We start from the raw sequence: 179,610 nt of genomic DNA, 5'->3' as shown, positions 1-179,610 counted from the left end.
ACGCTCGAAACTCCCCCATCCCAGCTTCCGCTGCCACTTTCGTAATCGCTGCCGTCAAACTCGTCTTCCCATGGTCCACGTGACCAATCGTTCCGACGTTCACGTGTGGCTTGTTTCTCTCAAACTTTCCTTTTGACATATAATTGTCTCTCCTAAATTAAAATCGTTTTGGGGCAATACTTCTTTTTGACAATACTTCTTCAGTCTCAAGCTTGTAACTAGCTGAGCTGAAAGAAGAAATTTATGTATTTATTTTGGCACTCAGTCTAATCCCGAAGGAGCCCACTTAAAGCACAGGAAAACTACACCGACTGAGCAATAACTGCAAGTGGGTGGATTTTTACATTGATTGCCACAAGTACTTGAGACTTATCAGGTGGTTAGTTGATCTGCGAGTGCGGTAAAATCTAATAATTTTTAATTATCAACGATAGCAAAAGTTGATTTTGTAAAAATTGCGTCAACGAATGCTTGAGCCTGCTCGTCATATGTGCGCCCATATGGATCGTATAAAAGACGCCCAAATTTATCTAAGACCACGGGGTTAGTCGTTCCAGTATTATAAGTGCAGTCACCGCCGCTACAATTAACAATATTCCCACGACTGACAGTTGAGTCTTTACATTTTTGAGTAATCCAAGACGAAAGGTTAATTGGATTGCCTAGATTGTCGAGTAAAGGTGGTCGAAGTGGCAGGTAAAGTCCTTTTGTCACAACTGACGCCTCGGAGAGTCGATTTGGGTAGAAATATTTTGTTTGTCCCCAGTTACCACCTCCGTAACTTGGTCCAGTGCGATAGTCAGTTAAAGCACCACGTCCCAGATTTCTTGTCTGAGCTTCATTTAAACAATCCCCATCTCCAGCAGATGCACCATCGTCTCTGACCAGTGTGTGTCCCCCAACATCCTCACCAATGAGCATTGTATGTAATGCCACACGTGATGGCGCTAGTGAGTTAATTGCAAAATTAACGACTTCGGACATTGAAGCTCGATGGTACTGTTCCGTATTTTGACATGCGCGATTAGATCCTTGAGTGATGCAATTCGTCAAACCATCAGTGAATAAAATAATAAAGGAATCGACTTGGCCAGTCCGTTCAGCTGCAAGCGCACTGGAAGCTTGTTGAAGAGCTAATAAAATGTCGGTGTAAGCATTGGTACGCGGAATATAATAACGTTCTTCATTGCGATACTTGAGTCGTTGTTGCCAGGTCACTCCTGTTGTCCAGGTATCAAAAGAAACATCTGTTACTTTTAATAAATTAATAAATTCGGAATTACTATCACTTGGAACTTCCAAGCGGAATTGACGGTTGGGGATAAAATTTGGTTCGTGGTCGAAAAAACTCATGCCAAATAAATCGCCAGTTTGTTTGCGGTCGCGGAAGCGTTGCGCAAAAAGATTAACTGTCTTGAGTACTCGAGTATACGGTTGCGGACCAATATGCACTCCATTCGCACCAGTCTCTCGATAATTCGCCACTAAAGAATAATCACGAGCGATAACATTGCCACTAGTATCTTTGCGCTTAGCCTCAACGCACTGATAATCATCGCGATAATGACGGATCTGATGACCTGCAAAGCAAGCCGGGTCTCCTGTTTGGCTATAGGGTGGAAAACAATTACGGATACCAGGAAGATTTCCAATCGAAGTGCTGTCAGTCCACTGAATCCTTAAATCGTCATTATTATCAAGTGGGCATGTATCAGGATTGCTAATACAACTTGTTACAATCGCTGGATTTGAAGCGCAATCTTGACCCGGCTGTAACCCAAAAGCATATTTTGCTTCAGCACGGTGATAATTTCCATTCGGGTATTCATAGCCGCCAGTTGCACCAATCGCGCGAAAGTTTTCTTGAGTAATCGAAACTGACCCATCGATTTCAGCATAGCCGTGTCGTGGCGTAATTGCTGCAATACTAGTCACGCCAGTGACTAATTCATTTAATCCAACAACACGGGCAAAAATTGTTTGAAAGGGGTTAGCACTCGCTAGGTGATACTCGATTTTAATTGCATCAATGTTAGCATCAGTTGCACCAGCCACTGCTTTTGCGGTACGGTTTTCAAAACATTTTTTATTGACATACGCCCCGCCAACGCATGGGCATTGCGCATCTTCAGAAAGATAGCCGGTGCATCCATTGGGAGGCTCAGCGCTATGCCAGCGACCGAAATAGATTTTTCCATTGCTACCTCCACCGCCACCACCAGCATACTGGATATCCGACTGCAAGGAGCCAGGATTTTTGAATAGCGCTTGAGCAAAAAGCCTGTTGTGCCTCGATTCAAAAATTTCCTTCGCACGATCACGAGCTGACGCAGGACGAAGATTTAATGTATTTTGATCGAGAAATGATTTAAGTCCCCCCATCGTAGCATGATCGATCACTCGTTGAAGCTGATCTTGGGTGACAAACATCAAAGAAACGTCAATTACTAAGGCAAGAAAGATCACTAAAACAACAGCAATAAAAGCTGTAATTAATAGGATTGCGCCTGACTCATTCCTCATAGAAATTATCTTATGCATTCTAACCGCCCCCAGCGCAAGACTTGCAACTGCAATGTGCTGCGTCAAAACAACAATTGAATGGGCCATTAGGGTAAACGCAATAAGGTGGAGCATTGCAAATGCCGCCATTTAAATTACAGACAGTAGTGGAAGTTGAAGAAGTAGTACTAGTCGAAGAAGTAGATGTCGTAGAAGTAGATGTCGTAGTTGTCCGAGTTGTAGATGTTGCAGTCGTTGATGTTGTTGACGTCTTGGTAGTAGATGTAGAGGTAGTAGACGTTGTTGTCGTTACAGTAGTTGAAGTCGTTGTTGTAACAGTAGATGTTGATGTTGATGTTGTAATCGTAAATGGCTCAGGAAAGGAGCCTGTACTAACTTGAAATACATACGCAGGAATTTCTGCGGTAACAGTAAACGAAGGGATAATTGGAGTAATCGTTGAAAGTCTGGCACGCAAATCGTATACTAAAGGATGCTCGCGCAAAATAGTTTCAACATTTTCGCCTGTGCTCAATTTTTCTAGAGTCGGATGCCGGTGTGCCCAAAAGTAACTACCGGCTTGTTCAAACGCGCAAAAATTTTCACCGGGTCTAATCAGCATACCTGCTCGGCGTTTCGCCGAGTCTGTTCTGCAATTATTATTTGAAATTGCCGCATTGCAATCATCTGATTCTTCGCGTGTAATTGAATCTGCGCAAAACCAAGTCAAGGTAGCTAGATTTGATTGATCGGGATCACTAATAAAGGTCGCGCGCGTAATGCCTAAAGCAGTGTCAACAATTCGATCTCTTGCTGCTTTATATTGATTGCGCCGTTTCGTGCATGGATCATTGGGGTTTCCGGGATCGCAGGTTTCGCCTGTCTGTTGACGAATATCGAGTTGGATATCGGGAATTGTTGCTGCAAGATTCACTGCAGCTGAAGCAGCCCTGTTTAAAGTATTCTTAACAGCAAGTGCGCGTGAAAAATCTAAAAAACCAAAGATCAAAATAAAAAAGATGAAAGCAACGAGTAGAAACTCGAGCAATGTTGCCCCTCTGGTAAAGTTGCTTTGGGTAGAATGCATTAATCGCTAATTTAAATATGTCCCACTATGACATCCGTAACCAAAAGTTTTTTCATTTAACGAAACTCTCGCTAACGGATATTTACTCATTGTCGTCCAGTAAAATCATTTTACTGGACGACTAGACAGACTGCCAATCTATATTTCAAAAGTATATAAGTCGGCGATCAATCTACTAACTTCGAGTGAGATTAAAATCAATCGTCATGCTAGACAACAGATATATTTTTCAAACAAAGCTATTAAAATCGGCAACTTGAGGGCGACTAGAGACCAACCCCAACAGCTTCTATACCACCCGTGCTAGTTAGACCAACATCTCCACCTACTTCAACGCCTCCACCCCCACCAATCGGCGGCTCTCCTGGTAAATCAATACCTTCCATACTACCGGGCTTTTTATAAGAAAAGCGCGAGTCGCCATATAGATACGGTCCCATGTGTTCGACTTCAAAAGGAATGCCATTCATAAAGGGGATAGTCCCTGGATAGGTTCCAGTAATCTTCACGCTCACGTTGTCGCCGCGTGTGGTTTTAACGAAACCACTTTCGATAGTCGTAATTTGTCCTGAAGGGATTTTAGCAACTTCGCTCAAGAGTGAACGAATTCGCCTTTGCACTACCCAGTGCTCAAGTTTACAAGTCGGTGAATAACTCACATCTGCGCACTCGGTTAAAATCTGCCCACTCGGTTTACATTCACTCTCATTTTCATAGCACCAAACGTTCTGAAAAGATTCATTGCTAGCAGCTTTGATTCCCGACAATTGCGACCCAGTTTTTACGCCTTCATTAGCTATCTGGACTAGGGAACCAGAACTAAATAACGCTTGACCTAAGTCAAAAACACCAAAAAACAATAGCGCGATAAAAGGCAAAACGACCGCCATTTCAGTTGCCGCTACGCCAGAATTATTGATCCAAGATCGCTTTGACATAAAAACCTCTATTAGAGCCTATATATTTAGATCGGCAATCTATCGATTATGCTTCAGAAAACTTCATTAGTCGCACAAAATTAAGCGTGAAAAAGCAATATTTTTTCGAGAATCGGACAGATCAGAACAGATTCTTTGCTAGAATTGTCATTCTAATGCTCATCCTCAAGTTGCTTAAGTCCATGAAAATTAAAAAAATGCGCTGTTTGGTTTGCACCTGAAATCACGAAAAAAATGTCATTTGTCTCGTTGAGTTTCTTTTCTAAAGACACTTCAAATACCGCAGTAGAATTAGGCATTAAAATTTTCTGCTTGTTTGAGTTTGTCAAATTACCTGGGAAAGGGTTAGCCACAATCGAATAAGGTGTGGAACTTAAATTTGTAACCTGTGCTCTGTAACCTGTTATAGAATTACTGAGGATTTCGAGTTTAAAAGGCGTTTGCAATTCTGGAATTGCAGTTAGGAGTTTTCCGATGAGTCGTGCAGCATATTCCCGTCTTAACACATCAGAGTATTTAACTAATACATAAACCGGGTATGCTCCGGGCTTAATTTCTGCAGGGTGACTCATGATTTGCGAGTTTTTAAACTCGACTGTTTGAGTTGGGTAGATATCCTTTACTGTTGACTCGGCAGTTGAATCTAGCAATGTAAATTCTGGTTTTAAGCCATAGGCAATTTCAGATCCTGTGTTTGTCACGTTTAATACAAACTCAACATTCAGTCCTTGTTTATTGACTACTAGGGAATATGTGAGGTCAATTTGCGCAAACACTGTTTGAGCACTAAGTACTTCAAGTAAAAAACAAATTGGTAATAATGACTTAAAGAGCACTTGCATCAGTTCTTAGCTTTAACGATTTTTAGTATTTTAAAATCATGGTTATCTACTTGATATCGACGATAAATTTGCATTTCAAATATTTGCTCGGCAGCCTCGCAGGGTTTATTCTGATTGTAATCGGGCACATTACACCAATGCCCCCAATGCACATAGACCCCCCCGGGGAAGCGTTCTGGTAAAGTATCTCTGACATAGTCCGGATCACTTTGCACCATATTGAGTTGAGCAGCGTTTTTGCCCCAAACTAGCCACATCGCAGGCACGTGACTGAGTATAAACGATCGCGGTGGTAAAGATTTTGCAAATTCGCGCATTGTATCCACGTCGGACCTTGCCTCTGCAGCTTCATGACCGATTGCACGCATTAGCGGCAAAAACGAGACGAATGAAAGCATGCAAACGCCAATAATAAAATAATGTAAAGTAGAATTAATTTTTCCGATCTGCGCCGCTCCGAAAGCGGCAAGCAAAGCCAGAGCAGGTGTTGTTAAAATTGAAAACCTAACATCCGCGCCATACTCATAACTCCCCGCGTAAAAAAATAAAAAGATTATCCAGGTCGACAAAAACCAAACAAGTCCCAAGCAACGAGCGCGTATCGACTGTCTGGCAAACAAGCCAAAAATCGCTAGGATCGATAAAACTAGAGGATAACTTTGGTTGTTAAAATAAAAGGCGGAGTTAATTGGGAAATTTTGCCGGAAAATTTCTAATGAAAAGCGATCAGCTGGGCTGCCCCAGGGCTCATCGCGCACTGCAAATAAATGCGCTAGTGCCACCATACCAAAAAGCCAAGCTAAATTGATCAACAGGTAAGTCGATTTTATACGTAAGAGAGTTCTAGTTTGGGGGATTAATATTATTCCAAGCACCCCGAGAATCAACGCAGACTCTGGTCGCATAAACAAACTCAATCCGAGTGCCCCAGAAAAAAATAGCGCTTCCGCTATACCTTGCCGGCGTGCAAAATCCACGCCGGCAAGAGCAGTCAAGATCCAAAAAAAAGTCGCAGCTGGTTCCGTCGCTGCAGTGTTACTCCAAATTGCAAACATCGGAGTGATAGCCGCAAATCCAGCTGCATATGCACTAACGATCAAAGATCGCGTGAGTACCCAAGCCAATAGCCCGAGACATAAAACGCTACAGACATAACATAAATTATTTAATCTATGGGAAATCGCTTCGTCTGCGCCAAACAATCGAAATCCAAGTGCTGCAAGGTAAGGAAAACCTGCAGGCTGTTTGTTATACTCTTGCGCAAAAGAACGTAGCGCACCAAATTCAGCTTCACCATGATTGATCATATAGGCTTTACCGGTATGTGCAATCGAAAGCGCGATACCTTCAAAAATCTGTTCATCAAAATAAATTCTATTCGTGCGGGGTACTACCGAACTCACAAATAAGAATAAGCCGAATAAAACAAGTGAAATACCTAGAAGGTTTTTCCGCTTTAGCAGTGGATGTTGATTTTGATAAGCACGACGGATCAGCATGACCCCACCAATCACAAGACTGAGGGTTGCAGCATGCATCGTCCAAACAGTTAACGTTGCAAGCTTCGTACGTAGTTCGAAATTTGATAAGGTAGAAAGAAAATAAATACTCGCAGCCCAGGCTGCTGCGATCAGAAGCGCCGTGACTGTCTGAATTATTCCAAGTGTTAGATTTTGTTTATTCATTTAGATTACAAGATCATTCCTTAACATGTAATTGATTGCCACAAAGCATATAGCGTAGATCCGATTCGTGATACGCCTTGAACGCATCTTCAGTAGAGGCGACAACTGGTTCTCCATGAATATTCAAACTCGTATTCAAAATTACGGCATACCCAGAGAGCCGACGTAATTCTTTCAATAATGGAAAAAAAGGGTGATCTACTCTTTCTTCGGCAATAATCTGTGGACGACACGTTCCGTCAATATGCATCACGCCAGCAAGTTTCAAATCTGCGTTTGATTTAACACGATAGGCCGAGGTCATAAATAGCGACTCTTCGCCATAATAGTTCTCCAGTAATTGATGCGCATCGTTAGCAAGCAGCGTCGGGCAAAAGGGCTGATACCAGACGCGCTTTTTAAGTTTCATATTGAGATCGTCACGAACCTTGGTGCTATCTGGCCGGGCGATGATGCTCCTTGCGCCCAAAGCTCTTGGTCCATATTCCATTGCCCCTGTACACCAAAAAATTATTTCGTCTTGGAGTATTAAATCTGCAATCTTTTTTATTGTTGAGATAGCCGGAGGAGCTCCAATGTTTGTTCCTAAAAAAGGGTTTGTCATTTGCTGCTGATTGCGTGCAGTAGTGCCCTGACCAGCCGCAAGCAATGCGCTACCAGCAGCCAATCCGCCATCGCCCATATGCGGGAAAATCCATAAGCGCTCTACTTCAGGGAGCTCGCGAATTAACAGATTTAGCTTGACGTTAGCAAAAACGCCTCCAGCTAGAGCTAAATTAGCTTGCTTGGTAAATTTTAATAAATTTCTAATTAATTTCAGCACATGATACTCGACTGCATCCTGCACCATCCAGGCAAATTGTTCGATTGGAGTTTTCCAGAATAATTTTTCCAATTGTCGATAGAGCGAAAATCCTGGATACTTTGCCTGAACATTCAAATCCTCAATTACGAAAAATTCTTTGAGTGGATTACTAGCTTGTGGCACGCCGTAACAAGCTAGCGCCATAACCTTACCCTCATCTTCAAGCTCGCGCATGTTGAGCAATGTTGTTGCATATTCATAAAACAGACCTAGCGAATTGCATGCATTAATTTGCGTAATTTTTTTTATTTCCTGGTTTCTCACATCCCAGGCCTTCCCTGAAATTCCGTCACCAACTCCGTCTAGCGACAATACGGCGCATTCTGAATACCCAGATGTATATAGCGCGCTAGCTAAATGCGAATCATGATGATCGTAAAAAATAATTGGCGTGCTTTTTGCAAATCCCAATTTACAAAGATCAGCACGGATTGATTGCCTTGATATTTTTTCACCAAAAGAAAAGGCGGGTAGAGCAGTGAGCAAAGATTTGCAGTTGCGCCTAGCGGTTAAAAAAAATGGTTTGTCGCATTTGCGCCGACGTAGTTGATAATAATTTTCCTTTAAAGCCGGGAAAGATCGACTAAGAGTTTTTGCAGGATCGGTCGTAGAAATTGCCACAGCTGTAATCTCAGCTGGATTTAAGCCGGCCTGTTCGAGCGCTGCCAAAATACTTAATTTAGGGAATCCAATTTCAAGTTTCCTACGGCTCAGGCGTTCTTCATTAATTGCCACCAAAATATTTTGATTCGCTACAAGGCATGCCCCAGCGTCATGACCATCCCAAATTCCTAATACATTATCAGCTGGCTGTTTACTTTGTGTTAATGAATCTAGACGCATGGCAGCCATAATTGATATACTTTACTAAAGTTAAAATTAGCTCATATCAAATAATTATCCACTTGTGCCAGTTAAAGTCTCTAAGTTTACAATTTTAATGTTAATAGTCTTTACCCTCGCATTGGCGTTAAGAGTTTTTTTTGCCACGGGACTTGTTCTTGGTGATGACGGTTATTGGCTCAGGGTAATAGATAATTATGTCCATAGCGGTTTCGCGCAGGTTAAACTCTTAGGCCAAGCTGAGTCGAGAATTGCAATGTATGCACCGATTGGCACCACGATTAAACTTTTTGGATGGAATAATTTCGGCCTCTTAGTCTACCCAATATTAATGGGTTCAATTCTTGCCCCACTGACAATGCTTTACTGCAAGCCTTTACTGCATAATCAAAGTTATGCATTGCTAGCGGGCTTAATGATCTGTTTTCACCCTTCACTCGTAATTGACTCAGGAGTGATTGCTAATGATATCCCGTTGATAACATGGAGCTTATGTTCTGTGCTTTTTTATCGCCACACACTGTGTGCAAAAAGTGCTGTTTCAAAAACATTAGCCTCGCTCTGCTCAGGACTAGCTTTAGCACTTTGCTACACTACAAAAATCAGTGGGTTACCAATCACCGCATTTTGGCTTATTGCTGAAACAGTTTTACTTCGTTTAATTCATCCTGGAATAAAACCTTTCTGGAGCATTTACACAAATAAGCAAATGATTTTAAATATTTTTTGCTTTTTCCTTCCAATCTTTTTTGTTCAATTTTTTTTCAAATTTCACACTGGAAGCTGGATAGGCAATTACTGGGGAGAGTTTAGCGTATTTGATTACCCAATTCCTGCGGATTACTTTCTTGGAAAATACGATACGAGCAATGATTTAAGACGTTACTTCGATCTGCTTTTTTATCCCGCGCCGGAATTTTTTATCTGGTTCATGCAAAGTGCTTTGTATGCATATATTCTTTCCTTAAGTATAATTTTGATCCCATTTCTAGATTATCAGCATCGAAAGCAAATTAAAATAAATTTATCTGCGACAAACTTCATTGCATACTGTGTTGCAATAACTACAACTTTAGCAATCTATGCTTTTATAAATTATTGGCCCGACCGGATTTACCCTTACTACTTGCCCAATCTTTTTACAGGGCGACTGTGGAGATATCTTGACTGCTTGGCACCACTTGGAGTGATTAGCTTAGTAACATTTATTGATTTTTCTGCGCGAATTTCACAACTCACTAGTAATATATTTTATCTTGCAGTCCTAATCAGTATCGGGGTCTCGGGATATAGTGCCGCAAATTTAGGTTTTAATTTCCATGATCGTGCAAGCGATCTTACAAAGGCAGGAGAATATTTAGCTCGTCATCAAAAACAATGTCCTGCTCAGGAGATTTATACTGATGCAGACGCTTTAGCAATGCTGCGCTTTTCGTATGGATGGGAAAGAATTGCGAAGATCAACTTTTTTACACCTGATGCAGATTACTGGGATAAATCACACGGTTGCATTGTCGTTTCAGGATCACGTCGTGATGCAATCCCAGCAAGTAATGTGCCGGCAATTGAAAATGTGAAATTTTATTCTCATAAAAGAGAACGCTGCGAGTTCAGCTTGCTCTACTCTAGGCAAGCACTGTTAACACCGTGGCGAGAGAAACCAATCCAGGTGTGGTCATTTCAGTGCGGGAATCAAGAGTAGGCTCTGTGAATAAAAATATTTTAATAATTCTTTTAGCTTGTCTTGCTTTTTATAGCGGTGTTTTTCTGGCGGGAAGAGAAATAAAAAATAATTTCTCGAAAGTTAAGCCTGCTCCTTCCTCATACTCAACTAATGACTTAGCAAACACGTGGACTTTGGCTGTTGGGGAAAAATTCGATAGCAAGTATGCTCATGGTATTAAAGCAACACTTTACGAAACAGAGTCATTTACCGTGCAATATGACAGCTTTATCCTCGACTCTGCATGTTTGTTTTATGACACTCCTAAACTGCAAGAATTTAATATCCACCGCGCAAACCCGCATAGCAAATATGCTTATATGAGTATGTTGCTGGAGGGTTATATAAAACTAGATCAAGGTCAACAGATTATTGAAATTGATGCTGACGATGCTTATGAATTTACAATTCAAGCAAAGGCAGGCGATTCATTCAGTATTAAAAGAACCCAATATCGTCAGTATCATGATCGCTTCGAGTTCAATGTCATAACAGCTGGTTTGTACAATTTTAAGATCAAATATATCAATATACTCGAGCAACCACATTTGATTTTCGCGTTGAATCATAGCAAATGCCCTTTAGTATTTTACCGCTGATTGATTCGCAAACAATTCGATAAAATCGTGGGAAATGCTTCGCAAGGTGTCCAGCAATTTGCACAATCCTTTTTGAGTAGTTTTTCACGCAAGTCCCGTGCACGTCCTGAACGTAGATGCGGTAGTATATCATAATCCGTATCACGCACATTTCCTAAAGGCTCATCCCACATCAAACAGGGATAAATAACTCCGGTTTCAGACAAAATAACGGAAGACATCAATGCCGCACAATCCTCAGGACATTCTTTGGTTTGTAGATAATTGTTAATTTTCTTGCGATATATTCCTTCAACAATCCGCAGTGGGCTAATTCTAAACTTTCTTACTCTCTCAAGATCGTTAATCGCTCTTGTCATTTGCTCAGTGACTGTTAAAACGCGATCATTGTTACCATAAAAATGTCCCGAGATATGGGGGATGTTCACATGTAAATCTTCAAGTGTAAAACCGGGAACGACTTCACTGATTGCGCTCACTGTAGCAAAAACCAATTCCGTATTTGCAGCATACAACGTCATGCCGGCATAAACATCTAAGCCTTTTAACTGGCGTAACAACCTTAAAGTCTCCGTTGCCCGCTCAAAATCTTTTGGAATGCCACGAAGCTGGTCGTTAACTGCCGGTGGACCATCAATGCTAACACTAACAGTCAATCTGGGAAGTCCACGACCAAGCAGCTCCTTTGTCATCTCAACAATCCGCTTGGGCTTAAGTCCATTGGTCACAAAGTGTATTAATAGCAGTTTGGGTTGATTGCGATTAAAGGTATCGACTAGATCGACAAAGTCCTCCCGATCGGTAGGCTCACCTCCAGTAAAATCAATCCAAGAGAAATAGGGATTTTTGCGAGCCACTTGCTTGGCTTCTTCTAAAGTGAGCTCGTGCTGAGGCTTCACCTTCCAAATATCACAATTAAGGCATTTAGAATGACATTCTTTGGTTACAACGTAAGTTAACTTAAACGGCTTGCTTAGCTGGCGTCGATTTGCAGCAAATATTTTGGAGGCAAAGCTTAAGTAGCGAAAAAGCATAGACTTCTGGTAGCATAGGCAATCAGTTGAGGAAATGTACCAAACGTGTTGCCAATTTCAGTTGTCATTCCTGCTAAAAATGAAGCTCAGAGTATCGGGGAGGTAATCCTTGGCGTTAAGCGTTATGCGTCTGAAATTATTGTAGTTGATGGCCATTCAACTGACCAAACAAGGCGAATTGCTGAAAATCTGGGAGCAAAAATAATCCTCGATAACAAACGTGGCAAAGGTGATGCAATCCGATGTTCGATTCAGCATTTACAACAAGCGATCACAGTTTTCATTGATGCCGACGGATCGCACGACCCAGAAGACATCCCGCGATTAATCCAACCGTTACTTGACGATCAGTGCGATCATGTCGGCGGATCGAGATTACTGGGAGGTTCAAGTGAGCTGCACGGCGGCTTTGACGAATTTTTTCGGCTCACGGGCAGCTCATTTATTACAGCCTGTATCAACTGGAAATTTAAAGTGCGCTTAAGCGACAGTCAGAATGGGTTTCGCGCACTCAAGACAGAGGTATTAAAAAAACTTAATCTTCAAGAAAACAGCACCACAATTGAACAAGAAATGATTGTGCGTTCCCTCCAATATGGATTCCGTGTAAGCGAAGTTCCCACACACGAACACGCAAGAAAATTTGGCAAATCGCATATCGATTTGAAATTTGCCTGCTTTGCCTATGGGTGGTCACTGCTTAAATTAATGCTTCAATCTCAGCGTTAAGAGTCTATCTGCTCTTCAACCTCAGGCTTACGCTCTGTGACAACTACAAGCGGGTTGTTGTTCAGTATTTTTTCCATCCCAGCTGTAACCTGATCATCAACGGAACGCCCGAACGGATCAAACTGTAATCGACAGCCACTCGGAATTTGTCCGCCACCACCAGGAATACATGAAGAATTGTTTAAGAAACGCGTGCGACCTTGGTTAAAGAAATGATCGCAGTCAGAGTTATAGCGATATTCATCAACGAGGTTCACACAACCAGCACCTTCATCCCAACACGGGCGAATTGGCACCCAAATCCCTCCGGTATCCTTCACAAAATAATCATAGAGCGAGTTAGCAAAATATATCGTTTGATTATTCGCCCAAGCATTGAGCAATCCATCAGAAGGGGAATAAGGAAATCCCTTGGCCGAATCTAAGCCAGGACTAGCGTTGACCCAAGACAAGCCAAGCTGCCTTGCCGCATCATCATCTACACAAGCTGCCTGACTGTTGCCCGCAACTGGATCCTTATAGACTATCGTATGCGGCCCTACGCTACTGTTACCAAATAAAAACATATCCAAAGTGATGCGTGACTGCATCAGCGAATTGGTTACGACTTGACCTGACTCCCAGATCGAACGCGCAACAAACTCGGCACTATTGCGGCAACGTCGATCGAATGGTGGAGCACCAACGCTACCAGCTTTGATGCAATTAAATAATCCGTCAGTGAAATAAATAATGCGATCCGAAGACTCCTCCTCAAGCTTTGCTTCAGCAAACTTAGTCGCTACGTACTCCAGTAAACCTGGCCCATCTGTGTATGTCGATGTCGGAATTGGAAAAAATAAGCCGTTCATTTGCTCGGGAATATTTTCTGGGTCTGTAATTTGTCGCAAGCGGCTAAAGTTTGAACCGTCGCTTGTATCAACTGGCGACATCGGGATTTCTCGAATCGAGAAGATCTGGGCATTTAACTCTCGCGGGCTGGCAAAACCAATCGCCCCGACGCGATCTGATGGAACTCCGCGGCTTTCAAACTCATCCAAAGCTTGTTGAATGCCATTTAAAATCGGAGTTAAGGGTGAAGGCCCCAAATGTGTTCCGGCGTGACGATATTCATCAAATAAATAAAGCTTACCATCCACAATTTGGCAGCGATAATCGTCCCTAAAGTGTCGCCAAGTCTCGTTGCAATACGCATCCGCACAACTGGCACGGCGTCGACTCATTCCGTAATAAGTTTTGTTTTGTAAATTATTCGGATTAGCCGACCCATTCGGTCCAAGCATCAAACACTCAGGATCCCCCAAATTGGCATCAATACAGGGATTCGAATTTGCACTCGCACACGCAGCCAACCCACCGCTTGGATCGATCGCAAATGCCGATTCAGATTTTGCGTAATTTGGGTCGGGGGGAGGCGTTGCGGCAGGAGCATGCGTTTCATTATCAACGGATGAAGATAAATCAACCAAAAACATCATGTGCCTGGCAACCATTGTCACAATCGCAGAGCTGGACAATAAGTGCTCGTTTGAACCAATCACACGAGCAAAATATGTGCGGATTGGGTTTTGGTTAGCAGTTTGAAAATTAATTTTTACAGCATTTGCTGATTTAGTTTTTAAATCATTAGCTGGAATTTCCAGAAAACACGGCGTTGCTGCGACCCCGCAAGGGCAGGCCTTTCCTTTCTTTTCGCTACAAGTACTTGGTCGGCTGGGATACCAGCGCCCGAAAACAATTGTGCCATTAGTATTAGCTGGCTCTTTCGCGCAAGTGCCTTCTTCAGAGATTTGTCCACAGAGGTTTGCATTTTCCACTCCCGGAAGTCCAACAATTGAATTTCTACCAGCAATATAATTGGCGCGAGTAATGGCACGGTTCACTTTCGGTAGAAGTGAACCATTCTCATCGGCAGCTGTTCGTGAATATTCATATAATGCAGCAAGGCCGATATACTCCGCTTGTCGCTGCTGCTGAGAACTCGAACTACTTAAGATCCCGATATCAATCACTAGTGCTACAAGCGTTAACATCGCAAACGCAAGGAGCGCCGTTAAAATCAGTATTACCCCAGACTGGTCTACTCTATATCGGCGCACAGCAATTATCCTCCACCACAGGGGCTACCTTGATCACATTGGCAGCGTCCATTGATACACGCTGGCAGACTGTCATCGGCGCAGCAAACACTGTACAAATAGTTACATTGCAATGAATTCGTGCAGCTTCCACCACTACTTGTCGAACTCGATGAACTGGAGGAGGACGATGAACTGCTACTTGCAGAGCTACTGCTTGCGGAACTTGAGCTCGAGGTCGAACTGCTGCTTGAGCTACTTGAACTGCTTGAACTTGATGTAGAACTTGAAGTCGAGGTACTTGAACTTGCACTGGAAGAAGCGCTTGTAGACGAGGCTGACCCATTATTTTTCTCGCATTCTGCAGCACTATCACACAGGCAAACTCCCTTAACGCAAGCTACACCCATACCTCTTGCGCAACATTTCTCGGTCATGTGACTGCAATGTGAGGCGTTCTTGCATTCCAGATCGCCACTTGAAGACGAAGAAGAACTACTACTTGAGGAACTACTACTTGAAGAGCTACTAGTGCTGCTTGAACTCGAGGAAGATGCGCTAGATGAAGCAGAGGTACTTGCGCTCGTCGATGCAGAACTCGAAGCGCTGGTCGAAGATGTGCTGCTTGAACTTGACGCCGAACTAGCAGAGCTGCTCGCGCTGCTACTCGAGCTGGAGCCACCACTCGTTGAAGAAGAGCTGCTTGAAGAGGAACTACTACTCGAAGAACTACTAGAACTCGAAGATGAGGCACTACTCGATGAAGTCCCACCAGAAGAAGAAGCAGTTGATGAACTCGATGAACTTGGAGGGGGGATCTCAAAATGTTCCGGATATGATCCTAGCGGTAAATATTCTTTAAACCCATAAGAAAGGCCTTCTAGGGTAATCGGTCCAACCATTGGCAAAAACGTTTTAATAGTCCCGCGAGTGACAACTGCATAGGGATGATTTAACAGTATTGCGTCATATGAATCGGAATCAGTAATGCGCTTTCCCCCATCACATTTTCCAGTTTTCGGACACAATGTCGGGTGAACAAAATTATATTCTTCTTCCTCTTTCACGGTCCGGGCACTTTCTCCGGGCCTTACCACGGCAGCATTTAAAACGTCATCGCAATCAGTTTTAGCACCGGGAAAGCAAAATCGCTGCAATCTTGCCCAAGCATCGTCATCGGTGGAAAAAATTCCAGTTAACGCTTTATTTACTACCTCACTAACAGCAAAGCGCCGAGCTGATTCAAGCTTTTTTAATTCAACGAGATCCTCCTTCTTATTTGGATCCTTACCTCGAGAATCAATTGCCAAATCTGGGAGTTTAGATCCTAGATTAATCGACTCTTGAGTAGCTTTGGAGAGAATAGTTTGCGCTGTCATCAAGCGTGCAAAATCGACAAGGCCGACAACAATTAAGATAAAGAATCCAAATACAAAGACAAATTCGAGTATCACGATACCACGGGTAGTATGCGCAGATTGAATTTGATTCTCATTACTTGCCATGATCGTTCTTTACTAAAAGAGCTGGAGCAAGCAAAGCAATAAAGTATTCTGATGATTAAAAATCAAGCTGAAATGGCACTCCTGGATCTCCGACAACGTCTCCTTCGTCAGGACGGGCAACCATTTCGCCAAAGTCATCGGCCATTGCACGCCCGGCCATTTCGCCTTGTCGCCAAGCAGTACTACCATTGCCACCACCATAAAGGTACGGTGCTTCAAACGTAACTGTCATCGGCACCCCATCAGCCAATGAAAAGAAATTCAGATAGCGCATGGTTATTGTTGCTGCTACTGTATTATCACCATCTTCACCCGCAAAAGTAGTCGCAATCGATAGATTCTCAGGACTATAATCAATTGGCAATTTAGAGAGTCTTAATAGCTGTACCATTCTACGCTGAATGAACCATTGATTTTTTGGGCATCCGCCGAGCAACTTATTGCACTTTTCTTCTGACTCAATTGTCCACAAATTCTTCCACATTTTTTGATTGCAAAATTGACTTCCGGGCGTGTTGCCTAAATTTCCATGATTACCCTGCTCAACACAGGGCTCCAAACTTGCCATTTTCGTTGAAGTTCTCACGCCTTCATGTACGACTTGCGTTGCGTTAACGTATGAGCTCATCATTCTGCCAAAATCAATTACGCCCATCACTAATAATGTAAGAAAGGGCATAGCTGAGGCGAGTTCAGTAAAAGCAACGCCGCGTTGTCCAAGTTTTCTGTTAGAAATTCTGACCAGCATATTCACTTTCGCTCACCTTATATCTTTATAAGTATCGACAGATGCTGCGAGGAAATTTAGTATTCAAGCTGAAAAACCTATCTACTGAGGCAATTTTTCAGGTCAAGCCTACGAGGATCTCGTATAAAACTCGCTAATTTGGCCTTAAAATTTAGGGGTTTGACCCGGGAAAATGTGTTTGTTAGCTTGGCCCACCTTTGCTGGCGTAGCTCAATTGGCAGAGCAACTGATTTGTAATCAGTAGGTTGCGGGTTCAAGTCCCATCGCCAGCTTAGATATATTTGTTGTCGATGGCACTTAGAGAGCGATGGGACTTGACCCCGGAACGGGTTCGCCCATTTATTTTTTCGGCCATCGCCAGCTTAGATATATTTAAGAAGTGCGGGAGTAGCTCAGTTGGTAGAGCATCAGCCTTCCAAGCTGAGGGCCGCGAGTTCGAGTCTCGTCTCCCGCTCCATTGGTTAGGTGGATATTCTAACTGTGATTCGGGAGATGAGACTCGAACTCCGTCATTGCTTAGGCAATGACAAGTATTACTACGAGTCTGACAAGTGTTTGTACTTGTCTATCGTCTCCCGCTCCAGCCTTCGCGGCTCTGCCGACTCCGGCTGGCAGGCCGGTTAAAAAGCGAAGGCTGTCCGCCGTAGCCTTGCCGAAGGTGGACAGATAGTTGAAGCTAGTTACATATGGAGAGATAGCGAAGTGGCCAAACGCGACGGGCTGTAAACTCGTTGACTCACGTCTTCGAAGGTTCGAATCCTTCTCTCTCCAAATCTCTTCCTTTTTTAGATAGAGCATATAATGCAAAGTCTGGATGAAGGACGAGGAAAGAAAGTGCTGAGCACCGGAGTTTATATAGAAATAAATGAGGAGCGGAGGCGCTTTCTTGACCAAGTAATTCGCCAGAATTTACATTATATGCCCACGTAGCTCAGTGGTAGAGCACTTCCTTGGTAAGGAAGAGGTCTCGAGTTCAATCCTCGACGTGGGCTCCAACAACATCTAAAATCACCACAGGTGCAAGTCAAGGATTGAACCGTCCCGGCTTGGCCGGGACAGGTTAACTCTGCATCCTCGACGTGGGCTCCAGCCTTCGCTCCTTCGGAGACTCCGGCTGGCAAGCTAGTTAGAAAGCGAAGGCTGTCCGCCGTAGCCTTGCCGAAGGTGGACAGCTTCGCGGCTCTGCCGACTCCGGCTGGAAGGTCAGCTGATTTGTAGAGCAGTTTTAAGAGAAATCCCCGCCAAAGCTGCGTCGGACGACACAAGCGAGACGCCTCTTTCTTAACTCCTGATGCGCTGCTATATCTACTGACTAGAACGATCATTCTAGTCAGCAAGAAGGTGGCCTAATGAAAGCCTTGCACTTTAACTCTCACGGCAGTTTTGATGCTTTAAAATTCGGCTCTGTCTCCGATCCTAAAATTACTGATGACCACGCGTTAATCCGGGTTCGCGCCTGTGCGATGAATCATCTTGATGTGTGGGTATTAAAAGGATGGCCAGAGTTGAAGTTGCCAATGCCGCACATTGGTGGATCCGACATCGCTGGTGAGATTGTTGAGCTTCCGAAAAAGGCCTTTGGCTGGCGCACTGGAGACCGTGTCGTAGTTTGCCCGGGATACGTGATTGGCGAAGATGAATGGACAAGATCCGGCGAAGAAAGTGTTAGTCCGAATTATCGTGTGATTGGGGAAAGTTCCTGGGGTGGTTTTGCTGAGTATGCCGCTGTGCCTCTCAAGAACTTGGTTGCTCTTCCAAAAGATTTTTCTTTTTCTGAAGGTGCTGCACCGTTACTGGTCGGCACAACTGCTTGGCGCATGTTTAAGCACCGTGTGCGCCTACAGTCCGGCGAGACGGTATTAATTGTTGGCGCTGGTGGGGGCGTAAATAGTTTTTCTGTGCAACTTGCAAAGTTCTTTGGCGCAAAAGTGGTTGCCTTGACAAGTACTGAGGCAAAAATGGCTAACGCCCGTGCCCTCGGAGCAGACCACGTGCTTAACTACACTACTAATCCAGATTGGAGCCGTGAAGTGCGCAGTTTAACTAATGGGCGTGGAGTAGATGTCGTTGTCGACAACGTAGGGTCAAAAACTATCGTGCAGTCGATTCGCTCTGCCCGTCGTGGTGGCCGGATTGTAACTGTGGGTAATACTTCCGGACCGGTAGTAACATTTGACAACCGTTTAATTTTCACCAAGCAATTAAGCATCCTCGGATCAACAATGGGCAGCGCGCAAGATTTCAAGGAAATGCTTGAGCAGTCGATTTGGACTAAGAAGGTGCGTCCCGTAATTGACTCAGAAATTCCACTAGCTGAAGGTCGATTTGGCTATGAAAAGCTCGAGCGTGGAGAACAGTTTGGCAAGGTGATTTTAATTCCATAGCATTTTTTGCCAAACGCTATGGTGGAATTATTTTAGCGTCTCTCTAACTTGCTGCAAAAATTGATGCAACTGCTGGTGCGAGTCGGGATATTTCTTAAAACGGTCTAGCACCTTGAGAACTGCCCCTTGGGCTTCTCGCAATAGTTGTTGGTCCTGATCGACCTTATTACCAGACGAAACTGTGTTAGAAATCTTTGCAAGGATCTGGTCTTTTGCTTCAACTGCGCCCTCTTCGTTCTGTCGCAAAAACTCCAACTCGTCTCGCAGGTCAACAACATACCAAGGGTCTAAGCTCAGGCCATCCGTGAAATAGACCTGTTTATCGCTCGGTGGGTTTTGGATCAAAAACGAACAAAAGCTGTCGCACACTTCATTTTCATCATGACCAGAATGTCCGTAGACAAATTTAGATTTAATCTCAACTCCACGAGCTAACTCAAGATAGACGCGCCAAAGTCCGAGGTTTTTTACCTTGCGTTTGTCGGCTGTCTTCCAGCCGTTTTTTTGCCAGGTGTGGATGTATTGAGTTGCGCTTTTAAGGACATACTCGCTATCGGATGTCCAAAAAACAGTTGGCGAGGCTGGCTCGAGCAAAGGTCGTAAAGCAAACCCTAAAAGGGCTGCAATAATTTCTGCTTCATTGTTAGTGGCATTTCCCAGGTATGCTCCGATTTTAATCGGCAATGCAGAATCTGACGCATAAAACAAGCATGCAGATGCAGCGCCTTCGGCGCGCGATCCTCCGTCACTAAAAATTTTTATTGCTTGATCTGAAGCTACTTCAGTCATGAAACCAGTTTGTATTAATTATTCCGTGCCGCGAAGCTGCGCTAATAATTCTGGATTGGCAAGGATTTCTTTAATTACATCTTGAGCAAGTTTGGCTGGCTTTCCCCCATCGATAAACTCACGCAATGCGCGATTAATTAAAACCTGATAGCCAAGCCCTTCTTCGTCGGCTTGTTCTTTAAAAAAACGCACGATGTCTCCATCGAGATTCATTGTGACTTTTACACGCAAATGCCGGTCCGGATCCTTAGCAGCGGATTGTCGCTCTTGTGATTTCCCGAAAAGTGCTCGCTTTGCAGCGTTTGAAAAATTAATTTCCTGATTCATATCAATAAGTTACCAGTTATATGCCATATTCTGTCTGGCATATAACCATATATTTTTTATTAAAGCACGCTTTTTATTGACTTTAGCATAACTTTAGTGCAAATTAGTTTGCAATACAGACTAGTCTGAGAGACTAATGGAGATGAGCATATGGAGCGTCAAGAAGTGATTGAGCAGGCGATCAAAGATATTTCTCTGATTCGCCAAGTGTTAGAACGAACTGGAGATGGCAATCAAACCGCCGGGGTCTTCGGAGAAATTTCTGCGGCAACAAATAAGTTACGTTGTCGCATTCTCGGCCTAGCGTCGATACTTGCTTTTGCGTTTTGCATTTTAGAATTAGTCACTAATCACAGTCAAACAGCGCTACTACTTCTGTCTAAGAATAATTTCATTGTCCAAAAAATCGGCGTACTACAAACCGCAGCAGGACTTTTTGTGTTGTGCTGCGCGCTATTTGTGATGGTCGAAATTACTGCAAAGAAAGAAGAAGAAGACTTAGATAGTTATATCTCACGCTATTTTTCTTACTTAAGAAATCTAGGATTATTTTCCGACCTACTAGTTAAATTTATTATTTTTTCGCTTTTTATTTTTGCTGGACAGGCGGAGTGGATTGCTCCCCTACTTTTAGTCTTTACCGGTGACTATTTGTTTCAAGGTCGACTATTTATTTTTCCTGTGCGCATCAGCATTGGCCTGGGCATTGTTTGCATGCTCTTGGCCGCTTTGCAGTTTTATTTAGCAGACCCGCAACTTTGGTTTCCTTGCGCAGTTTTTGCCACGATTGCCACTAGTTCCCTGTATTGGACCCTAAAACACGCAGGTCCCGTAACGACAAACGCTTAAGGATTGTAACGATGTCATTTGAAACAATTATTGCGCAAGACTCACTACTGGCCGATCGAGTGCGCCTAGCAATTGTGACTTATTTGGCCAAAGCCAAATCGGTAGTTGAATTCAATGAATTGTTAAGTGCCCTTGCGTTAACCAAGGGCAATCTCTCTAGTCACATGCGCAAATTAGAAGCAGCAGGAATTGTCGCTGTAAACAAAGAATTTATCAATCGCAAGCCACGCACGACCTATGAAATTTCTAAAAAAGGAGAGAAGGAATTGCTCCAATACATAAACGCATTGGAGAGCGTGGTTCAGTTCTTGAAGAAGGGTAGTAAGTGAGGGTGTATGACGTTTTCCAAAGGTTATCTATTACGTTTTGCAATTGCGGGAACAAGTTTTTTTGCTGCTGCTTACTATGCACTTGATATATACAAGTTTCTTCCTCCGTCAAACGTTGCGGCGACAGATGATTTTAGCCCACTATTCTCTAAGCCTGTTATAGGAATTATCCTCGGCATGGCTTTCTTGTCTGGAGGTTTTCTGGCAGGGTCCATTCTTGCCGCGACCAATTTAAAAAGAAAATTTCCGTGGATAAAAGCTATTGCCCTCGGGTTTCTAGTTACAATTATTAGCGCATTTGGAGGTGGGTTTTCTTTTTATCTTTCCGGCTCGGAAATGCGTTTGGATGAAACTGCTTATCTAATCTCTTTAAAAGAAGCCTTTCTCATAATTTTTTGCAGTATATACTTCGGCGTGTTTGGCGCGCTTTTCGTTACCCCAATTTCTCTGCCGATTGGTGGAGCAACCGGATTAGCATTGTATTCAGCTTCGTGGTGTTATTGGAGATTGCGAGGTAATTCAAATGAATAGCGCAAAATTAACATCGGCGCTGATTTTTAGTGCAGCCGCCCTAGGCGCCACAATTCTTTTTCTGCTCTCGGTGGGAGTTGGAACGAGTTCAACTAATTTTCGTGAATTTTCTGAAATGCGCGGAATTCTGATAATGTTTATTCCGGCAATTATTGCAGCAGGAGTTATCGGCTGGCGTCGCGCAAATAAATTTCTGAAAACAACGATTGGTAAGGCAGCTGGTGAAGGAATCGTAGTTGCCTTATTGAGTACTTTTGCGGGCGGCATCATACTTCCATGCTTCAGAGCGTTGATGTCGATCGGATGGGCAGTCATATGTCTATTCAACTCCAATGTTCATAGTTGTGGTGGAGACATTGCATGGTCAGCTATTCTCAGAGGTTTACAGAGCATTGCAATATTTCCCATTGGCTGCCTGGCTATCACATGGTGGGTAACATTACCTATGGGCGTAGCAGGTGGTGTCCTGGTTAAAATTCTTATCAATAGCAAATCAGATCCCAATTTATCTTCCCAATTGCCTACAGGAGAGCAGTTATGACAGTTGATGCCTTACGACGCATTGCAGCCAGCAATCACTTCCAGACCTATGCCGCCAAACAAACCTTAAAGCATAATCAGAAATCATCTTCGTTTAGTAATTTGGTAAGCTTGCTTTTGCTGTTTGCTCCGGCGGTGGGTTTTGGGGTGCTCTTATTAGGCATACACTTAGAGATTATCTCCGTCCCGTCTAATTTATTAAAAAATTTATCGGTAGAATTTTATATCATCATACTGTTTGGAGTGATTGCCACAATCGGCGGAGTTTGTGATTGGGTGTTTCACAGACTCTATGTAGCTTCAGGACCCAACGAACATAAAAGTCATTTACTGGCTTTGGGCACGGGCGGGGTGCCGCTTTTTGTCCTCATGGCTTGGGCAAGCGTTACCCCTGAACCTGGGAAATTTCTGATCCCGATTATTGTGATTCTGCTCTATACCACGACTCTCATTTGTTACGACGAATTTCAGTTTCATTTGAAACGTTGTCGCCCCTTAGAGACTTTGTTCCATCGCATGCTAGTGTTTGGAAATGGCATTGCGTTTCTAGCGTGGCTGCACTGGATCTACGTCTAATGTTTACAAGCATCAGCGAATTATATGACCATTCAATGCTTGAGCCTGCTCGGGCGGATTTTTCATCTGGAGCACGATGGATGAAAAGTTGGCTTGAACATTTAAGAAATAGGGCTTTACCTGAGCAAAATATTAATTGGGCTTATTACGGAATTATTAAATATACAATTTGCTTAGTAGGAGCTCTACTCTTTGCCTTACTAGCTTCGCCGTTAGGTTACTTAAGTCAATTTATTATATTTGCTCTGGTCTTTTATGCACTAGAAGCGCAAATGGTTTTTCTTTTTCCCTTGTTATTAGAAGGAGGAGAAATTGAAATTTGGAAGCGCAGTCTAAAACTATCCAATCAAGCCGGTGGAACTGTAAAAGTCATGCTCACCGTAATTCCGATTGCTGCAACTATGATTTTTGGAGGTTTCTTTCGTGCTCCACTTCGTCGAGGCAATTTCGTCCGCGCTTGGTGTATTGGTTGCTTAGCGATTATCGTTTGGTACGAACGTTTACGTGTGGAGGAAGAGTTGTGCAAGCAGAACTAAGCCCCAGGCTAGATATTTTCTGCACTAACGATATTACTATTCGTCGGGAGACGGTTTCGCGTCATATTGGCAGATCAATCCTTTTCTTAAGCGATCTGCATTTAGGAGCACCCGGTAGTAAGCGTCTAGTCTCTCAGCTGATCGAAACAATCGCTAGTGTTCGAGCTGATGTGATTCTTTTTGGTGGTGATTTATTAGATTGGATTCCAGCTTGGGAGCTTTTAGAAGAGCTCCTGAGTACCTTGCCCAAAAATATTCCATGGGGAGTCGTGTCTGGAAATCATGATCGTATTGCGGGATTTGATCGTTTAAAAAATATTATTAAGGCTGCAGGTGGGATTTGGCTGGAAGACGGTGTGCTTGAGATCCAAGGCGTAACAACTCGTTTACTAATTACCGGAAATCCCCAAGCTAGTTATAGCAACAAAGACTTTAACATCTTATGCCTGCATGATCCTTCTGAGATTATGCGGGCTCCTAAGGATTATTTTAAACTTGTTCTTGCGGGGCATTTGCATGGGAGTCAATGTGTTCTTCAAGAAAAAAATGAGCTTTTGTATCCAGGAGCTTTCTTTTTTCGCTGGAATGGTCTTCGTTTTCGAGTCGGCGAGACTTTATTAATTGTCAGCAGAGGACTGCACGATAGCATTCCAATTCGCTACAACTGCCCACGCGAGGTAATACTATGCCAAATCTAGATCGAACATTATTAGTTTGGACCTTATTTTTTATAACAACAGTCTATGGCCATATCGGTCTGAAGATTGCAATGCACGGTGCGCACCCTGAGAATTATAGCGCACAGCTAGTTAGTTTTTGGGGCATCAGCTCTTTTCTGTCCTGGGTCATTTCGGGCTTAATCTGGGCGGCGATTCTTAGTGACCAAAGTTTAACCCATGCCAATGCTATTTCAGCATTACGCTACGTATTGATTGCACTTGCTGCCTATCTTTTTCTCTCGGAAAAAGTTGATATCTTTACATTGATTGGTTCGGGCTTAATTGTCTCTGGAATTTATTTAATCGCTTATGCGCAAACTTAAATCAGGGTAATTTATCTTTCAAGACTACGCTTTGCTTGGAGTTAGTGCCCGGATAGTTAACTTCAAAGTCATCGCCCGTAACACCGGGGACATTAACAAAATATAAATAGACTAATAATGGGTCTGCATGAGGAGCAAGACTTTCTGGTTCTAGAACCTTGCCATCACTATCGGAAACTACAACTCGCTCTGCTGACAATTCCTTGTCTCTTAATTTGAGTTGATAATTCCACGGATTAAGCCAGCGGAAATCCTCGGCCCCATCACTTAACTCCAAACCAACAACCAGTTCTCCGTTCTTCTGCAGCACTTCGACCTTCTTGACGCGCGCGTCTATCGGCATTGCCGTACTGAGTTGTAAACGCTGAAATTCAAAAAAACCTGAAACTATGGTCAGTAAAATTAATAGCCCAACAAGCGGGCCACGTCCGTCAAAACGAAATGTTGGAATAAAATCATAAAATTCTCGTTGCAAGGAAAGCTCATGCCGAGCAGGGGCCGGTAAAAGCGAGATAAACGTGGCCGACCAAATTCCAAAGCCAATTGCTGAACTTAGCGAGGAAACGCAAGAACGCAAGATCTGCGCGGTCAAATTATTCGAAGAATGTAACAGCAAATTAACTACCAACAGTGGGATCAAAGCAGAGGCTATTAAAATTAGCGCTACCTGAAAAGCGATTTGCAAGCTACGGGCAGAGAGACGAGAGGACCGACCAAAACCAAGATCAAACAGTGGACGGTTTGAAAATAAATTGCGGTCAAGCTCCTCTTGCTGATCTTCATCACTAGCAGGCTTGCGAAATTTTTCCAGCACAATCTCGGCTGAAGTAAACGCAGGGGACCAGATTAAAAACATCAGGATAATAATACCAGGAAAAATCAATCCATAAATTCCAGCGACAACAAAAAAACCTACAAGTGTGTAACTAAAAAATGACTTTGGTAAATTTGTTAAAGCTTCTTGGGCAATCTGACTAACTGCAGGTTGTTCCCCGCGTGCCAGTCTGACATTTGCCAAGTTAATCGAAACAAGTGCCCAAGCATTTGCCAATGCGGTAGCAAGCATTACCAAAACTCGAGTTTGCAGTTCGATCCGCTTACTGTAAATGAAATAAACAGATACAAGCTCTAGTAACATGGGTACTGTTGCAAGTAATAAATATGTATGCAGATGATGCAATGACCAACTAATGCCACGATCTAGTGGAGAATTATTGTAGTGATTACTATCACTATCTTGTGCTGTCTTATTGGGGATAATTTCTTCGGTTTGCATGCAGTCTGTCTTCTATATAAATTGGACCTTCACTATCTAAATGAGAACCGGCGTCTTTACAACTTTTATACTTAAGTGCAACCAAAATGCTGCGCCTGGCATCCCCTTCCTAATGCGGCATTTTAACCGCCTTGCAGGTGACGCACAAAGCATAGGACTCCCTACTAAGCTTGAAGGAATTGCTGAGCTTACAACCAACTTGCGCAAACTTCTGGCTACAGCACAGCCAGAAGTAAATTGCGACTTAAGAATTAAAGTAATCTTAAGCCCTGCTGGCCTTGAATTTACAATCACACCACTAAATAGACGTTGGCAAAAACCTGGAGGAATTAGCTTAAAGGTTTTTAATGGCACACGCCCTAAGGCCAATATCAAGCATAGCGATCTTAGTGTATCTGAAGCTGCAAGCCAAGCAGCTGCTCATGCACAAGCAGAAGAGGCCCTACTTGTCGACAAGCATGATCTTGTTAGAGAAGGGGCCTGGAGCAATATTTTTTGGTTTGACCGAACAGGCACTCTTTATACTAATCGCAAGCAAGCACTCCCGGGGATTATCCAGTCGGTGATCATCGAGCAAACGGCTGCAATCGATACAGAAATTACACTTGCCGACTTAGTTAACCTAGCCAGCGAAGTTTTTATCACCAATGCTGTCGAATTGGTAGTTCCAGTGCGGCAATTACTTACCGAGAGTGGGTGCTACAATTTTTTGCCTGGTCCATTAACAAGAAAAATTCAAGAATTAGTCCACGCTCAGGCGCTAATCGAGGAGTATCTGCTTGAAACTTGAGTCACTACTTAAATCCTCTGACCCAATTTTAATGGGAATCTTAAATATCACTCCCGACTCTTTTAGTGACGGGGGTTTATATCTTGATTCTAAGCAGGCAGTCCTACATGCGAAAGAACTACTTTCTCACGGCGCACAAATTATCGACATCGGAGGAGAGTCTACCGGGCCGGGCTCGCAAGCTGTTCCTGCTAGTGAAGAACTTGAGCGTGTGCGTAAGCCTGTCGAAACTCTAGTCGAGAGTGCGATTATTTCTGTCGACACTTATAAGGCGGCTGTTGCTAAGATTGCGATCGATAGTGGAGCACAAATTATCAACGATGTGTCAGCCTTACGCGCCGATCCCGCGATGGCTGCTTTAATTGCTTCAACCCAAGCTTATATTGTGTTGATGTACTCCAAAGAACCGGGATGCTCTCCACATGCTAAGCCGACTAATTTTCGTTACCAAGATATAATTGCAACAATTTCTGAATTTTTTGAAAAGCAGCTCGATTTTGCAACGACATCTGGGATTCAACCCAAACAAATTATTCTCGATCCGGGCATGGGGCAATTTATCAGCGCAGATCCAAATTATTCTTGGGAATTACTCTCGAGACTTGATGAATTGGCAAAGAAGTTCGATTTCCCTTTTTTAGTTGGGACTTCTCGCAAGAGTTTTTTGAAAACAAAACTACCTGTAACTCATAGCCTCGAAGAGCTTGATCAGCTTTCTGAGCAGACAGCAAAATTAGCAATTCAAAAGGGTGCAAAGATTATTCGCCTACATAATCTTGGGGGCATACTTGACAAGGCGACATCCTAGTCACCGATCTAGACACTAATCAAGTAATATGCTAAGAATGAGCGTTCTATCTAGTATTTTCGCTGTTTTTCCTTGAAACTTGTCGAACTTGAAGCTAGAAAAATTTTCTTTTTCACGCTGGCAGATCTCACTTAAGTGTAACTGTCGTGCTAAATTTTATTTAACGCAGATGATTACAAGCATCACCTGTAACGTGGTTTTCCAAGGGTTATAAACAAGGTTGCTTGAGTGACTTGTAAGAAAACTCGTTAAGAGGAGATTAGCTTATGATTGGAAGTATTCTCGTAAAATCATTCATGCTGGGGTTGGCAGGACTATTACTGGCTGTCGCCTTGATTACATTAATTAACTTCAAACATCTTCGTGACTGTGAAAAAATTTACGCAAGAATTGTCTACCGCCGCCGTAGAACTCAAAAGCGCCGACGTCGTCTAGCGACACATCCGACCTCACATCGCATCCGTAGAGTTCGCGAACTGAGAGAACTAGCGCAGGGCTAGAAACTAATCTGCCTTATTCACTCACTAACGTCCTTTAAATACGAGGTATTTCCTTTTGGGTGTAGTATACCCACCCGACATGATCTCCAATCCACAAATATATCTTTTAATTTGAGCCTTTAACGCTACTTAACTTACCTATTCAAGTAAATTGCATATCCAGCCGATATATCAGGCAGCTATTGGTAAAATATGGGCTGCGGTGCAGGATTATTATTAGAAATAATTTGAAAACTATCGGAACTCAAGCATTCACTGCTTTTACTGTTTTGTTCTTGATCTTTGCAACAGCCATACCTCTGCGTACTGGAAAATCAACAATTGTTTCAATCATAGCAGATGACGGCAAATCTGCTCATTGCATTCGCAATGACACTAGCTATGCTGCAGTCGTTAGAAAAAAAATCAAAAAAAAGTATGTTTATATAAGCGCCTCAAAAGAAATTAAAAATTTGAGAAAAGCTTATAAGCGAGCTAACAAGAAAAACAAAAAAAGTATCAAGAAACGAATCGATTCCATCAAGCGCTCTCAATCAATTTGCGCGTCAGGATTTGCACCAACTGCCTTATCGCCGGGGAAAGTCACTACGACAATGAATTTCCCTTTAAGCATAACTGTTAGCGGTAATGATGAGTTCGGCCGAAATCTGAGTTACGAATTAACAGAGCCTCCATATCACGGAACCTTATCTGGCGTATTCCCAAATGTTACGTATACTCCAGAGAGAACTTATACTGGGCCAGATGGTTTCAAATTTAGAGTTCAAAATGGCTTACGATCAAGTGCGTTATCAACTGTTGAGATTGAGGTTCTAGCTCACCCAGCAGAATTCCTGCCTCCCACACAAGAAAATGTGCTGCTCGGCCTCAAACCGACACACCCAAGGATTTACGATTACAGCAATACCAATCGAGTCATCGCCCTATCCACTCAAGGTGACCCTTACGCTCAGCGCACAATTGAGTATAGTCGTTCAATCCCGGAAAGAACCGAAAATTATCCCAACGATCCTTACAGAAACATTTGGTTTAGACCTTTACCAGTACACCCCAATCCATCAGCAACCAGTGGTCAATTAAGCGTGCCATATATTCCTTCCGATTTGTGTGAACTTTACCATTCGGACATTTATAAAACACCGCAAGGCGGATTTGAATGGGCGCAGATTGATAGCAATGGCTGGCCAATTAGAGATCAAAATGGAGCGATTCTCAAAAAGTTTTATACGTATCAAGAATTTAGACCATTGCTCAAGTTTTATGCAACGCGATTAATGTTACATCTTTCCAATCCTGCAAATTTCCCAAATTGGGGGCCAGACAGGCGCAGCGAATTCTTAGATGAATCATTATTTTTGCGACCAATGGCACGCGCATATGACTGCTATCATGACGACCTCACGCCAGAAGAACGTAACTATATACGTTCAGCAATTATTCGCAATGCTCTCGAACCTGCAAGAAAGTGTTTTTTCGAAGATAATTGTTGGTGGACAAAGACCGCGATGAATCAAGCGCCAGATGCAATTGGCGCGATCATCCAAGGAGCGCTTGCAGTAGCTGAATCTGAGCCAGAACTGTCTTCAAGCTTGATCGCTAAAGGCATTGAGCGTTTACGCAATTCGCTACAAATGCTCAACCCTGATGGAGCATGGCATGAAGGGCCTTCTTATTTCACAATGACTGTGACCGGCTTCGTAAATGCTAGCCAATCGCTATACAACTCTCTCGGCACTGATTTCGGCATATCAGACTATCCAGGTATGCAAACAAGCATTCTTAGCCGGTATTACCTGAGTGGCCCACGTGGATTGGTATGGAATTTTTCTGAATCAACGTTAAATACTGAAGCGTACAATAGTACACAGGAGGCACGGCGACCAGCTTGGACTGATGGACTTCCATTATGGGCGATGAAACGTTATGGATTGCCAGAATTCGGGTTGATTGAAGCACGCCTGTTTCCGGTCTTCCCAAATTTTCCACAACTACTTTACTATGACAACACTTGGCAAGCAGGTAACATAGAAAACTTACCGCTTGGCAAACATTTTACTAATTTACCCGCATTCTCCTTCCGCTCCGCACATCACGACGATGCGATGTTTATCGCCGGCAAAGGTGGCCTTAATTATTATTGGATGGGCCATATTCAGTTAGATATTGGTTCTTTCGTCATGGAAGCACTTGGAGTGCGTTGGGCAATTGATCTTGGAAAAGAAACCTACGGGCAACGTTATGTTAAAGCAAATCCAGCTTGTGTTGATACAGCAGCAAATCCCTGCCCCGACACTGACCGCGATGCGAATGGCCGCCCTTTGCATTTCGACTACTATCGTCGTGGCACCTTAGGGCATAACACATTAGTTTTCCAGGGCAAAAATCAAGAGTTCAAGGACTCTTGGATTGACGCTTCGTTAATACCCGATTTGCCTAAAAATAGTTTTGAGCACTTCGCAGAAGGTAATACCTCAATAGCGATATTGAATATGCGCGATGCATATGACCCAAATATCAATAACTCAGATTACAAAACTATTCACAACATAAAACCATTGCATCCTCGACCCATTTCAAGTCTTAAACGTGGCTTTGCGCTGATTAAAGATAGCTCTCAACCAGCTGTTGTCATTCGCGATGAATTTGAATTAGCAGAACCACAATCGGTTGATTGGCAAATGCATACAACAGCTAGTTATTCTATCTCTGGTAATAAAGTTTACTTATCAAAGGATGGGAAAAAGCTTACATTGGAAGTCTTAACCCCAGCAAATCCGCAAATTTCCGTCGTCGATTTGAGTAGCTTACCTTACCCAAGTTGGTTTAGAACTAACGCGTTTCCTTTGTCGGCTTGCACTACCCCTAATCCTCCAGGGTACTGTCAATTGCCCACTGAGCCAGGCACGAAAAAAATTGTAGTGCGAGACAGCTCCGGGAGTCTAGTGAAAAATTTCACGATTGCATTGATTCCAGATCCCACAGGATCTAACATTAGCTACCGACATGGAACTGTTCTGCCCCTCAACGAATGGACGACCTCAAGGATAACAACATCTGAATAACTGTTAGTCGATGCTTGGGCGACATTGGATCAAGTATACTAAAATTTGGCGCGATCTCAGAAAGCGGGTTCAGCACAAAATCTCGCCGGCTCAGCTCTGGATGTGGAACTTTGAGTTCTTGACAGTCAATCATTAGTCCGCCCAGTTCGCCGAGAATATCTATGTCCAAGGTCCGTGACAACCAACGCTGCTGCGGGTTTCTAACTCGGCCGTGGTTATTTTCAATTGCTAAAAGTTTTTTCAATAATTCAACTGGTTCGAGCTCAGATTTCAGAACACAAGCTGTATTTAAATAAGAATTCGGAGTAGGGCCGTGATAATCGGAAGAGATAAGTGGCGGGGTTAGATAAATCGATGCAACGGATTGAACGATGCCCAGCGATTTAAGATCAACCAAAGCATCGACCAGATGCCGATAACGATCGCCTAAATTTGAGCCAAGTCCAAGTAGGTATTCCATTTGCCGTTTGCATCCTCACAAGATCTGATAAAAATGTATATACCGTTACGGAGGCTAATGACCGCCTCAAGCTACAGCTTAACAAGCTATAGCAGAGGGGCTGCTGACCGAAAATGGAATCGTAGTACTAGCCTCGCCAAGACGACAGCTCTACTCAAAGGTTTCTCTATTCTGCTGCTGCCTTTTTTGCCGCTGGAGGTCAGTCTTAAGACCAATAAAAAATACTGCTCCCGTAATCGCTAATCTAGGAAGGGAGCGAGAAAAATCCACTATTCACCATATGATCTGAGGCAAATCAAAACATCGCCTCAGATCATGACGATTACACTGCTACTGTCTAACTGGGGTTGAGAAGCGATAATCATTTGCAGGGCGTTTGCGTATAACATGAGCCGAGAGTGTGTTATTCGTAGCGGCATCAACAGTGACTACTCCGTAAACATCACTCATATCATTAGCGCACGCGTTATAAGCAGCCGTGCCATTCGCAGCTAAATTAATCACCTGTCCACTTAAGACTGTTGTTCCATCATAACGCTTCATGCCCACTGTCGCAGTTGTGGCACTCGATGAAGCATTCACTATCTCCAATTCGCACGACTGACCAAGGAATGTATTATACGAACCCTTAAGTCCTAAACCCAGAGCTTGTTTAGCAGGCGTTGCATAGACGTAATTAATGCCAAGCGACGCTGTCCGCCCATATTGCATCGCCGTAGCAACAACCCCCTGACTTGCAGCACCGTCAATCTTGGCACTACCAAGAGAATTTATGATTATTCCATCGGCTACTAAATGCACTGAGCCATAAGCCGGTAGATTTAAGTTCTGGGTTCCAAGTAATGCGCCAGCACCAGAGTAAAACTGCACTACTATTGCTTGACTTGAAGATGTAGCATTTCCGACTTCTAGCACTGCGGTGCTGCTTCTCGTATCCAGTGGCACGACTAATGCTTGTCCTGACCCCTTCATGCCATCTAATGGCACAGCCCCATCGAATCCTTCAGCCAGAGTCGCATTATCATAAAAATACCGCGTTGAACGCATCTGAAACTGTGCATTATTGTTATTCGGCCTCCACTCGATCATCCCTACAAGAGTTGGCCCAAACTGGTGCCCAGAGAAATCTCTTCTAGCTCCTGCAGGTATTGTCTGCGTATCGGTTGCTAAGACAGATCCAGCCTGCGAATAATAGTATAGCGTTCCAGTCTGAGTTGTGCTCTCTAGGTTTGTTACCTGCACCCAGTTAGCTACAAAGTTGCTGGCATCGGCTGAATCTAAGCTCGGCTGATATGTGTTAAACAATACATACTGCTTGCCCTGAACAGGATTATTAAACGGTAACGTGAAGGCATAGTCATAGCCTGTAGCATTTGGTCGGTAGTAAGCCATGCGACCATCTACTTCCCCCGCACTACCGTCATGAGTAGAACAAACTCTTCCGTATGAACTATCAATAAAGCCGGTCATGTCATGAACTAGCACATCAGTTTGCGCCCCAGACAGAACTGCCCCGTTCTGAGAACTCTGGCCCACTCCACCAATGTTATAAATCGTCGTTGTAAATGCTCTGGTCGATAGCGCCAGGTTCACATGTTCCATAATGTTAAACATGTCTAAAAACCCGTTCCAATCTGTGCATACAGTAGTTCCTAACACCTGCAAGAAACTTCCTCCGTCAAGTGGGTCTGTGCCATCTATTCCTTCCTGCGTATCAGTTACCCCGTCATTATCGTCATCCAGGTCTGCTACATCAGGCTCTCCGTCTTCGTCGGTATCGAGTAAACCTTCTCCTTGAATCGCAAAATCATAGGGATTTTCATCCGCGTCATTATTTACAATCGACACCGTCGCCGTCCTTACTCCTACAGCACTAGGGTCAAAGGTAATTTGGAAAGTCGTAGTTTGACCTTCAGGTAGCGGAGTGGCAGGTGTAGAAGTCACCGTAAAATCTGCGGCGTTCGCACCGCTGATTACTACTTTAGGGCTGCCGCTTAAGATAAGATTTTGCTCGCCCAGGTTTTGGATCGTAAAAGTTCTTGTCACCGTTCCCGATGCAGAAGATACAGTTGCAAAATCAGTGTGATCAAAAAGATCTGGAGCGGCATCACCATCAGCAATCGTTGAACTGTTCCCCAACACTGCCATTTCTTGATCAATTGAAATCAACGATGAATAGACATTAAATGGCGCGAAAAAACCAGATGTCCAATTTACCAAAATACGATCGCTGGCAATGTCTGCTTGGACGTTTGGATTTGTGTTTGGGCCAAGGTTTATTATTGGAGTAGCTGTTGAATCCCAATTTGCAGCGGCATATGGACTCACCGCACGCCTAAAGAAAATACTATTGCCATCACGGTAAACAGCATAAATTTTACCTGTATCAGGGCTGTATGAGATTCCCGGTCTAGACGCAGCGTCAGTAGCATTTAAAGGGACAAGATCTACCCACTGACTAAGATCAGAATCATACTGACGATAATAAATGTTACTACTATTATCTACTGCCAATAAGTGTAAATTATTTGAACTATCTCCTATTGCACTAATATCGGATGATGTATCAGCATTTGGGATCACTGCTCGCGTGTATTGGATTAAATTTTTTGAATCATGCGTATTGTCAGCAGTCGCTGTAAATTGCCCACCAAAGACAAACTGAATACCACTAGTCGCGATCGTATTAACTCGATTGTTCAATCCTTTTTCGATTGGATTCCACGCACCCTGGCTAAAAAACGCAATATAATCATTATTAGCACCGCCTCCTGCATTAACAAATGAGCCAGCTACATATGCAGCATCTCCCAACACTTGTATGTCATAAACAGTGCCAGCAATGCCTGTGCCAAGTGCATTCCAGGCGCTTCCATCCCAACGCGCAATACCGTCTGCATTTGGCACGCCACCAGCACTAGAAAAAAATCCCCCGACAAAAACATTGGTTCCAGATGCGGCTATTGAATAAACAACTCCACTAATTCCTGACCCAAGCGCATTCCAGCTTGTTCCATCCCAACGTGCGATTCGTAATGTATTTACAACTCCACTGGCTAAGGAAAAATCTCCTCCAGCATATAAACTTGACCCACTTGGTTCGAGCGCTCTGACCGGTCCATCCATGCCCGTTCCAAAAGCGCCCCAGCTTGCACCGTCGAATCTAGCAATGAAATCCGCGTTAGGATCTCCACCAGCATTTGTGAAAAAACCACCGGCGACAATATCCGTCCCGTATTGCGAAATTGCCATTACTCCTGCATTTAATCCCGATCCGAGTGCACTCCAATTTGTGCCATTCCACCGCGCGATCGTATTCGCGCCCGAAACTCCTCCGGCTGAAATAAAATCTCCCCCGACATATAAGTCATTGCCAATGACTGCTAATGAATGAACATAATTAACTAGAGGAGTCGATCCAAGTGCACTCCAAGATTCGCCATTCCAACGTGCGATATAGTCAGCTTGGGCTACGCCTCCAGCGTTAGTAAATGTCCCACCAAGATAGAGTTCGCCATTATAGAACACCGCTGCATTAACTTGCCCACCGATTGCAGCGAGCTTCATAAAATCAGCAAAGCCTGACCAGGCAGAACCATTCCACAAGCCGATATAATCGATATTACCGGTCAGATCGTCAACAAACGCTCCGCCTACGTAAACGTCAGATCCAGAAGTTGCAATAGATAACAGCGTGTTAGAAGCACCCACGCTAAGTGCGTTCCAAGCTGCGCCATCCCAACAAGCCACATTGTCAGCATCATTATTTCCACCAGCATTTTGAAACTGCCCTGCAATACAAATATTTGATCCGGCAACGCTAATCCCATAAACATTAGCAGCAGTGCCACCTAATCCAGATCCGAGAGTGCCCCAAGTCGTTCCATCCCATGTAGCTATGCCTTTAGTATTACCGACCCCACCAGCTGAATCAAATCTACCTCCAACATATAATATTGATCCGGATTTTGCTAACGAGTAGACATCACCATCTGTGCTAGTGCCCAATGCATTCCAAGCTGCACCATCCCAACGCGCAATATTGTCTGCTGCAGCCACTCCCCCGGCATTAGTAAAACCACCACCAGCATAAACATCAGATCCAATGATCGCGACACTTCGAACGAAAGCATTCACCCCTGAACCGAGGGCGTTCCAAGCACTTCCGTCCCAATAGGCAATATTGTCTGCGTCATTATTACCGCCAGCATTTGTAAAAATGCCTCCGATGTATAGATCAGTTCCATCAAAAGCAATCGAATAGATTGTCCCGCCAACAACGTCTCCTATTGAATGCCAAGATGTTCCGTCCCAGCGTGCAATATTTGCAGTTCCAGCTACTCCACCTGCGCTAGAAAATGAACCCGCCACATAAAGATCACCACCATTTACGACTATCGTATAAACTTTCGCATCTTCGCTTAGTCCTGTACCTAGTGTACTCCAGGTTGTTCCATCCCAGCGGACGATTCCATCTGCCTGGACAATCCCACCAGCATCAGTAAATTCACCGCCAAAGTAAATGTCGCTGCCGTTAATGGCAATTGCTTGCACGCCTAACCCAATCGTACTGCCGTTAAAATTAAACCATGAATAGTCGCCACCTGCATTATTGATAGACCACGTCGTTCCATTGTAACGATAAGCCGTGACATTGGTTCCTTCCCCGTTCATGACCATTGAAATATTGGAGCCAGTTTCGGGAATCATCACCAAATCTTTCAGATTCGGATTTTTACGTCCAATCACCATTATTGATTCATAAGTAGACAAATCGCCGTCAGCTGTATTGATCGAACGAACTGCATGAGCCTGATAGCGATCATGAAGCTCTGGGCCATAATCACGCAAAGCCGCAACCCAAAGTTTATTACTTTGATCCAAGATCAGATTAGGCTTACTAAAACTATTTGTTTGGCTTGTTCCATTCAGGGCAGTTATTTCTGACCCAAATGTAATCGTTGTTGCAGTCAACGCTCCGCGCCGGATTACGATATCATGCGTATTTGCCTCAACTGCAAAAAATGCATAAGCCGTTCCGGCAATATTTTTATAAGTCAAAGAAAAATTCGGAGTGTTATAAGGCAAACTCCCCAAAAGCGTCCACAATTCGCCGTCAGTTGAATAAGCATATTCTATTTGGGAACCAGAATAGTAAAATGCCCAATGTGTGTTATTAACTGCATCGAAAAATGTTTTACGTTGTGAGGTATTACTTGTTGCGTTGTCACTACTAGATGTATCAATTAAATATGGCTGGGCTAGTGCTATCTGCGAAAAAAATAGCAAGATAAACAGGCAAACGCTCAAAAATATTCGTGTTCTCATGATTTTCATCTCCGGTGAAAAGCAAGAATAAAATATGCGCATGTTAGTATGTCAGACCGACATCGTTTGGTCCAAACTTTTTCCTGCGAAAACCTAGAGATTTTATGATGTTAGATTGTCTGATTCTGCTTCAAAGGTAGAATCAGGTGTTTCACCTTCTTCATCGGCAGTCGCTTCAACCAATTCGCCTAAATCACGCACGGAAGGTAAATCAGCTAAATCGCGTAATTGAAATCGCTCTAAGAAATGATCCGTTGTACCATAAAGCACTGGGCTACCAGGAGTGTTTTGTTTGCCGACGATGCGAATAAGTTTGTAATCCAAAAGCGTTTTTAATGTCGGTAGCGCATCAACTCCACGAATTGATTCAATTTGAGCGCGGTCGACTGGCTGCTTATATGCAATCACTGCTAGTGTTTCAGCAGCAGCCCGACTTAAACGTTTAATTTTAGGAGGAACAATTTTCCTCACAGCTTGGGCCGCCTTGAGTGATGAAAAAAATTGATACCCGCCCTTAACTTCTTTTAAAGAAAATCCAAATTTATCTTCATTGACTTCCGCTTGAAGTTCTTTCAATGCTTGCTCAACCTGCTCCTGATCTAATTCAGTTGCAGCAATAATCCGCTCAAAACTAAGCGGGCGCGGGCTTGAAAAAATCACTGCAGCAACAAGCGCTCGGGGCTCTAAGTCGCAGGCAACTGCCTCTAGTACTTCTTGAACTTCCCCTTCAAATTGATCTTGCATGTTTTCCATAACTACTTAAGCTTATTCGTGGTGATTAAAATTTGCCTCTAAGCGCGTCTCTGATTCTGGGTTATCGTTCTTAACATCAAAAACTGAGCTAGCATCTGGGGCAAGCATATTTAGAGCAATCGCAATATTCCCGCCTTCACCATCCTGCTCAAGCTCAACTACTCCTCGCTTAGCAAGCTCTAAAACCGAGATAAAAGTCCCAATTACAGCCGTCTTAGCATCACCAATGCGCTTGGTTGTGCTACGTAGCGTGCGCGCAAGTTCATAGATTGAAAATTTACGTTCGCTTGAATCACGCATAAAGTTAATCGCGCGCATCATTAAGTCGACCACAGGGATCGATTCAAGTTTAATCCGTAATACTTCAAGTGTGCCGCCAACTCGTTTGAGCAGTTGGAAGAAATACGACCCCAAGGAGAACGCGTCGTCTGTGACTTCAAAGTCATCTTCATTCTCAGTAGACTGTGGCAATTCCGCAGGAAAATGTCGAAAAACGTTTAAGCCCGACTGTGAATGAGTGCGTAAAGCGTCAGCTTGTAACTTAATCTTCTCATATTCCTTGAGCCGTGCACGTAGCTCATCATAAAACTGAGAAGAATCTTCCAAACTACCTAAGTCGCGGCGGACTAGGTTACCGGTTAAAATTCGCTCGCTCTTAATCGTTAAAAGCGTTGCTGCAATGACTAAATACTCGGAGGCGAGTTCCAGGTCGAGGCGTTTAGCATTTTCAATGATTTGTAAATATTCTTCGGCGATTCTTGAAAGGTCAACTTCGTCAATTGAAACTTCTTCGCGGTTGACGAGGTGCAGTAGTAGATCAAGCGGCCCCTGGAAAATCTCCAGATTGACGTTAAAAGATCCAAAAAAACTTTGTGCTGTTGTCGCACTTACTTCAGGCGACGTAATTTCTTGCATGCTCTATTACCTAGCAAATTATAGAGGAAAAGTCTCCTCCGCGATAAAGCACTGTAATACTTTATTGATTTTAGTTCAAGGTGCTTAAATTTAAGGCTTATTCAGAATCGGAGTTAGTGGCAATCGATATTTTCAAAGCCTACAAACACGCTTGCCAGAACTCCAGGCGCAAATCTGATGCATCCGGAGTTTGGTTGCAATCTTGAAATATAATTATTCCCAGCATGGGCAGTTGCCAAAATTGACATATCAGCTTCGGCAGTTGCTTCGACTTTTAGATAAATGCCATTCGATATCATATTATGAAAATTAATATGCTGAATTTGATGCCCCGATTCCCCGCCGACTAACGTCGAACCCTGACGATTAAAAACCATGCCGTTGTTGACGTTCTGTGCATAAAGATTAAAATATTGCGAAGCAAAGGACTCAGTCGATGAAAAGGCGCTATAAGCTGGAGCATTTAAAACTGATAAGTTTTGCCAGACGGTATTGCGACTTGCGCGACGTAAATCAGCAAATGCATAACCTGAACCTAAATACGGGTAGCTGAATTTAGGTAGGCGTGCCGGATCAGCTTGAGGAGTTTGGTACGGCGAGTCTCCACGATCCCAAAATGCGACTCGCGATCCATAGTTAATCCCTACAACATTTGGTGGATTAGCGTAATCTAAATATTCCCCCAAATCATTCGTCGGGATTCGCTCTAAGCCTGAACTAGGGTTCAGTGGGTTCTTAAGTCTCCATTTATTAATCGGTTCAATCAAATTCTCAACTGTCGAATTTATGATTGTATTATTTTTTCCACCTTTGACTTGGATTCCAGCAAAAAGTGGGGCATCCGCAATATATAGATCCTCGATGCGTGTGTTTTCTGATAAGTGCACAAGGATCGCTATCATATTAGCAGTCCAGTTATAACGTCCATGAGCATAAATAAAATATCCATCTTGAGACCCACGGATTTGGATTCTGCGCGCCACACAATCACGACAAACTTGCAGTGTTAAACCTGATGAACCTGGTCCTAATCGGGTTATGTCTTCAGCTAGTCCGTGCTTAACCCAGCGAAAATTCGCGATTCCTGATTTATTGCTTGAGAGCTGAGCTGGAGATAAATTAAGATTTGGTAATCCAAATTGCACTTCACGAATCTGACAATTACTAATCGCTCGCTCCCAACGTTGCTCGATTGCTAGAGGCAAGTCGTCCGGAAAGAGCGCTTGCAAATAACCTTCAACGCGATGGTTTAAATCATTGAGGTCTAAGCTAGGATTGCGATCTCCATCGCAAATAAATCGCGTAGTTGAGTTGTCGTTATGAATAAAACTGTTATTCAAATCGATAGTAATATTATTACGCGCAATAATTACGTTTTTCTTTAAGTTGATATAATGACTAGCTACAGGAGAATTTTGAAAGGTACTGAGAGTTCCACCGGATGTTAGCGCATTTACCGCAAATTGCATGGCTTGACTGGAATCCGCATAGTCGCAAACTGCGCCGCTCCCAACCTGGCAATACCCTCCACCAAACCATTCAAAGTAAATCGTTTGATATTTACGCAAAATAAGCGGTGTGTACCACCATCGATCTTCATGAGCAGTTGCGACGAATATTGGATCCGCAGACAAATTTGCTCGAGGTGAAATCACTAGATCACGTTTTAAGTCAAGTTGTGCATCTGGATCGATTTTAATCTTAGCCCCAGCCTCAATTTGCAACGGACAATTACGAACCTGAAGCCCAGTGACTCGATAAGTTATGTTCGGATATAGAATGAGCGGTCTAGACGCCCCGTCGCAACTTGGTAATTGCACCTCCGCGTTAAGACTAACAGGACAAACATCAGCTTTGATCTTAACAAACCTCGATCGATTTGATCGTAGTCTAAGTTTTTTTGATATTTTCTTGTGACAGCCAGAATTTGAGATAACGCTTAATTCATAATCCCCCTGTGGAAATTTTTTGAAAGTCTTACTACTGCGTGTCGAGAAAAACTTAACTACCCGGCATCGAGAATTTTTACGTTTAAGCACTAAGGTGCCGCCGGTCATCGACAGACCCTTTGGGAAACTAAGTTTTAACGTGGATCTTCCAGAAGTCGGACAATCTTGAACAGTAGCACTTGCAGACGATAGCGCCAGTAAAGCCAACACGGTTAGTAATAAAAAAAACCTAAAAACCAATGGATTAAGTCTCCTGACTATAATCCGTCCGGTCCAAGTTACTGCTTCAGAAAGAAAAGCTTAATAAAAACGAAGATGTTTCGGGCACTTACCTTGAGTCAGAGCGTGTTTTGAAATCTTAGCCAGAAAACTAGTTCAAAGAATTTCACCAAGACCTAGTTTTCCGCGCAGTAGTGCCATCGTGTGATGCGCAACCGCACGCGCCTTTTTGGCCCCCGCAGCTAGGATCACCTTTAACTCCTCGGGCTTAGACATCCAGTCATTATATTTTTCACGCATTGGGCCAAAGGTTCGTTCGTAGACCTGAAATAGTTCCTCCTTGGCATGACCATAACCCATCCCACCGGCGCGATACCTTTCAGCTAAAGCATTTACCTCCTGATCGGTGGCAAGGAGCTTATAAAGTTTAAATACGTTACACGTTTCAGGATCTTTTTTATCTTCAACACTTTTTGAATCAGTTACGATTGACATGATCTTCTTGCGCGCCGATTTAGCATCTTCAAACAGACCAATATAGTTATTGTAACGTTTAGACATCTTTCGCCCGTCTAGGCCAACAATTACGCCGGTTGATTCTTCAATCAATGGTTCAGGCAAAGGAAAAATTTCACCGCATTGGTTATTCACACGGATGGCGACATCGCGCATCATTTCCACATGCTGCTTTTGATCGGCTCCTACAGGGACTTTCGTGCCACGATATAAAAGTACGTCGGCGGCCATCAATACAGGATAAAACATTACCCCTGAATTGACATTGGCATTTTGCGCTTTGACATCTTTAAAAGCATGCGCGCGCTCTAAAAGCCCTAAAGGGAAAAAACACGACAAATACCAACAAAGCTCGCAAACTTCGATCACATCTGACTGACGAAAAATTGTAACTTGCTCTGGATTAAGACCAATTGCTAGATAGGCGGCGGCCAAACTTAAAGTATTCTCGCTCAGCTTATCTGGATCCTGCACAGAGGTCAGCGCATGCAGATCGACTAAACAAATAATCGTTTCGTGCTTTGCTGATAAAGTCACAAAGCGCCGCATCGCCCCCAAATAGTTGCCCAGGTGGACTTGCCCGCTGGACGGTTGCACCCCAGAAAAAACTAACTCTTTGTGTTTAGTAATAATCTCTTTTTTCATAATCTAATATTCATAGCTTACTGTCATCGCGAGGGAGCAGCGCGACCGCGGCGATCTCCAGCAATGCTGGCCCTCGTCGTGTGAGATTGCCACGCATGCTGTCGCCTGCTCTGAATGACAGGCAGCAGTCATACTTTCAAAATGCCTTGTCTTACAAATTCAAAAAGCACAATACTTGTCGCTTGACTTACATTGAGCGAGTCAAATTTTCCAGGCATAGGGATTTCAAGGTGAAAATCACATTCCTGACTAATGATCGGCCGAATACCAGCGCCTTCCGATCCAACAACTACCACCGCACGCTGGGGTAGTTCAGTCTGATATAAACTCTGACTTTTAGCCCCAAGTTCTGTGCCGACAATCCATAAATTGTATTTTTTTAATTTTTGTAGAGCATCTCTCAAGTTAGCAACAACAATAACCGGAATGCGCTCGCTAGCTCCAGCACTGGCCTTGCGGGCAACGATCGATAATGGTGCGCTACGACGCTCTGCGATCAAAACAGCCCTTGCTCCAGCGCATGCACTCGCACGAAGAATGGCTCCAAAATTATGCGGGTCTTGCACCTCATCAAGCGCCACAACTAATAAATTCTCGGTCTGGTCTGCAGCACGCTCAAGCTGTTTACAAAAATCGGCAAAAGTCGGTGCTGTAGCAATTCCAAAATCAGGCCCAGCGTCGATTTGCTCAGAGGTTTGTGGTTTAGCCGAGCGCTCTTCGTTAGGGCCATGCCCACGCTTTGCTTGCCGCAACACAGCCAGAATTCCTTGATGTGGAACTTCGTGAACCATGCCATCTAGTTCGCGACGCTCGACTATGCGTACGCGGACAATTTTCCCAAGCCTTTCAGCTTCACGTTCGCGCTTCGATCCTGCGGCAATAAAGACACAATCAATCGATTGTGGCCGACTCTTAATTAGTTCAAGGACAGGATTTGCTCCGCAAACAATCTCTTGCTTAGGCTTTGCCAAAGTATGTCTGTGTCCCATGCGACTCGATCGCCGAACCAAGGCGGGCCAGCGCTAGCGCATAAGCTGCATCACGCACTGAGCATTTACGATCGGTTTTGAATTTATAAATGTCGCGCGCAGCTTGAGAAATTGTAGTGTTTAACTCAGTGTGCACTTTTTCAATCGGCCAATAATGTCCTGCGCGATTTTGCACCCACTCATAATAAGACACTGTGACACCGCCAGCATTTGCCAAAATATCCGGAAGCACCGTTACGCCATTTTTAAAGAGAATTTGGTCAGCGTCAAATGAAGTTGGGCCGTTTGCTAACTCGAGTACAACATGAGCCTTAATCTTATCTGCATTTTTCACTGTAATCTGATCTTCAAGCGCCGCTGGAACGAGCACATCGACGTTTAGTTCTAAGAGCTCTGCGTTAGAGATCGGCTTTTCCAGCCCGTTGGCAACCAATTGGCCTGTTTTCTTCTTTTCCGCGATTGTCGCTTCGATATTCAAGCCGTTTGGATTGTAGATTCCTGATTTAGAATCACTTACAGCTACAACACGATAGCCAGCGGCCGAGGCCAGCTGAGCAAAGTGAGTGCCAGCATTTCCAAAACCTTGAATCGCAATTGTTGGAGCTTCACCGCTAAGCGCAAGCTCTTGACGTAGTGCTTGCATCACGTAGAAGCCGCCACGGCCAGTGGCATCCCCTCGGCCAAGCGAACCACCGAGCGCAACGGGCTTACCAGTAATGACAGCAGGAAGTTGTTGACGCTTAATCACGCAGTACTGGTCATACATCCAGGCCATCACTGTTTCATCTGTGTAAACATCAGGCGCAGGAATATCGCGATCTGGTCCAATATAATCGGCGACACCGTTAATATAGCCCCGACTGAGGCGCTCTAATTCAGCTTTGGAAAGTTCCTTGGGGTTAACACGCACACCCCCCTTGCCACCGCCAAAAGGGATATTCACTACGGCACACTTAATCGCCATCCAGAAAGCAAGTGATTGGACTTCGTCCATGTTAACTTGTGGGTGAAAGCGGATTCCGCCCTTTGCCGGCCCGCGCGCATCGCTATACTGGATGCGGTAGCCTTTGAAGACTTTAAGCGCGCCATTGTCCATGCGCACAGGAATCGAAAACTGGATCACGGTTTTCGGCTGGCGCAGCATTGAAACCGTGTCCTCGTGTAATTTTGTATAAGTTAAAGCTTGATCAAGCTGCTTAAGTGCGTTGCTAAAAAGCGGCATTTCTGTAGACATAAGCATTAATACTCCATTGAAATCTATATCCGCAGCAATAAAACATAGTTCTCTAATCGGTGCCAGTGGGTGCCATGAACACTCAAGCGTTGTGACTTGGCAGCTCGATTTTACACTGATTCTTCTACATTCAAATTAAAGCAGCATTTTTGTACTTGTTTAGCTAGTACCCCCCTATGGTACGAATTAAGTATCTGATTTCACTAAAAGTAGGTGGTTCTAAAAAATTATGATCGTAGAATGCCCAGCCTGTAAAACTAAGTTTGCAATTGATACTAAGCAAGTTGCTCATGTGGAAAGTCCGCGGTTTCATTGCGAGCTTTGCGATGAACGTTTCACTTTAAATTTAGTCCCCCCGAAGCGTTTTCGCTCAGAGAGTTCAACTGCGACAATGACAACTGCAGCTCCAACTTATGATCAGTCTGGCGGCATTGGCATGCTGCAGAGCGCATCTTGCACAAGCGGAACTCAGACAGCACAGCATCTTTTACAACGTGACCTTCTAACTCATGGTGAAATTCCTGAAGTCGCCGTGAGTTGGCCAAGTGCGGCAACAGATCAAGTGCTTGAAGTCGATATGCGTGCGTTTATTTCACACCCCAGTGTGCGTTGGTCTAAAATGGATCAAGACGAAGTGGAACAAACTCATTCAGCTGATCAGGAAAGTTTTGAGCGCACAGACTGCTATGATGAATCTGCATTTACAATCGATCAAGAACTTCACTCAACAACAAATTTCAATACCCTGCGCGCGCCAGTTTTAGATCAAACATTTCGCACACGCACACCAAGCGTACTGCCAGTGCATAGCCAAATTATCGATCGCTTTATTGATGAAGCTGTGATCGAGTCTTCAATTGCAAATGAGGACCGCGACAATTATGGGTTAAAACCTCCAACCAAAACTCAAGGGCTAAGCTTGAATAGTTCACTTTTGATGCTTTTCCCAGCATGCGTAGTGCTGGCTTTTCTGGCTGTGGGAAAAGTCATGGAGTTTTCGCTTGTCAGTCCGAATCCAGCTGAACAGTCTAGCGTCGTTCTACCACCTCAAGGCCTTGCACTTGAGAGCGTTACTGGTAGCATTGCCACGTTGCATAATGGCAAGCAAATCTATGTAGTCGAGGGCATCTTAAATAATGAAACTGCCTACAATTTTCGCAATGTCACGCTAGAGGCTAAATTGTACGACAAGCAGAATGTTGAAATTTCGCGGGTCACAATTTTTGCCGAAAACGCGCTCAGCTCAGTAAACACCTTCCAGACACTCGAACCTGAAAAAATTCTCGAGCTGCAGTCGGAAAAGGCCGCTAAGTCCGACGTGATTCAGAGTTTAGCTAAAAAACAAGTCCGCGCGATTTTTACTGAGAATGCCGCCCAAGCCGCTTGGATTTCAATTCGCCCGTATAGCGTTGAACAAGCAGGGGCAAGCTCTTAAGGCAAAAACTGGATTACGTTCTAAATTATTACGCGCTTGCGGCAAACGTGGCGCTGTTATCCGACCTTACCATCTTCATCTTTCTTGGCGCTGTCAGTGACGTCAATTGCTTTGGCGTCTTTATAGGATTTCTTGAAATTTTTAATGCCTTCACCTAAACCCGTGCCTAATTCGGGGAGCTTTCCTACTCCGAAAACAATCACTACAATAATTAAAATGATTGCTAATTCACCGATACCTAGGCCAAACATAAAACTCTAATCCTCTTTTTAGGTGGTAATGTCACGAAATATTACAGCTTCGATTTTGATTTCGCTCATCGCCCACCTACTATGCCTGCGTTTATTGGTTGTCGACAAGCCCCAGCCTGAAAGCCCCAAACTCTATGAAGTTTCACTGAAATCCATAACTGACAAACCTGAAGCTAAAGCTAAGCCTACAGCTCAAACGCAGTCAATTGTCTCTCCATCTCAAGCTCCAGAAACGAAGCCAGACGAACAAAAAAATGTTCGTCTAAGCGATAAAGATACTCGGGCAGTTAAGGAAACAATTCGCCGCGGAGATGAAGCGGGAGATCAAGTGGCGAATCAAACCACAAGAAGCCAAGCTCAAAAAAATTCTAAGCAAAGTCTTAACGCCCCAAAGCCAAGTGCCCAGTCAGTAGAAAAACTCACCCCTTTAGCACTTGATCATAACTTGGCTGCACTTTCTGGGGAAGTTCCAACTAATACAGCTAAGCAAGAGAGCGCAGAGAAAAATAATAACACGGGCACAACGCTGAAAGATTTTTTACCGGGCAGCAAAGGCAGCTCTATGCTTCGCGCCGGCTCTAGTGATTTTCTCCCTGATGTAGCAGATGGAGATGTAACGTTACTCAATGCTAAAGCCAATAAATATGCCGTTTTTGTACGCCGCGTAGCGCTACAGGTTTTTGGGGCGTTAAAGCAGAGAAATTGGCAACAAATCTCACGCGAAGATATTCGCAACATTAAAACACCAGCAGAATTTCGTGCCGTGCTTTCTCCCGATGGAAAACTACTTTCAATCGAGCAAGTCAATCAATCTGGAAGTTCACGTTTTGATGAAGCCCTGGAGGGGGCAGTTAAGGCAGGGGCCTGGGATAAAAATCCGCCTTCAGGAGCGCGTGCCGAGAATGGGAATATTATCTTTGTTTTTCAGGCTCAGACCTGGTCACAACCTTCGATGCGTGGCATCGGCGAAGCAAGATATCTGCTACTGGGGACCGGGCTATTGTAAAAAGCAGATTTAGAGAGGCTAACAGTTCGTAGAGCGATTGCCACGTAAAATAGCAATATAAAAAAATCGAGAAAGTGGACATCGCATCAACCTTAGGTGTGAAACCTGGGAGGATGAATAAATGTCACCCTCCCGATGTCTGTTCAGGCAGCCTGGCTTCGAGGCTTGCCGTCTTCTTCTGCCAACCGTTGAGCAAGCTCGACAAGCGCTGCCAAGATTTGCTCAAGCGACTCGAAGTCGCCGATTTGCTCTTGAGCGCCGTCGGGACGATGAAGCATCAAGAACCATTCGATCTCGAAGCTTACGCGTCCCGTTTCAGCGTCCAGCTTGGCGATCGGAAGCTCTTGCTCATCGAGCTTGGGCTTGTACCCGATCTCGATTGCGGCCCAGCTTTGTTGAGCTGGGCCCGCAGCCATGATGCTCCAGTGCTCATAGCCGACTAGCTGCGCGCTGAAGTCGGCGTTAAAGCCGGTTGATTCGTCCCCGTTCATGTTGATGCCGGCCCAGGCAAAGCCCGACGGCCGTACTTGCTGCAAAGCAGTTTGGATTCGCGTGACGAGTTTACACATCGTTTTCTCTTGACTACTCTGGTAGTCCATACAACGAATTGTTTTTCGCTCTAAGGACAACCAGAATAGCTGGTTTAGAAAAACCAAAAGCTAATTCCACTTTCTCGAGGGATTGTTATGCCAAAAATAACAATAATGTTACAGAAATTATCAAAACTACTAGTAATTATTAGGAATATTAGAACAGATTAATTTGGCAGTCTCAAATGCCAACGCTTCAAGTGCACCTCCCGTATTTTGCATGCCATCGGCACGGCCCAAGCCAAAGGCGTAGAAGTGGTCCAATTGCGCAAGTTCTTCCACGGGCACATCGACAACACCACAAAGTGACAACACCGGAACTTTCTCCCGATTTGCACGCTGATACAGTTCCAGGAAAAGTTTGCCTTTAACCGACTGTGAATCAATCTTGCCCTCTCCAGTAATTACCAGTGAAGTATCTTTCAGTAAGTCGTTAAAATTGATTAAATCCAAGAAGAACTCCGGACCACGCTTAAGGCTAGCTCCGGCAAAAATTCGAAGACCATAGCTTGACCCGCCAGCTGCACCTGAGCCTGCCTCCTGCTCTAAATTTATTTCCAAGTCGCGATTCACAGTTGCAGCTAAAAACTTAAGCCCTGCATCAACTTCGCGGACGAGTTCAGAAGTTAAGCCCTTTTGTGGTCCATAAATGTATGCCGCACCCGTTTTTCCGCAAAGCGGGTTATCTACGTCAACGATGGCAGTAATCTGCGGCAGTCTTAGCCCTTGAGGCTTTTTAATGCGATGAATTTCTCTCAAATCGCCTTCTGGAAATTTCATCACAGCGCTAAACCGGTCATAAAATTCATAGCCTAAAGCTCGGGCAATCCCCACTCCACCATCTGAAGTTGCTGAGCCGCCGAAGAAGACGAAAATTTCCTTAGCGCCGCGCCGAACGGCGTCTAGAATTAACTCGCCCGTGCCAAAAGTAGTGCGCTTATGTGGATTGTGATTTAAATCATCAACTAGCGTAATTCCACTTGCCGCAGCCATTTCGATAAAGGCTCGACCCTTGGTATCAAGGAAATAAAATCCTTGAACTTCGGTGTTTTCTGGGCCAGTCACTGCTAGAGCAATTTTTTCAGCGCCGACGATTCGCCCAACAATTGAACTCGACCCCTCACCACCGTCTGCCATAGGAAATTCTAAGATTGTAGTTTGCGGGAAAACGCGTTTAAATCCGCGTGAGATTGCAGCACTTGCCTCTTCAGCACTTAAAGTGCCTTTAAAACTGTCAGGGACGACTAAGATTTTTTTCGGGGCGCTAATCAAGTTTTACAATTCCACGCTAGCAAAGGTCATAGGTCCAATCATGTATTTCCTCTAGCCACTCGAGGTGTCAGCATTAGGAATCAGCCTTCTTGTTATATTTATCTTTAGGTATTGGCGCAGGGACTAAACCTTGCCGGTAAAGGTCATATGCCATTTGCAGTGTATCTTCGAGCCATTTAAAACGACTTTCCGGCGTAGTTTTTCGCGCAGTTTCTAAGATCTGTTCCAGACGATGCTGCTCGTATAATTTATCTTTTTCGGCTTTAGAGAGTTGCTGCATAATAACGATGGTATATCATTTCTTGATGATCTGTTCCAGAACGATGATATCTGCGCTTACTTTTTCAGCTTCTAATTCCCTAAATATGTCGATCAAAAAAACCATGTCACATCATATCTCAACTGATAACTAATTTAAAGATTTCTCTTAAGTTGAATTTTATAGTTACTATATGCTAATTATTTTACCTTGTTCTCTATCAATTTCATCTGAGTAATGAATTAGTTTCTGCCATGTTGCGTATTGGACCAGCACACTCCAGCTAGATCATATACGTCACGTGGTAGACGAAAGATAATGGTTTGTTATCGCAAGAAATACAGGCCCATATAGGTTTTTTCGTTACTACAATGTTTCGAGGTGAAAATATGAGTGATCCCGCAATCAAAATCGTCGTGTTGGATGGAAAGCCTTGGTTTAGCGACTCCCTGAAAAAGAGCTTAGAAGCCCATGGAGAGGTAACCATCTATCCCTTTACAAATCGTTCTCAGGTCTTTGAGCGCATTCAAGATGCAACAATCGTTGTCACAAACAAGGCTCCGATTGATGCTGAAATTCTCGGGAAGCTTACCGGTGCAAATAGCCCACTTAAGTTGATTGTTGTTGCCGCGACTGGCTACAACAACATCGACATCGACGGCTGCAAGGCTCTGGGCATCGCGGTTTGCAATTGTCGTGACTACGCAACCGGCGCTGTCGCTGAGTGGGCCGTTGCAATGCTGACGCTCTGCGCTAATCCCGTGCAGCATTACGGCCAGATAGTTGCCCAAGAAGGCTGGGGAGTGTCTAATGATCCAGAACTAGAAGGTCAACAACTGTGGTGTGGACTGAACCCAAGTCGCTATCCGCGTCCAGGTCTTGAGGGCAAAACTCTCGGGATTATCGGTGGTGGGGCAATTGGCAGGCGCATCGACGAAATCACAAGTGTCTTAGGCATGGGGGTTTGGTTCGCTAAACTTCCTGGACGCGAATACGATAAGTCAGATAAGAGCCGTGAGTCACTCGAGAATATCTTCGCCAACAGCGATTATATTATCGTGGCGTGCCCACTTACAGATTCAACTCACAGACTTGTCAGTGCCAAGCTACTGGGACTTTGCACAAAGGTGCCAGTGATCATCAATGTGTCTCGCGGTCAAATTGTCAATGTCGAAGATCTTGCAAATGCATATCTTGTGGGTCAAATCTCAGCCTACATGGCGGATGTCTCCGAGGCCGAACCGCCTAACGTGACAGATCTCCTGATTGAATTCGCTCGAACTCGACGATTTACTGCGCAGGAGCATGCCGGCCAAATTCGCTGGTCAGGATGTCTTGTCACTCCGCACATTGCATTCTGCAGTGAAGCAGCTCTGGTTACGCTCAATGAGCAAGTCGGAGATCGCGTAGATGCTTTTCTGCAGGGGCAACCCTTTGATCTCGTCTCAGCATGATCCAGTTATCGGGGCGAAGTGATCGCAAGGTCCTCTCGCCCCAAAGTTTTTTAGATTAATCTTTCGTCTCACGCTTTTAATAGATCCTTAAAAGGTGGGGGTGGAGACCGTATCTTGAAACCGTTCGCCCTTGAAAATATCTAAACATAGCCTCCCCCCTCAATCACAATTCCGTCACGATGCCCGGTAGCTGCTTACGCGTGCGTGAGTGCTGCTTGCTCTAGGATGCAGTTTACAGCTTCCTGAACTTGAGCAACTCTCGAGTCATACTGATTGGCATAGTAAATCACGCGCTTGACGAATGTTGGGTCAGCGATCGAATCAAAAATCCAGAGACGCATCCTCTCACCAGAATGATTTCTTCTGAAATCTCGCCACGTTTCTCTGTCGGCAGCACCGGTAAGCGTCGCTCCAAAGTCACGAATGCCAGCCACGTAAGCTGCTTCGGCATCGGAAGTCGAATCTCCGACTGCAAATGGATAGCCCCCGAGGCGCTGTTGCGCACAGATCAGCCCGCCAAAATGCTCCACATAGCAATCACTCTTGGCTTTGACAGTGGACGTCAATCCATCGCCAACGAAGTACATGCGGTTCCCATCGAATAAGGCATCATTGCCATCTTTGGTGACCAAGCCGCAGGCGGCAAGTTCATTGGCAATAACCTGATGCGTGTGCCATCGGTTAGAAACGATGATCCCGTGAATATGCGGCATCATCTCTTTCAATGCCCTTGCGCGCTCTGTCGGCACATGATCCAGATTCGGATCGTGCTGTCGTAAGACTCGTATCTTAAGTTCGAAGAACGCACGTAGATCATTGGCGCGCATTACGCCTTCTTCTTGCTGAAGATCAATGAAAAACAGCTGCGCAAAGCCTTCGCGGCTTCGATACATTGTGCGAAATTCATCGAGTGAATATGCTTTAGCACCTTCAACTCGTCTGCAAACTAAGCTAGCAAAAAGCTCGCAATAGACCTGATGATACGTTGCAGTTGCATCCGTGATGTTTCCGTCCAGGTCAAAGATGCTGAGCAGTTTGACCTCGCCTCCGCGAACGGTAGCAAGGTCGGTCATGGCGCTTGTGAGCATTGCTACGGGTGTTCCCGTATACCCAAAAGACGCAAGGATGTCGTACGCTTTGGTTGTCGTCAATTGTTTCCTCAATGTGTAGATTTTTGTGCAAGCGTCCTGCTTGCCCGAAGATTTGCCCTCAACACTGAGAAGCCTACGGGTCCCCATTAACCCGCAACGGATGAAAAATGTGAAAAACCTGTAAAGTCTCCACCACCCATATGAACATGACAAAGAACAAGACCGTTAGTACTAAAAGCTAACGTTGATATAGAAATATCTTAAGCACGGTAACGTGGCTTGCCAAACCTGTCAAACAAGATGGTCTAGCTAGACCCCAGACTTTCAAGCTGCTATGAGCACTTGAAATATGAAACATCTTGTCGTTACGCCAAAAGGTTTATACTGCCCGCTAGGAGATTTTTACGTCGACCCTTGTGTGGGCGTGGATCGTGCAATCATCACTCACGGTCACTCCGACCATGCCCGCCCCGGCTCGAAGCATTATCTCTGCAGTGAAAGTTCAATGCCGATTTTAGCAACACGCCTTGGATCGAATCATACTTTTCAGGGAATTAAGTTCACAGAAAAAATAAAAATTGGCGAAGCCACTGTTTCTCTGCACCCCGCCGGACACATCCTAGGCAGCGCACAGGTGCGCATCGAACATCAAGACTATGTAACCGTGGTAAGTGGCGACTATAAAGTCACCCCTGATCCAGCAGCTGAGCCATTTGAGCTTGTTAAATGTAATTGCTTTATCAGCGAAACAACCTTTGGGGTTCCGGCTTTTGTCTGGCCAAAAGAAGCTGAAGTGATTGAAGAAATTAAAAGCTGGTGGCAGGAAAATGCCGACAAGCAAACAACCAGCGTAATTTTTGCCTATGCGCTGGGCAAGTCGCAAAGAATTTTAAGCTCTTTATGCGCAGCAACAATTGGGCCAATTTTTGTGCACGAATCTATCAAAGAATTTGTTCCAATCTACAAAAAAGCCGGGATTCAAATGCCCGTGGTCGAAATTCCAAACAAAGAAAAAGTCCGGGCGGCAAATGGCAGTGCTTTAATTATTTGTCCGCAATCAAGTCAAAAAGCTGGTTGGCTGGATCAATTTAAACCTTACCAAACGGCACTTGCTTCGGGTTGGATGAAAGTCAAAGGAGCGGCAGCGAAGCGTAAAGTCGACCGCGGCTTTGTGCTTTCTGACCACGCGGATTGGCCGGGACTACTTGATACGATTAAAGGGACAGGGGCCGAAGAAATTTTAGTGACGCATGGCTATACCGACGTGATGTCACAGTATCTTTCTAAACGTGGGTATAATGCGCGGGTATTATAAAGTATGCTTGGAGCTTGAGAATTTTTTTTCTCTTTCCGGAAAGCTGGCTTCACTGCTTTGGTTTAGGCTTGAACTTCCCCTTTGCCTTTGCCTGATAACTCTCTTCGCTTTTTGCTATCTTTGCAATTTGCGTCATTGCGAGCTTACGTTAGCAAGCGTGGCAATCTGTTAACCGTAAAAGTAATATATATTTGCGAACAGATTGCCACGTCGTATTGAGACTAAAGTCTCAATACTCCTCGCAATGACACAAATTGCAAAGATAGCATCTAATCGAGAAAACTTATCTTTCTGGGGCCGATTAGTTTATCTTCCAGAAGTATGCTAGAATAAACCACGAAGTATTGATCTTTCTCAATCTTGCTTTAGTGTATTTAAATCTATCACTTCAACTTCCTTGAGGTGATAGCGTATCCATTCACAACAAGGTTTTTTATTTATGTCACCTTTAAGGCTTTAAGTCCTAAAGGTGACATAAAAACATGGAACACATTCTCACTGCCGTGCGGGAGAACTGGGTTCTCCTCGCTGCAATTCTCGTCGTCGCTACTCCACTTTGCATTCTTCTCGCAATTCGCCGCAAGGTGAAAAAACTAAGAAGCCGGGTGGTTGATACCAAAGCATACTTGAGGGCTTGGCTCACTAAGGACTTCAAAGAATATGGAGCTGACCTTAAGCTCTACTGCTCGTGGATTGAATCATGGACGGACAATCTATTGAAGTTTTTGGTTCGCACATCTAATGAGTCGGCATTTCGGCCACTAGATCTTCGAGCAGCAAAAGCACTCTACGAACAAACAGAGGATTACTATCGCTTCAGCAAGATTGTCGATCAAATGCTCGCTGCGATTGCTATACTCAAGATTGCGCAAGCTCGGATTCAGGAACCTGGGGCTGCACCAATAGAGGCTCAAACTGCGATTCTAAGAATCTGCAGAAATGCACTGGTCGAGTCAATTGTTCCTGATTGTCCAGCCACACTCAGTGAAGCACAGGCAACTTTGCAAAAGCGAATTGACGACTGCCGTTCTGCAATTCAGAGAATTTTTGAAATCGCTAAACGCCATGCAGTCGACTTAGAGCTTAAAGCATTGACTCCAGGCTCAAACCCAAGGGACTAGCGAATGGATGCGCTTTCCCTTTTTATTTAGTAGGCTTATTTTATCTTGCACGACCCAATTTTTCTTTAACAGCCCCAGGCAGCACTAACCATTCACGTCGATGCGCAGGGCGCTCATTCAAGGCATTAAGCATCGGTTCAATTTCATAAACGGAAGTAAGCCCACCACTTTCAAGTAAGACTTTCGGCGGTGAGACTTCGGGTTTGCGATGTTGGTCAAGATTACTCACACTATGCACATAATACTTGGCATCAAGCCCTAAATCTTGAGCTAGCTTAGTTGCCACAGTAATCATTTCGCGCCGTTCCACTTCATTTTCCGGCAAGCGCACCGTTTTAAATAACTTCCTGTCCCGCAACCGCAGAGCCAAATCGCGAAGCACTGGGTCTGTCGCACTGCACCACTGGGCAATATGATAAAGCCACCAACTCTCAGTCATTGAAAAAATCAGGCTCAAACTAAGCTCAGTTGCATAATTTTTACTTGCTAGCGCGGCACGCATAGTTTGATCAGCAAAAAATTCAACTGCTCCGCGATCTGCTGCGCACTGCTCCGCTGTGCACTGCTCTGCCAATAAATCGCGAAGCCGAGTAATTATTGCAACCGTCAACGCATCAGCCGACTGCAAAACGCGATGCTGATAAACCTGGCGATACATTGAATCGCGCGCAACGAAAAAATGCGTCAAAGCATCAAGCCGACTTTCGTGTAAAACCAGCTCGCCATCAGCACTTAACGTGTAAGCATCAATCAAAGCACGGACGTTATAACGACCATAAGTAACACTACACATTGCGCTATCGACGATTGTCCAGTTGCCGCGGTCAGCATTCCAGCCCGAGCCCGAAATCAAAGCCGAGGTCCAGGGCGGTAAACTCGGGTCATGCGCAAGAATTTTGCGGACTAAGCTTGGCAGTTCTGGGTCAACAGCACGAAGAATTGCACTAATCTCTGGGTCCTCTTCACAAATTCTTTCGCTGACAAATTCATGAAAATCACTGCCATCCGTTGCCCACAATCTGGCCCCGAGGTGCGAGCCTGGGGCGACATGGCCCACATCATGAAGAATTGCAGCTGCGGCAACTGCTTTTTCAAACGGTGCTATTTTTTCTGCATGGTTGCGGCTGAGTTTCTCCATTAACTGCAACGCCAGGTAGGCAACGCCTAAGCTATGGCCAAAACGCGAGTGCTCGGAAAACATGTAAACCAGATTGGTGTTTCCAGTTTGACGGATATTTCGCAAGCGTTGAATCCAGGGCGTATCAATTAACTCCAGCACGAGGCGTGCTGCTGGATGACTGCGCTCAAACACTAAAGATTGATGGGCAACGTCAGCAAAAGTAACTGTGTCGGCCTTAAGCATTAGTTCTTTCTCCAACTTGAAAAGAAAAATCGATTCCCCGCGGGGCAAGTTCAAAGGGCACGCGCTTAACTAGTTCGAGGCCAAACAAATCAAGGCCGATGACGGGTGTCGAAGAATTTGTAAGCAGTGCGATTTTCTTTACCCCCAGAGAGCGTAAAATTTGCGCGCCGATGCCGTACTGTCGCAGAGGCTGTTTGGCCGGCATTCCAGTTGCGGGGGCACTGAGGTTTTTGATTTGAGTGGCTAAAAAACCTTTACGTGGATGACGAATATAAACAAATACTCCCTTGCCAGCTTGATTAATCGCCGTTAAGGCGCCGTGTAAATTTTTTCGACTGTTTAACGCATCCGTCCCCAGTAAATCTCCAAGTAAATGCTCGGCTTGAACGCGCACAAGAATTGGCTCGGCTTGCTCTGCAATCTCACCCTTAACTAGGGCGACATGCTCAGCAAGGTTATTTGCATCTGAGCCATCAACTTTTGCTTTAAAAACAATTGCGCGAAACAGTCCAGCAGTTGCGGTGGGAATTTCTGCTTCAGACACTTTTTCAATCAACTGTGACTGACTCATGCAAATGCTGACAATCTCCGAGACAAAAAGGATTTGCAGTTGATGCTGCTGGGCAATGTCTTGAACTTGGTTAGCAGTAATAAATTCGCCGCGCTCATTAAGTAAATGCGAAAGTGCTCCAACAGGAACTTGCCCTGCAAGCCTGAGGGCATCAACGGCAGCTTCGGCTATTCCAACGCGCACAAGCACGCCTTGGTCTTTGGCACGAAGCGGAAAAATATGTCCGGGCATTACGAGGTCGCGCTTAGCATCCGTGGACATTGCCAACATACGCAGTGTCTGAGCACGGTCACTGGAACTGATGCCAGTAGTCGTGTAGTGACGAGCATCGACACTAACTGCAAATTCAATCCCACTCAAAGCATCAAAAGCTGCCCCAGGAAGCATCGAGCGCAGTCCTAGCTCTTCTAAGCGCGACTCGGTGAGTGGAGCCATGATCACAGATCGGGCAAGATTAACGTGAAAAGCAATGTCTGCTGCAGAAACAGCAGAGGCAGCCTGTAAGAGAAAGGCATGGGGGTCAGCCGTCGAGTCATCGACAAGAATGATTGTCTTACCTGATCTTAAGCTTTCTAGCGCTTGGTTCATGCGCTGGGCTTATACATTTTCTGTAAAAATTTTCCTAGAGAGTATCTCAATTAGCTTGGGCTCGGCGCAAACTGCATTAATTGGGCTGGGTAGAATTCTATGGCCGCCGTAAAAAGTGGAAGGCCTGGCTTGCGCCTGGGCTTGGCCTTCCAATAAGCCATTTACCTAATCCAACACCTTCTTGAAGAGGCGAAGAATTCATTCGCGCGCGACAACGTCATCAATGAATTTCTCAAACGTTGCCGGGTCGGGATCCTTCAACGCGCTGGTAATTGTCCCAGCGATACGTAGTCGCTTAACCCTTTCATTATTCAAGTCAAGATTACCAACATGTTGCCGACAGCCGTGATTTTTCCAGAGTAGCTTTTGGATCTCTGGGTCCATCATTGCCTCCAGGAAATCTCGGCCCAAATTCGTATAGGCCACTGCCACGTGATCAGATAGACGCGTCGGGTTGGAGTAAACGATCCGAATGTCAGCAGGCAGCTTTTGAATGGCATCCTGCTCTAGGACCAAATGCTCGTCGACCATAATGATCGGGTGCTCTGCTCGCTTCCGACGGAAGAGTTTAAAAAGCTCCAGAGAACTCCCCAAACGTTTTCCGCCTTTATAGAGCGGCGTTAGACGCTCCACAATCGTACGCTCATTCTCCTGAGTTATCGGTTTACCGCCATTGAGCATTTCACCTTCCCAAAGCAGTGCTGCCTCGGCCGCCGAAGATTGATGTGGATCACCAGCTTCGACCTTAATCAGCCCATAGCCGTTAATTATTCCGACATCACTCCAGGGGCGACCACGTGCTGCAAGCTCAAGGAACTTTGGGCCGTTGGAGAACCATGCGCGGTTATCTCCTTCGACCACATACCCAGACTTGCGGAGTGCTTGATAAATGCGCGTACCGCATCTTCAAGTGCACCACCTGAATCGAAATGGTGAGAATAAAAAAAGCAGGTGGTGAAAATGAAGAGATACAGACACTTAAGCCTCGAGGAGAGGCAAGTTATATATAAGATGCGTAAGAATCGGGCGGAGATTCGTCAAATAGCCGAAGCCTTGTGTCGGCATCGAACGACAATAGTGCGTGAGCTTGAAAGAAACCGTAGTCAGCAAGCTTATTTGTGGTGTGGGTATGATATTTGGCAAAGAGCCAAATATGCCGATGAATCAGCTAAGCAAAGGCAGAAGCGTAGTCACAAGCGGCTGCGGTTAAAGACCCAAGAGATCAGAGAGTTTGTGATTGAGCATTTGTGTAGATACGGGTGGAGTCCCGAAGAGATTGCCGACAACATCAATAAATATTTACCTGGGGCAAAAATATCGGCACGAGCAATTAGGTATTTTATTCAGTATGAAGCTAAGGAATTAAAGCAATATTTATGGCGTGAAGGTAAAGTGCCTCGACAAAGAATTGCACATAGTCGTAGCCGCTTCAAACAAGCAGCTCCCCCAAAGCGCAGCATCCATGAGCGGATTGAAGCTGCTAATGACAGACTAGAAGCTGGACATTTAGAGGCAGACTTAGTGCTGTCTTGTCGTAGCGGAAGAGGTGCGGTGCTTTCGATCATTGACCGCAAGACTAGACATCCAGAGTATCTCTATATCGAGGACTTATCAGCAGAGTCTGTTTTTAAAGCCATGGTGAAGCATTTAAACACTCTACCTGCTTGGATGACTAGAACCCTAACTCTTGATAACGGTAGTGAATTTGCAGTTTCAGTATTTACTAGACTGGAAACTATCTTTCCTGGATTAAAACTCTACTACTGTGACCCATATAAAGCTTGTCAGCGTGGCACAGTCGAATGGTCTAACGGTAGATTACGTAAATATTTCCCAAAAGGCACAGACTTTTCAAAAATATCTCTCCTCGAATTAGAAAAAGTTACTAATCTTTTACGTAATCGACATCTGAAAGTTATTCAGGGGCTTACCCCAGCTCAAGCTCACGCGCTTGCATTGAATCGCGCCGCTTAGATTTTGAGGGCTATTCTTAACTGATACCTTGAGCTTCTTGCTCATTAGAACAGCTTTAATTTAAGAATGAATTTTACCAAAATTCATTCTTAAATTAGCTCTCTTCTATCATCCATTTACTCGACTTTCCCTTCCCCCTAGGGGGAATCTAGACTTAAGCTCCTCTTTTACCTACTCTACTCATCATTAGCTTTGTTCGGCTGGTGCACTTTCAAGATGCAATTCGGGACATCAGCATCACAACCGGCGAATGACAAATTGCTTCCGTATCAATAGGATCTCCCGGATACGCTTGTGCATCCATCCTCGTCATGAACCAAGATGCATCTTTTCCGGTTACTGCATGTTCGTGCAGTTCGTGAGCAGAACGATATTCGACTTTGACGTCAAATTCCAGCACCTTTAATCGTTTCATGACTTCTGAATTCGGAGCAAAGACGTTTCTCTTCTCCGGAGTAGTCACGAGAGTGACAGTTTTCATCCGAAATGCGTTGGCCACGCCTCCGGAAATGTTGTTCCACTGCGAGGCAACCACCATGGCCAGCATCGCAGCCAATAGTAACACTACTGGAATAGTTTTTGATTTCATGATCTATTTCCAACTGACAGACGTGCCTCGAGCACGTCTAGTGGGTTAGAGGCCCCAGACATTGGGGCCGATGGCGATGTCGCTTGCTCTTCTTCTTTTGCAAATTGTTCCAGAGCACGGCTCAGCAACAAGCGCGATCTTTCGATTACGCTCGTTTCGTATGCTAAGCCCAGCTCCTTTTTCCTTAACTCATTAGCGCAATAGTTGGCAGCGTTGAGCGCATCCAGGAAGCGTTCTGCTTCCTGGGCTATTTCCTCAATGCTATCATCCTGCCTGCGCAAAATGAGATGGCTTTGAACCGCGGCTAATTTGGTAAGAATTTTGGCAAGGTCGTGGTCGAGTGCCTCGAATTGTTTGGCTGCTTCTTCCAGCGTTTCTGCTTTAGACCTGATGAATTTAGGTCGAGGCTTTGGAATCCATGATTCAAGCGCAAAGTAGAGCAGCAAAGCTCCAATTGCAGCAAAAATCAATTGGCCCCCTGAATGGTGTCCGAAGACAAACCATCCAAACGCAATTAGCGGCAAACCAAACACGAGAGAGTTGCGTAGCGTGGTTTGAATTCTTCTACCCCTCCTGTGATTTTCGGGCCTCCTTACGGAGAAACCTTTATTCAGTTCTAGCACGCAAAAAAACGTTAGTCGAATCTAGCGACAAAATATTTTTACCTAAGTCTTCGGCGTAAAATTTAAGGGCAGCTCTGAGATTCGGCTAGAAAAACGTAGGGCCTACGATCTAACTGAAATCAGTTTTAGGAAATAATCACTCAAAGCACCAGAAAGTGTGCGCTTACGAGCAGTCTGCTCTCCATGGAGCACCGTCGGCTCGACTACTTCATGACTTCCAGACTTTGTTTCTCGATTTCTTTTAATTGCTTCTTTAAGTAATGAACCCGAGCTAGTTAGATTAAGTTCTGCTTCCGGGGCTTGGTTATTGACCAGGCGCCAAAAGGCATAACGGCCGCAGGCTGATGTAAAATAACAATTCAAGGCAAAATATTTATTTACAGGATTTACTAGAATAGAGAGCTCGTAGTCGCGGCCTTGATCAAGTAAAAAATGTTTTTTTAGGATTTCAATCCACTTACGCTTTGCACGGTATGCAGACAATTCATCTGTGTAGCGACCAATCAGCGTTGTTCCATCAGCATCAAAGCTAAGTACGCCTGGATGCAATTTTGAATCGCTTAATTTTCGTTCTCGCGCTTTATGACCTGCTTCCACAATTACTACCTAACCTCAAAAAACTGCTAAAACCTTTAAACCCTGGGATTAAGCTGAGTTAACCCCGATACTGTATCTATCGGCCCGAATCGGTAAGTTCTTTAGACTTAGTTTGCTAGACCATCTCGGGATCGAGGCCAGATGACATTCTTTTAAATCCAGGCTATAGCACTATTTTCCTTAGGCTTTTTCTGGCACTAGAAGTTGAGGCCTGGGGTATAAGAATGTTTATAGCTTTAAATTTTGGAGCATAATTGTGGAAGATCAGTATACAGAGAATGATAATCAGCAGTCCGACGAAGCCCCAATCCAGACAGCTTGGTTTGAAGCGCCGAGTGGTCAAATCGTAATTATCGATCAATTCATGCTCTCTAACCGTCAATTCCTTGACGCGACCCGTAAATCAGAACTTACAGAAGAAGCACTAAAAACTCTCGTCGCTCGATACGGCGGAGCGGTGATTTCGCTACAACCGGGGCGTTATCATGTTAAACGCAATCCATATGAATCTCTACTTGTTGTCGTGAATGACAACTCTGAAACAGAAGTTGACGATCAGCCCTTAGTAGAAGACATGCAAAACCTTGCAAGCGTGCCAACTCTACTGGGACATGTTTTTATCGATACACGCTGCGTGGTTTTTATGAGTATCGAGTTATTAGCTAACCAAGCTGTAATCGATGAACATTTTGCCCTGAGAACTGCACATCGCGACAAACAAGCACGCGACTTTCTCCGCGCTCAAGGAGCCTGCGTGCGCTATGGATTTAAGGTCAAAGGTGACGAACTAAGCGTATTTAAGCTCGGTGATTTTCCGGGCGTTGCCCTCTGGGAAGACCACCACGATTAAGTTTCCTTACCTTTCTTTTACGGAAAAGAAAGGTAAAACCAAAGAAAACGAATTGCACTTTATATCAGTCGTTCAGGAAATTCCGGTAGATGATAGCAGCAAATGCCGCACCGACCATCGGCCCAGCCCAATACACCCAGAAAGTCTTAGTGTATTCAGCAAAAAGCGCTGGTCCAAAGTGTCGAGCTGGGTTCATCGCTCCGCCAGAGACCGGGCCAATTGCCAAGATCCCCATCACCACTGCTAAACCAATAAAAAGTCCGCCCAGCTTTGGCGCGCGCCCGTCAACTGCTGTGCCTAAAACAGCTAGCATCAGGAAGAATGTAGCAAATAACTCGGCCATGAATGCCTGAGAATAATCGGCATTTGCTCCTGGCAGAGGCGTTCCGTAGGAAACTTGCAGTAATGCGTCAGCGGGAAATAACGAAGAAACCGTAATCGTTGCCGCCACCCCACCCAATACCTGGGCGAGAATATACCAAGCCGTTTCTTTCAAATTCATGATTCCAGAAATAAACAGCCCAAAACTCACTGCAGGATTTAAATGGCCTCCGCTAATTGGTGCGGCAACGGTAACAAGAATCGCAATTGCCAATCCATGAGCCAGGGCAATTCCCACTAAACCCAACGCTCCACCACTTAAGTGATTTGAAACAATTGCGGAAACTCCCATGAAAACTAGAGCAAAAACGCCAATAAATTCAGCAAAAAATCTGGACAGTTTCATGTTGATTAGTCTCCTTGTAAATGCCTAAGCCTAGTTAAAGTTGGCTAAAAGTAACAGATTTAGACTAATTCCGCCTCTAAAAAATCATGTATTCACAGTTAGTTGAAACCAGACATAAAGCTTCTACATCATAAAGACGATACCGTAATTATCGGGGCAGAGTTAACAAAACACTGCCCCGACTAAGCGGTAACAGGTTTTTGGAAATTTAGGGTTTTATTTTGGTTTTGGAGGAAGTTATGGCACGGGCATTTTTCCCACATGAAATTGAAGATCCAGATCTCGAATGGCTCGTGACTACATTTCTATACGACAAACCGAATTATATACCTGTCGAAGTTAGCGATGTTCCACTCGCATTAATTCCAATCAGTGACGAGATGGAAAAAGCTGAAGCTCCGCAGGCAAAACCAGATTCGACATTGCGTAAATAAAATAACCGCAAGTAGGTCGGCGCTAGTAAATTCTGTGAAGGCCGAGACTAGGCAATCTCCCCAATCAGCACTGTCCCTCCAGCTTTACAAACGCGCTTAAAAATCAAGTTCATTGCATTGCAACTAAGCTGGTCAGCATAAAGATAGGGCAATTCGATCAAATACAAATGATTTTCTGGTCGATGTTCGTAAAGTTCTCGAATTAAAATTATCTTACGTTTTTCTCCAGAAGAAAACTCACTGACAGGCCTACCCGTAGCCGGGAGATTTACAAGTTTCAATTGAAGCAGACGTTCTCGCATTTCTCGCAGTGCAGCTATGAACGAGAAATGTTCCAAGAATTCCCCAATGGAACGGTTAAAAAGCTCTCCCATTGTAACTCCACGCCATTCTAGTCCCAAAATCTTGATATCATGCTTTTTAAGACCTTGGAGGATTTGCTTCTCGGTCAGGCCCAAGACGCGTGCTTGCTGAGATTGCGCCAGTGGGCGGGAAAGATAGTCGAAGCAACCTAGGAGCGAAAGTAAATCTCGATTCAATCGGTAAGACTCATGCAGTAGATAGCTTGCGCTTTTAAAGCCGAAAACATTAGAGTTTTGCTGTAGTTCTTGAAAAAATTCACGAATTTCACTTAGACCGTTTTCCGCAGAAAAGTAATTTAGCGCTGCGGGGACGATCTCAGGATTAATTTTAGCGACATCAAAAACTGCTGTTGCTTCTGCCTGAAAATCACTTTCTCGATCAAGCTCAGGATCCAATTTCAACTCATAATCTGCGGCTTGAATTAGCGTAGGATTACAATCTTCAACTAAAATTGTATCTCCGCGCTTGATAAACTTCTTTAAAAACTCGATTAACTTGCCGGTCTGAGCTTTGGATAAATACGCACTGGGATAATCAAGCACCCAGGTCGCACCTTGCGGAGCGTGCAGCGCAGCGCATACAATCTTTAAACGTTGCTTTTGATCCGCACTAAGCTTACCTAGCCTCGAGCCAATTTGTAATTCGACTAAATCGAGTTCTTCGAGCAGAGAGTAAATTTGATGGTCTTGGAAAACAAAAAATAGTTGTGAAAAAGTTAATCCACAAGAATTCAAACTGTGCTCGAGAGCTTCTCCACAAAAATCAGCCTGACAATTCGAGCAGTGGTGTTTACCGACATTCGGAAGTTTGCGATCGGCAATATGAATACTCGTCTCCAGGTCAGCATAGGCAATAACTTGCTCTAAGCGAGCGAAAGTGTCAGTGCTATATTTAAATGCATCTGTAATCAGTCGGCAGTTTTGCAAAGTAAGATCTCCGCCCAGGTCATCAAGCTCTTCAAGTAGCTCAGACAATGCCCGGCGCATTTGCCCACTAGCTGTTTCTAACAACACGCTAGTGAAACCCTGCTCGAGTAAAAGTTTAATTTGAGCATTGTCGAGCGGAGATTTAATCTCACGAGAAACGATAATTAAGTCCCCAATTTGAGCATGGTGATTTAACTCTCCGTCGCGCGAATTAATCTCACCGCAAGACAAACACAAGCGTTTTTTTCGGCTCTGCTGCCAGCTTTCAATCAGTGGTAAAAGTTTTAATACTTCAGCAACTGTTGCAGATTCAGCACTAAAATCGGCAAGCTTCACAGGGAAAGTAACGCCAGCAAGCGAAGTTAGCTTGACTAGCTGATTTGCTTTTATTTCTTCGGGAAATCCTAAAGCGATAGCAAAACGACGATATGCTTCAGAGAAAAAAGCATCAAACAGCAAGGCAGATTTGCCTGAGCCATTTGCTCCAGTAATGAGATGCAACTTAGCGCGTTTAAATTCGCAGTCGAAGTGCTTTAGATTCTTGGCCGATACGCCGCAAAGTTGGATACAATCGTCTGGCTGACTCGACTTAATTGGCAGAAGCAAGCTCCTGAACTAGCTTTTGCACACGTCCCTGGAAGAGCGACTGATACTGGTTGAGCTCGCTTTCACTTCCCGCCTCAAAGCGCATCACTAAGACCGGCTGCGTATTTGATGCCCGCACTAAACCCCAGCCATCGGGGAAACTTACTCGCACACCATCAATTGTGTTGGTTTTATATTCAGGGAAAAGATCTTTAGCTCGCTCTGCAACCTTAAATTTTATTTTTTCGGGGCAATCAACGCGGATTTCTGGGGTCGAAACCATTTTCGGAAGTTCCGCAAGCATCGCACTCAGCGGCTGTGCAGCATGACTGAGCAATTCGACTAGGCGGGCGGAAGAATGCAGTGCATCATCGAAACCATAATAGCGGTGCGCAAAGAAAATATGCCCGCTCATTTCTCCTGCTAAGTGAGCACCTGTTTCCTTAAGTTTAGCCTTAATCAAACTATGTCCGGTCTTCCACATAATTGGTCGCGCGCCGACTTTCTCAAGCTCAGAAAAAAGCAACTCTGAACACTTCACATCACCAATCACAATTGGATTAGGAATCTCCTTTTGCAGTTCCTTGCCAAAGAGAATTAAGAGCATGTCGCCCCAAATAATTTCTCCCTTGTCGCTAACAACTCCGATGCGGTCCGCATCTCCATCCCACGCAATTCCAGCATCTGCACGATGCTGCGCCACAGCTTTTCGCAAATCAACGATATTCTCAGGCACTGTCGGATCTGGATGATGGTTCGGGAAGCGTCCATCTGGCTCCGTGTAGAGCTCGATAACTTCACAGCCCAGGCGGCGTAAAACCTCCGGTCCGACCAACCCCCCAACTCCATTACCGCCATCAACTACGATTTTCAGTTTTTTTGCTTGATTGATATGCGTTGTAGATCGCTTTACCAATTCATCAATATAAGCTTCGCGGGCATTCCACTCAGTTAAAATTCCTGCAGCCGAGGCAATCTGCTCATGGTCAGCATTAGCAATCAGTGTCTTTAAACTCTGAATTTCAGCCCCACTTAAGGTATGGGTCCCAATCATCATTTTAAAGCCGTTCTGGTCACCAGGATTATGACTTCCGGTAACTTGAATTCCTCCGCCGAGATTTTTTGAAAATGTAGCATAATAAAGCTGCGGCGTTGGACCCATGCCGCAACTAAGCACATTTACTCCACCGGCTCTTAGTCCAGCAATCAAGGCAGAACTTAGTTCTGGCCCGGAAAGGCGACAATCCCAGCCGACAGCAACTGTCTGAGGTTCAGCAGTGTTTTTCGCATAGGGACTTTGTAAAACTTGCCGAGCAAAAACAACTCCCAGGGCATGGGCGAACTTTGCGTCAAAATCTTTTCCGACAACGCCGCGAATATCATATTCTCTAAAAATTGCTGGCTGTAAGATCATTAGTACACCTTTTTCATTTCTGTATTAGTTTTAATATCGACAAAATATTTCTTCGGGAGCTCTTGACTGAAATACTGGTCTGCACGGGCAAGAATTTTTTTCTCTAGTCCGCTGGCTTGCAGATTGTGCTGTTCCGTTTTAGCTTCGCGATTTTTGCGCTCTGCAAGGATTTGCTGATAGAAATCAGCATTAAGTCCTGAAGCTTTGATAATAAATGCCCCTCCTGGACCAATTAAGGGATCGCTCACAACCGTGTAATTACCTAGTGGGTGCGCAACGGCGATTGCATTTTGAAATTCCTCTCGCAGATCGGTCAGGGGCAACTTGCCTAAATCGGAATAGCCTTTGCGATGCAACGACATGAAATCAGCTCCAGCAAATGCCTGCTCCAATAATTCTTTGATCTGAGCACGAAACTCCTGCTTCTGTTGATCTGATGGCTGCTTAGGGATTGAAACTAAAATTTGCTCAACGTGAATCGTTCCAGCCGGATTTTCAACGACCTGCTCGACTTGCTCTGCTTGGAAAGTTGCCGCCACTGGCTGCTGTGGATCTTCAGCTTGAGGATTGGCATCCTCTGTTTCATCGATTGAGACTTTAGGGCGAATAACTTTAGTGATTAATTTTAGGCGTAAAATTTCATTCTTAACACGCAAGCGATATCCCCGCTCAGATAATCCCTGCTCTGCAAGTAATTTTTTTAACCCGATCTTGTCGACGCTATTCTTTGCCGCCACTTGCGACATATATGATTCAATCTCATCATCACCGATTGAAATCCCATTTGCCGCAGCATCTTGCGCAATTAATACTGACTGCAAAAATTCCTGGAACAGCTCGGGTTGATCTGTGGGCTGCGCTAAGCTATCTTGTCGATCTAAATTTTTCCCTAGCGACTCGATAAAGATTTGATAGTCGGCATTGGTTACAGGTTCACCATTAACTTCAGCTAAAATTTTGGTGTTTTCAGCCTGGGCATGCGTTACAAAAAAAACAGCCGTAAGCATCAGAATAAGTCTTGGTATATAAACTGGCAAAATTACTGCAAACATAGGCCACAAAATAGCTAAAGCTTTCAGATTGAGCAACTTGCCATTCTTTCGCAAAAAAGCAGCTCCCCACCCAGGGATTCAGTTACAATCTTTCTGCATGATCCCAACTGCAAGAAACTCTTTAAGTGCCTTGCTATAATCCTGAACACTCTGAATTTCCTGGTCGAGCTGAAGCGTAATTGAACCCTGGGGGCTAAGTTTAAGATAACTCGGCGATTGTTGAGCGACTTGTATTAATTTTTCACGGTTTACTGCCGCGCGTTCATGGAAATAAATTGTTAGACTATGCCCGGTGCCACGCGCTGTGGTAATCCCTGCCTGCTGCAAAATTGCACGAAATGCCATCAGTTCGATCAAGCCAACTACTTCGACTGGAACACGACCAAAACGGTCTTCGATTTCAAATAAATACTCAGCTGCCTCTGCTTCAGACTTACATGCAGCAAGGCGTTGATACAAACTCAGACGCTCTCCAACATCAGGAATATAATCAGCTGGAATATGGGCCGGAAAGCCAACCTTGATCTCAGGATCAATTGTTAAAGCCGCCTGCTGATCCTCGTCCGTGGTTTGACCAGTTCGTAAATGATCAATCGCCTCTGCCAAAATTTTCGTATAAAGCTCAAAGCCAACTAATTCGACGCTTCCCGACTGATCCTTACCGAGCAGATTCCCTGCGCCACGAATTTCCATGTCTTGTAAAGCGAGCCGGAATCCGACGCCGAGATCATCTAAACTCTGCAAAACATCTAAACGTTTCTTGGCGTCCTTACTTAAACTCGTAGAGTCAGAAATAAAGAGGTAAGCAAATGCGCGACGTGTGCTGCGGCCGACTCGACCACGTAACTGGTAAAGTTCAGCGAGCCCAAATTTGTCGGACTCCAAAATAATAATCGTATTTGCGTTCGGGATATCTAGTCCAGATTCAACAATGGTAGTCGAAACCAATACGTCGATCTCACCCTGCACGAAGCGGTGCATGATCGCCTCAAGCTCACGCTCAGGCATTTGTCCGTGGGCAAATGCGATTTTTGCTTCGGGCACGAACCCTGAAATTTCCTGGGCGACAGCTTGGATATCAGCAACGCGGTTATGAATAATAAACGCTTGGCCAGAGCGGCCAAGTTCACGCAAGAGCGCCTCTCGTAGTACAGTTGCCGAGTAGGGCATTAAAAAAGTTTGAATCACTTGCCTGTCATGCGGTGCAGTTTCAATTACGCTTAAATCACGTAATCCTAATAGTGACATATGCAGTGTGCGCGGGATCGGAGTGGCAGTTAGCGTCAAAATGTGCACTTCTTGCCGTAGACTTTTTAACTTTTCTTTGTGCTGCACCCCAAAACGATGCTCTTCGTCGATAATCACTAATCCTAAGTCTTTAAACTCTACATCTTTCTGTAAAAGTCGGTGGGTGCCAATCACAATGTCGACCTTGCCCTCAGCAAGCGCTGCTAAGGTTTGTTTATTTTTCTCTGCTCCTTGAAAACGACTTAGCGATTCAACGTTATAAGCAAAGTCCGCAAAGCGCTCGCTAAAGGTCCGCTGATGCTGCTCAGCAAGAATTGTCGTCGGCACTAACACTGCAACTTGCTTGCCAGCTTGAACACTACGAAAGGCAGCACGGAGCGCAACCTCGGTCTTACCAAAACCAACATCGCCGCAGACAAGTCGATCCATCGGCTGAGTGCGACCCAAGTCCTCCAGCACAGCTGTGATCGCGTTTAATTGATCGGGAGTTTCTGCATAGGGAAATGTTTCAGCAAAGGCTTCGTCCTCCGTTGTAGGCGTTCCAAGTGAAATCCCTTGCGCAACGGAGCGGGCGGCATAGAGATTAATAAGTTTACCAGCAAGCACCGTGACTTTCTCTTGAACTTGCTTCTTTTGTTTCTCCCAAACTCTGCCGCCAAGTCGATTAAGTACGGGCTTACTCCCCTCAGCTCCAATATATTTCTCGATGCGGGCAATCTGCTCAACCGGAACAAAAAGTCGTGCCTCTTCGGCATACTCAAGAAAAAGAAAATCTCCGATTTTTCCCTCGACTACGATTTCGCGAAGCCCGCGATAAAGCCCAATCCCGTGGTCTTCGTGGACAACAAAATCATCGACTTGTAGCTGGGCTAGACTTCCTAGTATTTTCTTGACACTACTTGCGCGTTTAGCAGTTAATTTCCCTGCCCGTCGCCCACGTAATTGAGGAAAAATCTCAGCCTCAGAAATAATCTGCAAGCGGTCTGCTGTGCTGGTAAACCCCTCAGAGAGATAGCCTTCGAGAATCGAAAGTGGCGCTGAACTCGCTAACCAGGCAGGAAAACTTCCCGTAAATTCTTCAATCGGCAAATTATATTCTGCAAACAAATGTTTTAAGCGCTGCATGCGAACAGTCGATGGGGAAATAAGTGCAATACGAAATCCAGAATTACCGAGGCGTTTAATTTCCTGGACTAAGCCTTCCAGCGGACGCTCTTGGTGCTTAGCTTTAGTGCTGGCGGCTTGAATCAATGTATTACGCCGGCCAATTCTATCTGCGACTTCACTCGCATCTGTTGTGCTCGTAACGAGGCTTAATGATTCGAGTTCTAGATCTGTCCGTTGCAGCAATTCACTGAGCACTTCTTGCACTGCTAAATAATGCGCCTCTACGCTAGCCACCAGGCGTAATGTTGCCACGGCTTTCTGGTATCTTTCATTGACTATTTCTGAAAAATCCTGGGCTACTTTTTCAACGCTGCGACGGTCATAAATAATCACTTCCGTATCTCGAGGAAAGATCGAAAGCAATGGCACCAAGCTACTCTCTGCAATCAGCCCTTGCAGGTGCTCCAGCCCAGCATATGTCTCCTGATTGGCAATTGCAGTAGTAACTTCTTCGATCTTTGAACGCGGAACTTCAAGTTCCAGTCCGCGCTTGCGAATACGCTCAAGACCCGCGCTGAGTTGCTGCTCAGAATTTAAATTTTCCTCAGATTGAGTCGGCCAAATTAAGAATTCTTTAACTGGTAGAATTTCAACACTGCTTAACTTCTCAACCGTTCGCTGCGACTCGGCATCAAAGCTTGAAATCCGCTCAATTAAATCGGCAAAAAATTGCACACGAATCGGAAGGTTCGTCCCGGTTTTAAGATTAAGTGGGAAGAAATCAACCACCATTCCTCGTGCTGCGTATTGGCCAACCTCCTCCACTAAACTTGCGCGTTGGTAACCAAGTGCATCCAGACCAGCAATCAATTTTTCAAGACTATATTCAGATTCTGCATCGAGTCTTAAACTTTGCGCCTCAATCACAGAGGGTGAAATGACTTTCTGTACAAGAGCAGCAATCGGTGCGATCACGATTGAGCTGCCTTGGGCAATTGCATTTGTGGTTGCTAATCGCGTCGCTGAGACATCAATACTTGGGGAAACTTCATCAAATGGCAACGCATCCCAGGCAGGAAAAAGCAAGGGACGTCTTGCGGCCTCACTCCCGCTGAAAAATTCTAGATCAGAAAATAACTTCTCAGCCTGATCCGTGTCGGGCACGATCACCAGGATTGAGCGCGCTTGATTTTTGCGTTGCCTGGCTGCGCTATAATAGGCTGCCTGCGCCAACGTAACGTTACTATATGCGGAATTCACCTGGAATAGCTTGCAAAAAAGATTTTAAATTAGAGCAACTCGCGCACAACTTTAAGGGCGGCGTTATAGTCAGGTTCCTGAGCAACTTCTGGAACATATTCAAGATGACGAATCGTTCCTGCTTGATCAACAACAAATAATGCCCGAGCAAGCAATCCCAAGTCTGTCAGATATGCACCGAAATCATCTCCAAAATTACGATACTTATAGTCACTCGCAGTCACAACATTGGTCACGCCCTCTGCCCCACACCAACGCTTTTGCGCAAAGGGCAAGTCAAGGCTGACAGTTAAAACTACTGCTTTGTCGCCAAATTCAGCAGCATCCTGACTCAGGTGTTTAGTTTGAATTGAGCAAACTGGTGTATCTAAGCTTGGTACTACCGAGAGTACTAGGACTTTTCCAGCAAATGTTTCGTTGGTGACATCTTTCATGTCTGTACCGACGAGCTTGAACTTTGGTAGTGTCGCTCCAACCGTTAATGCTTTTCCTCGCACAGTTGTTGGATTGCCTTTAAATGTAATATTTGTATTGCTTGTATTCATCTGCTTTGTGCCTGCTTTATAATATAGAAACTGTCGCCTGTGCTATACATGAGCTTAGTTCGGCAGGCAAATTGACTAAAATCTAATTAAGAACGCTTACAATCACCTGTTCGTGATGCTAACGCCAAAGTTGTTCCAGCACGTAATGACGCCCCTAGGACTGTCTCCACAAACAGAATATAGCAGTGTCTGCTACACAGAAAATGACGGGGCAAAAAGGAATAGATGCGGCTGCTACAATCATCACCGCTCATGTAGTCCGGGCAACTGCAAAAAGAATCCGACTGGAATTGGACCCGGGACCGAAGAAACAACAACTGCTGCTCCGGTAGAATAGTTTCTAAGCAAAGCCCGCTTTTACCCGCATTTTCGACAATCTCGGGGAATTTGAGCTCACTTAAAATAGTTAATATTTTAAGTAGCTTACAACTTTCTACAAGAATCTCTTAAATCTTAGTCAAGCAAAAGCCAAAAACGATCGAAATATACTGAGTAGGGTTGTTTCAGCGTCGTTCTGAATTAATGCACGCAGCAAGGAAGATTGATCATGGATATCGCACAATTATTAATGTTTTCTCAACAGCAAAAGGGCTCTGACTTACATATCAGCGCCGGGGAACCACCAATCATCCGTATTCACGGCGAAATGAAGCGTATTAAAATGCCAAATCTCACCGAGGAAGACACACATCGCCTGCTCTACGACATCATGAACGACCATCAACGTAAGGTTTTTGAAGAAACCAGCGATATCGACTTCTCTATTGAAGTCGGCGAAGAGTCTCGTTTTCGTGTTAATATTTTCCGTCAGAAACGCGGCCTGGGAGCAGTCTTCAGAACAATTCCAACAAAAATCTTAACCATGCAAGATCTGAATCTACCTCCTTCGCTTGCAGAATTTACTCGCAAACCTAAAGGCCTGATTCTGGTAACTGGTCCAACAGGCTCTGGTAAATCAACAACGCTTGCGGCAATGATCGACTTCCTCAATAGCGACTTTGAAGGTCACATCTTAACCATCGAAGACCCTATCGAATTCGTGCACCAGTCCAAAAAATGCTTGATCAACCAACGCGAAATCGGACCGCATACAAAATCATTCGCAACCGCCCTTAAAGCCGCACTACGTGAAGACCCAGACGTCATTCTCGTCGGCGAAATGCGTGACTTGGAAACAATCCAACTCGCCTTAACAGCCGCTGAAACTGGTCACTTAGTTTTCGGAACACTCCACACCTCAAGTGCGCCAAAAACAGTTGACCGTATTATCGACGTATTTCCTCCGGCACAACAAGCACAGATTCGCGCCATGCTTTCTGAGTCAATTGAAGCAATCATCACCCAAACATTAGTGCCTAAAATTGGCGGAGGCCGTGCTGCCGCTCTAGAAGTCATGACCGGTTCAACCGCTGTGCGAAACCTTGTCCGCGAAGGAAAAATTCACCAAATTCCTGGTGTGATGCAAACCAGCCAAAATGTCGGCATGCGCACAATGGATATGGCTTTAATCGAACTCTTTCAAAAGGGTGTAATTTCTCGTGAAACTGCGATTGAGGCCTCTGGCAATATTAATCTTTTTGCCGAATCTAATAATCCAACAGGAGGCAAACAGGCAGGAGCTCATCGTTAAGAAATTTTAGAACTAGTCGGTAAGGACATTTATGACAGCACCAACAAACATTCTCGATATTAGACGCTTACTTCAAGTCATGAACGATCACGAGGCCTCTGACCTCTATGTCACAGTCGGCAGCCCTCCAGCCTATCGTATTAATGGCATTGTCAGGCCGGCAGGATCGACTGTCTTGTCACCCGAAGCGACAGAAGCCTTGTCACTCAGCATCATGAACGAAAAACAACAGCAGGAATTTTTACGTTCAAATGAATTAACTTTGAGCTTGTATTACAAAAATTTTGGCCGCTACCGCGCCAGTGTCTTCATTCAAAAAGGCTTTATCGGACTCGTGATCCGCCGCATTAAAGATAAAATCCCAGCATTTGAAGAACTTGGACTCCCCCCAATTCTACAGGACTTATCAATGGCCAAGCGCGGGCTTGTGCTCGTCGTGGGCGCAACCGGATCAGGTAAATCAACTTCACTCGCCTCAATGATTGATTATCGTAACACCAATCAAGCGGGACACATTATCTGCGTTGAAGACCCAATTGAATTTGTCCACGAACATAAAAAATCTCTTGTCACTCAGCGCGAAGTCGGAATCGATACAACTGATTTCCATATCGCACTACGCTCGGCACTACGCCAAGCACCCGATGTAATTATGATCGGCGAAGTGCGCGATGAAGAAACTATGCGTGCTGCAATTACATACGCCGAAACTGGACATCTTTGCTTTGCAACCTTGCACTCAAATAACACTTACCAAGCAATGGAACGAATCATGAACTTCTTTCCACCAGCTCAACACAAACAAATTTACTTACAATTGAGCCTAAATATTCGCGGAATCGTCAGCCAACGCTTGATTCGCACTGTCGATAGCAAACGTATCCCTGCAGTTGAAATTATGCTCGGCAGCCCGCGCGTAAAAGACTTAATCTACAAGGGCGAAATTGGCTCACTCAAAGAAGCAATCGAAAAAAGCACAAACTTAGGCATGCAGTCCTTCGATCAACATCTCTACGAACTTTATCAAGCTGGCCGTATCAGCCTCGAAGAAGCGCTGAAAAATGCTGATAGCGCAAATAACTTGCGACTTCGTATTAAACTCACAACAGATGATAGCTACGATGACGTACCCAACAGTCCCTTTACAGGCACACCAGCTCCAACTGTAGCCCCAGTCGAAGAAGATACAACCGAGGACTCCGTGCTTAAACCAATTACTAAACAAGAACCCCTCAAAATCCAATTCGACTAACTTTTTCTTTCGCGAGAAAGAAAAAGTTAGCAAAAAGAAAGCGGTAAGTTTTCTTTTTGTGACCTCAATCGTCAATCTCTTGATTGACAAATAACTCAGCTCGGAAAAGAAAGGTCAGCCCAAAGAAAACGAAAGTTTTCTCTTGGGGGTGACTTTTGACCGTTGTGCCTAAGCACAACCATTAAATACAGCGCGAGAAAGAAAAAGTTAGCAAAAAGAAAGCGATAAGTTTTCTTTTTGTGACCTCAATCGTCAATCTCTTGATTGACAAATAACTCAGCTCGGAAAAGAAAGGTCAGCCCAAAGAAAACGAAAGTTTTCTCTTGGGGGTGACTTTGTTAAGTAACATTTCGATCCAATTCTTCGGCTTGAACTTATACTTCCCCTTTTCCTTCTCCTTTCTACTTCAATAAATCAGGTGAAGGCTAAGTTCACATTCAAGCCTAAGTTAAAAAATCTCACCGATTGCTATCAGTAATCCATCAGGATAAGCTCCGCCTATGAGTAATCCACAAACCACTTTCGCAAAATTCGTTGAGATCATCGCCAAACTCCGTGACCCAAACGGTGGCTGTCCTTGGGACCTTGAACAAACTCACGAGACCCTAAGGCCCTATCTTGTTGAGGAAACATATGAACTGCTTGATGCAATTGAAGATCAAAACGACCAATCCTTAAAAGAAGAATTAGGCGATGTGTTACTACAAGTTGTTTTACACGCGCAGCTAGCAAAAGACCGCGGGGCATTTGATATCAACGCAGTGACCGAACAAATCTCAGAAAAAATGATCCGTCGTCATCCCCATGTTTTCGGCGATAAACAAGTCACTAGCACTAAAGATGTATTACTCAATTGGGAACGCATTAAAAGCGAAGAAGGCAGCAAAGTTAAAACAGCTGAGGACAAGGGACCACGTTTCATGCTCGAAGGTATTCCAAGAGGCATGCCCGCATTAAGCCGCGCCCAGCGCATTGGTCAACGCGCAGCAAAAGTTCACTTTGATTGGACTTCAGCTCAAGAGGTTTGGGATAAAATTAAAGAAGAAATGCATGAACTTGAAGTTGAGATTAACGCTGTTGATAGTCCCAATCGCAAGCAGCGCCTCCAGCATGAGCTGGGTGACTTACTTTTTGCTCTTGCGCAACTTGCAAGGTTTTTAGGGTTTCAAGCTGAAGATGCCCTACATTCATGCTCGGCACGCTTCACTGATAGGTTTCATCAAATGCAAGCATTATTACCGCGACCTATTGCTGAATGTTCCCTTGAAGAAATGGAAGCTGCCTGGCAACAAATTAAAAAAGTCACTAAATAAGTCTTGATGATTAAGCTCGATCGAAATTCCTGGATTGCACTTGGCACTTTAGCTGCTTTACTAATCTCGACTGGATTAGCTTTTTTCCATGGCACAGAAGCCACGCTTACTCATATCCCCTTAGTTTTTAGTATTGTCCTTGGCGGCTCATCTCTTTGTTACGACCTACTCAAAGCCGCACTCAAAGCTGAATTCGGGTCAGACCTACTTGCCGGCATCTCAATTATCACCTCCCTCATCCTTGGTGAATATCTAGCTGGCTCACTCGTGGTGCTCATGCTTTCCGGTGGGCAGACCCTAGAGGGCTATGCTGTCCGCAAAGCGTCTTCGATTTTAAAAATTCTAGCTGAACGCATGCCACGAATTGCGCACAAACGCACGAGCACTGGTCTAATTGATGTATCTGTAGAGTCCGTTCAAGTTGGTGACCTAGTCGTGGTGCTGCCATTTGAAACTTGCCCAGTCGATGGTTCAGTTGTCGAAGGCCGCGGCCATATGGATGAATCTTATCTGAGTGGTGAGCCTTACAAAATTCCTAAAACACCAGGCACTGAAGTGTATTCGGGAACAATCAATGGCGAGTCAACTCTCGTGATTCGAGCTTCCAAAATTGCGACTGACTCGCGTTATGCAAAAGTAGTTGAAGTGATGCGTGAAAGCTCTCAAAGCAAAATCCGCATGAAACGCCTCGGCGATAGTCTTGGTGCAATTTACACCCCGATTGCGCTAAGCATTGCCATCATTGCTTGGTATTTTTCTGGCGATAGTTCACGCTTTCTTGCTGTGCTGACAATTGCCACACCTTGCCCACTGTTAATTGCAATACCAGTAGCGATTATTGGGTCGATTTCACTGGCAGCAAAGCGTGGCATGATTATTCGCGATCCGAGCGTGCTTGAGCTTACACCCACTGCAAAGACAATTATCCTCGATAAAACTGGCACACTTACGATTGGGATTCCAACGGTTACAAAAGTAACAGGCCTAGACTTCCCAGAAAACCAACTTGTCAAACTCACAGCAAGCCTTGAACAATATTCGAAGCACCCACTTGCGCAGGCAATCCTAGATTACGCGAAAAAAAACGGAATTACTCTAGAAATTTCCGAAGCGCTCTCAGAAAAGCCCGGCGAGGGTTTGCGGGGCGAAATCCTAGGTCAGCAGATTTTTGTTACTGGCCGGGCAAAGCTTAGCGCGGATCAGCAACGGCAATTGCCTGCCCAAAAAACTGGCCTCGAATGTGTGGTTTTAATCGACAACAAGCTTGCCGGGACAATTACCTTCCATGACGAAGCTCGCCCTGAAAGCAAGCATTTCCTTTCACATCTAGAGCCTCGCCATGGGATTACTAAATCAATGATTGTCTCCGGAGATCGACTTTCTGAAGTCACTTATCTGGCCGAGAAAGTAGGGATTCAGGAAATTCACGCCGAGAAGTCACCGGAAGAAAAAGTCCAGATTGTTACTGCTGAAACTAGGAAGGCTCCAACCATTTTCATTGGCGATGGAATTAATGATGCGCCAGCACTCGCCGCAGCAACAGTAGGCATAGCTTTAGGTCATCGTAGCGAGGTTACAACTGAAGCGGCTGGTGTGTTAATCCTCGATGCCTCGCTGACTAAAGTCGATGAATTTCTGCACATCGCTGAGCGGATGCGAGCAATCGCATTACAAAGCGCAATCGGTGGGATGATCTTAAGTATTGGTGGAATGTATTTGGCAGCAACAGGGCTACTTTCGCCGGTAGCAGGTGCAATTGGACAGGAAATAATAGATTTAGCATCGGTCTTAAATGCTCTGAGGGCACTGCAAAAACCTAGCGTTATTCGAGATGTATAATATTTCCAACTGATTGCGCCTCAGGGCCTGATTTGCAATTATTCCTGGGCTTTTATATAAGTCCGATTCATTAATTTTTAAGGAAATTTGATTTAATTATGGCTACACATAAATCTGCAATTAAACGTCACCGTCAAAGCTTAAAGCGTAAGGCGCGTAACAATCTGGCTGAAACCACTATCCGCACGACTGTTAAGAAAGCTTTAGCATTTCTTGAAGCTGGAAAAATGACAGATGCTCGTGACCAAGTTAAGCTAGCAACAACTTTGCTCGACCGCGCAGTTTCACGTGGCATTATGCACCGTAAAACCGCCAGCAGAAAGATTTCTCGCTTAACCACGCGTGTATCAAAAACAGCTGCTAAGTAAAGAAATTAGCGGGAAGAACTTGCTCGCTTCCCGCTAAGAGCTCACTACTCGAGCCGACCTGATCTTACCTGTTTGACCACAAGCGTTACATTTTTCACGTCACCATTTTCATCAAATTCAACAGTGCCAAGCGCTCCTTGAGTCTTATAGCTGCTTAAGTACCCCTGCACTTGATCAGCATTAGTCCCAACTGTTTCAAAAGCGTCAATTAAGGCTTGCACGCCATCATGAGTTGCAGCAGCTAAAAAGGCATAGCGTGGTAACTCATTATATCGAGTGCGATAGTCTTCAAGCAGCTTGGCATAAACTGGATCGGTCGCAGAAATTTCAGGAAAAGACAGTGTCCTGAACCCTTCGTTGTAAGCAGCTGAAATTTCTAAAAACTCCTTTTCACCTGGCAGGTAAGAATAAAAAGGTCCTTTAATCCCAAGCTCCTTAGCTTGTTTTAAATATAAGGCAATAGATTTTGCAGAACCTGCATTCAAGTAATAAGCATCTGGCTGTTTGGCGCGAACTTTGATCAACGACTGGCGGATGTCAGTTGTATCAAGTGGAATATCTTCCGCTGCAGCAATTCTTGAGCCTAACTTTTCAGACAATAAGCCTTTCATGCCAATTGTATAGGGCATTTCTTCGGTTAGTAGTGCAACTTTTTGGGCTTGTTCTTGCTCGAGGAGCTTGACCATCGGGTCCATACTGCGCTCCATATCGATCCAAGTCCTAAAGATAAATTGACCAAGATTGCGCACATCTTTGTGACTAGCATAAACTACTACTGTTGGAATTTTAGCGCGTTCAACGATCGGGCCAGCTTGCAAAATCTCACCGCTACAGCCAACAATTAAGCCTGAGACTCGATCTAGATCAATTAATTTCTTAACTGCGGTAATCGTTGCGCTGCCGCTACCACACTGCCCATCTTCAAAAATAAAGCTGTAGTTGTGCTTCTTTGCTGTAGATTCTAAGCGCGTCTTAGCTAGTTCGATTACCCGTCTGATATCTTCGCCGGCAATCGCATTGCCCCCAGTTAAGGGAGCAATTACACCAATCTTAATATTCGGTTTATCGGCAATGGAAATTAATGGTACTGTTATGCAGAATCCGAAAAATAATACTTTATAGAATTTGTAGTTCATAAGCAGGTTCCCTATTCTTTCCATAAACTTCCGATACTAGCATAGCCGAAAGCTCCAGCACTAATACAGTCTTGAGCATTTATCGGAGTTATTCCTCCTAAAGCAATGACTGGAATGCTTATTTGTCCCGAAATCTCTGTTAGTGCTTCAATCCCTAGAGGAGGACGCGTATGATCTGGCTTGGAAAGCGAAGCAAAAATTGGGCTTAAAAATACATAATCTGCGCCCGACTTTTCTGCGTTTAAAATTTCGCCGATAGAATGCGCAGAATAGCCAACTAATAAACTATCTTTTGCAAGCTTTCGGACTTGCGCAATGCTCAGCGAGGCAGCGTTGAGATGTACTCCGTCAGCATTAATCGCCAAAGCAATGTCCAAGCGTCGATGCATAATCAGTTTAATATCGTGCTTTACACAAAGGTCTTTAATTTTAAGCCCAAGAGTATAGAGTAATTTATCTGAGGCGGGATTGTTGCCAACTTGCTCGCGTAAAACTAGAGCAAAGCTGCGTTTAGACTCACGACTGATAATCTCAACAATCTTGTCCTGAAACTTTCTTTCGTCATCAGCTAGGCTTCCATTAGTGATAATGTAAAGCTGCTTTTCTGACATCGCAAACTCAGTTAATTAGCCCAGTCAGTGGACTTGAAGCGTGAGCATACAATTTCTTCGGCATGCGTCCAGCAAGGTAGGCATTTCTGCCAGCGACACACGCAGCTTTCATCGCGGTTGCCATTAAAACAGGATTTTTTGCGCAAGCAATCGCAGAATTTGTAAGTACGGCAGCAGCGCCAAGTTCCAAACAACGTGAAGCATCGGAGGCAGTTCCAACCCCAGCATCAACAATCACTGGAACTTTTGCCTGCTCAATAATAATCATTAAATTATAAGGATTTTGAATTCCCAAACCACTTCCAATTGGAGCAGCAAGTGGCATGACGGCCGCTGCTCCTACATCTTGACACTTTCGTGCAACAATCGGGTCATCGGTGATATAGGGCAAACAATAGAATCCTTCCTTAGTCAAAACTTCGACCGCCTTAATCGTGAGTTCGTTATCCGGGAAAAGCGTTTTTTCATCGCCGATCACTTCAACTTTAACAAAATCTGAAACTCCAGCCTCACGTGCAAGTCGCGCAGTGCGTAGGCAGTCCTCTAAAGTATAGCAGCCGGCAGTGTTGGGAAGGATGATCAGATTAGGAATATCATTTAAATAGTCGAGTAGGTTATCTTGTTTTGCGTCAGTAATGTTGACACGGCGCACAGCAACAGTAATCATTTCGGCACCTGAGGCTTTAGTAGCTTCAGCAGTTTCTTGAAAACTTTTATATTTTCCCGATCCAACGATCAGTCGCGAAGTAAAAGTTTTATTCCCAATTATGTATTGGTCTAATTGATTCATATACGACAACTCAAAAAAATCCTTTAGCTTAAGTTCAAGCCTAAGCTAAAGTCTAAGATCTTTGTCCAAAATAGATCAATTAGCCGCCGCCGACAAATTGGACAACTTCGACCCGGTCTCCATGAGAAATTTTCGTCGAGCTGTGTTGGTCTTTAGGGACAACGTTATGGTTCAGCTCGATTGCAACTCTTTTATTAACTAAGTTGCACTCGACCAGAAGTTCAGAAATTGACTGCGCCCGGACTTCTCGCTTTTCTCCATTAAGAACAATTTGTGGCATGTAGCTTGATAAAATTATGCGATTTTCCCAATCGCCTTAACAATTTCTTGCTTCGCAACAGCACCAACGATTTGCTCTTGCAACTGTCCACTCTTAAAAAGAATCAGATTAGGAATCCCGCGCACGTGATATTGCGCTGGTGATTCAGGATTGTTATCAACGTTGACTTTGGCAAATTTGATTTTGCCTTGGTATTCTTTGGCAAGTTCTTCGATCACTGGTGCAATTGCACGACAAGGCCCACACCACGGCGCCCAAAAATCGACTAGCACAGGAAGATCTGACTTCAATACTTCTGCATCAAAAGTGCTGTCACTGACATCAACAACAAGACCTGACATAAACAATCTCCAAAACGTAAAATAATCGAATTAAGGGTTAGTGCTTAATACATTATCCCATAAAATGCTTTAATCACAATCAAGCGTAGAAGTAGATTTTACATTAATCAACTTCTACTACTGATTCTGCATCAGCGCTTCCGAGATGCTATAATTCATATTCGCGCGCTTGCATAGTGCCTAAAATAGCTATGATTCTAATTAGTTAGAAGTCGTAGTGTGTTGCGCCATCTACTCGAATTAAAAAATATTTCCAATGCTTAAATAAACTCTAAAGCGCTGTTCACCTGCTTCACGATCAGGGTTAAACCCAAGGTCAATACTCAGTGGCCCAATCGGCGTCTCATAGCGACATCCTATTCCAGGTGAGTACCTTAAATTTGAAAACGAAATACTTAGTGGGTCACCTGTAAAAATTTCTCCGGGGTTTTTTAGAATTGACTTACCAAGATCTAAAAACAAAACAAATAGGGCACGATCGGCGAACTGATATTTTAACTCAGAATTTAGCACGAGTGCCAAATCACCACCCACAACATGATCTGCAAATCCTTTCGGACCAACTTTATTGCGGGCAAAACCCCGCAAGCTTGAACGTCCCCCAAGAAAAAGACGTTGGCTTAGCGGCAAAACATCGGTGCTATCAAATGGCGTGTAACCTTCTAATTTCAACCCTTGCGCGAAAGTAAATAAATCAGAAAGTGGCAGATGGAACCCTTGTGCGACTTGCCCTCCAGCATAGTTAACATCCGAGCCAAAGGTAGAACTAGCAATCTTTCCATCAGCATGAAATCTCCAGCCACTACGCGGGTTAAACCGATCGTCTAAGTACACACCATCTACCTCTAGACGCAGCTGCGCATGTTGCACAGTGTTATCATCATATTCACTGATAATGATATCTTCTTCCTGATCGAAGAGATCTTCAAGAAACGTTGTGCCACCGACTCCTGCAGTCCAACGTTCGCCAATTGGCGCTCTAAAAAGCAGATTTGCTCCATAGCGGCGGAAGTTGAAATTCTGATAAAGATTGATTGAAGTTTGCGCGAATACTTCTGAGTAAAATTCCGTCTCGGAATCAAAAATGTGCGGGTTCGAAAATAATAACTTAGCTCGTCCTGCATCAAATGCACTTCCACCAGTTTTAAAGTAGGCGTCAATTGCCGCAAGCAAGGTATTGCCCTCGCCATTTAGATTCTGCTGTTTTATTTCGCCCAATAGATGCAAACCATCTTCCGTATCAAACCCAATTCCAGTTGAGATTGAACCAGAGTCTCGCTCAGCTACTCTCACCACTAAGTCTTCAGTAGGACTATCGAGCTTCCCATCAGCAGGCTCGAGCGTCACGCCTTCAAATAGTCCTGTGCGATATAGCTTAAGTTCTGTCTCTTGCAACAACATTGCATCCCATAGATCACCAGACTGAAATTGCAGTTCGCGTTGAATCACATGGGGTTTAGTAAATAAATTTTGTTTGAGAGCAATATTACCAATCGTAATTTTCGGCCCAGTGGTCACTATAAACTTAACGATTGGTGGGTTTTGTAAAAAAGTTACCGCTACACTTGGATAGCCAGCTTGTATTAACCTTGTGCGAATTAAATCTTGACTTTCAATAACAAGGTTAATAAATCGCCCAGTTTTTACTTTTAAAATCGCAGCTTCAAGTATTTGTAGTACATCCTGATACTCCGCGGGAACACAGTCCACTAACTTACGGCAAGTATGCTCATTCCATACAAATTCAATTTCGTGATAAGTAATTTGCGGTCCTTCGTTAATCGTAAATTCTAATACTAGGGTATCTCGATCCTTGCGGCTTACTTTTGGGATCACAACCGCTTCTTCGAACCCGAGTTCGGAGTACTTTGCCTTAATCAGATCTACAAACTCGAGTAATTGCTGCTCTGTAAAAATTTGCCCCGGGCGGCGAAATCCGGTGAGTAGACTGCGTTCACGCCAACCAATAATTTTTTTTACTTCTTGCTTTGAAAGCTGATCATTCCCGGAGATTAACAAAAATTTAAATCTAACCGAGCGTGATTCTCTAATGCGAAAGCTAATACTAGCAAAATCATCTTCGATTCTTGGGTCGACACGGACAAAATAATGCCCTAATTCTTGATACTTATTGCGAATAGTTTCTGCAATTGAATCAACAAGACCGCGACTTAAGCGCGAACGCTCTGTTTGTTCTGCGATTAATTTCAGTAATTCACTGCGCGAGAGTAATTTATTCCCTGTAAAGCCAATTTTGGTCTTGTTGCCAATTGAGCCTACAAGATCCAGAATGATATTTTGATCCTGGTCGCGACGTTCACTGACAGTGAAGTGCGCCCGAAGAAAGCCGCTTTTGCGAAACTCCGCTCCAAGGAGACGATTAATACGCCGCCTTTTTTGTTCAGTGAAGGGCCGTTTCAAATAGCGTTTATTCAGCCAATTTTTTACTTTCTGTGGTAACTCTATGGTCGTATTAATTGCACTAACTAGCGTTGGAGATCCTTGCTTAATTTGGATCGTTACATCCACAAGCGGTAATTCCTTGAGTCGATGAATACTAATCTTAACATTCGAATTTTCATAGGCACTTCGTGCTAGACGCTCCTGAATGCGTCGCTCTGCTGGCTCAATTAGATCCGAAGAAAAGTCTTGGTTATGAAATAGACCAGATGATCGAATAATTTCCTCGGGTTTAAGCACTAGTTGATTGGCGATTTTAATCTCGCGGATTCTTTGAATTGGCAAATCCTCTGCAGAACATATGTTCGCATATAAAACGCATAAGAGAATGTAGATTAATAAGTGCTTCATTCTTGATTCGGGAAAATACTTGTACCTTGAAATCTTTTTTGAAAAGTTAAACCAATGCTGGCAGATCCTGAGTTATTTGAAGGGTCAGTCACCGAATGCGTTTTCCAGCCAGCAACAGCACTCAAAGCTGGATTTAAAGGGTATTCAATTGTTCCAATTGTCGCACGTTCAGCATCAAGCTCCGAACGCACAACAATCTCCGTATCTCCAATAAATGGTCGCGCTGCGCGCAGCACTGGCACAAATTCTCCGGTAATTGTCGAAGTGCCAGTTTCAATTTGCACTTCAGAGAATCCAGTAATTGCCGATAAGCGATCACGGAAAGATAGTTCTGTATCTGCGCTGATAATTTCATGATCACTCGACCGTGGACTTTTTGCTGTAGATTTTAATAGGCTCAGCTCTTCGATTCTACCACCAAGTGACATCATTGAAAGCAATTCACGTTCGCTTAAATTACTACTTGAATTAATTTTCACACTAGGCCTTTCCACGGGACCTGAAATAATTAAGCGCACTGGATATTCATCCCCACTAATCGATCGGACAAATGCCTCGCTAACCAAATCAATTGTTGGCCTGATGCCTTGCGCAGCCTCCGGGAAACGTAGCAAGCCGTGTAAAACTGTAAAGTCATTTGTCTGGAAACGCACCGCTCCATCGATCACACGAATATCGCCCTTCAGGCTCGGCGACTTCAATGTGCCTTGGGCAAGCAAGTCTCCAGCAAGTTCCCCTGTAAAAACATTTGTCTCTACATATTGACTATTTGGAGCTTGAATTTGCAAATTCAACGTAGCAGTTGAAGAAATTCCAGCTTGCTGCGACTCAGCTGTTCCAGCCAAAACCTGCTGTGCACGCTTAAGCACAGTAGTAATATCAAAATTATTTACATAACTGCTACGTTGAAGTTGAATCTTTCCACTCAGGTCAAGCGGTGTAATTCCGTCTTTACGTAGCAGAAGATCCCCTGAAACTTCCATTTCTAGACCCACGATTGGCATCAGCGTAATACCGTCACTAACTAATTTCACCTCAACTTTTCGAGCCGTATTGTTAGTAACCGCTTTAACTATTCCGCTACCAGAAATCGCACCGTCCCCAACTAAACCCTTGATGTTCTCAAGTAATAAATTATCATCGCTAAACTTGCCGTTCAGATTGATTTCACTAATTTCAATGCCGCCTGTAGTGCTAGGGAGAACAATTGTTCCATCAGTTAAAGACATGCTGCCGTTCAATTTGAGGGCACGCCAGGTTCCGGCAGTATTGAAATCGAATTTAATATCCCCGCTGGCAGTCCTCAGTTGCGGAATTTGCGCTTTGATTGTCGATAAATCAAGCTCACCTACTACGTTAAACAAAGGTCCAGTGTCGAAGTCAGCGCTGCCGCTTAATTTCACTGGGTGATTATCGACTACAATGTTAGTCGGCGATAAGATCAGTTTCCCAGATTGTATTTTACTAGAAATACTTCGTTCAAAAGCAATCTCTACTCCAGCAATTTTCATTTGATCAGCAGTAAAATTGAACTCGCCATTGCCGAGTAGTTCTGCGCCACGCTTAAAATTATAATTCAATCCCACATCAAATACTCCCGCATATCCAAGTGGGTCATTCACAAGTGAGTTCAGTGGGTAGGAACTTGTTCGTACTAGAACTTCTCCTGGAGTTGCAGCATCAAGTGGAAAAATAAATTTCGCAGCAATCTCTCCGGCTTTAGTGCTTAATTTTAAATCAGGAATCTTAATCGCATTTGCAGCGACTGCCAGCTTAAAATCAACTTTTGCTTCGGCGGGCAGTTTGGTAAATTTATTAATCTGGAATTGCCCCTCGTGTCGACCCGGATCATAAGTACCATTTATTACAGCACCTTCGAAATATTCTGCGACTTCCAAAAATTTGCGATCAAAAAGTACAGTTGCTGTTTTGAAGAGTGTCGTCAGCGGGTAATTAATTGCATCAATTTGCTCGACAGTTAAATGCGCCTGCTGAAAATTAGCTCGCGCTTTAATCACTGACTCCGTGCCTGGGGAGTTCTCACGCTGGGCATGATGTTCAAGATCAAGAAGAATTTTTCCACTCTGCTCGCTGGCAAGTTTCATTGCAAAACCACTTAAACCTTCTGCTTGTGCACGCAGCAATAAAGGGCTCAAAGTTCCGTTAATACTGAGTGCACGAATGTTATTCCAACGAATCTCTTGTCCGACGCCAGCAAGACAGTTCTCTAATTGTCTCTGCCCCAACGGCAACCGCGCCGAAATTCCAAACGGTTCAGCAAAACTTAAATTAAAATTAAAATCGAATTTTTCCCGGTTATATTGCGATTCAGAAAGCTTTAATCCGTCCATGCCGATGCTTAACTTGGCACCAAGCTCCTTGGGAAGACACTGACTGTCCTTTTCCAGAAACGTTAAGACTGTATTGCCTTGCCAGATCGGTGCTTCCAGAGCTCCTGACATTTTTGCTTGATAGCGCAGGCGATCAATCCCAATGTCTGCACCAAATTGGGCAAAAAAGTCGCCAGTAAGATTTGTATCAAAATCTAGATCGTAACTCCCTGGGAGCAGTATTCTACTTGTGCCCTTAACCCGTGAGATATCTGCTTTTTCCCCGTGTTGCACTTCCACTTCATGCACGCGCAAAAGCCCGCCACCGACATCAACAAAACCCTTAAATTTTCCTAGGGCAATTCGTTTAGCTGCTACACGCTCCACGGCAAACATATTTGAGCTTGCGCGTAATTCTGATGGCGGTATGCCCGGAGGGATATGCGCATGAAATTTTACTTGATCCCAAATAAAACGAAAATTTCCAGCACGAACCCATAAGTGCGGGCCTGGCGTTTCGGGTGTATCGATATACACATCGTTGACCTTTAATTTCCAACGGTCAGGTTGCGGGTTAGGTGGATCGTTCAAAATAAATTCAAGTGTTCTAATCAGGGCTGAATCTAAACGATCGCTTTTAATCCGCGCTCCTGCTAACTCTAAATTTGAGAGGCGGATAATTTTTTCACTTAATTCCCAAAGCGAAGCATAAGCTTTGATTTTCTTAACAAAAAACCCTTCTCCTTGAGTCTCACCAGGGCAGACAATTGAAACATCCTGGATTTCCGCAGTAAGTGGGAGCAATGAAATGCTCGGATTTTTTAAATCGACGGCACAGTTTGTCCCCTCTGAAAATTCTTTACGCAAGAACGCTTCAAGCCGAGACTCAAGATACTCCTCCCCCTTCCAGGCAATAATTCCACCGAGAAGAAATACCAAAATTATAATCCAAAGCGCACGCATAGCTGAATAGTGTCAGAAGAATGCGCTCTAGAGCAAACAGCAATTTGTCTAAGACTAGCCCCAAGATTCAACTAATTTGACTGCATTGTCTCTGATTTCCGCTAAGGAATTACTGACGAAGTACAACTGCTGCAAACGAGTGGGATCAAATGGAGTATTAATTACCTCGTTTAAGTTAAATTCTTTCACATTTGGAATGCCAGAGTAGACATGCTCAATTTCTGCTAAGGAAGAAAGAATCCCCGCACCTAAACACTTTATTTGATCGTCTTCTCTGATCAATCCATACTCAACGGTGAACCAATAAAAACGCACAAGCTCTTCCATTTGCCGCGGATTAGCTTGCTTGGCAGCAATGCCAATAAATTCGATCAAGTCCGCGTATGCTTGATTCATTAACGGCGGCACATGGCCGAGAATATCATGTACAATATCTGGCTCTGGAGTATACTCGGGATGGCTGGGGTGACGTAAAAAAAGTGTCACCGGCATTTTCCCCTCAGACCAGCCAATAAAATACGTTTTACCTGCAAGGAGTCCTTCCGCTGGTGTAAGCGAGAATCCAGTTGTGTCTTGCAATAGACGGTCTAAGTCACGAGCTTGCGGGATGGTTTCAGCGGCAAAAGCCAGGGCAGACTTACCTTCCAGAAAGATGCGAGAAGCGTGTTTGCGATGCAGTAAATCAAGCTTTGTCGCAATCGTCGACCAAAGCCGGTGCTCGGCTTGAGTATATTCAACAACAGGCACAGATAAGTTTTGCAACCGTAAGTCGCGGGCTAAGTAAAAAAAAGCTTTACGACGCAATACGTAGCTTGGGTCATTAATACCTGGGTGCTTTGGGTCTAAACTGAGTTCAGTTGGGTCGTCAATGACGTCCATTTCAATAAACGAGTCCATCTAGGTTAAATCCTTCAAAAAATTGCTTAAAAACGAAAACTAATGATTACAGAAAAGAATAATTAAACCCACGAAAGTGGGTATAGATATGCGTAGCGATATGAATTCGTCTGACAATGCATAGAAATAATTGTAACAGCGCGATTGTCCCAAGTCAAATTTTATTTTTTTGATTTCTATTTTTTTGAGCAAGGGTCAGAGACAAATGCCCACTGCTTTGTGGATCTGCCAAGCAACCTCTTCTGGCTAGCTTATTCAAGCAAGATACTCACCTGCTATTCGCTCAAAATATGACCGACTTAGGATGCTTGACCTTAAGCCTGTGCCGCTGATCGTAGCGCTTCCTCTGCGCCATCAGCATGCTTCCAGGCGTGGTAAGAACTACGCACAAATGTGCCTGATTCTACATGTGCAAAACCCCGCAGATAAGCTTCTTCAGCATAATCTTTAAATTCAACAGGCGTGACAAAGCGCTGAACTGGTAGTTGTTTTTGCGAGGGCCGCAGATACTGACCAATCGTTAAAATATCGCATCCCACAGATCTCAGTAGATCCATTACTTCTAAAACTTCTTGTCGCGTCTCACCTAAGCCAAGCATAATTCCAGATTTCGTTTTAACTTCTGGCTGAATTTCCTTAGCCCACTTGAGGATGTTTAATGACCGCTGCACCTGGGCTCCGGGGCGAACTGTGCGGTATAAGCGTGGTACAGTTTCAAAATTATGATTTAACACGCTAAGCAAATTATCTTTCAAAATAATTTCTATTAACTCGCGACGTCCCTGCATATCGGGGATGAGAAACTCGATCCGGCAAGCTGGAACATGTTGATGAAGCAATTTAGCAGTTTGATAGAAGTGACTTGCTCCCATGTCGGCAACATCATCACGATTAACTGATGTAACCACGACATGCTCAAGTCCTAATTCTTGCACTGCCTTAGCCACACGATAGGGCTCAAGTGGATCTAGCGGGTCTAGGTTGGCCTTAACACCGTCCTTCACAGAGCAAAAGCTACAGCGCCGTGTGCACAGCTCGCCCATGATCATAAATGTCGCGGTATGATGCGTCCAACATTCACCAATATTTGGACACTGCGCCTCTTCACAAACAGTTACGAGGCGTAAGTTTTTTACAACTTGATCTGTTTCCCCGTAGCCTTGAGAACCCGGGGCCTTGACTTTAATCCAAGCAGGTCGATTGAGTGGATTAGTGTGATCGTGAGAAAAATCAAACTCTGACTTAAAAGCTTCCGTCATTAAGTTTTTAACTTGATCCATGCTCGGACACGCGCTGCCGAGTAACTCAGCAAGTGAGGTCATTACTCCAGCTGCTAGTCCACACGGCGAAATTGAATGAAAATATGAAAGATCTGGATTAACATTCAAAGCCAGTCCGTGATAAGTAATCCACTTGCGAACGCCAACTCCAATCGAGCAGATTTTTCTAAGGCCCTGAGCAGTTTCAACCCAAACACCTGTTTGCCCAGCAACTTGCTGGGCAGTTAGTCCAAGCTGGCTGAGTAAATTAATCACGACAGTCTCTAGTCGACGCAAATAGACATGCACATCACGTCCGTGTCGATTTAAATCAAAAATTGGATAGGCAACAAGTTGTCCTGGCCCATGATAGGTCGCCTGCCCTCCGCGACTAATTTCAATTGTTGGAACTTGAGTTTGACCTGCCACAACAAGTTCTGTGCCTCTTCCAGTCGTATAAACATGGTCATGCTCGACATAGATTAAATAATCTTCAAGTCCACGATTAGCTGCTTTCTCTTCCAGTAAATCAAGTTGCAATCTTAACGTCCGATCATAGGCTTCGGGGATTGAACTGCTTGGTTGCGAACGGTCAATAACGGTTAACATCGTAGCTATGCTAAAACAAAAATTGGCTGCTCTAAAATTCGCTTTAACTCAGATAGAAATTCACCCGCCATTACGCCGTCAATGATGCGATGGTCAACAGAGGCAGTAACTCGCATTACCGCTGCGGGGCGGATTACAGTGCCCTCAACGATTGGTTCTTTTTGAATTGCACTCACAGCAATAATCGCCCCCTGGCTTGGATTAATAATTGCGGTAAAGTTCTCAACATCAAACATTCCCATATTGGAAATCGAAAACGTTCCATCAACCAAATCATCAGCCTTCGGTTTGCCCGCACGTGCACGCTGCACTAGGCCACGCGACTCAACTACAATATCCGCAAGCGAAAGTTGATCGGCGTGCTTAACAATTGGAATCAATAAGCCCCCGGGTACTGCAGTGATGATACCAATGTTAATTGCACCTGGCTGATAAACGCTGCCCTCGCGATAGCAGGAGTTAATGATCGGATGCCTTTGCAAGGCAAGTGCCGCAGCTTTAATAATAATATGGTTATAACTTAAGCCTTCATATTGCGGGAGCGTCTTTAGGCTTTCACGCATTTCGACCGCTGCATCCATGCAAATCTTAGTTGTGACATAGAAATGCGGAATCGTTGTAACACTTTCAACCATCCGCGTTGCAATCGTTTGACGCATCTTGGAAAGTGGCTCTGTTTTAGTTGCCCCACTAATGAAAATTTGCGCCGGCACTGATTGAGTAGCTGAAAAATTCTGCGGAGTGCGTTGCGCAGGTTGGCTTACTGACGGTGCCTGTAAAGCTTGTTCAATATCGCGGCGCACGATTCGTCCACCTTCGCCAGTGCCTTGCAATGTCGAAACGTCAATTCCATGTGATTTGGCTACATTTTTTGCCAGTGGAGAAATTTTAATTCGCTCGTCAGAAACACTCGGCGACTGAAAATAACTAGACTGTTTTAGACTTGGCTCCTTGAGACTTGACTGTGGCGTAGTAGGCACTTGCACTTGTGGACTCACTTGCCCGCCAGTCAGGGGTTTGTGGGTTTCAGTGTTTGATTTTTCAGTAGTTGATTTTTCTGCAACCTGCTCGCCGGGCTTTCCAAGAATAGCAATCACTGCGCCAACTTTAACAGCAGCACCGATTTGAGCATCAATCCTCAAGATTGTCCCTTCATTAAAAGATTCAATTTCTAGATTGGCTTTATCAGTTGCAACTTCAGCTAACGCGTCGCCACGCTTAACGCTATCACCGACTTGCTTATACCATTTAATAATCGTCCCTTCACTCATCGTATCGCTGAGCTGCGGCATTGTAATTTCTAAGGCCATGTAAAATCCTACTAATTTCCCTAAATATCGATTGGTGGTATTGAATCAGAATCTACATGAAAAAACAATGTGTTACAATTATCGGCGCAGGGTTAGCGGGAAGTGAGGCAGCCTGGCAAATTGCTCAAGCTGGTCACCCAGTCAAGCTGATTGAAATGCGTCCGCTGCAGACAACAAAGGCTCATAAAACTGGCAAATGTGCTGAACTAGTTTGTTCAAATTCCTTTCGCGGGCGGGCGTTGACAAATGCAGTTGGGCTCTTAAAAGCCGAATTACGAGTCGCTGGCTCTTTGGTCATTGAAGCAGCGCTTTACGCTGAAGTCCCCGCTGGCGGGGCACTTGCGGTAGACCGAGAAATTTTTAGTGCTTATATCGATCATAAAATCCGCAGTCACCCCTTAATTGATTTTCAAACCGCTGAACAAATCACAATTCCTAGTTATACCCAAACATCACCGGTGATTATCGCCACTGGACCGCTGACAAGTAAGAAACTCTCTGAACAAATCCAAAACCTAACTGGTCAGAGTCAGCTGGCTTTTTTTGATGCGATTAGTCCAATTCTTCTAGCTGAATCAATTGATTTCGGGAAACTTTTCCGCGCTTCACGTTATGGCAAAGGAGGTGGAGATGACTACTGGAACATCCCTTTAACTCTCGAACAATATACTGAATTTGTAAGCGCCGTTGCCGCTGGCGAAAAGTTTGGAGGACATGAAGAAGTTGAAGCTGATGACGTGTCTAATCTACGTCCCTTTGAAGGCTGCATGCCGATTGAAGAAATGATCGCGCGTGGACCTGAAACTCTGCGTTTTGGCCCAATGAAACCGACCGGGTTAACAGACCCCCAGACCGGGCGCTGGCCCTACGCCGTAGTCCAATTACGGCAAGATGATCAGGCAGGCGAATTGTGGAGCATTGTTGGCTTTCAGACACGGCTGCGACATGGTGAGCAGCAGCGAATTTTCCGCAGCTTGCCCGGCCTTGAGCAGGCTGAGTTTATTCGCTTAGGAACAGTCCACCGTAATACATTTCTTAATTCACCAACGTGCCTGAGCGCAACTTTAGAAATGCGTAACCATCAAGGACTTTTCTTTGCAGGTCAAATCACTGGAGTTGAAGGCTATGTAGAATCAACAGCCGGCGGATTAGTTGCGGGAATTAATGCTGCCCGAGTAGTTGCTGGCAACGCGCCAATTACATTTCCAGTTGAGACTGCAATCGGCGCCTTAATGCAGTATATTAGCGACCCGCAGCGCAAAGACTTCCAGCCCATGAATATTTCTTTTGGACTAATGCCTAGCTATTTTACAGAAAAAAGTAGAAGCAAAGACGAGCGTAGAACCAATACATCAAAGCGGGCACTCAGTCGCTTAGCAGAGTTTCTTGATGAAAATGAACTGTCTACCCATGATTGTAATTTAAATGAATTACCTACAACTAAACCCCTTACGGTTAGGCATTCGAGCTTAAGCAATCAAAGTGGCATTGCTTTACTCTTAACAATTTTTATCATCACTTTGGCCACTGTGATTGTCGTTGATTTTGGCTATATTGCTCGTTTCGATGCGCGAGCATTGCGTAGTTACCAAGAAACGATTCAAGCCGAATACTCATTAAAGTCCGCCTTAAATCTTGCACGGGTATTAATTGAAATGCCCAAGCTTGAAGGTATTCAAGAAGATTGGCTGGGAGAGCCTTGGGCATTAATTTCAAGTGAGAAATCGCTACCAATTTCTGGCGTAGCAGGCGAGCTCCGTTTAAGTATTATCGATGAAGATGGCAAGATCGATCTGAATAGCTTACACGAAGATCAAGTTGTTCCTGCCTCGCCAAATCCTTTTGATCAAAAGCCGAAAGATGCTGATCAAGACGGCGAGGATCAAGACACTGACGAGGGAGAAGATGCTCAGCCACCTCCACAAAACACCAACGCCCTATTTTGGAAAAATGCTACTGCAGAATTATTTAAACGGTCAGGATTTATTCAGGAGCGCTACGATCCAGAATTAAAGCGCGTGCCCGGCAATGTTGGTTTCTCACCGAGCAATCAAGTAGCGGTGATCCAGGATTGGATCGACGCAAACAAAGAGTCCTATCAGAGCACGGCCTTTACTGGTAAAGGCATCGAGTCTGAGCAGCAAAATCTATTTTTCAATCGCCCCCTCAAAACAATTAGCGATCTTTTGCTCGTTCCCGGCATGACCAAGGAGCGCATTTCCCGTGTTGCGCAAAATGTTAAGGTTTCAACTTCAAGTGGGGTTGGCTCACGTCGAGTGAATATTAATACTGCTCCGCTAGAAGTGCTGATTGCACTTGGATTTCCTGAAACAGAAGTAGTTGACCTAGTGCAGAAGCGCTTGAGTTTACCAATTAACGATGGCTTATTAAGCTTATTACTACAGGGGGACTCTCAGTTACGTCAGCACATTAAAACAACCAGTAATGAGTTTAGCGTGATTGTACGGGCAGTCATGCCCAACTGCACCCGGTGGCTAAGGGCAATCGTGACCACAGGAAATCCTGGCACGCAGCGTCAAACAGTTGTTCGGTCAATTGAAATTTATTAGCAGCGATCGCGAGACTAAAGCGTTCCGCAAACCCGCATCGAGACTGTGGGGTTCATGCGTGTGATATTTCTCGGCACAGCTGATGCTAACCCCCAATAAGTCTTCCCAATTGAGTAGCAACCGTATGACCCAGGTGTTGTAGCAAAATTTCCCGCTCCTTTAACATGTGAGGCGCGAGCAATGTAACGAGTATTAACCAGGTCAGCAGAAGGTGCAATAAAGGTTCGGTCGATATTAAAGACTACATCTGTATTACGTCTAAAGCCATTTGCTTCTAGCTCGGCAATTGAGCCTGAGTAACGTGCAGCATCATTAAAATAAGCTTCTTGTGCGGTAACGAGGTTACGCAAATTAGAAATTGCCATCGCATTTCTTGCTTCGATCCGATAGCCTTCCATTGTGGGCAAGGCAACCGCAGCTAAAATTCCGATACATGTAATCGAAACCATCAGCTCCATTAATGTGAAACCAGCAACATTTAGAATTCTTTGTCTCATGCAAATATTATCGGCAGTAGCAAATCCCGTCTAAATGCGTACGAACTTGGAAAGATCACTAAGAGAAACTCGTAAAATTACGGATGAGAAGGGGTAGCTAAGATCGGAGGGTAAGCTTCCCTAGTCGGGAGTAGTGCAATCTGCGGCCGGTGGAGCAACAATCTCTAGATATCCAGAGACACTTGAGAATTTATAACAGGCGTACGTACCACTTAAGGTGCTAAAGTGATAATCGCCCAAGGCGACTCCGCGTTCATGTCCGGCGTAAGCTTCAAAAACCTGACCGGCAATACCTCCACCAGGATTCATGTTTGTACTGACCCGCACTTCAGGATTACGTTTATACCCAAGTGTTTCTAAGGTTGTTACATCATCAGCAAAAGCTTCATGATCCGCATAGTATAATTCTTGAGTTGAAAGTAAGTTTCTTAAATTAGAAACAGCTGTAGCATTATGAGAGCGTAATCGATAAACCGCAAGTTCAGGTAAAACAATCGAAGCTAAAACTCCAAGAGTAGAAATAATGATTAATAACTCCAGCAAGCTGAAGCCATTATTTCCCCGAATTGAGTTTAAAATTTTCATTAGTTCAAACACTATACCCTAGATTAGCTATCGTCTAGCATTAATAAAAACCTAAATATTTTGCCTAGAAATTATCTGAAATAATGTCCAGACTGTCTACTTCTGTCTTTTATTAGCTGAATTGGTCTTTTCCCTTGCATTCGCCTTACGTGGCTGAGCTTGCGGGGTAGTCGAGATTTCAAACAAATCAGCCTGAGCGTAGCGGAATTTTTCAACACCAAACTTCGGAATTTGGTAAACCCACTTAAAAAATTGCGCATTTAATTTAGCACTCTCCTCTGCAGTTGTATATTTTGGCTCTGGTAAGAGATTAGTATCACCGCTTGAACTCGAAGAACTCGAACTAGCAGAGACTTGTGCCTGGGCTTGCTGTGATTGATCGAGTTTAACTTGATGCCGTTCTTTCGTCGCAGTAATAGCTTCTTCTGAAAATCCAACTTCGATCTTAGCGAAAAATTTAGAGTCATACTCAGCGGTTTTAACGATGTAAATTGTTCCATCGGTAAGTGTGTATTTAGTTGAACGATCAAAGATCAGTGACTGCGCGCTGGGATCTCCTGCCGGAATAACATCTTCAAAGCGGAAGGCTTCTAATCCAGAACGCAATTGGATCAGGATATTTTCTTTAACTTTACGATCAGCAACTGGTGGGACTGTTAGTTTAAACATTCCAGGCTTGCCAGGTTCAACCTGAAAATCACGCTTAACGACAAACTGCACATCCGCTCCAGATTTCTGCTCGATTGTTTCTACTTTATTGGCAATGATATCGGTCAAGGTTGTATCAAGCCAATGATTCGGCTTAGCAACGGCAGTTACAGGCTCTGGAATCACGTACACATCATCTGAATTAACAGCACGAACATACTGTCCAAGAATCACCCCGAGCGAAAACTCTCCTTCTCCAGATCCTTTATTCCGAGCATTGCCGATGTATAGTCCAGACAAAACTTTACCTGCAGGGTCGTAGAGCGTGACCTTACTCTTCCCAGCTTTAACATCTTCATCTGTCACTCCAAGATTGAGATGATTTTTTTTATTTCGCGTGACGAGTTGATCGGTATTGACTTCAGCCAGTCTGACCAATAAGGCACGAATTTTCGAACTATCTGCAGGATAGTCACCACGACTCGTCACCACCCAATTCTTATCTTTGACGCTTAATTCAAGCTTATTCTCACCTTGATCGATCTGAATTCTCGAAACTTTATTCGGCTCTAGCGCGGACAAAATTGCCCCTGCAATGTCTTGTTTCTCAGTTGGTGCGAAAATAAAATATAAAACCACCAAGGCGACTAATGTTCCTGCAAGCTTGATCAATGTTTTTTTATTCATAGCGATATTGTCCTTGCTTAATTAGAGCGCTGCTTAGTTCTAAGTTTGGCAATTAATTTTCCGACTGCCACGACTAATAGCACCAAGGGCACAAGAAAAGTATTAATCAAAAACAAGACAGTGCCTAAGCGTTCTTTATCTTCACGTAAATTTTTACGCACTTCACGTAAGCGCTCTTGGGCCTGACGGCGTTGCTCCTTAAATTGTTTGATTTCGTCAAGTACCGCATCTGAAAAAACTTGCTGAGCAGCTGGTTTCTCGCCGTGTTCATTCTGCTCAAGCGTACGTAGACGTTCATTCGCTGCATTTAAATCTGCCTGCAAACTCTGCTCTTCCATTTGCCAGCGTCGCTGAGCGTTAATTTCAATCTGCTGCACACGCTCGAATGGTCGGCTAAATTTTCCACGTGAGCGAATTGTAATTAAGTCGGTAGATCCGGTGAGTTGATCGATTGCATTAAATAACAAAACTAAATTGTGATTGAGTAGCGATACAAGCGAGCGACCAAATACATTTTGTGTAATCAGCGAATAGCGGTCAGAAATAAAATCAACGTCAGCAATCACTACAACCGTTCCAGGCTTTTTACTTTCCTTTAACGCTGGGGCTTGCTTGCTGGAAGATTGGTTTTGCTCCGCTCCCTCAGGTTTAGCTGGATCTCCAGCCGGGAAGTTAGTCTTAAAATTACCTGTGAGGCGCACACCAATATTTAATTTCTCATTTCCTGCAGCATAACTACGCAGTAGTGAATCAGGGTCCCCTCCCCCAAGCTTTACACTCCGCGTATCAACTAGCATCGCCTGGTCGGTTGTCCCGATCAACGGTTCTGCAGTAATGCCCTCGACTGCTGTGAGTTTAAGTGCCCCAGCCCAAGGGAAAAGCAAACTATCAATTGAAGTTGTTGCTGGATCGTTTGCACTCAATAAATCTTTAGGAATATTTAGCCAAGCAACAAAATCTTTAACTCCACCTTGTCCCGTTGAAACACGGGTTGCAAGATTCACATCAGCTACAAATTTATCTTCAACCAATTCTACTCCCCAGTTTTTTAGCAATTGGTTTAGCTGCGAACTACCTTGAGTTGACTGTTGGTCGGGCTGGGCTGCCTGTTCAGGGTCAGCTTGATCGGCTTCGCAATAGGGATCTTCTAGCACAAGTAGTTTGCCGCCATTTAACAGATACTGATCGATGGCAAATAACGTTTGATTTGATAAATTTCTCGGATGGATCAACACCACTACATCAAAACCGCTTTCGATCACGCCAGAAGTTGTATCTAGAAACTTAACTTCAGCTAAACTCTTTAATTGCGAAATAAATGTCCATTGCTGCGGGGCTTGAGGCTGACCTGGAATTTGCGAAGCTGCGCTTTGAATTTTTAGAGGGCTTAAAATTCCAACTACAGGCTTAGATGCACGTGAGAGTTCGTAAACTAACTTACTGATATCATATTCTAGTAACTCTTGGCGGCCTAAATTAAACAGTGGAATTGTGCTTTCCTTGCCAATGCCATTTGCCCCACTAAGACCAAAATAAATCGCATCACCTGCAGGCATTGAAATTGGGGTCAAACCATACTTCTCTGCCCAACTCTCCTCATCTGTATCGGGTCGGGGATCATAAATTTCAAGCTTAAGATTACCCTGCGAGAGTCGTTGATATTCACGCAGTAGTTCAAGCACGCGCGAAGCATAAAGTTGCAGCGAGGGGTAACGTGCGCCATCTGTTTTACTATAATAAAAGCGCAGAGTGATAGGATCTTGCAGCTCAGCAAGAATCTTCTTACTACCGGCAGAAAGGCTGTAAAGATTTTGATCGGTCAGATCGAGATACCACGAGTGCAGCACCTGTCGACTCAATCCATTGGCAACAATAAAAATTGCAATTGCCAGGATAATTCCGGAAATTGATAGTAAAGTCCGTTTTGATGAACTACCGCTAGACATACGCTACTCTTTTATTCCTCCTCGATATACCTTGTGAAATCGCCTCGAATTTATTCTGCCTTGCCCCGATCTAAAGCCACTACTCCAATATATAATGCAGTCAGCATTAAGCTTAGAAAGTAAACCAAATCGCGTAAATCAAGCACGCCGCGTTGAATTGCTTCAAAATGAAAAGGGAAACTTAAGTTAGTAATTAATTCGACAAATTTTGCCGGGAAAAATCCGAGTAGTGTGTTCACTACGGGCTCAAATCCAAAGAGAATAAATAATAAACAAATCACTGTAGAGACAACGAAAGCAATGACTTGATTATTTGTCGTTGCAGAAACTGCCATACCAATTGACAAAAATGACCCGGCCATGAGGAAGCTTCCAAGATATGCGGCGAAAATTACCCCCAGGTCGGGATTGCCTAGGTAACAAACTGTCAAGACGATTGGAAATGTTAAGCTCAAGGCCAATCCAATAAACAACCAGGCGGCAAGAAATTTGCCTGCCATTGCTTCGAATAACGAAAGCGGAAGTGTTAAAAGTAACTCAATTGTCCCAGTCTTTTTTTCCTCAGCCCAAAGCCGCATCGAAATTGCTGGAATGATAAATAGATACAGCCAGGGATGCCAGACGAAAAACGGCCTGAGGTCGGCTTGTCCTTGCTCATAAAACATACCTAGCTTGAATGTGAAAAATCCTGTCAGCATTAAAAAAATACAAATAAAAATTAATGCCAAGGGACTAGCAAAATAAGATCTAAATTCTCGGTTAAATATTGCAATTACCTGTTTCATATTTATTTCCAAAAATTAAGCTGTAATCTGCCTAAAAACATCATCGAGTCGTCCGCTTACAGCTTGCTGCTTGAGTAGATTAGGCATGGCATCGGCGACAACCTTACCACGCGCAATAATCACTACACGATTACAGACTTCATCGACTTCCTCAAGAATATGGGTTGAAAGAATAATACATTTTTGCTCACGCATACTGCGGATTAATTGGCGCACTTCATATTTCTGATTGGGATCAAGACCATCTGTTGGTTCATCCAGAATCAGAATTGCTGGGTCATGAATCAAAGCCTGCGCAAGACCAACACGGCGCTTGTAACCTTTAGAAAGTGATTCGATGCGCTGCTGAAATACATTCCCTAAGCTCGTCATTTCAACGACTCGATCAACAGCTTGCCGTGGATGATTCAAATCGCGCACGCTTGCAATAAAAGATAAAAACTCCCCAACTTCCATCTCACCATAGAGTGGCGCATTTTCTGGCAAGTAACCCAAGATTCGACGCACATCACGAGACTGTGTTTGGATATTATAGCCACCGAGATTTGCCGTGCCAAAACTCGGTTCCAAAAAGCATGAAAGCATTTTCATTGTTGTCGATTTGCCTGCACCGTTTGGTCCAAGAAATCCGAGGACCTCACCTGTCTGCACAGTAAAAGAGACCCCATCAACTGCTTTGATCGATCCAAAGTGGCGACCCAAGTCTAATGTTTCAACGGCTGCAGTCATAATCCGAAAATCCTTTAAGCTTATGCAAAAGATATTTGCCAAAAAACTAGGCACGATAGAAGAAAAAAATTAACCAAATTAAACCGCTTAAAATGGCTGACAAAAGGCATTTTTGACAAAAAGTCTTAGAAAAAATAGATAACACCATCGGCGTTGATGCGCCATATATATAGTCTGGTTTATTAGTCTGGATATTTAGGTGTAGTTAAGCATGGAAAAGCAAGCTTTTCGTTTAAAAGTGGGTTTAGCAGAAATGCTCAAAGGCGGAGTGATCATGGATGTGATCAATGCCGAGCAAGCCTTAATCGCCGAAGAGTCAGGAGCCTGCGCAGTCATGGCTTTAGAGCGCGTTCCTGCTGATATCAGGAAAGCAGGGGGCGTGGCCCGCATGGCCATGATTGATGTAATTGAAGGCATCATGAACGCTGTCAGCATTCCAGTCATGGCGAAAGTCCGCATTGGACATTTTGTTGAAGCTCAGATTCTACAAGAACTTGGAGTCGACTTTATCGACGAAAGCGAAGTCTTAACTCCTGCTGACGAAAAATATCATGTGAATAAATTTGATTTTTCAGTTCCATTCGTTTGCGGAGCACGCAATCTCGGCGAAGCTTTGCGCCGCATTAGTGAAGGGGCTGCAATGATTCGCACTAAAGGTGAAGCAGGCACTGGCAACGTGATTGAAGCCGTGCGACATATGCGCACGATTACCTCAGACATTAAGCGACTCACGCTGCTCGGCGAAGAAGAGCTAGTGGTTGCAGCCAAAGACCTTGGCGCTTCATATGAGGTTGTAAAATTAGTTGCACAATCAGGGAAACTGCCCGTCCCAAATTTTGCTGCTGGAGGCATCGCAACGCCTGCTGATGCTGCGCTCATGTGCCAGCTCGGCGCTGAGGCAGTATTTGTCGGCTCGGGAATCTTTAAGTCTGAAGACCCCGCAGCACGCGCGCGCGCAATTGTGCGTGCCACAACGCACTACAATGATCCTAAAGTACTGCTTGAAGTTTCTAAGGGATTACGCGGCGCAATGAACGGAATTGAAATTGCAAGTTTAAGCCCGCAAGAGCGCTTACAAGAACGCGGCTGGTAATCGACACAGATGTCGCAAACGACAACCACTCAAATTACGGTTGGAGTGCTCTCCCTACAAGGAGATTTTGCTGCACATGCGTCCAAATTATCTGAGTTAGGTTGCAACGTGATTGAGGTGCGCTCTAGTGCCGACCTTGAGCAAATTCGTGGGATTGTTATCCCTGGTGGCGAATCGACGACGATGCTCAAATTGTTAGACCGCAACCTTGCCACACAATTACTAAAAATGATCCGCGGTGGATTTCCCGTGCTTGCTACCTGCGCCGGGGTAATTTTACTTGCCAAGCATGTGCGTCGTCCAGAACAAGAATCACTCGATGCGCTTGACATTGACGTTGAACGCAATGCTTACGGGCGTCAGTTGCAATCCTCGATTGCTAGTCAGCTGGAAATTACAGCTGAAGGTAAAAAAACTTTCACAGCTTCGCAGCACTCAATTGAAGGAGTCTTTATTCGCGCTCCGCGCATTACTCGAACAGGGCAAGACACTCAAACCCTCTTAACTTCTAAGGGTGACCCGGTCTTAGTCAGAAAACATAATATTCTCGCAGCAACATTTCATCCTGAACTCTCGCCAGGGTTCTCTCCAGTGCATCAACTCTTCCTTAATTTTATCAGTAATAATCACTAGCCACACATAAGATCTAGTTATGACCTACCTGCTGTGTTACTTTGAGGCCTATGTCAATTAAGGCGTATGCAACATTTGTTTCGGAATTGACTCGTCGCTATTCAGAAATTGGCAGTATCTGTCCAAGCTCAAAAGCACTAGCCCGAGCGATGGTTTCCCCACTAGACGATCAAGATACTCGTAGAAAAATTCTGGAAGTCGGTCCGGGGACGGGCCCCCTAACTCGCGAAGTCTTGAAAGTGCTAACAGCGCATGATCAGTTTATGGTTTGCGAAATCAACTCAAGGCTATTACAAACCCTCAGACATCAGTTATCCAGTAATCCATATTACTTGCGAAATGCTGAGAGGATTTCTTTTTTTGATGGACCAGTCCAAGAGCTGGGACGGCAAACTACTGAGAAATATGATTTCATTCTCTGCAGCCTACCATTTTCATCTTTCACGCCAGAACTGACGGATGAAATCCTCAAGTTACTGCAAGGCATGCTTTCCCCCAACGGTTGTTTGACTTTCTTTGAGTATGTTGGAATCCGTAAAATCTTTGGCACTTTTGCCCCGCGAAAATTAAGAGAGCGGATGCGCGGCGTGGACCAAATTATGCAAGCCTGGAAGGAAGATGCTGCCTCAAGCGGAACTCTTAAAACCGAAATTCATTGGCTCAATTTACCGCCAGCAAAGCGTATTGAGTATTCCACGCTCTAAAGAATTGTCTCAGGTATTCAATCGTTCAACTTCGGCTTGAACCTGAACTTTTGCTTAACCTTATTCTTTCAGTTCATCGCAAAGTTCAAGTGCACGCTTAAGGGCATAAGATGGAATTAAGCTCGGGGCTCAATCACGCCAAATTTAATCGCCAACTGCACTAATTCAGCATTGCTCTTTACAGCAAGCTTTTTCATGATATTAGCTCGATGCGTATCAACTGTGCGAGCTGAGATATGAAGTTTATTGGCGATTTCGCGATTGGGCTGACCTTCGCAAAGTAATTTCATCACTTCACGTTCGCGCTGCGAAAGCAAGCCAACTTGAGATTCTGCATTTGACTCAGGGCGCATCATCGCTCCACAAACTTTTGGACTTAAATATGAGTCGCCATTGACAACCGAGCGTAGTGCAAATTCTAGTTCTCCAGCATCAACACTTTTCGGTAAATAACCTTTAGCGCCAGCCTTAATTGCTTCGCGCACCGATTGGTCATCTTCACGGGCAGAGAGCACTAGCACTGTGGGGCTATTCACAACTCGACGTAAACGCGCAATTGTTTCAATTCCGCCAAGATTGGGCATGGAGAGATCGAGAATCACGACATCAGGGCTTTCTCTCTCAACTAATGGCATGAGCTCAAGTCCATCTTTAGCTTCGCCAACAACTTCAAAGCCATTCATCCCACCGAGTAACGCTTTTAGCGCTTGGCGCATTACTGCGTGATCATCTGCTACGACTATTTTCATGACACTTATCCTCGTTCTTCCTAAACCTTTTACGAAAACCTTGAATTGAATTACGCAATTTCACTCTGCTGCATTTTTGGCTTTCATATGACTAAATCGACAGGAAATAGAATAAACTCGAGTGTTTTTTACGAGTTTCTCTTACTAGACCTCTAGCGAGTTCTATAGTGACTCATAACTATTTGAATTTATTGGATTTTATCAAATTTTTGGAGAGAAATATTATGTTGCGTAACCTAAGATGCTACCGCCAGTAAGCGTAAAAACGTTTTACCAATTACAATTTCATCCCCGTCTTTCAACTCGACTTTAACGCCCGGTTTTAATCTTTCACCACGGTTAATGAAGGTACCGTTCAAACTGCCAACATCTTCGATAATAATTTTTCCCTCCGGTTCAATCGAGATTATCGCATGGCGGCGAGATACTTTTGCCTCTGGGTCATGCACCTCAAGATCAACTTCAGGAAACGCTCCTTTATCGGGATCCCAGCGGCCAATTAGATTTACCCCTTCAATTAGAGCAAATTCAGCGCCCTTCTTAGGGCCACGCTCAACATTTAATATCGCGCTACGCATGAGTTGTTTGGTCATATACCTCAGTCTGACAATACTAAGCCTCTAGGATTACAAGATTATTAATCGTTAACTACTTTTTTGATGCGCTTTATCCAAACTTTCTGCTCAGGAAGTTTGGCTCTAAGCATCATAATAATATATACTAAGCCTCTGCGCGAGCTACTTTATACACAATATTGGTGGCTTCGTTAGAGGAGCTGCAAGATTAGCTGCAGCATTAGAAAAATTTTTAAGCGATGCCCCTCAGAGCTTAGGGGTGCATTGGAACGATTTAATTATTAACTTAGTTATTTATTTGCAGATTTTTAAGTTTATCGCCCGCAAAAAGCTAGTGGGTAAGACAAACTGGATTAAGGATTTTTACTTTTAGACGATTCAAGTCAATTACATGAAGTTAGGCATTACAGATCTAGACAACAATAATTTTGTTTTTTTATCGCTTGCTATTTTCCTGCAGGCGCAAGTGCCCTCAGCAGAAATTTAATTCTGCGTCTAAGATCTCTGCTCGCTCGAACAGTAGAACTCTCTTAACCAATCTTTGTCTTAGCCATGTCTGGGCAGAAGAGAGGTTACTATGTCACGTAAAATGTTGATTAATGCTGCACATTCTGAGGAATGTCGCGTTGCAATTGTTGAAGATGGTGTGCTCGTTGAACTTGAGGTTGAACGTGCAGATTCAGGCCAGATGCGCGGCAACATCTATAAAGCCCCGATCATGCGCATTGAGCCAAGCTTACAGGCAGCTTTTCTAGATATCGGTGCCGAGCGTAATGGTTTTTTACAAATCAATGACGTCAATCCGAGTTATTTCAAAGACGGGGTTCCCAGTAACGGCAATGGCCATCGCCAGCGCGTATCGATGCAAGATGCCTTAACCGCCAGCCAAGAACTCGTTGTCCAAGTGGTCAAGGACGGCCGTGACGCTAAAGGCGCAACACTGACCACCAACCTCTCGCTGCCAGGTCGCTATTTGGTTTTAATGATAGGTAACCAACGCGGCGGCGTTTCGCGCAAAATTTCCAGTGAAAGCCAGCGCTCTAAACTGCGTCAAGCAATGGAACTCTTGAAAGTCCCGGCTGGGATGGGTGTAATTGTGCGCACTGCAGGGATTAACCGCAGCGTTCAAGAACTTGAACGCGACCTACAAAACCTACTTGATGCTTGGTATACAATTGTCGAAAAGAGCCTTGATGGTCCAGGACCGAGGATTTTATTCCGCGAAAGCACTTTAGCGCTGCGCACAATTCGCGACTACTTAACTCAAGATGTTGAGGAGATTGTCATCGACGAAACGCATGTCTATCAAGAAGTGCGTGAGTTTTTCGACCGTAACTTACCACAATCAAACGTCAAGATCATTCATTACCAAGAACTACAACCGCTTTTTTCTAAATATGAAATTGATTCCCAAGTTGATACAACTTTAAAATCCGAAGTGCATCTACCCTCTGGCGGCTCAATTGTAATCAATCAAACTGAAGCGATCGTTGCAATCGACGTCAACTCAGGCCGAGCTACCGGGCAAGCTGACGTTGAAGAAACAGCATTTCGCACCAACTGCGAAGCTGCAGAAATGGTTGCGCGGCAATTGCGCTTGCGCGATCTGGGTGGCCTAATCGTGATCGACTTTATCGATATGTGGGATAAACGCCACAAAAATACTGTTGAGAAAATACTCAAACAATCCTTACGTAGCGATAAAGCTAAGGTAGAAATGGGTAGAATTTCCCAGTTCGGACTGCTCGAGATGTCGCGCCAACGCTTAAAAACATCTCTGACAATTCAAAGTCACGTTAAGTGCCCGCAATGTCAAGGCGCTGGCCGACTTAAAACCCATGAATCATCCGCGCTTGAAGTGCTCAGGAAGATTCAAAGTGCCGTATTCTTAGGTGGCGTGCACCAGGTGCGCGTGCGCATGAATCCATCTGCAGCGCTTTTCTTACTCAACAATAAGCGACAAATACTCTCTGATTTTGAGCGTGCAACCGATACAACAATACTTGTGATTGCTGATGGCCGCCTTAGTCCTGATGACTATGAAATGGAATTGGGTGGAATCAACCGCGAAGCTGCTCAACCTTCTGAAACTACCCCACAACAACAGGCCCAGCGTTCACCGCGAGGCGGATATTCACCGGATCGTTCTCGCGGAGATCGCCGTGGTGATTCCAGGAACCGCAATAGCGACCGCCGCCGTGGTGGCGGCGGACAAGGTAGCGGGAATAATCGCCGTGGCGGTCGTGACCGTACAAGACGTGGTGGTGGACAAAGGCGTCCTTACAATAATCAATATGCCGGTAGGAGCGAAAATCAACCTGGGTCAGACTCGTACAATCGCGAGGAAGTCACAGATGAATCAAAACGCGATTACCCGCTTACTCACGGCCATGCCGCAGAAAACGTGGCCGAGCGTATTCCGGAGCGTCCGACTGCCAGCGAAAATAATGAAAGTAGTGAAAGTAACTACGAAGCCTTTCTTCGCGCCAAAGCAACAGAAGAGTAAAGGATCTGTCGCGAAACTAAATCTCTCGAGATTTATAGTCTTGTGATTTCTTGTCCTAGATGCTAGTTTAACTGAGTTGTAGTTCAGACTTAACTTATTGTTAGCATTAGCAAAAACACTCGATGGAACAAATCAATAAATCCGAAGACGTATTTTACCTTTCCACAGATCATTTGGTTGAATCCCCTGTTTCAACCGGGCTAGGGTCTGACCTCTCAAATCTTGCGCGTTTAATTGCCAACGCTACAGAAGCATACACAGCGGCGATTTTTCTCAAGCATCCAGAACGAAATTCGCTAGTAGTTGGCGGGTTTCATTCGCTCAGCCGTGAATTTATTACAGATGCAGAAATAAAGTATGGTTCGGGCTTAATCGGCTGGACTGCAGCAAACTCCGTGCGTGTGCAGGTCTCTCCATTTGAACACGATGCACGCACCTTACTTTGTTACCGCGAGGATCAATCACTGAAGAGTTTTTTAGCTCTGCCCATACTCGACAACGACAAAAATGTTCTGGGCGTGATTACCTGCGACAGTAAAAAGACTTACGCTTTCCCTAAAATTGTAGAAAAATTATTAGCCGACTGCTCCGAACAAGTTCGCGCACTGATTCGTTTGAACTTACAAGTTAAAACTCAGATTGAAGATATTCCTAACGAGACACTACCAAGTTTCATCGAGGAAATCCGAAATTTCGAAGACGAGCGCATGCTCTTATCCCATGCGATTAATGTGCCTGCGGAAATTGTTGATCCCGCAGCAATTGTTGCCATGGTGACTGCGGCCGATGGCGTTGGTGATGGAATTTTCTATTCGACTTCTTCGACTGATAATTTACAGCATCGCTTGCTTGACCTAGTTTGCAAGCATAAAAAAATTATTTGCTCCGATCGCACCGTCCAAACTCTTCCCAATGACGATACTTCGCAGCGCTCATTTCTTTCGATCCCCTTCCATGTGCTCGGCAAGGAAGCAGGCTCGCTCAATGTTCTCGGTAACCCGCAGCAAGTTTTCAACGCTCCAAGCGTGACCGCGCTAGAACGCATCACTGCTGAACTGGGAAAACAAATTGAGCTGATTCGCTTGCGCGAACGAGCGCAGCTACTGAAAAGCGAGGCTGGGCTTTTATCCTGGCGGCTCTTTGCGACTGAAGCAGATCAGCTATTAAAGCAAACCCAGCCCCGCACGCTAATTCGTATCTGCTTTAATAATTTTCTTGATCTCGAACGCGCTTTTGGTATCGATACTTCGAGTTTAGTTTTTGACAAAGTTTTACGACTCACAGAGCAGTTGCGTCGACAAAGCTCATTAATCACCGGCCTCTACGGTAGCCAGATCTTAGTGCTTGCAGAAACAGCTCATGTAAATCATTTCCTTAGCCGCCTACGCGTAACCCTCAAAACCGTGCGCCTCGACGACCCGACTAATCTCGCAAAATCGAGCGATATTCAGCGCATCGGCGAAATGTTACTAGAGGGGATTTCGATTATTAAGGTTGAAACTAGCCCCGAAATTAAAGCATCCATTCGGGGCTTAATCAAAGAAACGCTTTTAACAATTCAAGCTAAGTCGCTCGAAAATTCAACGCAAAAATATTCAGAAGTCAGCAGTATTGGAGATAAGTCAAATGATTTCAGTTGGAACTGAAGGCGTCCTCCCCGAATTTGAAATTGATATTAATTCTGGGATCGTCCAGCATGATCTTGTACGCGAAAGAAACTTACCTGAACCTCCCCCACAACAATCTTGGAAGGGATTTCTCTCCGGTTTTTTTGCTCAAGACATGGCGATGGACCTGGGGACTGCCAACACCTTAATCTATATCCGCGGACAAGGTGTTGTGCTGGATGAACCGAGTGTTGTCGCAGTACGCGAAGATGATGGCCGCGTCGTTGCTGTCGGCAAAAAAGCCAAAGAAATGTATGGCAAAACTTCTCGCAACGTCCGCTGCGTACGCCCACTTAAAGACGGTGTTATCGCCGACTTTGAAATGACCCATTTAATGATTAAAAGTTTTTTGACAGCAGTCTCTAAGCGTTGGCAGCTCAGACGTCCACGCCTAATTGTGAGTGTTCCAACTGGCATCACCATGGTTGAGAAAAGAGCTGTTGTCGACGCAGCAATTTCTAGCGGAGCCAGGCATGTGCATCTTGTCGAGGAGCCCATGGCTGCGGCGATTGGTTGCGGACTACCGATCAACCAGCCTGGTGCGAGTATGGTTATTGACATTGGCGGCGGCACGACTGAAGTCGCGGTCATTAGCCTCGGCGCCACAGCTTATTCAGAAAGCGTTAGAGTTGCTGGCGATGAAATGGATGAGGCAATTGAGACATTCATCCGTAAAGCATTTAATATGCATGTTGGAATTTTCGAGGCTGAGCGTGTGAAACTCGCAATTGGATCAGCCATGCCGATGACTCATCCGCGCGAAATCAAAATTTTTGGGCGCGACTTAGCGACAGGCTGTCCGCGGGAGCTTATTATTGATGACTCAACTGTACGTAAAGCCTTACAAGAACCCCTCAGCGCCATTATCGACGCAGTGGTGCGGGGGTTAGAACGAACTAGTCCTGAATTTTGTGAAGATATACTTAAACGCGGGGTTTATATTGCAGGTGGCGGAGCCCTACTTGCCGGACTTCCTGAGCGCCTTAGCCTTGAGACGGGATTGAAATTTTTCCGAGCTGCAAATCCACTGACTGCAATTGTGCGTGGAGCTGGTGCTGTGCTTGAGAATTTCAAAGAGTATCGAGAAGTCTGTATTAGTTAGACCTAGTTTCCAACTTAGGCTTGCTTGCCCACCGTAGCTTCGGCGTAGGTGGAAACTTATACTTCCCCTTTCCCTTATTGCCCCGTCCTGAATAGAGTCTTGCAAAATATAAGGGGAAGGGGAAGTTCAAGCCTAAGCCGGAAGAAAACAAGTAGTATGAGATAAGCAATAATAAAAAATAGAGGGAACAAGTAACTGATTGAAAGCTGGGGTGAGGAGGAAGGATGAAACCTACGCTCCTCACCAAAAACCGTCACTGCTTCATCGCCCGTTGGTCCCCTCCTTTCTTCTCCTTAAGCGCGCGTGCCAATTCATGGAACACGGCCTGGGAAAGAAATGCGGTTGCGCTGACGACGAGCAGTGTCAGACAAAGCGAAAGTCTCGCAGAGTCATACTTCGGCTCGATACTGCTAACGAAGAGCAGCAAGTCGGCGGGCCAGAAGCCATTACGCACCGTTTGCACGGCCGAGTAAATCGGAACTGCACAGGACGCAATGATTCCCAGCATGACGATGAAATCCCGACCTTTGTTGGATACCGGGGCAAGGCGATCGACTAAGACTGCCATCCCAAGACCAACAATGGAGGTAAAAATCAGAGCGTCAGCTCTAGTAAGCCACCAAGTCATCACCGATCCCATGAAGAGAATCAGTGACGACATCCACGCAATCGTCGCGAAGAACTCTCTCAAGTTCCAGCAGGCGGCGCGGAGGACAGGTCGGGTCGCGAACCAAAGGTTCACGAAATAGGTGTTAATCGCCACACCGGCGGTGGTCATTCCAGACCACTTACTAGGGTTAGTTGTCATTCCATTGACTCCTCGGGCAGTTGCCCGTTTGAAAAGATAAGATCTTCTCAAACGAGCAACTCCCTCAAACAGGATCAAAAAATGAACTAGATTAAAACCTTTAATTCAGTCACTTGTTCACCGGCTGAATTAATGAAATTCAGCAGGTGAACATAGTATTTCTTCTACTCCTAATTAAATTATCACTAGTCTAGTGCTACCAATTGTTATGCAAATTTGTCCAGAAAACGTACTGTTTTTTAATACTTAGCTTATAAGTGGATCGCCATAGATCAGATAACCCTCTAGGATTACTTACAATTTAGATCTAGAATAATTTACCGCCATTTCTGGACTTCTACCTTCAATCTTGTCTATATTGCACCCCTCGTCACCGAGCAGATTTTGCCGTGATTAGACTTAAATTTTTAATTATTTACAGACAGATAGATTAGCTATGCCAAAATTATTCGTTGCCAATTTCCCTTTCAGTGTTAACGACGAAAGACTTAAAGAAGTTTTTTCCCAAGCAGGAGAAGTAGTTACTGCAAAAGTCATGATGGATCATGACTCCGGAAAATCCCGTGGTTTTGGTTTTGTCGAAATGGCATCTGACCAAGATGCTTCAAATGCAATTTCTCAGCTGAACGGCTTTAATCTTGATGGCCGCAACATTAAAGTTACTGAAGACCGCAACGCTGGTGGCCGACCTCAAGGTGGACGTTCTTTTGCTCCACGCGAGGACCGTCGCTTCAACAATAATGGCCCACGTCGTGATTTTCAAAATGGCTCTCAATTCCGCCAACAAGCTGCGCAAAATGACACGCGCCGCCGTAAAAAGGTCGACCCATTCGAGGAAGACGAAACATTATTTGTCGATTACAAAGACGCGCGTTATTTGAAGCGTTTCATGAGTGAACGCGGAAAAATTCTTCCACGCCGCTTAACTGGACTAACTTCACACAACCAACGTGCTGTTTCTCGTGCGATTAAACGTGCTCAGCATATTGCGCTACTTCCGTACTCAGGATCATAAAAATAATTGAGCGAAGCTAAGACCGTAGTATTAATCAGGGGCGACGGCATCGGGCCTGAAATTACCGATGCTGTGCTCAAGGTTTTAGACTGCCTTAAGCTTAATCTTAGATTTATTGAGGCCGAAATCGGACTTAAAGCCGTTGAACGCTTTAATGATCCACTCCCTGAGGACACCCTCAATCTATTACGCGAATATAAAGTCGGCTTAAAGGGGCCGACAACGACGGCAATCGGCACGGGATTTAAAAGTGTCAACGTCGGCTTACGTAAAGCCCTTGACCTCTACGCCAATGTCCGCCCAGCCGTGAGCATGACTGGAGTAAAGAGTCGTTACGAGAATGTTAACCTCGTTACAATTCGAGAAAATACGGAAGGGCTTTATTCCGGCATTGAGCATGAAGTTGTTCCCGGCGTTGTCGAGAGCCTTAAAATTGTCACACGTAAGGCCAGCACGCGGATTGCAGAATTTGCCTTTAACTATGCCCGCGAGCAAGGGCATAAGAAAATCACCTTCGTCCATAAAGCCAACATCATGAAACTTTCTGATGGCTTATCACTGGAATGCTATCGTGAGGTCGCAAAAAATTTCCCGGAAATTCCAGTCGAGGAAAAAATCGTCGACGCAATGGCAATGGAACTGGTTTTACATCCAGAGAAATTTGATTTGCTATTGATGGAGAATCTTTATGGCGACATCTTGTCCGATCTCTGTGCCGGATTAGTTGGTGGATTAGGTCTAGCCCCAAGTGGAAATATTGGCGTGAATGGCGCGGTCTTTGAAGCCGTGCATGGGTCTGCTCCCGATCTTGCCGGTAAGGGCAGCGCTAATCCAACAGCATTACTGCTCTCGGCTGCGATGATGCTGGATTATTTGGGACTCCACCGCGAGGCGCAACAAATTGATGCGGCAATTAAGAAAACTATTGCTCAAGGTAAATTTGTTACAGCTGATCTTGGTGGCAAATCATCAACACTCGAATATACAAGTGCTGTGATTGATCATCTCGGCGTTTAAGCTTAATTTCACAAAGCATGTTAGCACGTCACCCCTTAGAGGATTTTATTGTCCCTGAAAGAAGCGCAAAGTTGCGCGAGGTCCTAGCGCAGCGTACTAAACAGTTAACACTTGTCGTCGATCAAATTTTTCACCCGCATAATATTTCTGCAGTAATTCGTAGTGCCGATGCCTTTGGAATTGCCGACTTACACGTGATTGGTAATAATTTTAGTTCTAATCAAGGCATTGCTTTAGGATCAGAGCGTTGGATAACCTTCCACCGGTATAATTCTGGTCAAGAAGCTGCCCAAGCATTAAGCGCGGCAGGGTATGCACTTGTCGTACTTGAGCCTGAGTATCTTTCTCGACAAAAATCCCATTTAAAGACTTTCGCCGTCAGCGACTTACCATTTAACGAGAAGCTTGCGATTGTTCTGGGCAGTGAAAAACAAGGCGTTAGTCCTGAGCTTAAAGCACAGGCAAGTTTTGCCGCACATATCCCGATGTATGGATTTGTAGAAAGTTTTAATGTTTCCGTAGCTTGTGCGATTACGCTGTTTTGCTCAACCTTAAAAGGGCGCAAACTTGAAACCCTCAGCGACACAGAACAAGCTCAGCTACTAGACTACTGGCTTAGACGCGATATCGATGGTAGTGATCTAATTCTCAAACGTCTCGGGATCAAATGAAACAGTCAACTGAAAGTTGGGCAATTTTTGGCCGTTGGTCGGCAGCTGCTTTAGGTATGCTACTTTGTGCAACTAGCCTCAGTGGCTACCTATCAATCCCTTTAAGTTTGATAGTTGCTAGCTTTGGAATTACTTCTCTTTATGCTGCAATTCGTAGCTGATAGTCTTTGGTTTTATGCTCCGGCATATCTGGCCAACCTAGCACCATATCTTTGGTCACGTTTTTTCGGGTTCGACATGCGTCTCGATCGTGGCCTAACAGTTTTTGGACAGGATTTAATAGGTCCGAGTAGAAGTCTTGGCGGTGTATATTGCGTAATCTCGGTCAGTTTAGTTTTTGGTCTGCTGACTGATACTCTCCTTGCTTCATTACATATGGGACTTGGCGCCTTGTCTGGGTCGATTTTCAATAGCATTCTCAAACGGCGCTTAAAAATCCAATCAGGGGGTCGCTTTCAAATCTTTGATGAGACTGATTTTTTAATTGGCGGTGCCCTTGGTTATCTTTCTTATTCCGCTTTACCGTGGAAGGAAGCAAGTGCTGGAATATTACTTGGCGCAGCGATTCATCGCACAGTAAACATTTTTGTCCGCCCACTTTATGAGCGGATGATTAATCATCAGAACTAAAGCCAGTTTCTGGCACAATCACAAAAAAGTTCAAGCCACTACTACGCAAGCGATTAATGATGACTTCAGCCGCTGTGCCAGAAACACAGCCACGAACCTGGGCATGATAACGATAGCTACAACCTTGGCCAGCTTCGCATTTGGTTAAATTAAATTTAGTAAAAATACTTTGCCTTTCGAGCATAGAAGTTTGAGTAATTAAGCCTGTTGCTACAGGAGACACAGCGCTGTAGATACTGCCTTTCATAGTGAAATCATTTTTCGCATCGCAGTTCACACCATCAACAGCAATAAAGCGATAGCCGACGGGCAAGTTCCGCTCCGCGTAGTAGTCCCACAACTTTTTGCTACGCTCCACCGTGAAGCGATATATCTTTAATGAGCCATCGCGATAGATCACTTCGCCAGGGAAAGCCTCATTAAAGTAAGCAGTAAAATAAATATTATCTCCACGGCGCACCTCCTGTTCAAGGTGTTTCAGTTCGTGCCAGAAAAATAAATTACTATTTATTTTTGCTCCTCCACTGAGAAGTAGTGCTATTAATAAATAGCGCACTAGGTTCAGCTTATTTGCCTTACCCCACTCAATCCAAAGATAAAATGCTAAAACAATTAGATGTAGCATTTGGCTATGCTTAAGTAAGGCCCAAAATGGATTACGAAATGCCGATTCAGGAATAAGAATTAGCACAACTGTCACAACGATAACCGCAACGACCCAATGATATGCAATGATAAATTTCTTAACCTGTGGGTAAGCAATCGCTAGGATAATTGGGACCAAGCCAATCACTTCAGATGATAGCGGTCCGCCATCAAAAATTGACTTGAGTAAAATAAAAAGGATTATCGCCTGCAGACATAATTCAGCTGTATGCGTCTTCTTTCGTAAATATTTCAAGGCATAGACGATAAATACAGTCGCTAGTGCTAGAGCAAGAAACTCGACCCACAGAGGGAAAAACTTGTAATATGGCCAGCCAATATCTGCACGGAGATATTGTTCAAGTCCTAAGCTGGCAACAATCAACGCAATTGTAGATTTAAGCACATGTGTGTGCTGGTACATGTTACTTGAGACAAAACTATCTGCTGCCGCTACCACATAGTCAAACAAGCCGATGCCCAGCTTTAAGGAAAACCAAAGATGGGCCAGCAGATTTAGTGCGCCGGCAAAGCAATAAACGAGTAACAATCGCCGAAAGTCACTGCGAGTTTCTGGCGTTTGCGCTGCTGTAAATGCAGCGCAAAGAAAAACAAAGCTCAGCCAAATCCACAAAAATCTGGGCTTCCAAAAACTTAGACCACCAGCTGGGAATTGTGTCAGAATCTTGGAATAGATCACGAAATTGTAGCTGCTAAAGCTTAACAATAAAGCAACCGTACTGATGCTAAACAAAATAAGATATTTATTTTTTCGATCCAGGTGCAGCATGACTCAATTGTTAATAGTATGGTTGCAATGGAGCTCCAGCGCCATAGCTAAAGTAGCGTTGCTTAGCACTGGGAGAATGCTTTGCTTGCTGCAGAAGCTCCTGAATGTACTCATTAATTTGCCGTTGCTCGGTTGTGAGTATTGCCGCAAAGTATTCAAGGTCTTGAACACTAATTTCGTCGCGTAGCTTAAGATCGGGTTCTTTTAGGAAAGTTCTAAAAAGATTAACACGCTGCTCTCGGGTCAGTTTAGTAAACAGTTTGGGGTGTTTTGTCGCAGTATAATGCGAAATTAATTCTTCCAGCTTGACTCGAATCGGGTAGCGGCTATGAAAGTCGTCATGAAAGTAATCGCAGTCAGCGCTGCTGGTGCTTAGGTTCTGACCAACAGGAATAACAATTTGTCCTCCACCGCTAAAATAAGGAGCTAAAACTGTAAGTGAAAGAATATTCCACCCACTTGCCTCCCCATAACGCTCAAGACCAAATTGATAGGCTTTAAATGTTTCGGCCAAACTAATTCCAATTGTATCTAAAACTAAATCTTGCTGCGCATTACTAAGTTCATAAAATGACTTAGCATCGAATCCAACAATCGAGCTTGTAAGTAGAAATTTCGAAACTGCGGCAGGATCTGTCGCTTTTGTGAGCATGCAATGTTCGGGGTAAGTTTTATCCCAAAGTTTAAGATCCGACCCCAACGTATACTGTCGTAAATTATTTAGATCATAGCTCAAGAATAACATTTCTCGTGGCTGCTGTGCATTCGATAAGGTCGAGAACTTCAGCCTGATCCCTTGCTGAGCGTCGAATAGTGCAAACCTCACAAGCGCTCGATTTTGGTGATCTCCGACATGAATTTCTTGCTGTTTACCATCAGCATAAATGACAGTAGTTGAGGGTCGATTGAAATACAAAATCGCATCTTTAAATTGGTTAGTCTCAATCTTGCTAACGTTCATCGCATGCGTTGTAGCTTGATCCGCTAAGGCAAAATAAAAGCTCTTAGTAATTGGACTCTTTAGCACTAGCGGCCGCTGCATCAACTCGCGAGCTAGTGGCTGCAATTGCTTGAGAAAAAACTGATAGATCGTCTCTCCTTGAGAAAAAACTAGAGTATCAAATCCACGCACCGCTCGCTCAATGATCGCGCGTAAATCTTTAGATTGAATGGACCTTGAAGCTAAGTGATGGTCGACCAATTTGGAATCAAACATTGCAATTCCTCGACTATCCGGGTGCGCTAAAGGCTGAGTTTTAAGTGCCCGGCCATGCAAGCCATGATCGCTGATCACCACCCAATGATCCACTTTTTCAGTAGTATCAAGAATTTGACCCAAACTCTGATCAAGCAACCTTAAGGCTTTAGTGAATTTTTCAGTAAGAATTGGGTTTTGCTTGTAGCGCACCGCTTTGCCCCAAAGATGTCCGATTCTATCGAGCATGGGGTGGTAAGAAAAAATCAAATCATATTCTTGCTGTGCCAGAGCACGGATTGTAAGCTTTTCCCAGTTTTTCAAATCATTGCTAAAACGTTCGAGTAAGCGATCTTCCGCAGCACCATCTCCTCCAGCAATCGCGCTAGGTCCAAACGCACCGGCATGATATTGCGGGATAGCAAAATCATATAATTGGAGTGCTGCAACTAAGTTATTTAATTCGTCTCGGTTATGCCTAGTATCAGGATAAACGAATAACTTGAGCTGATTGCGGGGATCCGTTTCCGGCATGCCAGGCTTAGCTGGATACGGATTAACAATTAAAAGCTTTCCCTTGGCATCTTGCTCAATAAGTTTTTTTTCAATGGCTGAACTTGGAGCAAGATGCGTACCTCCTAGAAGCACTACTTTTTTGCCTGATTTTACCAAATCAATCCAGAACGGTTCAACTTTGAGTTGATCGAACCGCAGCGCAAGCTCGTCTTTCAAGTTCTCTACTCCTGTCTTTTCGAGATCAACGCCGGTAAGGATCGATGCAAACGAAGTTGCAGTTTTTGGAGGTTCTGGCGGGGTTAACGGCAAAGCTAGCCCACCGTGCTGAATAAATTGCGCCTTGAATTGACTTAATTTAGGCATTTCAGCCTGCCATTCCGGCTCACTCAAAACCCACCACGGAAAACCATCTAACGCGAGGACTACTGTTTTTCCTTGGAGAGGATTTGCTGCAGCTAAATTCGGCAGTAGGCAAGCAAGATAAAGAAGATACCGTAGAAATTTCACTTTGGAATCAACGCTCGAATCCGCTCTAAACGCTCTTTAATTTGTCCTTCAACCCCGCGAGTACTCGGCTGATAGACAACTATCCCGGCTAATTTTTCTGGCAAATAGCGTTCGGGCACAAAAGCTTCTGGAAAATCGTGTGGATACTGATAGCCCTTACTGTAACCGAGTTCTTTCATGAGTTCTGTTGGCGCATTTCGAAGATGTAGCGGAATTTCAAGGCCAGGATTTTCTTTGACAATTTCCTGCATACGCTTCAGGGCCAAATAAGATGCGTTTGATTTAGGACATGAAGCCAAATAGGTGACTGCTTGCGCAAGTGGGATTTCACCTTCAGGTAAACCAATGCGCTCAACTGCACGGTCAACATTGATAGCAATTTCTAATGCCCGCGGGTCACAGGCTGCATCTTCTGCAGCAAAGATCATCATTCGTCGGGTTAAAAATAGCGGGTCTTCACCACCTTCAAGCGCTCGTAACATATAATATAAGGCGGCATCTGGATCCGAACCACGCAGTGATTTAATAAATGCTGAAATCGTATCGTAGTGTTCATCCCCTGCTTGATCGAAGCGCACCGGTTGCTCACTGCCAAATCCATTCACAATCTCTGCTTTCGTGATCTCCCGCCCCGCACTAACACTTGCCCACTCTAGTGCCGTTAATGCGCGTCTGGCATCCCCTGCACTGATTTGTAAAATGAAATTTAGCGCTTCCTCGGTAATTGATTTTTCTAGAAGATTAACTGCTCGTTCTAAAAGTTTTCTTATTGCTGCGGGTTCGAGTTGCTTAATTTGAATCACGCGTAGTCGACTGAGTAGTGCCCCACGCAGACGAAAGCTCACGTTCTCTGTCGTCATCCCAACAATCGTAATTAATCCAGATTCGACGTGAGGCAAAAAGGCGTCTTGCTGTGCGCGATTAAAGCGATGAATCTCATCAACCAGAACTACAGTCGGCTTAGCAAATGCCTTTTGCTGATCGCGCGCACGGTCAATCACTGCGCGCAATTCCGTAACACCATCTAAAACTCCTGAAAGCTGTTCAATCTGTGCATTGATCGTTTGTGCAATCACTCGCGCGATTGTGGTTTTACCCGACCCAGGTGGCCCCCATAAGATCACCGAGGGAATTACCGCCCCCGGTGTACGCAGTAGTTTACCGAGAGAACTGTCTGGGCCAATAATTTCATCCTGCCCAACGATTTCAGCTAGCGTTCCTGGCCGCATTCTTTCGGCAAAAGGTGCCTTGCTCGTCGATTTATCTAGATTGAAGAGGCTTGTTGCAGGCATGTCAGACAAAATAGTATGTTTTTCGCGTTAACCACCTTAACTATAGAATAATATGGATATTAAAGCACTTTACTCTAAACTAGAAACAAAAGTTCAATCCGCTCGTAAAATTCTCAATCGCCCTCTAACACTAGCAGAAAAAATACTCTATTCGCACCTTGACCAGAGCGAAGATATTACAAAAATTGTCCGCGGTAAAAGCTTGGTAAAACTCCACCCGGATCGTGTAGCCATGCAAGATGCAACTGCCCAAATGGCAATGCTACAATTTATGTCGGCAGGTAGAGCCGAGGCTGCAGTCCCCTCATCCATTCACTGCGATCATTTAATTCGCGCTGAAACAGGTGTGAAAGAAGACATGCTGAGAGCGCTCGATGAAAACCATGAAGTTTATGATTTTTTAGCTTCTTCAGCTTCTAAGTATGGAATCGATTTTTGGCGACCAGGTTCTGGAATCATTCACCAAGTTGTACTTGAAAATTATGCTTTCCCGGGTGGACTAATGATCGGGACAGACTCACACACGCCAAATGCAGGTGGAATGGGTATGGCCGCAATCGGCGTTGGCGGAGCTGACGCAGCAGAAGTAATGGCTGGACTCCCTTGGACATTAACTTGGCCGAAGTTAGTTGGCATTAAGCTTAGCGGCGAACTCAAAGGTTGGACATCACCGAAAGATGTGATCCTTAAAGTTGCTGGAATTCTTACTGTTAAGGGCGGCACAGGAAAGATTGTTGAATATTTTGGTCCAGGTGTTGCCTCGATGAGTCTGACTGGCCGCGCAACGATTACCAATATGGGAGCTGAACTTGGAGCAACAACATCCATTTTCTCCTATGATGATCGTTCTGCACGTTACTTAAAAATGACTAAGCGCGACGAGACTGCTGCGGCCGCTCAAAGCCATTTAGCGTTTTTTTCTCCCGATCCCGAAGTACAAGCAGACCCTAAATCATTCTACGATGAAGTTTATGAAATCGATCTCTCGACCTTAGAGCCGCATGTTGTTGGACCACACACCCCTGACTTAGCTCGACCAATTTCAAAGCTTGCTGAAGACGCAGCTCAACACGGTTATCCCAATGAAATCCGTGTCGCACTAATCGGTTCCTGCACGAATTCTTCATATGAAGACATCGGCCGCGCCACAACTGTCGCAGAAACAGCAATCAAGCATGGCATTAAAGCTAAAATTCCTTTGATGATTACTCCTGGTTCAGAGCAAGTTTTTGCTACAATCGAACGCGATGGCATGCTCGAAAAACTAACTGCGATTGGTGGCACTGTCTTAGCTAATGCTTGTGGACCTTGCATTGGTCAGTGGAACCGCAAAGATATTAAAAAGGGCGAACTCAATACAATCGTTACCTCCTTTAACCGCAACTTCAAGCAACGTAACGACGGAAACCCAGAAACAATGGCCTTCATTGCCAGTCCTGAAGTTGTCACTGCCTTTGCTTTAAGTGGCAGTCTTTCCTTTAATCCCTTGACTGATAGCTTGACAGGAGCAAACGGCGAAAAATTTAAATTAAATATTCCGCAGGCAGATGAACTACCGGCGCAAGGATTTCTTTCCCGTGATTCTGGCTTAGTGAAACCAGCGACAGATAAAGCAAAAGTGCAAATTATTGTTCCAGCTGGAAGTGACCGCCTAGCCTTATTGAAACCGTTTCCAACCTGGAACGAAGGGGACTTCGAAAACTTGTTGTTACTCTTAAAAGCTGAGGGCAAGTGCACAACTGACCATATCTCTCCGGCCGGCCCCTGGCTCAAGTATCGCGGACATCTTGATAAAATCAGCGACAATATGTTTAGCGGTGCAGTTAACGCGTTTACTCGTGAGGCCGGTAAAGGACTAAATCAACTCAATGGTAAAGTTGAAGCCTTCACCACTGTAGCACGCGATTATCAGGCAAAAGGCCGAGGTTGGATCGTTGTCGGTGATGAAAACTACGGAGAGGGTTCAAGCCGTGAGCATGCGGCAATGTCTCCGCGCTTTCTCGGAGCTCGTGCAATTTTAGTGAAAAGTTTCGCTCGCATTCACGAAACAAACTTAAAAAAACAAGGTCTCTTACCTTTAACTTTTATCGACCCGAACGATTATGCAAAGATTAAAGTCGCAGATACCTTTGCAATTAAAGGAGTCTCGACATTAACTCCAGAAAAACCACTTGATTTAGTAATCACGCATCAGGATGGAACGACTGAGACCATTCAAGTGCGACATGGTTTCAAAACTGATGAACTGGCCTGGTTTAAAGCTGGCTCTGCAATGAATAGTATTCATCACTAGGATCTCTGAAGATGACAACGATTGGGACCCCTTTACGATCTAACGCGACAAAGGTACTTTTTTGCGGCGCGGGAGAACTAGGTAAAGAAGTAGTGATCGAACTACAGCGCTTGGGCGTTGAAGTGATTGCCGTGGACCGTTATCACCACGCCCCAGCGATGCAGGTCGCGCACCGTTCACATGTAATTTCTATGCTCGACGGGGAAGCCCTCCGTAAGGTGATAGAAGCTGAAAAGCCCGATTATATTGTCCCTGAGATTGAGGCAATCGCAACTGACACACTAATTGAACTTGAGCGCGAAGGATTTACTGTCATCCCCACGGCACGTGCTGCAAAACTAACGATGAATCGTGAGGGCATACGCCGGCTTGTTGCTGAAGAATTAAAAATTAAGACTTCTCCATACCGCTTTGCAGAGAATGAAGCCGACTACCAAGCTGCAATTCAAGCGATTGGCTTACCTTGTGTAGTTAAGCCAATCATGAGTTCCTCAGGTAAAGGGCAAAGTGTCGTTAAACAACATACTGACATCGCTACCGCTTGGAAGTATGCCCAAGAAGGTGGTCGTGCAGGCGGAGGAAAAGTAATTGTCGAAGGTTTTATTCCCTTTGACTACGAGATTACTCTACTGACTGTAAGGCACCTCGGCGGAACATCTTTTTGTGACCCGATTGGGCATCTGCAGATTGATGGAGATTACCGCGAATCTTGGCAGCCGCAAACCATGAGCCCTGCGGCACTGAGCGAAGCTAAACGCATTGCCAAAGCAGTGACTGACAATTTAGGCGGGCGCGGGATTTTCGGCGTTGAGCTCTTTATCCGCGGGGACGAAGTATATTTTAGTGAAGTTTCGCCACGACCGCACGACACAGGACTTGTCACATTAATCTCACAGGACTTGTCCGAATTCGCACTACACGCTCGCGCCATTCTTGGACTACCGATTCCAAATATTCGCTCACACGGTCCGGCTGCATCTGCGGCACTAGTAGTTGAAGGTCATTCAGAAAAAGTTAGTTACGGTAATCTAGAAGCTACTTTGGATCTTCCAGACACGCAAATTAGACTTTTTGGGAAACCTGAAATCTCTGGACACAGGCGCATGGGAGTCTGCCTTGCTCGTGGAACTTCCATTGAAGAGGCACGAAAAAAAGCAAACCACTCACTTCAATCAATTTGTGTCACAGTTGAATAATTTGCTGAATTACTGTATGAATCAATGCTCTTACTCCACAGCCATCCTGAGTGAGTCCCAAAGGGACGAGTCCAAGGATCTCGGAAAGAACGAAGCAGCAAATTATGAATACAGTTACCCATGCAGAGTTAGAATTTATGAACCGGATTGAAGGCGTAGAGATCAAAACTCTAAAATCTCACCCTGACGACCGAGGATTTTTCCGCGAAATTATTCGCCACAGCGATCCATTTTTCCCACAAAATTCCTTTGGTCAATGGAGCCATAGCGCGATGGGTAAAAATACCGTCAAGGCCTGGCACTTCCATCACAAACAAACTGACTGGTGGTATTGCGGAGTTGGCGTTCTTGAAGCTGTGCTTTTTGACAATCGCGAAGAAAGCCCTACCTATAAAAATATCAATGTATTTTATATCGGCGACAAAACTCTCGATGCGCGTGCAACAGAGTCCGTAATTCGAATTCCACCAGGTGTTTTACATGGGCTTAAAGTGCTCACGGAAACGGCCCATCTTTTTTATGTGACAAGCCACACTTATGATCCTCAAGATGAAGGGCGTATTCCATATGACAGTGAACTTGTTCCCCATAGCTGGGGGCAGGATTACAGCAAACTAATCGTTGCTGCTAATGACCGAAAACTCTTTGTCCCGGCGTACCCACGAGTAAAAGTATAAAAACTATCCATTTTACTTTAAAACGGTTAAAATTCTTGCAAAAATATGAAATCATTAAGGAAAATGGACTTCGTCCACAATTTACCTTATTGACACTTAGAAACTTGTCTATCTATTCTGTACCCCGGAGCGTGGGTAATCATCATGGAAGAAAAGCTTTCAAATCTAAGAACAATAGAGCGTGAATTCACAGCAAAAGAAGTGCAGGGTATTCTACGTGCGCTAACTGGCAATGAAGAACGTATCGGTTTAGCATTATTAAATTATTATGCGCGAACCGACTTGGTTCCACCAACTGGCAAATCCCGCCAGCGTGGACGTGCGAAATATAGCTACGCAGATATTGTGCTATTATCCTGGCTTTTTCGTATGAAAAAAGAAGGCCTGCCAGTGAATCGTTTTCGCCGTGGTATTGCCTACTTACGAAAAAAACTCCCACGTCTTTACGAGCAACCAAAAGACATGATGATGCTCACTGACGGCAAGCAGCTGTTCATGAAGCACCGCGTAGATGAACGAGACTCAATTGCTGAAGTTCTAACAGGACATAAAGCAGGACAATACGTCTGGGCATACTCAATTGGCTCACTCATTGAAGAAGTTGAGCGTATTATTGAGCAGCAATATAGGCTCGCTGCTTAGCTAGGGCGTTATTCTCGCAGTACATTGTTATTATCAGTCTGAAATTTTCCGGCGATCGTGCTTTGATTTTCCAAGCATATACTGGGTTTATGCCAAAAATCACGGAATTGTCCTCAATTTATCGCTGATACTTTGAATACTTTAAGTCTAGTTATATAGTGCGCCAATGAGTAACTTCATTGAAACCTATATCACTCAATCAACTGAGTCCCAGAGCAAGCTGAAGCGGCTAGCCCCTGAAATTACAAAAATAGTTCATAATTTGGCTAAAGTCATTCGCCAAGGCGGCACAATTTATTCTTGCGGAAATGGTGGTTCGGCTTGCGATGCAATGCATCTCACGGAAGAACTAGTTGCGCGCTACTTAAGGGAACGCCCGGGAATTCGCGCCCAACACTTTCTTGACCCCTCAACCATGAGTTGCTGGTCAAACGATTACGATTACGACACTGTATTCTCACGCCAAGCGGAGACTTTTTTAACCGATAAAGATGCCTTAATTGTTTTTTCAACCAGCGGTAATTCGCCAAATATCGTAAAAGTTCTTAACGTTGCCAAGGCAAGGTCTACGCTTAGTATTGCGCTCCTGGGCAAAACTGGGGGCCATTGCCTTGATCTTGCAGAACATGTACTCCTCGTTGAATCAATGGTCACATCGCAAATACAGGAAGCGCATATGTTGCTCGTCCATATGATCTGCGATTTACTCGAGCAGGAACTATTTCCCAATGCAAAGTGAAAATTTTATGAAGATCAACGACATTGCAACGCGTGAAGATGTAATTGAAGTTTTAAAAACCGTAATCGACCCAGAAATTTTTGTTGATGTCTGGACACTTGGGTTAATCTACAATATCGATCTTCATCCGGAGACTGCTGTGCTGAAGATTACCATGACCTTTACCTCGATGGGTTGCCCAGCAGGCCCACAGCTTGTAGAAGAAATTCGCTCAAAAACTGCTCAATTACATGGTGTTCAAAAATCTGAAGTAGAAGTAGTTTTTCGTCCCCCTTGGCAACCTTCTGATGAACTTAAAGCAATCCTTGGATTAAGCTAAGGTGAGGCATGAGTTTTCTAGTTAACCAAGATCTTGAAGAGTTTAGCACTAGCCTCAAAGAATTTTTCGACGCCGAGGCTCCGCTGGAAAAGGTTCGCGCACTTAATCCCCAAGCTTGGACTGACTGGCAAGCCAAACTCTGGGCTAAGATAGCAGAACTTGGGGTCTTTGCCGCAGCAGCCCGCGAAGAGCATCAAGGTCTAGGTCTTGGCCAGTGTGCAGTGGATGTAATTTCTCGACTTAGTGCCGCAGCACTATTGCCCATTCCCTTAGCTGAAACTTTATTATTTGGCATTCAAGCGATCTCAACTTTCGCTAACCACACAACCCAATCAGCTTACTTAGAAAATATTATTAACGGCAATTTGCGCGTAACGGGGTCGTTCACAAAGTCGAACCTCAAGCTTACTGATGCTAGCGTATCGGGAGAACTTGAAGTTGTGCCTGCGCTTGCTTGGGCGTCTAAAGTCATTTTCTTAGCACAAGCAGAGAACCAAGCGTTTAAGCTTTGTGCGCTAGACAATACAAACTTAGATACTGATTATACTAGCGGACTTGATTTAATTCGCCCTTATTGCACGATTTTACTTAAGTCTACGCCGGTTACAATCCTTAGTGATGATTTATCTGCTAAAGATCTGGAACTTTACACTCAATTAGTTAACACAACTTTAGCTTCTGAGCTTGTTGGTTGTGGAGTAAAAGCGCTGGAGCTTACTACTGAGTATGTCAAAACTCGTGAGCAGTTTGGCAAGCCAATTGGTTCATTCCAAGCTGTGCAGCATAAAATTTCTGACATGTATTTAGCTGTTGAAGCTTGTGGAACTTTGACGCGTTTTTCAAGCTGGTGTTTCGACAACGACCAAGTGCAATTTGCTAAAGTTTCTGCTGCAGCAAAGGCGCTTACCTCTGAGAATATGCCAGCCGTGCTTGAGAAATCGATTCAAACCCACGGCGGAATGGGTTTTACCCACGAATACCCGCTACATCTCTACCTCAGACGTGCAGTAGTAAATTCGAAACTCGGTAATACATATAGCGATTTATATTCCCTAGTTGCAAGCCAAAGCTTAGCTACAACATCTTCCCCGGATTCATAATCAAATCTGGGTCAAAGAGTTTTTTAATCGATCGCAAATAAGTCAATTCTGTTTTTGTTTTAAACTGGTCCAGATAGGGCTGTTTGAGTAAGCCAATCCCGTGCTCAGCAGAAATACTACCTTTGTATTTTTGCACTAAACCAAAAGTGTATTGATCGATCTCATGGCCTTTCTTTTTAAATTCGTCCACACTCATCGTCTCTGGCTTAAGAAAATTTAAATGCGTATTTCCATCGCCCAAATGGCCAAACATTAAGCACTTAACCCAAGAAAGTGGTCCGCGCAGCAAAACCTCCAGTTCGGTTATAAAATCTCCAAACGCAGCAACCGGTGTTGCAATATCGTTTTTGTGCGGATAGCCTTCTTTGCGAATTGACTCACTAATCCGCTCACGATAAGCAACTAATTCTTCGGCTTGTGTTTTATTCTGCGCAACAACTGCATCATCAAGAACGCCATCTTCAATTAAACTTGCCAGCACACTTTCCACTCGCTCAGCTTCAGCGGGGTTTGGAATTTCAACTTGAATCAACATATAGCGCGGAAAAAACTTTGCGAATGGAGCTTTAAGTTTGGCGTGCTTGAGTACAAGTTGCAAACATTGTTCATCAAAATATTCGAACAACTGTAACGCAAACCCTGCGCTGCGGACACGCCCAAGTGCAGTCAAAACTTGACTTGTTGTGGCGCAGCCAGCCAATAGTGTTAGCATTTCACCTGGCTTAGTTGTAAGTTTCATCCAGGCTTCAGTAATAATTCCAAGCGTTCCCTCTGATCCAACAAAGAGATTTCGTAAATCATAACCAGTTTGATTTTTATAAAGTGGGCCGTTTAATTCCATCACTTCACCCGCACCCGTAACAACGCGCATGCCCAGCACCCAATCACGAGTCGACCCATAGCGAATCACACGTAAACCTCCTGCATTCGTTGCGAGATTTCCACCAATTAATGCTGAGCCCTGACTGGCAAATTGCACTGGATAAAAAAGTCCTTGCGCTAGAGCTGCTTGCTGTAGATCTTGGGTCACAACACCAGCTTGGACATGGGCAAGTAAATCAATTGGGTCGATTTTATAAATTTTGTTGAGACGCGAAAGCGAAATAACAACTTCACCATTTTGTGCGGTAGCCCCACCACTGTGGCCAGTTCTACCTCCCGAGGGGACAAGTGGAATTTTCTGATTCCTACATTCTAATACTATTTTTTGGACTTCTTCTTCACTACCAGGTCTCAATATTGCCGCCGGTTTAGCTACATATTCGACACATGCATCTTTGCCCCAAAAGCTTAAATCCGCTGGGTCAAGTAAAACATTGCCTGGGCCGATGATATTCTTAAAAACTTCAAGATTCATGAAACATTATAGGGGTATGTTGATTTAAAATTATCTACTAATCCTAATAGCACTGTTATACTAGTTTGCAAAAAGATTTTGGATAAAACTCATGATTTTTGCAAACTGGTAGATAAGTTGTGTCGCAGACACAACCAGCCAATTCATAGCGTTTCCCCGTTAAAAGCAAGCCAATGCAAAGCTTGTGCACAAAGCGGGAATGTTTTTTATAACTCAGCTGTGTTTGCTACAGATGCAAAATATTTATGGGAAACGCTATAAAGATGGCTAAGAAGAAAAAAATATTCGTACTAGATTTCGATAGCACGCTAGTGCAAGTCGAAGCTCTTGATGAGCTAGCTCGTATCTCATTACGCGATAAGCCTTATGCAGAGGAAACAATTCGCGAAATTCAAAATTTATCGCACTTAGCGATGAGAGGTGAACTCTCGTTCCCAGAGTCTTTAGAGCGGCGGATTAAACTACTTGAGGCAAACCGTAAACACCTTAAAGAATTAACCGCAACCCTTAAGCGCAAAATTACCCCATCTTTTCAACGTAATAAAGCTTTTTTTAAAAAATATCATGCTGATATCTTTGTTGTAACAGGTGGATTCTACGACTATGTTCTACCTGTCATTAGTGAGCTGCATATCAAAGACAGCCAAGTTTTTGCCAATTCCTTTGTCTTTGATAACTCCGGCAATATTATTGGCTTTGATAAGCAAAATGTTTTAGCGCAAGAAAAAGGTAAAGTGAAACAACTAGAAAAATTAGGACTTGGTAGCGAAGTAACAGTAATTGGTGACGGTGCAACGGATTTAGAAATGCGCCAAGCAGGGGTCGCCGAAGAATTTGTGGCGCTTACAGAGAACGTTTCACGCGAGAAGGTTGTCGACCAAGCCGACAGCGTTGCTAAAAGCTTTGATGAAGTGCTTTATACTAATAACCTACCTCGTAAATTTTCCTATCCTAAAAGTAAAATCAAAGTTTTACTACTTGAAGGCATTGATCCAGAAGCAGCCGATCGCTTTAAAGCTGACGGTTACCAGGTCGATTTGGTGCATACTGCCCTGGATGAAGATGAGTTAATCAAGGCCCTCAAAGATGTCTCAATCCTCGGGATTAGATCAAAAACTAAAGTCACTAAAAAAGTTCTTGAAGCAGCAAATCGTCTCCTGGCAATTGGGGCTTTTTGTATCGGCACCGATCAAATTGATACGATCAATGCCGCGCGTCAAGGCGTAATTGTTTTTAATGCTCCCTACAGCAACACACGTAGCGTGGTTGAATTAGCGATTGGCAATATCATTATGTTACTGCGCAAGGTCTTTCCTGTAAGCCTTGCTGCGCACGGCGGAGCTTGGCTGAAGTCAGCCGACGGATCGTATGAAGTGCGTGGAAAAAAATTAGGCATTATCGGCTACGGCAATATCGGCTCACAGCTTTCAGTGCTCGCTGAAAATCTTGGTATGGAGGTTTATTATTACGACATTGTCGAAAAACTTTCGCTAGGAAACGCCAAGAGGTGCAGAACCTTAAATGACCTGCTAAAAATTAGTGACATTGTAACGATTCATGTAGACGGGCGTGCCGCGAATCAAGGGCTACTGGGCAAAAAAGAACTAGGCCTCATGAAAAAGGGCGCGTACTTATTAAATATTGCTCGTGGGCACGTAATCGAAATTGAAGCACTAGCTGATTCGCTACGGCGTGGTCACTTAGCTGGCGCTGCAGTTGACGTGTTCCCGAAAGAACCCAAAAACAAGAATGAAACCTTTACATCTCCGCTACAAGGCCTGACAAATGTTATTCTCACCCCACATATCGGCGGCAGCACCGTTGAAGCTCAGTATAACATCGGCCAATACACAACCGGTCGCTTACTGCATTACATTAACTGCGGTGAATCGCATGGTAGTGTGAATTTCCCAGAAATTCAGGCGGCGCAAGCTTCGGCTGCCCATCGGCTTTTACATATTCATAAAAATGTCCCGGGAATTCTTGCCCAAGTTAACGGGATTTTGTCTGAACATAAAATCAATATTCTAGGCCAATACCTTCGAACCAATGAAGAAATTGGCTACTTGGTTACTGACGTTAATAAGAAGTATAACAGTCAGGTAATTGAGGAATTAAAGAATATTCCAAATACAATAAAGTTCCGCATTTTGTATTAAGTATCGACTCAAACTGGAGGATCAGGACATCATGGAATGGTTTATTGGCGTTGTAGTCGTAGTCGCATTTTTAATTATTAGCATTTACAACCGCTTAGTGTCATTGCGAAATGGATTTAAGAACGCATTTTCTCAGATCGATGTTCAACTCAAGCGTCGTTACGATCTAATCCCTAACCTTGTTGAAACAGTCAAAGGCTATATTAAACATGAGCGAGAAACTCTTGAGGCAGTTATCGCAGCGCGCAATCAAGCTGTTACTGCTTCAAATACCGCGGCTCAGAAGCCTGGAGATGTAGCAACGATGCAAGCACTTTCTGGAGCTGAATCTCAACTCAATGGTGCACTCGGTCGACTTTTCGCCTTGGCTGAAGCTTATCCAGATCTGAAAGCAAATACGAGTATGAACCAACTCATGGAAGAACTCACCTCGACAGAAAATAAAGTCGGCTTTTCACGGCAAGCTTACAATGATTCGGTCATGAGCTATAATGTCTCTCGCGAGTCTTTCCCGAATAATATCATTGCAGGGATGTTTGGTTTTACCCCGGCAGAACTCTTGCAAAGCACTGGCAGTGAAGCTGAACGTGCAGCACCAAAAGTTTCATTTTAAGCCGAAAATAAGCATCCCATGAACTTTTTCGAGCACCAACACGCTGCCCGCTCGAGAAGCAGAAAGCTTTATCTGCTCTATTTTTTTGCAGTAGCAGGAGTTGTTCTACTAGTTGATGCGGGATTTTTCTTTGCAACTAAAGGTCATCTTAAACCTGAGCATCTGACTTATATAGCGCTTGGGACATTAATAATCATTTTCATTGGAAGTCTTTATAGAATTGCAACATTAAAGCAATCGCCTGAGTATGTAGCAATTTCTCTGGGTGGCAGATTACTTGTGCCCTCAAGCGCAGAGGCAAACGAAAGACGTTTATTAAATATTGTTGAAGAAATGGCCTTAGCTTCGGGTATTCCAATTCCAGAAGTTTACTTATTAGATCACGAAGAAGGGATTAACGCGTTTGCTACTGGGTTTGACGTACATCATGCAGTGATTGGGGTCACTCGCGGTGCGCTCGAAAAGCTTAGTCGCGATGAACTCCAAGGAGTGATTGGCCACGAGTTCAGTCATATTCTCAACAGCGACATGACAATTAATCTTCGTTTAATGGGTCTTGCTTATGGTCTGCTCTGCATCGCAATGCTTGGACGTACAATTTTACGAGCAACCACACGTAATAGCGGCAGGCGTAGTAAAGATTCAAGCGGCCCTGCACTGTTTGGACTAATTTTGCTTTTAGCTGGGTCAATCGGCGTTTTTGCGGCAAATTTAATTAAAGCGGCGATATGTAGACAAAGAGAATTCCTGGCTGATGCTTCAGCTGTGCAGTTTACGCGAAATCCCTTGGGAATTTCTGGAGCTTTACGTCGTATTGGAGAAAGTTTTAAACACGCTTACATTGAGAATTCCAAAGCCGAAGAAGCAAGTCACTTCTTCTTTGCCGATGCACTAGGCACAAGTTTCCTGCAGTTGATGGCTTCGCATCCCCCACTCGATTCAAGAATTTCTCGCATTGAGGGCGTTTCACTTGAACGTATTCAGTCGGAAGCTGCCGATCAAGCTCAAGGAGTAGATTCACTTACGAGCATGAGTTTTGCAGGGTCATTAAATCAGTCACAAGTCAGCCGTGCACGTGAAGCTTTAGATAAACCACCTGTAACGCTTAAAGACGCGGCACGTTCGCCTAATTATGCCCCAGCACTTGTTGCCGGACTATTTGCCTCTTCACATGCTGACGTTTTAACGCGCCAGGAGCACTTAGTAGCGAGTTCAAAAAAATTCCCAGAATATGACCAGGCAATTTGGTCGCAAATGCAAGTTTTATCAATTGAAGACAAATTTTCATTGTTTACACTCGCTTTGCCAGCTTTGCGCCGTTTAACTCCAGAGCGACAGCAAGATTTACTTGCTACCTACCGCACGCTTGCTGAAGCTGACGATGAAGTAACACTTGCTGAGTATGCGTTTTTATCAACGCTAGAGTCTGTTTTTTCAAGAAATCCCTTCAGTCAGGCGGCAGATGCTGGCTTAGCAATCCAAGAGGCGGCTTCAACTATTATTTCTGCAGTCTGTGTCGTTGGAACTGATAATCCGGAACATGCCAAGCAAGCTTTTTTACTAGGGGCGGGGCTTTTTTCTGCAGCAAAACTTTCCTTTATCGAACGTGCAGGGCTAACTCGCGATCACGTGCAAACTGCAATTGATCAAATTCGTAACGCCAGTGATGATATTAAAGCCCAATCTTGCGCGGCAATGATTCGCGCCGCAGCTTGGGATGGCCAATTACATGAGAAGGAGAGAAATCTTATTCGTATCGTCGGCCAGTCAATCGGTGTGCCGCTGCCACCTATTTTTGCAGCTTAGAGCAGATCAAACCCCATTTCTTTAGCAGCAACCATTGCCATGACTTCGCTGGTCCCACCACCAATTGGATTCAAACGTAAGTCACGCAGCCAACGCTCCGGCAGGAATTCTGTTGTATAGCCGTATCCGCCGTGTAACTGCAGGCAGCGGTCAGCGATTTGCACAGCCAGCTCACAAGCATAGATTTTAGCTAAGCTTGTCAAAAGCCTAGGGTCTTTCCCCGCCTGCACTTCATTCACAGCCTGATAAGCAACCGCACGAGCAGCCTGGAGTTTACTCCAAAGTGTCGCAATTAATTCCCGCGTATGATCAAAAGCTGCAACCGGCCGGCCAAAAACTTTACGGTCATTAATGTAGGGAACAGTTGACTCCAGGCATTGAGTTGCCCCGCCAATTGAATTCAACACTAACATCAAGCGTTCCCAGTTAAGTGAGTCCATCGCATGATACCAGCCACGGTTGTATTCACCCAAAATCATTGACTTGTGAACACGCATATCTTGGAAACTAAGCTCAGCCGTATCAGATGAATGCCATCCCAGCTTATCAAGCTTACGATTCACATTAAAACCGGCTAAGGTCGTATCAACCACAAATGTCGTAAACCCCTTAAAACCTCGATCGGGCTCTGTTTTTGTCAGTAAGAGGATAAAATCGGCTCGCGCGCCATTAGTAATAAAAGTCTTAGCGCCATTAATAATGAAGTAATCACCATCTTTTTTTGCAGTGGTAATGATGCTTGATAGGTCACTACCCGCTCCAGGCTCGGTAAAGGCATATGCACCAATCGCTTTGCCCAATACGGCATCAGCCAAAAATTGTTCTTTGGCTTGATTTGAACCTAAGCGGTTTAGTGCGGCAGATACAACAACAGAGTGCATATGCACGCCGGTTGTAAGCCCCACAGCCGGCACGCGGCCAAATTCCTCGCACCAGGCACTAGCTAGGATATAATCACCGCCTACGCCTCCATACTCTTCAGCAACAAGCACACCAAGAAATCCTTGCTCTCCCAGCTTAGAAAAAAGTTCGTCAGGGAAATGCTTTTGTTCTTCCCAGCTTGTCAGCTGGGGAAGAATTTCCTGTGCACAAAAGCGCCTAACACTTTGTTGGAAGATACGGTGTTCGCTAGAGTAAAAGGAGTCCATTAATTTATTACCTCAAAGCTGCTTTAAACTATCACATGCACTATATGGATCTATTTCCCGATTAGTTAGCTCTGTTAAGATTTTATTCAGTGCCCCAGTCTGCTCCGCCCGCTTAATTCGCTCATCGACAAGTTCGCGTGAAACAATTTTCACCAACATATCACGCAATGCAAGCTTCCTTCTGCCCTCTAATCGTAGATCTGATTCTGCAACTCCGAAAAAATTATCAATGGCTTTGACAAACTCCGTAATGCCCTTTGCCTCAGTAGCAACTGTCTGTAATATCTCAGGTTTTGGCGCAGAGCTGTTGGGGTTTAATTGGATGACTGAGATCAGATCTTTTCTCAGGCGTTCTGTCCCTTGATGGTCAGCTTTATTGATCACAAAAATATCGGCAATTTCTAAAATTCCTGCCTTCAGAGCCTGAACCGAGTCGCCCATACCTGGCACCAAAACTACGACGGCAAGATCTGCAACCTTTACAATATCTACTTCAGCCTGCCCAACACCGACAGTTTCTACGATAATTACATCAAATCCAGCAGCATCTAGCACCATGATTGACTCATGGATGCTCGGGGAAAGGCCTCCTAATGCTCCTCGACTTGCTACGGACCTAACAAAAACACCAGTTGAGGCGATACTGGAGAGCATACGAATTCGATCTCCGAGGATTGCCCCACCTGTAAATGGGCTTGAAGGGTCAACTGCCAAAACTGCAACTTTTTTCTCTTGAGCCGTTAAAGCCAATATCAACTGACTAACTAAGGTTGACTTACCAGCGCCTGGCACCCCAGTTATGCCCAGAATTTTTGCTTTGCCTGTTCGAGTAAAGAGCGTTTTGATTATTTCCCGAGCTTGCGTCTCGTTGTTTTCAATCTGGGATAGGCAGCGCGCGAGCGCGCGTTCAGATCCTGACAATACTTGGGCAATCAAATCTTGTTTGGAATCTTTTCTCATAGCTTAAGACTAGCGCCAACATAGCATGAACATTTGCTACTGATCATCTTTTACACCAGTTTGCAATGAACGTGAATTTATCCAAAATCTTTTTGCAAACTGGTATAAAATCTCGGATTCAAAGCGTGACTGATGAGCTAAATTTCAGCCAAAATCGCTTGATTCCTAAAGTTTAAGTGTTAGCAGCTTGATTAGAAAATAAAAAAGCTGCCAAGATATATATCCAAAAGGACCAACTTGGCAGCTTAAAATATTTATATTTTTTCAAAGAAAAAGAGGGAAAAGAAGATTCGCCCTCTACAGTCGGGAAGGAACTACGCGCGAGCCCGAGCTTTTGATGCGGTCTTAGTAGTCCGCTTTGCAGCCTTGCGAGTTGTTGTCGCAGGCTTTGCAGCAGCAGTTCGGGTTACAGTAGTTCCTGTCCACGAACTATCTACTTTTTTTTTTGCTTTCTTCTTAGTAGCTTTCTTTGCTGTTTTCTTCTTAGCTGGAGCTTTCTTCACAGCTTTTTTTGTTGCTTTCTTCTTTGCCATTTTTATTTCCTCACTTATGCATTAACAAACTGCATGGAAGATTCGATACTGCTGAACCCCCACACTTTTGCTTGTTAGTCGTCATAAATAGTTAATTACTTAACACATCACTTCAACTAACATGCTAGAAGAATATCTAGCATAGTACTGGGATATACAAAATAAAAAAAATATTCACAACATCTTTTTCCTCTTGACGTATGATTTTTATAAATCGGGTATCGTGCTTTGGACTGAGGCGGCAACTTGATACACTCTCACAATGCCATGCATGCCACTATCAAACGTAATCAAATTTAGTCGCAACAATCTCATTTGCATTATTATTTTCACTTCGATGTACTAGATATATCGAAGACCGATGCGTGATAAATTTTCTATTGATTTTAATAAGATAGCTACATTTAGCGCTGCAGCAATTACACGTTAAAACGGAAATGTACTACGTCACCATCTACTACTATATATGTCTTGCCTTCGATGCGAAGTTTGCCGTTATCTCTAGCCCCCGCTTCACCTTTTCCCTGCACGTAATCATCATAACCAATCACTTCAGCACGAATGAAACCACGTTCGAAATCAGTATGAATTTTCCCTGCCGCCTCCGGCGCGGTTGCCCCTTTGTGACAAGTCCAGGCATGGCATTCCTTCGGCCCGACCGTAAAAAAGGTGATCAGTTCTAGCAAACCGTGACCTGCTAATGCTAGCCGGTCTAAGCCAGAATTTTTTAATCCTAGCTCCTCAAGATATGCAGAGCGTTCTTCCTTAGGCAATTGTGCTATTTCTGCTTCCATTGCCCCACAAATTGTAACAATTGGAGTGTTTTCTTGAGCAGCAATCTTTCGCAAAGCACTCAAATGTTCAGATTCATTTGTTCCGCTCTTAATCTCAGCTTCAGTGACATTTGCCACATATAATGTTGGCTTTGCAGTGATGAAACCAAGGGCACGAAAACTCTCTATTTCTGGGCAAAGCCGCAAGGATTTTCCTTCTGCTAGATACTTTTGTGCGAGTTCTAGTGTTGTTGCCTCCTCCTTAGCTGCTTTATCGCCAGATTTTGCAGCCTTCCGCACACGGTCAATGCGCTTCTCAACTGAGCTCAAATCGGCAAGTAAAAGCTCTGTATTAATCACATCAATATCTGCCTGCGGATTTACGCGGCCGTTGACGTGAATAATATTATCGTCCTCAAAGCAGCGCACCACATGCGCAATGGCATCCACAGAACGGATATGTCCTAGGAATTGATTGCCCAGGCCTTCCCCCTGTGAAGCACCTTTGACAAGACCTGCAATATCGACAAATTCAATTGTTGTCGGGATGATTTCCTTGGAATTAGCAATCGCCGCTAAAACTTCGAGTCGTGGGTCAGGTAGTGGAACAACCCCAGTATTTGGTTCAATTGTACAAAACGGATAATTGGCAGCTTGAGCTTGAATTGATGTCAAAGCGCTAAAAATTGTCGACTTGCCAACATTCGGAAGTCCCACGATACCACAATTAAATCCCACTGTTTTTAACCTCGATTATCCTCTGGTTATGAGCATGCGCCCAATAACACAATTATTACTTGATTACTTGTCATTTTCAGGTTCAAAGACCTTCAATTCAGCTAGTGACCAATCCATTTGCGGGGTTTGTCCTTCCTGGCTGATGCTCAACCCTTTAACAGAGAGCTTCGGAAAATAAAACTCCAGTGTCCTTTCCTCTTCAAGCGCGTAGTGTAGGGCAGTATTTCCGCGAGTATCAATCAATTTACAACTACTGCCATCTGGAGAAATCCCGTAAATAACTAACTCCCGCGGATAATCGTGCTTCCAAGCGCCCAAATCAAGATTGAGGCCAGAAATTATGCGCGGTTTTGAAAAATTTACATCTATACGCATGCCAGGTTCCTGCACATGTTTTGTCCCCCAACGCTGATCCTCCTTGCCGTCAACAAGTAACGCCCGCTCTTCCTGGTTGTGGGTAGTAGCTAGCTCTTCTGCCTGGAGTGGAACTAACTTTTGCTCACCTGAAATAGGGGAGATTTGATCAATTACAACATAACTCCCTACTGGGGTCGTACGAAAACGAAAACCTTGATCGCTTAACCCCTTACTAAGCAAGTTAGCTTGCGTAGGGACCAACACAAGTGGGGCATACTCTCTACGTCTTATGTCCCGCTCATAATCTGGAATACGCAAGCTTTGTGGCCCTTTATAGCGAGAAAATGTAATCGCCTCGTTTGTTTCAAATGCGGTGCGGTAGCCAATCCAGTAGTTTGTTTTAATATGTCGATAGTTGTTTTGCTCAAGCCAATCATAAAGTTGGCTCTGGTCTTTTGCCACACGCTCCCCTTTAAAAATAAAGGGCTCTCCTGGAGTGATTTCTCCGTGGTAGAGTGACGCTAGGTGCAAGCTCAAGAGTGCGCTAAAAAGTATATAAACGGCAGCCTCAGCAATCGCTCCAAGCTCTTCTGTGCGCGATCTTAAGAAAGACAGACTTAAGCCAATTAAGGGAAAATAGGACGAATAGAGCGGAAGTAGGTAGCGTGGTTCTTGACTCAACCAACCAAATTGGCTTGTTGCAAAAATAAGTGGAATCGAGCAGGTAAAAACCAAAAGTAAGATAATCCCGCCGCGGTGTTCTCGCCGCAAAACCGCCAGGGAAACAGCAACGATCATAATCACGGTAAAACAGCTGTAGGCAATAACTTCAGCGTAAGGGAAAACTGCTGTAGTATTCCAAAATCTACGGGCTCCAAGAATCATCGGGAGTCCTTGAGCAAAAAAACCGTGAATATTTTTCACTAAGTCACTTGGATTGCTATGCTCAAAAATAAAAAAGGACTGAAATTTGGGACGCCAGCTAAGGTTGGCATACCAAAATGCCGCGCCTCCAAGTAAAAAGCTAGATAAGGTCACAGTCAGCAATGTCAATGAGCGTAAAAGCCCGAGCCGAATGAGAGCATAAAGACCAAGTGTTAATCCTAAAGCAAAACAGTAATAAATCGATTGATTATTGACCCACCACGCAAGTCCTAAAATCAGGCCCAGGAGAGAAAAAGAGCGGATATTAAATTTATAGTATTTTAGAATCTTAAGCCCGAGGATTAGGCAAATGGTTCCTAAAACTACGACCTCAATAAAACCTCCACGTGCTTTAGTGCTCCAAACTAACAGTCCGTGCGGTGGGACAGCAGCAAAAAGCGCCGCAAATCGTCCAGCAGTGCGGTCAAACAAATAGCGTCCTAAAAAATAAACGCAAAGTATAAAAATCATCGAAAATAAAAGCGGAACGAGCTTCAACCCTAAGGATGAAGGCCCGAATATATAAAATACTCCTGCAACAAGTATCGCCTCTAGCGAACCCATATAGGCTTGTCCGTAGTAGAAAATTGGCACAGGGAATCCGGCAGCGATGTGTTTTGCCATCAGACCAACTATAGCTTCATCTGCATCAATCACAGCATTAGTTTGGCGCAAGAAAGAGAACCGCAAATAAAACCCCAAAATCAAGCAAGCGACTAAAAAGATATAATCAACTAAATCTAGCGTATTTGGCTTTGCAGCTTTTAGGCCTTGCTCTCTGTGTCTGCGGGGTGATTCGAACATGCTGGTGAATAGAATAATGAGACAACCTAGATTAATTGAAATTTAATTTACTGCTATACGCAGCTAATGTTTGATCTGCCGTATATTCCCAGGAGAAATTATTACAGCGCTCTAGCCCATCATTAGCTAATTTTTCCTGTAGATCAATCGAGCTTAATACTTGATTGATTTTACTAGTCCAGTCATCGATGTCTGAGTCCCGAGCGAGTAATCCAGTTGTCCCGAGCACCTCAGGTAATGATGAATTATTTCCACAAATTACAGGCACACCACAGTTCATGGCTTCAAGCACCGGTAGTCCAAAGCCCTCGTAAAGCGAAGGAAATACAACTAGCGTTGCTGCGTGATAAAGTTCGATTAACTTTGACTCAGGAACAAATCCCAAAAGCTTGACCTCGGCACTGAGCTGGAGCTGCTTAATTTTTGCTTGCAAGGCAGGAAAATGCCGATCGTTTTCATACGGACCTGCTAAACACAGGTAGGGCAAGTTTTTTACCCCTGCAGTTTTATTAGCGTGCAGTAGTTGAGCAAAGACTTCCAGTAAAAACGGAATATTTTTTCGAGGATCGATTCCGCCAATATAAATCAGTAAATCTCTCTCGCTAGGAATTCCAAAATTATCGCGCAATTTTTTCTGTAGCGCGCTATATGCTTCTCGCTTTGAAGGTCGTGCCCTAAACTCTGTGCCGACAGCTAAAGGAGTGACGAAAATACGCTCCTTCGGGATTTCAAGAATTTCAATCAAGTCACGCTTAGTAGCTTCAGAAATTGCGATAATGCGCTCAGCATTTTTGATTGCTTGGAGCTCAAAGTAGCGTGCTAAATGAAATCGCCAGCTCGGCCGATCTGCCTTGTATAGTTCAGGAAAGCGTAGTGGAATTAAGTCTAATACGGTAATAATGCTGGGAATCTTAAGGCGTGATGGTGAATCGCCGTGAGCAAAAAAATGTATCTTATCAATTCCAGTTTGCTGAATACGGCGGGGCAGTAGTAACTGTTGTTCAAGTGTGATTCGACCAATTGGCACGAGATTTTTAAAAACAGCACTAAGTGACCCGTGCCCAAGTCTTGCAGCGGATAGTTCCTGAATTTGGATTCCGCAAGCCCGAGCTTTCTCTTGGTATGCACTGCTGAGCAAGCGTTGGGTGACTTCGCGCACATAACGCCCAGTGCCTCGTCCGGCATGGGCCTTAAAATTCGGATCTAATGCTCGTAAGTCAAGCCCAAGCTTAAGCATAAGCCTTAGTTGCGGGGTTACTTGATACAGCAGAGTTGATTACATTCAATAATTCCGTATCAAGCTTAGTGTCGAAATTTTGTAGACTAAAATTCTTCGCGCGCTCTTTTCCACGGGCAATTAAATCGTCGCGTAAAGTCGAGTCAGTGATCACTAAGTTAAATAGTTCGCTAAGTAGCGCAGGATTTTTTTCCGCAACTAGTAGCCCTGCTGTCCCTAGAGTTTCAGCTACGGCCGTACTGTTAAAGGCAATGACTGGCAAGCCAAAGTACATCGCTTCAAGCAGGGGCATACAAAACCCTTCGTGCTCGCTCATGCAAACATAGCAATCGGCTGCTTGGTAAAATGCGCGCAACTCGGAATCAGCAACTGAGCCACAAAGTTCGACTGCTTCTGTCAGAGCGAGCTTTGAGATTAAACGACGCAGCTCGAGTGCATAAATTTCCGTATCAATTTCAATGCCGACTAACCAGAGTCTACTTTGGCGATTAATCTTATGATGGTAAAAATAAAAGGCCTTAATGATATCTTCGATACATTTATTTGGAGCAAGTCTTCCGACGTGTAAAATATTTTGTCCGCCATGCGCCTTAAGTGCTTGGTAAATTCCAGGATTTGCCTCAACCCTAGACCACTTTTCCTGATCGAATAGCAAGGGCAATACCCGTGTCGGTGTTTGAGCAATTTTTAAAATCTCTGAGGCATTATAACTCGAATCAGCCAAAACTAGATCGCTGCAACTTAAAATCCCCGGGAGCTCCGCACGCCCTTCAACCAAGTCACGGTAGACGCGTGGGTTATAGCCATCAAACCACTCTGCGGGGGTAAGGTTGTGGTAGATTAACACACGCTTACCTGGAAAATCAGAGCGATAAATATCATTCAATGCTGAAGCTAAAGAGTAATGTAAGATCATTACAATCTCGTTTTCAGGAGTTTGACTCAGTTCGGCAAGGTCACTGATCGATTGCCCTTGATCGAGCAACTGAGGATGACGGTTTAAGCAGTAAATTTCACTTTTAATCCCACGCTGCTTGAGTAAGCGCTTAATGCTTAAGGCCTCGCCTGAGATCGCGTCGCCATAATTCAACGTATGAACAAGTTGGTGGATTTGCATATGAGGTTTTTAGACGAAATCGTCTCAAGTCGCAAATGCGCTAATCGAAGTTTGCATTAACTTGGCTATACTAGCTCGGCAAATTCTTCGCGATGTCGATTAAAAACACTATTTCCGAGCCAAAAAATTAAGAGTGAAAGAGCAGCGGTAAGTAGGATGTTTTGCAAGTCCGGAAATTTATTTTCCAAGAAAATGCCTTGATACATTTCAGTAAATAGCGCCAGAGGATTAATCGTCATCGTAAACTTAAATTGCTCAGGAATATTACTCACCGGGTAAAGAATCGGCGTTAAAAAGAACCAGAGCGTAAGTATATTGCCCAGAATGTGCTGCAGATCGCGAAAGCGCACGTTTAAGGCAGAAAACATTAAGGCCAATCCAAGTAAAAAAATAAATTCGATTAGCACCACCAAGGGTAACGCCAACATGCTGATGCCGGGATAAACTTGATGTGCAAACATTAGTCCAATTAAAATTGGTAAAGCAAAAGCAAAATTAGCTAAATTGGTAATGACTTCAACGGTTGGTAAAACATGCGGTGGAAACATTGCTTTAGTAATTAAACTTCCACCACCACTAATCGAGCCGGTTGCACCTAATAAGCCCGAAGAAAACCAAATCCAGGGCAGCATGCCGGTAAATAAAAACAAAGTGTAATGCTCGACGTTGCCCGCGCGGATGTAATAGCGAAAGACTAGCGAGTAAACTGCGATCAAGCATAAAGGATTGAGAAAGGACCACAAAAAGCCAAAAATTGAACCGCGATAACGTGTGTGCAAATGGCGTCCAACTAGTGCCCAAATCAGAGCACGAAATTGCAACATTTCTTTAATATTTCTGAACATTAGTATGATCAAACTCTCTTGCTAGCAAAATCCCAATTGTGCTCTGGACTGTAAACACCGTGAAATGGTGTGGGGTTACGCACTGAAAACTTATGCATGAGATGGTGATAATCGTAGGGCAAACCATCTTCACTGTGGCAAGCAAGATCTAAATAGTATGAATCCTCCAGTAATCCTAAGCGTTTAATGCGGAATTTAAATCTTCCTTGCAGTGGTAGATTTGCTGCTTGAGAGAAAGAGCTAGTTTCAACCTTCATTCCCTCAATCTGAGTGTTTGTGCCATAAACACTCAGGCCATCTGCACGAATGATACCAACTCCAAAGACAAGTTCAGTAATTGGCTTTTTCACGGTGTAATCAACTTCAATTGCAAGCTCATCCTCAGCGTGAAAAATCCAACTTGTCTCACCAGACGATTTAATCATCCTCACTGCATCAATCACGACATCTTGATTGCCCCAGCGGTGCACGATTTCTTCAGCAACAACTTCATCACTATTTTCACTTCTCAGATCTGACGATTCAGCTGCATTTTGCTCGGCAAGGCTGCGCTCTTCGTCCTTTTCAAGGCCCTGCAGGTAAGCGTCAATCACCCGTCGCGGCTCCCCGCGTAATTTGACCTTACCCTGATCTAACCAAATTGCTTCATCACACCATCTTTCAACTGAAGCTAAGTCATGTGTGACAAAAATTAATGTTTTACCTTGCCTTCTGAATTCAGAAATTGACTCATGGCAACGATGAATAAAACTAGCATCGCCAACAGCGAGCACTTCATCCACAAGCAGAATATCAGGATCGGTATGAATAGCTAGACTAAACCCCAGGCGCATATACATTCCTGACGAATAGGTTTTGACCGGATCGTCAATCACATCTGCTAATTCAGCGTAAGCTACAATTTTCTCAAAACGGCTATCAATCTGCGTTTTGGTTAGGCCGTACATCACACCGCCTAAATAAATATTTTCTCGTCCCGTAAATTCAGGATGAAATCCCGCACCAAGCTCAATCAAAGCAGAGATTCTCCCACAGCGGCTCACGGTGCCGATATCAGGTTTATAAATACCAGCAATTAATTTAAGTAGGGTTGATTTGCCAGAACCGTTACGTCCAATCACCCCCAATGAGCTTCCTGGGTTGACACTAATCGTTAGCGGTTCAAGTGCTGTGACAAGATCATGATGATCAAGTTCACGGGTACGGAAGAAGGATAAAAATTCAGATTTAATACTTGAGTAAGATTTACGTTTAAGTGTTGCACGTCGGAAACTTTTTGAAACGTGTTCAAAAGCAACAGTCCCAGGCAAGAACTGTCCATTGCTAGCTGGCGTGGAATGCTGCTCCGAAAGATGCTGTGCTTTTAGGCTTTTCATGTAATATACCAACTACAAAAAACCGAAACCTTAGCACATGAAGAATATAGAGAAAAACGCAAGATTTTCCTGGAAATCCCTGCCAGCAGCAGAGCTACATGTGCACTTTGAGGGCACAGTCCGTTATCAAACCTACTGCAAATTAGCAGCAAAATATAAGTTGTCACTTGATCATATAACGCCGCAGATTTTCAATCTACCAGAGCGTAGTAATTTAAATTTTAAGCAAAGTTATCCTGAGATCACTGACTTTATCGATTTCATCCATGTTTACTTGCGCATTTCAAATTTAATCCGTGATGAAGATGATATTTTAGTGATTGGTAATGACTATCTGCAGACGCTGCGAGATGAGAATGTAGTTCATGCTGAAATTTATTTTACACCAACAACATTTGTAAGATTAGGCGCAGATCTTGCCACACTTTTCCGCGGTTTAGCTGAATTAGCAAAGCAGGCAAAAAACAAATATGCCATTACCCTCGGCTTTATTTTCGATATTGTGCGATCAGCTAACGAAACTGGCCAGGACACCATCAGGCTAATTGAGCAGGCACACAAACTCGGAGTCCCGGTATTTGCTCTTGGACTTGCAGGGATGGAGACATCGACTTCGGTAGATCAGTATCTCGAGGTTTTCAACTATGCGCGCAGTAATGGCCTGGTAACTTTGGCACATGCCGGTGAAATACTTGGGCCTGAATTAATTTGGGAAACGATTCGCAAATTAAATCCGCGGCGCATTGGTCATGGAATCACAGCAATTCAAGACCAAAGTTTGCTTAAATATTTAGCGGATTCTGAAACCTGTCTGGAAGTCTCCCCTTGGTGTAACGTTGCACTAAAGACATGCGATCTGACGAATCATCCAATTGTCGACCTTGTTCGTGCCGGTGTGAAAGTTGTGCTTGCCGCTGATGACCCAGGAATCATCGAAAAAAGCCTCAACGATAACTACATGCTTGCAAGTCAACTGGGTCTTAGCGATGATGAGCTTGTCGCGATTCGTAGCTATTCACTGGATTATAGATCGTGGAAATAAAACCTTTCAGAGCTCTTTTACCTGCACCGGAAAACGCGGCCGAAGTTACGTGCTATCCACATCTTGCCTACGACCAAGCAAGCTTTAAAAAACTTTTGCAAAGTCGCCCGAATTCTCTGCTGCACATTGTTCGTGCAGAGTTTGAGCTCGCTGGCCCAGTTGCATATCTCGACCCTAGAATTTACGAGCGTGTCCGCACTAATTTTCATAATGCACTTGAGAAAAATATTTTTCAGCTTGAATCAACCCCCGGATACTTCATTCATGAGTTAGAAATTTTGGGCCACAAGCAAGTTGGGCTTACCGGATTGGTCAAACTTGAAGAACATCGAAACGGCACGATCAAGGGTCATGAAAAAACATTTCCTGAGCAGGTACTCGATAGGCAAAAGCGAATTGCGGCATTTGGTGGACATGTCAGTCCACTGTTCTTACTTGCCAAGGAAAATCCCAATCTTGAGCACTTACTCGCTACAGAAACATCGGTAAGTCCCTGCTATTCCTTTGATACGATGGGGCAAGTACATAACAGGCTCTGGCGTGTTTCGCAGACTAATAAAGTTCAAGAAATTTTCAGTAAAATTCCCGACCTCTATATTGCCGATGGCCACCATCGGATTGAAGCTGCCGAAGGCTTATGCAATGAGCTGTGTGAGTTGGGCGAACTATCTCGCGCAGAAAGCTTTATTCCTGTAACAATCTTTCCTGAAAAAGCAGCGCATATTCTCGCCTACAATCGGGCCCTCAAAGTGCGCCCGGGAAAATGGAATCGTTTGGAATTCATGAAAAACTTACAAACTAATTTTGAAGTCCTGCCCGCCTCGAATGGCTTAGCAACGACAAAAGGAGAAATTAGATTGTACTTAGACAAGCAGTGGTTGAATTTAAAATCCACTATCCCTAAGCAAGGAGACCCGCTTAGCGATCTCGATCTTTCAATTGCTTCTGAAAAAATCATCAAGCCGCTGGTTGAAGATTACGCTCCAGCACACATTCATGGCATGCATTATGTGCCTGCAATTAATGGCATCACTGAGCTTGAAAGCTTAGTTAATAGTGGCAATGCCGACTTTGCCTTGTCCTTTTTTCCAGTCTCGGCTCGTGAAATTATTGCAATTTCTGATCGCGGGCAGACTATGGTTCCCAAGGCAACGTGGTTTGATCCAAAATTATGCCATGGTCTGACGATCTACAGATTCCAGGATCAAGATCATTTGTAGTATTGCCAGAAGAGATGTCGTTTAAGCTCTAGTCTGGACAAGCAGTCTAACGGTCCAGTAAACTGATTTTACTGGACAAAAATAAATATCTACCCGTTAACGAAAGTTTTGTTAACGGGTATCAGAGGTTGAAGAATTTATGAAAATATTAATCGCAGATTCCTTAGCTCCAAACGTTACGAAAACTCTAAGCGCTGCAAATTTTGACCATCTTGTCGACCCAAGCCTCAAAGAACAAACTCTAGTTGATGCTCTTAAATCCACTCAAGCTGACGTGTTAGTTGTACGCTCTACTAAAGTAACCGGGAGCATGATCGAAGCTGCCCCCAAACTGCGCTTAATTATCAGAGCTGGTGCTGGAGTAAATACAATTGACGTCGAAACTGCTTCGCGACTTGGTGTATTTGTTGGGAACTGCCCTGGAAAGAATGCTAAGGCCGTTGCCGAACTTACTTTCGGCTTGCTCATCGCTGCAGACCGAAGAATTGCAGATAACACTGTCGCACTGCGTAAGGGTGAATGGAATAAGAAGGAATTTTCCAAAGCCAGGGGCCTGGCCGGTAGAACCTTGGGGATTGTCGGCTTTGGGCATATTGGCCAAGAGGTTGCAATGCGAGCAAAAGCATTTGAAATGGATGTGCTTGTATCGAGTCGAAGCTTGACGGAAGCAGCGGCAAAAACACTCGGCATTCGTCGAGCCGGTAGTCTTCAAGAACTAGTAACAATGGCTGATATTATTTCACTGCATGTTGCATACACGCCGGAGACTAAAGGGATGTGCAACCAGGAATTTTTCTCTTGGATGAAGGAAGGAGCAATTTTTATCAACACCTCACGGGGAGAAATTGTCGAAGAAGAGGCTTTAATTAAAGCTTGCGAAACCAAACGTATTCGTGCCGGTTTGGATGTTTTCCTCAAAGAACCAGAAGTTGGTCAGCAAGATTGGAAATCTACATTAGCAAGTCACCCGCAAGTTGTGGGCACCCATCATATTGCAGCGTCAACTGAGCAAGCCGAAGCTGCAATCGGAGCTGAAGTCATCCGCTTAATTCGGGAGTTTAATGCAACGGGAAACATTGAAACGTGCGTCAATCTCGATCCACATGCTCCGGCAACTCACCTACTTTCGGTCCGCCATCTTAACCGCGTAGGCGTGCTCGCTCGAGTACTCGATATTCTACAGCGTGCTGGCATTAATGTACTCGACATGGAAAATCGAATTTTTTCTGGGGACGATGCGGCAGTGGCCTTAATTCGGCTCGGTAGTCCTGCAGAAGCTGCTGTCATTACAGAACTCCAGGACTGTTCGGCAGCAATTATTTCCGTAACAATTAACCCTCTTAAGGAGTAAGTATGAATTCTGGTCGGATCCATAATTTCAGTGCTGGTCCTGCAGTTTTACCGCTAGCAGTGCTTGAACGCGTGCGCGAGAATCTACTTGATTTTGAATCCACGGGAATTGGTATCATGGAAATGAGCCATCGCAGTGCACCATTTGAAGCAATAATTAATGGCACTGAAGAATTGCTTCGTGAATTACTGAACATCTCAGCTGACTACGCCGTTTGCTTTACTACCGGTGGGGCCTCAACCCAATTTGCGATGCTCCCGATGAATTTACTCCAACCCGGCGCAGAGGCTAATTATATCATCTCGGGGTTTTGGTCAGAGAAGGCAATTGAAGAGGCAAAGAAATTTGGCACAACACATGCATGCTCGAGTTCAAAAACTACTAATTTTGATAGCATTCCACAAAATCACCAATTTTCTCCACGCCCTGCGTACCTTCATTTCACCAGTAATAACACAATCGTCGGCACGCAATTTACGACTGAACCTATTGCTCCCACAGGAGTGCCGCTTGTTTGCGATGCTTCGTCAGATTTTTTACATAAGAAGCTTGATATCAATAAATATGGATTAATCTACGCAGGAGCCCAGAAAAATTTAGGACCTGCTGGCGTGACAGTAGTAATTGTTCGTAAGAATTTGGTCGCTAATGCACCAAAAACGCTACCAGTGATGCTCAATTACAATACATACATCGCCAATAAATCCCTTTATAACACCCCACCAGTGCTGCCGATTTATGTGGTTTATGAAGTTCTCAAGTGGATCAAGACTCAAGGCGGCTTAGCAGCAATTGAAAAGAATAATCGCGCTAAGGCGGCATTACTTTATCACGAGATCGACCAAGGTAATTTTTACCAAGGTTATGCAAAAACTGAATCACGTAGCTTGATGAATGTAACTTTTAAGCTGCGCAATGAGTCGTTAGAAAAAGAATTTTTAACTGCAGCTGAGGCGGCTGGTTTATCTGGTCTTAAAGGCCACAAAACATTTGGCGGTATGCGCGCAAGTATTTACAACGCATGCCCATTAGCCTCTGTTCAGGCGCTGGCAGAATTTATGCGCAGTTTTGCAACTGCCCACGGCTAAATAAAATGCAGCAACAAGCAGTGTTTGATTTCGACGGCGTCTTAATGGACTCAGTGCATGAAGTTGCAGTCACTGCTTTTCGTTGCATCACCAAAGAAACGCCTACATCCTTGGCGCAACTGCCTGAGCATTATTTAAAGAACCTACTGACCAATCGACATCTCGTTCAGCCGGCAGGTGATTTCATTGTTTTTGCGCGTTGGTGCTTAGATACGCACTCTGTCGCCGAACTTGAATCTAAAAAATTCCAAGGACTACTTGCTCGTGAGCCACAACCGCTGGCTGAGCGAACAAAGTATTTTTTCAGCACACGATCAAAATTCATCCAAGAAAATCGTGACGCTTGGCTGGCATTGCATCAACCATTTGAGCCAATTTGGAGTGAATTTAAGCGCCGCGCTAGTGAACTCTACATCGTCACCTACAAGAATGCCGCGGCTGTGCTCGAACTAACAGCATTTTTTGGATTAAATTTCCCAACGCACCGCCTCTATGCTGGAGAGCGCGGTATAAAAAAGTCGCAGCACTTACAAGTAATCATGGGGACTGAGCCGCAAGCCCTCTGGTTTATTGATGATTCAATCCAAAACTTAGAGGCGATCAACAATGAGCTTGGTCCAGAGCTCACCCAGATTAGCTTAGCGCACGCTAGTTGGGGATATGTACATCCGAGCGACCAACTGAAGGCAACAGAACTGAAGATACCCGTGCTCAGTCAAACTGATGTAATTCAACTACTGAATCAATAAATTGAGATATTGCCTTTGCCAAATTTTTTTCGCTAACGCAACTTTCGTCAACAGTTACTTATTTATTTTGTCCAGCAAGATCAGTCCTGGGAAGCTCTGATTAAGTTCGAGGTTCAGCCAAGATCGAGGAACGGGAATTTTGAGAAGCGGACTTTATTGTAATAAACGAGCATCGCAGAAATCTCCCGTGACGAAGAAATTGGCCAAGATCGGACTTAATCAGAGCTTCCCTAAGTCAGTTAAGACGGTAACTGATTGTCCATGCAGCACAAGCTTTGCGGGACAAGCTTCTAGTGAAACTTCTTGATTTAAAAAATTCTCCAAAGCCTGGCGCTTATTTTCGCCGAAAAACAAAAGCACATGCGAGTCGGCATTGCGAATTGATTCTGCTGTTAGAGAAATGCGGGTTTGGGGTGGCTTGGGCGAATTTTCAATTACCGCATAGCCTTGGCCACTGATCTTAAATCCTGGGTGCTGGGGAAAGATTGAGGCAATATGCCCATCCTCACCAACTCCTAGAACCAGCAGTTGGAAACGCCCGCCACAAGCTTTCAATTTCTTCGAATAGTTCTCAGCAATCGCTTTTGCATCGGCACCGGAGTGGTCAGGGAGATTTAAGTGCGGACAATCTGCCAAATACTTTATTAAGGCTGCAGCATTTCTTTCTGTGCTGTCTGCAATTCTTTCATCCACAAGGAAAATATCGAGACGCTCAAGTAGTGCAGTTTCTTGTTCCAGGGTAGCAAGAATTGGGAGAATACTACTGCCACCTGCTAAGCCAATTACTAATCGTCCTAAACTTCCGAGTTCATGCTGATGCATGAGACGGATCAATTCTTTTGCTAAATAGCTTAGCTCTTTGTTGCGAATAATATTCATAAGACTGATTTACTACTTGTCTTTAGAAATTCTGGAAAGTCCGTGTTCGAAGATTATACGTGTCGCGCTGGGTGTTTGGATTAGGTCACACACGAGCTTATCACGCCTAAATGTCGAAATTGGGTCAAGGCCGCGGGCCTCACGACAAACACACAAAGCATCAACTACAGCTTGCGAAGCAAGTACGGTGTCTTTCATTTCCAGAGCTGCGCGATAGTCGGAAAGACGCGTAATCTTCTGTCCGCGTTGAACTTCTGAACCAGCGTTGTACTTTGCGTTGTGTTTTGTCACTTTTTGTTCCACTGCAACAACTTAGTGCATGATTCGTGTTGAGCACAAAGGAGCCCCAACAAACAGAGCACAGTATACTAAAATAATTCAGGCTATTCCAGAAATTTTATTCAATTATTACAAATAGTTATAACTCCTCTTTTTGTTTATTAATATTTGACCGAATTAATCTTGCGCGCTGCTTACTGGCCAGGTGAGCGCGATAAAATTCATCTGCAGCATAGTTATGTTTTCCCAGCTCCTGTTCAATGACAGCGAAATTATTCCGCGCTCGAAAGTTGAGCGGATTTTTCTTCAGTGCAATTCGAGACAGTCGTTCAGCCTCACTTTGATTAGATTCTTTACGTGCAATCAAAGCAAGGTGCGCATAAGGGCGAGAGTACTGCGGGTCAGCAGCAATTGCTCTTTTAAAATAACTTTTCGCAGCTTGATAATTCTCTTCCTGAAAATAAAGCGAGCCTAGGCCATCGAGCACTCGAGCGTCTTGCGGAGCAAGTTCAATTGCCACGGTTAGTGCGCCAAGCGCTTGATCCCTGCCTTCTGTTGTATTCTTGCGTAAGCCAATTACAGCTTGAGTAAGTAAGCTCTTTAATTCTTGGTCACGACGTGCCAATGTCGTCGCGTCCGGTCGAGCTGGTTTAAAGCATCCAGTGCAAGTCAAAATCACTAAGCTGAGCAATTTAATTTTACGAATCATGCTGCATGCCTCGTATTCTCAAATGTTCGTAAGGCCACTACTTGTTGTGAAGCTAATGGTTGTTCTGCTGCACTTACTTCTTGCTCTGGAGCTTTGACTTGAGCAATGACTTCAAGTTCAACGTCACGTGTCAGTTCCCCAAGTGCGATTACAGGTAAGCCAATCGCTTGATGGGCAAGCATTTCATAGATATATCGCCGTGAGTATTTTCCAGTAAGCACTAAGTCAGCGGTCGGATTTTCAGCGATCACCTGGAAAATTTGCTCTGAGTTTTCAGGTAGCAATGGCGCCTGTCCAACCGCTACAGTAGTAATCAAGTGATCAAAGTCTGGCGTTAAAGCGATTACGCGCAAACTTGTCCTGCCGTTTGCTACTTGTGTGGTAATTGATCGTGCTAGTGCAGCTCTAACTTCTGCCAAGAGCTCATGTGTTCTAAGCGTGATTGAATTTTTAGCTAAGGCTTGCAGCTCGGGCAGCAACCTCAAGTCTTTTGGTCCGGCAATCACCGGCCGAATTTGCGCATCATCTCGTGTTTGTAGGGATTCAGCGATTGTTTGTAAAATTTTTCTAAGTTCCCTGACCGGTGTCTTTTCTTCAATCAAACTGCGTAAGATTGTCGTGAGAGCTGTAATCGACAATTGCTTGGGGATTAAATTGGTAATCAAATCCTCGCATTGCGGATGGTGCAAATCTAGCAGAATTCTCGTTTGATTGTCGTCAATAAATTCCGCCAACGAACTTTCAATAAATGTTGCGAAGTCACTAAGAATTGCTGCAGTGCACGCGCTATCGCTAATTGGTGCATTACTATTTTCAATTTCGTGGCTGCGATAGAGCATAGCGTTGAAGTAGATTTCAACATGATTTGCAGCTAAGTTCGAGCGAATATCAAGTTGCGGCTCTGGAATAACGACTCCCCAAGTTTCGAAAACCTTCGTGCGTAAAGCTTGCAAATTCCGCGCAAAACATTTCTCAGCTTGGATTTTCGGTAAAAGTAGCGAACTGATGCTAATTTTTATGGGTGAAATAATTTTCGGCTCAAAATTTGCGTCCGCCTCAAGCTGGGCAGCGGAATTTAAAAGTAATCCCTTGACCCGTGAAACTCCTAAAAAGCTGAGCCCACTAAAAATAAAAGGAAGGTGCGGAAGTCCTGGAATTGCAGCAAGCACGAGCAGTACAATTCCTGTTGTCGCCAGCGCCTGTGGTTCACGGCCAAGCTGATTGATCAGATCTTCCCCGAGTAATGATTCATTCTGAGCTTCAACTCGAGTCACCGCGAGACCCGCAGCTACTGCGACAAGCACAGCAGGAATTTGAGAGACTAAGCCATCGCCGATTGTAAAAATAGTGTAGCGATGTAGCGCCTCAGCAAAGGGGAGATCAAAGTAAGTTACTCCCAGAATTAAACCGGCACAGATATTAATTAAAGTAATAACAATACCTGCAATCGCATCACCTTTGACAAACTTCATTGCACCATCAAGTGCGCCGTAGAGTTTAGACTCTTGCTGTAATTCCCAGCGTTTTTGTTTAGCTTCTTGTAAGCTTAGAATCCCTGCGCGCACGTCAGCATCGATTGACATTTGTTTTCCTGGCATCGCATCCAAGCTAAAGCGTGCCGCAACTTCTGCAATACGCTCTGCTCCTTTAGCAATCACTAGGAATTGAACAATCGTGATAATCAGAAAGATCACTGCACCAACAACAAGGCTGCCGCCCACAACAAAATTGCCAAAAGCAATCACTACTTCTGGCGCCTCTCCATAGCCCAGCAACTGACGAGTCGTGGCAATATTTAAGCCTAAGCGAAACAGTGTCGTTAAGAGTAGAATTGTCGGTAGGGAAGTAAATTTTGCTGGTTCCCGAAGGTAGACGGTGCTGATCAACAAACATAAGGCAAGTGAGATATTGCACATCAGCAAGAAATCAAGCAGTGCAATTGGCATGGGGAAAATCATCATGCCCACAACTGCCACAACTGCCAGTGGCAAGAGCAAAGCCATTTTATTGGGACGTGCCATGTTTAATATCTCACTTGAATAATTTTACTCCGCAGCTTGATTTGCCAATTCTTTAGCACCTCGAGCTACCGAGTAATTGTTCCGCTGTCAGCCTAATTTCTCATGTTTGAAACAATTGATCGCATCGTGTCGGATGCTGATTTAATCATGTTTGAAAGCATGGAAATCATGTTATTGCGCATGTCCTGCATTTTCTGAAGCTGCATCATTAGTTCCGGACTAGCTTTGCCGCTACTCATCACATTCTGCATGAAACTAAGAATTTGCTTATCAGTCGTGTGCAAGTTAAGCATCAAATCCTGAGCGCGTTTCATTGTGCTGGCTTCATAATTTGGGGTTAATTTATTTGCTGTTACAGTTGCCATATAATTTTCTCCTCTTTTAACTTCAATGCCGCTAACTGCGGCGTAATCTTTATGATAATTTTAATTCACTCGAATATTGCGAATCGCTGACATGCGAGTTTCATGTTTCGATTTCTCGATATTCGACTCCATGCTTACCGACTGCATTTCAACTTGGGCCTGGATTTGCATTTGCAGTAATTCAGCAAAATTTGCATCACCAAGTCCCCCGACAAAAGCACCGCCGACAGTTCCAACCGCATCAATCACATCGCTAAATACGGTAGTACCGGTAGTCGATGGTTCAGCCGGGTAGATCTCATAAGCACTAGTGCTTTTAATGTTTGTTATTTCATCAGTCATAACGACCTCCTTTAGTTACACTCATAGTAATTATCGTCCGTTTCGATGCAGTTGTTGCTTGCGATTGAATTTATTTGCAGGACAATTCCGTGGTCACGTCGCACCAATGTGGCTTCACCAAGATGATTGCCATTTAAAGTAAGTCGTAAAGGCTTAGATAAATCGATCTCGAGCTCGATTTCCGCACCTGTTTCAAGCACCAATAATTCTTTGACTGTGAGCACCAGGTCGCCAAGTTCAAGGGTTACCCTTGTTTCTAAACTATCAAGTAGTGACGACGAATATGCATTCAGGTTTTCCATACTATTCACCATTTAAAACTAACTTATTATTTTCAAGGATCGCTGCTCTTGAGTGTAGTGCTGTTTGCTTAGATCCAACGTGCAGCGTGGCATTCAGATTTGTCGTGCCCAGAGCGATTTGACCGCCAGGAACAACGCTATTTGTAAACATTAAGCTTGAACACGGCAGTGAAAGACTAAGGCGGGTTCCCACACGCTCATTCAGAAGAAATTCAGGTAAATCTTGAATTGAAATTTCGAGCGATTGCCGTTTCAAAGCTGAGATCAGAGCGCTCGTAAGATAAAGTTTACAGTCAAAACTAGCTGCATTAACTTCTACGCTGAAGTCTGTCTTCCAGAAATTCTGCTCGACGTTTTTACGTGGGACCAAAAGCGGACTTAAGCGCACCATGTATCGACTGCATATTGCGCTTGCTGCAGTAAAAGCTGAAAATACCTGCGTTAAGCTGTCCCCACAGGCTACTTCAATGCATTGCTTAAAACTAACAGGAATTCCGATTAAAAATGGCCCGTGAATACTAGTGCCGAGAATTAATTGCTGCCCTTCATACTGCTGAAGATCGGTACGTTCAAGTGCTATGACTTCGGGTAGAACATAATTAATACTACCAAGCTTGGAGTGTTTACTTTTCCACTCATCTAAAGCAGCAAGCATTAATCCTCGGACCTGCCTCATCCCGATTTGACTTGCGCCAGCTTGCTCCACACTTTTAACAAGTATTTCAAGCATGGCCGTTAACCCATCCTGCTGGCAGTTGTTTTTGTAATTCACGCTGAGGCACGATAAAAGCAGCGGGTTTAACTTTGCCAGTTTCTGGCTTTTCACTCGCGGCAACTTCTCCCATAACAACTCTAGCTGCTACGCCTTTTAGTGCTTGCTTCTTTCTAGCGCTTTTTACCCTTAGCAGCTTAAGCAAAATCACACCGAGCACAATGCAGGCAGCAAAGATCAGTAGCATTTGCTGCTTAGCTTTAAGTGCCGATTTTATGTTTACTAGAAACGTTTCTGTTATTTGCGTTTCACCTTGCTTTTGCACTGTTGTGACTTTTTGAAGATCCTCGCTTGGTGCTACTACTTGAGGCGTTGCTACATGCTTTGTCACGGTTTTAGTAAGAGTAATTGCAATACTATTGGGAGTGATTCCTGAAGCTCGACCTACCAAGGCTTTAATACTTGCTTCATCTACTGCCAAAGCATCTGTAGTCACTAAGAGTACGCTCCCCTCACCGAGACTTTCACCTGCTTCACTGGGGAAAATTCCTTTACTTTCTCGATGTAGATGGACTCTAGCTTCAAGCACGCCAGGCATACGTTCGAGAGTTTGCTCGATCGTTAATGCAAGTTGACGTTCAAGAATTTGGCTGCGTTCCTCTCGACTCAGCACCAAGCTAGAGGATCTTTGTGCAAGTGAAACATCCTCAGGCTTAAGCACCCGACTTTGATCGAGTAATCTAAGAGCCCTTGTAATTTCACTGGCATCGACCTGGATACTCCAAGTTTGGCCTTCTTTTTTCTTGTATGGAGTAATGCCACCCTCAGCAAGAATTAAGCGCACTTTATTGGCATGAATTTCATCCAAATCGTGTAGCAGTGTTTCCTTGCAACCACAGCAGGCTAGCAGCAGAATCAGGTAAAATAATTTGCTTGGCTTCATAGGTTGCTACGCCGCCTTACGATAAGCTGGGCTAACGCGTGCTTGCATTGAGTGCCGAGCAGCTGCTTCTGCGTTGCAGGCGCATTCTGTCTCATCTGCTGCAATGTAGGAACGAAGATGTTCAATCGCCTTACTGTGCAAACGTGAGACCCAACTGCGCGAGACATTACCGAGTTTTACAGTTAATGCATCGAGTGATTCTTCCTCGAAATAGCGCAGCTTAATGACTGTTTTCTCATTCTCAGGCAGGCGCTCAATTAAATCTTTCAAATAGCGTCTGGTATTTCTTCCGGAAATAAATTCTTCAGGGTTAAGTTCGCGGTCGTAGGCTAAATCCATGCTGCCGTCGGAGTTACAGTGTAGGCGCATATCAACTTCGTCGATAATTTCAAGTAGCTGCGCAAGTTCTTTGCCGCTACGTGCAAAGGGGAAAGGTAATCTTTCAAATTTAATTATTTCTTTTTTGATTTCAGCACTCGAAGCCTCGGTGCCGTCAACAACCTCAGATTCAAACTCCTCTCCTACCGTAGCGTTTTCGGTTAAGCGATTATATTGACGACGGCGCACTCCAGCTTCATTGCGGAGCATATCAGCCATTGCACCCTGAATACGAAAGTATGCAAAGGTTTCAAAATTCATTCCCTTCTCAGCATTAAAGCGCCGAGCTGCATCACAAAGCCCCAGGTATGCGGCGCTTTCAAATTCCTCTGTATCAAATCCAAATGCTTTCTTTTTTGTTGCAGTAAAAGCTGCAAGTCGTTTTGCGAATGAAACGTGACTGGCAACTAGGTCAGCTTGATTGCTTGTAAGTGCTTCAGTTTTAGCCATATACTTCGATGCTCCTTTTGCGGACTTAACTTGCGAGGCGGGATTTTCCGCCACGCGTGAGCATCTATATGCAAGGCTGTGCCAATTATATTACGCTAAAAATATTGAATAATTACAGACTATTATGATTTTTATATCTGTTGCAAAGTGCAACTACTGATGCAGAATGCAACAGTAGTTGCACGAGCCATTCTTAGGCTTGAACTTCCCCTTAACCTTACCCAAAAAGGGAAAGGTTAAGTATAGGGAAAGGTTAAGTATAAGGTTAAGGGGAAGTATAAGTTCAAGCCTAAGGGACTACTAATCTGCATAACAGATAGTGAGCTAGGCTATTTTAGGCGACATTGAAAAGCGAACTGCCTTAGGAGGAAAGTAGTAATTTCTTTAAGAAGTAGCCTTAGGGATTAATCCTTAAGTAAAAAATAGCCAATGCTAAAATGTAGTGCTGGGAGAGTAAGAGATCGCACCTCGTCCTCTCCCAGCAAAAGCATGTCAGCAGTCGAAGCCGACTGGGGGAATCCACTGCTTCGTGGTAGCCGATTCTGGCTCGATGGGCACAAGCGGATTGCCGTCTCCGTTTTCATTCCATACAGTCTTCCAATCACCCTGATCGTAGACTTGAAGTGCCTGGACGATGAGTTCGCGCGGGACGTGCATCGGAGAACTATGCCCACTAAGAGCTACGGTCGCTTCTTGCGTTTGCACGATGAGGTTGCGAAGTTCCTCGACCTCCGCGCTGCACCAGCATTCAGGGGGCCCGAAAGAAGTGAAGCGGATGGATCCACCAAAGCGAATGTTCAAGTCCGCTTGGATGTCGATGTTCCCGTGCCGACCCCCCTCTCTTGCTACTGCAAGAAGGGTGTCATTTGCAATCCACGGCTCAGTTCGGGCTGTGGTGTCGAGTGTTAAGGTTTTTGCGTTCATGCTTACCTAACCAACCTTTGGTTAACCTACTGTTTCCCAAAGGCTAGATCTCAAAGAATTCAATATTTATATTGATGAAATTACCCGTAGCAGTAATGAGAAAGAGCAAAAAAACTATCTATAGCAGGACTTAAAATACTAGTAAATCAATGCTTGAATAATACCGTTAACTGCCTGTATCAACTGACTTTCTTTAATGCAATAGGGCGGCAGTAAATAAATCGTATTCCCGAGTGGGCGAATTAAAAGCCCCCGCTCTAGAAAAAATTTTCGTAAATCAAGGCTTGTCTGCGAGCCGTAAGCGCCATCAGTCTTTAGGTCAAAAGCAAGAATCGTTCCCAAAGTTCTAAGTTTTTCAACTTGTTCATTCTCAGCCAGCTTAGCTAAATGCGCCTGATACCAGTTTGAGATTTGAGCAACTTTCTCCAAGCTTTGCTCTTCAGAAAAAAGCTCCAGGCTCCTCAGCGCCACAGCACAAGCAAGTGGATTTGCTGTATAAGAATGCCCATGGGCAAGTGCCTGACTAAAAGACGTTCCAAGAAAACTCTTAAATAGTTTCTCTCCAACAAGGGTTGCTCCAAGGGGCAACATCCCACCGGTAATTCCTTTAGACAGACAAACTAAGTCCGGCACGAAATCTAGGTGTTCATAGGCAAACATTTTTCCGGTTCTGCCAAAGCCGGTCATGACTTCGTCAAAAATTACTAATAGACCAGCGGCGCGCGCAATTTCACAGAGCGCTTGAAGAAACTGAGGCCGATAGCAACGCATTCCACTGGCCCCGAGCACCAGCGGCTCAACAATCAAGGCTACAGTTTCTGTGGCAAATAATTTTAACTGCTTGGAGAATTCCTCGAGGATCTGGCCTTCTTCCTCTGCAAGCGCTGCTTTACCGCACCAATGCTCTGGAACCTTCACAGTCTTTACGGCAAAGGCTAAATCTTTGAAATTATCGAAAAACCCACTCGACTGTCCAAGCGACATCGCCCCAAAGGTATCACCATGATAGGCGCCATCCAGTGCGAAAAAAATTCGTCGCTGATTTTCACCTTGATTCTTCCAAGATTGATGGGCGATTTTCAGAGCTGCTTCAACGCTCGTTGAACCGTCATCAGTATAAAAAACTTTGGAAAAATATTTATCGCTAAGATTACTGTTAGCAACCTGGATTAACTTCTCAGCAAATAACGCTGCCGGCTCATGCGTAAAGCCTGCAAACATAATTTGCTGAATTTTCTCGGCTTGATCTTTAATTGCTTGAACAAGTTTAGGGTGAGAATGCCCGTGAAGATTGACCCACCAGGAAGAAATTAAATCGAGATATTCCTTGCCGTCTTCCCCGTATAAAACCGCGCCTTTGGCACTTTTAATCGCAATTGGTGGCAGTGCCGTCTCGTGCTGAGTGTAGGGATGCCAGATGCTTTGGCGATCTATATTTACTAGTGAATTCAAATGGTTGCTAGCTTCCTGATGTTCTCAGCTATTGAATATCCTGCTTAGAGAAAAATATCAAAGCCCTTAACAACCACGCAAAGGCGACAAATTTATTATTTCTTGTATAATGCCTATGCGCTTTTAGCTTATAGTCATAGCGATTAGGGCAAGAAAATTTAAGGGCTGAAAAATTTAATACGGGTAGAGTAGTTTTAAGCACCTCTCATTGAGTAGATCCCAAATTTCGGGATCTCAGATCAGTGAGAGGTCGCAGCAATATTTTAAGGTTTTTTAATTCTCCTTAAGCAATAAGCACTGAAAAAATTGCACTGAAAAAAATTGCTGTGTAGCCATGAGGGTAAAAACTGCGTTGATGCAATGCATTTTAAGCCTTGATGTCTACTCAGCACATGGATGTGCGCCATGAGGAGAAAATCAAATATGGATATGGATATAGCAAAAACTCCGCTTTTAGCCACTTTTGTGGCCTTGACCAACTTCGCCACCGAAATGCCGACCTTGACCGTTGAGGACTTACGAGATCGACTTGACATGTATGCCGCAATTCCTGCCTTTCGCTGCATTCACGCTGAAAGGACTATGGTTGAAGCGGACCAAGCAACGCTTCGTCACTTCATTCAAGAGGCGCTCGTCGTCATCGCTGAATTTGAAGCGGCAAAACTTGGCCGTGCTCAAGGAAACGAGGGTCTTCTTCGTTCAATTGGGCTTTTTCAAGCAGTCGGCACAAGCGCTCACGAGCGTGCAACTGCTCACTTGAGCACACTAGTCGAGAATGCTTGGGAATCAGTGCGAGCTCTTGTAGCCGCGCTCGAAGAAGTAGACATGCACGTTTACATCGAAAGACCTATTCTTTGGGTCCAAGAAGGTAAAAAAGCCGCCTAACGCTTTTCATCCCGCTTAACATCAAACACAAGAGTGGGCGTTGTGCTTTTGCGACTGAAGGTTTTTCGACATAAAACCAAAGGTTAAAGAAGTTGCTGCGCCCCTCCTCTATTTTCTAGATTCATCCCTTCATCTTCCAGCTTTGATCTTCCCTATTTCATTTTCACCAGCGTTAAAATCGTATACACTGCGACAGTCAAATTATCCTGATTAAATACTTCTACGTCCCAGGCCACAACTCCGCGGTCTTCACCTTCGCGTGGATACTTCTGCTTACATGTTAAGCGCACGTGGATTGAATCTCCAGGGAAAACTGGATTGGTAAATCTTAGATTTTCCAGTCCATAATTAGCCAGCACGGGCCCCGGGGCTGGGTCAACAAAAAGTCCCGCACTAGCAGAAAGTACAAAATAGCCATGCGCAACTTGCTTTTCAAAAATTGATTGCGCTCCGAGCTCAAGCTTGTGCGCATAAAAATGGTCACCACTTAAATCCGCAAAGCGATCCACATCCTGAGGCGTGATTAATCTATTTTCCGTGATTAACGTTTCCCCGATCTGAAGTTCTTCATAGTATTTACGAAATGGATGCACTGGGTCTTTAATTTGCTCCCCGCCTTTCATCCACGTATTACAAATCGCCCCAAGAGTTGTTGGAGAACCTTGCACCGCAGTGCGTTGCATGTAATGCATCACAGCCCGCATTCCCCCCATTTCTTCACCGCCACCTGCTCGTCCCGGGCCACCATGGACAAGATGCGGCATTGGAGAGCCGTGCCCAGTAGACTCTTTGGCGCAATCAGCATTTAGTATTACAAACCGCCCATGATACGGCGCAACTCCGGCAATGACTTCACGTGCAAAATTGTTATCCGCCGTGACAAGCGATCCCACAAGGCTTCCGCGCCCAAGCCGGGCAAGCTCAACGGCTTCATCACTTGAGTTATAGCCCATGACAGTATTCACCGGTCCGAATGCCTCGACACTGTGAATCGATTCCTTGGTCAGAGGATTATCGGCATGTAAAAGCAGCGCTGGGAAAAATGCTCCGCATTTACGATCAGCGCCAATGACTTCAAAGTCTTCAGGATTCCCATAAACAAGCTCAGCTTCATTTTTAAGTTTCTGAAAATTGCTAATCACAGCTTGCACTTGTTCCTTCGAAGCAAGTGGCCCCATTTTCACGCCTTCCGCTGAGGGATCTCCTAATTTAACGCGCTCAAGACTTTGCTTGAGGGCCTTAAGTACTGCCTCTTCCATACCCTCAGGCACAATCGTGCGGCGAATTGCAGTACACTTCTGCCCCGCTTTAACCGTCATTTCGCGCGTGACTTCTTTAATGAAAATTTCAAATTCCGGTTTACCCGGAGTCACGTCACGCCCAAGAATTGAACAGTTAAGTGAATCAGCTTCGAGGTTAAAGCGTACAGCATTTTCAATTATTTTAGGGTGAGTCTTTAATTTTTGCCCTGTCGCTGCAGAGCCAGTAAGCGTGACTACGTCTTGGCACGTAAGATGGTCAAAAGTATCACCTAGATTTCCGCAAACAAGTTGCAGGCTTCCTGCAGGTAAGATTTTCGACTCAATCATCGCTCGCACCATTTTCTGAGCGAGATAACATGTCGCAGTTGCTGGTTTGACAATTGTCGGCATGCCCGCAATGAAAGTTGGGGCAAATTTTTCTAACATGCCCCAGCACGGAAAATTAAAAGCGTTAATATGAATTGCGACACCTTCAAGCGGCAAACAAATATGCTGACCAACGAACGTGCCGCCCTTTGACAACCCTTCCATAATTCCGTCGACAAAGACTGTTTGATTAGGAAGCTCTCGGCGTGCCTTGCTGGAAAAAACAAAGAGCGTACCGATACCACCCTCGATATCGATCCATGAATCTGTGCGAGTTGCCCCAGTTGCTTTAGAGACTTCGTAAAATTCTTCTTTGCGCTCGGTTAAATACTTAGCAAGTTCTTTAAGTTTCAGTGCGCGCTGATGAAAAGTGAGTTTGCGGATATTTGGACCGCCAACTCTGCGCGCATAATTTAGCGCAGACTTAAAGTCAAAGCCCGCGCTCGAAGCCTGGCCGAGCTTATCGCCAGAAACTGCATGATAGAAAGCAGCGCCTTCTGCTTTACCCTTAATCCATTGGTCTTCAAGATAACTTTCGATGATCATACTTGCCTTCATTCAATATTTGCTTAACGCATTTTTACGGCCTTAGGCCTGAACTTCTCCTTATCCCATCAGGGGATAAGGAGAAGTTCAAGCCTAAAAATATAATTCTCAACCTCTAACCCTTCGCATTCTTCCAGGTGAAATAATTCGCCTGTTGCTTGGGGCGATTTTTTGGAATCTCGCGCAAGGGTTCGCATGCTTGCAATTCATTCAAACACTGACTGGCTAAGAGCTGATATAGTTTAGTGCCATCAGTCTTCCACTCAAGCATTTCATTACTAACTTGCTTCACAACTTTTCCCGGATTACCAACGACAACTGAGCGGTCGGGAACTTTTGTATCAGCGGGAACAAATGTCAAAGCACCAACTATACTGCCTGAGCCAATTTCAACATTGTCCATAACGACTGCATTCATTCCAATTAGGCAGTTTTTGCCCAAACGCGCGCCGTGAATTACCGCTCCATGTCCAACATGCGCACCAGCCTCAAGCCTGACTTCCACCCCCGGGAACATGTGGATTGTACAATTTTCTTGCACATTGCAGCCGTCTTCAATCACGATTCCACCCCAATCTCCACGAATCCGAGCCCCTGGACCGATATAAACATCAGCTCCGATAATTACATTTCCTGTGACTGTGGCTTGCGGATGGACAAAAGCCTTGGGGCTGACAACTGGAGTAAAGCCCTGAAAGGCATAAATGTTACTGGTCATAAGTTATACCCGCTCTAAGATTACCGAGACTCCTTGACCAACGCCAACACACATTGTGCAAAGTGCGTAGCGTTTCTTTTGTTCGTGTAACTCGAAAGCTGCAGTTTGAATCAAGCGTGCACCAGACATTCCAAGTGGATGACCCAAGGCGATTGCGCCGCCATTTGGATTAATGCGTGGGTCATGATCTTCAATGCCAAACTCTCTGATACAAGCCAAGCATTGAGCGGCAAATGCCTCATTCATTTCAATCAAATCCATTTTTTCTAAATCTAACCCGGCAATGCGTAGAGCTTTGCGCGTGGCAAAAACCGGTCCAATGCCCATTGTGCGCGGCTCAACTCCGGCAGCAGCTGAGGCAATAATTTTAGCTTTGGGGCTTAGGTTAAATTTCTTTAGTGCCGCCTCTGATGCAATCATTATCGCCGCAGCGCCATCGTTAATTCCGGATGAGTTTCCGGCTGTAACGCTCCCGGTAGAGAGAAATGCTGGCTTTAAACTACCCAGTGATTCAATTGTGGTTGTCGGGCGCGGAAATTCATCGCGAGTTATTTGGATTTCTTCTTTGCCTTGCTTAACCGCAACTGGGACTATTTCCTTAGCTAATCGTCCGCGCGAAGTTGCAGTTGCACACTTTTGCTGGGACCAAAGCGCGAACTTATCTTGATCTTCACGTGATATTTTCCACTGAGCTGCTACATTCTCGGCTGTCTCTCCCATTGAGTCCGTGCCGTATTCTTTTTGCAGTTTGGGATTGATAAATCTCCAACCGAGTGTCGTATCGAAAATTTTTGCCTCACGCGAAAAAGCTTGCTCAGCCTTTGGCATCACCAGCGGTGAACGGCTCATGCTTTCAACTCCGCCTGCAATTACCAACTCGGCCTGCGCTGCATGAACAGCGCGTGCGGCATTCACGACTGCGCACATGCCTGAAGCGCAAAGACGATTTACCGTTTCTCCAGGCACACCCTGTGGCAGCCCGGCAAGTAAAAGTGCCATGCGGGCAACGTTACGATTATCTTCGCCAGCCTGGTTTGCACAACCCAACACAACATCGTCAATTAGTTCTTTGGGGATTTGATTAGTTTTATCGAACAGTGCCTTGATTGCAAGTGCAGCTAAATCGTCTGGTCGAACTGAACTTAAACTTCCAGCGTATTTTCCAATCGGGGTACGAATTGCTTCAACGATATAGGCATTCATGTAAGACTATGCTCCGTGATGAGATAGTTTTACATAAAAATAAGACTGAAGCGCAATAAATGATCAACACACCTAGGTCGGGAAGCGACTTAAATTGCATCACTAAGCGTGAACTTCATTGATTAAAGCGCGCTCATCAATCTAACGTAACCCGTGCAGTAAATTAACCTAAAGTATCTGGGTCTTCCGTAGTATTCTGATAAGGCTCTTCACCACGCTCTTCTGGGGTTACTTCTTGCATTTCACTCTCAACGTGACAATAACAACGAGCGTCAGTTTCACCAACAGAAACACCGGCTAATTTCTCTCCACTATCACATTCAGCGCTACAGTCGATTGAAGTATTTTCTTCATCGGCCAGAGCGCTAACGGGCATCAAAGCGAATAGACTTAAAAACACTAAATTTATCTTAACCATAACGTACCTCCAATTAATATATCTAAATCTTCTTATTGCTCATAATCGCGAATAAACAATTCCTGCTTTAAATAAACGAACATTAAACTCAAAGGTGGCAGGTTTGCTGGATTGTTAAAACTTGTATCGTACGTAATTACTCTCGTCGGAGCTGAATAGCGCGGGCTACCGTAGTAATACGTTGTAGGGAATCGAGTTTGCCTGTGCAAGCTTACTAGCGCCCCGTTTATAGTAATCGTCTTCCCATTAAAGTTCTCTTCGTTTATAATTAATCCTATCTCTTTAGTGCCACCTTGACCGCCGATACCTTCGATCCCCCCCGTAGTGCCACTGCCTGATACAATGGCCGCATTAACAGTTGTTGAGGCTGTTACATTCCGCGTTGAATAAGTTGTATTGGCGTCATTCCATTGATTCGAATGTAGTAAATATGTTTCTCCCAGTAGCGCAGCAGGCTTTTTATTTGTCGAGTTGAAGTTTCCCAGGGTCCATAAATTTTGGTCAGAAGCAATAGTTAGTCCCTTAATTGTTGGAGCACCACTGACAGTAGATTTTAACTCAGCGGCATTTCTAAGACGTACGCCATAGCGATTAATATTGCTCGAATTAGGGCCAATTACTGTTAAATGAATCACAATTCCTCCGTCACTTGTATCCGCAAGTGTTTTACCCCAGCCAAACCAATTCTGATTTTTTAAGCAATTGAATAGCCCAACTACATCCACATCCAGTACGCGCATATCTGCACCAGATGTGCTATTAATCCAATAATTTTTCCAAGTAGAAACAGCGACCGCTCGTCCGCCACTTAATGCCCCTGGGCATGATGTAGAACTATTTAAAGTCGTTGTTGCAGTAGAGTCTTTTTGACTAGCGCTAGTTGCATTATTTGCTACAACGATGATGCCTGTCGCAGATTGACCTGTATCAGCATTTTCTGAACTATTTAGCATTAGTGCCAGTCGCAAATCAGCACGGTCCCAAAAAACATGGCCTGGCCCTGAAGCCCAAGAGGAAATCGGTGGAACTCCAACAGGTGAAAACCCGACTACAATGTTTTGATTGAAACTTGACAAAGTGCTCGGGTCAACCTTGACTCTTGTGCCACTTGCACCGCATGCAGAACTTAATGTCTGATATGTTACAGGATCAAGTAATCTTACAGAATTTGCCCGACAAACATTTGTTGTACCTGCTTTATCGCCACGCCAAAAATCCCCAGCAACGGTTACTTGACCAGTCAAACTTAATCCATTTGGATTTGTATTTACGGCATCAAGATAGATGTCATTATTGACATGAATTCTTCCGCTAATGCTCATCGCCGCCCCCGGCAATAGCGTTAAGTCCTTGTTATAAAAATAGGCGAATTGATATAACGGGACAGTGCGGCTTTTAAATTTAAGTTCTAAAATCGATTCAATACGCCCACTAGAGATATTTTTAGATTCAGCGTGCGCTGTGTAACGATATTCATACGCAGTAAGCCCACTAAATTTTTCCCCGCCTGGAATTGTTGTCGTGTACGGATTTGACGCATCAGCAATTATGTAAGTAGTAACAGAATGTTGTCCAAGAGTATTAGTTTGACAGGCGAAATCCCCTGCACCGAGGTTAGAGCCTTGGCAAGCATTCGTTGTACTTGGACTTGTCCCAGAAGGTAAATTAAAGTTTACAAATTTCGTTCTAATCGCGGCTGCCCGTACGTTCATCCCAGCTTCTGCGGTATAAAACCCCGCCAAGCTATCGCGTCCTTGACGGGTCGATGCAAGCTCAATTTTAGTTGTAAGAAAATATGTCAGTGAAAGCATTGAAAGAACGCCCAACATCATTAGTGTGTATACCAAAGCAAACCCTTGACTATTATTCTTCGTATACTTCATATTATGATTGCCCTAGAATATTACGTGGGAAGATGCTTGTTGTTAGAGATTTTGAAATTGTCTTTTTCATACCTGATTCCAATCCATTGATAGTAAAATCAACATACTTGATTTTCTGCCATTGGTCAGAACGCGAAAAAGAATTTACAATTGTATCATCAACTTTGCGGATTTCAACTTGTAAATCCGTAATACCAAATGTGGCGTAATACGGATTGCTAGTATCTTCATTTATAATTAATTCTAGCGTGTCAGTTGTACGCTGGAATTTTATCTCTTCAATAATATATAATGAAGTTGAAGATGTATTATATGTGTTTGCCCAAGTCCCAGAAGTCCGAACTAAATAGTATTCTGACCCAGTATCAACTTCTGAAATATAAGAAAAAAATTCGCCAACCTTGGCGGCGCTATCATAAATATATGCTTTAGTTTGCGCTCCAGTAGCTGCACTACGGTAAGATTTCCAGGTATTATACGATGTAGTCACATTCGCCCTGACGCACCCCGACGGGGCACCACCAGCTGAACTGCTGATATAAATTCGATCTGCTGCTCCAGTTCCTAGTGTCTTACATAGAAATGGAGCCTCTGCTAAGAGTCCCTTTCTCACTGTTATTCGATCTGAACTTCCACTTGTTCCATTTGTCAATTCGATAATCGGAAATGTAACTGGTAAATATTCACCTGATTGGGTTAACGCAGATGAAACAATCGCGGTAGCATTTCGTAAGTTTTGGTTAAGTCGCGTTTTTGCAACATCATTATGATAATTTAAACGGTACATGGCAATTGTACCACCTGCGCCGAGAACCAGAATAGAAAAAATTACTGATGAAACAAGCATCTCGATCGTAGTAAAACCTTTGCTATTTGTACCCCACTTAACGTGTTCAGCCATAATTATTTTAATTGTGTATAAACTGTTTCCAATGAACCCAAAGACACGGATTGATATGAGACGGATACTTTGACATGCCTAGAGTTCGTGTCACAAAATGTAGACAATGAACAAAATGTAGTTGTCGCAGTAAAATTACGCCCACCAGACGTTACTACTGAATTAACGCTACCTGATGTTGGTAGAGATGCAGGATCTTGTTGCCGATACTCTTCTAGCTTTTTTTGGGCAACAAGGGCGGCAGTAGTTTTCAATTCGGCCGTGCGATTATATTTCATATATTTAACTGCGCCTGCTGTTAAGGAAGAAATAACAACAAGTAGTATAACGATTGAGATCATCGAATCCAATAATGCAAAGCCTCTACCTGAATCCCGAATTGTTCTTAGCTTCACGCCTTTCGCATGCCTCCGCCGAGGTAGTATTGAATCGTTTCTATTCGCCCTTTATAATCACCGATGATAAAAGTTCCAGAACTCGACGAAAATCCTCTACTATCAAAGCAGATTGACCAAGAAGTGCTCTGAAACTGAGTTCCCTTAGGTAATGTCAGTGGGGTTGCACTAGCATCAGTTATTTTTGTTGTGCTTGAGCATTTTGGAGAATATTTGATCGATATTGTTGAAGCAGTAACAGGTTGGATCGTGTATGCAAGTGTTGTTTGAATTGCTTTGGTGCGCACCTCTTTCAAATATGCGATTGTAACGTCCGCTGCATTATCAGAACTATTCGTTAGGTCGTACCAATTACTAATCGCGGTAGCAGTCATGATGGAAAACATAGACATTGACACTACCAAATCGATTAGACTAAAACCGCGAATATTCTTAAAACTTTTAAGATTTGTTTGAAACATTTCACTTCCCCTGCAATGTATGATCGGCAGGCAGGAGATTTCACTAAAGAGTACTAGGGGAATTTCTTAGCGGTAAGTACTTTGTAAAATTGACTAATTTGAGATGCAGCGGATGGAAACGATCAGATTCAGACAGGCAGATACTTACTATACTTCGTAAAAAGTCTGCTGATTTTTCGCCATCTGCTTTAGTAGAATACTCGCTCGATAGCGCTCTTCCTCGTATTCGAGCTGTAATGCTTGGAGAATTTCTAACACATGTGCAATGCCCAGCTGATCGGCCCAACGTAAAAGTCCCTGAGGGTAGTTAACGCCAAGAGTCACAGCGGCGTCAATATCCTCGCGTGAGGCAACTTTCCAGTGTAGTGTTTCAGTGGCCTCATTAATTAGCATTGCAATAATTCTCTCAAAAATTTGCTGGCCTAACTTTTGATCTTGATTCGGCTCGGGAAGCTGCGCCCCATCTCGGTAATCATAGAACCCACGCCCAGTTTTCTTCCCTAAAAGCCCTGCCTCGAGTAAGCGTTTCTGTGTAATCGAAGGCCGATAGCGCGAGTCTCCATAAGTTGCTTGAAACACAGTTTCAGTCACAACATAGTTCACATCGTGTCCGATTAAATCCATCAACTCAAATGGCCCCATTTTAAAGCCGCCGAATTTCTTCATCGCCCAGTCAATTGTTGCAGGATCGGCAATTCCCTCATCATGAATTCTTAAAGCCTCAACATAAAATGGTCGCGCCACGCGGTTCACAATAAATCCCGGCGTATCTTTAGCAATCACGACTGTTTTCTCAAGTGATTGGATTAATTTTTTTGCCTCCGTGGTGCACTGTGTTGCTGTTTGCAGCGAGGGAATAAGCTCAACTAGCTGCATTCGCGTGGCGGGATTAAAGAAATGCACGCCGATAAAACGCTGTGGCTGATTAAAGGCCCGAGAAAGAGCAGCAATTGAGAGTGAAGAAGTGTTTGTTGCAATAATTGTGTTTTCACTGACTTGCGGTTCAAGTGAACGAAAAAGTGCGTGTTTGGCAGTCAGATCTTCAACCACGGCTTCAATTAAAAAATTAACGGGACGAAGCTGTGAAAAATCCCTTGATGCTTTGATCTTCGCCAGACTTTGTTCGCATTCTTCAATGGTAAGTTTACCACGTGAAACTAATTGACTAAGCGAGTTCCGCACGCGTTGGACTAAGGAGTTAACTTGCTTTTCATCAGCATCACAAGCAATGACCTGATACCCTTGTCGCGCAAAGACTTCAACAATACCGGCACCCATCGTGCCTAACCCAACAATACCAATAACTTTTGTATGATTCATAAATAAACTTTAGCCAGCATAATTTTGCCCGTGAGTTAATTGATTGCACTATTTACCAATAAAATGTGGCTTACGCTTCTCGAGGAAAGATTTTACGCCCTCAGTAAAATCAGCCGTTTCACCACATTTTGTTTGAAGATTAACTTCCATTTCTAACTGCTCAAAGAGATTATGACTGAGGGAGCTATTCAATGCTTCTTTTAAATGACCAATTGCTTGAGTAGGCAGTAGCGCTAATTTGCTGGCCATCGATTGAGCTTCTTCCATTAACTGTCCGCCAGCTACAACTTTATAAACAAGTCCAAGCTGAAAAGCATCTTGTGCAGTAAGTTTTTCGCCTAAAGCCGCAAGTCTAAAGGCCTGATGCATTCCAACTAAGCGCGGCAAAATGAAAGTTCCACCTGTATCGGGAACCAGTCCCACATGAATAAAGGCCTGCATCAAAGAACTCTCTTCTGCGGCAATTACCAAGTCGCACATCAACGCAAGATTAGCACCTGCTCCTGCAGCAGGGCCATTGACTGCAGCGATGATCGGTTTAGGGATGGTGCGTAGGAGTTCCACAATCGGGTTATAGCGATGTTGTAGAATCGCCCCGAGCTTAGGCCAATTACTCCCCTCGAATTCCTGTAGATCCTGACCAGCAGAAAATGCTCGCCCCATTCCAGTAATAATAATCGCGCGTATTGATTCGTCATCACGTGCCAGTGAAAGCACATTGATGAGCTCAGTCGAAAGTTGCTGATTAAAGCTATTCAATTTGTCCGGACGATTTAGGGCAATAATAAAAGTTGTACAGGAAGATTCTATTTTGAGCGTTTCGTAAGTCATGGAAGGCATATATACCCTATTAATATTGTAGATTAAAGAGTTGTTGATTATCCTTCATTCTCTTGGCATCCTCGGCTATCTCAAAAGGGGTTATTCCGACGGAATATGGCAAAATCGCAGCAGGAAATTAATTGGCTTGAGGTCTTAAGAACGTGTTTGATTTCGCGTGAAATCGATCGTCTTGAAGAGACTGAGCTCTTGCCACAGAAAAAAGTAATTTATCAGTTTTCTGCACGAGGCCACGATGTCCCGCAAATTATCCTTGGTTCATTGATTAATCATCCAAGAGATTCAATCTCTGCATATTATCGCAGCAGGCCAATTCTTTTAACTCAAGGACTTACAATCGAAGATGCTTTTGCTGGTCCGTTAATGAAGTCTGGTGGATTTAGTGATGGCAGAGATATCGGTGTGGTTTGTAATTTACCTTCACAAGGTAAAGCCACAGTTTTGCCGATGTCAGGTGACGTTGGCTCGCAATACACGCCAACTGTTGGCTGGGCTCAAGGCTTAGTCTACCGTGCGCAAGAATTAGGCGATCAAACTTGCCAAGGCGCAATTGCAGTTGTGCTCGGTGGTGAAGGGTCGGTTGCTACCAATGGTTTTTGGTCAGCCTTAACAATCGCCACAACTTTATCACTGCCCGTACTCTTCTACATTGAGGATAACCAGTATGCGATTTCTGTAACAAGCGAAAAGCAAACCCCAGGAGCAAATATTGCTAAGAATCTTGCTAGTTTTTCCAATTTAAATATTTATGATGGCAATGGCTCTGACCCTGTTGAAACAGCAAAACTTTTCACAGACGCATTAACCCACGTGCGTAGCTGGAAGGGCCCGGCCCTGGTCCGCTTAACTGTCCCAAGGCTTTCTGGTCATTCCGGACAGGATACTCAAGCCTATAAAACAAGGGACTTAATTGACAGCGAACTTGCTCGCGATCCGCTAGCAGCTTTGATTAAATATCTCAGTAACGCAATTCTCCCACAGACAAACATCGCCGCAATTGAAGAGCAGGTGAAAAGCGAAGTTTCACAAGCACTCGATGCGGCCTTAAAGCGTCGTGAACCTGATGCTGAAAAAATCTTTGATTTCGTCTTCGATTTTACTCCGCCAAATGCAAAAAACTTAGCCTTACAAAAAGTCGGAGGGCTACTTCCCGAAGGACACACTTTTCCACAAAGCAGCAGCGTGCCAAATTCTGAGCCAACTAGAATTAATATGCTCACCGCAATCCGTCGCACGCTTGAACATGAATTAAAAATTAACCCAAAGGTGTTAGTTTTCGGTGAAGATGTTGGCCCTAAAGGCGGAGTTCATGCAGCAACACTTGGCTTGCAAGAACAATTCGGAACAAACCGAGTCTTTGATACCAGTCTTTCCGAAGAAGGTATTATTGGCCGCTCAGTCGGGCTGGCTTTAAATGGACTTTTACCTGTTCCTGAAATTCAGTTTAGAAAATACGCTGACCCGGCAACAGAGCAGCTGCATAACATTGGAACAATGCGCTGGCGCACGGCAAATCGTTTTGCAGCACCAATGGTGGTACGCATTCCTGGAGGCTTTGCAAAGTGCGGTGACCCTTGGCACAGTGTTTCTGATGAAGTTGCCTGGATTCATTCTGTGGGCTGGCAAGTGCTTGTGCCTTCAAACGCTGAAGATGCTGTAGGGCTTTTACGTGCCGCGCTGCGTAGCAATAACCCGAGTATTTTCTTTGAACACCGTCACCTCTTAGACAATGCCTGGGCTAGACGACCCTATCCGGGTGATGATTTTGTCCTGCCACTGGGTAAAGCGCGTACAATCCGTGAAGGAAATGAGCTCGCGATTGTCACTTGGGGGGCAATGGTTGAGCGTATTGACGAAGCTTGTGAAAAATCAGGTTTCGAGTGCACCTTACTTGACTTACGCACACTGGTGCCTTGGGATCGAGAAGCCGTACTCGGGGCTGTGAAAAAGTGTCGTCGTTTATTAATTGTGCATGAAGACTATGCTACTTGTGGTTTTGGTGCAGAAATCAGTGCAACCGTTGCAAAAGAAGCATTCTTTTCGCTCGATGCTCCAATTGAGCGTTTAGCAGTTGACGATATTCCCATTCCACACAATATGAATTTAATGGATCATGTCATCCCTTCGGTTGATTTGATGATCGAAACTATGAAGAAAATAATTGAAACATAAAGGTGTTCAATGTCGGACGTGATTAAAATTCTTTTCCCTGCAGACCAAAGAGAAGGCAGTGAGTCTTTTGTATCCTCGTGGCTCAAAAAACCTGGTCAATTCATTGAGCAGTACGAGCCCTTAGTTGAAATCAGCACCGACAAAGTTTCACTCGAAATACCGGCTCCTGCTGCTGGTGTAATTGAAGCGATCTTAAAAAACGAAGGTGATAAAGTTGAGCCAGGTGATATTCTAGGTAGTCTTCGGGTTGGAGCCACAGCAAGTTCAACAACTAACGCAGCGCCGGAAAAAGTTGCAGTAAAATCTTCAACTCCAACGAGTGCAGCTCAAGTCAACGCTGATTTAAGTCCAGCTGTGCGTAAACTAATCAAGGATCACAATTTGTCTGCTGACTCAATTTCGGGCACTGGGCGCGGTGGCAGAATTACGCTTGAAGATGTTGAGAACTATTTAAAAAATAATAGCGACCCTCGCCCGCAAATTCCTTCACATCACATTCCACTTACGGCAATGCGTAAAACTATCGCCCAGAATATGGTGACCAGTATGCTGCGCACTGCGCCGCACGTAACCGCTGTGATGGAAGCTGATTTATCTAGAGTTTTTGCGCATCGTGAAGTTCATAAAACGCCCTTTCTTAACGATGAAATCAAATTAACTTTTACTCCCTATTTCGTCACTGCAGCCATTAAGGCGCTACAAACTGTGCCTGAAGTAAATAGCAGGCTACATCAAGACACGATTGAACTTTTTGACACCTGTAATATTGGCCTAGCCGTTGCAATCCCTGAAGGCTTAGTTGTTCCGGTGCTGCATGCTGCTGAGCAGAAGAATTTTAAAGAATTGGCAAAGTCTGTAGCAGACTTAACTGATCGTGCCCGGCTTGGACGACTTGAGACGAGTGATATCCGCGGCGGAACCTTTACGATTACAAACCATGGAACAAGTGGAAGTTTATTAGCCACACCAATTATTCTTCAGCCACAATCAGCGATTCTAGGCGTTGGGAAAATTGAGAAGCGCGCCAAGGTAATTACAAAGCATGGACAAGACGCTATTGAAATTAGGCCTTGTGTCTATTTAACTTTAACTATCGACCACCGCGTGCTTGACGGATTTACGGCGAATACATTTCTAGCAAACGTTGTAGAAACGCTCGAAAATTGGGCATCCGATGCTTGATGAAATTAATCTAGCGTCACAAATTAAAGATTAGCACTTTTCGATTTCGGTATATCAATCATTTGAATGCTTGCTCTGCAAACAACGGATTAATACTCTCATCCCATCATTTGATTACAGGAGAATTATGCAGAGAAGAGAATTTATTAAGAAAAGTTTGCTGACTTTAAGTGCAGCACCAGCTCTAGTTACTTTAGGCAAGCGTGCAGTTGCTCAAGCACCGGCTACGCCAACAAAAGCACTTGAGTTAAGTAGCCCGATTGCCGTTTCCATGGGTTATCAACATGACAAAGGAAAAGTCGACAAGGGAAAATTTCCTAAGGTTGCCGCAGCAGGAGCAGAAACTCAGTTTTGCAACAATTGCATGCTTTGGCAGCAGGGCGGTCTAAAAGTCGAAGGTCAAGAAGGCGAATGGGGCAAATGCGCTTTATTTATGGACGGTCTAGTCTCTGCAAAAGGTTGGTGTAATAGCTGGGCACCAAAGGCTACTTAGTCCAATTTTGAATTTTGCCAGTAACTTTGCTATCCTTGCAAAGTTACTGGCAAAACCGTAACAGCGTTTTTTATCTTCAACGCTGCTCTTTCTCAATTTTATATTAGTAATTCTTAAAACAGTCTTTTTATTTGCCTTGCAGCAAAGCAAAAGACTGTGGGCCAAAAAGGTTTTACCTTCGGGGGCTTGGCCTCCAAAAATTGGTTCACATCAAGGAATAGAAAATGGAAACATTGAAAATCACTCGTCACTTAACAGCGTTGGTTGCAAGCTCCGTTTTCGGACAAGCAACATCAAGTACGCCTCCTCGTTTTGAAATCATGCTTGTTTCTCCTGCACAGGGTAACGTAGAGCATCCTTTTGGCTTTTCCGTGGCCTGCTTAGCAGATGAACAAACTCCAGGATGTAGCCCTGAAGAGCTTCAGCTACTGCACTTTGAGCTGCCCGATGGACAATCGCTAGTCGTTAAGCGGAAGCTTGGAAAGAGCGTCGTTATTTTAAGTGCGCACGACTGTTCCCCAATCCATCAACACGTGGTGGATGTAAGTTTTGCAGCTTCAGCAGTCGTGGAAAGCAAACAACTGTTTACAAAACAAGTTTGCTTGGAAGTACCAATCGACGCAGGTAGCGCACAATCTCCGCTTCGATCTAGAGCGTCAAGCCTGATTCAGGCTTTATTCTTCAAGATCGTTAACGATACTAAAAGTGGCGTCGAGAGAACTTCTTTTTCTAGGCTAGCTCTGAAAGTCCAGAGCGGTGTAAGTCAAAGCTGGCTTAGCGATCGAACACATCTTGATAATCTGCAAAAGTTATCTGTTTTCAGGTCAACACTGCCCGTGTCGAACACGCAAATCACCGTGATTTGCTCGCAAATTCTTGAATGCGTAGAGCTTTTCTTGGTGGTTTACGGAGATCAGATAGTGCATGTCGCTACACTGATTACACCTTCAATGATTCTGGAGGATCGAGACTTAAACAGCTACACTGACCACTCTCCACACTGGACCGCAATTGGTCTCGATGTAGCTAGCTCTCTCAATTTCTTCCCAGATGTCAAAATCTACGGAATAGCTAGTAGGACTCAGGAAGAAGATGGGGCTTGAGTTTGAGGCTTTGCGCCACTTACCCAGCCCCATCCAATTCTTTTTTATGTTTTATAACGGCCCATAGTTTTTGATTTAGATGGGTCTATCGCGAAATGAAATTTCGTGACGAGAATTGCAGATTTTGAGTGAGACAAGGAAGGGTCTAAAAAATCTGAGGCGTGTAAGCCTGCGACACGTCGCAAGATTTTTTTGGGGCCCCTGATACAGTCGCAGCCAAAATATGCATTTCGCAGTAGAAATTTAGTTTCGCGACAGACCCTAGAGCTCTTTGAAATAATCAAACGGCTGTAAACACGCTTTGCAACGATAAAAACTTTTACAAGCTGTTGAGCCGAATTCACTAGTTTTTTCTGTCTCGCGAGAGTTACAGTAAGGACAAGCTGGTGTTTGCTTACCCAGAGTAACGAGCTTGTCTGGGGGAGCAATTGCTGAAGCTTTCAAGCCCGCACGACCCTTTTCAGTCAACCACTCTGTCGTCCAAGCGGGAGCAAGCACAACGTCAACTTGGATTGGTAATGTATATTTAGTGCCAAGCGCCTGCTTGATATCATTTTCAATCATCTGCATTGCCGGGCAACCCGAGTAGGTAGGTGTAATTTTGACTTTGATTTTTGAAGCACTAGCTTCAACCTCACGCACAATGCCCAGATCGAGCACAGAAAGCGTTGGAATTTCCGGGTCGAAAACTTCTGCCAATACAGCTAAAATGTCTGCGTTGGAGGGAACTGTTTGAGTTCGCTCTACCACGTAGCTCCTGGGTGTGAGCGAGCAACAATTTGCATTTCGCTAAGCATATGTCCTAAATGCTCACTATGTCGTCCAAGCCTGCCATTGAGAGAAAATCCCTGAACCGGTGTTGGGATTTCAAGTGTCGCAGCTTGTAATACTGTCTGAACTTTATTGACCCAGCTCTGTTTTAGGCTGGAAAACTTAGGTGCAATTTGCTCTCTACTTAATGCATCTAGAACTTCATCATCAGCAAATAATTCTGCTGTATAGCGATAGAGGTAATCCAAAGCTACTTGCATGCGCTTGTGACTTTCTGCTGTGCCCGTTCCCAGACGATAAATCCACTCAGTTGTGTGCTTCAGATGGTAGTTTGTTTCGCGTTTTGCGCGTAGCGCAAGGTCTTTTAAAGGTTCGAATTTGGAGTTTGTTAGATCTGCTAAAACCAAATCGTAAAATGTTTCATAAAGAAATTGTCGCAAAATTGTTACTCCGAAATCGCCCTTGGGAAGTTCAACCAAGACGCAATTTTTAAACTCCCTTTCATCTCGCCAATAGGCGAGTTTGTCGGCATCACGACCTTGATTTTCAAGCCTTCCAGCTAAGTCGAAATAAAATTTAGCCTGCCCAACACAATCAAGCGCAATATTCGTTAGCGCAATGTCTTCTTCTAACATCGGCCCATGTCCGCACCACTCCGATAAACGGTGGCCCAGCACAAGCATGTCATCACCGAGATAAGTTGCAAAAGTTGCAATTTGACTATCAAATTTAGACATTTTTCATCCCTTTAGGAATTTCATAAAACTGTGGATGACGATAAACCTTATTATGGTCAAGCTCCTCAGGGTCAACCAAAGATTCAGAAGCAGTGATTGCGTGTGAAGCGACTACCCAAATATTTACAACTTTCCCTCGGCGGCCAAAAACATCGCGGGCATTCTGCAAAGCAAGTGTTGCATCCGGGGCATGCAGGCTCCCGGCATGAACATGCGCTGCGCCGTGCTGTTCTTGAGTAAAAACTTCCCACAGATCTGTTATTTGATTTGCCATAAAAATTTACTCTTTCATTTCATCTAAGTTAAAACTTATAATCCCTTGTGGCTAATTTTCGGCTAATTCTAAGCGGCTAACTTATTATCTTTATTGCCTTTGTCAGCATAGGCCATTGCTGCGTCTCTAACCCATTTACCAGCCTCATGAGCTTTATTTCTCGCAGCTATTCGTTCGCTGTTACAGGGGCCATTGCCACTAATCACGGCCTTAAATTCATCCCAGCTAATTGGCCCAATTTCCCAATGCCCGGACTGATCATTAAACTTTAAATCCTTGTCAGGTATACTTAAACCCATCGCATGGGCCTGCTCAACTGTCATATCGATAAATCTCTGGCGCAGTTGGTCATTGCTTTTCAATTTAACTTTCCAGCGCATCAAATCATCACTATTCGGCGAATCTTTATCATGTGGCCCAAACATCATTAAAGATGGCCACCACCAACGGTTGACAGCATCTTGCACCATTGCTTTTTGCGCCGGTGTTCCCTGCGCTAAAGTCGCAACGAGTTCAACCCCTTGCTTTTTGTGGAAATTCTCTTCCTTGCAGATCCGAATCATTGCTCGCGAATATGGCCCATAGGAGCATTTTGCAAGCATTGTTTGATTGACAATCGCTGCCCCGTCAACCATCCAGCCGATAACTCCCATGTCTGCCCAGGTTAAGGATGGATAATTAAAAATGCTCGAATACTTTGCTTTGCCAGTTAGTAATTCCAGAATGAGCTCGTCGCGGTCAGCACCAAGCGTTTCAGCTGCACTATATAAATAATGGCCGTGCCCTGCTTCATCTTGTACCTTTGCAAGCAGTGCCATTTTGCGCTTCAAACTAGGCGCCCTCGTAATCCAGTTGCCCTCAGGAAGCATTCCTACAACTTCAGAATGTGCGTGCTGAGAGATCATACGGATTAATTGCCGACGATATTTCTCGGGCATATAGTCCCTGGGCTCAATTGTATCACCAGCTTGAATACGCTGCTGAAATTCCTGATCTCGATCAATATGAGAAGTAGTCATAAAATTTTCCCTTGCAGTGAACGGAATCATAGTAAAATTTAAAGCGAAATGCCATCCGCCAAACGAAAAAACCAGGCACTACTCTTAAATAATTTCACTAATTTTAAGCCAGGGCTCATCTAATTCACGCTTATAATATTCAAGCACTTCTTCGTGATGCCTAACTGCACGATCTGCTAGGCTCTTGCTCAGGCGTTCGTTATTCTTAATCCTCTGCTTTGTTGGATAAAATGTCTGAACAACAAAGACTCGATCATAGATTTTCTGCTGTTTGAGCTCGATGATTTTCTGCGCTTGGTGATTTGCTCCTAAAAAATCAAGTGCATCAAAGCCATTGACCGTATATTGCAGAGGCACAGCGCCAATCACTAATATTTTCTCCTGCTTTGACTGCTTTAAATACTCTAGCGCCTGATAATAACGGGCAGCAAATCTACCGTTACGCATGGAAGTCAGTTGCATTGCCTTGGGGACTGAAAGCACGAAAACAAACAGTGCTAGAACTGAGGCCAAAATTAAGTTTGCCCTCAATTTTCTGAGTACTAGCACAACTGCAGGAAGTGCTAAAATTGAGAGCACTAAGGTAACTGGCAAGTAATGTCGATAGACGAACGGATCTGTAATTTTAGACCAAAAATGGGCAGTGATAATTATCCAAAAAGTCACGCTTACAGTCGAAAGTAACAATGCAAACATTTTCGTGCTGGAACTAATATTTTTTCGTTGCTGAAATAATTTAACGCCGAGTAGGCCCAAACCAAAGAGTCCTGTCAGATGTAATGCTGGACTAAAGGGAAATGTTTCAACACCAAAAGAGGTGAGGCTTTTTAAGAAAACAAGATTATTCGAAAGAAATGACTCAAACGAAAAAAGCTTTGTTTCACTACGTAAAATCGGATGCTCAATCTTTGCAAAACGCAGCCACACTGGCAGTGCTAAGAAAATCGGACTTAGAAAAAAAAGTCCTCGCTTAGGCGTCAATACATTGCTCCAGCAGAAAAACCCGCCAATGATTAGGCTATATAAGACGGATTCAAAACGTGTCAGTGCTAGTAACACTAAAGTCGCCTCGAGCAAAGCTTCAAGCTGCGGAGACCTTTTCTGTAGAACTTGGTAACTTAACGTCAGCGATAAAAAAAGAAAAAACGTAGACGTTAAGTCATAGCCGCCAGAAGTCGCCGTTAATGCAACAATCGGATGCGCGGCAACAAAAAGTGTCGCGGTAAGAGCGCCACCCAGGCCATAAAATTGACTTACAAAAAGGAAAATTGCCTGTAGTAAGAGGAAACAAATTAGCCCATTTGCTCGAATTGAGTTTTGCGGTTGATATCCTAGGCCGTGGTGAAAGAGATGGACGATAAAAGGATAGAGTGTCGGTCGAATGTCAAAATCTGATTTTGACATTCTCGCTCTGGTCGTATCACGATAGCTAGTTGTTTGATAAGAAACTCCCTTGTCAAAATACATTGCCTTAGAAGTCGCAAGCAATTCTACTTCATCAGCAAAAACTCTAAATTCACTATGATTTGCTTGAAAAATTAAGGCGCAAATTGTCAGGCTAGCAATAAAACTACAAACAAAAGTCTGACGTGAAAGTTTACTGTGAAAAGCTAGGCTAACTAATCGAACTAACCAAATACAAAAAGCTAACACTGTTACTGGATAAGCAAACTGTAAATAGCAAAACCTCAAGTGCTCAGGGTTTAGTAGTGGGATAACTGCCACGCATGCGAAGCAGTAAAAAAATGCCGATTTCCAACTAACTTTCAGTCGACAAGAGCTAAAAGAGCTTAGCGCCATTTGGAACTTTCTTGTCAGGGCTCACCAAGACAACTGCGCCAGTTTCATCAGGAAGTCCAGTGGTCAAACATTCAGAGAAAAAATTGGCAATTTGCTTGTTGGGGAAATTAATCACGCCTAGGATTTGCTTACCGATAAGTTCTGCCTTGGCATAATGCGTTGTGATTTGTGCACTTGATTGCTTAATGCCAAATTCACCGAAATCAATCTTGAGCTTATATGCAGGCTTACGAGCTTGCGGGAAATCCTCAACTTCAATAATCGTGCCCACTCTTAACTCAACTCTCTCAAAATCAGCCCACGTTATTTCCTGCATGGTGAATAATCCCCTTACTTTTCATGACTCCGCCTTCAACGCCAGATAATGGATGAAAAAACAAAAACGCTTGTGGGTCTACTTCCTTAATCAAATGCTTGACCTTGCCAATTTCTAAACGTGTGATCACGCAATGTAAGATATTCTGCTCGACGCCACTCATCCCTCCATAGCCTTTATAAATTGTAGCGCCGCGCTTGAGATCGATTGTAATACGTTCCCGGATTTCAGTGTTACGCTCTGAAATCACAGTGATTGCTGTATATTCATCAATGCCATAAAGCACAAAATCCAATGTTTTTGCGGCTGCAAAATAAGTTAAGATTGAGTATAATGCTTCATTAACTCCCAAAGTGCTGATGGCGAGCAAAAATAAGCAGACATTAAACAATAAGATCACATCACCAACTCGCAGCACTGCAAAACGGCTAGAAATTAAAAGCGCTGCGATTTCTGTACCGTCAAGCACAGCGCCACCACGCATTGCAAAAGCGATCCCGGCTCCAATAAAAACCCCGCCAAAGATTGCCGTAAGTAGTAAATCTGGTGTGACATCAGGATAGGGAACAGCTGCTAAAGTGAATGCTAGTGCTCCAATCGCACAAATGCTCCTAATTGCAAAAGCACGTCCAAGAGTCTTATAGGCTGTGGCAATAAATGGCAGATTAATTAGTGGCAGCAGTATAAATAATGGAATGCTTGAAATTTTAGCAAGCAACATGGAAACGCCAGTAACTCCCCCGTCGATGAAGTTACTCGATAGCAAGAACCCCTTAATCCCCATTCCTGCAGCAAGGACACCAATCGTTACAAGTAAGACATTTTTAATTTCATTTTTTATTTTGGTCTTCAAGTGTTTACCATCAATTCATGCACTATTTATCATCAGTAGCTCATAAATAAAACATTGTTGAAAAAGCACCTGATCGTACAGCGTATGCAATATTGACATGCATTTGACATATTAATGCCTTCGTAGATCAAACTTAGGCAGTCAAAAATCTGGAGTCAGTTATAACTCTGCTTTACTGGCATTCAAGGATCTTAATCATATCCATAGTTGAAACGATGCCTGCAAGCTTGCCCTTTTCTGTAATAAAAACTCGATGAATTTTGTGATTTCTCATCAGTGTCGCAAGCTCAGGGACTGTGCTGGAAACATCCGCACATACAGGTTCAGAGTTCATAACTTCACCAACTGTAATTTCCTCGAGAGTATTAGTCTGTGAAGGCCAATAATTTCCTTCCAAATACGGGAGTTCCATATAGTAAAGTGTATGCGCGAAGCCTTCTAATGATTCCGCGGCTGTTTCTCTGAGGATATCGGTTTGTGAAATAACCCCAACGAATTCGCCCTCTTCATCTATAACGCCAGCACCGGTAATTTTATTCTCTGAAAATAATTTCCATGTTTCAGCCAAACTACTTGATTCTGCTACTGTTAAAACAGGAGAAATCATAATGTCTTTAGCTTTAAGTGTTTCAAATTTCATATCTGCTGCCTCCTCTTAAAATAAACTTGTCTTACATTCCTGGGATCGGATAATTACGACAAAACGCCTTAACTTCTTGCTTGATTGATTCTAGCGTGGTTGACTCAGTATGATGTTTTAAAGCTTGGACCATCCAGTTACCGAGTTTTTTCATTTCACTTTCTTTCATACCACGCGCCGTAGCAGCAGGAGTGCCTAGGCGAATGCCGCTGGGCTTAAGCGGTGGGTTTGGATCATCCGGAATAACTTGTTTGTTTGTTGTTATTAAGACCTGGTCTAAAACTTCTTCAGCTAATTTCCCATCAATTCCGAAACTTTTAACTGTGTTCATCACAGACATGTGATTGTCGGTGCCATTGGTAATTAACTTACAGCCTTGACCCATCAATGTTTCTGCCAACACTTTAGAGTTTTTTATAACTTGCGCAGCGTACTGTTTAAACTCAGGTTGTAAAGCCTTCCCTAAGGTGATCGCAATTGCGGCAATAGTATGCATGTGTGGTCCACCTTGCAACCCCGGGAAAACTGACTTATCAATCGCTTTTGCGAATTTCTCTTTACATAAAATCATTCCGGCCCGTGGTCCGCGTAATGATTTATGAGTTGTTGTGGTCATGATATCAAAGCCGTAGTCCATGGGGTTTCGCATTGCACCACCAGCAATTAAACCACCAATGTGTGAAACATCTGCCATTGT

Annotated in this window: 163 protein-coding genes and 4 tRNA genes (1 of these 167 cut by a window edge); 65 read left to right on the top strand and 102 right to left on the bottom strand. The window is 44.3% G+C overall.

Going from position 1 to position 179,610, the window contains the following annotated elements; all coding sequences use genetic code 11:
* From tuf to JNK13_12075, 7 genes are all read right to left on the bottom strand, one after another.
* Positions 1-139, bottom strand: a 139-nt coding sequence (tuf, locus tag JNK13_12105; GenBank protein MBL7663482.1) for an elongation factor Tu, incomplete at its 3' end; no start/stop codon positions are given.
* Positions 140-417: 278 nt separating this feature from the next.
* A complete protein-coding gene (locus JNK13_12100; protein MBL7663481.1) occupies positions 418-2,523 on the bottom strand; it encodes a VWA domain-containing protein in 2,106 nt (701 codons plus the stop codon).
* A 19-nt stretch (positions 2,524-2,542) separates the two neighbouring features.
* Positions 2,543-3,550 carry a pilus assembly protein gene (locus JNK13_12095; GenBank protein MBL7663480.1) on the bottom strand — a complete coding sequence of 336 codons (1,008 nt, stop codon included), beginning with the start codon at positions 3,548-3,550 and terminating at the stop codon, positions 2,543-2,545.
* 305 nt (positions 3,551-3,855) lie between these two features.
* Positions 3,856-4,527 carry a pilus assembly protein gene (locus tag JNK13_12090; protein MBL7663479.1) on the bottom strand — a complete coding sequence of 224 codons (672 nt, stop codon included), beginning with the start codon at positions 4,525-4,527 and terminating at the stop codon, positions 3,856-3,858.
* Between the two features lie 152 nt (positions 4,528-4,679).
* Positions 4,680-5,369, bottom strand: coding sequence for a hypothetical protein (locus JNK13_12085; GenBank protein ID MBL7663478.1), 690 nt, complete (start codon positions 5,367-5,369; stop codon positions 4,680-4,682).
* Positions 5,369-7,054 carry a glycosyltransferase family 39 protein gene (locus JNK13_12080; protein ID MBL7663477.1) on the bottom strand — a complete coding sequence of 562 codons (1,686 nt, stop codon included), beginning with the start codon at positions 7,052-7,054 and terminating at the stop codon, positions 5,369-5,371. The genes JNK13_12085 and JNK13_12080 overlap by 1 nt, the downstream gene beginning before the upstream one ends.
* 13 nt (positions 7,055-7,067) lie before the next feature.
* The gene (locus tag JNK13_12075) at positions 7,068-8,771 is read right to left on the bottom strand and encodes a hypothetical protein (protein MBL7663476.1); all 1,704 of its coding nucleotides are present in this window, start codon (positions 8,769-8,771) and stop codon (positions 7,068-7,070) included.
* Between the two features lie 88 nt (positions 8,772-8,859).
* On the opposite strand from JNK13_12075, the gene JNK13_12070 reads away from it, so the two are divergent.
* Positions 8,860-10,464, top strand: coding sequence for a phospholipid carrier-dependent glycosyltransferase (locus tag JNK13_12070; protein ID MBL7663475.1), 1,605 nt, complete (start codon positions 8,860-8,862; stop codon positions 10,462-10,464).
* 5 nt (positions 10,465-10,469) lie between these two features.
* Complete coding sequence (locus JNK13_12065; protein ID MBL7663474.1) at positions 10,470-11,084, top strand: hypothetical protein; 615 nt, start codon at positions 10,470-10,472, stop codon at positions 11,082-11,084.
* On the opposite strand, the gene JNK13_12060 is transcribed toward JNK13_12065, so the two are convergent.
* Positions 11,075-12,118 carry a radical SAM protein gene (locus JNK13_12060; protein MBL7663473.1) on the bottom strand — a complete coding sequence of 348 codons (1,044 nt, stop codon included), beginning with the start codon at positions 12,116-12,118 and terminating at the stop codon, positions 11,075-11,077. The two genes, JNK13_12065 and JNK13_12060, sit on opposite strands and share 10 nt — an antisense overlap.
* Positions 12,119-12,163: 45 nt before the next feature.
* Between JNK13_12060 and JNK13_12055 the strand changes: the two genes are divergently transcribed.
* Positions 12,164-12,847 (top strand): glycosyltransferase family 2 protein, encoded by a 684-nt coding sequence (locus JNK13_12055; protein ID MBL7663472.1) that lies wholly within the window; start codon positions 12,164-12,166, stop codon positions 12,845-12,847.
* Here the strand turns inward: JNK13_12055 and JNK13_12050 are convergent.
* The 3 genes from JNK13_12050 to JNK13_12040 are packed head-to-tail and all read right to left on the bottom strand — an operon-like array spanning position 12,844 to position 17,184.
* Positions 12,844-14,946 carry a hypothetical protein gene (locus tag JNK13_12050; protein MBL7663471.1) on the bottom strand — a complete coding sequence of 701 codons (2,103 nt, stop codon included), beginning with the start codon at positions 14,944-14,946 and terminating at the stop codon, positions 12,844-12,846. The genes JNK13_12055 and JNK13_12050 overlap by 4 nt on opposite strands.
* Positions 14,947-14,951: 5 nt before the next feature.
* Complete coding sequence (locus JNK13_12045) at positions 14,952-16,430, bottom strand: pilus assembly protein (GenBank protein MBL7663470.1); 1,479 nt, start codon at positions 16,428-16,430, stop codon at positions 14,952-14,954.
* A gap of 55 nt (positions 16,431-16,485) precedes the next feature.
* Positions 16,486-17,184, bottom strand: a complete 699-nt coding sequence (locus JNK13_12040) for a pilus assembly protein (protein ID MBL7663469.1) — start codon at positions 17,182-17,184, stop codon at positions 16,486-16,488.
* A gap of 193 nt (positions 17,185-17,377) precedes the next feature.
* Between JNK13_12040 and JNK13_12035 the strand changes: the two genes are divergently transcribed.
* The 5 genes from JNK13_12035 (at position 17,378) to JNK13_12015 (ending at position 19,562) form a co-directional block, all read left to right on the top strand.
* Positions 17,378-17,450 (top strand) — tRNA-Thr (locus tag JNK13_12035).
* A 109-nt stretch (positions 17,451-17,559) separates the two neighbouring features.
* Positions 17,560-17,635, top strand: a tRNA-Gly gene (locus tag JNK13_12030).
* Positions 17,636-17,866: 231 nt separating this feature from the next.
* Positions 17,867-17,949: transfer RNA gene (locus JNK13_12025), tRNA-Tyr, on the top strand.
* Positions 17,950-18,098: 149 nt separating this feature from the next.
* A tRNA-Thr gene (locus tag JNK13_12020) sits at positions 18,099-18,173 on the top strand.
* 354 nt (positions 18,174-18,527) lie between these two features.
* Positions 18,528-19,562, top strand: coding sequence for a zinc-binding dehydrogenase (locus JNK13_12015; GenBank protein MBL7663468.1), 1,035 nt, complete (start codon positions 18,528-18,530; stop codon positions 19,560-19,562).
* 27 nt (positions 19,563-19,589) lie between these two features.
* On the opposite strand, the gene JNK13_12010 is transcribed toward JNK13_12015, so the two are convergent.
* Complete coding sequence (locus JNK13_12010) at positions 19,590-20,351, bottom strand: hypothetical protein (GenBank protein MBL7663467.1); 762 nt, start codon at positions 20,349-20,351, stop codon at positions 19,590-19,592.
* Between the two features lie 18 nt (positions 20,352-20,369).
* Complete coding sequence (locus tag JNK13_12005) at positions 20,370-20,678, bottom strand: BrnA antitoxin family protein (GenBank protein ID MBL7663466.1); 309 nt, start codon at positions 20,676-20,678, stop codon at positions 20,370-20,372.
* Between the two features lie 150 nt (positions 20,679-20,828).
* Here JNK13_12005 and JNK13_12000 point away from each other — a divergent pair, with 150 nt between their 5' ends.
* The 8 genes from JNK13_12000 to JNK13_11965 all read left to right on the top strand — a co-directional run bounded on the left by JNK13_12000 (position 20,829) and on the right by JNK13_11965 (position 25,081).
* On the top strand, positions 20,829-21,527 hold the full coding sequence (locus JNK13_12000) for a hypothetical protein (GenBank protein ID MBL7663465.1): 699 nt from the start codon (positions 20,829-20,831) through the stop codon (positions 21,525-21,527).
* 11 nt (positions 21,528-21,538) lie between these two features.
* Positions 21,539-21,856 carry a transcriptional regulator gene (locus JNK13_11995; GenBank protein ID MBL7663464.1) on the top strand — a complete coding sequence of 106 codons (318 nt, stop codon included), beginning with the start codon at positions 21,539-21,541 and terminating at the stop codon, positions 21,854-21,856.
* A 6-nt stretch (positions 21,857-21,862) separates the two neighbouring features.
* Positions 21,863-22,387 carry a hypothetical protein gene (locus JNK13_11990; protein MBL7663463.1) on the top strand — a complete coding sequence of 175 codons (525 nt, stop codon included), beginning with the start codon at positions 21,863-21,865 and terminating at the stop codon, positions 22,385-22,387.
* The gene (locus JNK13_11985) at positions 22,380-22,928 is read left to right on the top strand and encodes a hypothetical protein (GenBank protein MBL7663462.1); all 549 of its coding nucleotides are present in this window, start codon (positions 22,380-22,382) and stop codon (positions 22,926-22,928) included. Before JNK13_11990 ends, JNK13_11985 begins: the two co-directional genes overlap by 8 nt.
* A gap of 146 nt (positions 22,929-23,074) precedes the next feature.
* On the top strand, positions 23,075-23,503 hold the full coding sequence (locus JNK13_11980; GenBank protein MBL7663461.1) for a hypothetical protein: 429 nt from the start codon (positions 23,075-23,077) through the stop codon (positions 23,501-23,503).
* 272 nt (positions 23,504-23,775) lie between these two features.
* On the top strand, positions 23,776-24,039 hold the full coding sequence (locus JNK13_11975; protein ID MBL7663460.1) for a hypothetical protein: 264 nt from the start codon (positions 23,776-23,778) through the stop codon (positions 24,037-24,039).
* Positions 24,024-24,737, top strand: coding sequence for a metallophosphoesterase family protein (locus JNK13_11970; GenBank protein MBL7663459.1), 714 nt, complete (start codon positions 24,024-24,026; stop codon positions 24,735-24,737). Before JNK13_11975 ends, JNK13_11970 begins: the two co-directional genes overlap by 16 nt.
* Positions 24,725-25,081: an EamA family transporter gene (locus JNK13_11965; protein ID MBL7663458.1), complete on the top strand. Its 357-nt coding sequence runs from the start codon at positions 24,725-24,727 to the stop codon at positions 25,079-25,081. Before JNK13_11970 ends, JNK13_11965 begins: the two co-directional genes overlap by 13 nt.
* 1 nt (position 25,082) lies before the next feature.
* On the opposite strand, the gene JNK13_11960 is transcribed toward JNK13_11965, so the two are convergent.
* Positions 25,083-26,357, bottom strand: a complete 1,275-nt coding sequence (locus tag JNK13_11960; protein ID MBL7663457.1) for a hypothetical protein — start codon at positions 26,355-26,357, stop codon at positions 25,083-25,085.
* 40 nt (positions 26,358-26,397) lie between these two features.
* On the opposite strand from JNK13_11960, the gene JNK13_11955 reads away from it, so the two are divergent.
* The 4 genes from JNK13_11955 (at position 26,398) to JNK13_11940 (ending at position 31,517) form a co-directional block, all read left to right on the top strand.
* Entirely contained in the window at positions 26,398-27,147 is a 750-nt protein-coding gene (locus JNK13_11955) for an aminotransferase class IV (protein MBL7663456.1), read from the top strand.
* Positions 27,137-27,955, top strand: a complete 819-nt coding sequence (folP, locus tag JNK13_11950) for a dihydropteroate synthase (GenBank protein ID MBL7663455.1) — start codon at positions 27,137-27,139, stop codon at positions 27,953-27,955. Before JNK13_11955 ends, folP begins: the two co-directional genes overlap by 11 nt.
* 266 nt (positions 27,956-28,221) lie before the next feature.
* Positions 28,222-28,455, top strand: a complete 234-nt coding sequence (locus JNK13_11945) for a hypothetical protein (GenBank protein MBL7663454.1) — start codon at positions 28,222-28,224, stop codon at positions 28,453-28,455.
* A gap of 227 nt (positions 28,456-28,682) precedes the next feature.
* Positions 28,683-31,517: a heparinase II/III family protein gene (locus JNK13_11940; protein MBL7663453.1), complete on the top strand. Its 2,835-nt coding sequence runs from the start codon at positions 28,683-28,685 to the stop codon at positions 31,515-31,517.
* Here JNK13_11940 and folK read toward each other — a convergent pair.
* The 8 genes from folK to JNK13_11900 form a co-directional block, all read right to left on the bottom strand.
* Positions 31,477-31,977 carry a 2-amino-4-hydroxy-6-hydroxymethyldihydropteridine diphosphokinase gene (gene folK, locus JNK13_11935; protein ID MBL7663452.1) on the bottom strand — a complete coding sequence of 167 codons (501 nt, stop codon included), beginning with the start codon at positions 31,975-31,977 and terminating at the stop codon, positions 31,477-31,479. The genes JNK13_11940 and folK overlap by 41 nt on opposite strands.
* Positions 31,978-32,307: 330 nt before the next feature.
* Entirely contained in the window at positions 32,308-37,305 is a 4,998-nt protein-coding gene (locus tag JNK13_11930) for a choice-of-anchor D domain-containing protein (GenBank protein ID MBL7663451.1), read from the bottom strand.
* A gap of 102 nt (positions 37,306-37,407) precedes the next feature.
* Entirely contained in the window at positions 37,408-38,058 is a 651-nt protein-coding gene (gene scpB / locus JNK13_11925) for an SMC-Scp complex subunit ScpB (protein MBL7663450.1), read from the bottom strand.
* A 12-nt stretch (positions 38,059-38,070) separates the two neighbouring features.
* Complete coding sequence (locus tag JNK13_11920; GenBank protein MBL7663449.1) at positions 38,071-38,973, bottom strand: segregation/condensation protein A; 903 nt, start codon at positions 38,971-38,973, stop codon at positions 38,071-38,073.
* A gap of 113 nt (positions 38,974-39,086) precedes the next feature.
* Complete coding sequence (locus JNK13_11915; protein ID MBL7663448.1) at positions 39,087-41,030, bottom strand: hypothetical protein; 1,944 nt, start codon at positions 41,028-41,030, stop codon at positions 39,087-39,089.
* A 267-nt stretch (positions 41,031-41,297) separates the two neighbouring features.
* On the bottom strand, positions 41,298-42,302 hold the full coding sequence (gene trpS / locus JNK13_11910; protein ID MBL7663447.1) for a tryptophan--tRNA ligase: 1,005 nt from the start codon (positions 42,300-42,302) through the stop codon (positions 41,298-41,300).
* A 128-nt stretch (positions 42,303-42,430) separates the two neighbouring features.
* A complete protein-coding gene (gene rlmB, locus JNK13_11905; GenBank protein ID MBL7663446.1) occupies positions 42,431-43,291 on the bottom strand; it encodes a 23S rRNA (guanosine(2251)-2'-O)-methyltransferase RlmB in 861 nt (286 codons plus the stop codon).
* Positions 43,260-44,525, bottom strand: a complete 1,266-nt coding sequence (locus tag JNK13_11900; protein ID MBL7663445.1) for a Glu/Leu/Phe/Val dehydrogenase — start codon at positions 44,523-44,525, stop codon at positions 43,260-43,262. The genes rlmB and JNK13_11900 overlap by 32 nt, the downstream gene beginning before the upstream one ends.
* Positions 44,526-44,754: 229 nt before the next feature.
* On the opposite strand from JNK13_11900, the gene JNK13_11895 reads away from it, so the two are divergent.
* A complete protein-coding gene (locus JNK13_11895; GenBank protein ID MBL7663444.1) occupies positions 44,755-45,960 on the top strand; it encodes a hypothetical protein in 1,206 nt (401 codons plus the stop codon).
* A gap of 56 nt (positions 45,961-46,016) precedes the next feature.
* Here the strand turns inward: JNK13_11895 and tatA are convergent, their stop codons facing one another.
* Positions 46,017-46,211: a twin-arginine translocase TatA/TatE family subunit gene (gene tatA / locus JNK13_11890; GenBank protein MBL7663443.1), complete on the bottom strand. Its 195-nt coding sequence runs from the start codon at positions 46,209-46,211 to the stop codon at positions 46,017-46,019.
* Positions 46,212-46,239: 28 nt separating this feature from the next.
* Here tatA and JNK13_11885 point away from each other — a divergent pair, with 28 nt between their 5' ends.
* Positions 46,240-47,217, top strand: coding sequence for a TonB C-terminal domain-containing protein (locus tag JNK13_11885; protein ID MBL7663442.1), 978 nt, complete (start codon positions 46,240-46,242; stop codon positions 47,215-47,217).
* Positions 47,218-47,360: 143 nt separating this feature from the next.
* On the opposite strand, the gene JNK13_11880 is transcribed toward JNK13_11885, so the two are convergent.
* The 3 genes from JNK13_11880 to JNK13_11870 form a co-directional block, all read right to left on the bottom strand.
* A complete protein-coding gene (locus tag JNK13_11880) occupies positions 47,361-47,786 on the bottom strand; it encodes a hypothetical protein (protein MBL7663441.1) in 426 nt (141 codons plus the stop codon).
* Positions 47,787-47,945: 159 nt separating this feature from the next.
* Entirely contained in the window at positions 47,946-49,079 is a 1,134-nt protein-coding gene (locus JNK13_11875) for a glycerate kinase (GenBank protein MBL7663440.1), read from the bottom strand.
* 73 nt (positions 49,080-49,152) lie between these two features.
* Positions 49,153-49,359 (bottom strand): hypothetical protein, encoded by a 207-nt coding sequence (locus JNK13_11870; protein MBL7663439.1) that lies wholly within the window; start codon positions 49,357-49,359, stop codon positions 49,153-49,155.
* Positions 49,360-49,727: 368 nt separating this feature from the next.
* Here JNK13_11870 and JNK13_11865 point away from each other — a divergent pair, with 368 nt between their 5' ends.
* Positions 49,728-50,792 carry a hypothetical protein gene (locus JNK13_11865; GenBank protein MBL7663438.1) on the top strand — a complete coding sequence of 355 codons (1,065 nt, stop codon included), beginning with the start codon at positions 49,728-49,730 and terminating at the stop codon, positions 50,790-50,792.
* A gap of 194 nt (positions 50,793-50,986) precedes the next feature.
* Here the strand turns inward: JNK13_11865 and JNK13_11860 are convergent, their stop codons facing one another.
* Positions 50,987-51,943 (bottom strand): HAD family hydrolase, encoded by a 957-nt coding sequence (locus JNK13_11860; protein ID MBL7663437.1) that lies wholly within the window; start codon positions 51,941-51,943, stop codon positions 50,987-50,989.
* A gap of 289 nt (positions 51,944-52,232) precedes the next feature.
* Between JNK13_11860 and JNK13_11855 the strand changes: the two genes are divergently transcribed.
* Together JNK13_11855 and JNK13_11850 are read left to right on the top strand one after the other, a co-directional pair.
* The gene (locus JNK13_11855; protein ID MBL7663436.1) at positions 52,233-53,198 is read left to right on the top strand and encodes a ligase-associated DNA damage response exonuclease; all 966 of its coding nucleotides are present in this window, start codon (positions 52,233-52,235) and stop codon (positions 53,196-53,198) included.
* 482 nt (positions 53,199-53,680) lie between these two features.
* On the top strand, positions 53,681-54,319 hold the full coding sequence (locus JNK13_11850) for a hypothetical protein (protein MBL7663435.1): 639 nt from the start codon (positions 53,681-53,683) through the stop codon (positions 54,317-54,319).
* Positions 54,320-54,359: 40 nt separating this feature from the next.
* On the opposite strand, the gene JNK13_11845 is transcribed toward JNK13_11850, so the two are convergent.
* The 3 genes from JNK13_11845 to JNK13_11835 form a co-directional block, all read right to left on the bottom strand.
* A complete protein-coding gene (locus JNK13_11845) occupies positions 54,360-55,682 on the bottom strand; it encodes an HD domain-containing protein (protein MBL7663434.1) in 1,323 nt (440 codons plus the stop codon).
* Positions 55,675-56,841 (bottom strand): 3,4-dihydroxy-2-butanone-4-phosphate synthase, encoded by a 1,167-nt coding sequence (locus JNK13_11840; GenBank protein MBL7663433.1) that lies wholly within the window; start codon positions 56,839-56,841, stop codon positions 55,675-55,677. Before JNK13_11840 ends, JNK13_11845 begins: the two co-directional genes overlap by 8 nt.
* A gap of 198 nt (positions 56,842-57,039) precedes the next feature.
* Positions 57,040-57,702, bottom strand: a complete 663-nt coding sequence (locus JNK13_11835; protein ID MBL7663432.1) for a hypothetical protein — start codon at positions 57,700-57,702, stop codon at positions 57,040-57,042.
* Positions 57,703-57,801: 99 nt separating this feature from the next.
* Here JNK13_11835 and JNK13_11830 point away from each other — a divergent pair, with 99 nt between their 5' ends.
* Positions 57,802-58,815, top strand: coding sequence for an IS30 family transposase (locus tag JNK13_11830; GenBank protein ID MBL7663431.1), 1,014 nt, complete (start codon positions 57,802-57,804; stop codon positions 58,813-58,815).
* 211 nt (positions 58,816-59,026) lie between these two features.
* Here JNK13_11830 and JNK13_11825 read toward each other — a convergent pair whose 3' ends face one another.
* From JNK13_11825 to JNK13_11815, 3 genes are all read right to left on the bottom strand, one after another.
* The gene (locus JNK13_11825) at positions 59,027-59,404 is read right to left on the bottom strand and encodes a hypothetical protein (protein MBL7663430.1); all 378 of its coding nucleotides are present in this window, start codon (positions 59,402-59,404) and stop codon (positions 59,027-59,029) included.
* Entirely contained in the window at positions 59,401-59,874 is a 474-nt protein-coding gene (locus tag JNK13_11820) for a hypothetical protein (GenBank protein ID MBL7663429.1), read from the bottom strand. Before JNK13_11820 ends, JNK13_11825 begins: the two co-directional genes overlap by 4 nt.
* A 255-nt stretch (positions 59,875-60,129) precedes the next feature.
* Positions 60,130-60,624, bottom strand: coding sequence for a hypothetical protein (locus JNK13_11815; GenBank protein MBL7663428.1), 495 nt, complete (start codon positions 60,622-60,624; stop codon positions 60,130-60,132).
* A gap of 256 nt (positions 60,625-60,880) precedes the next feature.
* Between JNK13_11815 and JNK13_11810 the strand changes: the two genes are divergently transcribed.
* Positions 60,881-61,474, top strand: a complete 594-nt coding sequence (locus JNK13_11810; GenBank protein ID MBL7663427.1) for a hypothetical protein — start codon at positions 60,881-60,883, stop codon at positions 61,472-61,474.
* A 64-nt stretch (positions 61,475-61,538) separates the two neighbouring features.
* Here JNK13_11810 and JNK13_11805 read toward each other — a convergent pair whose 3' ends face one another.
* A complete protein-coding gene (locus tag JNK13_11805; GenBank protein ID MBL7663426.1) occupies positions 61,539-62,201 on the bottom strand; it encodes an aquaporin in 663 nt (220 codons plus the stop codon).
* 239 nt (positions 62,202-62,440) lie between these two features.
* On the opposite strand from JNK13_11805, the gene JNK13_11800 reads away from it, so the two are divergent.
* Positions 62,441-62,635, top strand: coding sequence for a hypothetical protein (locus JNK13_11800; GenBank protein ID MBL7663425.1), 195 nt, complete (start codon positions 62,441-62,443; stop codon positions 62,633-62,635).
* 47 nt (positions 62,636-62,682) lie between these two features.
* On the opposite strand, the gene JNK13_11795 is transcribed toward JNK13_11800, so the two are convergent.
* From JNK13_11795 to tpx, 5 genes are all read right to left on the bottom strand, one after another.
* Positions 62,683-64,530, bottom strand: coding sequence for a hypothetical protein (locus JNK13_11795; protein ID MBL7663424.1), 1,848 nt, complete (start codon positions 64,528-64,530; stop codon positions 62,683-62,685).
* Positions 64,514-65,923, bottom strand: coding sequence for a phosphomannomutase/phosphoglucomutase (locus JNK13_11790; GenBank protein MBL7663423.1), 1,410 nt, complete (start codon positions 65,921-65,923; stop codon positions 64,514-64,516). The genes JNK13_11795 and JNK13_11790 overlap by 17 nt, the downstream gene beginning before the upstream one ends.
* Positions 65,923-66,975 carry a SurA N-terminal domain-containing protein gene (locus tag JNK13_11785; protein ID MBL7663422.1) on the bottom strand — a complete coding sequence of 351 codons (1,053 nt, stop codon included), beginning with the start codon at positions 66,973-66,975 and terminating at the stop codon, positions 65,923-65,925. The genes JNK13_11790 and JNK13_11785 overlap by 1 nt, the downstream gene beginning before the upstream one ends.
* Positions 66,976-67,053: 78 nt before the next feature.
* A complete protein-coding gene (gene mfd / locus JNK13_11780; protein MBL7663421.1) occupies positions 67,054-70,590 on the bottom strand; it encodes a transcription-repair coupling factor in 3,537 nt (1,178 codons plus the stop codon).
* 29 nt (positions 70,591-70,619) lie between these two features.
* A complete protein-coding gene (tpx, locus tag JNK13_11775; protein MBL7663420.1) occupies positions 70,620-71,135 on the bottom strand; it encodes a thiol peroxidase in 516 nt (171 codons plus the stop codon).
* A gap of 547 nt (positions 71,136-71,682) precedes the next feature.
* On the opposite strand from tpx, the gene JNK13_11770 reads away from it, so the two are divergent.
* The 5 genes from JNK13_11770 (at position 71,683) to rpsT (ending at position 77,537) form a co-directional block, all read left to right on the top strand.
* The gene (locus JNK13_11770) at positions 71,683-72,765 is read left to right on the top strand and encodes a type IV pilus twitching motility protein PilT (protein MBL7663419.1); all 1,083 of its coding nucleotides are present in this window, start codon (positions 71,683-71,685) and stop codon (positions 72,763-72,765) included.
* A gap of 31 nt (positions 72,766-72,796) precedes the next feature.
* Positions 72,797-74,017 carry a PilT/PilU family type 4a pilus ATPase gene (locus JNK13_11765; protein MBL7663418.1) on the top strand — a complete coding sequence of 407 codons (1,221 nt, stop codon included), beginning with the start codon at positions 72,797-72,799 and terminating at the stop codon, positions 74,015-74,017.
* 500 nt (positions 74,018-74,517) lie between these two features.
* Positions 74,518-75,330, top strand: a complete 813-nt coding sequence (gene mazG / locus JNK13_11760; protein MBL7663417.1) for a nucleoside triphosphate pyrophosphohydrolase — start codon at positions 74,518-74,520, stop codon at positions 75,328-75,330.
* Positions 75,331-75,336: 6 nt separating this feature from the next.
* Positions 75,337-77,169: a cadmium-translocating P-type ATPase gene (gene cadA, locus JNK13_11755; protein ID MBL7663416.1), complete on the top strand. Its 1,833-nt coding sequence runs from the start codon at positions 75,337-75,339 to the stop codon at positions 77,167-77,169.
* 98 nt (positions 77,170-77,267) lie between these two features.
* Positions 77,268-77,537, top strand: a complete 270-nt coding sequence (gene rpsT, locus JNK13_11750; protein ID MBL7663415.1) for a 30S ribosomal protein S20 — start codon at positions 77,268-77,270, stop codon at positions 77,535-77,537.
* Positions 77,538-77,581: 44 nt separating this feature from the next.
* On the opposite strand, the gene JNK13_11745 is transcribed toward rpsT, so the two are convergent.
* The 10 genes from JNK13_11745 to JNK13_11700 all read right to left on the bottom strand — a co-directional run bounded on the left by JNK13_11745 (position 77,582) and on the right by JNK13_11700 (position 90,874).
* The gene (locus JNK13_11745) at positions 77,582-78,673 is read right to left on the bottom strand and encodes an ABC transporter substrate-binding protein (GenBank protein ID MBL7663414.1); all 1,092 of its coding nucleotides are present in this window, start codon (positions 78,671-78,673) and stop codon (positions 77,582-77,584) included.
* An 11-nt stretch (positions 78,674-78,684) separates the two neighbouring features.
* Positions 78,685-79,284: a thiamine phosphate synthase gene (locus JNK13_11740; GenBank protein ID MBL7663413.1), complete on the bottom strand. Its 600-nt coding sequence runs from the start codon at positions 79,282-79,284 to the stop codon at positions 78,685-78,687.
* A gap of 7 nt (positions 79,285-79,291) precedes the next feature.
* Positions 79,292-80,074, bottom strand: a complete 783-nt coding sequence (locus tag JNK13_11735) for a thiazole synthase (protein MBL7663412.1) — start codon at positions 80,072-80,074, stop codon at positions 79,292-79,294.
* Between the two features lie 79 nt (positions 80,075-80,153).
* The gene (gene thiS, locus JNK13_11730) at positions 80,154-80,354 is read right to left on the bottom strand and encodes a sulfur carrier protein ThiS (protein ID MBL7663411.1); all 201 of its coding nucleotides are present in this window, start codon (positions 80,352-80,354) and stop codon (positions 80,154-80,156) included.
* A gap of 14 nt (positions 80,355-80,368) precedes the next feature.
* Positions 80,369-80,695 carry a thioredoxin gene (trxA, locus tag JNK13_11725; GenBank protein ID MBL7663410.1) on the bottom strand — a complete coding sequence of 109 codons (327 nt, stop codon included), beginning with the start codon at positions 80,693-80,695 and terminating at the stop codon, positions 80,369-80,371.
* A 240-nt stretch (positions 80,696-80,935) separates the two neighbouring features.
* Positions 80,936-83,440 carry a BamA/TamA family outer membrane protein gene (locus JNK13_11720; GenBank protein ID MBL7663409.1) on the bottom strand — a complete coding sequence of 835 codons (2,505 nt, stop codon included), beginning with the start codon at positions 83,438-83,440 and terminating at the stop codon, positions 80,936-80,938.
* A 62-nt stretch (positions 83,441-83,502) separates the two neighbouring features.
* Entirely contained in the window at positions 83,503-86,799 is a 3,297-nt protein-coding gene (locus tag JNK13_11715) for a translocation/assembly module TamB domain-containing protein (GenBank protein ID MBL7663408.1), read from the bottom strand.
* A 54-nt stretch (positions 86,800-86,853) separates the two neighbouring features.
* Positions 86,854-87,696, bottom strand: coding sequence for a hypothetical protein (locus JNK13_11710; protein ID MBL7663407.1), 843 nt, complete (start codon positions 87,694-87,696; stop codon positions 86,854-86,856).
* Positions 87,697-88,010: 314 nt separating this feature from the next.
* Complete coding sequence (lipA, locus tag JNK13_11705; GenBank protein ID MBL7663406.1) at positions 88,011-89,564, bottom strand: lipoyl synthase; 1,554 nt, start codon at positions 89,562-89,564, stop codon at positions 88,011-88,013.
* Positions 89,565-89,569: 5 nt separating this feature from the next.
* Entirely contained in the window at positions 89,570-90,874 is a 1,305-nt protein-coding gene (locus tag JNK13_11700) for a 2-oxo acid dehydrogenase subunit E2 (GenBank protein MBL7663405.1), read from the bottom strand.
* 56 nt (positions 90,875-90,930) lie between these two features.
* On the opposite strand from JNK13_11700, the gene trmFO reads away from it, so the two are divergent.
* Entirely contained in the window at positions 90,931-93,444 is a 2,514-nt protein-coding gene (gene trmFO / locus JNK13_11695) for a methylenetetrahydrofolate--tRNA-(uracil(54)-C(5))-methyltransferase (FADH(2)-oxidizing) TrmFO (protein ID MBL7663404.1), read from the top strand.
* Positions 93,445-93,458: 14 nt separating this feature from the next.
* On the opposite strand, the gene JNK13_11690 is transcribed toward trmFO, so the two are convergent.
* The 6 genes from JNK13_11690 to JNK13_11665 all read right to left on the bottom strand — a co-directional run bounded on the left by JNK13_11690 (position 93,459) and on the right by JNK13_11665 (position 99,321).
* Positions 93,459-93,941: a type II secretion system protein gene (locus JNK13_11690; GenBank protein ID MBL7663403.1), complete on the bottom strand. Its 483-nt coding sequence runs from the start codon at positions 93,939-93,941 to the stop codon at positions 93,459-93,461.
* A 120-nt stretch (positions 93,942-94,061) separates the two neighbouring features.
* The gene (locus JNK13_11685; GenBank protein MBL7663402.1) at positions 94,062-94,526 is read right to left on the bottom strand and encodes a prepilin-type N-terminal cleavage/methylation domain-containing protein; all 465 of its coding nucleotides are present in this window, start codon (positions 94,524-94,526) and stop codon (positions 94,062-94,064) included.
* A gap of 96 nt (positions 94,527-94,622) precedes the next feature.
* The gene (locus tag JNK13_11680) at positions 94,623-95,861 is read right to left on the bottom strand and encodes a DUF4340 domain-containing protein (protein MBL7663401.1); all 1,239 of its coding nucleotides are present in this window, start codon (positions 95,859-95,861) and stop codon (positions 94,623-94,625) included.
* Positions 95,862-95,878: 17 nt separating this feature from the next.
* Complete coding sequence (locus JNK13_11675) at positions 95,879-97,807, bottom strand: Gldg family protein (GenBank protein MBL7663400.1); 1,929 nt, start codon at positions 97,805-97,807, stop codon at positions 95,879-95,881.
* Between the two features lie 50 nt (positions 97,808-97,857).
* On the bottom strand, positions 97,858-98,592 hold the full coding sequence (locus JNK13_11670; protein MBL7663399.1) for an ABC transporter permease: 735 nt from the start codon (positions 98,590-98,592) through the stop codon (positions 97,858-97,860).
* Positions 98,593-98,607: 15 nt separating this feature from the next.
* Positions 98,608-99,321 carry an ATP-binding cassette domain-containing protein gene (locus tag JNK13_11665; protein MBL7663398.1) on the bottom strand — a complete coding sequence of 238 codons (714 nt, stop codon included), beginning with the start codon at positions 99,319-99,321 and terminating at the stop codon, positions 98,608-98,610.
* Between the two features lie 211 nt (positions 99,322-99,532).
* On the opposite strand from JNK13_11665, the gene pdxS reads away from it, so the two are divergent.
* Genes pdxS through JNK13_11650 form a run of 3 tightly spaced genes read left to right on the top strand, consistent with a single transcriptional unit; the run spans position 99,533 to position 101,751 of the window.
* Complete coding sequence (gene pdxS / locus JNK13_11660; protein MBL7663397.1) at positions 99,533-100,414, top strand: pyridoxal 5'-phosphate synthase lyase subunit PdxS; 882 nt, start codon at positions 99,533-99,535, stop codon at positions 100,412-100,414.
* Positions 100,415-100,447: 33 nt separating this feature from the next.
* Positions 100,448-101,047, top strand: a complete 600-nt coding sequence (gene pdxT, locus JNK13_11655) for a pyridoxal 5'-phosphate synthase glutaminase subunit PdxT (GenBank protein ID MBL7663396.1) — start codon at positions 100,448-100,450, stop codon at positions 101,045-101,047.
* Positions 101,048-101,097: 50 nt separating this feature from the next.
* Positions 101,098-101,751, top strand: a complete 654-nt coding sequence (locus JNK13_11650; GenBank protein ID MBL7663395.1) for a methyltransferase domain-containing protein — start codon at positions 101,098-101,100, stop codon at positions 101,749-101,751.
* A gap of 116 nt (positions 101,752-101,867) precedes the next feature.
* Here JNK13_11650 and JNK13_11645 read toward each other — a convergent pair whose 3' ends face one another.
* Together JNK13_11645 and JNK13_11640 are read right to left on the bottom strand one after the other, a co-directional pair.
* Positions 101,868-102,500, bottom strand: coding sequence for a response regulator transcription factor (locus JNK13_11645; protein MBL7663394.1), 633 nt, complete (start codon positions 102,498-102,500; stop codon positions 101,868-101,870).
* A 236-nt stretch (positions 102,501-102,736) separates the two neighbouring features.
* Positions 102,737-103,093 (bottom strand): FHA domain-containing protein, encoded by a 357-nt coding sequence (locus JNK13_11640; protein ID MBL7663393.1) that lies wholly within the window; start codon positions 103,091-103,093, stop codon positions 102,737-102,739.
* Positions 103,094-103,652: 559 nt separating this feature from the next.
* On the opposite strand from JNK13_11640, the gene JNK13_11635 reads away from it, so the two are divergent.
* The 3 genes from JNK13_11635 (at position 103,653) to JNK13_11625 (ending at position 108,350) form a co-directional block, all read left to right on the top strand.
* A complete protein-coding gene (locus JNK13_11635) occupies positions 103,653-105,581 on the top strand; it encodes an Rne/Rng family ribonuclease (GenBank protein MBL7663392.1) in 1,929 nt (642 codons plus the stop codon).
* A gap of 122 nt (positions 105,582-105,703) precedes the next feature.
* On the top strand, positions 105,704-107,227 hold the full coding sequence (locus JNK13_11630; GenBank protein MBL7663391.1) for a GAF domain-containing protein: 1,524 nt from the start codon (positions 105,704-105,706) through the stop codon (positions 107,225-107,227).
* The gene (locus JNK13_11625) at positions 107,208-108,350 is read left to right on the top strand and encodes a rod shape-determining protein (GenBank protein MBL7663390.1); all 1,143 of its coding nucleotides are present in this window, start codon (positions 107,208-107,210) and stop codon (positions 108,348-108,350) included. Before JNK13_11630 ends, JNK13_11625 begins: the two co-directional genes overlap by 20 nt.
* Positions 108,351-108,603: 253 nt before the next feature.
* Here the strand turns inward: JNK13_11625 and JNK13_11620 are convergent, their stop codons facing one another.
* Positions 108,604-108,978, bottom strand: a complete 375-nt coding sequence (locus tag JNK13_11620) for a hypothetical protein (protein MBL7663389.1) — start codon at positions 108,976-108,978, stop codon at positions 108,604-108,606.
* 763 nt (positions 108,979-109,741) lie between these two features.
* Here JNK13_11620 and JNK13_11615 point away from each other — a divergent pair.
* From JNK13_11615 to JNK13_11595, 5 genes are read left to right on the top strand one after another with little or no spacing between them, the layout of a single operon-like run.
* Entirely contained in the window at positions 109,742-110,173 is a 432-nt protein-coding gene (locus JNK13_11615; protein ID MBL7663388.1) for a 30S ribosomal protein S18, read from the top strand.
* 6 nt (positions 110,174-110,179) lie between these two features.
* Positions 110,180-111,190, top strand: a complete 1,011-nt coding sequence (locus JNK13_11610) for an isocitrate/isopropylmalate dehydrogenase family protein (GenBank protein MBL7663387.1) — start codon at positions 110,180-110,182, stop codon at positions 111,188-111,190.
* A gap of 17 nt (positions 111,191-111,207) precedes the next feature.
* Positions 111,208-111,861 (top strand): RNA methyltransferase, encoded by a 654-nt coding sequence (locus JNK13_11605; protein MBL7663386.1) that lies wholly within the window; start codon positions 111,208-111,210, stop codon positions 111,859-111,861.
* The gene (locus JNK13_11600; protein MBL7663385.1) at positions 111,858-112,022 is read left to right on the top strand and encodes a hypothetical protein; all 165 of its coding nucleotides are present in this window, start codon (positions 111,858-111,860) and stop codon (positions 112,020-112,022) included. The genes JNK13_11605 and JNK13_11600 overlap by 4 nt, the downstream gene beginning before the upstream one ends.
* A complete protein-coding gene (locus JNK13_11595) occupies positions 112,003-112,491 on the top strand; it encodes a CDP-archaeol synthase (protein MBL7663384.1) in 489 nt (162 codons plus the stop codon). Before JNK13_11600 ends, JNK13_11595 begins: the two co-directional genes overlap by 20 nt.
* Here the strand turns inward: JNK13_11595 and JNK13_11590 are convergent.
* The 3 genes from JNK13_11590 to JNK13_11580 form a co-directional block, all read right to left on the bottom strand.
* The gene (locus JNK13_11590; protein MBL7663383.1) at positions 112,475-113,836 is read right to left on the bottom strand and encodes a hypothetical protein; all 1,362 of its coding nucleotides are present in this window, start codon (positions 113,834-113,836) and stop codon (positions 112,475-112,477) included. The genes JNK13_11595 and JNK13_11590 overlap by 17 nt on opposite strands.
* A gap of 100 nt (positions 113,837-113,936) precedes the next feature.
* A complete protein-coding gene (locus JNK13_11585) occupies positions 113,937-116,144 on the bottom strand; it encodes an alkaline phosphatase family protein (protein MBL7663382.1) in 2,208 nt (735 codons plus the stop codon).
* The gene (locus JNK13_11580; protein MBL7663381.1) at positions 116,141-117,436 is read right to left on the bottom strand and encodes a replication-associated recombination protein A; all 1,296 of its coding nucleotides are present in this window, start codon (positions 117,434-117,436) and stop codon (positions 116,141-116,143) included. Before JNK13_11580 ends, JNK13_11585 begins: the two co-directional genes overlap by 4 nt.
* Before the next feature lie 52 nt (positions 117,437-117,488).
* On the opposite strand from JNK13_11580, the gene JNK13_11575 reads away from it, so the two are divergent.
* The 7 genes from JNK13_11575 to JNK13_11545 all read left to right on the top strand — a co-directional run bounded on the left by JNK13_11575 (position 117,489) and on the right by JNK13_11545 (position 124,402).
* On the top strand, positions 117,489-119,729 hold the full coding sequence (locus tag JNK13_11575) for an aconitate hydratase (protein ID MBL7663380.1): 2,241 nt from the start codon (positions 117,489-117,491) through the stop codon (positions 119,727-119,729).
* Between the two features lie 11 nt (positions 119,730-119,740).
* Positions 119,741-120,925, top strand: a complete 1,185-nt coding sequence (gene purT, locus JNK13_11570) for a formate-dependent phosphoribosylglycinamide formyltransferase (protein MBL7663379.1) — start codon at positions 119,741-119,743, stop codon at positions 120,923-120,925.
* Positions 120,926-121,029: 104 nt separating this feature from the next.
* Positions 121,030-121,602 (top strand): dTDP-4-dehydrorhamnose 3,5-epimerase family protein, encoded by a 573-nt coding sequence (locus tag JNK13_11565; protein ID MBL7663378.1) that lies wholly within the window; start codon positions 121,030-121,032, stop codon positions 121,600-121,602.
* 144 nt (positions 121,603-121,746) lie between these two features.
* Entirely contained in the window at positions 121,747-122,244 is a 498-nt protein-coding gene (locus JNK13_11560; GenBank protein ID MBL7663377.1) for a hypothetical protein, read from the top strand.
* A 166-nt stretch (positions 122,245-122,410) separates the two neighbouring features.
* On the top strand, positions 122,411-122,983 hold the full coding sequence (locus JNK13_11555) for an SIS domain-containing protein (GenBank protein ID MBL7663376.1): 573 nt from the start codon (positions 122,411-122,413) through the stop codon (positions 122,981-122,983).
* 7 nt (positions 122,984-122,990) lie between these two features.
* Positions 122,991-123,302 (top strand): metal-sulfur cluster assembly factor, encoded by a 312-nt coding sequence (locus tag JNK13_11550; protein MBL7663375.1) that lies wholly within the window; start codon positions 122,991-122,993, stop codon positions 123,300-123,302.
* 8 nt (positions 123,303-123,310) lie between these two features.
* Positions 123,311-124,402, top strand: coding sequence for an acyl-CoA/acyl-ACP dehydrogenase (locus tag JNK13_11545; GenBank protein ID MBL7663374.1), 1,092 nt, complete (start codon positions 123,311-123,313; stop codon positions 124,400-124,402).
* Here the strand turns inward: JNK13_11545 and JNK13_11540 are convergent.
* A complete protein-coding gene (locus JNK13_11540; GenBank protein MBL7663373.1) occupies positions 124,377-125,759 on the bottom strand; it encodes an FAD-binding oxidoreductase in 1,383 nt (460 codons plus the stop codon). The genes JNK13_11545 and JNK13_11540 overlap by 26 nt on opposite strands.
* Before the next feature lie 263 nt (positions 125,760-126,022).
* On the opposite strand from JNK13_11540, the gene serA reads away from it, so the two are divergent.
* The 3 genes from serA to JNK13_11525 are packed head-to-tail and all read left to right on the top strand — an operon-like array spanning position 126,023 to position 130,337.
* Complete coding sequence (gene serA / locus JNK13_11535) at positions 126,023-127,918, top strand: phosphoglycerate dehydrogenase (protein ID MBL7663372.1); 1,896 nt, start codon at positions 126,023-126,025, stop codon at positions 127,916-127,918.
* 31 nt (positions 127,919-127,949) lie between these two features.
* Positions 127,950-128,531, top strand: coding sequence for a LemA family protein (locus JNK13_11530; GenBank protein ID MBL7663371.1), 582 nt, complete (start codon positions 127,950-127,952; stop codon positions 128,529-128,531).
* A gap of 18 nt (positions 128,532-128,549) precedes the next feature.
* On the top strand, positions 128,550-130,337 hold the full coding sequence (locus JNK13_11525) for a M48 family metallopeptidase (protein ID MBL7663370.1): 1,788 nt from the start codon (positions 128,550-128,552) through the stop codon (positions 130,335-130,337).
* Here the strand turns inward: JNK13_11525 and JNK13_11520 are convergent.
* From JNK13_11520 to JNK13_11480, 9 genes are all read right to left on the bottom strand, one after another.
* Positions 130,334-131,485 carry an acyl-CoA dehydrogenase family protein gene (locus JNK13_11520; protein MBL7663369.1) on the bottom strand — a complete coding sequence of 384 codons (1,152 nt, stop codon included), beginning with the start codon at positions 131,483-131,485 and terminating at the stop codon, positions 130,334-130,336. The genes JNK13_11525 and JNK13_11520 overlap by 4 nt on opposite strands.
* Before the next feature lie 12 nt (positions 131,486-131,497).
* On the bottom strand, positions 131,498-132,445 hold the full coding sequence (gene meaB, locus JNK13_11515) for a methylmalonyl Co-A mutase-associated GTPase MeaB (GenBank protein MBL7663368.1): 948 nt from the start codon (positions 132,443-132,445) through the stop codon (positions 131,498-131,500).
* A 314-nt stretch (positions 132,446-132,759) separates the two neighbouring features.
* Positions 132,760-132,978 (bottom strand): hypothetical protein, encoded by a 219-nt coding sequence (locus JNK13_11510; GenBank protein ID MBL7663367.1) that lies wholly within the window; start codon positions 132,976-132,978, stop codon positions 132,760-132,762.
* Between the two features lie 419 nt (positions 132,979-133,397).
* Positions 133,398-134,489 carry a redox-regulated ATPase YchF gene (ychF, locus tag JNK13_11505; GenBank protein ID MBL7663366.1) on the bottom strand — a complete coding sequence of 364 codons (1,092 nt, stop codon included), beginning with the start codon at positions 134,487-134,489 and terminating at the stop codon, positions 133,398-133,400.
* Between the two features lie 63 nt (positions 134,490-134,552).
* Positions 134,553-136,574 (bottom strand): glycosyltransferase family 39 protein, encoded by a 2,022-nt coding sequence (locus JNK13_11500; protein ID MBL7663365.1) that lies wholly within the window; start codon positions 136,572-136,574, stop codon positions 134,553-134,555.
* Between the two features lie 31 nt (positions 136,575-136,605).
* Positions 136,606-137,811, bottom strand: coding sequence for a glycosyltransferase family 4 protein (locus JNK13_11495; GenBank protein ID MBL7663364.1), 1,206 nt, complete (start codon positions 137,809-137,811; stop codon positions 136,606-136,608).
* Positions 137,804-138,928, bottom strand: coding sequence for a glycosyltransferase (locus JNK13_11490; protein ID MBL7663363.1), 1,125 nt, complete (start codon positions 138,926-138,928; stop codon positions 137,804-137,806). Before JNK13_11490 ends, JNK13_11495 begins: the two co-directional genes overlap by 8 nt.
* A 65-nt stretch (positions 138,929-138,993) precedes the next feature.
* Complete coding sequence (locus JNK13_11485) at positions 138,994-139,773, bottom strand: ABC transporter permease (GenBank protein ID MBL7663362.1); 780 nt, start codon at positions 139,771-139,773, stop codon at positions 138,994-138,996.
* 8 nt (positions 139,774-139,781) lie between these two features.
* Positions 139,782-141,149: an ABC transporter ATP-binding protein gene (locus JNK13_11480; GenBank protein MBL7663361.1), complete on the bottom strand. Its 1,368-nt coding sequence runs from the start codon at positions 141,147-141,149 to the stop codon at positions 139,782-139,784.
* Between the two features lie 37 nt (positions 141,150-141,186).
* On the opposite strand from JNK13_11480, the gene JNK13_11475 reads away from it, so the two are divergent.
* The 5 genes from JNK13_11475 (at position 141,187) to JNK13_11455 (ending at position 146,599) form a co-directional block, all read left to right on the top strand.
* Complete coding sequence (locus tag JNK13_11475) at positions 141,187-142,191, top strand: adenosine deaminase family protein (GenBank protein ID MBL7663360.1); 1,005 nt, start codon at positions 141,187-141,189, stop codon at positions 142,189-142,191.
* A complete protein-coding gene (locus tag JNK13_11470) occupies positions 142,182-143,411 on the top strand; it encodes a DUF1015 domain-containing protein (GenBank protein MBL7663359.1) in 1,230 nt (409 codons plus the stop codon). Before JNK13_11475 ends, JNK13_11470 begins: the two co-directional genes overlap by 10 nt.
* Before the next feature lie 139 nt (positions 143,412-143,550).
* Positions 143,551-144,762, top strand: coding sequence for a hydroxyacid dehydrogenase (locus JNK13_11465; GenBank protein MBL7663358.1), 1,212 nt, complete (start codon positions 143,551-143,553; stop codon positions 144,760-144,762).
* Positions 144,763-144,764: 2 nt separating this feature from the next.
* Positions 144,765-145,850, top strand: coding sequence for a 3-phosphoserine/phosphohydroxythreonine transaminase (serC, locus tag JNK13_11460; protein ID MBL7663357.1), 1,086 nt, complete (start codon positions 144,765-144,767; stop codon positions 145,848-145,850).
* A 5-nt stretch (positions 145,851-145,855) separates the two neighbouring features.
* Complete coding sequence (locus JNK13_11455; protein MBL7663356.1) at positions 145,856-146,599, top strand: hypothetical protein; 744 nt, start codon at positions 145,856-145,858, stop codon at positions 146,597-146,599.
* A 219-nt stretch (positions 146,600-146,818) separates the two neighbouring features.
* Here the strand turns inward: JNK13_11455 and pgl are convergent, their stop codons facing one another.
* From pgl to bioA, 12 genes are all read right to left on the bottom strand, one after another.
* On the bottom strand, positions 146,819-147,478 hold the full coding sequence (gene pgl / locus JNK13_11450) for a 6-phosphogluconolactonase (GenBank protein MBL7663355.1): 660 nt from the start codon (positions 147,476-147,478) through the stop codon (positions 146,819-146,821).
* 12 nt (positions 147,479-147,490) lie between these two features.
* Positions 147,491-147,781, bottom strand: coding sequence for a hypothetical protein (locus tag JNK13_11445; protein MBL7663354.1), 291 nt, complete (start codon positions 147,779-147,781; stop codon positions 147,491-147,493).
* A 115-nt stretch (positions 147,782-147,896) separates the two neighbouring features.
* The gene (locus JNK13_11440; protein ID MBL7663353.1) at positions 147,897-148,466 is read right to left on the bottom strand and encodes a hypothetical protein; all 570 of its coding nucleotides are present in this window, start codon (positions 148,464-148,466) and stop codon (positions 147,897-147,899) included.
* A complete protein-coding gene (locus tag JNK13_11435; GenBank protein MBL7663352.1) occupies positions 148,463-150,487 on the bottom strand; it encodes an FHIPEP family type III secretion protein in 2,025 nt (674 codons plus the stop codon). The genes JNK13_11440 and JNK13_11435 overlap by 4 nt, the downstream gene beginning before the upstream one ends.
* A 92-nt stretch (positions 150,488-150,579) precedes the next feature.
* Positions 150,580-150,852, bottom strand: a complete 273-nt coding sequence (locus JNK13_11430) for a hypothetical protein (GenBank protein ID MBL7663351.1) — start codon at positions 150,850-150,852, stop codon at positions 150,580-150,582.
* A 60-nt stretch (positions 150,853-150,912) separates the two neighbouring features.
* A complete protein-coding gene (locus JNK13_11425; protein ID MBL7663350.1) occupies positions 150,913-151,194 on the bottom strand; it encodes a hypothetical protein in 282 nt (93 codons plus the stop codon).
* 11 nt (positions 151,195-151,205) lie between these two features.
* A complete protein-coding gene (locus tag JNK13_11420) occupies positions 151,206-151,496 on the bottom strand; it encodes a FliM/FliN family flagellar motor switch protein (protein ID MBL7663349.1) in 291 nt (96 codons plus the stop codon).
* A 1-nt stretch (position 151,497) separates the two neighbouring features.
* Positions 151,498-152,226 carry a hypothetical protein gene (locus JNK13_11415; protein MBL7663348.1) on the bottom strand — a complete coding sequence of 243 codons (729 nt, stop codon included), beginning with the start codon at positions 152,224-152,226 and terminating at the stop codon, positions 151,498-151,500.
* Entirely contained in the window at positions 152,219-153,151 is a 933-nt protein-coding gene (locus JNK13_11410; protein MBL7663347.1) for a hypothetical protein, read from the bottom strand. Before JNK13_11410 ends, JNK13_11415 begins: the two co-directional genes overlap by 8 nt.
* A 6-nt stretch (positions 153,152-153,157) precedes the next feature.
* Positions 153,158-153,979, bottom strand: a complete 822-nt coding sequence (locus tag JNK13_11405) for a sigma-70 family RNA polymerase sigma factor (protein ID MBL7663346.1) — start codon at positions 153,977-153,979, stop codon at positions 153,158-153,160.
* A 492-nt stretch (positions 153,980-154,471) separates the two neighbouring features.
* Positions 154,472-154,684: a hypothetical protein gene (locus JNK13_11400; GenBank protein ID MBL7663345.1), complete on the bottom strand. Its 213-nt coding sequence runs from the start codon at positions 154,682-154,684 to the stop codon at positions 154,472-154,474.
* Positions 154,685-155,041: 357 nt separating this feature from the next.
* Positions 155,042-156,355, bottom strand: coding sequence for an adenosylmethionine--8-amino-7-oxononanoate transaminase (bioA, locus tag JNK13_11395; protein ID MBL7663344.1), 1,314 nt, complete (start codon positions 156,353-156,355; stop codon positions 155,042-155,044).
* 429 nt (positions 156,356-156,784) lie between these two features.
* Between bioA and JNK13_11390 the strand changes: the two genes are divergently transcribed.
* On the top strand, positions 156,785-157,240 hold the full coding sequence (locus tag JNK13_11390; protein MBL7663343.1) for a hypothetical protein: 456 nt from the start codon (positions 156,785-156,787) through the stop codon (positions 157,238-157,240).
* A 152-nt stretch (positions 157,241-157,392) separates the two neighbouring features.
* Here JNK13_11390 and paaZ read toward each other — a convergent pair whose 3' ends face one another.
* From paaZ to JNK13_11340, 10 genes are all read right to left on the bottom strand, one after another.
* The gene (paaZ, locus tag JNK13_11385) at positions 157,393-159,414 is read right to left on the bottom strand and encodes a phenylacetic acid degradation bifunctional protein PaaZ (GenBank protein MBL7663342.1); all 2,022 of its coding nucleotides are present in this window, start codon (positions 159,412-159,414) and stop codon (positions 157,393-157,395) included.
* Positions 159,415-159,529: 115 nt separating this feature from the next.
* Positions 159,530-160,132 carry a transferase hexapeptide repeat family protein gene (locus JNK13_11380; protein MBL7663341.1) on the bottom strand — a complete coding sequence of 201 codons (603 nt, stop codon included), beginning with the start codon at positions 160,130-160,132 and terminating at the stop codon, positions 159,530-159,532.
* Positions 160,133-160,135: 3 nt separating this feature from the next.
* A complete protein-coding gene (gene pcaF, locus JNK13_11375; protein ID MBL7663340.1) occupies positions 160,136-161,335 on the bottom strand; it encodes a 3-oxoadipyl-CoA thiolase in 1,200 nt (399 codons plus the stop codon).
* Between the two features lie 163 nt (positions 161,336-161,498).
* Positions 161,499-161,753 carry a hypothetical protein gene (locus tag JNK13_11370; protein MBL7663339.1) on the bottom strand — a complete coding sequence of 85 codons (255 nt, stop codon included), beginning with the start codon at positions 161,751-161,753 and terminating at the stop codon, positions 161,499-161,501.
* Positions 161,754-161,785: 32 nt separating this feature from the next.
* The gene (locus tag JNK13_11365; protein ID MBL7663338.1) at positions 161,786-163,636 is read right to left on the bottom strand and encodes a hypothetical protein; all 1,851 of its coding nucleotides are present in this window, start codon (positions 163,634-163,636) and stop codon (positions 161,786-161,788) included.
* Position 163,637: 1 nt separating this feature from the next.
* Positions 163,638-164,537 carry a prepilin-type N-terminal cleavage/methylation domain-containing protein gene (locus JNK13_11360; protein MBL7663337.1) on the bottom strand — a complete coding sequence of 300 codons (900 nt, stop codon included), beginning with the start codon at positions 164,535-164,537 and terminating at the stop codon, positions 163,638-163,640.
* Between the two features lie 2 nt (positions 164,538-164,539).
* Entirely contained in the window at positions 164,540-164,932 is a 393-nt protein-coding gene (locus JNK13_11355; GenBank protein ID MBL7663336.1) for a type II secretion system protein, read from the bottom strand.
* On the bottom strand, positions 164,929-165,393 hold the full coding sequence (locus JNK13_11350) for a hypothetical protein (protein ID MBL7663335.1): 465 nt from the start codon (positions 165,391-165,393) through the stop codon (positions 164,929-164,931). Before JNK13_11350 ends, JNK13_11355 begins: the two co-directional genes overlap by 4 nt.
* Positions 165,394-165,540: 147 nt before the next feature.
* Entirely contained in the window at positions 165,541-166,713 is a 1,173-nt protein-coding gene (locus JNK13_11345; protein MBL7663334.1) for an NAD(P)-binding domain-containing protein, read from the bottom strand.
* A 48-nt stretch (positions 166,714-166,761) separates the two neighbouring features.
* Positions 166,762-167,544 (bottom strand): enoyl-CoA hydratase/isomerase family protein, encoded by a 783-nt coding sequence (locus JNK13_11340; GenBank protein MBL7663333.1) that lies wholly within the window; start codon positions 167,542-167,544, stop codon positions 166,762-166,764.
* A 105-nt stretch (positions 167,545-167,649) separates the two neighbouring features.
* On the opposite strand from JNK13_11340, the gene JNK13_11335 reads away from it, so the two are divergent.
* From JNK13_11335 to JNK13_11320, 4 genes are all read left to right on the top strand, one after another.
* Positions 167,650-169,725, top strand: a complete 2,076-nt coding sequence (locus JNK13_11335; protein MBL7663332.1) for a pyruvate dehydrogenase — start codon at positions 167,650-167,652, stop codon at positions 169,723-169,725.
* A 9-nt stretch (positions 169,726-169,734) separates the two neighbouring features.
* Positions 169,735-170,907: a 2-oxo acid dehydrogenase subunit E2 gene (locus JNK13_11330; protein MBL7663331.1), complete on the top strand. Its 1,173-nt coding sequence runs from the start codon at positions 169,735-169,737 to the stop codon at positions 170,905-170,907.
* A gap of 127 nt (positions 170,908-171,034) precedes the next feature.
* On the top strand, positions 171,035-171,400 hold the full coding sequence (locus JNK13_11325) for a high-potential iron-sulfur protein (protein ID MBL7663330.1): 366 nt from the start codon (positions 171,035-171,037) through the stop codon (positions 171,398-171,400).
* Positions 171,401-171,624: 224 nt separating this feature from the next.
* Positions 171,625-172,503 carry a hypothetical protein gene (locus JNK13_11320; GenBank protein ID MBL7663329.1) on the top strand — a complete coding sequence of 293 codons (879 nt, stop codon included), beginning with the start codon at positions 171,625-171,627 and terminating at the stop codon, positions 172,501-172,503.
* A 261-nt stretch (positions 172,504-172,764) separates the two neighbouring features.
* Here the strand turns inward: JNK13_11320 and paaJ are convergent, their stop codons facing one another.
* From paaJ to JNK13_11275, 9 genes are all read right to left on the bottom strand, one after another.
* The gene (gene paaJ, locus JNK13_11315) at positions 172,765-173,253 is read right to left on the bottom strand and encodes a phenylacetate-CoA oxygenase subunit PaaJ (protein MBL7663328.1); all 489 of its coding nucleotides are present in this window, start codon (positions 173,251-173,253) and stop codon (positions 172,765-172,767) included.
* Positions 173,247-174,011: a phenylacetate-CoA oxygenase subunit PaaC gene (paaC, locus tag JNK13_11310; protein ID MBL7663327.1), complete on the bottom strand. Its 765-nt coding sequence runs from the start codon at positions 174,009-174,011 to the stop codon at positions 173,247-173,249. The genes paaJ and paaC overlap by 7 nt, the downstream gene beginning before the upstream one ends.
* The gene (gene paaB / locus JNK13_11305) at positions 174,004-174,285 is read right to left on the bottom strand and encodes a 1,2-phenylacetyl-CoA epoxidase subunit B (protein ID MBL7663326.1); all 282 of its coding nucleotides are present in this window, start codon (positions 174,283-174,285) and stop codon (positions 174,004-174,006) included. The genes paaC and paaB overlap by 8 nt, the downstream gene beginning before the upstream one ends.
* A 68-nt stretch (positions 174,286-174,353) precedes the next feature.
* Positions 174,354-175,334 (bottom strand): 1,2-phenylacetyl-CoA epoxidase subunit A, encoded by a 981-nt coding sequence (gene paaA, locus JNK13_11300; GenBank protein ID MBL7663325.1) that lies wholly within the window; start codon positions 175,332-175,334, stop codon positions 174,354-174,356.
* 54 nt (positions 175,335-175,388) lie between these two features.
* The gene (locus JNK13_11295; GenBank protein MBL7663324.1) at positions 175,389-177,029 is read right to left on the bottom strand and encodes a glycosyltransferase family 39 protein; all 1,641 of its coding nucleotides are present in this window, start codon (positions 177,027-177,029) and stop codon (positions 175,389-175,391) included.
* Between the two features lie 55 nt (positions 177,030-177,084).
* A complete protein-coding gene (locus JNK13_11290) occupies positions 177,085-177,420 on the bottom strand; it encodes a tRNA-binding protein (GenBank protein MBL7663323.1) in 336 nt (111 codons plus the stop codon).
* A complete protein-coding gene (locus JNK13_11285) occupies positions 177,398-178,273 on the bottom strand; it encodes a YitT family protein (protein MBL7663322.1) in 876 nt (291 codons plus the stop codon). Before JNK13_11285 ends, JNK13_11290 begins: the two co-directional genes overlap by 23 nt.
* Before the next feature lie 172 nt (positions 178,274-178,445).
* The gene (locus JNK13_11280; protein MBL7663321.1) at positions 178,446-178,913 is read right to left on the bottom strand and encodes a CBS domain-containing protein; all 468 of its coding nucleotides are present in this window, start codon (positions 178,911-178,913) and stop codon (positions 178,446-178,448) included.
* A gap of 31 nt (positions 178,914-178,944) precedes the next feature.
* A protein-coding gene (locus tag JNK13_11275; protein MBL7663320.1) for a serine hydroxymethyltransferase crosses the window boundary here: on the bottom strand, positions 178,945-179,610 show its 3' portion. It continues 609 nt past the right edge of the window; the window shows 666 of its 1,275 coding nt (coding positions 610-1,275); its start codon lies beyond the right edge, outside the window — the gene reads right to left on this strand; the stop codon is at positions 178,945-178,947.

Source organism: bacterium (genome assembly GCA_016786595.1).
Lineage (GTDB): Bacteria > Bdellovibrionota_C > UBA2361 > SZUA-149 > JAEUWB01 > JAEUWB01.
The sequence above is the reverse complement of the archived record's forward strand: the minus strand, read 5'-3'. Positions and strand labels throughout refer to the sequence as shown.

What these genes read in the sequence shown, in the direction of transcription:
- JNK13_11990 (MBL7663463.1), top strand. Translation starts at nt 21,863, where the DNA reads ATGACGTTTTCCAAAGGTTATCTATTACGTTTTGCAATTGCGGGAACA.
- thiS (MBL7663411.1), bottom strand. Translation starts at nt 80,354, where the DNA reads ATGCCACAAATTGTTCTTAATGGAGAAAAGCGAGAAGTCCGGGCGCAG.
- JNK13_11495 (MBL7663364.1), bottom strand. Translation starts at nt 137,811, where the DNA reads ATGCTTAAGCTTGGGCTTGACTTACGAGCATTAGATCCGAATTTTAAG.
- paaA (MBL7663325.1), bottom strand. Translation starts at nt 175,334, where the DNA reads ATGATTCCGTTCACTGCAAGGGAAAATTTTATGACTACTTCTCATATT.
- JNK13_11825 (MBL7663430.1), bottom strand. Translation starts at nt 59,404, where the DNA reads ATGAAATCAAAAACTATTCCAGTAGTGTTACTATTGGCTGCGATGCTG.
- JNK13_11805 (MBL7663426.1), bottom strand. Translation starts at nt 62,201, where the DNA reads ATGAAACTGTCCAGATTTTTTGCTGAATTTATTGGCGTTTTTGCTCTA.
- paaZ (MBL7663342.1), bottom strand. Translation starts at nt 159,414, where the DNA reads ATGATCATCGAAAGTTATCTTGAAGACCAATGGATTAAGGGTAAAGCA.
- JNK13_11550 (MBL7663375.1), top strand. Translation starts at nt 122,991, where the DNA reads ATGAAGATCAACGACATTGCAACGCGTGAAGATGTAATTGAAGTTTTA.
- JNK13_11575 (MBL7663380.1), top strand. Translation starts at nt 117,489, where the DNA reads ATGGATATTAAAGCACTTTACTCTAAACTAGAAACAAAAGTTCAATCC.
- JNK13_12075 (MBL7663476.1), bottom strand. Translation starts at nt 8,771, where the DNA reads ATGGCTGCCATGCGTCTAGATTCATTAACACAAAGTAAACAGCCAGCT.
- JNK13_11280 (MBL7663321.1), bottom strand. Translation starts at nt 178,913, where the DNA reads ATGAAATTTGAAACACTTAAAGCTAAAGACATTATGATTTCTCCTGTT.
- JNK13_11350 (MBL7663335.1), bottom strand. Translation starts at nt 165,393, where the DNA reads ATGTTTCAAACAAATCTTAAAAGTTTTAAGAATATTCGCGGTTTTAGT.
- JNK13_11600 (MBL7663385.1), top strand. Translation starts at nt 111,858, where the DNA reads ATGAAACAGTCAACTGAAAGTTGGGCAATTTTTGGCCGTTGGTCGGCA.
- JNK13_11915 (MBL7663448.1), bottom strand. Translation starts at nt 41,030, where the DNA reads ATGACCGGCGGCACCTTAGTGCTTAAACGTAAAAATTCTCGATGCCGG.
- JNK13_11930 (MBL7663451.1), bottom strand. Translation starts at nt 37,305, where the DNA reads ATGAGAACACGAATATTTTTGAGCGTTTGCCTGTTTATCTTGCTATTT.
- JNK13_11490 (MBL7663363.1), bottom strand. Translation starts at nt 138,928, where the DNA reads ATGCAAATCCACCAACTTGTTCATACGTTGAATTATGGCGACGCGATC.
- JNK13_11500 (MBL7663365.1), bottom strand. Translation starts at nt 136,574, where the DNA reads ATGTTCGAATCACCCCGCAGACACAGAGAGCAAGGCCTAAAAGCTGCA.
- JNK13_11645 (MBL7663394.1), bottom strand. Translation starts at nt 102,500, where the DNA reads ATGAAAATAGTCGTAGCAGATGATCACGCAGTAATGCGCCAAGCGCTA.
- JNK13_11410 (MBL7663347.1), bottom strand. Translation starts at nt 153,151, where the DNA reads ATGAAGCCAAGCAAATTATTTTACCTGATTCTGCTGCTAGCCTGCTGT.
- JNK13_11975 (MBL7663460.1), top strand. Translation starts at nt 23,776, where the DNA reads ATGGTTTTTCTTTTTCCCTTGTTATTAGAAGGAGGAGAAATTGAAATT.
- JNK13_11390 (MBL7663343.1), top strand. Translation starts at nt 156,785, where the DNA reads ATGGATATAGCAAAAACTCCGCTTTTAGCCACTTTTGTGGCCTTGACC.
- JNK13_11540 (MBL7663373.1), bottom strand. Translation starts at nt 125,759, where the DNA reads ATGAATCTTGAAGTTTTTAAGAATATCATCGGCCCAGGCAATGTTTTA.
- JNK13_11900 (MBL7663445.1), bottom strand. Translation starts at nt 44,525, where the DNA reads ATGTCTACAGAAATGCCGCTTTTTAGCAACGCACTTAAGCAGCTTGAT.
- JNK13_11435 (MBL7663352.1), bottom strand. Translation starts at nt 150,487, where the DNA reads ATGGCACGTCCCAATAAAATGGCTTTGCTCTTGCCACTGGCAGTTGTG.
- JNK13_11740 (MBL7663413.1), bottom strand. Translation starts at nt 79,284, where the DNA reads ATGTCAGAAAAGCAGCTTTACATTATCACTAATGGAAGCCTAGCTGAT.
- JNK13_11455 (MBL7663356.1), top strand. Translation starts at nt 145,856, where the DNA reads ATGCAGCAACAAGCAGTGTTTGATTTCGACGGCGTCTTAATGGACTCA.
- JNK13_12060 (MBL7663473.1), bottom strand. Translation starts at nt 12,118, where the DNA reads ATGCTTTTTCGCTACTTAAGCTTTGCCTCCAAAATATTTGCTGCAAAT.
- JNK13_11870 (MBL7663439.1), bottom strand. Translation starts at nt 49,359, where the DNA reads ATGCAGCAACTCTCTAAAGCCGAAAAAGATAAATTATACGAGCAGCAT.
- JNK13_11675 (MBL7663400.1), bottom strand. Translation starts at nt 97,807, where the DNA reads ATGTCTAGCGGTAGTTCATCAAAACGGACTTTACTATCAATTTCCGGA.
- JNK13_11530 (MBL7663371.1), top strand. Translation starts at nt 127,950, where the DNA reads ATGGAATGGTTTATTGGCGTTGTAGTCGTAGTCGCATTTTTAATTATT.
- JNK13_11290 (MBL7663323.1), bottom strand. Translation starts at nt 177,420, where the DNA reads ATGCAGGAAATAACGTGGGCTGATTTTGAGAGAGTTGAGTTAAGAGTG.
- serC (MBL7663357.1), top strand. Translation starts at nt 144,765, where the DNA reads ATGAATTCTGGTCGGATCCATAATTTCAGTGCTGGTCCTGCAGTTTTA.
- JNK13_11920 (MBL7663449.1), bottom strand. Translation starts at nt 38,973, where the DNA reads ATGCAAGAAATTACGTCGCCTGAAGTAAGTGCGACAACAGCACAAAGT.
- JNK13_11985 (MBL7663462.1), top strand. Translation starts at nt 22,380, where the DNA reads ATGAATAGCGCAAAATTAACATCGGCGCTGATTTTTAGTGCAGCCGCC.
- JNK13_11995 (MBL7663464.1), top strand. Translation starts at nt 21,539, where the DNA reads ATGTCATTTGAAACAATTATTGCGCAAGACTCACTACTGGCCGATCGA.
- JNK13_11545 (MBL7663374.1), top strand. Translation starts at nt 123,311, where the DNA reads ATGAGTTTTCTAGTTAACCAAGATCTTGAAGAGTTTAGCACTAGCCTC.
- JNK13_11865 (MBL7663438.1), top strand. Translation starts at nt 49,728, where the DNA reads ATGAGTGATCCCGCAATCAAAATCGTCGTGTTGGATGGAAAGCCTTGG.
- JNK13_11580 (MBL7663381.1), bottom strand. Translation starts at nt 117,436, where the DNA reads ATGCCTGCAACAAGCCTCTTCAATCTAGATAAATCGACGAGCAAGGCA.
- JNK13_11360 (MBL7663337.1), bottom strand. Translation starts at nt 164,537, where the DNA reads ATGGCTGAACACGTTAAGTGGGGTACAAATAGCAAAGGTTTTACTACG.
- JNK13_11420 (MBL7663349.1), bottom strand. Translation starts at nt 151,496, where the DNA reads ATGGAAAACCTGAATGCATATTCGTCGTCACTACTTGATAGTTTAGAA.
- JNK13_11440 (MBL7663353.1), bottom strand. Translation starts at nt 148,466, where the DNA reads ATGATTCGTAAAATTAAATTGCTCAGCTTAGTGATTTTGACTTGCACT.
- JNK13_11880 (MBL7663441.1), bottom strand. Translation starts at nt 47,786, where the DNA reads ATGTGTAAACTCGTCACGCGAATCCAAACTGCTTTGCAGCAAGTACGG.
- serA (MBL7663372.1), top strand. Translation starts at nt 126,023, where the DNA reads ATGGCTAAGAAGAAAAAAATATTCGTACTAGATTTCGATAGCACGCTA.
- JNK13_11800 (MBL7663425.1), top strand. Translation starts at nt 62,441, where the DNA reads ATGGCACGGGCATTTTTCCCACATGAAATTGAAGATCCAGATCTCGAA.
- JNK13_11615 (MBL7663388.1), top strand. Translation starts at nt 109,742, where the DNA reads ATGGCATCTGACCAAGATGCTTCAAATGCAATTTCTCAGCTGAACGGC.
- trmFO (MBL7663404.1), top strand. Translation starts at nt 90,931, where the DNA reads ATGAAAAAACAATGTGTTACAATTATCGGCGCAGGGTTAGCGGGAAGT.
- pcaF (MBL7663340.1), bottom strand. Translation starts at nt 161,335, where the DNA reads ATGAATGCCTATATCGTTGAAGCAATTCGTACCCCGATTGGAAAATAC.
- JNK13_11745 (MBL7663414.1), bottom strand. Translation starts at nt 78,673, where the DNA reads ATGAACTACAAATTCTATAAAGTATTATTTTTCGGATTCTGCATAACA.
- JNK13_11945 (MBL7663454.1), top strand. Translation starts at nt 28,222, where the DNA reads ATGATTGGAAGTATTCTCGTAAAATCATTCATGCTGGGGTTGGCAGGA.
- JNK13_12100 (MBL7663481.1), bottom strand. Translation starts at nt 2,523, where the DNA reads ATGAGGAATGAGTCAGGCGCAATCCTATTAATTACAGCTTTTATTGCT.
- JNK13_11345 (MBL7663334.1), bottom strand. Translation starts at nt 166,713, where the DNA reads ATGAATCATACAAAAGTTATTGGTATTGTTGGGTTAGGCACGATGGGT.
- JNK13_11690 (MBL7663403.1), bottom strand. Translation starts at nt 93,941, where the DNA reads ATGAGACAAAGAATTCTAAATGTTGCTGGTTTCACATTAATGGAGCTG.
- JNK13_11325 (MBL7663330.1), top strand. Translation starts at nt 171,035, where the DNA reads ATGCAGAGAAGAGAATTTATTAAGAAAAGTTTGCTGACTTTAAGTGCA.
- cadA (MBL7663416.1), top strand. Translation starts at nt 75,337, where the DNA reads ATGATTAAGCTCGATCGAAATTCCTGGATTGCACTTGGCACTTTAGCT.
- meaB (MBL7663368.1), bottom strand. Translation starts at nt 132,445, where the DNA reads ATGAGAAAAGATTCCAAACAAGATTTGATTGCCCAAGTATTGTCAGGA.
- JNK13_11790 (MBL7663423.1), bottom strand. Translation starts at nt 65,923, where the DNA reads ATGATCTTACAGCCAGCAATTTTTAGAGAATATGATATTCGCGGCGTT.
- JNK13_11770 (MBL7663419.1), top strand. Translation starts at nt 71,683, where the DNA reads ATGGATATCGCACAATTATTAATGTTTTCTCAACAGCAAAAGGGCTCT.
- JNK13_11365 (MBL7663338.1), bottom strand. Translation starts at nt 163,636, where the DNA reads ATGAAGTATACGAAGAATAATAGTCAAGGGTTTGCTTTGGTATACACA.
- JNK13_12000 (MBL7663465.1), top strand. Translation starts at nt 20,829, where the DNA reads ATGGAGCGTCAAGAAGTGATTGAGCAGGCGATCAAAGATATTTCTCTG.
- JNK13_11850 (MBL7663435.1), top strand. Translation starts at nt 53,681, where the DNA reads ATGGAACACATTCTCACTGCCGTGCGGGAGAACTGGGTTCTCCTCGCT.
- JNK13_12005 (MBL7663466.1), bottom strand. Translation starts at nt 20,678, where the DNA reads ATGAATCAGGAAATTAATTTTTCAAACGCTGCAAAGCGAGCACTTTTC.
- JNK13_11475 (MBL7663360.1), top strand. Translation starts at nt 141,187, where the DNA reads ATGAAGAATATAGAGAAAAACGCAAGATTTTCCTGGAAATCCCTGCCA.
- JNK13_11715 (MBL7663408.1), bottom strand. Translation starts at nt 86,799, where the DNA reads ATGCGTGCGCTTTGGATTATAATTTTGGTATTTCTTCTCGGTGGAATT.
- pdxS (MBL7663397.1), top strand. Translation starts at nt 99,533, where the DNA reads ATGGAAAAGCAAGCTTTTCGTTTAAAAGTGGGTTTAGCAGAAATGCTC.
- JNK13_12070 (MBL7663475.1), top strand. Translation starts at nt 8,860, where the DNA reads ATGTTAATAGTCTTTACCCTCGCATTGGCGTTAAGAGTTTTTTTTGCC.
- JNK13_11620 (MBL7663389.1), bottom strand. Translation starts at nt 108,978, where the DNA reads ATGACTTGGTGGCTTACTAGAGCTGACGCTCTGATTTTTACCTCCATT.
- JNK13_12045 (MBL7663470.1), bottom strand. Translation starts at nt 16,430, where the DNA reads ATGGCAAGTAATGAGAATCAAATTCAATCTGCGCATACTACCCGTGGT.
- trxA (MBL7663410.1), bottom strand. Translation starts at nt 80,695, where the DNA reads ATGTCAGGTCTTGTTGTTGATGTCAGTGACAGCACTTTTGATGCAGAA.
- JNK13_11670 (MBL7663399.1), bottom strand. Translation starts at nt 98,592, where the DNA reads ATGAAACAGGTAATTGCAATATTTAACCGAGAATTTAGATCTTATTTT.
- JNK13_11765 (MBL7663418.1), top strand. Translation starts at nt 72,797, where the DNA reads ATGACAGCACCAACAAACATTCTCGATATTAGACGCTTACTTCAAGTC.
- scpB (MBL7663450.1), bottom strand. Translation starts at nt 38,058, where the DNA reads ATGGAAAACATGCAAGATCAATTTGAAGGGGAAGTTCAAGAAGTACTA.
- JNK13_11840 (MBL7663433.1), bottom strand. Translation starts at nt 56,841, where the DNA reads ATGAACCAAGCGCTAGAAAGCTTAAGATCAGGTAAGACAATCATTCTT.
- JNK13_11335 (MBL7663332.1), top strand. Translation starts at nt 167,650, where the DNA reads ATGGCAAAATCGCAGCAGGAAATTAATTGGCTTGAGGTCTTAAGAACG.
- rpsT (MBL7663415.1), top strand. Translation starts at nt 77,268, where the DNA reads ATGGCTACACATAAATCTGCAATTAAACGTCACCGTCAAAGCTTAAAG.
- JNK13_11525 (MBL7663370.1), top strand. Translation starts at nt 128,550, where the DNA reads ATGAACTTTTTCGAGCACCAACACGCTGCCCGCTCGAGAAGCAGAAAG.
- JNK13_11405 (MBL7663346.1), bottom strand. Translation starts at nt 153,979, where the DNA reads ATGGCTAAAACTGAAGCACTTACAAGCAATCAAGCTGACCTAGTTGCC.
- JNK13_11430 (MBL7663351.1), bottom strand. Translation starts at nt 150,852, where the DNA reads ATGGCAACTGTAACAGCAAATAAATTAACCCCAAATTATGAAGCCAGC.
- JNK13_11560 (MBL7663377.1), top strand. Translation starts at nt 121,747, where the DNA reads ATGGAAGAAAAGCTTTCAAATCTAAGAACAATAGAGCGTGAATTCACA.
- JNK13_11885 (MBL7663442.1), top strand. Translation starts at nt 46,240, where the DNA reads ATGTCACGAAATATTACAGCTTCGATTTTGATTTCGCTCATCGCCCAC.
- tatA (MBL7663443.1), bottom strand. Translation starts at nt 46,211, where the DNA reads ATGTTTGGCCTAGGTATCGGTGAATTAGCAATCATTTTAATTATTGTA.
- JNK13_11625 (MBL7663390.1), top strand. Translation starts at nt 107,208, where the DNA reads ATGATTTCAGTTGGAACTGAAGGCGTCCTCCCCGAATTTGAAATTGAT.
- JNK13_11855 (MBL7663436.1), top strand. Translation starts at nt 52,233, where the DNA reads ATGAAACATCTTGTCGTTACGCCAAAAGGTTTATACTGCCCGCTAGGA.
- JNK13_11465 (MBL7663358.1), top strand. Translation starts at nt 143,551, where the DNA reads ATGAAAATATTAATCGCAGATTCCTTAGCTCCAAACGTTACGAAAACT.
- lipA (MBL7663406.1), bottom strand. Translation starts at nt 89,564, where the DNA reads ATGTTAACCGTTATTGACCGTTCGCAACCAAGCAGTTCAATCCCCGAA.
- JNK13_11520 (MBL7663369.1), bottom strand. Translation starts at nt 131,485, where the DNA reads ATGGACTCCTTTTACTCTAGCGAACACCGTATCTTCCAACAAAGTGTT.
- JNK13_11565 (MBL7663378.1), top strand. Translation starts at nt 121,030, where the DNA reads ATGAATACAGTTACCCATGCAGAGTTAGAATTTATGAACCGGATTGAA.
- JNK13_11635 (MBL7663392.1), top strand. Translation starts at nt 103,653, where the DNA reads ATGTCACGTAAAATGTTGATTAATGCTGCACATTCTGAGGAATGTCGC.
- JNK13_11785 (MBL7663422.1), bottom strand. Translation starts at nt 66,975, where the DNA reads ATGTTTGCAGTAATTTTGCCAGTTTATATACCAAGACTTATTCTGATG.
- JNK13_11895 (MBL7663444.1), top strand. Translation starts at nt 44,755, where the DNA reads ATGATCGTAGAATGCCCAGCCTGTAAAACTAAGTTTGCAATTGATACT.
- JNK13_11330 (MBL7663331.1), top strand. Translation starts at nt 169,735, where the DNA reads ATGTCGGACGTGATTAAAATTCTTTTCCCTGCAGACCAAAGAGAAGGC.
- JNK13_12090 (MBL7663479.1), bottom strand. Translation starts at nt 4,527, where the DNA reads ATGTCAAAGCGATCTTGGATCAATAATTCTGGCGTAGCGGCAACTGAA.
- trpS (MBL7663447.1), bottom strand. Translation starts at nt 42,302, where the DNA reads ATGAAAAAAGAGATTATTACTAAACACAAAGAGTTAGTTTTTTCTGGG.
- JNK13_11830 (MBL7663431.1), top strand. Translation starts at nt 57,802, where the DNA reads ATGAAGAGATACAGACACTTAAGCCTCGAGGAGAGGCAAGTTATATAT.
- JNK13_11415 (MBL7663348.1), bottom strand. Translation starts at nt 152,226, where the DNA reads ATGCTTGAAATACTTGTTAAAAGTGTGGAGCAAGCTGGCGCAAGTCAA.
- JNK13_11510 (MBL7663367.1), bottom strand. Translation starts at nt 132,978, where the DNA reads ATGGCAAAGAAGAAAGCAACAAAAAAAGCTGTGAAGAAAGCTCCAGCT.
- JNK13_11965 (MBL7663458.1), top strand. Translation starts at nt 24,725, where the DNA reads ATGCCAAATCTAGATCGAACATTATTAGTTTGGACCTTATTTTTTATA.
- JNK13_11650 (MBL7663395.1), top strand. Translation starts at nt 101,098, where the DNA reads ATGTCAATTAAGGCGTATGCAACATTTGTTTCGGAATTGACTCGTCGC.
- JNK13_11370 (MBL7663339.1), bottom strand. Translation starts at nt 161,753, where the DNA reads ATGGTTAAGATAAATTTAGTGTTTTTAAGTCTATTCGCTTTGATGCCC.
- JNK13_11630 (MBL7663391.1), top strand. Translation starts at nt 105,704, where the DNA reads ATGGAACAAATCAATAAATCCGAAGACGTATTTTACCTTTCCACAGAT.
- JNK13_11955 (MBL7663456.1), top strand. Translation starts at nt 26,398, where the DNA reads ATGAGAACCGGCGTCTTTACAACTTTTATACTTAAGTGCAACCAAAAT.
- JNK13_11480 (MBL7663361.1), bottom strand. Translation starts at nt 141,149, where the DNA reads ATGAAAAGCCTAAAAGCACAGCATCTTTCGGAGCAGCATTCCACGCCA.
- JNK13_12080 (MBL7663477.1), bottom strand. Translation starts at nt 7,054, where the DNA reads ATGAATAAACAAAATCTAACACTTGGAATAATTCAGACAGTCACGGCG.
- JNK13_11380 (MBL7663341.1), bottom strand. Translation starts at nt 160,132, where the DNA reads ATGACCAGTAACATTTATGCCTTTCAGGGCTTTACTCCAGTTGTCAGC.
- tpx (MBL7663420.1), bottom strand. Translation starts at nt 71,135, where the DNA reads ATGAATACAAGCAATACAAATATTACATTTAAAGGCAATCCAACAACT.
- JNK13_11425 (MBL7663350.1), bottom strand. Translation starts at nt 151,194, where the DNA reads ATGACTGATGAAATAACAAACATTAAAAGCACTAGTGCTTATGAGATC.
- JNK13_12015 (MBL7663468.1), top strand. Translation starts at nt 18,528, where the DNA reads ATGAAAGCCTTGCACTTTAACTCTCACGGCAGTTTTGATGCTTTAAAA.
- JNK13_11555 (MBL7663376.1), top strand. Translation starts at nt 122,411, where the DNA reads ATGAGTAACTTCATTGAAACCTATATCACTCAATCAACTGAGTCCCAG.
- JNK13_11665 (MBL7663398.1), bottom strand. Translation starts at nt 99,321, where the DNA reads ATGACTGCAGCCGTTGAAACATTAGACTTGGGTCGCCACTTTGGATCG.
- folK (MBL7663452.1), bottom strand. Translation starts at nt 31,977, where the DNA reads ATGGAATACCTACTTGGACTTGGCTCAAATTTAGGCGATCGTTATCGG.
- mazG (MBL7663417.1), top strand. Translation starts at nt 74,518, where the DNA reads ATGAGTAATCCACAAACCACTTTCGCAAAATTCGTTGAGATCATCGCC.
- JNK13_11685 (MBL7663402.1), bottom strand. Translation starts at nt 94,526, where the DNA reads ATGAAAATTTTAAACTCAATTCGGGGAAATAATGGCTTCAGCTTGCTG.
- JNK13_11700 (MBL7663405.1), bottom strand. Translation starts at nt 90,874, where the DNA reads ATGGCCTTAGAAATTACAATGCCGCAGCTCAGCGATACGATGAGTGAA.
- JNK13_11340 (MBL7663333.1), bottom strand. Translation starts at nt 167,544, where the DNA reads ATGACTTACGAAACGCTCAAAATAGAATCTTCCTGTACAACTTTTATT.
- paaB (MBL7663326.1), bottom strand. Translation starts at nt 174,285, where the DNA reads ATGGCAAATCAAATAACAGATCTGTGGGAAGTTTTTACTCAAGAACAG.
- rlmB (MBL7663446.1), bottom strand. Translation starts at nt 43,291, where the DNA reads ATGGGACACAGACATACTTTGGCAAAGCCTAAGCAAGAGATTGTTTGC.
- purT (MBL7663379.1), top strand. Translation starts at nt 119,741, where the DNA reads ATGACAACGATTGGGACCCCTTTACGATCTAACGCGACAAAGGTACTT.
- paaC (MBL7663327.1), bottom strand. Translation starts at nt 174,011, where the DNA reads ATGTCTAAATTTGATAGTCAAATTGCAACTTTTGCAACTTATCTCGGT.
- JNK13_11640 (MBL7663393.1), bottom strand. Translation starts at nt 103,093, where the DNA reads ATGACCAAACAACTCATGCGTAGCGCGATATTAAATGTTGAGCGTGGC.
- JNK13_11320 (MBL7663329.1), top strand. Translation starts at nt 171,625, where the DNA reads ATGGAAACATTGAAAATCACTCGTCACTTAACAGCGTTGGTTGCAAGC.
- JNK13_12085 (MBL7663478.1), bottom strand. Translation starts at nt 5,369, where the DNA reads ATGCAAGTGCTCTTTAAGTCATTATTACCAATTTGTTTTTTACTTGAA.
- JNK13_11605 (MBL7663386.1), top strand. Translation starts at nt 111,208, where the DNA reads ATGTTAGCACGTCACCCCTTAGAGGATTTTATTGTCCCTGAAAGAAGC.
- JNK13_11680 (MBL7663401.1), bottom strand. Translation starts at nt 95,861, where the DNA reads ATGAATAAAAAAACATTGATCAAGCTTGCAGGAACATTAGTCGCCTTG.
- pgl (MBL7663355.1), bottom strand. Translation starts at nt 147,478, where the DNA reads ATGAATATTATTCGCAACAAAGAGCTAAGCTATTTAGCAAAAGAATTG.
- JNK13_11960 (MBL7663457.1), bottom strand. Translation starts at nt 26,357, where the DNA reads ATGCAAACCGAAGAAATTATCCCCAATAAGACAGCACAAGATAGTGAT.
- JNK13_11845 (MBL7663434.1), bottom strand. Translation starts at nt 55,682, where the DNA reads ATGCTTAAGGCCGACACAGTTACTTTTGCTGACGTTGCCCATCAATCT.
- JNK13_11595 (MBL7663384.1), top strand. Translation starts at nt 112,003, where the DNA reads ATGCTGCAATTCGTAGCTGATAGTCTTTGGTTTTATGCTCCGGCATAT.
- JNK13_11735 (MBL7663412.1), bottom strand. Translation starts at nt 80,074, where the DNA reads ATGAATCAATTAGACCAATACATAATTGGGAATAAAACTTTTACTTCG.
- JNK13_11485 (MBL7663362.1), bottom strand. Translation starts at nt 139,773, where the DNA reads ATGTTCAGAAATATTAAAGAAATGTTGCAATTTCGTGCTCTGATTTGG.
- JNK13_11710 (MBL7663407.1), bottom strand. Translation starts at nt 87,696, where the DNA reads ATGGACTCGTTTATTGAAATGGACGTCATTGACGACCCAACTGAACTC.
- JNK13_12010 (MBL7663467.1), bottom strand. Translation starts at nt 20,351, where the DNA reads ATGACTGAAGTAGCTTCAGATCAAGCAATAAAAATTTTTAGTGACGGA.